Origin of the sequence: Solirubrobacter deserti, assembly GCF_027587175.1 — a bacterium.
GTDB classification, from domain to species: Bacteria; Actinomycetota; Thermoleophilia; order Solirubrobacterales; family Solirubrobacteraceae; genus Solirubrobacter; species Solirubrobacter deserti.
Map to the genome: position 1 here is coordinate 1 of NZ_JAPCID010000001.1, position 226837 is coordinate 226837.

At 72.2% G+C, this 226837-nt stretch carries 224 protein-coding genes, 2 tRNA genes and 1 riboswitch (1 of these 227 cut by a window edge); of the genes, 136 read left to right on the top strand and 90 right to left on the bottom strand.

Annotated elements, in window-relative coordinates; genetic code table 11:
- From OJ962_RS00005 to rfbB, 3 genes are all read left to right on the top strand, one after another.
- Positions 1-430, top strand: a 430-nt coding sequence (locus tag OJ962_RS00005) for a helix-turn-helix domain-containing protein (protein WP_270006107.1), incomplete at its 5' end; no start/stop codon positions are given.
- Positions 431-435: 5 nt separating this feature from the next.
- Positions 436-1281 carry a dTDP-4-dehydrorhamnose reductase gene (rfbD, locus tag OJ962_RS00010; protein ID WP_202954847.1) on the top strand — a complete coding sequence of 282 codons (846 nt, stop codon included), beginning with the start codon at positions 436-438 and terminating at the stop codon, positions 1279-1281.
- A gap of 2 nt (positions 1282-1283) precedes the next feature.
- Positions 1284-2273 (top strand): dTDP-glucose 4,6-dehydratase, encoded by a 990-nt coding sequence (gene rfbB, locus OJ962_RS00015; RefSeq protein ID WP_255525942.1) that lies wholly within the window; start codon positions 1284-1286, stop codon positions 2271-2273.
- Here the strand turns inward: rfbB and OJ962_RS00020 are convergent.
- Positions 2270-2680: a hypothetical protein gene (locus OJ962_RS00020; protein ID WP_202954845.1), complete on the bottom strand. Its 411-nt coding sequence runs from the start codon at positions 2678-2680 to the stop codon at positions 2270-2272. The genes rfbB and OJ962_RS00020 overlap by 4 nt on opposite strands.
- A 40-nt stretch (positions 2681-2720) precedes the next feature.
- Between OJ962_RS00020 and OJ962_RS00025 the strand changes: the two genes are divergently transcribed.
- The 7 genes from OJ962_RS00025 to OJ962_RS00055 are packed head-to-tail and all read left to right on the top strand — an operon-like array spanning position 2721 to position 11394.
- Positions 2721-3407, top strand: a complete 687-nt coding sequence (locus OJ962_RS00025) for a uracil-DNA glycosylase (RefSeq protein WP_202954844.1) — start codon at positions 2721-2723, stop codon at positions 3405-3407.
- The gene (locus OJ962_RS00030; protein ID WP_270006109.1) at positions 3290-4588 is read left to right on the top strand and encodes an MFS transporter; all 1299 of its coding nucleotides are present in this window, start codon (positions 3290-3292) and stop codon (positions 4586-4588) included. Before OJ962_RS00025 ends, OJ962_RS00030 begins: the two co-directional genes overlap by 118 nt.
- Positions 4585-5091, top strand: coding sequence for a cadmium resistance transporter (locus tag OJ962_RS00035; RefSeq protein ID WP_202954842.1), 507 nt, complete (start codon positions 4585-4587; stop codon positions 5089-5091). The genes OJ962_RS00030 and OJ962_RS00035 overlap by 4 nt, the downstream gene beginning before the upstream one ends.
- A gap of 33 nt (positions 5092-5124) precedes the next feature.
- Positions 5125-9483, top strand: a complete 4359-nt coding sequence (locus OJ962_RS00040) for a DEAD/DEAH box helicase (protein ID WP_202954841.1) — start codon at positions 5125-5127, stop codon at positions 9481-9483.
- A gap of 24 nt (positions 9484-9507) precedes the next feature.
- Positions 9508-9948 (top strand): hypothetical protein, encoded by a 441-nt coding sequence (locus OJ962_RS00045; RefSeq protein ID WP_202954840.1) that lies wholly within the window; start codon positions 9508-9510, stop codon positions 9946-9948.
- The gene (locus tag OJ962_RS00050) at positions 9941-10714 is read left to right on the top strand and encodes a DNA-formamidopyrimidine glycosylase family protein (RefSeq protein ID WP_202954839.1); all 774 of its coding nucleotides are present in this window, start codon (positions 9941-9943) and stop codon (positions 10712-10714) included. Before OJ962_RS00045 ends, OJ962_RS00050 begins: the two co-directional genes overlap by 8 nt.
- Positions 10702-11394, top strand: coding sequence for a glycerophosphodiester phosphodiesterase (locus OJ962_RS00055; RefSeq protein ID WP_202954838.1), 693 nt, complete (start codon positions 10702-10704; stop codon positions 11392-11394). The genes OJ962_RS00050 and OJ962_RS00055 overlap by 13 nt, the downstream gene beginning before the upstream one ends.
- On the opposite strand, the gene OJ962_RS00060 is transcribed toward OJ962_RS00055, so the two are convergent.
- The gene (locus tag OJ962_RS00060; protein ID WP_202954837.1) at positions 11378-11845 is read right to left on the bottom strand and encodes a hypothetical protein; all 468 of its coding nucleotides are present in this window, start codon (positions 11843-11845) and stop codon (positions 11378-11380) included. The two genes, OJ962_RS00055 and OJ962_RS00060, sit on opposite strands and share 17 nt — an antisense overlap.
- A 57-nt stretch (positions 11846-11902) precedes the next feature.
- On the opposite strand from OJ962_RS00060, the gene OJ962_RS00065 reads away from it, so the two are divergent.
- The 9 genes from OJ962_RS00065 (at position 11903) to OJ962_RS00105 (ending at position 18631) form a co-directional block, all read left to right on the top strand.
- The gene (locus OJ962_RS00065) at positions 11903-12424 is read left to right on the top strand and encodes an RNA polymerase sigma factor (protein ID WP_202954836.1); all 522 of its coding nucleotides are present in this window, start codon (positions 11903-11905) and stop codon (positions 12422-12424) included.
- Positions 12417-13484: a DUF4349 domain-containing protein gene (locus tag OJ962_RS00070; RefSeq protein ID WP_202954835.1), complete on the top strand. Its 1068-nt coding sequence runs from the start codon at positions 12417-12419 to the stop codon at positions 13482-13484. The genes OJ962_RS00065 and OJ962_RS00070 overlap by 8 nt, the downstream gene beginning before the upstream one ends.
- 80 nt (positions 13485-13564) lie before the next feature.
- On the top strand, positions 13565-14212 hold the full coding sequence (locus tag OJ962_RS00075; RefSeq protein WP_270006110.1) for a Crp/Fnr family transcriptional regulator: 648 nt from the start codon (positions 13565-13567) through the stop codon (positions 14210-14212).
- Positions 14202-14609: an NUDIX hydrolase gene (locus tag OJ962_RS00080; RefSeq protein ID WP_202954833.1), complete on the top strand. Its 408-nt coding sequence runs from the start codon at positions 14202-14204 to the stop codon at positions 14607-14609. Before OJ962_RS00075 ends, OJ962_RS00080 begins: the two co-directional genes overlap by 11 nt.
- A 17-nt stretch (positions 14610-14626) precedes the next feature.
- The gene (locus OJ962_RS00085) at positions 14627-15025 is read left to right on the top strand and encodes an ASCH domain-containing protein (protein ID WP_028062855.1); all 399 of its coding nucleotides are present in this window, start codon (positions 14627-14629) and stop codon (positions 15023-15025) included.
- Between the two features lie 67 nt (positions 15026-15092).
- On the top strand, positions 15093-16238 hold the full coding sequence (locus OJ962_RS00090) for a hypothetical protein (protein ID WP_202954832.1): 1146 nt from the start codon (positions 15093-15095) through the stop codon (positions 16236-16238).
- 90 nt (positions 16239-16328) lie between these two features.
- Positions 16329-16619 (top strand): co-chaperone GroES, encoded by a 291-nt coding sequence (gene groES / locus OJ962_RS00095; protein ID WP_202954831.1) that lies wholly within the window; start codon positions 16329-16331, stop codon positions 16617-16619.
- 27 nt (positions 16620-16646) lie between these two features.
- Positions 16647-18281, top strand: a complete 1635-nt coding sequence (gene groL, locus OJ962_RS00100; RefSeq protein ID WP_202954830.1) for a chaperonin GroEL — start codon at positions 16647-16649, stop codon at positions 18279-18281.
- Between the two features lie 131 nt (positions 18282-18412).
- Positions 18413-18631, top strand: a complete 219-nt coding sequence (locus OJ962_RS00105) for a hypothetical protein (protein ID WP_202954829.1) — start codon at positions 18413-18415, stop codon at positions 18629-18631.
- 202 nt (positions 18632-18833) lie between these two features.
- Here OJ962_RS00105 and OJ962_RS00110 read toward each other — a convergent pair whose 3' ends face one another.
- From OJ962_RS00110 to OJ962_RS00120, 3 genes are read right to left on the bottom strand one after another with little or no spacing between them, the layout of a single operon-like run.
- Positions 18834-19607 (bottom strand): ABC transporter ATP-binding protein, encoded by a 774-nt coding sequence (locus tag OJ962_RS00110; protein ID WP_270006111.1) that lies wholly within the window; start codon positions 19605-19607, stop codon positions 18834-18836.
- Positions 19604-20590, bottom strand: coding sequence for a FecCD family ABC transporter permease (locus OJ962_RS00115; RefSeq protein WP_202954827.1), 987 nt, complete (start codon positions 20588-20590; stop codon positions 19604-19606). The genes OJ962_RS00110 and OJ962_RS00115 overlap by 4 nt, the downstream gene beginning before the upstream one ends.
- Positions 20591-21436 carry an ABC transporter substrate-binding protein gene (locus OJ962_RS00120; protein WP_202954826.1) on the bottom strand — a complete coding sequence of 282 codons (846 nt, stop codon included), beginning with the start codon at positions 21434-21436 and terminating at the stop codon, positions 20591-20593.
- A gap of 72 nt (positions 21437-21508) precedes the next feature.
- Here OJ962_RS00120 and OJ962_RS00125 point away from each other — a divergent pair, with 72 nt between their 5' ends.
- The 6 genes from OJ962_RS00125 to OJ962_RS00150 all read left to right on the top strand — a co-directional run bounded on the left by OJ962_RS00125 (position 21509) and on the right by OJ962_RS00150 (position 26687).
- Entirely contained in the window at positions 21509-22690 is a 1182-nt protein-coding gene (locus OJ962_RS00125; protein WP_202954825.1) for a hypothetical protein, read from the top strand.
- Between the two features lie 24 nt (positions 22691-22714).
- Positions 22715-23752, top strand: coding sequence for a hypothetical protein (locus tag OJ962_RS00130; protein ID WP_202954824.1), 1038 nt, complete (start codon positions 22715-22717; stop codon positions 23750-23752).
- Positions 23753-23818: 66 nt separating this feature from the next.
- Positions 23819-24637 (top strand): HugZ family pyridoxamine 5'-phosphate oxidase, encoded by an 819-nt coding sequence (locus OJ962_RS00135; RefSeq protein WP_202954823.1) that lies wholly within the window; start codon positions 23819-23821, stop codon positions 24635-24637.
- Positions 24638-24694: 57 nt separating this feature from the next.
- Entirely contained in the window at positions 24695-25279 is a 585-nt protein-coding gene (locus OJ962_RS00140; RefSeq protein WP_202954822.1) for a TetR/AcrR family transcriptional regulator, read from the top strand.
- The gene (locus OJ962_RS00145) at positions 25276-26268 is read left to right on the top strand and encodes an alkaline phosphatase family protein (RefSeq protein ID WP_202954821.1); all 993 of its coding nucleotides are present in this window, start codon (positions 25276-25278) and stop codon (positions 26266-26268) included. The genes OJ962_RS00140 and OJ962_RS00145 overlap by 4 nt, the downstream gene beginning before the upstream one ends.
- An 8-nt stretch (positions 26269-26276) precedes the next feature.
- Positions 26277-26687, top strand: a complete 411-nt coding sequence (locus OJ962_RS00150) for a cupin domain-containing protein (protein WP_202954820.1) — start codon at positions 26277-26279, stop codon at positions 26685-26687.
- Here the strand turns inward: OJ962_RS00150 and OJ962_RS00155 are convergent.
- Both OJ962_RS00155 and tdh read right to left on the bottom strand, forming a co-directional pair.
- On the bottom strand, positions 26670-27851 hold the full coding sequence (locus OJ962_RS00155) for a glycine C-acetyltransferase (protein WP_202955211.1): 1182 nt from the start codon (positions 27849-27851) through the stop codon (positions 26670-26672). The genes OJ962_RS00150 and OJ962_RS00155 overlap by 18 nt on opposite strands.
- Entirely contained in the window at positions 27848-28876 is a 1029-nt protein-coding gene (gene tdh, locus OJ962_RS00160; protein ID WP_202954819.1) for an L-threonine 3-dehydrogenase, read from the bottom strand. Before tdh ends, OJ962_RS00155 begins: the two co-directional genes overlap by 4 nt.
- A gap of 37 nt (positions 28877-28913) precedes the next feature.
- Between tdh and OJ962_RS00165 the strand changes: the two genes are divergently transcribed.
- On the top strand, positions 28914-30341 hold the full coding sequence (locus OJ962_RS00165; RefSeq protein WP_202954818.1) for an amidase: 1428 nt from the start codon (positions 28914-28916) through the stop codon (positions 30339-30341).
- Here the strand turns inward: OJ962_RS00165 and OJ962_RS00170 are convergent.
- The gene (locus OJ962_RS00170) at positions 30338-31252 is read right to left on the bottom strand and encodes an SDR family oxidoreductase (protein ID WP_202954817.1); all 915 of its coding nucleotides are present in this window, start codon (positions 31250-31252) and stop codon (positions 30338-30340) included. The genes OJ962_RS00165 and OJ962_RS00170 overlap by 4 nt on opposite strands.
- A gap of 32 nt (positions 31253-31284) precedes the next feature.
- On the opposite strand from OJ962_RS00170, the gene OJ962_RS00175 reads away from it, so the two are divergent.
- Positions 31285-31548: a 4Fe-4S dicluster domain-containing protein gene (locus tag OJ962_RS00175; protein WP_202954816.1), complete on the top strand. Its 264-nt coding sequence runs from the start codon at positions 31285-31287 to the stop codon at positions 31546-31548.
- Between the two features lie 21 nt (positions 31549-31569).
- Here OJ962_RS00175 and OJ962_RS00180 read toward each other — a convergent pair whose 3' ends face one another.
- From OJ962_RS00180 to OJ962_RS00195, 4 genes are read right to left on the bottom strand one after another with little or no spacing between them, the layout of a single operon-like run.
- The gene (locus OJ962_RS00180) at positions 31570-32718 is read right to left on the bottom strand and encodes an Mrp/NBP35 family ATP-binding protein (RefSeq protein WP_202954815.1); all 1149 of its coding nucleotides are present in this window, start codon (positions 32716-32718) and stop codon (positions 31570-31572) included.
- A 21-nt stretch (positions 32719-32739) separates the two neighbouring features.
- Complete coding sequence (locus tag OJ962_RS00185) at positions 32740-33300, bottom strand: response regulator (protein ID WP_202954814.1); 561 nt, start codon at positions 33298-33300, stop codon at positions 32740-32742.
- 60 nt (positions 33301-33360) lie between these two features.
- Positions 33361-34011, bottom strand: a complete 651-nt coding sequence (locus tag OJ962_RS00190) for a response regulator (protein ID WP_202954813.1) — start codon at positions 34009-34011, stop codon at positions 33361-33363.
- Positions 34008-34973, bottom strand: coding sequence for a sensor histidine kinase (locus OJ962_RS00195; protein WP_202954812.1), 966 nt, complete (start codon positions 34971-34973; stop codon positions 34008-34010). The genes OJ962_RS00190 and OJ962_RS00195 overlap by 4 nt, the downstream gene beginning before the upstream one ends.
- A gap of 304 nt (positions 34974-35277) precedes the next feature.
- On the opposite strand from OJ962_RS00195, the gene OJ962_RS00200 reads away from it, so the two are divergent.
- Positions 35278-36120 carry an alpha/beta hydrolase fold domain-containing protein gene (locus OJ962_RS00200; protein ID WP_202954811.1) on the top strand — a complete coding sequence of 281 codons (843 nt, stop codon included), beginning with the start codon at positions 35278-35280 and terminating at the stop codon, positions 36118-36120.
- The gene (locus OJ962_RS00205) at positions 36117-37013 is read left to right on the top strand and encodes an RNA polymerase subunit sigma-70 (protein ID WP_270006112.1); all 897 of its coding nucleotides are present in this window, start codon (positions 36117-36119) and stop codon (positions 37011-37013) included. The genes OJ962_RS00200 and OJ962_RS00205 overlap by 4 nt, the downstream gene beginning before the upstream one ends.
- A gap of 155 nt (positions 37014-37168) precedes the next feature.
- Here OJ962_RS00205 and OJ962_RS00210 read toward each other — a convergent pair whose 3' ends face one another.
- The 3 genes from OJ962_RS00210 to OJ962_RS00220 form a co-directional block, all read right to left on the bottom strand.
- A complete protein-coding gene (locus OJ962_RS00210) occupies positions 37169-37807 on the bottom strand; it encodes a hypothetical protein (protein WP_202954809.1) in 639 nt (212 codons plus the stop codon).
- A 175-nt stretch (positions 37808-37982) separates the two neighbouring features.
- Positions 37983-39008, bottom strand: coding sequence for a zinc-dependent metalloprotease (locus tag OJ962_RS00215; protein ID WP_202954808.1), 1026 nt, complete (start codon positions 39006-39008; stop codon positions 37983-37985).
- A gap of 91 nt (positions 39009-39099) precedes the next feature.
- Positions 39100-39876, bottom strand: coding sequence for an inositol monophosphatase family protein (locus tag OJ962_RS00220; RefSeq protein WP_270006113.1), 777 nt, complete (start codon positions 39874-39876; stop codon positions 39100-39102).
- A gap of 64 nt (positions 39877-39940) precedes the next feature.
- Between OJ962_RS00220 and OJ962_RS00225 the strand changes: the two genes are divergently transcribed.
- Positions 39941-43087, top strand: coding sequence for an ATP-dependent helicase (locus tag OJ962_RS00225; RefSeq protein ID WP_202954806.1), 3147 nt, complete (start codon positions 39941-39943; stop codon positions 43085-43087).
- On the opposite strand, the gene OJ962_RS00230 is transcribed toward OJ962_RS00225, so the two are convergent.
- Complete coding sequence (locus tag OJ962_RS00230; protein WP_202954805.1) at positions 43084-43959, bottom strand: PAC2 family protein; 876 nt, start codon at positions 43957-43959, stop codon at positions 43084-43086. The genes OJ962_RS00225 and OJ962_RS00230 overlap by 4 nt on opposite strands.
- 24 nt (positions 43960-43983) lie before the next feature.
- Here OJ962_RS00230 and OJ962_RS00235 point away from each other — a divergent pair, with 24 nt between their 5' ends.
- From OJ962_RS00235 to OJ962_RS00275, 9 genes are all read left to right on the top strand, one after another.
- On the top strand, positions 43984-44844 hold the full coding sequence (locus OJ962_RS00235) for a 3'-5' exoribonuclease YhaM family protein (RefSeq protein WP_238931589.1): 861 nt from the start codon (positions 43984-43986) through the stop codon (positions 44842-44844).
- 25 nt (positions 44845-44869) lie between these two features.
- Positions 44870-45814, top strand: coding sequence for an NAD-dependent epimerase/dehydratase family protein (locus tag OJ962_RS00240; protein ID WP_202954804.1), 945 nt, complete (start codon positions 44870-44872; stop codon positions 45812-45814).
- Between the two features lie 36 nt (positions 45815-45850).
- Entirely contained in the window at positions 45851-46939 is a 1089-nt protein-coding gene (locus OJ962_RS00245) for an imelysin family protein (protein WP_202954803.1), read from the top strand.
- A gap of 1 nt (position 46940) precedes the next feature.
- On the top strand, positions 46941-49352 hold the full coding sequence (locus OJ962_RS00250) for an FTR1 family iron permease (protein ID WP_202954802.1): 2412 nt from the start codon (positions 46941-46943) through the stop codon (positions 49350-49352).
- Between the two features lie 723 nt (positions 49353-50075).
- Positions 50076-50169 (top strand) — tRNA-Sec (locus OJ962_RS00255).
- A 167-nt stretch (positions 50170-50336) separates the two neighbouring features.
- On the top strand, positions 50337-57962 hold the full coding sequence (locus tag OJ962_RS00260) for a DUF7507 domain-containing protein (protein ID WP_202954801.1): 7626 nt from the start codon (positions 50337-50339) through the stop codon (positions 57960-57962).
- Positions 57949-58707 carry a L,D-transpeptidase gene (locus tag OJ962_RS00265; RefSeq protein WP_202954800.1) on the top strand — a complete coding sequence of 253 codons (759 nt, stop codon included), beginning with the start codon at positions 57949-57951 and terminating at the stop codon, positions 58705-58707. Before OJ962_RS00260 ends, OJ962_RS00265 begins: the two co-directional genes overlap by 14 nt.
- Positions 58708-58916: 209 nt before the next feature.
- Complete coding sequence (locus tag OJ962_RS00270) at positions 58917-63593, top strand: OmpL47-type beta-barrel domain-containing protein (protein ID WP_202954799.1); 4677 nt, start codon at positions 58917-58919, stop codon at positions 63591-63593.
- 138 nt (positions 63594-63731) lie between these two features.
- A complete protein-coding gene (locus OJ962_RS00275; RefSeq protein ID WP_202954798.1) occupies positions 63732-65093 on the top strand; it encodes a hypothetical protein in 1362 nt (453 codons plus the stop codon).
- A gap of 15 nt (positions 65094-65108) precedes the next feature.
- Here OJ962_RS00275 and OJ962_RS00280 read toward each other — a convergent pair whose 3' ends face one another.
- A complete protein-coding gene (locus tag OJ962_RS00280; protein WP_202954797.1) occupies positions 65109-65975 on the bottom strand; it encodes a hypothetical protein in 867 nt (288 codons plus the stop codon).
- 42 nt (positions 65976-66017) lie between these two features.
- Positions 66018-66398: an NUDIX domain-containing protein gene (locus tag OJ962_RS00285; protein ID WP_202954796.1), complete on the bottom strand. Its 381-nt coding sequence runs from the start codon at positions 66396-66398 to the stop codon at positions 66018-66020.
- Positions 66399-66434: 36 nt separating this feature from the next.
- Here OJ962_RS00285 and OJ962_RS00290 point away from each other — a divergent pair, with 36 nt between their 5' ends.
- The 5 genes from OJ962_RS00290 to OJ962_RS00310 all read left to right on the top strand — a co-directional run bounded on the left by OJ962_RS00290 (position 66435) and on the right by OJ962_RS00310 (position 69378).
- Complete coding sequence (locus tag OJ962_RS00290; protein ID WP_202954795.1) at positions 66435-66824, top strand: PPOX class F420-dependent oxidoreductase; 390 nt, start codon at positions 66435-66437, stop codon at positions 66822-66824.
- 157 nt (positions 66825-66981) lie between these two features.
- Positions 66982-67431 carry a Rossmann-fold NAD(P)-binding domain-containing protein gene (locus OJ962_RS00295; RefSeq protein ID WP_202954793.1) on the top strand — a complete coding sequence of 150 codons (450 nt, stop codon included), beginning with the start codon at positions 66982-66984 and terminating at the stop codon, positions 67429-67431.
- Between the two features lie 80 nt (positions 67432-67511).
- Positions 67512-67817, top strand: coding sequence for a hypothetical protein (locus tag OJ962_RS00300; protein WP_202954792.1), 306 nt, complete (start codon positions 67512-67514; stop codon positions 67815-67817).
- Between the two features lie 104 nt (positions 67818-67921).
- Complete coding sequence (locus tag OJ962_RS00305) at positions 67922-68866, top strand: DNA glycosylase AlkZ-like family protein (protein ID WP_202954791.1); 945 nt, start codon at positions 67922-67924, stop codon at positions 68864-68866.
- Positions 68866-69378 carry a P-loop NTPase family protein gene (locus OJ962_RS00310; RefSeq protein WP_202954790.1) on the top strand — a complete coding sequence of 171 codons (513 nt, stop codon included), beginning with the start codon at positions 68866-68868 and terminating at the stop codon, positions 69376-69378. The genes OJ962_RS00305 and OJ962_RS00310 overlap by 1 nt, the downstream gene beginning before the upstream one ends.
- On the opposite strand, the gene OJ962_RS00315 is transcribed toward OJ962_RS00310, so the two are convergent.
- Both OJ962_RS00315 and OJ962_RS00320 read right to left on the bottom strand, forming a co-directional pair.
- The gene (locus OJ962_RS00315) at positions 69309-70943 is read right to left on the bottom strand and encodes an amidohydrolase (RefSeq protein WP_202954789.1); all 1635 of its coding nucleotides are present in this window, start codon (positions 70941-70943) and stop codon (positions 69309-69311) included. The genes OJ962_RS00310 and OJ962_RS00315 overlap by 70 nt on opposite strands.
- Positions 70933-72369: an APC family permease gene (locus OJ962_RS00320; protein ID WP_202954788.1), complete on the bottom strand. Its 1437-nt coding sequence runs from the start codon at positions 72367-72369 to the stop codon at positions 70933-70935. The genes OJ962_RS00315 and OJ962_RS00320 overlap by 11 nt, the downstream gene beginning before the upstream one ends.
- Before the next feature lie 70 nt (positions 72370-72439).
- Between OJ962_RS00320 and OJ962_RS00325 the strand changes: the two genes are divergently transcribed.
- Both OJ962_RS00325 and OJ962_RS00330 read left to right on the top strand, forming a co-directional pair.
- Positions 72440-73060 carry a TetR/AcrR family transcriptional regulator C-terminal domain-containing protein gene (locus OJ962_RS00325; RefSeq protein ID WP_202954787.1) on the top strand — a complete coding sequence of 207 codons (621 nt, stop codon included), beginning with the start codon at positions 72440-72442 and terminating at the stop codon, positions 73058-73060.
- Positions 73061-73095: 35 nt separating this feature from the next.
- A complete protein-coding gene (locus tag OJ962_RS00330) occupies positions 73096-73719 on the top strand; it encodes a hypothetical protein (protein WP_202954786.1) in 624 nt (207 codons plus the stop codon).
- Here OJ962_RS00330 and OJ962_RS00335 read toward each other — a convergent pair.
- Entirely contained in the window at positions 73716-74444 is a 729-nt protein-coding gene (locus OJ962_RS00335; protein WP_270006114.1) for a Crp/Fnr family transcriptional regulator, read from the bottom strand. The two genes, OJ962_RS00330 and OJ962_RS00335, sit on opposite strands and share 4 nt — an antisense overlap.
- A 152-nt stretch (positions 74445-74596) precedes the next feature.
- On the opposite strand from OJ962_RS00335, the gene OJ962_RS00340 reads away from it, so the two are divergent.
- The 22 genes from OJ962_RS00340 (at position 74597) to OJ962_RS00445 (ending at position 97921) form a co-directional block, all read left to right on the top strand.
- Positions 74597-75625: an alpha/beta hydrolase gene (locus OJ962_RS00340; RefSeq protein ID WP_202954784.1), complete on the top strand. Its 1029-nt coding sequence runs from the start codon at positions 74597-74599 to the stop codon at positions 75623-75625.
- Entirely contained in the window at positions 75622-76359 is a 738-nt protein-coding gene (locus OJ962_RS00345; protein ID WP_202954783.1) for an esterase family protein, read from the top strand. The genes OJ962_RS00340 and OJ962_RS00345 overlap by 4 nt, the downstream gene beginning before the upstream one ends.
- Positions 76359-77606 carry an ATP-grasp domain-containing protein gene (locus tag OJ962_RS00350; protein WP_202954782.1) on the top strand — a complete coding sequence of 416 codons (1248 nt, stop codon included), beginning with the start codon at positions 76359-76361 and terminating at the stop codon, positions 77604-77606. Before OJ962_RS00345 ends, OJ962_RS00350 begins: the two co-directional genes overlap by 1 nt.
- Entirely contained in the window at positions 77603-78283 is a 681-nt protein-coding gene (locus OJ962_RS00355) for an MDR/zinc-dependent alcohol dehydrogenase-like family protein (protein ID WP_202954781.1), read from the top strand. The genes OJ962_RS00350 and OJ962_RS00355 overlap by 4 nt, the downstream gene beginning before the upstream one ends.
- Positions 78284-78313: 30 nt before the next feature.
- A complete protein-coding gene (locus OJ962_RS00360; protein WP_270006115.1) occupies positions 78314-78796 on the top strand; it encodes an RNA polymerase sigma factor in 483 nt (160 codons plus the stop codon).
- 11 nt (positions 78797-78807) lie between these two features.
- Complete coding sequence (locus tag OJ962_RS00365) at positions 78808-79542, top strand: hypothetical protein (RefSeq protein ID WP_270006116.1); 735 nt, start codon at positions 78808-78810, stop codon at positions 79540-79542.
- 92 nt (positions 79543-79634) lie between these two features.
- Positions 79635-80114, top strand: coding sequence for a PASTA domain-containing protein (locus OJ962_RS00370; protein ID WP_202955230.1), 480 nt, complete (start codon positions 79635-79637; stop codon positions 80112-80114).
- Positions 80111-80875 (top strand): Ltp family lipoprotein, encoded by a 765-nt coding sequence (locus OJ962_RS00375; protein ID WP_202954778.1) that lies wholly within the window; start codon positions 80111-80113, stop codon positions 80873-80875. The genes OJ962_RS00370 and OJ962_RS00375 overlap by 4 nt, the downstream gene beginning before the upstream one ends.
- Positions 80876-80945: 70 nt before the next feature.
- Positions 80946-81788, top strand: a complete 843-nt coding sequence (locus OJ962_RS00380) for an alpha/beta fold hydrolase (RefSeq protein ID WP_202954777.1) — start codon at positions 80946-80948, stop codon at positions 81786-81788.
- A gap of 91 nt (positions 81789-81879) precedes the next feature.
- The gene (locus OJ962_RS00385; RefSeq protein ID WP_202954776.1) at positions 81880-83079 is read left to right on the top strand and encodes a YlbE family protein; all 1200 of its coding nucleotides are present in this window, start codon (positions 81880-81882) and stop codon (positions 83077-83079) included.
- Positions 83066-83713 (top strand): GntR family transcriptional regulator, encoded by a 648-nt coding sequence (locus OJ962_RS00390; protein ID WP_202954775.1) that lies wholly within the window; start codon positions 83066-83068, stop codon positions 83711-83713. Before OJ962_RS00385 ends, OJ962_RS00390 begins: the two co-directional genes overlap by 14 nt.
- Positions 83710-85098 carry an amidase gene (locus OJ962_RS00395; RefSeq protein ID WP_202954774.1) on the top strand — a complete coding sequence of 463 codons (1389 nt, stop codon included), beginning with the start codon at positions 83710-83712 and terminating at the stop codon, positions 85096-85098. Before OJ962_RS00390 ends, OJ962_RS00395 begins: the two co-directional genes overlap by 4 nt.
- Positions 85095-85766, top strand: coding sequence for a cysteine hydrolase family protein (locus OJ962_RS00400; protein ID WP_202954773.1), 672 nt, complete (start codon positions 85095-85097; stop codon positions 85764-85766). Before OJ962_RS00395 ends, OJ962_RS00400 begins: the two co-directional genes overlap by 4 nt.
- Complete coding sequence (locus tag OJ962_RS00405; RefSeq protein ID WP_202954772.1) at positions 85763-87355, top strand: hypothetical protein; 1593 nt, start codon at positions 85763-85765, stop codon at positions 87353-87355. The genes OJ962_RS00400 and OJ962_RS00405 overlap by 4 nt, the downstream gene beginning before the upstream one ends.
- Before the next feature lie 53 nt (positions 87356-87408).
- On the top strand, positions 87409-87957 hold the full coding sequence (locus OJ962_RS00410) for a hypothetical protein (RefSeq protein ID WP_202954771.1): 549 nt from the start codon (positions 87409-87411) through the stop codon (positions 87955-87957).
- The gene (locus tag OJ962_RS00415; protein ID WP_202954770.1) at positions 87957-88373 is read left to right on the top strand and encodes a hypothetical protein; all 417 of its coding nucleotides are present in this window, start codon (positions 87957-87959) and stop codon (positions 88371-88373) included. The genes OJ962_RS00410 and OJ962_RS00415 overlap by 1 nt, the downstream gene beginning before the upstream one ends.
- Positions 88374-88395: 22 nt before the next feature.
- A complete protein-coding gene (locus tag OJ962_RS00420; RefSeq protein WP_202954769.1) occupies positions 88396-90039 on the top strand; it encodes an ArnT family glycosyltransferase in 1644 nt (547 codons plus the stop codon).
- Positions 90040-90055: 16 nt separating this feature from the next.
- On the top strand, positions 90056-90838 hold the full coding sequence (locus OJ962_RS00425) for a siderophore-interacting protein (RefSeq protein ID WP_202954768.1): 783 nt from the start codon (positions 90056-90058) through the stop codon (positions 90836-90838).
- Positions 90839-90880: 42 nt separating this feature from the next.
- Positions 90881-93169, top strand: coding sequence for a hypothetical protein (locus OJ962_RS00430; protein ID WP_270006117.1), 2289 nt, complete (start codon positions 90881-90883; stop codon positions 93167-93169).
- Positions 93170-93256: 87 nt separating this feature from the next.
- Positions 93257-95902 carry an EAL domain-containing protein gene (locus tag OJ962_RS00435; RefSeq protein WP_202954766.1) on the top strand — a complete coding sequence of 882 codons (2646 nt, stop codon included), beginning with the start codon at positions 93257-93259 and terminating at the stop codon, positions 95900-95902.
- A gap of 90 nt (positions 95903-95992) precedes the next feature.
- Positions 95993-96073: riboswitch (cyclic di-GMP riboswitch) on the top strand.
- 77 nt (positions 96074-96150) lie between these two features.
- Positions 96151-97188 carry a hypothetical protein gene (locus OJ962_RS00440; protein WP_270006118.1) on the top strand — a complete coding sequence of 346 codons (1038 nt, stop codon included), beginning with the start codon at positions 96151-96153 and terminating at the stop codon, positions 97186-97188.
- 7 nt (positions 97189-97195) lie between these two features.
- Positions 97196-97921 (top strand): L,D-transpeptidase, encoded by a 726-nt coding sequence (locus tag OJ962_RS00445; RefSeq protein ID WP_202954764.1) that lies wholly within the window; start codon positions 97196-97198, stop codon positions 97919-97921.
- Positions 97922-97927: 6 nt separating this feature from the next.
- Here the strand turns inward: OJ962_RS00445 and OJ962_RS00450 are convergent, their stop codons facing one another.
- From OJ962_RS00450 to abc-f, 3 genes are read right to left on the bottom strand one after another with little or no spacing between them, the layout of a single operon-like run.
- A complete protein-coding gene (locus OJ962_RS00450; protein ID WP_202954763.1) occupies positions 97928-98656 on the bottom strand; it encodes a glycosyltransferase family 2 protein in 729 nt (242 codons plus the stop codon).
- Positions 98649-98963, bottom strand: a complete 315-nt coding sequence (locus OJ962_RS00455) for a hypothetical protein (protein ID WP_202954762.1) — start codon at positions 98961-98963, stop codon at positions 98649-98651. The genes OJ962_RS00450 and OJ962_RS00455 overlap by 8 nt, the downstream gene beginning before the upstream one ends.
- The gene (gene abc-f / locus OJ962_RS00460; RefSeq protein ID WP_202954761.1) at positions 98960-100588 is read right to left on the bottom strand and encodes a ribosomal protection-like ABC-F family protein; all 1629 of its coding nucleotides are present in this window, start codon (positions 100586-100588) and stop codon (positions 98960-98962) included. Before abc-f ends, OJ962_RS00455 begins: the two co-directional genes overlap by 4 nt.
- 64 nt (positions 100589-100652) lie before the next feature.
- On the opposite strand from abc-f, the gene OJ962_RS00465 reads away from it, so the two are divergent.
- Positions 100653-101537, top strand: a complete 885-nt coding sequence (locus OJ962_RS00465) for a D-isomer specific 2-hydroxyacid dehydrogenase family protein (protein ID WP_202954760.1) — start codon at positions 100653-100655, stop codon at positions 101535-101537.
- On the opposite strand, the gene OJ962_RS00470 is transcribed toward OJ962_RS00465, so the two are convergent.
- Positions 101512-102009 carry an inorganic diphosphatase gene (locus OJ962_RS00470; protein WP_202954759.1) on the bottom strand — a complete coding sequence of 166 codons (498 nt, stop codon included), beginning with the start codon at positions 102007-102009 and terminating at the stop codon, positions 101512-101514. The two genes, OJ962_RS00465 and OJ962_RS00470, sit on opposite strands and share 26 nt — an antisense overlap.
- An 18-nt stretch (positions 102010-102027) precedes the next feature.
- Here OJ962_RS00470 and mscL point away from each other — a divergent pair, with 18 nt between their 5' ends.
- From mscL to OJ962_RS00485, 3 genes are all read left to right on the top strand, one after another.
- Positions 102028-102417, top strand: a complete 390-nt coding sequence (gene mscL, locus OJ962_RS00475; RefSeq protein WP_202954758.1) for a large conductance mechanosensitive channel protein MscL — start codon at positions 102028-102030, stop codon at positions 102415-102417.
- Between the two features lie 179 nt (positions 102418-102596).
- On the top strand, positions 102597-103403 hold the full coding sequence (gene otsB, locus OJ962_RS00480; RefSeq protein ID WP_202954757.1) for a trehalose-phosphatase: 807 nt from the start codon (positions 102597-102599) through the stop codon (positions 103401-103403).
- Positions 103404-103916: a hypothetical protein gene (locus OJ962_RS00485; RefSeq protein WP_202954756.1), complete on the top strand. Its 513-nt coding sequence runs from the start codon at positions 103404-103406 to the stop codon at positions 103914-103916.
- Here the strand turns inward: OJ962_RS00485 and OJ962_RS00490 are convergent.
- Complete coding sequence (locus tag OJ962_RS00490; protein ID WP_202954755.1) at positions 103901-104635, bottom strand: ACT domain-containing protein; 735 nt, start codon at positions 104633-104635, stop codon at positions 103901-103903. The genes OJ962_RS00485 and OJ962_RS00490 overlap by 16 nt on opposite strands.
- Positions 104636-104658: 23 nt before the next feature.
- Here OJ962_RS00490 and OJ962_RS00495 point away from each other — a divergent pair, with 23 nt between their 5' ends.
- Positions 104659-105747 carry a glycosyltransferase gene (locus OJ962_RS00495; protein WP_202954754.1) on the top strand — a complete coding sequence of 363 codons (1089 nt, stop codon included), beginning with the start codon at positions 104659-104661 and terminating at the stop codon, positions 105745-105747.
- On the opposite strand, the gene polX is transcribed toward OJ962_RS00495, so the two are convergent.
- Positions 105705-107459: a DNA polymerase/3'-5' exonuclease PolX gene (polX, locus tag OJ962_RS00500; RefSeq protein WP_202954753.1), complete on the bottom strand. Its 1755-nt coding sequence runs from the start codon at positions 107457-107459 to the stop codon at positions 105705-105707. The two genes, OJ962_RS00495 and polX, sit on opposite strands and share 43 nt — an antisense overlap.
- Positions 107460-107486: 27 nt before the next feature.
- Here polX and OJ962_RS00505 point away from each other — a divergent pair, with 27 nt between their 5' ends.
- From OJ962_RS00505 to OJ962_RS00520, 4 genes are read left to right on the top strand one after another with little or no spacing between them, the layout of a single operon-like run.
- Complete coding sequence (locus tag OJ962_RS00505; protein ID WP_202954752.1) at positions 107487-108257, top strand: polyprenol monophosphomannose synthase; 771 nt, start codon at positions 107487-107489, stop codon at positions 108255-108257.
- Positions 108247-108915 (top strand): stage II sporulation protein M, encoded by a 669-nt coding sequence (locus OJ962_RS00510; RefSeq protein ID WP_202954751.1) that lies wholly within the window; start codon positions 108247-108249, stop codon positions 108913-108915. The genes OJ962_RS00505 and OJ962_RS00510 overlap by 11 nt, the downstream gene beginning before the upstream one ends.
- A 30-nt stretch (positions 108916-108945) precedes the next feature.
- Positions 108946-109272 carry a thioredoxin gene (trxA, locus tag OJ962_RS00515; protein ID WP_202954750.1) on the top strand — a complete coding sequence of 109 codons (327 nt, stop codon included), beginning with the start codon at positions 108946-108948 and terminating at the stop codon, positions 109270-109272.
- Positions 109273-109320: 48 nt separating this feature from the next.
- Positions 109321-112506: an ATP-binding protein gene (locus tag OJ962_RS00520; protein WP_202954749.1), complete on the top strand. Its 3186-nt coding sequence runs from the start codon at positions 109321-109323 to the stop codon at positions 112504-112506.
- Between the two features lie 10 nt (positions 112507-112516).
- Here OJ962_RS00520 and OJ962_RS00525 read toward each other — a convergent pair whose 3' ends face one another.
- The 3 genes from OJ962_RS00525 to ileS are packed head-to-tail and all read right to left on the bottom strand — an operon-like array spanning position 112517 to position 117076.
- Positions 112517-113209 (bottom strand): immunoglobulin-like domain-containing protein, encoded by a 693-nt coding sequence (locus OJ962_RS00525; protein WP_202954748.1) that lies wholly within the window; start codon positions 113207-113209, stop codon positions 112517-112519.
- A 4-nt stretch (positions 113210-113213) separates the two neighbouring features.
- Positions 113214-113936, bottom strand: a complete 723-nt coding sequence (locus OJ962_RS00530; protein WP_202954747.1) for an immunoglobulin-like domain-containing protein — start codon at positions 113934-113936, stop codon at positions 113214-113216.
- 50 nt (positions 113937-113986) lie between these two features.
- On the bottom strand, positions 113987-117076 hold the full coding sequence (gene ileS, locus OJ962_RS00535; RefSeq protein WP_202954746.1) for an isoleucine--tRNA ligase: 3090 nt from the start codon (positions 117074-117076) through the stop codon (positions 113987-113989).
- 38 nt (positions 117077-117114) lie between these two features.
- On the opposite strand from ileS, the gene OJ962_RS00540 reads away from it, so the two are divergent.
- Positions 117115-117561 carry a hypothetical protein gene (locus OJ962_RS00540; RefSeq protein ID WP_202954745.1) on the top strand — a complete coding sequence of 149 codons (447 nt, stop codon included), beginning with the start codon at positions 117115-117117 and terminating at the stop codon, positions 117559-117561.
- The gene (locus OJ962_RS00545) at positions 117558-118286 is read left to right on the top strand and encodes a polyphosphate kinase 2 family protein (RefSeq protein WP_202954744.1); all 729 of its coding nucleotides are present in this window, start codon (positions 117558-117560) and stop codon (positions 118284-118286) included. Before OJ962_RS00540 ends, OJ962_RS00545 begins: the two co-directional genes overlap by 4 nt.
- On the opposite strand, the gene OJ962_RS00550 is transcribed toward OJ962_RS00545, so the two are convergent.
- The 8 genes from OJ962_RS00550 to OJ962_RS00585 form a co-directional block, all read right to left on the bottom strand.
- On the bottom strand, positions 118283-118666 hold the full coding sequence (locus OJ962_RS00550) for a hypothetical protein (protein WP_202954743.1): 384 nt from the start codon (positions 118664-118666) through the stop codon (positions 118283-118285). The genes OJ962_RS00545 and OJ962_RS00550 overlap by 4 nt on opposite strands.
- A 17-nt stretch (positions 118667-118683) precedes the next feature.
- Entirely contained in the window at positions 118684-119982 is a 1299-nt protein-coding gene (locus tag OJ962_RS00555; protein ID WP_202954742.1) for an MATE family efflux transporter, read from the bottom strand.
- Positions 119979-120446, bottom strand: a complete 468-nt coding sequence (locus tag OJ962_RS00560; RefSeq protein ID WP_407697474.1) for a (2Fe-2S)-binding protein — start codon at positions 120444-120446, stop codon at positions 119979-119981. The genes OJ962_RS00555 and OJ962_RS00560 overlap by 4 nt, the downstream gene beginning before the upstream one ends.
- Positions 120447-120553: 107 nt before the next feature.
- Positions 120554-121336, bottom strand: coding sequence for an FAD binding domain-containing protein (locus OJ962_RS00565; RefSeq protein WP_270006119.1), 783 nt, complete (start codon positions 121334-121336; stop codon positions 120554-120556).
- A complete protein-coding gene (locus tag OJ962_RS00570) occupies positions 121333-121647 on the bottom strand; it encodes a hypothetical protein (protein WP_202954739.1) in 315 nt (104 codons plus the stop codon). Before OJ962_RS00570 ends, OJ962_RS00565 begins: the two co-directional genes overlap by 4 nt.
- Positions 121644-123638: a xanthine dehydrogenase family protein molybdopterin-binding subunit gene (locus OJ962_RS00575; RefSeq protein ID WP_202954738.1), complete on the bottom strand. Its 1995-nt coding sequence runs from the start codon at positions 123636-123638 to the stop codon at positions 121644-121646. Before OJ962_RS00575 ends, OJ962_RS00570 begins: the two co-directional genes overlap by 4 nt.
- A 185-nt stretch (positions 123639-123823) precedes the next feature.
- Positions 123824-124819, bottom strand: coding sequence for a DUF294 nucleotidyltransferase-like domain-containing protein (locus tag OJ962_RS00580; RefSeq protein WP_202954737.1), 996 nt, complete (start codon positions 124817-124819; stop codon positions 123824-123826).
- Position 124820: 1 nt separating this feature from the next.
- Entirely contained in the window at positions 124821-125513 is a 693-nt protein-coding gene (locus OJ962_RS00585; protein ID WP_202954736.1) for an apurinic/apyrimidinic endonuclease family protein, read from the bottom strand.
- 77 nt (positions 125514-125590) lie between these two features.
- Here OJ962_RS00585 and OJ962_RS00590 point away from each other — a divergent pair, with 77 nt between their 5' ends.
- Positions 125591-126043, top strand: a complete 453-nt coding sequence (locus tag OJ962_RS00590; protein WP_202954735.1) for a winged helix-turn-helix transcriptional regulator — start codon at positions 125591-125593, stop codon at positions 126041-126043.
- Between the two features lie 33 nt (positions 126044-126076).
- Positions 126077-126829, top strand: coding sequence for a PASTA domain-containing protein (locus tag OJ962_RS00595; protein ID WP_202954734.1), 753 nt, complete (start codon positions 126077-126079; stop codon positions 126827-126829).
- Here OJ962_RS00595 and OJ962_RS00600 read toward each other — a convergent pair.
- Genes OJ962_RS00600 through OJ962_RS00610 form a run of 3 tightly spaced genes read right to left on the bottom strand, consistent with a single transcriptional unit; the run spans position 126826 to position 128877 of the window.
- A complete protein-coding gene (locus tag OJ962_RS00600; protein ID WP_270006120.1) occupies positions 126826-127254 on the bottom strand; it encodes a hypothetical protein in 429 nt (142 codons plus the stop codon). The genes OJ962_RS00595 and OJ962_RS00600 overlap by 4 nt on opposite strands.
- Before the next feature lie 11 nt (positions 127255-127265).
- Positions 127266-128687, bottom strand: a complete 1422-nt coding sequence (locus OJ962_RS00605; protein WP_202954732.1) for a flotillin family protein — start codon at positions 128685-128687, stop codon at positions 127266-127268.
- Between the two features lies 1 nt (position 128688).
- Positions 128689-128877, bottom strand: coding sequence for a hypothetical protein (locus OJ962_RS00610; protein ID WP_202954731.1), 189 nt, complete (start codon positions 128875-128877; stop codon positions 128689-128691).
- Positions 128878-128966: 89 nt separating this feature from the next.
- Between OJ962_RS00610 and OJ962_RS00615 the strand changes: the two genes are divergently transcribed.
- The 5 genes from OJ962_RS00615 (at position 128967) to OJ962_RS00635 (ending at position 133413) form a co-directional block, all read left to right on the top strand.
- On the top strand, positions 128967-130295 hold the full coding sequence (locus tag OJ962_RS00615; RefSeq protein ID WP_202954730.1) for a class II fumarate hydratase: 1329 nt from the start codon (positions 128967-128969) through the stop codon (positions 130293-130295).
- A gap of 61 nt (positions 130296-130356) precedes the next feature.
- Entirely contained in the window at positions 130357-131076 is a 720-nt protein-coding gene (locus OJ962_RS00620; protein WP_202954729.1) for a GNAT family N-acetyltransferase, read from the top strand.
- Positions 131076-131789, top strand: coding sequence for a GNAT family N-acetyltransferase (locus OJ962_RS00625; RefSeq protein WP_202954728.1), 714 nt, complete (start codon positions 131076-131078; stop codon positions 131787-131789). Before OJ962_RS00620 ends, OJ962_RS00625 begins: the two co-directional genes overlap by 1 nt.
- Positions 131786-132670: a DMT family transporter gene (locus tag OJ962_RS00630; protein WP_270006121.1), complete on the top strand. Its 885-nt coding sequence runs from the start codon at positions 131786-131788 to the stop codon at positions 132668-132670. The genes OJ962_RS00625 and OJ962_RS00630 overlap by 4 nt, the downstream gene beginning before the upstream one ends.
- A gap of 74 nt (positions 132671-132744) precedes the next feature.
- The gene (locus tag OJ962_RS00635) at positions 132745-133413 is read left to right on the top strand and encodes a hypothetical protein (RefSeq protein WP_202954726.1); all 669 of its coding nucleotides are present in this window, start codon (positions 132745-132747) and stop codon (positions 133411-133413) included.
- On the opposite strand, the gene pdxH is transcribed toward OJ962_RS00635, so the two are convergent.
- The 3 genes from pdxH to OJ962_RS00650 are packed head-to-tail and all read right to left on the bottom strand — an operon-like array spanning position 133393 to position 137071.
- Positions 133393-133968 (bottom strand): pyridoxamine 5'-phosphate oxidase, encoded by a 576-nt coding sequence (gene pdxH, locus OJ962_RS00640; protein ID WP_202954725.1) that lies wholly within the window; start codon positions 133966-133968, stop codon positions 133393-133395. The two genes, OJ962_RS00635 and pdxH, sit on opposite strands and share 21 nt — an antisense overlap.
- Positions 133965-135428 (bottom strand): NAD-dependent succinate-semialdehyde dehydrogenase, encoded by a 1464-nt coding sequence (locus OJ962_RS00645; protein ID WP_202954724.1) that lies wholly within the window; start codon positions 135426-135428, stop codon positions 133965-133967. The genes pdxH and OJ962_RS00645 overlap by 4 nt, the downstream gene beginning before the upstream one ends.
- A complete protein-coding gene (locus OJ962_RS00650; protein ID WP_202954723.1) occupies positions 135425-137071 on the bottom strand; it encodes an acetolactate synthase large subunit in 1647 nt (548 codons plus the stop codon). Before OJ962_RS00650 ends, OJ962_RS00645 begins: the two co-directional genes overlap by 4 nt.
- A 61-nt stretch (positions 137072-137132) precedes the next feature.
- On the opposite strand from OJ962_RS00650, the gene OJ962_RS00655 reads away from it, so the two are divergent.
- Complete coding sequence (locus OJ962_RS00655; protein ID WP_202954722.1) at positions 137133-138500, top strand: SpoIID/LytB domain-containing protein; 1368 nt, start codon at positions 137133-137135, stop codon at positions 138498-138500.
- Positions 138501-138573: 73 nt separating this feature from the next.
- The gene (locus OJ962_RS00660) at positions 138574-141561 is read left to right on the top strand and encodes a hypothetical protein (RefSeq protein ID WP_202954721.1); all 2988 of its coding nucleotides are present in this window, start codon (positions 138574-138576) and stop codon (positions 141559-141561) included.
- Here the strand turns inward: OJ962_RS00660 and OJ962_RS00665 are convergent.
- Positions 141558-142013, bottom strand: a complete 456-nt coding sequence (locus OJ962_RS00665; protein ID WP_202954720.1) for a MaoC family dehydratase — start codon at positions 142011-142013, stop codon at positions 141558-141560. The genes OJ962_RS00660 and OJ962_RS00665 overlap by 4 nt on opposite strands.
- A 22-nt stretch (positions 142014-142035) precedes the next feature.
- Here OJ962_RS00665 and OJ962_RS00670 point away from each other — a divergent pair, with 22 nt between their 5' ends.
- Positions 142036-142890, top strand: a complete 855-nt coding sequence (locus OJ962_RS00670) for a 5'-3' exonuclease (RefSeq protein ID WP_202954719.1) — start codon at positions 142036-142038, stop codon at positions 142888-142890.
- Between the two features lie 76 nt (positions 142891-142966).
- Here OJ962_RS00670 and OJ962_RS00675 read toward each other — a convergent pair whose 3' ends face one another.
- The 8 genes from OJ962_RS00675 to mce are packed head-to-tail and all read right to left on the bottom strand — an operon-like array spanning position 142967 to position 146709.
- On the bottom strand, positions 142967-143350 hold the full coding sequence (locus OJ962_RS00675; RefSeq protein ID WP_202954718.1) for a PPOX class F420-dependent oxidoreductase: 384 nt from the start codon (positions 143348-143350) through the stop codon (positions 142967-142969).
- Positions 143351-143359: 9 nt separating this feature from the next.
- Positions 143360-143719, bottom strand: a complete 360-nt coding sequence (locus OJ962_RS00680) for a diguanylate cyclase domain-containing protein (protein WP_202954717.1) — start codon at positions 143717-143719, stop codon at positions 143360-143362.
- Entirely contained in the window at positions 143716-144036 is a 321-nt protein-coding gene (locus OJ962_RS00685; RefSeq protein ID WP_202954716.1) for a hypothetical protein, read from the bottom strand. The genes OJ962_RS00680 and OJ962_RS00685 overlap by 4 nt, the downstream gene beginning before the upstream one ends.
- Positions 144037-144095: 59 nt before the next feature.
- Positions 144096-144506, bottom strand: coding sequence for a cupin domain-containing protein (locus OJ962_RS00690; protein WP_202954715.1), 411 nt, complete (start codon positions 144504-144506; stop codon positions 144096-144098).
- The gene (gene ychF / locus OJ962_RS00695; protein WP_202955209.1) at positions 144503-145585 is read right to left on the bottom strand and encodes a redox-regulated ATPase YchF; all 1083 of its coding nucleotides are present in this window, start codon (positions 145583-145585) and stop codon (positions 144503-144505) included. Before ychF ends, OJ962_RS00690 begins: the two co-directional genes overlap by 4 nt.
- Positions 145585-146121, bottom strand: a complete 537-nt coding sequence (locus tag OJ962_RS00700) for a phosphatase PAP2 family protein (RefSeq protein WP_202954714.1) — start codon at positions 146119-146121, stop codon at positions 145585-145587. Before OJ962_RS00700 ends, ychF begins: the two co-directional genes overlap by 1 nt.
- The gene (locus tag OJ962_RS00705) at positions 146090-146311 is read right to left on the bottom strand and encodes a hypothetical protein (RefSeq protein ID WP_202954713.1); all 222 of its coding nucleotides are present in this window, start codon (positions 146309-146311) and stop codon (positions 146090-146092) included. The genes OJ962_RS00700 and OJ962_RS00705 overlap by 32 nt, the downstream gene beginning before the upstream one ends.
- Positions 146308-146709, bottom strand: a complete 402-nt coding sequence (gene mce / locus OJ962_RS00710) for a methylmalonyl-CoA epimerase (RefSeq protein ID WP_202954712.1) — start codon at positions 146707-146709, stop codon at positions 146308-146310. Before mce ends, OJ962_RS00705 begins: the two co-directional genes overlap by 4 nt.
- Positions 146710-146735: 26 nt before the next feature.
- Here mce and OJ962_RS00715 point away from each other — a divergent pair, with 26 nt between their 5' ends.
- Entirely contained in the window at positions 146736-147563 is an 828-nt protein-coding gene (locus OJ962_RS00715) for a diacylglycerol/lipid kinase family protein (protein ID WP_202954711.1), read from the top strand.
- Here the strand turns inward: OJ962_RS00715 and OJ962_RS00720 are convergent.
- The 4 genes from OJ962_RS00720 to OJ962_RS00735 are packed head-to-tail and all read right to left on the bottom strand — an operon-like array spanning position 147552 to position 152355.
- Positions 147552-149168 carry an ATP-dependent metallopeptidase FtsH/Yme1/Tma family protein gene (locus OJ962_RS00720; protein ID WP_202954710.1) on the bottom strand — a complete coding sequence of 539 codons (1617 nt, stop codon included), beginning with the start codon at positions 149166-149168 and terminating at the stop codon, positions 147552-147554. The genes OJ962_RS00715 and OJ962_RS00720 overlap by 12 nt on opposite strands.
- 51 nt (positions 149169-149219) lie before the next feature.
- Entirely contained in the window at positions 149220-150011 is a 792-nt protein-coding gene (locus OJ962_RS00725; RefSeq protein WP_202954709.1) for a DUF1385 domain-containing protein, read from the bottom strand.
- Complete coding sequence (locus OJ962_RS00730; RefSeq protein WP_202954708.1) at positions 149998-151305, bottom strand: M20/M25/M40 family metallo-hydrolase; 1308 nt, start codon at positions 151303-151305, stop codon at positions 149998-150000. Before OJ962_RS00730 ends, OJ962_RS00725 begins: the two co-directional genes overlap by 14 nt.
- Positions 151306-152355, bottom strand: a complete 1050-nt coding sequence (locus tag OJ962_RS00735) for a chromate transporter (RefSeq protein WP_202954707.1) — start codon at positions 152353-152355, stop codon at positions 151306-151308.
- A gap of 9 nt (positions 152356-152364) precedes the next feature.
- On the opposite strand from OJ962_RS00735, the gene OJ962_RS00740 reads away from it, so the two are divergent.
- From OJ962_RS00740 to OJ962_RS00755, 4 genes are all read left to right on the top strand, one after another.
- Positions 152365-153675, top strand: a complete 1311-nt coding sequence (locus tag OJ962_RS00740; RefSeq protein ID WP_202954706.1) for a replication-associated recombination protein A — start codon at positions 152365-152367, stop codon at positions 153673-153675.
- Positions 153662-154894 carry an aldehyde dehydrogenase family protein gene (locus tag OJ962_RS00745; RefSeq protein ID WP_202954705.1) on the top strand — a complete coding sequence of 411 codons (1233 nt, stop codon included), beginning with the start codon at positions 153662-153664 and terminating at the stop codon, positions 154892-154894. The genes OJ962_RS00740 and OJ962_RS00745 overlap by 14 nt, the downstream gene beginning before the upstream one ends.
- A gap of 246 nt (positions 154895-155140) precedes the next feature.
- Positions 155141-156310 carry an NAD(P)/FAD-dependent oxidoreductase gene (locus OJ962_RS00750; protein WP_202954704.1) on the top strand — a complete coding sequence of 390 codons (1170 nt, stop codon included), beginning with the start codon at positions 155141-155143 and terminating at the stop codon, positions 156308-156310.
- Positions 156307-156546 (top strand): (2Fe-2S)-binding protein, encoded by a 240-nt coding sequence (locus OJ962_RS00755; RefSeq protein ID WP_202954703.1) that lies wholly within the window; start codon positions 156307-156309, stop codon positions 156544-156546. Before OJ962_RS00750 ends, OJ962_RS00755 begins: the two co-directional genes overlap by 4 nt.
- Positions 156547-156628: 82 nt before the next feature.
- On the opposite strand, the gene OJ962_RS00760 is transcribed toward OJ962_RS00755, so the two are convergent.
- Complete coding sequence (locus OJ962_RS00760) at positions 156629-157978, bottom strand: FAD-dependent oxidoreductase (protein WP_202954702.1); 1350 nt, start codon at positions 157976-157978, stop codon at positions 156629-156631.
- A gap of 141 nt (positions 157979-158119) precedes the next feature.
- On the opposite strand from OJ962_RS00760, the gene OJ962_RS00765 reads away from it, so the two are divergent.
- The gene (locus OJ962_RS00765) at positions 158120-160363 is read left to right on the top strand and encodes a CocE/NonD family hydrolase (RefSeq protein ID WP_202954701.1); all 2244 of its coding nucleotides are present in this window, start codon (positions 158120-158122) and stop codon (positions 160361-160363) included.
- A 49-nt stretch (positions 160364-160412) separates the two neighbouring features.
- On the top strand, positions 160413-160574 hold the full coding sequence (locus tag OJ962_RS00770; protein ID WP_202954700.1) for a hypothetical protein: 162 nt from the start codon (positions 160413-160415) through the stop codon (positions 160572-160574).
- Here the strand turns inward: OJ962_RS00770 and OJ962_RS00775 are convergent.
- From OJ962_RS00775 to OJ962_RS00815, 9 genes are all read right to left on the bottom strand, one after another.
- On the bottom strand, positions 160571-161851 hold the full coding sequence (locus tag OJ962_RS00775) for an ABC transporter ATP-binding protein (protein WP_202954699.1): 1281 nt from the start codon (positions 161849-161851) through the stop codon (positions 160571-160573). The genes OJ962_RS00770 and OJ962_RS00775 overlap by 4 nt on opposite strands.
- Positions 161848-162870, bottom strand: a complete 1023-nt coding sequence (locus OJ962_RS00780) for an ABC transporter ATP-binding protein (protein ID WP_202954698.1) — start codon at positions 162868-162870, stop codon at positions 161848-161850. The genes OJ962_RS00775 and OJ962_RS00780 overlap by 4 nt, the downstream gene beginning before the upstream one ends.
- The gene (locus OJ962_RS00785; protein ID WP_202954697.1) at positions 162870-163901 is read right to left on the bottom strand and encodes an ABC transporter permease; all 1032 of its coding nucleotides are present in this window, start codon (positions 163899-163901) and stop codon (positions 162870-162872) included. The genes OJ962_RS00780 and OJ962_RS00785 overlap by 1 nt, the downstream gene beginning before the upstream one ends.
- A gap of 3 nt (positions 163902-163904) precedes the next feature.
- On the bottom strand, positions 163905-164930 hold the full coding sequence (locus tag OJ962_RS00790) for an ABC transporter permease (RefSeq protein ID WP_202954696.1): 1026 nt from the start codon (positions 164928-164930) through the stop codon (positions 163905-163907).
- Positions 164931-164935: 5 nt separating this feature from the next.
- Entirely contained in the window at positions 164936-166543 is a 1608-nt protein-coding gene (locus tag OJ962_RS00795; RefSeq protein WP_202954695.1) for an ABC transporter substrate-binding protein, read from the bottom strand.
- A gap of 133 nt (positions 166544-166676) precedes the next feature.
- Positions 166677-167927, bottom strand: a complete 1251-nt coding sequence (locus OJ962_RS00800; RefSeq protein ID WP_202954694.1) for a helix-turn-helix domain-containing protein — start codon at positions 167925-167927, stop codon at positions 166677-166679.
- 45 nt (positions 167928-167972) lie between these two features.
- Entirely contained in the window at positions 167973-168974 is a 1002-nt protein-coding gene (locus tag OJ962_RS00805; protein ID WP_202954693.1) for a proline racemase family protein, read from the bottom strand.
- Positions 168975-168978: 4 nt separating this feature from the next.
- The gene (locus OJ962_RS00810; protein ID WP_202954692.1) at positions 168979-169866 is read right to left on the bottom strand and encodes a dihydrodipicolinate synthase family protein; all 888 of its coding nucleotides are present in this window, start codon (positions 169864-169866) and stop codon (positions 168979-168981) included.
- A 3-nt stretch (positions 169867-169869) separates the two neighbouring features.
- A complete protein-coding gene (locus OJ962_RS00815; RefSeq protein WP_202954691.1) occupies positions 169870-170553 on the bottom strand; it encodes a FadR/GntR family transcriptional regulator in 684 nt (227 codons plus the stop codon).
- Positions 170554-170624: 71 nt separating this feature from the next.
- Here OJ962_RS00815 and OJ962_RS00820 point away from each other — a divergent pair, with 71 nt between their 5' ends.
- The gene (locus OJ962_RS00820; protein ID WP_202954690.1) at positions 170625-171569 is read left to right on the top strand and encodes an ABC transporter permease subunit; all 945 of its coding nucleotides are present in this window, start codon (positions 170625-170627) and stop codon (positions 171567-171569) included.
- Here the strand turns inward: OJ962_RS00820 and OJ962_RS00825 are convergent.
- Complete coding sequence (locus OJ962_RS00825; RefSeq protein ID WP_202954689.1) at positions 171566-172279, bottom strand: oxygenase MpaB family protein; 714 nt, start codon at positions 172277-172279, stop codon at positions 171566-171568. The two genes, OJ962_RS00820 and OJ962_RS00825, sit on opposite strands and share 4 nt — an antisense overlap.
- 148 nt (positions 172280-172427) lie before the next feature.
- Between OJ962_RS00825 and OJ962_RS00830 the strand changes: the two genes are divergently transcribed.
- From OJ962_RS00830 to OJ962_RS00880, 11 genes are all read left to right on the top strand, one after another.
- Positions 172428-173090: a precorrin-2 dehydrogenase/sirohydrochlorin ferrochelatase family protein gene (locus tag OJ962_RS00830; RefSeq protein WP_202955208.1), complete on the top strand. Its 663-nt coding sequence runs from the start codon at positions 172428-172430 to the stop codon at positions 173088-173090.
- Between the two features lie 21 nt (positions 173091-173111).
- The gene (locus tag OJ962_RS00835; protein WP_270006135.1) at positions 173112-173594 is read left to right on the top strand and encodes a MogA/MoaB family molybdenum cofactor biosynthesis protein; all 483 of its coding nucleotides are present in this window, start codon (positions 173112-173114) and stop codon (positions 173592-173594) included.
- Complete coding sequence (locus tag OJ962_RS00840; RefSeq protein WP_202954688.1) at positions 173572-174225, top strand: ABC transporter ATP-binding protein; 654 nt, start codon at positions 173572-173574, stop codon at positions 174223-174225. The genes OJ962_RS00835 and OJ962_RS00840 overlap by 23 nt, the downstream gene beginning before the upstream one ends.
- Positions 174218-174883, top strand: coding sequence for a heme exporter protein CcmB (locus OJ962_RS00845; RefSeq protein WP_202954687.1), 666 nt, complete (start codon positions 174218-174220; stop codon positions 174881-174883). The genes OJ962_RS00840 and OJ962_RS00845 overlap by 8 nt, the downstream gene beginning before the upstream one ends.
- Positions 174880-175620 carry a cytochrome c biogenesis protein gene (locus tag OJ962_RS00850; protein ID WP_202954686.1) on the top strand — a complete coding sequence of 247 codons (741 nt, stop codon included), beginning with the start codon at positions 174880-174882 and terminating at the stop codon, positions 175618-175620. Before OJ962_RS00845 ends, OJ962_RS00850 begins: the two co-directional genes overlap by 4 nt.
- Positions 175620-175817, top strand: coding sequence for a hypothetical protein (locus tag OJ962_RS00855; protein ID WP_202954685.1), 198 nt, complete (start codon positions 175620-175622; stop codon positions 175815-175817). Before OJ962_RS00850 ends, OJ962_RS00855 begins: the two co-directional genes overlap by 1 nt.
- A gap of 82 nt (positions 175818-175899) precedes the next feature.
- Entirely contained in the window at positions 175900-177165 is a 1266-nt protein-coding gene (hemA, locus tag OJ962_RS00860; protein WP_238931582.1) for a glutamyl-tRNA reductase, read from the top strand.
- Entirely contained in the window at positions 177162-177974 is an 813-nt protein-coding gene (gene hemC / locus OJ962_RS00865; RefSeq protein WP_202954683.1) for a hydroxymethylbilane synthase, read from the top strand. Before hemA ends, hemC begins: the two co-directional genes overlap by 4 nt.
- Before the next feature lie 40 nt (positions 177975-178014).
- A complete protein-coding gene (gene cobA / locus OJ962_RS00870; RefSeq protein WP_202955206.1) occupies positions 178015-179436 on the top strand; it encodes a uroporphyrinogen-III C-methyltransferase in 1422 nt (473 codons plus the stop codon).
- Complete coding sequence (locus tag OJ962_RS00875; protein ID WP_202954682.1) at positions 179433-180155, top strand: SAM hydrolase/SAM-dependent halogenase family protein; 723 nt, start codon at positions 179433-179435, stop codon at positions 180153-180155. Before cobA ends, OJ962_RS00875 begins: the two co-directional genes overlap by 4 nt.
- The gene (locus tag OJ962_RS00880; protein ID WP_202954681.1) at positions 180152-180829 is read left to right on the top strand and encodes a biotin--[acetyl-CoA-carboxylase] ligase; all 678 of its coding nucleotides are present in this window, start codon (positions 180152-180154) and stop codon (positions 180827-180829) included. Before OJ962_RS00875 ends, OJ962_RS00880 begins: the two co-directional genes overlap by 4 nt.
- Positions 180830-180979: 150 nt before the next feature.
- On the opposite strand, the gene OJ962_RS00885 is transcribed toward OJ962_RS00880, so the two are convergent.
- The gene (locus OJ962_RS00885) at positions 180980-182356 is read right to left on the bottom strand and encodes a hypothetical protein (protein WP_202954680.1); all 1377 of its coding nucleotides are present in this window, start codon (positions 182354-182356) and stop codon (positions 180980-180982) included.
- Entirely contained in the window at positions 182353-183582 is a 1230-nt protein-coding gene (locus OJ962_RS00890; protein WP_202954679.1) for a hypothetical protein, read from the bottom strand. The genes OJ962_RS00885 and OJ962_RS00890 overlap by 4 nt, the downstream gene beginning before the upstream one ends.
- A 41-nt stretch (positions 183583-183623) precedes the next feature.
- On the opposite strand from OJ962_RS00890, the gene OJ962_RS00895 reads away from it, so the two are divergent.
- The gene (locus tag OJ962_RS00895) at positions 183624-184226 is read left to right on the top strand and encodes a LysE family translocator (RefSeq protein WP_202954678.1); all 603 of its coding nucleotides are present in this window, start codon (positions 183624-183626) and stop codon (positions 184224-184226) included.
- On the opposite strand, the gene OJ962_RS00900 is transcribed toward OJ962_RS00895, so the two are convergent.
- On the bottom strand, positions 184191-184979 hold the full coding sequence (locus tag OJ962_RS00900) for an SDR family oxidoreductase (RefSeq protein WP_202954677.1): 789 nt from the start codon (positions 184977-184979) through the stop codon (positions 184191-184193). The genes OJ962_RS00895 and OJ962_RS00900 overlap by 36 nt on opposite strands.
- Complete coding sequence (locus tag OJ962_RS00905; protein ID WP_270006124.1) at positions 184976-188371, bottom strand: DEAD/DEAH box helicase; 3396 nt, start codon at positions 188369-188371, stop codon at positions 184976-184978. The genes OJ962_RS00900 and OJ962_RS00905 overlap by 4 nt, the downstream gene beginning before the upstream one ends.
- Before the next feature lie 184 nt (positions 188372-188555).
- On the opposite strand from OJ962_RS00905, the gene OJ962_RS00910 reads away from it, so the two are divergent.
- Genes OJ962_RS00910 through OJ962_RS00925 form a run of 4 tightly spaced genes read left to right on the top strand, consistent with a single transcriptional unit; the run spans position 188556 to position 191103 of the window.
- Entirely contained in the window at positions 188556-189137 is a 582-nt protein-coding gene (locus OJ962_RS00910; RefSeq protein WP_202954675.1) for a TlpA family protein disulfide reductase, read from the top strand.
- Positions 189130-190086 carry a galactose-1-phosphate uridylyltransferase gene (locus OJ962_RS00915; RefSeq protein ID WP_202954674.1) on the top strand — a complete coding sequence of 319 codons (957 nt, stop codon included), beginning with the start codon at positions 189130-189132 and terminating at the stop codon, positions 190084-190086. The genes OJ962_RS00910 and OJ962_RS00915 overlap by 8 nt, the downstream gene beginning before the upstream one ends.
- The gene (dtd, locus tag OJ962_RS00920; RefSeq protein WP_202954673.1) at positions 190083-190505 is read left to right on the top strand and encodes a D-aminoacyl-tRNA deacylase; all 423 of its coding nucleotides are present in this window, start codon (positions 190083-190085) and stop codon (positions 190503-190505) included. Before OJ962_RS00915 ends, dtd begins: the two co-directional genes overlap by 4 nt.
- 10 nt (positions 190506-190515) lie before the next feature.
- Positions 190516-191103 carry a hypothetical protein gene (locus tag OJ962_RS00925; RefSeq protein WP_202954672.1) on the top strand — a complete coding sequence of 196 codons (588 nt, stop codon included), beginning with the start codon at positions 190516-190518 and terminating at the stop codon, positions 191101-191103.
- Here OJ962_RS00925 and OJ962_RS00930 read toward each other — a convergent pair.
- Positions 191088-191696, bottom strand: coding sequence for an ATP-dependent Clp protease proteolytic subunit (locus OJ962_RS00930; RefSeq protein WP_202954671.1), 609 nt, complete (start codon positions 191694-191696; stop codon positions 191088-191090). The two genes, OJ962_RS00925 and OJ962_RS00930, sit on opposite strands and share 16 nt — an antisense overlap.
- Positions 191697-191763: 67 nt before the next feature.
- Between OJ962_RS00930 and OJ962_RS00935 the strand changes: the two genes are divergently transcribed.
- From OJ962_RS00935 to OJ962_RS00950, 4 genes are all read left to right on the top strand, one after another.
- Positions 191764-192123, top strand: a complete 360-nt coding sequence (locus OJ962_RS00935; RefSeq protein ID WP_202954670.1) for an SRPBCC family protein — start codon at positions 191764-191766, stop codon at positions 192121-192123.
- On the top strand, positions 192111-192422 hold the full coding sequence (locus OJ962_RS00940; RefSeq protein WP_270006125.1) for an ArsR/SmtB family transcription factor: 312 nt from the start codon (positions 192111-192113) through the stop codon (positions 192420-192422). The genes OJ962_RS00935 and OJ962_RS00940 overlap by 13 nt, the downstream gene beginning before the upstream one ends.
- 10 nt (positions 192423-192432) lie before the next feature.
- A complete protein-coding gene (locus tag OJ962_RS00945; RefSeq protein ID WP_270006126.1) occupies positions 192433-193122 on the top strand; it encodes an SDR family oxidoreductase in 690 nt (229 codons plus the stop codon).
- Between the two features lie 176 nt (positions 193123-193298).
- A complete protein-coding gene (locus OJ962_RS00950; protein WP_270006136.1) occupies positions 193299-193790 on the top strand; it encodes a Clp protease N-terminal domain-containing protein in 492 nt (163 codons plus the stop codon).
- 9 nt (positions 193791-193799) lie between these two features.
- Here the strand turns inward: OJ962_RS00950 and OJ962_RS00955 are convergent, their stop codons facing one another.
- Genes OJ962_RS00955 through OJ962_RS00970 form a run of 4 tightly spaced genes read right to left on the bottom strand, consistent with a single transcriptional unit; the run spans position 193800 to position 197895 of the window.
- Entirely contained in the window at positions 193800-194870 is a 1071-nt protein-coding gene (locus tag OJ962_RS00955; RefSeq protein ID WP_202954668.1) for an ABC transporter ATP-binding protein, read from the bottom strand.
- Positions 194867-195925: an ABC transporter ATP-binding protein gene (locus OJ962_RS00960; protein WP_202954667.1), complete on the bottom strand. Its 1059-nt coding sequence runs from the start codon at positions 195923-195925 to the stop codon at positions 194867-194869. Before OJ962_RS00960 ends, OJ962_RS00955 begins: the two co-directional genes overlap by 4 nt.
- Positions 195925-196896, bottom strand: coding sequence for an ABC transporter permease (locus OJ962_RS00965; RefSeq protein ID WP_202954666.1), 972 nt, complete (start codon positions 196894-196896; stop codon positions 195925-195927). The genes OJ962_RS00960 and OJ962_RS00965 overlap by 1 nt, the downstream gene beginning before the upstream one ends.
- Before the next feature lie 6 nt (positions 196897-196902).
- Positions 196903-197895: an ABC transporter permease gene (locus OJ962_RS00970; protein WP_238931581.1), complete on the bottom strand. Its 993-nt coding sequence runs from the start codon at positions 197893-197895 to the stop codon at positions 196903-196905.
- A gap of 102 nt (positions 197896-197997) precedes the next feature.
- Between OJ962_RS00970 and OJ962_RS00975 the strand changes: the two genes are divergently transcribed.
- Positions 197998-198069 (top strand) — tRNA-Arg (locus tag OJ962_RS00975).
- Positions 198070-198281: 212 nt separating this feature from the next.
- Positions 198282-199511, top strand: a complete 1230-nt coding sequence (locus OJ962_RS00980; RefSeq protein ID WP_202954665.1) for a DUF1963 domain-containing protein — start codon at positions 198282-198284, stop codon at positions 199509-199511.
- On the opposite strand, the gene OJ962_RS00985 is transcribed toward OJ962_RS00980, so the two are convergent.
- A complete protein-coding gene (locus OJ962_RS00985; protein ID WP_202954664.1) occupies positions 199508-200062 on the bottom strand; it encodes an orotate phosphoribosyltransferase in 555 nt (184 codons plus the stop codon). The genes OJ962_RS00980 and OJ962_RS00985 overlap by 4 nt on opposite strands.
- Positions 200063-200104: 42 nt before the next feature.
- Between OJ962_RS00985 and OJ962_RS00990 the strand changes: the two genes are divergently transcribed.
- Positions 200105-201211, top strand: a complete 1107-nt coding sequence (locus OJ962_RS00990; RefSeq protein WP_202954663.1) for a carboxylate-amine ligase — start codon at positions 200105-200107, stop codon at positions 201209-201211.
- On the opposite strand, the gene OJ962_RS00995 is transcribed toward OJ962_RS00990, so the two are convergent.
- The 3 genes from OJ962_RS00995 to OJ962_RS01005 are packed head-to-tail and all read right to left on the bottom strand — an operon-like array spanning position 201178 to position 203653.
- Positions 201178-202137, bottom strand: coding sequence for a L,D-transpeptidase family protein (locus OJ962_RS00995; protein WP_202954662.1), 960 nt, complete (start codon positions 202135-202137; stop codon positions 201178-201180). The two genes, OJ962_RS00990 and OJ962_RS00995, sit on opposite strands and share 34 nt — an antisense overlap.
- Positions 202134-203006, bottom strand: coding sequence for a CPBP family intramembrane glutamic endopeptidase (locus tag OJ962_RS01000; protein ID WP_202954661.1), 873 nt, complete (start codon positions 203004-203006; stop codon positions 202134-202136). The genes OJ962_RS00995 and OJ962_RS01000 overlap by 4 nt, the downstream gene beginning before the upstream one ends.
- The gene (locus OJ962_RS01005; protein ID WP_202954660.1) at positions 203003-203653 is read right to left on the bottom strand and encodes an HAD family hydrolase; all 651 of its coding nucleotides are present in this window, start codon (positions 203651-203653) and stop codon (positions 203003-203005) included. Before OJ962_RS01005 ends, OJ962_RS01000 begins: the two co-directional genes overlap by 4 nt.
- Here OJ962_RS01005 and OJ962_RS01010 point away from each other — a divergent pair.
- The 5 genes from OJ962_RS01010 to thiL all read left to right on the top strand — a co-directional run bounded on the left by OJ962_RS01010 (position 203652) and on the right by thiL (position 208024).
- Entirely contained in the window at positions 203652-204413 is a 762-nt protein-coding gene (locus OJ962_RS01010; RefSeq protein WP_202954659.1) for a mechanosensitive ion channel family protein, read from the top strand. The two genes, OJ962_RS01005 and OJ962_RS01010, sit on opposite strands and share 2 nt — an antisense overlap.
- Before the next feature lie 81 nt (positions 204414-204494).
- On the top strand, positions 204495-206660 hold the full coding sequence (locus OJ962_RS01015) for a transglycosylase domain-containing protein (protein ID WP_202954658.1): 2166 nt from the start codon (positions 204495-204497) through the stop codon (positions 206658-206660).
- Between the two features lie 64 nt (positions 206661-206724).
- Positions 206725-206928, top strand: coding sequence for a cold-shock protein (locus tag OJ962_RS01020; protein WP_202954657.1), 204 nt, complete (start codon positions 206725-206727; stop codon positions 206926-206928).
- A gap of 3 nt (positions 206929-206931) precedes the next feature.
- Positions 206932-207150 carry a translation initiation factor IF-1 gene (gene infA, locus OJ962_RS01025; protein WP_028057304.1) on the top strand — a complete coding sequence of 73 codons (219 nt, stop codon included), beginning with the start codon at positions 206932-206934 and terminating at the stop codon, positions 207148-207150.
- Positions 207151-207160: 10 nt separating this feature from the next.
- Positions 207161-208024: a thiamine-phosphate kinase gene (thiL, locus tag OJ962_RS01030; protein WP_270006137.1), complete on the top strand. Its 864-nt coding sequence runs from the start codon at positions 207161-207163 to the stop codon at positions 208022-208024.
- A gap of 42 nt (positions 208025-208066) precedes the next feature.
- Here thiL and OJ962_RS01035 read toward each other — a convergent pair whose 3' ends face one another.
- The 3 genes from OJ962_RS01035 to OJ962_RS01045 all read right to left on the bottom strand — a co-directional run bounded on the left by OJ962_RS01035 (position 208067) and on the right by OJ962_RS01045 (position 210881).
- Positions 208067-208186, bottom strand: a complete 120-nt coding sequence (locus OJ962_RS01035; protein WP_202954656.1) for a flagellar biosynthesis anti-sigma factor FlgM — start codon at positions 208184-208186, stop codon at positions 208067-208069.
- A 167-nt stretch (positions 208187-208353) separates the two neighbouring features.
- Positions 208354-209061, bottom strand: a complete 708-nt coding sequence (locus tag OJ962_RS01040) for a sortase (RefSeq protein ID WP_202954655.1) — start codon at positions 209059-209061, stop codon at positions 208354-208356.
- Positions 209058-210881, bottom strand: coding sequence for a zinc-binding metallopeptidase family protein (locus OJ962_RS01045; RefSeq protein ID WP_202954654.1), 1824 nt, complete (start codon positions 210879-210881; stop codon positions 209058-209060). Before OJ962_RS01045 ends, OJ962_RS01040 begins: the two co-directional genes overlap by 4 nt.
- A 56-nt stretch (positions 210882-210937) precedes the next feature.
- Here OJ962_RS01045 and OJ962_RS01050 point away from each other — a divergent pair, with 56 nt between their 5' ends.
- From OJ962_RS01050 to OJ962_RS01060, 3 genes are read left to right on the top strand one after another with little or no spacing between them, the layout of a single operon-like run.
- Positions 210938-211648, top strand: a complete 711-nt coding sequence (locus OJ962_RS01050) for a response regulator (protein WP_202954653.1) — start codon at positions 210938-210940, stop codon at positions 211646-211648.
- A 3-nt stretch (positions 211649-211651) separates the two neighbouring features.
- Positions 211652-213106, top strand: coding sequence for a sensor histidine kinase (locus OJ962_RS01055; RefSeq protein ID WP_202954652.1), 1455 nt, complete (start codon positions 211652-211654; stop codon positions 213104-213106).
- Between the two features lie 54 nt (positions 213107-213160).
- On the top strand, positions 213161-214630 hold the full coding sequence (locus tag OJ962_RS01060) for an alpha,alpha-trehalose-phosphate synthase (UDP-forming) (protein WP_202954651.1): 1470 nt from the start codon (positions 213161-213163) through the stop codon (positions 214628-214630).
- Here the strand turns inward: OJ962_RS01060 and OJ962_RS01065 are convergent.
- Positions 214627-215274, bottom strand: coding sequence for a hypothetical protein (locus OJ962_RS01065; RefSeq protein ID WP_270006128.1), 648 nt, complete (start codon positions 215272-215274; stop codon positions 214627-214629). The two genes, OJ962_RS01060 and OJ962_RS01065, sit on opposite strands and share 4 nt — an antisense overlap.
- Before the next feature lie 60 nt (positions 215275-215334).
- Between OJ962_RS01065 and rpsF the strand changes: the two genes are divergently transcribed.
- Positions 215335-215715 (top strand): 30S ribosomal protein S6, encoded by a 381-nt coding sequence (gene rpsF / locus OJ962_RS01070; RefSeq protein ID WP_202954649.1) that lies wholly within the window; start codon positions 215335-215337, stop codon positions 215713-215715.
- A 321-nt stretch (positions 215716-216036) separates the two neighbouring features.
- Here rpsF and OJ962_RS01075 read toward each other — a convergent pair whose 3' ends face one another.
- Entirely contained in the window at positions 216037-216540 is a 504-nt protein-coding gene (locus OJ962_RS01075) for a single-stranded DNA-binding protein (RefSeq protein WP_202954648.1), read from the bottom strand.
- A 245-nt stretch (positions 216541-216785) separates the two neighbouring features.
- On the opposite strand from OJ962_RS01075, the gene rpsR reads away from it, so the two are divergent.
- Both rpsR and rplI read left to right on the top strand, forming a co-directional pair.
- Positions 216786-217109: a 30S ribosomal protein S18 gene (gene rpsR / locus OJ962_RS01080; RefSeq protein ID WP_202954647.1), complete on the top strand. Its 324-nt coding sequence runs from the start codon at positions 216786-216788 to the stop codon at positions 217107-217109.
- A 19-nt stretch (positions 217110-217128) separates the two neighbouring features.
- A complete protein-coding gene (gene rplI / locus OJ962_RS01085; protein WP_202954646.1) occupies positions 217129-217581 on the top strand; it encodes a 50S ribosomal protein L9 in 453 nt (150 codons plus the stop codon).
- Positions 217582-217661: 80 nt separating this feature from the next.
- On the opposite strand, the gene OJ962_RS01090 is transcribed toward rplI, so the two are convergent.
- On the bottom strand, positions 217662-218342 hold the full coding sequence (locus tag OJ962_RS01090) for a hypothetical protein (protein ID WP_202954645.1): 681 nt from the start codon (positions 218340-218342) through the stop codon (positions 217662-217664).
- Positions 218343-218526: 184 nt separating this feature from the next.
- On the opposite strand from OJ962_RS01090, the gene OJ962_RS01095 reads away from it, so the two are divergent.
- Positions 218527-218901, top strand: a complete 375-nt coding sequence (locus OJ962_RS01095; RefSeq protein WP_202954644.1) for a DUF3592 domain-containing protein — start codon at positions 218527-218529, stop codon at positions 218899-218901.
- On the top strand, positions 218901-219356 hold the full coding sequence (locus OJ962_RS01100) for an RNA polymerase sigma factor (protein WP_202954643.1): 456 nt from the start codon (positions 218901-218903) through the stop codon (positions 219354-219356). Before OJ962_RS01095 ends, OJ962_RS01100 begins: the two co-directional genes overlap by 1 nt.
- On the opposite strand, the gene OJ962_RS01105 is transcribed toward OJ962_RS01100, so the two are convergent.
- Positions 219332-222034: an AAA family ATPase gene (locus OJ962_RS01105; RefSeq protein WP_270006129.1), complete on the bottom strand. Its 2703-nt coding sequence runs from the start codon at positions 222032-222034 to the stop codon at positions 219332-219334. The two genes, OJ962_RS01100 and OJ962_RS01105, sit on opposite strands and share 25 nt — an antisense overlap.
- A gap of 73 nt (positions 222035-222107) precedes the next feature.
- On the opposite strand from OJ962_RS01105, the gene dnaB reads away from it, so the two are divergent.
- The 3 genes from dnaB to OJ962_RS01120 are packed head-to-tail and all read left to right on the top strand — an operon-like array spanning position 222108 to position 225633.
- A complete protein-coding gene (gene dnaB / locus OJ962_RS01110) occupies positions 222108-223496 on the top strand; it encodes a replicative DNA helicase (RefSeq protein ID WP_202954641.1) in 1389 nt (462 codons plus the stop codon).
- The gene (locus tag OJ962_RS01115; RefSeq protein WP_202954640.1) at positions 223496-224296 is read left to right on the top strand and encodes an ATP-binding protein; all 801 of its coding nucleotides are present in this window, start codon (positions 223496-223498) and stop codon (positions 224294-224296) included. The genes dnaB and OJ962_RS01115 overlap by 1 nt, the downstream gene beginning before the upstream one ends.
- 14 nt (positions 224297-224310) lie before the next feature.
- Complete coding sequence (locus OJ962_RS01120; protein ID WP_202954639.1) at positions 224311-225633, top strand: adenylosuccinate synthase; 1323 nt, start codon at positions 224311-224313, stop codon at positions 225631-225633.
- Here OJ962_RS01120 and OJ962_RS01125 read toward each other — a convergent pair.
- Both OJ962_RS01125 and OJ962_RS01130 read right to left on the bottom strand, forming a co-directional pair.
- Positions 225623-226603: a Gfo/Idh/MocA family protein gene (locus tag OJ962_RS01125; protein WP_202954638.1), complete on the bottom strand. Its 981-nt coding sequence runs from the start codon at positions 226601-226603 to the stop codon at positions 225623-225625. The genes OJ962_RS01120 and OJ962_RS01125 overlap by 11 nt on opposite strands.
- 112 nt (positions 226604-226715) lie before the next feature.
- On the bottom strand, positions 226716-226837 hold the final stretch of the coding sequence (locus tag OJ962_RS01130) for an aminotransferase class IV (protein WP_202954637.1). It continues 649 nt past the right edge of the window; 122 of the gene's 771 nt are visible here — the last part of the coding sequence; the start codon falls outside the window, past its right edge — the gene reads right to left on this strand; the stop codon is at positions 226716-226718.

Genomic DNA, 226837 nt, shown 5'->3' on the forward strand with positions numbered 1-226837 from the left:
CGCCGCACCGGACGCGGCGGGTCCGGCGCGCGGGGCGGCCGGGCGCGGCGGCGCCGCACCCGCCGGTCAGGGCGTGACCTCCGCGGACGCGGGGTCTTCGTCTTCGCTCATCGTCGCCGTCGAGCACCTCCCCGCGCTGCTGCTGGCGGCCGAGCCGGCGCTCGCCGCGGACCTCGCGCGGTCGCGGCTCGCGCCGCTCGACGCGCTCGGGGACGGGCCGCGGGAACGGCTGGTGGAGACGCTCAGGGCGTGGCTGGACCGACCCGGGCAGGTGCAGGCCGTCGCCGCCGAGCTGGACGTGCACCCACAGACCGTGCGGTACCGGCTCAAGCAGCTGCGGGAGCTGTTCGGCGCGCGTTTGGAGGACCCGGAGGCGCGCTTCGAACTCGCGCTCGCGCTGCGGGCCGCGGACGGAGTCCGCTACACCTAGCGCCCATGCGCCTACTCGTCACCGGGGCCGCCGGCATGCTCGGCACGGACGTCGTCGCGGCCGCGGCCGTGCGGCACGAGGTCGTCGCGCTCGCCAGGGCCGACCTCGACATCACCGACGCCGAAGCGGTCCGCGCGGCCTTCCACGACACGCGGCCGGACGCGGTGATCAACTGCGCCGCCTACACGAACGTCGACGGCGCCGAGAGCGACGAGGAAACCGCCACGCGCATCAACGGCGACGGCGCCGGGCACCTCGCCGCGGCCGCCGCGGAGGTCCAGGCGCACATCGTGCACGTCTCGACCGACTACGTCTTCGCAGGCGACGCGACCGAGCCCTATCCGGAGGACGCGCCCGTCGGGCCGATCGGCGCCTACGGCCGCTCCAAGCTCGAGGGCGAGGTCAAGGTGGCGCAGGCCGCGCCGGCTTCCCACAGCATCGTCCGCACGGCGTGGGTCTTCGGGCCGCACGGCAAGAACTTCGTCGACACCATGCTCCGGCTCGGCGCCCAGCGCGAGGAGCTGTCGGTGGTCGACGACCAGCTCGGCTGCCCGACCTTCACCGGCCACCTGGCGCAGGCGCTGATCGAGGTCGCCGAGACGCGCCCGAACGGCATCCTGCACGTCGCCGGCGGCGGCCGGTGCACGTGGCGCGACCTCGCCGTGGCGACGTTCGCGGCCGCGGGCATGAACGTCACGGTCCACCCCACCACCACGGCCGCGTTCGGTGCCCCCGCACCGCGCCCCGCCTACTCTGTCCTCGGCTCCACCCGCTCGGACGCGCCCGCCTTGCCGTCGTGGCAGGAGGGCCTCAACGCCCATTTGACCCTCAGGGAGGTACTCGCGTCGTGAAGTTGCTTGCGACCGGCGCCGCCGGCTTCATCGGCGCGAACTTCGTCCACTACACGATGCGCAACCACCCGGAGTACGAGGTGGTCGTGCTGGACGCCCTCACCTACGCGGGCAACCGCGAGTCGCTCAAGCCGGTCGAGAACGAGATCGAGTTCGTCCAGGGCGACATCTGCGACGCGGCGCTCGTGGACCGCCTGGTCGCCGAGTGCGACACCGTCGTGCACTTCGCGGCGGAGTCGCACGTGGACAACTCGCTGCACGACCCGGCGCCGTTCGTGCAGACGAACCTGATCGGCACGTACACGATCCTCGAGGCGATCCGCAACCACGGCGCCCGCCTGCATCACATCTCGACGGACGAGGTGTTCGGCGACCTGGACCTCGAAGGCGACGACCAGTTCACCGAGCAGACGCCGTACGACCCATCGAGCCCGTACTCGGCGACCAAGGCCGGCAGCGACCTGCTGGTCCGCGCCTGGGCGCGCTCGTTCGGCATCCACGCGACGATCTCCAACTGCGCGAACAACTACGGCCCGTACCAGCACGTCGAGAAGTTCATCCCGCGCCAGATCACCAACGTCTTCACCGGCGCGCGCCCGAAGCTCTACGGCCAGGGCGAGAACGTGCGCGAATGGACGCACGTCGACGACCACAACGAGGCCGTCCACCTGATCCTGTCCAAGGGCGCGCCGGGCGAGACGTACCTGATCGGCTCCGGCGACGAGCGCAACAACAAGGCGATCCTCGAGCTCACGCTGGAGCTGCTGGGCGAGCCCGCCGACGCGTACGACCACGTCCCGGACCGCCCGGGCCACGACCTGCGCTACTCCAACGACTCCACGAAGATCCGCACCCAGCTCGGGTGGGAGCCCAAGTACGGCGACTTCCGCGCCGGCCTGCAGGCGACGATCGACTGGTACCGCGAGAACGAGTGGTGGTGGGGCCCGCAGAAGGCCGCCACCGAGGCGCGGTACTCCCAGCTCGGACGCTAAGAGGTGCCGAGGGCGGTGGCGCGCCACTCGCCGCGGTCCTTCACGAACGTGAAGGTCGCGGTGTTCTTGGCGTCCTCGCCCTGACGGACCGTCGCGGTCGCCGTCGTGCCGTTGACGTCGACCTTGACCACCTGCAGGTCGAAGTCGCTCGCGTCGCGGATCGCGCGGTCCATCTCGGACACGCAGTCGCCGTCCGCGGCGCGGATGTCGCGCAGCAGCTGCGGCGCGAGGATGTCGGCGCAGATCGTCCGCGCGTCGCGCGCGCGGCCCGCGGCGGCGAGATTGTCGACGACCTGCGCGACCTCCGCCTGGTCACCCGTGAACCTGCTCTCCTGGGTCTCCCCGGCAGCGCCGCACCCGCCGGCGAGCAGGGCGATGACGGGCAGGGCGATCACAGCGCGGCGCATACGCCCAAGAGCCTAGCCGGAGCTAGGATCGATCCGTCCCATGGCCGCCTTGGAAGCGCTCAACGAGGCGGTCGTCGACTGCCGCCGCTGTGACCGGCTCGTCGAGTGGCGCGAGCAGGTGGCGCGCGAGAAACGGGCCGCGTACCGGGACTGGACCTACTGGGGCCGCCCGATGCCGGGCTTCGGCGACCCCGCCGCCCGCATCCTCATCCTCGGCCTCGCGCCCGCGGCGCACGGCGGCAATCGCACGGGCCGGATCTTCACCGGCGACCGCTCGGGCGACTTCCTGTTCGCCGGCCTGCACCGGGTCGGGCTCGCCAACCAGGCCGAGTCGATCCACAAAGACGACGGCCTCGAGCTGCGCGGCGCGTACATGGTCGCCGCGGTGCGCTGCGCACCGCCCGCCAACCTCCCCACGCCGGAGGAGCGCGCGAACTGCAGCGAGTGGCTGGAGCGCGAGGTCGTGCTGCTGCCGGACGTGCACGTCGTGCTCTGCCTCGGCGGGTTCGCGTGGGAGAGCGCGCTGCGCCTGCGGGCCACGCTGAGCCGCACGCCGACGCCGCGGCCCAAGCCGAAGTTCGGCCACGGCGTGGTCGCCGACGGCGAGCCGTGGCCGCTGCTCGGCTGCTTCCACCCCAGCCAGCAGAACACGTTCACGGGCAAGCTCACGCCCGCCATGCTCGACGAGGTCCTGCAGCAGGCGAAGGACCTCGCCTGGGGCAGATGAGGCGCTACCTCGAGATCCTGCGCTCGCCCTACGTGGGCGTGCTGGTCGCGTCCTCGCTGTTCAGCCGCCTGCCGATCGGCATCAACGCGCTCGCCATCGTCCTCTACCTGCGCGAGCAGACGGGCTCGTTCGCGGTCGCGGGCGCGGTGTCGGGCACGCTCTCGCTGGGTTCCGCGCTGGGCGCGCCGCTGCAGGGCCGCTTCGTCGATCAGCTGGGGGCGCGCCGGGTCCTGTTGCCCGTCGCGGTGATCCACGCCGTCAGCCTCGGGGCGATCGTCGGCCTGGCCGAGCTCAGCGCCCCCACCGCGATCCTGCTGCTGTGCGGGTTCGTCGCCGGGTTCGCGGTCCCGCCGACTTCTTCGGTGCTGCGGTCGATGTGGACCGAGCTCGTCGAGCCGCGCCTGCACCAGGCCGCCTACGCGCTCGACAGCACCATGATCGAGCTGATCTTCATCTCGGGTCCCCTGCTGACCGCGCTGATTGCCGCGATCTTCTCGCCCGCGGGCGCGCTGATCGTCTCGGCCGTGGCGGTCGTCGTCGGCACGGCGATCTTCACCGCGCTCCCGCCCACGCGCCACGTCGAGAGTGACGGGGACCGCCCGGTACGCGGCCTGCTGGGCGCCCTCGCCTCGCCCGGTGTGCGCACGCTGGTCATCACGTCGTTCCCGACCGGCGTCGGCCTCGGGATGCTCGAGGTCGGCATCCCGGCCTTCAGCCGCGCCGAGGGCGCCGCGGCGACCGCCGGTGTGCTGCTCGCGGTGTGGTCCTTCGGCAGCCTGGTGGGCGGCCTCGCCTACGGGATGCTCCCGCGCCGGTCGCTGCACCGCACCCACATCATCCTCACGGCGGTGATCCCGCTCACGCTGCTGCCGCCCGCGCTCGCGCCGAACGTGTGGGCGATGGCGGTGCTGGTGATCCCGGCCGGCTGCGCGATCGCCCCGCTGCTCGCGACCCGCAACGAGCTCGTCGGCGGTGTGGCCCCGCCCGGGATGCGGACGGAGGCCTACACCTGGCCGATCACGTCCTTCGTGGGCGGGATCGCGGCCGGCGCGGCGCTCTCGGGCGCGCTGGTGGAAGGGCCGGGCTGGCAGACGGCGTTCCTGATCGCGGCCGCGATCTCGGCCACGGGCACCGTCGCGGCCCTGATCGGCCGGCACACGCTCGTGCCCGCCCGGGCATGAGCACGGTCGCGCAGGCCGTCGGGCTGTTCGTGGTCACGAACCTCGACGACCTCGCGCTGCTGGCGGTGCTCGTCGCGAGCGGCGTCTCGTTCGCCCGGCTCGTCGCGGGCCAGTACCTCGCGTGGGCGGCGATCGCGGTGCTCGCGGCGGGCGTGGTGGCGGTCGTGCCCGAGGACGCGCTGCGCTGGCTGGGGCTGCTGCCGATCGTGATCGGCGTCAAGGAGCTGCTCGAGCGTGAGGAGGAGCAAGCGCCGCTCGGCACGCCCAGCCTGGCCGCGATCGCGTTCGCCGGCGGCATCGACGACGTCGGCGTGCTGCCGCCGGTGTTCGCGGCCGCCGACACCGCGGTGTTCGTCGCCGTGTTCGCGGCGCTGATCGTGCCGTGGTGCCTGCTGGCCCGCTGGATCGCGACGCGCCCGCCCGTCGCGGCCGCGATCGAGCGGCTCGGCCGCTACGCCGTGCCCGTCGCGCTGATCGCGGTCGGCGTGGCCGTTTTGATCTAGACGTCAGGGGCACCGCGTAGTGTTCTTCGGTCCATGACGGATCCACTCGCTCAGTTCACACCTCAGGTTCGCGAGTGGTTCGGCCGGGCCTTCGCGGGGCCGACGGAGGCGCAGGCGCAGGCGTGGCCCGCGATCGCGACCGGGGAGCACGTGCTGATCTCCGCGCCGACCGGCTCGGGCAAGACGCTCGCGGCGTTCCTGTACGGCCTGGACCGCTTCGTCGCGAACCCGACGCACGAGCAGACGCGGCTCGTCTACGTCTCGCCGCTGAAGGCCCTGAGCTACGACGTGGAGAAGAACCTGCGCGCGCCGCTGCGCGGGATCGGGGCGGACCTGAACGTCGCCATCCGCACGGGCGACACGCCGCAGAAGGAGCGGCGGGACATGGTCAAGCACCCGCCCGACGTGCTGATCACCACGCCCGAGTCGCTGTACCTGATGCTCACGAGCGGCGCCCGCGCGATCTTCGAGGGCACGGAGACCGTGATCCTGGACGAGATCCACGCCGTCGCGCAGACCAAGCGCGGCGCGCACCTGGCGATCACGCTGGAGCGGCTGGTCGAGCAGGCGGACCGCGACGTACAGCGCGTCGGCCTGTCCGCGACGCAGAACCCGCTGGAGGAGGTCGGCCGCTTCATGGTCGGCCCCAAGCGCACGGCCACGATCGTGGACACCGGCGTGCGCAAGCCGCTGGACCTGAAGATCCACGTGCCGGTGGAGTCGATGGTGGAGCCGGAGACGATGGACATGGACCTGGACCCGTTCGCGGGCCAGGAGGCCACGCGCAAGTCGATCTGGCCGGCGATCTACCCCGAGCTGCTCAAGCTCGTGCGCGAACACACCTCGACGCTGATCTTCGTCAACAACCGGCGCGCGGCCGAGCGGCTCGCACTGCGGTTGAACGAGATCGCCGAGGAGAACATCGCGAGAGCCCACCACGGCAGCCTCGCCCGCGAGGAGCGGCTGATCGTCGAGGAGCAGCTGAAGGCCGGCGAGCTGCCGTGCCTGGTCGCGACCTCCTCCCTCGAGCTCGGCATCGACATGGGCGCCGTGGACCTCGTCCTGCAGGTGGAGTCGCCCAAGTCCGTCACCGCCGGCCTGCAGCGCATCGGCCGCGCCGGCCACAACGTCGGGGACACGTCGAAGGGCCGCATCTTCCCGAAGTTCCGGGCTGACCTGCTGGAGTGCGCCGTGGTCGCCCAGCGCATGCGCGAGGGCAAGATCGAGACGACCGTCGTCCCGCGCAACCCGCTGGACGTGCTCGCGCAGCAGATCGTCGCGATCGCCGCGACCGACGAGGACACGCCGATCGCGGTCGACCAGCTCGCGGCGATGCTCGCCCGCACGTACACGTACGCGGAGCTCTCGCGCCAGCAGCTCGAGAACGTGCTGGACATGCTGGACGGGCGCTATCCGTCCGAGGAGTTCGGCGAGTTGCGCCCGCGCATCGTGTGGGACCGCGTGAACGGGACGATCCGCCCGCGCAAGGGCTCGCGGGCGCTGGCGATCACGAACGCGGGCACCATTCCGGACCGCGGCCTGTACTCGGTCAACCTCCCGGACGGCCGCCGCGTCGGCGAGCTCGACGAGGAGATGGTCTACGAGGCGCGGCCGGGCCAGACGTTCCTGCTCGGCGCCTCGTCCTGGCGGATCGAGGAGATCACGCGCGACCGCGTGATCGTCACGCCCGCCCCGGGCGTCCCGGGCGCGGTGCCGTTCTGGAAGGGCGACGGGCTCGGCCGCCCGCGCGAGCTGGGCGAGGCGATCGGCGCCTTCGCGCGCTGGGCCGTCGACGAGGACCCGTCCACGCTGGCCGAGAGCCACCACCTGGACGAGAAGGCGGCCGTCAACCTCGTGCAGTTCCTGCGCGAGCAGCAGGAGGCGACGCGGGTCATCCCGTCCGACCGCACGATCGTCGTCGAGCGCTTCCGGGACGAGATCGGCGACTGGCGCGTGTGCGTGCTCTCGCCGTTCGGCGGCCGCGTGCACGCCGCCTGGGGCCTCGCCTTGAGTGCCCGCATCCGCGAGGTCTACGGCCTCGAGTCGGACGCGATCTGGTCCGACGACGGCATCATCGTCCACCTCCCCGACGCCGACGAGCCGCCGGACGAGGAGCTGATGCTGATCGACCCGGACGAGCTCGAGGACCTGGTGGTCGGCGAGCTGGGCGGGAGCGCCCTGTTCGGCGCGCGGTTCCGCGAGAACGCCGGCCGCGCGTTGCTGATCCCGCGCGCCTACCCGGGCCGGCGCACGCCGCTGTGGCAGCAGCGCCTGAAGTCCCAGTCGCTGCTGGAGGTCGCGCGCCGTTACGCGCAGTTCCCGATCGTGCTGGAGACCTACCGCGAGGTCCTGCGCGACGTGCTCGACCTGCCCGGCCTGCAGGAGCTGCTGACCAAGCTGCACCGGCGCGAGCTGTCGCTGGTGACGGTGGAGACCGAGACCGCCTCCCCGTTCGCCTCCAGCCTGCTGTTCGACTACGTCGCCACGTACATGTACGAGGGCGACCAGCCGAACGCCGAGCGGCGCGCCGCCGCGCTGGCGCTGGACCGCGAGCTGCTGCGCGAGCTGCTCGGCCAGGAGGAGCTGCGCGAGCTGATCGACCCGGGCGCCCTGGAGACGGTCGAGGCCGACCTGCAACGGCTGTCCGAGCGCACCCGGGCCGACTCCGTGGACGCGCTGCACGACGTGCTGCGCCGCGTCGGCGACGTCACGCTCGAGGAGGCGATCGCGCGCGGCGGCACGGAGGCGTGGCTGGAGCAGCTCAAGGGCGAGCGGCGGGTCGCAAAGCTGCGCGTCGGCGGCGAACAGCGCTGGGTGGCGGCCGAGGACGCCGGGCTCTACCGGGACGCGCTCGGCGCCGTCCCGCCTTCCGGCCTGCCCGAGGCCTTCATCGCCGACGTCCCGGACGCGATGGACCGGCTGGTGCGCCGCTACGCGCGCACGCACGGGCCGTTCGAGACTGTCGCGCTGCGCGAGCGCTACGGGCTGGACTTCACGCCCGTGCTCGAGCGGCTGGAGTCCGCGGGCGACCTCGTGCGCGGCGAGCTGCGGCCCGGCGGCACCACGCGTGAGTGGTGCGATCCCGAGGTGCTGCGGCGGCTGCGTCGCGCCTCCCTGGCCGCGCTGCGCGCCGAGATCGAGCCCGCGGACCAGCGCGCCTACGCCCGCTTTCAGGCCTCCTGGCAGGGGGTGGACCGCCACCCGCCGGCCGGCGCCGGGATCGACCGGCTGCGCGAGGTGCTCGTCCCGCTGCAGGGCTTGCCGCTGCCGCTCGAGGTGTGGGAACGGGACGTGTTGCCGCGCCGCACCGGCGCCTACTCGCCGAACTGGCTGGATCAGCTGTGCGCGTCCGGTGAGGTCGTGTGGGTCGGCGCGGGCGCGTTGGGCCGCCGCTCCGGCCGCGTGGCGCTGTACTTCCGCGACGACGCGCCGCTGATCGGCCCGCCGCCGAAGGCCGCCGATGCGCCGACCGAGCCGATCCACACCGCGATCCGTGAGCGCCTCGCCGCCGGCCCGTGCTTCTTCACCGACCTGCTGACCGACGTCGCCGGCTTCACGACGGAGGAGCTGCAGAACGGGCTGTGGGACCTCGTGTGGGCGGGCGAGGCGACCAACGACGCGTTCGCGCCCCTGCGCTCGCCGAAGCTCACCGCGGCGACCCCGCAGTGGTCGCAGCGCGCCCGGGCCGAGCGCAAGCGCACGTTCGGATCGCGGCGGCGGGGCGGCGCGCAGCCGGCCGTCCAGGGCCGCTGGTCGCTCACGCCGCCGCTGTTCCGGGCCGGCGACGAGGACCCGTCCGCGCGCCGGCGGACACAGGCCGAGCTGCTGCTGGAGCGCTACGGCATCGTCACCCGCGAGCAGGTGCTGGCCGAGGGCATCCCGGGCGGCTTCTCCAGCCTCTACGACTCCCTCGCCGCGCTGGAGACGATCGGCGTCGCCCGCCGCGGGTACTTCGTCGAAGGGCTGGGCGGCGCGCAGTTCGCGCTTCCGGGCGCCGTCGAGCGCCTGCGCGCGCAGAAGGACGACGACGCCGCCCCGCCGATCCTGCTCGCCGCCACCGACCCGGCCCAGCCGTACGGCGCGGCCCTGAAGTGGCCGGACTCGCCGCGTCGTCCCGCCCGCCAGGCCGGCGCCTACGTCATCCTGGCCGGCGCCGAGCCCGTGCTGTTCGTCGAGCGCGGCGGCAAGGGCCTGCAGGTCCTCGTGGACGCTGACGACCCGCGCGTGGAGCCGTCGCTGGCCGCGCTCGCCGAAGCGGTCAAACGCGGCCGCATCAAGCGGCTCGCGCTGGAGAAGGTCGACGGCGAGCCCGTGGTCGGCTCCCCGTGGGAGGAGCCGCTGCTCGAGCTCGGCTTCCGTGCCGGCCCGCGCAAGCTGACGCTCACGACTTGAGCGGCCGTCTACGCTCGCAGCGGCGTGATCCGCAGGGTGATGATCGACACGATGGTGTTCGACGCGCTGCACGACGACCCGGATGGGCGAGACGCCGTGCTGACGGCGATCCGCGAGGGCGCGCTGGAGCTGCTCACGACCCACGTGCAGGAGGACCAGGTGGCGGCGATCCGCGACGCGGTGCGCCGAAAGGCGCTGCAGCGGCTGCCGCGGACGGTCGTTCCCTCCTCCGTCGTGGTCGAAGGTGTGACACGCACGGGCCGTGCGCGGGTGAAGCCGGACAGCCAGTACGCACGTATGCGTGATGTGCGGCATTTCCAGGACTCGCTGATCGCGGACGCGACCGCCGCGCGCGCCGACCTGCTCGTGACGGACGACCGACGGCTGGCGCGCGAGGCGTACGAGGCGGGCAACGACGTGTGGTCCAGCGCCGAGCTGCTCGAGTGGGCGACACGCCGTGCCTGAGGGCGACACGATCCACTACGCGGCGAACAAGATCCGCCCCGTGCTGCAGGGACACGTGCCGGATTCGATCGAGACGCCGCACCCGCGCTTCGGGCGCGACCGCTGGCCGCAGAAGCTCGCGGGCAGCGCGGTGCGCTCCGTCGACGCGCACGGCAAGAACCTGTTCATCCGCTTCGACAACGGGCTGACGATCCACAGCCACCTGCGGATGACGGGCAGGTGGCGCACCCGGCCCGGGGACTGGCGCACGCCGCGCAACACGTGGCTGATCCTGCGCCACGGGAACATGCTCGTCGCGCAGATCAACGGCCCGGTGCTCGAGCTGATGACCGACAGCCGAACGCGCTTCGACCGGCGACTGGCGATGCTCGGCCCGGACATCCTCGCGCCCGAGCTCGACGAGGCCGGCATCCTGCGGCGCCTGCGCGAGGACGACCCGACGCGGCCGATCGGCGACGCGCTGCTCGACCAGCGGATCCTCGCCGGGATCGGGAACCTGTGGAAGGTCGAGGGCTGCTTCGCGGCCGAGATCGACCCGTGGCGGCGCACGGGCGACGTCTCCGACGAGGAGGTGCTGCGCATCCTGCGCCTGACGCGCCCGCGGATGCAGCGCTCGGCGCGCGACGGGATGCAGGACCGCTTCAAGCTCGTCTACGGCACGGTCGGCCAGGACTGCCCGCGCTGCGGGAAGTTGTCAAAGATCCGTTCCCGCGGGCAGGGCGACGACAACCGCATTACATACTGGTGTCCACGATGTCAGCGCTGAGACGGATCGGCCACAAGGGCGCCGACCTCATCGTTCCGGGCAACACGCCCGCCTCGTTCGACGCCGCGCTCGAGCACGGCGTGGACATGATCGAGTTCGACGTGCTCGAGCACGAGGGTCGCCTGCTGCTGGCCCACGACTACGCGCACGTGGACGGCGCGCCGACGCTCGAGGAGGGCCTCGCGCACCTGGCGAGCAGCGCCTTCGAGGGGATCGAGCTCGACGTGGATCTCAAGCTCCCGGGCTATGAGCAGCGCGCCGTCGAGCTGCTGCGCGAGTACGACCTCGTCGAGCGGACGCTGATCTCGACGATGTGGATGCGCTCGCTGATCGTCCTGCGCGCGCTGGAGCCGCGTCTGCGGCTGGGCTGGAGCGTGCCGCGCCTGAAGTCCGACCCCACGCAGTCGTGGGTCACCAAGCTGCCCGCCTACGCGGGCGCAGCCTGGGTGCGCACCAAGCTGCCGGGGGCGGCGCGGGCGCACATCGGCGCCGGCCGCTGCGACGCGATCATGTCCCACTGGCGGCTCGTCACGCCGCGCCTGGTGCGGGCGATCAAGGAAGCGGGCGGCGAGCTCTACGTGTGGACCGTCGACGACGGGCCGCGCATCAGCAAGCTGGAGCGGCTGGGCGTGACGGGCGTCATCACGAACGACCCGAGGTTGTTCACAGCAAGCACGTAGCCGCTGAGTAGCCGACCGGGTCGGAGCCGGCCTTGGTGGGGTGCCCGGCCTCGGTCGCGGCCTCCTGCTCGCGCGGGAGCGTGTTGCCGCGGCGGGTGCGGAACTTCACCACGCCGCGCAGCGTCACCGGCGTGGTGCGCTTGGCGAACGTGAAGCTCCAGCCGTACTCGAGCGGCACGCCCTTGGCGATGCCGACGTTGCGCCAGCCCGAGTCGGCGTCCTCGACGTCCTCCCACGTGCCGTCCGCGAGCCGGTACTGGACGCGGAAGCGCATGGAGAGCCGCGCACCCTTCGGTGTGCCGGGCATCGACGCGCGGATGCCGATCGCGTCAGGCTGCTTGGCCGTGTCGCAGACGTTGACCGTGGCCCACAGCTCCGCCGGTTCCCGCGCGATCGCAGCAGCGGGCAACAGCACCAGGACAGCGAGAGCGACCACCACCACGCGCAGCATCGGGCGAAGGAATCTAGCGCGGCTGTGATGGATCCCGGAGAGGTTCGTAGTGAGGGTGTGACGGCCACCACCGCGACCGTGCCCACGACGGCGGAGCGCGCGCTGAACTTCGACGCGCTGTACCGCGAGTCACGGGATGATGTCTTCGCCTACGCCGCGACGCTTCTGCGTGACAGCGCGGCCGCCGAGGACGTGACCGCAATGGCGTTCGAGCGCGCCTACCGCAAGCGCTCACGCTTCGACGCCCGCCGCGGCTCACCGCGCGCGTGGCTGTTCGGCATCGCCCGCAACGCGGCCCTGGACGAGCTGCGCCGGCGCAAGCGCGCGGCGACGGCCGAGATCCCCGGGCCGCTGGAAGAGCCGAGCCCGGACGAGGCGGCCGAGCTGGCGGCGGCGCGCGACGCCGTCCGCGCCGCGCTCTCGACGCTCGCTGCGCGCGACCGCGAGGTGATCGCGCTCAAGTACCACGCCGACCTCTCCAACGCCGAGATCGCCGAAGTCCTCGGCGTGAGCGCCACGAACGCCGGCACGCTCCTGCACCGCGCCATGACCAAGCTCCGGGAGGCCGTCGATGCCTGATCTCGAGACCCTCCTGCGGGACGTCAAGCCTGAGCCCGACCCCGCCTGGACGCTCAAGCTCGACACCCGGGTGGCCAACCGTTTCCCCCAGCCGCCGTCACGGTTCAAGCGGCGCATGATCACGATCGGCGAGCACATGGTCGCGATCGTGGCGTCCCTGGCCGTGGCGGGCGTGATGGCCGTGGTCGTGATCGCCGGGCTTTCCGGCGGCGGCGGCGATGAAGAAGAGCCCGCGTCGGGCGGGAGCGGCGAGGTCGCGGCGATGGCCCCGACCGAGCCGAACTCGATGTCGGAGGACTCGTCGGGCGCGTCGAGCGCCGCGCAGCCCGAGTCCAAGCGCTCCGTCGTGCCCGCGACGGTCGCGCCGCAGGACCGCGCGGTCAAGACCAACGCGTCGCTCACCCTCTCCACGACACCCGACCGGGTCCCGGCCTTGGCCGATCGGGTGATCGCGACCGTCGACTCCCTCGGCGGCTTCGTGCAGAGCTCGCAGGTGGAGCAGCCCAGCGAGCGCACGGCGAGCGCGACCCTCGCCCTGCGGATCCCGTCCGCCCGGCTCGACGACGGCCTGGCGCGCATCTCCAAGCTGGCGCACGTGAAGGCGCGCTCGCAGCAGACGGAGGACCTCACGGACATGCGCGAGGTGCTCGAGTCGCGGGTCCGCGACGCGCGGGCCGACCGCGAGGGGCTGCGCAACCGTCTCGCCAAGGCGACGACCGACAAGGACCGCCAGCGGCTGCGCGCCGCGCTCGACCGCGCCTCCCGCCGCGTCACCCAGGCGCAGCGCGAGGTGAACGAGCTCGGCGCGGAGGTCAGCTATGCGACGGTCGACCTGTCGATCGAGGGCGAGCGCCGCCGCGGCGCGGCGGCCGCGCCCGGCGACCGCTGGACGCCGGGCGACGCGATCGGGGACGCCGTACGTGTGCTGGAGGTGATCGCGGGCGTGGCGCTGATCGCGCTGGCGATCATCTTGCCGATCGCCGCGATCGCGCTCCTGGCCGTGTTCGCGGGCCGGATCTTCACCCGCAGACGGCGCGAGCGGGCCCTCGAGGTGGCATAAGTTCCGCCGGGGGTGGTAGACCCCCGGTGAACGTGACCGGCAGCACACTCCCAACCGCAGAGCTTCTCGCCCGGGTCCCGGTGTTCGTCTCGCTGGGACCCGACGACCTCGCGCTCGTCGCCGAGGTCTCGCACCCGCGCCGCTTCGGCGCGGGTGAGGTCGTCTTCCGCGAGGGGGACGAGTCCAACACCTGTTACGTCGTGCGGTCCGGCCACGCGCGGGCCGTGCGCGAGCACGCCGACGGGCGCCAGATCGCGCTCGCCACCTTCGGCCCCGGCGACATCTTCGGCGAGCTCGCGATGTTCGACGACGAGCGCCGCAGCGCCACGGTGGAGACGATCGATGCCGTCGAGGCGCTCGCGATCCTCGGCCCGGACATGCGCCGGCTGATGCTGCGCCGGCCGCAGCTGGCGGTGGCACTCGCCGGATCGCTGGCGCGCCGCCTGCGCGCCACCAATGAGCGCCTGGCCTCGCAGTCGTTCCAGACCGTGCAGTCGCGCGTGGCGAGCGTGATCGCGCAGCTGGTGCAGCAGGCGGTGGCCGAGGGCGCGCCCGAGGGCGACGTCCAGATCACGGCCACGCAGGCCGATCTCGCGATGCTCGCGGGCTCCTCCCGTGAGTCCGCGTCCCGGTTCCTGGCGACGCTCGAACGGGCAGGCGTGATCTCTCAGGGACGTGGCCGGCTGGTCGTCCACGAACCCGACGCGCTGCGCAACTATGTCTACTGAGCGCGAGACGTCCTACGGCGGTGTGGTCCTGCGCGGGGAGGAACTCCTCGTCATCACACCCGCCGGCAAGCGCGTCACCGGGTTGCCCAAGGGCGGGATGGAGGACGGCGAGACGCCCGAGGAGGTCGCGGCGCGCGAGGTGCGCGAGGAGACCGGCGTGGTCGCGAACGTGCTCGAGCCGCTCGGGGATGTTCGCTACACCTACCGTCGGGGTGGTCGGCGGGTGCGCAAGACCGTCCACTTCTTCCTGTGCGAGTACGTCGGAGGCTCCACGAGCGACCACGACCACGAGGTCGACGACGCCCGCTGGATCGCGCTCGAGAGCGCCCCGGACACGCTCTCGTACCCCGGCGAGCGGGCGCTGATCGGGCGCCTGCTGTCCAAGAAGGCTTCTTGACGCTAGTCTGCCGCGTCGTGCAGGTCCTCAACTTCTACTCCACGGTGTTCGCCGACCAGATGAAGCGCGGTCGCAAGACCGCCACCATCCGCCTCGGCGACAAGCGGCACAAGTACCGCAAGAACCAGGTCGTGCTCGTCACCGTCGGCTACCAGTACTCGCCGCGCGAGAAGCTGTTCCACGCCGTCATCGACAACGTGGAGGTCAAGCGGGTCAAGGACCTCTCGCCGCGCGACATCGAGCACGACAACCCCGAGTTCCGCCGGACGGAAGAGCTCGTCCACTTCCTCAAGCAGATCTATGATCGCGAGGTCGCCCTGGATGACACGGTCACGGTCGTGCGCTTCTCACAGATCGTCGAGAACCCGCCGGACTTCCAGGATCGCCTCCGCGGCGTGGGCGGCGCTCAGAACTAGCCTTCTCGCGCTCGCTCTGGCCCCGGCCACGGCGAGCGCCTGCGTCTGCATCCCCGGCCATCCGGCCATGTCGCTCGCCGGGGCGCAGAACGCGGTGGTCGGCGTCGTCGAGTCGCGCACGGCGGCGGCGGGCGCCCTCGAATACTCCGTGCGCGTCGAGCGTGCGCTGAAGGGATCGCCGGGCGAGCGCGTCACGCTGCGCAGCGCCTTCACCTCCTGCCAGGTCCAGCTGACGGTCGGCGCGCGCGTCGGGCTGCTCTATGACGCCGGCGGCGAGATCTTCGCGTGCAGCACGTCGGACCCGGAGACGCTGATCGCGGCGAGCGAGCTGCCTGCCCCGAGCGGCACCGCGCGGCTGGTGGCCGCGGTCACCGGCGTGCGCGGCACGGACACGGTCCAGCTCGGGGCCGACGGGCGGGTCGCGGGCTACGGCGTCGCCCAGGGGCAGGTGCTCGCGCAAAGCCGCTGCGCGACGGACGGCGTCGTGCAGGCCCTCCGCGGCGCGGACGGCCGGGTGCGCCTGGCGAGGACGTCCGCGGGCGGCTTCTCGGGGTCCACCGCGGTGCCGGTCCGGGACGCGGTCGCGGTGGGGTGCACCGGGCAGGGCGACCGGCTGTGGGCGGTCGGCCGGCGCGACGGCGAGATGGTGCTGCTCTCCGTGCGCCACGGGCGCGTCCGGGAGCGCATGCACCGCCGCGCCGACGCCGCCGCGATCGTCGGCTCGCGCGCGTACTTCGCCCACGGCCGCCTGGTCCGGATCGTTCCGCTCACCGGCGGGAGGCTGCGCTCGGCCCGGATCAGGGGCGAGTTCACGTCGATCTCCGGCTACGGCCACCGCGTCGCCGGGCGCCTGCGGGACGGCCGCTCGGCGGTGCTCGACGTCCGCTCGGGGAAGCTCGTCACCGGCGCGGGCGGACGGCTCACGTGGCTCGACGACGATCGGCTGCTCGGCGCGGACGGCGTCTACGACACGCGCCTGCGGCGGCTGCGCGCCGTCTCGACGCGCGGCGCACTGGTCGGCGTGGACGACGGCGCCGCGTTCTTCAGCGACGGCGACGTGCTCTACCGGCTCGCGCCGGGAGCCAGGCGAGCCACGCGCTTCGCCCAACTCCCGGGCTCCGTCACGTCAGTCGTGACGGCGCCTCGGGCGTTCGCGTCGCGCGCGTCTTGGCACTCCTGTGAAGAGAGTGCCAAGCAGCCCTTGACGACCTGAAATTTCGTCGTATCATGCACCTCCGCTGGCACTCTCTCCCTGAGAGTGCCAACAGATTCAACAGGCACCCATCTGAGTGGAGGTCACTCAATGAAGCTGAAGCCGCTGGGCGATCGTTTGATCGTCAAGGCCGTCGAGGAGGAAGCGACCACCGCTTCCGGCATCGTTCTTCCTGACACCGCCAAGGAGAAGCCCCAGAAGGGCAAGGTCCTTGCCGTCGGCGACGGGAAGCTCGACGACAACGGCCAGCGCCAGCCCCTCGACGTCGTCGAGGGTGACGAGGTCCTGTACTCGAAGTACGGCGGCACCGAGATCACGGTCGACGGCGAGGACCTGCTGGTCCTGCGCGAGTCCGACGTCCTCGCCAAGGTCGCCGGCTAACGGCTTTTCAAGGAGACCTGAAGACACATGGCTCACAAGGAACTCAAGTACGACGTCGAGGCCCGCAAGGCCCTCGAGCTCGGTGTTGACGCGGTCGCCAACGCCGTCAAGGTGACCCTCGGCCCGCGTGGCCGCTACGTCGTCCTGGACAAGAAGTTCGGTGCTCCCACGATCACGAACGACGGTGTGACCATCGCGCGTGAGATCGAGGTCGAGGACGTCTTCCAGAACCAGGGCGCCCAGCTCGTCCGCGAGGTCGCCACGGCGACCAACGACGTCGCCGGCGACGGCACGACGACGGCGACGGTGCTCGCCCAGGCGATCGTCCGCCAGGGACTGAAGAACGTCGCTGCCGGCGCCAACCCGCTCGGTCTCAAGAAGGGCATCGAGATCGCCGTCGATCAGGTCGTCGAGCACATCCGCTCGCAGGCCAAGGAGATCTCCGGCAAGGACCAGATCGCCCGCGTCGCCACCATCTCGGCCGGTGACGAGGAGATCGGCGACGTCATCGCCGACGCGATCGACAAGGTCGGCAAGGACGGCGTCGTGAACGTCGAGGAGGGCCAGACGTTCGGCATGGACCTCGAGTTCACCGAGGGCATGCAGTTCGACAAGGGCTACATCTCGCCCTACATGGCGACCGACCAGGAGCGCATGGAGGGTGTCCTCGAGGACCCCTACATCCTCATCGCCAACCAGAAGATCGGCTCCGTCCGTGACCTCCTGCCCGTCCTGGAGCAGGTCATCCAGTCCGGCCGCCCGCTGCTGATCATCGCCGAGGACGTCGAGGGCGAGGCTCTGGCCACGCTGATCGTCAACAAGCTCCGCGGCACGTTCACGGGCGTCGCCGTCAAGGCGCCGGGCTTCGGCGATCGCCGCAAGCGCATGCTCGAGGACATCGCGATCCTCACCGGCGGCGAGGTCATCACCGAGGAGATGGGCCTCAAGCTCGAGAACACGCAGCTCTCGCAGCTCGGTCGCGCCCGCCGCGTCGTCGTCGCCAAGGACAACACGACGATCGTCGACGGCGCCGGCGATGCGGACGCCATCAAGGGCCGCATCAACCAGATCAAGGGCGAGGTCGAGAACACCGACTCCGACTTCGATCGCGAGAAGCTGCAGGAGCGCCTCGCCAAGCTCTCCGGCGGTGTCGCCGTCGTCAAGGTCGGCGCGGCCACCGAGACGGAGATGAAGGAGAAGAAGCACCGCGTCGAGGACGCCCTGCAGGCGACCCGCGCGGCGCTCGAAGAGGGCATCGTCCCGGGCGGCGGCATCGCGCTCGTCGAGGCGGCTGCGGCCATCAACGTCGACGCCACCGGCATCGACGACGAGAAGACCGGCCTGCGCATCGTCCTGCGCGCGCTCGAGGAGCCGCTCCGCCAGATCGCGGAGAACGCCGGCTTCGAGGGCTCGGTCGTCGTCAACGAGGTCCGTCGCGCCGAGGCCGGCATCGGCCTCAACGCCGCGACCGGCGAGTACGTCGACCTGGTCGGCGCGGGCGTCATCGACCCCGCCATGGTCACGCGCTCCGCGCTGCAGAACGCGGCCTCCATCGCCAAGAACATCCTCACCACCGAGGCGATCGTCGCCGAGGTCCCGGAGAAGGACGGCGCCGGCGGCGGCATGGGCGGCGGCATGCCCGACATGGGCGGCATGATGTAAACCAGCCTCACGGCTGAAGCTCTTCGGGGCCCCGGGAGGGGCCCCGTTGCGTTTAAGGGGGCGGCGAACCGACGGCCGGCCGCCGGTTATCCGCCTCGCCGGCTCCGGGCGGCTCGGCGATGCTGCGGCACATGGACGATCTTCGCCCCCGCGTGCGGGAACTCGAGCAGCTGGTGGACCACCTCTACGCGACGCTGAACGTCGCCCGACCCGCCCCGGACACGAGCGTGAGCCCTGAGGTGCGCGCGCTCGTCGCCGGCGGCAAGACGCTGCACGCGATCAAGATCTACCGCGAGGAGACGGGCTGCGACCTCGTGACGGCCAAGACCGTCATCGAGTCGCTGACGTGAGGTGCCAGCCGCCGCACACGGAGCACTGGTACGGCCGGGTCGCCGCGGCGCGGCCCGGAATTGCGTTCATCAGGGCGATCGAGCGCGCCTCCGCCTCGCTCGCGTAGCGCTCCTTCGTCTCGCATGAGGCGCGCTGCGCGGGTGGCGGCCGGAAGACGACCGGCTCAGGACCCGGTGCGCGGCGGTTGCGACGCGGCACGGCTCAGCGTCCGAGCCAGTTCACGTGCAGCGCGCCGCGCTCGTCGAGGGAGGCGTCCACGCGCCAGACCTCGCTCAGACGCTCGCGCGTGAGCACCTCGTCGGGCTTGCCGGTGGCGGCGGTGCGGCCGTCGGCCATGACGACCACGGTATCGGCGATCGCCGCGGCCAGGGCGAGGTCGTGGACGACGAGGATCACGGACAGGCCGTCGTCGGCCAGCCGGCGCAGCAGCCGGGCGACGATCGCGGTGGCGCCGAGGTCCAGGTGCGAGGTCGGCTCGTCGGCGATCAACACGGGCGCCTCCTGGGCGAGCCCGACCGCGATCTGGACGCGCTGGAGCTCGCCCCCGGACAGCGTCGTCAACCGGCGCTCGGCGAACTCGAGCGTGCCGGTGCGCTCCAGCGCGTGCTCGACGGCCTCACGATCGTGCCGGGTCGGGCGCGCGAAGGCCTTGATGTGCGGGGAACGGCCGAGCTCGACGGCCTCGCGGACGGTCACGCCCGCGGGCACGGGCGCGCGCTGGGGGACGAAGGCGCGCAGGCGCGCGATCTTGCGGCCCTTGAGCTCGCCGAGCGGGATGCCGCCCCAGCAGACGTCGCCCTGCTCCATGGGCTGCAGACCGGAGACCGCGCGCGAGAACGTGGATTTGCCCGCGCCGTTGGGCCCGACGACCGCGAGCAGTTCTCCCGCGTGGACGCTCATCGAGGCGCCGTGCAGGATCGGCGTGTCGCCGATCTTGACGTGCACGTCGCGCGCGACGAGGCGCGGCTCGCTCACACCGCCTCCCGAAGCAGCCACAGGAACAGCGGGACGCCGATCACGACCATCAGCGGGCCGACGGGCAGCTCGATCGGCGCCAGCACGACCCTCGCGAGCGTGTCCGCGGCGACCAGCAGCGCGGCCCCGCAGAGCGCGCTCGCGGGCAGGACGAACCGGTGCGAGGCTGTCCCGCCGGCCAGCCGCACGAGGTGCGGGATGACGAGCCCGAGGAACCCGAGCAGGCCGGCGATCGCCGCCGCACTCGAGGCCAGCAGCGCCGCGGCGGCCGCGGCGGCCAACCGCACGAGCCGGGGACGACCGCCCAGGGACGCGGCCACGTCGTCGCCGAGCGCGAGCCGGTCCAGCGGCCGTGCCAGGAACACCGCCATCAGGAAGCCGACGAGAAAGTAGGGCCACACGACGCTCAGCGAGGACCAGCCGTCCGAGCTCAGGCCGCCCGCGAGCCAGAACACCGCGGACTGGACGCGGTCGCTGAAGGCGACCATCAGCGACGTCGTGGCCGCGCCGAACAGCGCGGTGATCGCGATGCCGGCCAGGATGACGCGGCCGATCGACCCCGCGTGCGCGCCCGACCAGCCGATCGCGAACACGATCGCGGCGGCGGTGATGCCGAACACGAGCGCCCCCACGGGCAGCAGCGCGATCGCGCTCGGGAACGCCAGCAGGGTGAGCATCGCGCCGAAGCCGGCGCCGCCCGTCACGCCGATCACGTCCGGCGAAGCCAGCGGGTTGGCGAGCGAGCCTTGGAGCAGCGCGCCCGCGACCCCCAGGGCCGCGCCGACCACCAGCGCCGAGATCGTCCGCGGCAGCCGCAGCTCGACGATGATTTGCCGCAGCGGCCCTTCCTCGGCCTGGCCGGTCAGTGCCTCCCAGATGTTGGCCAGGGGCACGTGCACCGCCCCGAGCGCCATCGACGCCGCGGCGGCGGCGACGAGGGCGACGGTGGCGGTGAGGACGACGGACGAGCGCCGGACGGTCACCTAGTAGTTCTTCAGGAACTTGGCGCGGACGCTGCGGATCGTCGCCGCGACGCCCGGGTACGGCTGCAGCAGCTGGTTGCCCGTGGCGACGTACACGCGGTTGTTCTTGACCGCGCGCGTGTTGCGCCAGTTCGGGTTCGAGCGGTAGTACTGCGCGAGCCGGTTGATCGCGCCCGGGTTGCCGTGCGGGACGGCGATGATGATGTCCGGGTTGCGCTGGACGACGATCTCGTCCGAGATGCGGGCGATGCCGCTCGGCGCGCGCAGGCCCTGCGTGAGCAGCTGGCCGCCGGCCTTGGCGACGACGTCGCCGCCCCAGGAGTTGGCGAGCATCGCGTACGGCGTGCGGCCGACGCCGAGGATCACGAGCACGCGCGGGCGGCGCTTGATGCCCTGCTGGGCGGCGCGAACGTCGTTCTCGATCTTGGTGGCGAGGGCGTTGGCGGCGCGGGTGCGGCCGAGGATCTTGCCGATCGCGCGCGTCTCGTGCCCGACGGCGGCGATGCTCGACGGGTCGGACTCGTAGACCTTCATGCCGAGCCGGCGCATGGCGGGCGTGCCACGCTGCCACGTCTTGCTCGAGAGCACGATGCTGGCGTTGTAGGTGGCCAGTTGCTCCATGTTCGGGCCGAGCGGGTGCGAGAGCGGGATCACCGGCACGTTGCGGAGCGACGCGAGGTACTGATCGGTGCCTCCGAGGGTCTGCCCGACCACGACGGGGCGGACGCCGAGGCGCGTGATGGTGGAGGCCGAGAAGGGGGTCAGCGCGGCGACGCGGGGAGCGGCCTGCGCGGGAGCGGCGTAGACGAGGAGCGCCAGGAGGATGGCGGCGACTAGGCGGATCATGGCGGGCGATTAGGCTACCCTAAGTTGGTGTGTTAGGGTCCCTTTCCGTCCACCACGGTCGGAATTGGACCCATGTCACCGTCTCGCCCCGTCTTCGCCGTTGCCGTCGCGCTCCTCGCGGTTGCGCCGAGCCCTGCCACCGCCCAGTCGACGGCGCCCAAGATCGAGCTCTCCGCCGCAGGGAAGCGCGCGCTGAAGCCGCTCACGCTGTCCACCGGCACCCTGACGGTGACCAACGCGTCGGTCACCGCAGCGGCACGGGTCGCCGTCAACGGCACGCTGCGCTTCAAGGCGGGCAAGCGCTCGGCCAACGCCACCGCGCTCAGCCTCACCGTCGGGCGCACCTCCTCGTACGTCGCCGCGCGCCTCGGTAGGAAGAACCTCCGGCTGCTCGCGGTCAAGCCGACGCGGCCCCCACAGCTCGACGCCGCGCGCGGCGCTGTCAGCCTCGCCGGCGCCCGCATCGCGCTCACCCCGGCCGCGGCGAAGGCGCTGCGCACCGCGCTCAAGCTCGAGCGCACGCCGTCGACGAAGACGCTCGGCACGCTGAGCGTCGCCTACGCGCCCACGCCGATCGAGGGCGGCTCGCCGCTGCCGGCGCCCGCGCCGGGCCCCAGCGTGCCCCCGGCCGCGACGGCAACGCCCACGCCGTCCGCCACGGCCACGCCGACGCCGGAGACCTCCACCGAGCGCCCGCCCTGCGACGCCGCTCGCTTCACCGCCGCGCCGGCCGGCAGCGTCGACTGGCTCAGCTGCGACCTTCCCGGCACGCGTGACCTCTTCAGCTGGACGCGCTACGTCCTCACGTCGAACCTCCCGGTGTGCTCGACCGAGGCGTCGTCGATCGTGGCGTCCGGCGGCGCCGCACGGCTGCTGGCGACGCACGCCTTCGATCACCGGTTCCCGGTCGAGTCGGTCTCACCCGACGGACGCACGCTGCAGCTGCGCGGGACGATCACCTACGCGAAGCCCTCGCTCGGCATCAACGAGGTGATCCGGGACCTGCGGATCGTCTTCGCCGCCGACGGGCAGAGCGGCGAGATCTTCGCCAGCGGCCTCAGCGCCCCGCGTCAGGACACGTGCGGCACGCCGTCCGACGCCTACACGGGCGAGAAGGTCATGGACTTCACCGCCACGCGGAGCAACGGCTACGTGCGGCTTCACGCCACGGTCGCGGCGGGCAACCAGCGCCTCGGCGGCGGCCAGTACGAGCCCGGCCGGCCGTGGGGCTCGTTCACCTTCCCCGAGCGTTGACCCTGATCCAGTGAAAGGACTCCGATGATCACCATCAACCGCCGCCTCGCCGGTCCGGCCCTGGCCGGCGCGCTGCTCACCGCGGCCGCGCCCGCGAGCGCCGCCGACTTCACCGTCACCGGCGGCCGCCTCGACTGGACGATGGCGAACCAGTTCGACAGCACGACCGACAACACCCGCACGTGGCTTGGGTACGCGACGCAGACGACCGGCGGCTTCCCGCCCAACGGCCGCATCGAGGCGACCGCGCCGGCGACCCTGACGAACCCCGTCGGCGCGTCGATCCCCGGGCTCAACGGCACCGCGACGCCGACCCCGGCGCGCGGCGTCAATGAGCGCTACAAGCTCACCTACCCCGCCTCCGCCACCGGCAGCACGTTCAGCACCACCAGCGGCGGCAAGCTCTCCGCCACCGTCGAGCTGACCGGCAAGTTCACCTTCATCATCCACGAGGGCCGCAACTTCAAGCCAGGCACGATCGTCGATCCGGTCATCACGATCGACGGCGCGACCGGCACGCTGCGCAGCTCGGGCACGAAGATCGCGCCCGCGGTGACGAGCTACGACCGCAACGACGTCCAGTTCAACCTCGACCTGAGCGACGCGACCGTCAGCAAGCGCCCGGATGGCTCGCACGCGATCACGAACATCGTCCCGGTCAGCACCGCCCAGTCGATCCTCTCGGGCTTCGGGGCCAACTCGCGCCTGTACGGCACGATGGCGCTGACCGTCGCCGCCGACGAGATCCTCACCGCCGCCGCTCCCGCCAAGGACGGCGCGACCGGCCCGGCCGGTCCCGCGGGCCCGGCCGGCAAGGACGGCCGTGACGCCGAGCTGCGCGTGATCCGCCTCTCCAGGGCCGCGTTCGCGACCAAGGCCGAGGTGCACGTGCGCCTGATCGACCCCGCCACGAAGAAGACGGTCGCCCGTGGCACCGTCGAGCGCCGCACGCTGCGCCTCAGCGTCCTGCAGGGCACGACGCTCAAGGGCGGCACCTACACGCTGCAGCGCACGGCCAAGAAGGCCACGGGCAAGCGCACCGCGACGATCTCCTTCAAGTAGCCCGCGACAACTTGGCGACAGGTGTCTTGATCTTCGGGACACCTGTCGCTAACGTCCCCGAGCGTCGTGACCGCCTTCCCCGTTGATCACATCGCTCCGGCCGACGTCCTCACGGTCGCGGAGCCGCTCGAGCCCGTCGCTCCCACCACCACGCGCACCCCGGCCGAGGAAGCGCGCACGCTCGTCGCCCAGGGCAAGATGGCCGCCCTGGCCACCAGCAGCGAGGACGGCACGCCGTGGGCGTCCGCCGTGCTCTACGCCGCGCTCCCGGACGGCACGCCGATCCTGTGCCTGTCCACGCTCGCCGAGCACGGCCGCAACCTCACGCGTGAGCCGCGCGCGTCGTTGATGGTCGGCGAGGCCGAGCCCGTCGGTGACCCACTCGACAGCGGCCGCGTCACGCTCGCCGGCCACGCCGAGGCGCTCGTCGACGGCACGCCGGAGCACGAGGCCGCCGTCGCCGCGTACAAGCAGGCGTCGCCCGCGTCCGGCCTGTACGGTGGCTTCGGCGACTTCACCTACTACGCGCTGCGCATCGAGCGCGTGCGCTGGGTGGGAGGCTACGGCCGCATGGACTCCACGGACGCCGACACCTACCACGCCGCCGAGCCCGACCCGGTCGCCCCGGGCGCCGCGTACGCGATCAAGCACCTCAACTCCGACCACGCGCACAACCTGCTGGACATGGCGCGCGCCCTCGGCGGCCACCCGGACGCGACCGAGGCCAAGTGCGTGCGGATCGACCGCTACGGCCTGGACCTGCACGTGCAGACGCCGCGTGGCTTCACCGAGACGCGGATCGCGTTCGCCGAGGCGGCGAACAAGCCGGGCGACCTGCGGGGCGCCACGGTCGAGCTGGCCCGCCGCGCCCGCGGCGAAGCCTGACGCCTTCGCGCCCCCGAGCGGTTCGGGGGCGCCACCCGCACGTCTAGCATTCCTCGAATGCCGCAGATCGACGCGCCCACCGTCGCCGAGCACCGCGCGCAGCAGCGCGAGGCGCTCCTCGACGCCGCCGAGCAGATCCTGCTCGAGGAGGGCCACGCGGCGCTCACGTTCGGCCGCCTCGGTGACCGCACCGGGCTCGCGCGCAACTCGATCTACCGCTACTTCGGCTCCCGCGACGACCTGATTGCGGCGCTGTGCGAGCGCGACATGCCGCGCTGGCTGCAGGACCTGCGCGCCGCCATGGACGCCGCCGACGACGCGGACGGCCGCATCGAGGCGTTCGTCGCGACGCAGCTACGGCTCGTGGTCGCCGGCGCGCACCGGCTCGCCCAGCTGCTCGGTGACGCGCCGCTCGGCCCGGCGGTCCGCGCCCGCATCAACGCGCTCGCCTACCGTCCCGCGGCGCTGCTGGTGGACGAGCTCAAGCTCCAGGGCGATCCGGACGCCGAGCTCGCCGCCCAGCTCGTCCAGGGCGTCGTGAACGCGGGCGTCCGGCTGCTGCACACCTCCTCGATCCACGAGGTCGAGCCGCTGACCGTCTCCCTCGCCCAGACGCTCGTGCGGTCCCGCGCCACGCGGTGACCGGCTTCGCGGACCTGCCCGCGCGCATCGACGCGCTCGCCGCCGAGCACGACCAGCTCGCCGTCGTGCTGCTGGACGCGTTCGGCTGGGCGTTCGTGCAGCGCCACGGCGACCACCCGCTCCTGCGCCGGCTCGAGATCACGCCGGCGTCCTCCCAGTTCCCGTCGACGACGACCGCGCACCTGACGACGCTCTACAGCGGCCTGCCCGTGACCGAGCACGGCCTGTACGAGTGGCGCTGCTACGAGCCGCTGGTCGGGGACGTGATCCGGCCGCTGCGGTTCGCGCTCGGGGCCTCCAACGACCCGCTGCCGATCACCCCGCAGGAGCTGTTCCCGTGGCCGAGCCGGTGCGCGGGCGCGACGGTGCTGCAGCCGGCGCCGATCGCGGACACGCCGTACGGCTCGGCGGCGTTCGCGGGCGCCACGGTGCGCGGTTTCGACACGTTTGAGGAGGCGGTCGGGCTGCTCGGCGAGCTGCCGGGGGTCACCTACCTGTACTGGGACGCGATCGACGCCACCGGCCACCGCGAGGGACCGTCGAGCGAGGCGTTCGTGCAGCAGTCCCTGCGCGCACTCGACGCGCTGGCAAAAGTGCGCACGCCCATGCTCGTCACCGCCGATCACGGGCAGCTCGACGTGCACACCACCGACCATCTGGACCTGTTCTGGTCCGAGCTGCCGCGCCACCTCACCCGCCCGCCGGCCGGTTCGGCGCGCGACCTCTTCCTGCACGTGGACGACCCCGAGCTGGTGATCACGGAGCTGTCCGCGCGGCTCGAGCACCGCGCGCAGGTGCGGCGGGCCGACGAGCTCTTCGACCACATCGGCCCACGCCTGCGCGAGCGCCTGGCCGACGTGTGCGTGCTGCCTGCGCCCGGCCGGATGGCGGCGCTGACCGGCTTCCCGAGCGCGGAGCAGCGCTTCAAGGGCCATCACGGCGGGCTCACGCCGGAGGAGTCGCAGACCTGGATCGGCTTCCAGGCATGATCTGACGCATGGAGACCGGCGTCAGCTTCGCGAAACTCGACCCCGACACCGAAGAGCGCTTCTTCTCGCTGCGGCGCGAGCTCGGGGTCACCACGTTCGGCATCAACCAGATCCGGCTGCGCCCCGGCCAGCGCGGGCGCATCCACCGCCACTTCCACCAGGAGGAGGTCTTCCTGGTGCTCAGCGGGACCCTCACGCTCGGCATCGACGGGTCCGAGCGCGAGCTCACGCAGGGCGAGCTCGTCCGCGTCGCGCCGGAGGTCCGGCGCCAGCTGCTCAACCGCGGCACCGAGGACTGCCTGCTGCTGGCGCTCGGCAGCGCCAATGAGCACGTCGGCCGCGACGGCGAGGCCTACGAGTCGTGGGACGCCGAGACCGGCGCCCCACCGCAGCAGGTGCCGCTACCCAGCGATCTCTGAGCGCACGGCCTCGAAGGCCGCGATCGCGCGGTCGATGTCCTCGGTCGAGTGCGCGGCCGACATCTGCGTGCGGATGCGGGCCTGCTCGCGCGGGACGACCGGGAACGAGAACGCGATCACGTACACGCCGCGCTCGAGCATCGCGTCCGCGGTGCGGCCGGCGAGCACCGCGTCGCCGTACATGACCGGCACGATCGGGTGGTCACCGGGCAGGATGTCGAAGCCGAGCTCGGTCATGCGGGAGCGGAAGCGCTCCGTGTTGGCGCGCAGCTGGGCCCGCAGCTCCCCGCCGCTCTCCAGCAGCTCGAACGCCTTCAGCGACGCGGCGACGATCGGCGGCGCGAGCGTGTTGGAGAACAGGTACGGGCGCGAGCGCTGGCGCAGCAGCGCGACGATCTCGGCCCGCGCGGACGTGTAGCCGCCGGACGCGCCGCCGAGCGCCTTGCCGAGCGTGCCGGTGATGATGTCCACGCGGTCCATCACGCCCTTGAGCTCGGGCGTGCCGCGCCCGCCCTCGCCGACGAAGCCGACGGCATGGGAGTCGTCGACCATGACCATCGCGTCGTACGTCTCAGCCAGGTCGCAGATCTCATCGAGCTTGGCGACGTAACCGTCCATGGAGAAGACGCCGTCGGTGGCGATCAAGCGGCGCCGGGCGCCCGCCGTCTCCTTGAGCTTGGCCTCCAGCTCGTCCATGTCCGAGTTCGCGTAGCGGTGGCGCTGGGCCTTGCAGAGCCGGATGCCGTCGATGATCGAGGCGTGGTTGAGCGCGTCGGAGATGACGGCGTCCTCGGGCCCGAGCAGCGTCTCGAACAGGCCGCCGTTGGCGTCGAAGCAGGAGCCGTAGAGGATCGTGTCCTCCATCCCGAGGAAGCCGGAGATCTTGGCCTCCAGCTCCTTGTGGATCTCCTGGGTGCCGCAGATGAAGCGCACGGACGCCATCCCGAAGCCCCAGCGGTCCAGCGCCTCCTGGGCGGCCGCGACCAGCGCGGGGTGATCCGCGAGCCCGAGGTAGTTGTTTGCGCAGAGGTTCAGGACCTCGCCGCCCTCCACGGCCACATTGGCCTGCTGCGGGGACTGGATCACCCGCTCGGCCTTGAACAGGCCCGCCGAGCGGATCTCGTCCAGCTCGCCCGCCAACTGCTCACGCACGGAATACATCAGTCCCTCCAGTGCAGGATGACCTTGCCCGCCTCGCCGCCCGCCGCCGTGGCGAACGCCTCCTCGTGGTCCTCGGCCGCGAAGTGGTGCGTGATCACGGGCGAGATGTCGAGCCCACTCTGGACCATCACCGTCATCGCGTACCACGTCTCGTACATCTCGCGGCCGTAGATGCCCTTGATCGTGAGCATGTTGAACACGACCTGGTTCCAGTCGATCGCGAATTCCTCGGGCGGGATGCCGAGCAGCGCGATCCGGCCGCCGTGCGCCATGTTGGCGATCATGTCGCGCAGCGCGCTGGCGTTGCCCGACATCTCCAGGCCGACGTCGAAGCCCTCCTCCATGTGCAGCTCGGCCTGCACGTCGGCGAGCTTCTCCGAGCGCACGTCGACGGCGCGCGTGACGCCCATCCGGCGCGCCAGCTCGAGTCGGTGCGGGTTGACGTCGGTGATGACGACGTGGCGCGCGCCCGCGTGCCGGACGACGGCCGCGGCCATCTGCCCGATCGGGCCGGCGCCCGTGATCAGCACGTCCTCGCCCAGGACCGGGAACGCGAGCGCGGTGTGGACGGCGTTGCCGAAGGGGTCGAAGATCGACGCGACGTCACGGCTGATGTTCTTGCCGTGATGCCAGACGTTGGTCATCGGCAGCGCGATGTACTCCGCGAACGCGCCGGTCCGCGACACGCCGATTCCCTCGGTGTGCGCGCACAGGTGCCGCCGGCCCGCCATGCAGTTGCGACAGCGCCCGCAGACCAGGTGGCCCTCACCGCTGACGAGGTCGCCGGGCGCGAAGCCCGTGACGTTGTCGCCGACCGCGACCACGTCGCCCACGAACTCGTGGCCGATCACGAGCCCGACCGGGATCGTTCTCTGGGCCCAGGCGTCCCAGTTGGAGATGTGCAGGTCGGTGCCGCAGATGCCGGTGCGGTCGACGCGGATCAGCACGTCGTTGATGCCGATCTCGGGCTCGGGGACGTCCTGGAGCCACAGACCGGGCTCGGCGTGGGCTTTCACGAGTGCGCGCATAGAGCCCGCCGCAGGCTAGTAGGTAGGGTGCCGAGGGGTGGACACCGCGTTCGCTTCGGCCGTGGAGATCTCTGCGCTCGTGCGCAGCGGGGAGGCCAGCGCGCGGGAGGTGACCGAGGCCGCCCTGCGCCGGATCGAGGCGCTCGACCCCGCACTGAACGCGTTCGTGGCGGTCGACGGCGAGCGCGCCCTGGCCGACGCCGACAAGGTGCAGCCTGGCGACGCGCAGCCGTTCGCGGGCGTGCCGATCGCGGTCAAGGGCAACGTTTCGGTCGAGGGCTTCCCGCTCACCTTCGGGTCCCGGTTCGTCGAGGGCCTCCGGGCCGCCCAGGACGCGTTCCTCGTATCACGCCTGCGCGAGGCCGGATTCGTGATCGTGGGGACGACGAACCTGCCCGAGTTCGCGATCCTGCCGACGACCGAGCCGCGCTTCGGCGGCCCGACGCGCAACCCGTGGGAGCTGGACCGCACGCCGGGCGGGTCGAGCGGCGGGTCGGCGGCGGCCGTCGCGGCCGGGATGGTGCCGCTGGCGCACGGCAACGACGGCGGCGGCTCGCTTCGCATCCCCGCGGCGTGCTGCGGGCTGGTGGGACTGAAGCCGAGCCGCGGGCGCATCTCGGTCGGCCCGGCGATGGGCGACTCGTTCCTCGCCTGCCACGGCGTCCTCACGCGCACCGTCGCCGACACCGCGCACGCGCTCGACGTGCTCAACGGCTACGAGGTGGGTGACGCGACCTGGGCGCCGCGCCCCGCCGAGCCGTACGCCACGGCCCTGCGGCGCGACCCCGGGCGGCTGCGCGTGGCCGTCACCGCGGCGAACTCGCTCGGCGTCGAGCCGCCGGCCGACGCGCTGGACGGCGTCCGGCGTGGCGCGGAGATCCTGCAGGGCCTCGGCCATGAGGTGGAGGAGGTCGCCCCGCCGTTCCCGCCCGCCGAGGTGCTCGACGCGTTCATCAACGTCTTTGGGCCGATGATCGCGCTCGGCATCGAGATGCTCGTGCGCATGAAGGGCCGCGAGCCGGAGGCGGACGAGATCGAGCCGCTGTCACGCGCGGTGCTCGAGCGGGCGCGCAACACGCCGGCCGTCACCTACCTGAGCACGCTCGCGGAGCTCCAGGCGCTCGCCCGCCGGATCGTCGGGTTCTTCGCCGACTACGACGTGCTCGTCACGCCGGCCTTGGGCGCCCGGCCGCTGTTGATCGGCGAGTGCCACGGCTACGGTGAGGACCCGATGGGCGACCTGGCGCGCTCCGGGCTGTTCACGCCGTACACGTCGCTGTTCAACGTGACGGGCCAGCCCGCGATCTCCGTGCCGGTCGGGCTGGGCGCGGACGGGCTGCCGGTCGGCATCCAGATCGTCGGGCGCCCGCTGGCCGAGGACCGGCTGCTGCAGCTGGCTCGGCAGCTCGAATACGCCAGCCCTTGGGCACACCTGCGCCCAGAAGATCCGCGAGGCGATCTCTAAGCGCTGTCGCTTGGCGCCGACGAAGTCGGTTGCCGCGATCTTGCGCCCAGGACCGCCGGCATCCGCCGCGGCGTGACGCCGAGGGCCTCGGCGTCGGCGGTGCCGCGGGCGCTGAGCATCTCGACGGCGAGCAGCTGCGCCTCGTCCCAGGTGATCAGGGACGTCGGGCCGGCGAGCGTCTCCTCGGCGCGCAGCGCGGCCCGCAGGCCGACCAGCGGGAGCGGCAGCGCGCGGCGGCGCCGGCCGGCGGCCGCGAGCACGAGCCGGACGATCTCGCGCTGCGTGAGCGTCTCCGGACCGGCGAGCTCGAAGCGCCGCTGTCCCTCGGGTGACTGCAGGGCGGCGAGCACCGCGTCCGCCATGTCCTCGGCCCAGATCGGCTGGGTGCGCGCGATGCCACGGCCGACGAGCGGGACCGCGGGCAGGTAGCCGAGCCGCTCGATCCACAGCAGGTGCGGGTCGCCGGGCGTGTAGATGAGCGAGTGGGCGAGCGTCGTCGTCGGGATGTCGGCGGCTTCGATGGCGGCCGCGGCGAGCGCCTTCGCGCGGTGCATCCGCATCGGGTGGTGCGGCGTCGCGCCAAGCGGCGTGATCCACACGAAGTGGCGCGCCCCCGCTCGCTCAGCCGCACGCAGCAGGCGGAACGAGGCGAGGCCGTTGAGCTCCTCGACCGTCGCGCGGGCCTGGTCGCGCGCGCCGCCCGCCAGGTGCACGACGGTGTCCACGCCGCGCAGCGCATGGCGCCACGAAGCCGGATCGGCCAGATCTCCGATCGACAATTGCACCCTTACCCGCTCGGGGCCCAGGCGGCGCGGATCGCGCACCAGACACCGCACTGGCACGCGGTTTGCGACCAGTCGGCGCAGGACGGCGTGGCCCAGAAGTCCGGTAGCTCCCGTCAGGAGAAGCACAGTCGATCACCAGCCTATGCGACCATGGGGCCATGGCCTACGTGATCGCCGAGCCCTGTGTGGGAACCAAGGACAACTCCTGCGTCGAGGTCTGCCCCGTCGACTGCATCCACCCGACGCCCGACGAGCCGGACTACGACAAGGTCGAACAGCTCTACATCGACCCGGACGAGTGCATCGACTGCGACGCCTGCGTCGAAGCGTGCCCGGTCGACGCGTGCTTCGCTGAAGACCAGCTGCCCGACGAGTGGGCGCAGTTCGCGGAGCGCAACGCGGCCTACTTCGCAGGAAAGTAGGCCGCGACCTCGCTAGGTCCGTTATCCGGCCATGGGGAGTGACATCCCGACCGGCTGGGGCGGCCCGGTCTGGACGACTTCCAGCACCGGGAGGGAAACGGGCTTGGCGGGCGCCATCGCGATGAGCCCGCGGGCCGTGTGGCGGATCGCCTGCGCGGCCGCGTCGTCGGGATCGACGGCGACGAGCGGGATGCCGGCGTCCGCGTGGGCGCGCAGCGGCATCGTCAGCGGGACCTGGCCGAGCAGCGGCACGTCGAGCTCGTCGGCCAGGGTCTGGCCGCCGCCCTCGCCGAAGATCGGGTAGTGGTCACCGCCCGGCGCGGTGAAGCCGGACATGTTCTCGACGACGGCCGAGATCTCCAGGTTGACCTTGTCGGCCATCTGGGCGGAGCGGCGCGCGACCTTCTGCGCGACGTCCTGCGGCGTCGTGACGATCATGAACGTGGCCTGCGGGAGCAGCTGGCTGAGCGTCATCGACACGTCGCCGGTGCCCGGCGGCAGGTCGATCAGCAGGTAGTCGAGCTCGCCCCAGGCGACGTCGTCGAGGAACTGCGTGAGCGCCTTGTGGAGCATCGGGCCGCGCCACACGACCGCCTCGTCCTCCTTGAGGAAGAAGCCGATCGAGATGACCTTGATGCCGTGCGACTCGAGCGGGAGGATCTTGCGCTCGGCGTTCACGGACGGGCGCTGGCCGCCGAGGCCGAGCATGCGCGGGATGCTGTAGCCCCACACGTCCGCGTCCAGGACGCCGACCTTCTTGCCCTCGGCGTGCAGCGCCGCGGCGAGGTTGACGGTCAGCGTGGACTTGCCCACGCCGCCCTTGCCGGAGCCGACGCACACCACGTTCGCGACCTGCGCGAGCGCGCCCGCGGGCAGGCCGGAGTTGCGGCCCAGCGTGCGCTGGAGGCCCTGCTTCTCGGCGTCAGTGAGCACGTCGAACCCGACGTTGACCGCCGTGACGCCTTCGAGCGCGTTGACGGCGTTGGTCACGCCGGACTGGAAATGGCCTTTGATCGGGCAGCCGGGGGTCGTCAACGAGACCGTGACGTTCACGGCACCGGTCTCGGCGATGTCGATCGAGCGGACCATCCCGAGCGTGACGATGTCTTTGTGCAGCTCGGGGTCGATGACGACCTTGAGCGCCTCGAGGATCTGGTCTCTCGTGGGCATACCCCTATTGTCGCAGGCGCCTTATGCGGCGGCGAGCGGCCGTCGGCCATCAAGGCGCGCGAGGATCTGCGCGCGGCGGGCGAGCGCCTGCTCGCGCGTGAGCCCGAGCGTCGTCGCCACCTCTTCCTCGGCCACCCCGTGCACGAGCATGCCGAGCACCGCGAGCTCCGGCGCTTCGAGCCGCGCGCCGAGCGCCCGCAGCGCTCGCGGGTCCACCGTGGGGCGGACCTCGCCGCGCAGGACGGCGGTCAGGACGTGGGGTGGCGCGGACTTGGCGAGCACGGCCGAGGCGCCGGCGATCGCTGCCCGGACGGCGAGGCCGTCGTTGGCGAACGCGCTATAGATCACGACCCGCGGCGGCATGGGCAGCGCGCGCGTGCGCAGGCACAGGCTCAGGCCGTCGTCGTCCGGCAGGTGCAGGTCCAGGAGCGCGATGTCCGGGCGCAGGTCGGCGATCGCCTCGAAGCCTTCGCGCGCCGTCGCGGCGGACGCGACGACGCGCAGGCCCTCACCCTCCTCGAGCAAGCCGATCAGACCGGAGCGGACCGCCGGGTGGTCGTCGACGATCACGAGCTCCAGCATGGTTCCGATGGTGCTGGAGGCCGGGCCGGAGCGCCATCCGGGACGCCCCCCATTTGCGCCCTATGGCTCCACCAGCCCGCGCCGGATGGCGTAGCGGACGAGCTCCACACGGTCGCGCATGCCGAGCTTGGCGAGGATGTTCGTGCGGTGGCGCTCCACCGTCTTCTCGCTCAGGACCAGCTCGCCGGCGATCTCACGCGTGGTGCGCGCCTCGGCGATCAGCTTGACGATCTCGACCTCGCGCGGGGTGAGCGGGTCGTCGGGCGGCGTGTCACCGCGGCGGGCGCGCTCGACGAAGTCCCGCATGAGCGCGCGGACGGCGCCGGGGTACAGGAACGGCTCGCCGCGCATCGTGGCGCGGCAGGCCTCGACCAGGTCGCGGTCGGCGACGGACTTGAGCACGTAGCCGGACGCGCCCGACCGCAGCGCCTCGAACAGGTACTGCTCGTTGTCGTGCATCGAGAGGATCAGGACCCGGAGGCCCTCGCGGCGGGATGTGAGCTCCCTGGCCGCCTGCAGACCCGTCATGCGCGGCATCGAGATGTCCAGCACGGCGAGGTCGACGTCGTCGCGCAGGCCGCGCTCGACCGCTTCGGCGCCGTCCCCGACCTCGGCGACGACCCGCAGGTCCGGCTCGCCCTCGAGCACGAGGCGCAGGCCGCGGCGGACGACCGCGTGGTCGTCGGCGAGCATGATGCGGGTCTGGGTCATGGCTCCGGCAGCTCCAACGTGATGCGCGCTCCGCCCAGCGGGCTCGCGGAGAGCTTGAGCGCGCCGCCGACGAGCACCGCCCGCTCGCGCATCCCGCGGATGCCGCTGCCGTCGTGCGCGTTCGGCGGCAGGCCGGAGCCGTCGTCTCCGACCTCCAGGAGCGGACGGCCACCCTGGAGGTGCAGCTTCACCTCGGCGTGCCTGGCGCCCGAGTGGCGGGCGACGTTCGTCAGCGCCTCCTGCGCGACGCGGTAGAGCACGAGCTCCTCGTCCGGGTTGAAGGCGAGGCCAGGCTGCACCTGCACGTCGACCGACAGCTCGCTGTGCTCGGCGACGCGCTCGCCCAGCACGAGCAGCGCGCTCGCGAGGCCGAGGTCGTCGAGCGCCTCCGGACGCAGCCGCCGCGCGATCCGACGCACCTCTTCGAGGCTCTCGCGCGCGGTCTCCTGCGCTTCGACCACCGCGGGACGCGCGGTGTCGTCGACGTCGCGCGCGACGCGGCCGAGCTGCAGCACCACGCCCGTGAGCGACTGGCCGACGCCGTCGTGGAGCTCCTGCGCGACCCTGAGCCGCTCGCCCTCCTGGGCCGCGAGCGCCCGCGCGACGCTCTCCCGGCGCTCGGCCTCGAGCCGGTCGAGCATCTCGTTGAACGCGTCCGCGAGCTCGGTCGCCTCCGAGTCCCCGCCCGCGACCTGCAGCCGCCGGCCCGGCTCGAGCGGATCGATCCGCCGCGCGAAGGCGGTCAGCTCCCGCAGCGGCCCGAGCGCGCGTCGCAGCAGCAGCAGGTTGAAGGCGAGCATGACGACGAGCCCGCCGGCGAAGATCGCCAGCTCGCGGACGGCGACGTCATCCGTGGCGGGCGCGAAGATCAGCGCCGTGATCACGCACGCGGCCGCCAGCACCGCGGCGTTGCCGATGGCCACCCGCCAGAACAGCGCCGGACCGCGAGACCGTGAAGACACGGCACTCAGTCTGACCACTACCGAGGAGACGGAGTCGGGCGCCACCGGCACGCTAACCGAAGCGTGCTCGAGGGGGTCTGGCCGCGGGCACGCCGCCAGTGAAACGGCCAGCGATGCCGGTGGGCCCTACGTCCATGTCGCGGGACGGATACTCACACCGCCGGCTGGCGTTCGGTATGGGGGACACCCCGTATCTGAGCCCGGGGCGCCCCGCTAAACGCTCGCTAAGCCGCCCCGGCGTTCAGGCCGGCGAAGCGGCCGCCCTCGACCGATTCCTTTGCCACCGGGGCGGGGTCTACCCCCCATGACCACGTCCACTGATCCGAACCGCGTCCACTGGGAAGCGACCGCCCGCGACGAGCCGACCGACTGGGCGGGGCTCGCAACCGAGCCCGACGGCATCGACGAGGAGTGGGTCGATGCTCCGGCCGGGCTCTGGCTGCGGCCGCCTGACGCCCCGGCCGGGGTCGTGACCCTGGCCATCCACGGCGGCGGCTTCGTCAGCGGCTCGGCCGCGACTCACCGGCGGATGTTCGGCCACCTGGCGCGCGCCTCGGGCGCGGCGACCTTCGTGGTCGAGTACGGGCTCGTGCCCGACCACGTGTTCCCCAGTCAGCTCGACAGCGTGACGGTCGCCTATCAGTGGCTGCTCGACCGCGGAGCGTCGCGGGTTGCGGTCGCGGGTGACTCGTGTGGCGCGGGACTGGCGCTGGCGCTCGCGCTGCGCGCCCGCGCCACCGGTGTTGCGCTGCCTGCGTCGCTGTTGTTGATCTCGGCCTGGACCGACCTGGAAGCGACCGGCGGCTCATACGACAGCGGCCGCGACCCGTTCTTCACCCGCGAGGTCGTGCGGGCGCTGAGTGCCGGCTACCTGGCCGGTGCCGACCCGCACGACCCACTCGCCGCGCCCGCCCACGCCGACGTCCACGGCCTGCCGGCGACGTATCTTCAGGTCGGTGCCGACGAGGCGCTGCTCGATGACAGCAGGCAACTGGCGAGCCGGATGCGAGCCGCGGGGGTCGACGTCCGCCTCGATGCGTTCGCCGGCCAGCTGCATTCCTTCCAGATGGCCGCGGGCCGCACCGACGTGGCGAACGATGCGATCGGGAGGGGCGGGTCGTGGCTGCGCTCGACGCTGATGGCGTGAAGCGGTTCGAGAGCGCGTCCGCTGAGCTGCGCAGCGAGCTGCTCGCGCACTGCTATCGGATGCTCGGGTCCTGGGACGACGCCGAGGATGCCGTGCAGGAGACCTATCTGCGTGGCTACCGGGCCTGGGACGGCTTCCAGGAGCGCGCCTCGGTGCGCACCTGGCTCTATCGGATCGCCACCAACGTCTGCCTCAACGCCGCGCGGGACCGCTCCCGCCGCGCGCTGCCGTCCGGGATCGGAGCCCCGGACGATCGCCCCGGCGATCCCCCGGACGTCCTGGCGCAGGAGCACTGGATCCAGCCGTTCGCCGGCGATCGCGCCGACCTGCGACTCGCGCTCATCGCCGGGATGCAGACGCTGCCGGCGCCGCAGCGCGCCGCGCTGCTGTTGCGGGACGTGCTCGGATTCTCGGCCGCCGATGCCGCCGCGATGCTCGAGACGTCGGTGCCGGCCGTCAAAAGCCGCCTGCAACGTGCCCGGGCGAGCCTTGCCGACGCCGCGCTCGTCCCAGACGACATCGTCGAGCCCAGCGCCCCCGAGGCGCGACGACTGCTCGACACCTATATCCGGGCCTTCGAGACCGCCGACGTCCATGCGCTGACGGCCGTGCTGCGCGCCGACGCGACCCTCGAGCTGGTGCCGACTCGATCCTGGTTCGCCGGCAAGGTCGCCTGCGGTCGCGTCCTCGCCGACGCGGTCGGCGACCCCGGCGACTGGCGTATGGACCGCACTGTGGCGAACGGTCAGCCGGCGGTCGCCGCGTCCCTGCACGGGCAGCCCTTCGGCCTCGCGGTGCTCGACGTGCGCCGGGACGCGATCGCCGGCATCACGGTGTTCGGCGACCCCGCGCTGGTCGAGCGGTTCACGAACGGACGGAGCCGCAGCGGTTAAACACCACCGCCGCCCCACAAGGGGACGGCGGCTGAGGGAGGAGAGGGTGCTACCACCCACTGGTGGACCCAGTGAGTCCCGCCGACGGAATATGAGGTCGGCAGGCTTACCCGCGGATCGCGACCCTCTCCGGAGCGCGAGGCGGGGGAAGTTCGTTACACCAGCGCGGTGACGCGCTCCTTGGCGATCGTGCCGACGCGCGACACGGTGGAGATGCCGAGCTGGGCGACGCCCTCGACGCGCGAGGAGACGCCGGCGATCTGCTCCGTCACGACGTTGCCGCGACGGTCGGCGTCGCGCTCGACCGCGTTGCGGTTGCGGCGGACGGTGCGCTCGAGGCGGGTGCGCGCCTTCTTGACGTCGCGCTCGAGGTTGTTGCGGGCCTTGAGGCCGCGGCGCTCGTAGCGGCCCTGCAGCTTGTTGAGCTCGCGCTCGGTCTTCTTGCGGGTGCCGAGCGTGTCGACGACCGTGCCGGCGGCGCCGACGATGCGGTCGCGCGCCTCGAGCGTGGCGCCGACGTACGTGAGCGCAGCGCGCTCGGCGAGCGACTTGCCCTGCTCGGCCGTGACGCGAGCGGCGCGCGCCTGGGCCGAAGCGGCCTCGCGCGTCTCGTTGGCGGCCTGCGTGCGGACGCGACGACCGGTGGTGCGCGACGGCGTGGTGGCCGTGGTGCGGCGCGCCGCGGGCTTGCGCTTCGCGGCGGCCTTGCGCTTCGCGGCGGCCTTGCGCTTGGCAGCAGCCGGCTTCTTCGCGGAAGTCGTCGAGTTGGAAGTGGTGTTGGTGTTCTCGGCCATGTGGCTCGTTCCCCCTGCCCTACAGGTTCAGGTTCTGGTTCTTTAGGTTCTGTTCGCCTCGGTCGCTCCCGGCGAACATATGTACGTAAACCCGAGACCCCTGTCGGTTACAGCGGTAGGAGTGTTTGTAGCAGCAGCTGGGATCCCAGCTGTAAACGTCCCGTAAAAGCGGAGTTCAGAACGCAGGTTCGACGCGCTCGGTGCGGGCCAGCCAGCCCACTGCGTCGTCGAGCTCGGCCACGCTGGGCATGGCCTCCGGCGCGCTCCAAACCCGGTTCAGGCCGTCGATTCCGGCCCGCGCGACCACCGCGTCGCAGAACGCCTTGCCCTGCTCGTACTGGCGCAGCTTGAGATCCATGCCGATCAGCCGCTCGAGGATCTTCAGCAGCCCGGAGCGATCCCGGCGGCGGCGCTGCAGTGCGGAGCGCAAGGCGGGCAGATCGTCGAGGACGTCCGCGCCGACGGCGTCCATCACGTGCTCGGCGTAGCCCTCCAGCACGGCCATGAACGCCTGCACGCGGTCCAACGTCTCGCGCTTGTCCGCGCCGACCATGACGGTCGCGAGCCCGTCCTCGCGCACACGCTCGAACGCGGCGCGCAGATCTGTGAGGTCGGGCACACGCAGCAGCGAGCGCGGGTCCATCTCCAACGCACCGAGCAGTTCGCGCAGCATCGACGCCAGGTGCTCGCGCAGCCACGGGACGCCGCCGAACTGCAGCGCGTGCGTCATCTCGTGCAGCGCGACCCAGCGCAACAGCTGGTCGGCCGGCGCGTCCAGCGAGGTCGCGGCCTGCGCGAGGTTCGGTGCGACGAACAGCAGCCGCGCGGGCTTGTCCGGCTCCAGCACCGGGAACTCGTACTGCCCGAGCACGCGTCCGGCCAAGAAGCCGCTGATCGCGCCCGCCTCGACCGCCATCACGCTCCCCGCGATCACGCCCAGCGGCCCGAGCTTGCCGCCGATCCGCCCGACGGCCGGCTCCATCACGATCTGCAGCGAGGCGAGGTTCGCGTCGATCCAGGCCGGCCGCTCGACCGCCTCGGCCGGCGGCGTGGCAGGCGCGACGAGGCCGGTGTAGGCGGAGACGAGGCGCTCCGCCTCGGCGGCGGGCTCGGCCAGTTGCTCGAACGGCTCCGGGTTGCCGGCGGGCTGCATGTTGGCGACGCCGCGGGCCACGGTCCCGGCGAGCTTCCAGTCGATCACCCAGTCCAGGATGCCACGCCCCAGGAGCCGCCCGGCCGAGACGGGCGCGGCGGCCGCCCGCCGCGTGCGGGCGGCGACAAGTGCGGCCGGGCTAGGGCCAGGCGGGAACCCGCCGCACGCCGGCGAGGCCCTCGTCCGTGCGCGCCGCGATCACGGGCGAGCGCGGCTCGAGGTCCAGCGGCGCGGCCAGCGGGTCGTCGAACGCGATGAACTCGACGCGGCCGCCCGCCTCGCGCACGATCAGCTGCGCCGCGGCGGCGTCCACGGCGCGACAGCGCTTGAGCGACGCCATCGCGTCGAAGCGCCCCGCCGCGACCTGGCACAGGGACACCGCGATCGCGCCGATCGCGCGCAGCCGGTGCGCGGTCTCGGCCAGCGCGTCGGCGGACTGGACGACCCAGCGCGGGTCCGCGGACTCGATGCCGAGCACCTCGAGCTTGCCCTCGCTCGTGCGCCGCTCGCCGAGCGAGCAGTCCAGCTCCACACCGTCCAGCCGGGCGCCGCCGCCGCGCGTGGCGACCCATTCCTCGTCGGGCCCGAAGTCCTGTACGAACCCGAACACGACGTCAGCCATCGTGGACCCTTCGCTGACCGCGACCGACAGCGCGAAGTGCGGCAGGCCGCGCTTGGCGTTGACCGAGCCGTCGATCGGGTCGATGACCACGAGCCGGTCCGGGTCGCCGAAGTCGACGATGCCGGCTTCCTCGCTGACGGCCGTGAAGCGCGCACCCGCGTCGTGCAGCTTCTGCAGCTCGGCGAACACGACGTCCTCGGCGATCTGGTCGATCTCCAGGGTCTTGTCACCGCCCTCGCCGCGCGTACCCGTCTCGATCACGCGTTCGGCGATCGTCGGCTTGTCGGCGAGCATTGCCCGGATCGCGTCGGCGGATCGCCGACACGCTCCAAGCCAGTCAGGGGCAGAGTCGGCGGCCATGCGCGCCTATCCTACGGCGGTGCCCACGCTGCTCGTGCCGACCTCCGCCCAGCGCGAGGCCGTCGAGCACTCCGGCGGCCCGCTGCTCGTGCTCGGCGGCGCGGGGACGGGCAAGACGACCACGCTCGTCGAGCGCTTCGACCACCTGGCGCAGGACGTTCCGCCTGAGACGCTGCTCGCGCTGACGCTGCACCCCGACCCGCTGCGCGAGCGTCTCGAGGAGCGCCTGACGGTCCCGTACGAGGAGCTCACGGTCACCACGTTCGGCGGCCTGTGCGCGCGGCTGCTGCGCGACGAGGCGCTGGAGGCGGGCATCGACCCGTTCGCGACGCCCGTCAGCGCCGCCGACCGGCTCGCGATGCTGCTCGAGCACATCGACCGCCTCCCGCTGCGCCACCACGACCTGCGCGGCAACCCGAGCGCGACGCTCGGCGAGATCGTCCGCCGCATCGACCACCTCAAGGAGGAGCTGGTCTCCGGCGCGGACTACGCGGCCTGGGCCGCCCGCCTGCCCGAGGACCCGCACGGCGCGCGCGAGCGCGAGTTCGCCGCGCTCTACGCCGCCCACGACGGCCTGCTGCAGGACGCCGGCGCGCTGGACGCCGGCGACCTCGTCCTGATCGCCTTCCGCGTCCTGCGCGAGAAGCCGCACGTGCGCGCCCGGATGGCCAGCCGCTACCGCCACGTGCTGGTGGACGAGCTGCAGGACGCGAGCTTCGCCCAGGGCCTGCTCCTGCGCCTGCTCGTCGCCGAGCACGGCGGGATCAGCGCGTTCGCCGACGACGACCAGGCCATCCACCGGTATCGCGGCGCCGCCACCAAGAACATCCGCGACTTCCGGGCCGAGTGGCCGCATGCGACGCTCGTCCGGCTGGACACGTCCCAGCGCTCCGCCCAGCGGATCGTCACCGCCGCCGAGGCCGTGGTCGCGCCGATCGAGGACCGCCTGGCCAAGCAGACGACCGCGCGCGCCGAAGGCGGGGAGGTCGCGTTCTGGAGCTGCGCTTCCGAGCGAGCGCAGGCCCAGGCGGTCGCGGCGGACGTCGAGCGCCTGATCGCCCGCGGCGCGGCCGCGCCGGAGGACATCTGCGTGCTCGTGCGCTCCGTGCGCGCGGAGGGGCAGGCGGTCGCCGTCGCGTTCGAGGAGCGGGCCGTCCCGTACCACCTGAGCGGCGCGGCGGCGTTCTTCCAGCGCGCCGAGATCCGCGACCTGCTCGCCTGGCTCCGCCTGCTCGTGGACCCGGGCGACGCCGGCGCCGTCGTGCGCGCACTCGCCCGCCCGCCGGTGGAGCTGCGCGCGGTCGACCTCGCCCGCGTCACCCAGATCGCGCGCCGCCGCAAGCTGGACATGGTGGCCGCGCTGAGCGCCGCGCTCGAGTCCCCGCAGATCCCGCCCGAGGCGCGCGACCGCATCCAGGTCTTCCTCAAGCTCTACCGCTCGGCCGCCGGCGCGATCGACACCACCCGCCCGGACCTCTACGTGCACCGGCTGGTGGAGCGCCTCGGGCTCCGCCGCCAGCTGCTGTTCGCGGCCACCACCGAGGTCGTCGAGCGCCTGCGCAACCTCGCGCGCTTCGCCGAGATCGCGGCGCAGTACGTGCGTCGCGCGCCGCAGGCCACGGCGCGGGAGTTCGCGCGCTCGATCGCCGCCGTCGCCGACGCCGGCCTGCGCGAGGAGGAGGCCGCGGGCGCCGAGTCCGCGCGCGGCGTGCGCGTGATGACGATGCACGACGCCAAGGGCCACGAGTTCGAGCACGTCTACGTTCTCGGCCTGATGAGCGCGCGCATGCCCGGCCCGCGCCGCCAGACGCTGGAGCCGATCCCCGACGCGCTGCTCAAGGAGGCCGTGCCGAAGGCCTCGCGGGAGGCGCACGCCGCGGGCATGCGGCGGCTGCTGCACGTCGCGATGACCCGCGCGCGCACTCGCCTCGTCCTCGCCTACCCCGAGAAGACCGACCGCGGCGCCGCGCAGCAGCCGTCCCCGTACGCCGAGGAAGCGCGTGCCGCAGTGCAAGGCGAGTGGGAGCCGCGCGAGGAGGAGCTGTTCGGGCCCGCCGAGACGCTGCAGTCGACGTTCCGGCTGCTGCGCGACGAGCTGCTGACGACCGTCGCCCAGGTCGGCGGCCGGCTCGGCGAGCTGCGCTTCGACACCGACCTCGACGTCTCCCACGCCGTCGTCCGCTACCTCGAGCTGCTCAAGCTCTCCGCTCTGCTCGAACGCACGCGCTCGGGCGAGCTGTCGGTCGAGGAGGCGCTGCCGGACATCAACGCCCGCCTGCTGCAGGCCTCCACGTCCGAGCAGCGCGAGATCTTCGAGACCAGCGCGCTGGACGAGTACCTGCTGGACGCCGAGCGCGACGAGCGGGCTCGCGCGCGGGCGGTCGCGGCCCGCAACGAGCCGTCGCTGGAGACCTTCCTCCCCCGGCGCGGCGACGGCCTGCTGCTGTCGGCCACGGACATCGAGACCTATCGAACGTGCCCGCTCAAGTACAAGTTCGCGCGCGTGTTCCGGATTCCGAGCGAGCCGACGATGAATCAGCGCTTCGGCATCCTCGTCCACCAGGTGCTCGAGCGCTACCACGGCGCCACCAACGCCGGGCTGCCGGAGATGCTCGGCCTGCTGGAGGCGGGGTGGCGCCGCGGCGGCTTCGGCGACTCCGAGGAGGAGCGCCAGTTCCGCGCCAAGGCGACGTCCGCGCTCGTGCGCTACCACGACCGCTTCAAGGAGGAGGACGGCCAGCCGGTCTGGTTCGAGCGCTCCTTCCAGTTCCGCATGGGCAAGCACCTGCTGCGCGGGCGCGTGGACCGCGTGGACCGGCTGCCGGACGGCGGCTACGAGCTGATCGACTACAAGACCGGCCGCCCGAAGACGCCCGCCCAGCTGCGCGAGGACGTCCAGCTCTCGCTCTACGCCGTCGGCGCGCGGGAGTCGTGGGAGCTCGAGGCCGCCTCGCAGACCTACTACTACGTGCTCGACGACGAGAAGGTCGCCGTCGAACGTGACGAGGAGGACCGCGACTGGATCACCGAGACGGTGATGACGGTCGCCGACGGGATCGAGTCACAGGGCTTCGAGCCGACGCCCTCGTGGAGCGCCTGCTCGATGTGCGACTACCGGATCGCCTGCCCCGCTGCGGAGCGCTAACCGGGCTGGTCGCCGCGCTGGCGCAGGAAGCGCTGGAACTCGCGCGCGATCACGTCGCCCGACGGCAGTGAGCCGGGATCGGGGCGGCCGGACTCCTCGTCCGCGGCCCGCTCCAGCCGCTCCACGAACGCCTGCACGTCCGGGTCCAGCTCGACGGCGCGGGAGACCTGCTGCTCGTACTCACCAGCCGCGTCCTCGAGGTCGGTCGCGTCCACCGTCACGCCCACCAGGGACTCGAGCCGGCGCAGCAGCGCCAGCGCGCCCTTCGGGTTCGGCGCGACCGCCACGTAGTGCGGCACGGCCGCCCACAGCGAGGCGGCGGGCAGGCCGGCTTCCGTGAACGCCTGGTGCAGCACGCCGACGATGCCCGTCGGCCCCTCGTAGGTGGGCGGCGTCAGCGCAAGCCGCTCCACCAGGCCGGGGTCGGACGCGTGCGCGGTGACCGAGACGGGGCGCGAGTGCGGCACGTCGGCCAGCAGCGCGCCGAGCATCACGGCCATCTGCACGCCGAGCGCCTCGGCCAGATCGACGACGGTGCGGCTGAAGGTGCGCCACCGGAACGCGGGCTCGGGGCCGGACAGCAGGATCAGGTCACGCGGCGCCCGCGGGATGCGGACGGCGTGGATCTCGAACTCCGGCCAGTCGATCGTCCGCGTGACGCCGTCGACCAGGCGCACCGTCGGGCGGGTGGTCTGAAAGTCGACGAACTCCTCGGGATCGATCGACGCGAAGGACTCGGCGCCCAGGCTGCTCGCCACGAAGGTGAGCGCGGACGTCGCGGACTCGCCCGCGTCGTTCCAGCCTTTGAAGGCGCACACGAGGGCCGGGGCCCGAAGGCCATCAGGACGGGACTCCCAGCGCAGCGGCTGCATGAGACTCACGGTACCGCGTCAGTATTGGCTGCCATCACGACGACCATCGCGACACTGAGGGCGGGAGATCCCGTCGACGCCATCTTTGCGTGCTCTCGCAAGGATCGGCTGACCGCGCGTTCCGGTTCGCCGTACCTGGCGCTCGAGTTCCGCGACAAGACGGGCACGATCCCGGGCCGCGCGTTCCGCGACGCCGACGTGCTCTCCGGCCGCTTCGAGAAGGGCGATCTCGTCCGCGTCGAGGGCCGCGTCGAACGCTTCCGCGACGAGCTTCAGCTCGAGGTGCGGCAGATCACGCGCGCCGACGCGTCCGACCCCGCCGCGTTCCTGCCCGTCGCCTACCGCAACCTGGACGAGCTCGACGGCTTTCTCGAGCACCTCGCCCGCGAGGTCCACGACCCCGCGTACAGCGCGCTGTTGCAGCGCATGCTCGACGACGCCGCCCTGCGCGCCGAGTGGCGCCGGGCGCCGTGCACCCGCGGCGGCCACCACGCCTACCTCGGAGGGCTGCTCGAGCACACCGTCGCGGTCGCGACGCTCGCGCAGGAGGCCTGCACGCTGCACCCGCGCCTGAACTCGGACCTCCTGATCACGGCCGCGCTCGTGCACGACATCGGCAAGACGCGCGAGTTCACCTACGGCGCGGAGATCGGCCTCTCCGACGAGGGACGGCTGCTCGGCCACATCGTCCTCGCGCAACAGCTCCTCGACCGCTACGAGCTGCCCGACGACCGCCGGCTCGCGCTCATGCACTGCGTGCTGACCCACCACGGCGCGGACACCGCGCCCGGGCGCCGCTTCGGCTCGGCCGAGGCGCTCGCCCTGTACCGGCTGAACGCGCTCGACGCCTCCGTGAAGGGCGCGCTGGAGCACGGACTCCCGTAAGACGCGCAACTGCTAGGTTGCGCATATGAAGCTGCTCGTCCTCGGCGGCACCGTCTTCCTCGGCCGCCACGTCGTCAACGAAGCCCTGGCGCGCGGCCACGAGGTCACGATCTACAGCCGCGGCCTGCACGGCACGCCGCACCCGGACGTCGAGCAGGTCATCGGCGACCGCGCCGACGTGACGCCCCTGCGCGGCCGCGCCTGGGACGCCGCGATCGACACGTCCGGCATGACGCCCGCCCAGCTGCGCGGCTCGGCGAGCCTCGACCTCGGCCACTACGTGTTCGTCTCCAGCTGCAACGTGTACCCGGACTGGCCCGAGCGGCCGGTCGACGAGGACTCCAGGACCTGGCAGGACGGCGAGGGCTACGGGCAGGACAAGGCCGCGTCCGAGCGGGTCGGCAGCGAGGCGATGGACGGGCGCTTCGCCACCGTGCGCGCGGGCCTGATCGTCGGCCGCCACGACAACATCTTCCGCCTGCCGTGGTGGGTGCGCCGGATCGCGCAGGGCGGCCGCGTGCCAGCGCCCGGTGCCCCGGACCGGCCGATCCAGATCATCGACGCGCGCGACCTCGCCGCGTTCTGCCTGCGCCTCGCGGAGGAGCGGACCAGCGGCGCGTTCAACGGCACGGGCCCGATCGGCCAGACGACCTGGGGCGAGCTGCTGGCCGCGGCCGGGGACGCCGAGCTGGTCTGGATCCCCGACGAGCAGTTGGTCGAGGCGAAGGTCCAGGAGTGGACGGAGCTCCCGATGTGGTTGCCGGCGGACGCGTATCCGGGGACTTGGCGCATCGGCACAGCGAACGCGCAGGCCGCCGGCCTCACCACGCGACCCGTCGCGGACACCGTCGAAGACATCCGGGAATGGCTCCAGACCGGCGGTGAACGCGAGATCGGCGACTACCGCGCCGAGCTGCGCCCGCCGGACATGAGCTCCGAGCGAGAGGCTGCGCTGCTCCAGCTCGTGTGATAGCTATTCGGGTTCCCTAATTCGGAGCCCAACCGCATGTCGCGCATCACCCTCGTGGCGCTCACCCTGCTCGCACTCGTCGCCAGCGCGTGCGGAGGGGAAGACGAGCCCGCCCCGGCCGCGGCGACCCCCGCCGCAACTGAAACCGCCGCAGACCTCGGCGCCATCAAGACCTACCTGCTCGATCACACCGATCGGCTGGTGAGCTCGGTCGAGCAGCTCCAGCGGGACGCGCAGGCCTACCACGACCTGGCCGAAGCCGCCGACTTCGATTACGCGCAGCTGCTCGACAGCGAGCGCGAGGCGGTCGCCGGCGCCGTCAAGAAGGTCCAGGACGGCCACATCAAGGCCAACCCGGACTACGAGGAGATGGAGGGCGTCGTCGCGGGCGTGCCCGAGCTCGCCGACTACGACGTGATCATCGACGCCGGCGGGGACGCGTCCGACCCGGAGAACGCGGTGCCGTTCTCCTTCAAGACCGAGGACGGCCGCGAGTTCAAGCAGCCCGGCAACTTCTTCGCGCTCGTGGAGACGTCCGCGTTCGGCACCGAGCCCAAGTTCCAGGCCAAGGGCGTCGAGCCCGACCTCGACGGCGACGGCCAGGTCAGCTTCCCGGAGGCGCTGCCCGACGCGCAGTTCCTGCTCGCCGCGACCACCGAGTTCGTCAAGTACGCGAAGGAGCTCGACGCGGCCGCGGAGGCGTGGCAGCCCAAGCTCGAAGACGCGTTCACGGCCGTCGTCGTGATGACCCCGACGATGTCGGAGTACTTCGACGCCTGGAAGAACTCGCGCTTCATCGCGGGCAACCAGGCCGAGGAGAAGGCCTTCGTGGCCACCTCGCGGCTGTCGGACATCCGCGACATCCTCGGCGGCATCGTCCTCATCTACGACAACCTCAAGCCGTCCGTGGAGGCGACCGACCCGGACGGCGCCGCCCAGACCGCGAGCCAGCTCGCCGAGCTGCACGACTTCGCCGAGCGCCTGCTCACCGAGGAGCAGGGCGGCAAGCGGTTCACGGCCGAGGACGCCGACACGCTCGGCTCGGAGGCCCAGCGCCGCGCGGAGGCGATCGCGGGCCAGGTGTCCCAGCAGGCCGGCAAGCTGAACCTCCAGCTGGAGTCCTGAGGTGCGGCTCGCGCTGGCCCTCCTGGCGGCGCTGATCCTGGCCCCGGCCGCGCACGCGGCCGAGCCCTGGAAGGCCGCGGGCACGATCAACGACGGCCTCTTCGCCGCCCAGACCGAGCTCGTGCTGTCCGGCCCGGACACGGCGGCCAAGGCCGTCAACCGGGCCCGCGGGGCGTACGGCGGGACGCTGGCGGCGGCGATCGAGCGCGCGGACCCGGACGCCGACGAAGCGATCACCGAGCACCTCCGCGCGGCCGCCAGGGCGGCCCGGCGCGACGACGCCACCGCGCTCGCCGCGGCCCGCGGCGCCGTGCGCGCCGCCGTGCTGCGCGGCGCCTACGCCGTCACCACCCAGGCCACCGCCCGCGGGGACGCCGCCACCGCCCGCCGCTGGCTGCTGCTGCGCGAGTTCCGCACCGCGACCCGCTTCACGCGCCCGGGCGCCCAGGCGACGCTCGCGCTCGACCAGCTCGCGCGCGGGAAGATCGACGGCCGGACCGCCAACCAGGCCGTCACCAAGGACCTGCTGGACGCCTACCAGGCGCGCCTGCGCGAGCTGCTCGCCGACGTGCGCCGCGGCATCGAGCAGGACCTGCCCGCGCGCCGCGCCGAGGCCGCCGAGCAGGCCGCCTGGTACTTCTCGATCCTCGCGACCCGCTACGAGCAGGACCGCGGAGCGGCAGCCCGCCGCGCGGCCGAAGCCGCGTTCGCCGGCCTGCCGGACACGCTCGACCGCGCCGAGGCGGCGCTCGTCGGCTTCACCGCCGCGCCCTTCACGCCGCAGGAGGCGGCCCGGCGCGCCCAGCAGCTGCTGCAGTTCCTCGAGCTCGTCCCGGTCGAGTACGGCCGCGGCGTCAAGGACACCAACGTCACGCGCGACTTCGAGATCCAGGAGGCCGTCGCCTTCCGGACGGGCGCCGTGGGCGCGTTCGCCGACCTGCGCGACCAGCTCGCCAAGCGCGACCCGGCGCGCACGAAGGTCGCCGCCGACGCGATCGGCGAGCTCGGCAAGCTCGTCGAGCAGGCGAACCGCAGCAAGACCGGTGTGCCCACCCACGAGCAGGTCGAGCGGGTGGAGCTGCGCGCCGAGACCGCGCTCAAGGCCGCGATGCCGAAGGCCTGGACCGAGGAGACCGACGAGTCCGACTACGACCTGATCGCGCTCACGCTGGACCGCATGGAGGCCGCCGTCGGCGCCGGCCAGTACCGGCAGGCCGAGCAGGCGCGGCTGGAGGCGTACGCGTTCTTCGAGTTCGGGCCCGAGCGCCGGCTGCGCTCGTTCGACCCGGGCCTGGCGCTCGACGTCGAGGGCCTGATCTGGTTCGGCGCCGCCGGCCAGGACGGCCTCGCGACCCAGATCGCCGAGCGCGCGCCGCGGCGCGCGATCCGCGAGACGCGGCTGGCGCTGGACACCAAGCTGGCCGACTCCGCCGCCACGCTCGGCGACTCGGCCAACAAGGCCACCGTCGTGACCAACAGCGCGATCATCGTCTTCCGCGAGGGGCTGGAGGGCGTGCTGATCCTGGCCGCGATCACGGCTTCGATGGTCGGGATGCGGCGCCGGCTGCGGCGGCCCGTGTTCATCGGCGCGCTCGCGGGGCTCGGCGTCTCGATCGTCACCTGGATCCTCGCCCAGACGCTCCTGCAGTCGCTGGAGCGCTACGGCGAGAAGCTCGAGGCCGTCGTCGGCCTGGTCGCGATCGGCGTCCTGCTGCTGATCACGAACTGGTTCTTCCACAAGGTCTACTGGTCGGAGTGGATCGCCAAGTTCCACCGCCAGCGCAAGCGCTACGAGAAGCTCGAGCGCCAGGGCTTCATCTCCGCGCAGGCGATCGGCCTGTTCGTGCTCGGGCTGACGAGCGTCTACCGCGAGGGCTTCGAGACCGTGCTGTTCCTGCAGTCACTGCAGCTGAGCGCCGGCACGGCGGCCGTGGTCGAGGGCGCGAGCCTCGGCCTGGCCTTGACGTTCGCCGTGGGCGGCGTGACGTTCTTCCTCCAGCGCAAGCTGCCCTACAAGAAGATGCTGATCGTCACCGGCGTCTTCATCGGATTCGTGCTCGTGGTGATGGTCGGCCAGACGGCGCGCACCATGCAGGGCACGGGCTGGATCCCGATCACGCCGATCGACGTCTCGCTCCCCTACTGGCCCGGCCTATGGCTGGGCGTGTACCCGACGGTGGAGACGATCGGCGCGCAGCTGGCCGCTGCCGCGTTCGTGATCGGCTCCTACTTCCTGGCGCAGGAGATGAAGGTCAAGCGGCCACGGCGGCGGTCAATGCGCCAGCGCGCGGGCGGGACGAGCGAGCCGGAGCGGACGGCGGTAACGCCGGACGGGCAGGCGGCGGTGGGCGGCGATGGGCAGCGTGAGCCCGTGCTTGGCGGCGACCCGGCCGATCAGGTCCGCGTCGAGTGAGCCGTGGCGCTCGAGGACCAGCTCGGAGCCGTCGAAGCTCACGATCGACGTCGAGCACGGGCGGTGGTGCGGGTAGCGGCGCCGGTTCGCCCGCTCGTTGCGGTGGCCGATGAAGACCACGTCGTCGCGGTGACCGAACTCCCTTGCGATCTCGCCGATCGCGTAGTGGGTCTCGTGCTTGTTGGCGTTCGCGCTGGTGATGTAGAGGATGTCCTCGCCGATCAGGTCGAGCACCTCGCCGACCAGCGCGTTGGACGGGCAGGCGTCGCCCGGCGTGATCAGCTGGACGGTGCCGCCCACGGTCAGGTGCGCGGGGATGTGCGCGGCGGCGGGGCCGCGGAAGCCGATCGGGCCGAGCGCCTGCAGGTCGGCCATCGTGCCCATCAGCGCGCTCCACGGCAGCTGGACCGCGTCCCAGTCGAAGACGCGGTTCGCGCGCTCGGGCGTGGTCGTGACGCTGCCCACCTGGTCGCGCGGGCGGCCCTTGAGCGCGTTCATCGCGCGCAGTGAGGCCAGCTCGGGCCGGGCGGCGAGCGCGCAGAAGTTGCCGAAGGCGTAGAAGAGCGCGAAGCCCTCGGCCGTGGCCTGCGCGGCGCGGGTGCGGTCGGCGAGGGAGGCGATGTCGAGGATCGGCTGCATGTGGGAGCCGTTGTCCCACATGCAGCTTGGCCTCTTCTTGGAACTACGGGTTCGTCGTCGCCAAGGTGAACTAGCCTGCGCGGCGGAGCGGCCCGGGGCTGGTGCCCCAGCGGGTCTTCAAAACCCGTGGGCCGGTGTAGCCCATCGGTGGGTCGGTTCGATTCCGGCGCCGCTCCGCTGAGCCGCACACGGTTCGCCATCGGCCGGGCCGGCGGCGTGAGCCGGGCTGTCCTTCAGGTGACGGTCGATTCAAGCGACGTGGTGCCGGCGTCGATTGGCCGGGGTGCCGGTCCCCATCGCCTTGGGGTGTGCCGGCTGCCCCCCAGCCAGAACAGGACCATCTGAATGCGCCTCTTGGTCGTCAGCACGCTCGCGGCAGTCTGCGTCCTCGCGTTCGGCAGCCCGGCTGCCTACGCCGACGGCTCGCCGGACATCTCCGCCGACGTCTCCTCGTCCGTCGTGCTCTACGGCAACCAGCCGCACGTGACGGTGACGGCCGCCAACCCGCCAGGGACGTACGGCTACAACCTCAGCTTCCGCGTCGTGCTTCCAGCCGGCGTCACCTATGCCGGCGGCGCCTCCGTGGCCCCGCGCGAGATCATCGGCCAACCCGCGGCCGGCCAGCGAACGCTGATCTTCGAGAACGTGTCCGACCTCTCCCCGGGCTCGTCGCGCGAGCTGGGCTTCGACGTGGCGTACTCGAACGCGGCGTATGACGCGGGCGACGCGTTCGCCGTCACCGCGCAGGCGTTCCTCAACAGCGATCCGCGTTACGTGCCGAAGTTCACCGCCACCGGCACGCCGAACGGCCCCTCGGCGACGAGCTACACCGGCTACACGCCCCCGGCGTCAGGGACGCAGTCGCTGAAGGCGATCGAGGTCCGCAAGAGCGAGCCGTCGCCCGAGGGCGAGATCCTGCGCGGCGTCCACGACCATCAGACCGTCTACACGTTGACCGTCGCCAACAACGGCGTGCGACCGACGACCGGCACGGTGCTCGAGGACTACCTGCCGGCCGGCCTGGAGTTCCTCGGCTGCGGCGGTCCGGGCGCCGATCACACCACCGACGCGCCGACCAACCCCGGGTCGGCCGAGGAGTATCCCGGCGCAGGCCCGATCACCGTCCCTGCGCTCGGCGGCTGCACCGCACCGCTGTCGGTCGCGACCGAGACCGTCGATCCCGACGGTCCCGTGGGACCGCTCCCGAACGGCGTCTACACGCACGTCACGTGGTCTGTCGGCACGCTCGCGGCGGGCGGAAGCCAGGACTTCACGTACCGCGCCGCAGTCCCGATGCGCGCGAACACCATGACCTTCTCCGGCAGCCAGCCGGCCGCCGCCTCGCTTGGACAGGCGACGAACCTCGACAACAACTCGGGACCGGAAGTGACCGACGAGACCGCGCTGCGCAACCACGCGACCGTCACCGGCACCTACCAGGGCACGACGCCCCGCACCGTCTCGGATGCGACCACGCTGACGCGCACCGCGGAGGACTGGGTCGTCCGCAAGTCCGGCGACTCCAGCGGCCTGGCACAGGGCGCGCTCACCAACTGGACGCTCACCTTCGAGACGGGGGAGTACAAGTTCGCCGACGACGCCACGGTGACCGACACGCTGCCGAACGGCCTCTGCCCGCTCGACGCGACGAACCGCACGTCGAGCAACCACGCCAGCGACGGCGAGTGCGATCCGGTCGTGGGCCGAACCCCATCCGCGCCGTACACGTCCGCCACCGAGAACGCCGACGGTACGTGGACCCTGGTGTGGGACAAGAGCACGTTCGCGGCGCTGGCCCACACCGACGTCAACGACACGTTCACGCTGACGTTCCCGACCCGCACGCGACAGCGCTACCAGTCGAACTTCCTGCCGACGACGCCGATCCTCACTCGCGACGCGATCACCAACACCGTGGCCACGAGCGCCTCCGGCTTCGCGCGCTGCCTGGGCCCCGGCAACGCCGACTGTGCCGGCGGCGGGACGCGCATCGCCCACGACGGCGTCGACGGCAGCCCGATCCCGGACGCCAGCTCCGCGGGCCAGGTTGCCGGTGACCCGACGATCGACAAGCGCGTCGCGGCGTCGGGCACCGACTGCCAGCTCGCCAGCTACGTCACGACCGTGCCGCACTACCACCCGGGCGACCGGATCTGCTGGAAGCTCCGCGTGGAGTTCCCGGGCGCGCTGGACACTTCGCCGCAGGCGGTGGCGGACTACCTGCCGGCCGGCGTCAGCTACGAGGCCGGCAGTGAGGCGGTGACCGCCGACAACACCGTCACCGCCACGGTGGACGAGACCCGCGCGGCCGACGGGCTGCTCACGTGGACCGTCGCCGGCGGCACCGTCCCGACCGGTAGCCGCGTGTTCGAGCGCGTCATCTCGACGATCGCCCAGCCGCCCGGGACCGCCGTCAACGGCGACGTCGTCGGCAACCTCCTGAAGTTCTCCTCGCTCAACACCGCCTCCGTGTCGGTGCCGCTGCGCGACCAGGCCGACTATGTGCTCGACACGCCGGTGGTCGGGCTCACGAAGGGCGTCGAGCGGATCGTCCGCGGCGCGACCACGGTCAACGGCCCCAACGGGCCCAACGTCGACAACCGCACCGTCAAGGGCGGCGACGAGGTCACCTACCGCGTCGACGTCTCCAACACCGGGGCGCAGGACGCGCTCGACGTCGAGGTCTGGGACCTGCTGCCGGCCGAGTACCCGTGCCCGGCCGCCGTCGCCGCGATCAGCGATTCCGGGGCGTGCGGCGCCGCGGACCGCGTCGAGTGGACCATCCCCACGCTCGCCGCGGGCGCGACCAAGACGCTGACGTACACCGCCACGGTGCCCGACGACATCGGCCCCGGACGCGCGCTCGACAACGCGGCGGGCGTGCGCGGCTTCCAGGGCGCGACGAACCTCGGCACCCGCTTCGACTATCGCCCGGCGAGCAACATCGACGGCGCGGCGACGCCCGCCAACGCGCCCGCCGCCGACGACGGCAGCCGCGTCACCGCGGCCGACGCCACCGTCACCAAGACGCACACCACGAGCGTCACCGAGGGCGGGAACACCGCGGCGCAGGCGACGATCGGCGAGGACATCACCTACACGGTCACGGCCACGGTCCCGGAGGGGTCCGAGCTCGGCGGCGCGGTCGCGCTGACGGACACGGTCGACTCGACCACCCGCCAGCCGTATGTGAGCGGCACGGCGACCGCGACCTTCAACGGCGGCGCACTGCCTGTCGGGTTCACGCTCGACACCAGCGGGACCGTGCCGCGCGTGGTCTTCCCGAACGACTACGCCAACGCTCCCGGCTCCGGTGATGATGTCGTCGTGCTGGTGTTCACCACCCGCGTGGCGGACGTGGCGGGCAACACCGCGGCGTCCGGGAACCTCACCAACCAGGCGGCGCTCACCTGGACCGACCCGGTCGACGGCGCGCAGACGCGCAACTCGACGACCGTCTCCACGCAGGTCGTCGAGCCGCTGATCACGCAGGCCAAGACCGACGACAAGAACCCGGCGCGCGTCGAGCCCGACGACATCGTCACCTACACGGTCACGACGACGAACTCGGCTGCCGCTCGCACCTCGACCGCGCACGACGTCGTCATCAGCGACGCCGTCCCGGTCGGCCTGACGCCGATCGCCGTCGCGCCGGGCAACGCCGCGCTCGCCGACGGCGCGACCGTGCCCGGCACCGGCGGGGCCGTGTGGGACGCAGACACGCGCACCATCGTCAAGACGGTGGCCACGATCGCCCCCGGCGGCTCCTCCGCCTTCAGCTACCGCGCGCGGGTCGACAACCCCGCGATCGGCGGCTCCAGCCTGACCAACACGGTCAGCGCCACGGCCGCCAGCCTGGGATCGGCCGCGACCGGCCGGCGCACCAGCGGTACGCGGTACGCGGCGAACGCCAACGACACGATCCAGATCGGCGGGGCGACGGTGACCAAGAGCGGCTTGCCGACGACCGCGACGATCGGCGCGCCGGTGACCTACACCGTGCGCGTCACGATCCCCGCCGGCATCTCGCTCTACGACGTCACGGTGACCGACGTGGTCCCCGACTCGATCGACGTCGACGGCTACGGCGCCGAGACGTGCGTGAGCGGCTGCCCGCTGGTCAACACGATCGGCCGGTACACGCCCGTGGTCAACGGCAACGGCACGACGACGATCGCCTGGGATCTGGGTGACCTCGCCAGCCCGTTGGCGGTGGCGCAGGTGATCGACCTCAGCTACAGCGGGCACGTGCGCGCCACGCACCGCAACGGCGGCGCCAACGTCGTCGCCGCCCAGACCGCGGTCAACTCCGTCACGGTCGCGAGCAACCGCAGCAACCTCGACGGCGCGTTCTCCCCCGCGACGATCCCGACCGGGTTCGACGACACGTCCACGCCGGCGACGTCGACCACCACCGTGGTCGAGCCGGCCGTGACCGTCGACAAGGTGGTCAAGGTCGCCGCCGGTGCGTTCACCGACGGGCCGGCCACGGCGCAGTCCGACGACGGCCTCACCTACCGCGTGGTCGTCCGCAACACCGGCACCGCGCCGGCGCTCGACGTCACCGTCACCGACCTGCCGGACGCTGAGCTGACGGGGATCGTGCCGACGGCCCAGGCCGGCGTGACGGTCACCGACGGCTGGAGCGCCGCCGATCGCGACCTGACCTGGCAGATCGCCGGCCCGATCGCGCCCGGCGCCGACGTCACCCTCACCTACACGGCCGCGCTCGTGAGCGCGAGCACCCTCAGCGACGGGCAGGCGATCGACAACACCGCGGCCGTGCCGCACTACTTCGGTGTGCCGGCCGCGACCCGCGGCGCCAATCCGGGCACCGTCTACCGCGATTACACCGACGGCGGCTCCGACACCACGAGCGTGGTGGTCGACTTCCCGACCTTCGCCGTGGTCAAGACGACCGGCGCGGGCGGGTTCCCCGACACCGGCAACGCCGAGGTCGGTCAGCCGTTCGCCTGGCGGGTCGTCGTCACCAACACCTCGACCACCGCGACCGCGACCGACGTGCACGTGACGGACACGCTGCCGGACAACTGGAGCTACGTGACCGGCTCGGCCAACCTGTCCGAGCCGTCCATCGCCGGGTCCACGCTGGACTGGACGATCGCGTCGCTCGCGCCCGGCGCCAGCGCCACCATCACCTACTCCGCTCGGCCGCTGCTCGCCGCGGCGACGTCGCCCGGCCTCGGCGCGGGTGCGCACGTCAACGGCGCGCGCGTCACCGCCGCCGAGGACGAGGCCGGCAACGCGGGCAACGCGGACGGGCCGTACGAGAGCACGCCCGATACCGCCACGGCCACGCTGCGCGTGCCGACGTTGACGCTCGCCAAGACGCCGGACCACGGCGCGGCGACCGCCGGCGACGCGTCGTCGTTCACGCTCACGATCACGAACACCGGCGCGGTCACCGCGCGCGACCTGGACATCTCCGACGTGCTCCCCGCGGGCCTGGCCTACACCGGCGGGGCCGCCACGGCGAGCCCCGCCGGGGGCTTCTCGGAGACGTCGCGGGCCGCCGGTCCCGGCGCGGGCGAGACGACGGTCCACTGGCGCGTCGCCACGCTCGCCGCCGGCGCCTCCGTCACCGTCACCGTCCCGGTGGCCGTCGACAGCGGGCTGACCGCCGGCACCACGCTCACCAACACCGCGAGCGTGGAGTCGGACGAGACGCCGGGCCCGGTCAGCGACACGGGCTCGCTCGACGTCACGACCGGGACGGACGTCTCGATCGCCAAGTCCGGCGCGGCGACCTACACGCCGGGAGCGAACTACACCTGGCATCTGCGCGTGCGCAACCACGGGCCGTCCAGCGCCCGCGCGGCCGCGGTCTCCGACACGCTGCCCGCGGGCACGACGTTCGTCTCCGCCGACGCGCCCTGCGTGCACGCCGGCGGCACGGTCACCTGCACTCCGGGCACGCTCGCGGTCGGCGCGGACGTCACCTATGACGTCGTCGTCGCGGTCGACCCGGCGCTGACGGTGCCCACGCTGAGCAACACGGCGACGGTCTCGACCACCACACCGGACGCGGACCCGAGCAACGACAGCTCGACGTTCGGGCCCACGGTGGCGCCGCTGGCCGACGTCTCGGTCACCAAGACCGCGAGCCCGAGCGCTCCGCTGGAGGGCTACGGCACCAGCTTCACGCTCACGGTCCACAACGCCGGGCCGTCCGTCGCCCGGGCCGTCACGCTCACCGACGTGCTGCCGGCGGAGCTCCCGTTCGCCTCGGTGGACAACGGCGGTTGCGCGCACGCCGCCGGGACCGTCTCATGCGCGCTCGGCGACCTCGCCCCCGGAGCCGACGTGGTGATCCGAGTGGCGGTGAGCACCGGCATCCTCGGGACGTTCACCAACACGGCCACGGTGGCCACGACCACGCCCGAGCCGCCTGGCGGCGGAGCGCCGAACAGCGCGCAGGCGGACGTCACCGTGCGCCCGATCGCCGACCTCGCGCTCGCCAAGACGGCACCGCCGACCGTCGCGGCGGGCGGCGCGTTGACCTGGCAGCTGACGGTCACCAACCACGGCCCCAGGGACGCGACCGGCGTCACCATCTCCGACCCGTTGCCCGCCGGGACGACGTTCAGCTCTGCCGATCCCGGCTGCGGCATCGCCGCGGGCGTGGTGACGTGCGCGGTCGGGGCGCTGGCGAACGGCGCCTCCGCGAGCCGCTCCGTGACCGTGACCGTGCCGCATGCGCTGGCTGGGACGACGGTGCTGAACACCGCGACCGTGCGCGCTGATCAGGGCGATGACGACCCGAGCGACGACACCGCGACCGCCACGACTCAGGTCGGGCCTTCGGCGAACCTGGCGATCGTGAAGTCCGGCCCCGCCGCCGTCGAGGCGGGTGGGACCGTCGCGTGGACGCTCGCGGTCTCCAACGCCGGCCCGTCGACCGCGACCGCTGTGCGCGTCATCGACACGCTGCCGTCCGGGGTCGAGCTGGTCGGCGCGACGCCGACGCAGGGCAGCTGCGCCGCGGCGGGCGGGACCGTCGAGTGCTCGCTCGCGACGCTGCCCAGCGGCGCGGCCGTGCAGATCCAAGTCGTCGCGCGCGTCCCCGCCGCGCTGGAGGGAGCGACCCTCGTCAACCGGGCGTCGGTCGCAGGCGAGCAACCCGACCCGAACCCTGCGGACGACGCGTCGTCGTCGACGACCCGCGTCGACCCGCCCGCACGCACCGGTTTCGACCTCGCGCTCGTGAAGGCGGTCGCCGGCTCCGCGAAGCCGCAGCTCGGCGCGCCGTTGCGGTACACGCTGACGGTGAGCAACGCCGGGCCGGCGACGGCCACGGCGGTCAAGCTCGTGGACACGCTGCCGGGCTCGGTCGAGTACGCGTCCGCGGCGTTGCCGGGCGGCAAGTGCGCCGAGCGCGCCGGCGTCGTGACGTGCACGCTCGGCGCGCTGGCGCCCGGAGCGACCGCGCAGGCGACGGTGACGGTGCGACCGGTCCGTGGCGGCACGGTCCGCAACACCGCGACGGTGAGCTCGGCGATGGCCGACCGCGATCCGGCCAACGACCGGTCGACCGCGACGGTCGAGGTCGAGGAGCAGCCGGCCGCCCTGAGCATCGTCAAGACGGCGGTCACCAAGGGCGTCGTGGCGGCCGGCGGCCGCATCCGGCTGAAGATCCGCGTCAAGAACACCAGCCCGCACGCCGCGGCCGACGTGATCGTGTGCGATGACCCGGGCACCACGACGTACGTCAAGACGGCTGGGGCGCGCTTCCGGAACGGTCGCGCCTGCTGGACCGTCGGCGTGCTGGCCGCGGGCGCGTCGCGGACGTACACGGTCACCGTCCGCGTGAACCGCCGGACCTCAGCCGGCACGCTGCGTGCGGGCGCGACGGTGAAGGCGGGGAACGCCCGGACGAGGCGTGACGCAGCGAAGATCCGCGTGAAGCCCGGAGCGGCTGCGGGCCGAGGAGCCGGCGGTGTCACCGGGTAGCGCGCGGGCGGCGCGGCTCGTCGCCGCGCCGCTGATCGCGGCCGCGGTCGCGGCCGGCGGGACGCTCACCCCGCCGGCCGCGGCAGCGGCGAGCACGCCCGACGAGGTGCGCGGGCCCACCCCACGACGGGCGTGGACCGCCCGCGTGATGGTCCCCACCGCCGTGCGGGCGCGTCCCGACGTGCGCGCGCGCCGGACGGGGCGGGTGGACACGGTCGCCGCCTGGAACGGAGGCAGCGTCGAGCTGCTCGTGCTCGCCGCCCGGACCGACGCGCGGGGGCGTCGCTGGATCAAGGTGCGCCTCCCGGAACGGCCGAACACCCGGTCGGGCTGGATGCGGGCCGACTTCGCCCGCCTCTCCACCGTGCGCTGGCGAGTGGTGATCGATCTGCGCGACCGCCGCGCGCGGGCCTATCACGACGGGCACCTCAAGCGCTCGTGGCCGGTTGTCGTCGGCAAGCGTGCGACGCCGACGCCGCGCGGGCGCTTCGCCGTCTATGAGCGCGTCCGCCAACCCGCCGGGTCTGAGCTCGGGCCCTACGCGCTTCACCTCACCGCACACTCGAAGACCCTCCGCAACTACGGCGGCGGCCCAGGCCGGATCGCGCTCCACGGCCGTGCCGGCGCGCTGCTCTCGGACCCGCTCGGGTCGGCGGCCTCCCATGGATGCGTCCGGATGAACAACCGCGTGCTGCAGTGGCTGGCACGACGGGCGGCCCCAGGAACGCCCGTGGAAATTCGCTGAACCCGCATTGTCAGACAACTGTCACTTTTGCAGTCGAGCGTGCAGAAGGACATGAGCGCTTGATTAGATTTCCGCGCGCTCGCGACGTAATTCGCGCGCGGAGGAGAGTTATTGTTCGCGCCGCTTCGCGGCGCCGGCGAAAGGCATGCCGTATGCGTTTTTGTCGGACCGGTCTAGGGGTCCTGGCCCTGGCCTGTGCGTTCTCGGGAGTGGGGGCGAGCGGGGCCGCGGCCCAGACGAACCCGAAGGTGCTCATCTACTCGGGCACCGTCGCCCATCGTCACAGCGAGGCGATCAACGCGGGCATCGGCCCGATCCGTGACGCGCTCACGGCCGCGGGGATCGCGAGCGACTGGGAGGACTGCAACGGCTACGGCACCGCGGCCGGGCAGTGCCAGCACCCCGACAAGAACCCGCGGATCTTCACGCCCGCGAACCTCGAGCAGTACGACGCGCTGTTCATGTTCAACGCCGGCGGCGACGACGGCCGCTCCGGCGCCGCCGGCCCGCTGTGGTCCGGTGCTGACCGTGACGCGATCCGCGGCTTCACCAACGCCGGCGGCGGCATCGTCGCCAACCACCTGGCGACCGACATCGGCGCGGGCGAGCCGAGCTGGGACTGGTGGGACGGGATGGGCGACAGCGCCATCGGCTCCACCATGCCGGGCCACCCCGCCGCGCCGCAGACCGCGAACGTGCGCGTGGCCGACCGCAACCACGTCGCCACCAAGGGGCTGCCCGAGGAGTTCGCGATCGCGGACGAGTTCTACATGTTCCATCGCAGCGTGCGCGGGACCCATCACGTGGTCGCGACGCTCGACGAGAACACGCCCGGCTTCAACCCGGGCCAGTTCGCGATGGGGCAGGACCATCCCGTCGCCTGGTGCCGGGACTACGACGGCGGCCGCGTGTTCGCGACCTCGCTCGGGCACTACGGCAACCTCTACACGCCGGTCAACGGCCAGCCCAGCAACCTGGTGAAGCTGCTCACCGGCGGCGTCCAGTGGGCGGCGGGCCTCGCGGGCAACGACAACGACTGCCGCGGCACGGTGTGGAACAACTTCCGCCGGACCACGCTCGCCAACGACCTCAACGGCCCTGTGAGCCTCGACGTCGCCTCCGACGGGCGCGTGTTCTGGACCGAGATCGGTGCGCCCGGCCACAACTCCAGCGGTCGCGTGCGCGTGTACGACCCCGAGACGCAGCAGACGTCCCTGGTCGCGACGATCCAGACCCGGGCCGACGCGCTCGGCGCGTCCGAGGACGGCGTGCTCGGCATGTCGCTGGACCCGAACTTCGACGAGAACAACTACTTCTACGTCTACTACTCGCCGCGCGGCGAGGGCGAGAACTGGCCCAACACGGGGGCCGGCATGGTGCTCGGCCACAACGTGATCTCGCGCTTCGAGCTCAACGAGGCCGGCACCGCCGTCATCGACGAGCAGGAGATCATCCGCATCCCGAAGGTCAAGGTCGCGCCTGACGGCGACGGCGGCCCGCAGGGCGCGACGACCAACTGGCCCGCGCACACCGGCGGCGCCGGCATGGACTTCGACCCGCAGGGCAACCTCGTGGTCGGCGTCGGCGACGACGTCAACCCGTACGACGCCAACCGCAACTGGACGCCGATCGACCAGCGCTACGAGCACCGCTACGACGCGCGCAACACCGCGGCCAACACGAACGACCTGCGCGGCAAGATCCTGCGCATCAAGCCGCGCCCGAACGCGGACGGCGCGCCCGGCGTCGGCACGACCTACGACATCCCGGCCGGCAACATGTTCCCGCCCGGGACCGAGAAGACCAAGCCCGAGATCTACGCGATGGGCTTCCGCAACCCGTTCACCGTGCACGCCGACCCGGAGCGGCCGGGCGTCGTGGTCGTGGGCGAGTACGGCCCGGACTCGGGCACCAACAACCCGAACCGCGGCCCGGCCGGCATCATCGAGTGGAACCACATCACCAAGCCGGGCTTCTACGGCTGGCCGTTCTGCACCGGCGACAACTCGACGGCCAACACGTACTTCCGCTTCACCTACCCGAGCGGCCCGACGGGCGCGCAGTTCGACTGCTCGCTCGAGCAGATCCCGAACGAGTCGACCTACAACACCGGCCTGAGCACGATCCCGGGCCCGGCGATCAAGGCCACGATCTGGCACAAGCGCGACGGGACGACGTCGCCGCGCTTCGGCATCCCGACCGCGACCGGCTCGCAGGAGCCCAACTCCGGCCCGATCTACCGCTACGACCCGGACAACCCGTCCGAGACTAAGTGGCCGCAGTACTTCGACGGCAGCTGGATCGTCTACAACCGCTCGATGAACTGGTGGACGGAGGCGAAGCTCAAGTCCGACGACACGCTGCTGGGCGCCAACCCGTTCATCGCGCCGAGCTCGCTCGGCTCCGGCCCGGCGTCGTACGCGCTCGGCACGCGCTTCGGCCCTGACGGCGCGCTGTACCTGGCCTCCTGGCCGGGCGGCGGCCGCGGCGACCAGGCCGGGAGCGGCCAGCTGATGCGCGTCGACTATGTCGGCGACCTCGAGGACACCGAGGGCCCCGTCGTGACCGCCACGGTCGAAGGGCGGACCGCGCCGGGCAACCGCTACGTCGGCAACGCCACGGTGCGGCTCAACTCGCAGGACGCGGGCGTCTCCGGCACGGCGCAGATCGAGTACCGCGTGGACGGCGGCGAGTGGCAGACCAGCCGCAACACCACCGGCGGAGACCCGTACAGCGTGTCGATCCCGCTGGACGGCGCAGGGACCTACGGCATCGAGTACCGCGCCGCCGACCGGGAGGGCAACGCCTCCGACACCGGGCGCGTCGACGTCGTCGTCATCCCGGCCGCCTCCTGCACGTTCAGCAAGTCCGACGAGTTCACCGGGTCGACGATCGCGCCGCGCTGGACGCTGCGCAGCGGGCCCAACAACCCGATCACGCAGAGCGGCGGCAGCCTGGTGCTGCCCGTGGTGTGGGAGCTCGACGGCACCGCGACCGGGCCGCTGTCCTTCGCCGGCCAGCCGCTGCCGTCCGGCGACTGGTCGATGACCACGCGGGTGACGATCGACAACACGATGCAGTGGCAGAGCGCCGGCCTGTACCTGTGGCAGAGCGACAACAACTTCATCAAGTTCGGGATCACCTTCCAGGCCACCGGGCGCACCTTCGAGATGACGTCCGACAACCCGCCCAACGGCACGCGCGAGTTCAGCGCGAACGAGAGCGCCGCCGGCTACGGCACGACGGTGTGGCTGCGCCTGTACCGCCAGGGCAACACCATCCGCGGCCAGTACGCCAAGGACGTCAACGGCCGTCCGGGCGAGTGGGTCAACCACTCGGGCTCGCGGCCCGTCAACACCACGCCGCCGCGTGAGGGCGCCGGCGTGCTGGGCGGCCCCTACGCGGGCGGCCAGCAGAACGCGCCGTGGAACCTGACGGCCGCGTTCGACCACGTCCACTACACGCCGGACACCGCCGAGTGCGTCGGTGACCTGGACGCCCCGACCACGTCGGCGACCGTCAACGGCGCGGCGCCGGTGGAGACCTACACGGGCCCGGTGGACGTCGCGCTGTCGGCGACCGACGGCAGCGGCGGCGGCGTCGCCTCGATCGAGTACCGGATGGGTGCGACCGGAGCGTGGACCAAGAAGGACAACACGGGCAGCGCCTCGCCGTTCGTCGTCGAGCTGGACGTGGCCGACGCGGGCGCGCACCGGATCCAGTACCGCGCCACCGACAAGGCGGGCAACGTGGGCGCGATCAAGGAGCTCGCGTTCACGATCGAGGACCAGGACGTCAACGACGTCTACGCCTCCGACGCCGGAAACAAGACGACGTGGGTGCCGGACGCGATCCGCGTGACCCAGGGCGAGACGGTCACGTGGCACTTCGACAGCGTCGCCCAGGGCGGCCAGGCCAGCACGCCGCACAACGTCTACGTCGTGCGGCCCGGTGACGACCCGCTCACCAAGGGCTTCCTGGTCAGCGACCTCGTAGTCCCGGCAGGCGGTCCGCCGGCGAGCTACGCGTTCAACCAGCGGGGCACGTGGACGTTCTACTGCAGCTTCCACTCCTACCCGAACGGCTCCGGCGGCTGGACGGGCATGGTCGGCACGGTCGAGGTCTCGGCCGGGCAGGGCGACGAGACGGCGCCGACGACCACCGCCACCGTGACCGGTGACGGGACGCCGGCGGCGACGGTGCGGCTGTCGGCGGACGATGCGGCGAGCGGCGTCGCGCACATCGACTACGCCGTCAACGGCGAGCTGCCGGAGGACGGCAGCGCGGGGCCGGGCGTGACCCGGCTCACCAACGCCGGGACGACCAACCCGTTCGTGGGCGAGTTCCGACTCACCACGCCCGGCACGTACACGGTCCGCTACCGCGCGACCGACCGTGAAGGCAACCGCGAGGCGGTCAAGACCCAGACGGTCACCGTCACCGACACCCCGAGCGGCGAGCCCGTCGAGAAGCCGGTCACCGTCCGGGCGCAGGTGCCGAAGATGCTCGCGCTGGATCTGGACGCGACGGCCGATCTCGGCTCGTTCCTGCCGGGCACCACCGCCACGTACTCGGCGACCCTGACCGGCAAGGTGACCTCCTCGGAGGCGGCGTCCGCGCTCACGGTCCACGACCCGAGCCCGAACGCCACCGGCAAGCTGGTCAACGGCTCCTACGCGCTCCCGCAGCCGCTGCAGCTGCGCGGCGCGGACGGTGCCTTCGCCCCGCTCACGGGTCAGCCGCTGTCGCTGGTGCGGTTCACGACCGCTGTCGGCTCGCGGCCGATCAGCGTCGACCTGCGGCAGTCGATCGCCGAGACCGACTCCGTGCTGGCCGGCGCCTACAGCAAGACGCTGGTGTTCACGCTGTCGGCCACGACGCCCTGACGCGGACGAGCGCCGGCCCGACCTGCTCGGGCCGGCGCTGCCGCCGCGGTTGCGCGGCGCCGGTTCGCCGGAATAGATTCGCCGGAGCAACTCTGTGCGGGGCACAGGACGACCGAGGCGGTAATGGGACGCGATGGCATGAGGCGGACGCGGGACCGGCGACGGGAACCGGACGAGTCACCGGAGGAGCCGGGGCCGCGCTCGCACGCCGCGACGGTGCTGGCGCTGCAGCGGTCGGCGGGCAATCGCGCGGTTCAGCGCATGCTCGGTGAGCGCGACGTGTCCGCAGCCGGACACGGAACGCTGGCGCGGATGCCGAAGGGCGGCACGGTCGAGGAGCTCGAGGAAGACGTCGAGGAGGAGATCGACGAGGAGGCCGCCGAGTACCTCTACGACCCCACGCGCAACCCGCACACGCTCGGGCAGTACCTGCCGCAGCGGATCCAGGGGCCCGAGAGCACGGCCAAGCACGAAGCCGAGGCCAAGGCCCGCGCGGAGGCGGAGACCAAGGCCAAGGACGCCGAGGAGCGCAAGGCCAAGCTCGAGGAGGAGGCGAAGGCGGCGCAGGAGCTCAAGGCCAAGGAGGAGGCCGACCGCAAGGCCAGGGAGCAAGCGGCCCTGCAGGCCAAGCTGGAGGCCGAGGCGCTGGCCAAGGCGGCCGCGGAGGCCAAGGCCCGTGAGGAGGCGGAGCGCAAGGACAAGGAGGAAGCCGAGCGCAAGGCCAAGGAGACCGCGGACGCCGAGGCGAAGGCCAAGCTGGAGGCCGAGGCCAGGGCCAAGGCGCAAGCCGAGGCCAAGGCGAAGGCCGAAGCGGCGGCGAAGGCCAAGGCGGAAGCGCAGGCGAAGGCCAAGTCGGAGGCCGAGGCGAAGGCCGTCGCGGAGCTGGAGGCGAAGAAGACGGCGATCCGCGACAAGCTCCGCGCGCAACTGCAGGAGCTCGTCAAGGGCGCGCTCGTCGATCAGTGGGCCAAGCTGACGCCGGTCCAGCAGGAGGACCTCGTCCAGTTCGTCCTCAACCACCGGCAGCCGTCGATGGCCTACGTCGAGGCCAAGAACCGGGCGACGCCGCTGATCCGGGCGGTCGTCAGACAGGAGCAGGAGATGCTGCTCCGGGACGACAAGACCCTGCTCAAGGAAGCCGTGGCCGGAATGGGCCTCAGCGCCGAGATCCAGGAGATCTTCAACAAGGCCATCGATCTGCACCGCAAGAGCGACGACTCCTACGGACAGATGATCGACAAGGGCTTCTCCGTCCCGACGATCGTCCAGGCCTGCCGTCAGTGGGGGCTGATCGGTCGCCGCCGCGTGCGCGGCGACACCGTCGACAACCAGCTCAAGATCATGAGCAACCTGCACTCACCCGGCTATCAGCACGACACGATCGAGTTCAAGCAGCGGGGCACGCACGACGAGCGCACCCGGAACCTGATCGCGATGGTCGACGGCGTGAAGTCCAACGTGCACCTGCACCCGACGGGCGAGTGGCGCCGCAAGCGCTGACGCGTCGGGGCGCGCCTAGCGGCGGAGCGTGACCGTCTGCGCGGTGGCCTTGCTGCCGGCCACGGTGACGTGCAGGGTGAGCGACAGCTTCTTCAGCCGGCGCAGAGCGGACTTCGCCTGGGCGTTGAGCGGGATCGACACGGTCACGCGCGCGCCCGCGTTCACGGTGCGGGTGACGCGGCCGACGCGCAGGCGCTTGGCCTTGCCCTTGGCGCGCAGGTCGGTGCGCCTGGCCTGCGCCTCGACCGTGACGGTGGTGCGTTCGGAGCCGCCCGTGAGGACGATCCGCAACGACTTGCGCTGGCTCTTGGTCGCGCTCCACCGCAGGCCCGACTTGCCGGCCACGATCATCGTGGAGTCGGACCCGCCACCGCCGTTGGTGGTGTCGGTGCCGGGTCCGCCGGGGAGGCCGGGCACGTAGGTGGCGGTCGGCGTCGGCGTCGGCGTCGGCGTGTTGTCGGGCGGGACGTAGCCGTTCGCGTCGGCGACCCGCACGACGCCGTGGATGGTGCCGTTCTCGTCGCTGCCGAAGTGGTAGACGCCGGGCGCCGGGAAGTGGCACTGGACGACCCAGCCGGGACCCTCGGGGTCCGGCGGCACGATCCGGCCGCGGGTGCCGGTGCCGGCGCCGGCGACCTGCGCACACTCCGGCCCGACCCGCTCGAGGTTTACGTTGTGCTTCGCCGCCCCCTGGGGGTACTCGAAGCGCACGGTCCCGCCGAGCGCGATCGTGACGTCGTTGCTGTCGGTTCCGACGGCGGTCGCGCGCGTGTCCGTGATGACGAAGCGCGCGCTGGTCGGGTGTTGGGCGGACGCCGAGGCGACGAGACCGGCACCCAGGGCAACGGCGGTCGCGGCGAGAAGACCGAGACGGTTGAGCACACCGGCGACCCTATGGGGGCGGCGCCGGCGAGTTTGTGAACGTTATGTGAGCGCGGACAGAAGTCCGGCCGTGAGCGGGAACAGCGGCTCGGGCGGGCTCAGCGGGTCGATCCACCGAAATTCGCCGAACTTGTCCGGCTCGAGCACGCGTGGCTCGGGGTCGGTGACGTCCACCAGCACGCCGGCGACCAGCCAGCCGTGGTCGAGCACGGCGGCGTAGGTGCGCGCGGCCCCGGCGATGATCCCCGTCTCCTCGGCGAGCTCGCGCCGCGCGCACGCCTCGACCGTCTCGCCCGGATCGAGCTTGCCACCCGGGATCGCGAGGGGGCGCCCCTGCTCTGCGAGCCGGCGCCCGACGAGGACGTGGCCGTCCGGGCGGCGGACGACGACGCCGACGCCGACCCGTGTCTCAGTGGAAGTCATGTCATCGAGTTTCGCGCGCCGGCCGTAGGGACCGATGTGACGATCCAGTCCTCACCGCGCCAGCTCGCCGACGAGCCCTTCGTCTCCCTGACGACCTTCCGCCGCTCCGGAGAGGGCGTCTCCACGCCCGTCTGGGTGATCGCCGACCCGGACGGCGACGGCGTGGTCGTCATGACCCCCCACGACAGCGGCAAGGTCAAGCGTGTGCGGCGCGACCCGCGGGTCACGCTGCGTCCGTGCGGCCGCTTCGGCGGCGTCGACGACGACGCGCCGGTGGTCGAGGGGACGGCCCGCGTCGGCGTCTACGACCAGCGGCTCGAACAGGCCTTCAAGGACGCCTACGGCGCCGAGTACCGCGTGATCATGGGCGTCGAGCGCCTCACGGGCGGCGGCCGCAAGGACCGCGTGGCCCTGCACATCAGCTGAGCTCGGCGCGCAACTCGGAGAAGCACGCGCGCATGTGCTCCGGGAGCGGGACGGCCGGGTCGCTCAGCCAGCGGTCGACCGCTTCGGCGTAGCACGCGATGCCCAAGCGGCCCAGCGCACCGGGCTCCCCGCGCCGCCGGAGGGCAGCGTGGCCGCGATGGCGCGCGGGGAGAGTCACGTCACCGGCTCCGGCGCGGGTCGCACCCGGTACGCGGGCTCCAAGCTGCTCGTGACCGCGCTGACGCTCGCGTTGGCGCGAACGCGGCCGGACTCGAACGTCTGCGCGATCGACCCGGGGCTGATGCCGGCGAGCGGCCTCGCACGCGAGTACCCCGCCGCCGCTCGGCGGATCTCGGGCCTGCTGACGCCGCTGATCACGCGACTGCCGTTCGCCTCCACGCCGGAACGCTCAGGCTCGGTGCTCGCGCGGCTCCTACTCGAGGCCGAGGCGCCGTCGGGCACGGTGCTCGACCATCGCGGGCGCCCGGCGCGCTTGTCCGGACGCGCGCGGGACCGCGAGTTCGAGGACGAGGTCATCAACGAGTTGAGCCGCCTCGTGGGCGGCTCGTCACTCCTCGGTGTCGGCACGACCGCAGCGGAGCTGTAGCGAGTTGGCGCGTTGCCACTCTCAGACAACGCTGAGGCTTCTCATACACAAACCTGACGGTCGGTGAGGAGGCTGGGTGCATGTCGACCATCGCCCTTCGCCCGCCCACCCAGCTCGCCGGCCGTCTGTACGCCGCGAACGCCTCCCCGGGGGGCGCCTGGACGCTGCACGTCCTCAGCGACGCCGGCAGCGAGATCCTGCTCACCGCCGCCACCGAACGTGAACTGGCCGAGGCGATGCTCCGCGACGCCTTCCCGGGCCACCTCGTCCGCCCCGACCTCATCGACGCCCTCGTCGCCGAGTGGGACCCGCCGGACGGCGGCTTCGTCCTCCCCGCCGACCTGATCGCCGGCTGGTCGCTCCGCTGGGCCCTCGACCGAACCTAAACCAACATTAACGGGTCTGACCCCTTTAGCTTCGACGTCGCAGTGGATAGGCGGTTTTGCAGGCGTTTCCACCTAAAGGGGTCTGACCCCTTTATGTTGGGCGGGTGCTGGAGACGTTGAGGACGTGGGCGGTGCAGGACTCGCCGCCCGGGGCGGCGATCACGGCGCTCGTGGCCCGTGGGGACGTGGAGGTCGGCGCGCTCGACCGGGCGATCTACGAGGAGCGGACGGTGGTCGCGCTCTACAACGCGCGGTCGGCGACGGCGGTCGTGCCCGCGGACGAGGTGGCCGCGTACGCGACCGCGCAGCTGCCCGCCGACGAATCCGAGTACAGCCAGCTCGTCAGGAACGCGGTCGGCGAGCAGCAAGGCGGCGTCGAGCTCGCGACGGAGGCGATCAGCGACGCCCTCGACGGGCGCGCGCTGAGCCGAGACGACCTGCACGAGCAGCTGCGGCAGCGGCTGCCCGGGGCGCTGCTGCCGTGGTGCGAGGGCTGCCAGAGCCACCACGCGCGGCGCGGGCTGCTGATCATGGCCGGGTTGCGCGGGAAGCTGTGCATCTCTGGCCGAGTCGGGCGCCAACCGGAGTTCGCCCGCACGGACCAGCTGATCAGGTGGAACGCGCCCGCGGACGCGGGCGCTGAGCTCGTCGAGCGCTACCGCAACCTCTACGGCGACTCCAGCGCCGCTGACTTCGCGGAGTGGTCCGGGCTCGCCCGCCCGCACGCCAAGCGCCTGTGGGAGTCGACGGACGCGAAGGGCGGCGGCGAGCGCCTCGACGGGGTCCGCCTGCTCGGCCCCGGCGACCCGCAGCTGCAGCGCCGCGACCGCGAGGCGTTCGTGCCCGATCCGGCCTGGCGCAAGCAGGTCTGGAAGGCGATCGGCGGAGCGGGCGTGATCACGCAGGACGGTGCGGTCGTCGGGCTCTGGCGGGCGCGCAAGAAGGGCAAGACGCTCGAGCTCACGGTCGAAGGCGACGCGCCCGACGTGCGTGAGCCGGCCGAGCGCCTGGCGCCCCACCGCGGGTGCACGGCGGTGAAGCTGCGCTAGTGCGCCGCGTCGCGCTCATCGCGTCGGCGTCCGGCAACGGCAAGACGACGCTCGGGCGCGCGCTGGCGGCGCGCCTCGACGTGCCGTTCGTCGAGCTCGACGCGATCGTGCACGGCCCGAACTGGACCGAGATCTCCGACGACGGCCTGCGCGCCGCGCTGGAGCCGATCCTCCCGCGGCCCGGCTGGGTGATCGACGGCGCCTACGAGCACAAGATCGGTGACCTGGTGGTCAGCGCCGCCGACACGATCGTGTGGCTGGACCTGCCGCTGCGCGTGTGGCTGCCGCGCCTGCTCCGGCGCACCTACCGTCGGATCGCCCACGAAGAGCCGATCTTCAACGACAACCGCGAGTCCTGGCGCACCGCGCTCGCCGGCCGCGACGCGCTGGTCCCGTACGCGCTCCGCAGCCACTTCGCACGCCGCCGCGAGTGGCCGCGACGCTACGCGGGACTCAACGTCGTGCGGCTGCGCACCCCGGACGAGGTCGACGCCTGGTTGTCGTCGGTCTGATGCACGACGCGCCCACCGACCACCGTCAACCACACCGGGTTGTCCGGGAGCTGGGCCGCCGGCAGCTCCACGGGGTCCACCGCCAACCCCGTCAGGTCGGCGCGCATCCCCTCGCGGATGCGCCCGGCCACGAGTGACTCGCCCGCGACGAGCGCCGGCACGGTCGTGTAGCCCGCCAGCGCCTCCTCCGCCGTCAGCGCCTGGTCCGGCCGCACGGCCAGCGCCTCCGGGGTGGAGGGCACGCGCCGCAGCTGGGCGGCCGCCAGCCCGAGCCGCGGGTCGGCGTCGGCCACGGGCCAGTCCGAGCCGAGCGTGAGCACGGCGCCCGCGTCGAGCAGGTCGCGCATCCGGAACGCGCGCGCGGCCCGCTCGGGCCCCAGCCGCTCGTTCCAGTTGCCGGACCCGTCGCCGCGCAGCGCGGCCAGGTGCACGGGCTGCATCGACGCCACCACGCCCGCGCGTGGGATCGACTGCACGAGGTCGTCCGGGATCGCTTCCAGGTGCTCGAGCCGGTGCCGGACGCCGGGCGCTGCGCCCGCGCGGAGGTAGGCGCCGAGCGTGAAGCGCGCGGCGGCGTCGCCGATCGTGTGCGTGGCGAGCTGGAATCCGGCGTCGGCAAACCGCTTCATCACGTCCGCCATCCGCTCGGGGTCGGGCCAGAACGGCGTGATGCCCTCGCCGTGCGTGTCGGGCGCCTCCAGCCACGCGGTGCCGGCGTCGATCACGCCGTCGGCGAAGAACTTGGCCACCCCTCCCGTCCACAGCTCGCCGCGCGCGTCACGCGTGCCGAGCAGGAGCTCGATGTGGCGGTCGGACATGTCGGGCTGGATCCAGTGCGGGACGCGCAGCCGCAGGGACAGCTCGCCCGTCCCCTCGAGGTCGCGCAGCAGCTCGTGCGTGGCGAGGTCGCCGTCCATCACGTGCGCGCCCGTGAGCCCGAGCGCGTTCAACCGGCGCAGGTTCTCGACGTGCCGCGCGCGCAGATCGGGCCAGCGCAGGCGCGGCGCCGCGCGCAGCACCAAGTCGTGCGCGGCGCCCTCGCGCAGCTCGCCCGTGGGCACGCCGTCCTCGTCCACGACCACCGCGGAGTTGTCGGAGAACGTCTCGGTGCCGGTGACCTGCGCGTACCGCAGCGCGGTCGGCGTGGCCAGCGCGGTGTGCATGTCCATCATGCGCACGAACACCGCCACCCCGGGGAGCGCGTCCTCCAGCTGCGCCGGGGTCGGCGCAGCGTCGTAGTCGAGCCCCCAGCCGAACAGCCACCCGCGCTGCGGCTTGCCCGCCCGCAGCGCGGTCAGCGTGTCCGCGGGCGTCCTGCACGCGCTCAGGTCCACGCCGCGCGCGAGCTCCGCGCCCCAGAACGGGTGCAGGTGCGAGTCCACCAGCCCGGGGACGAGCGCCGCGCCGCGCGCGTCGATCACGTGGGTCTTGGCGTCGCACGCCGCGCGCACATCGTCACCGAGCGCGACGATCAGGCCGTCCTTCATCGCGACCGCGTGCGTGAACGGCCGCTCCGGATCCAGCGTCCGGACCCAGGCCTCGATGATCGCCAGATCAGCGGGCATCCGGCCGCGCCACAACGAGATAGACCAGCCCGACCAGCGTGATCGCCGCGACCACCATCGGGGCCGCCCACACCTGGTACCACGGCGCGTCCAGCGGCGCCAGCGAAGCGCGCGGCCAGGCGATGTTGATCGTCTCGAACGCGAGCCAGACGACGGCGAGCACGTTCAACAGCATGCCGCGTCGCGACAAGACGCCCTGCGTGCGCGCGTACAGCGCCGCGACCGCGATCAGCAGGAAGGCGACGAAGATCGCGGCCGTGCCGAACGTGATCAGTGAGCCGATCGCGGTCGCCTCCAGGCCGAGCAGCAGGCCCGCCCACGCGACGATCGTGGTCGCGACGATGCCGCCGATCGGCGCCTGGCGGCGGTCGACCGTGCGCAGGAGCTTCGAGCCGGGGAGCACGCCGTCGCGGGCCATCGAGTAGATGCCGCGCGCTGTGCCGCCCTGCGCCGCCATCCCGCACGCGATGAACGCCAGCAGCACCACGGCCGCGAACGGCTTGCTCGCCCAGCCGCCGAACGAGGCGACGACCGCCGTGGAGACCGGATCGAGGTCCTTGCCCGCCGCCACATCCGCCGGGTTCGGGTGCGCCAGCGTGGTCGCAAACGCGTTGAGGATCACGAGCGCGCCGACGCTCAGCAGCGCGATCCAGACCGCACGCGGGACGTGCTTGGCCGCGCCCTTGGTCTCCTCCGCCGCCGCGACCGTCGCGTCGAAGCCGATGAACGCCCAGCCGCCGACGGCCAGCGCGGCCAGCAGCGCGGCGAACGTCGAGCCGCCGCTCAGCGCCTCCGTCCCGAAGGAGTCGAACAGGACGGCGAAGTCCTGCTCGCGGAACACCAGCAGCAGCGCGAGCCCGACGCCGATCGACGCGATCGCCTCCGCGCCGACGCCCAGCCGCAGCGCGCCCTTGAGCGCGTCCACGCCGAACGCGTTGATCACCGAGCACACGAGCACGAGCACCGCGCCGGTGATCACGATCGCGGCGGGCGTCGCGGTGATGCCGAGCAGCGTCAACGCCCACGGCGCGCCCAGATAGGCGATCGTCGTGTTCGCGACCGCGTAGGCGCACAGCGCCACCCAGCCGTTGAACCAGCCGTAGCGCGGGCCGACGAGCCGGCGGCTCCACTGGTACGCGCCGTTGGCGAGCGGGAACTTGCCGGCCAGCTCGGCGTAGACGCTCATCAGCAGACACTGCCCAGCCAGCGCCACGGGCAACACCCACACCCACGCTGCGCCGGCCACGACCATGCCGATGAGCGCCACGGCGTACAGCCCGACGACCGGCGAGATCGTCGCGAAGCCCATCGCGACGGAGTCGAAGATGCCCATCCCACGCTTGAGCTCCTGCTCGTAGCCGAGCTCGTTCAAGCGTTGCGCATCCCCTTCCTTGGGCACATCGAACGGCTCAGTCACGGTCGTCATCGCTGCCATCGTCGCTCCTTTGGGAAAACTAGCGGCGCTAGTCTGAACTAACGCTGCTAGTTTTGTCAAGGTGGCTCGCCCCCCGAAGCCGATCCTCAGCCGCCGCGGCATCGCGGAGGAGGCGCTGCGCCTCGTGGAGGAGGAGGGCATCGAGCACCTGACGACGCGCAAGCTCGCCAAGCGGCTGGGCGTCGAAGGACCCTCGCTCTACAACCACATCGCCAATCGCGACGACCTCCTCGACGAGATGCACGGGATCGTCGACGAGACCGTCGATCCGTCGGCGCTCGACCACGAGGATTGGCGCGTCGGGCTGGTCGAGTTCGCCCGCTCCTACCGGCGCGCGTTCAGCGTGCGGCCCGAGCTGGTCGCGATCATCGCCAGCCGGCCCGTCCGCCACACCGTCGCCCTGCGCGCCTACGACGACATGTTCGCCCGCTTCGCGCGCTTCGGCTGGGAGCCGCGCTACGCCGCGACGGTGATGGCCGCGATCGACTACCTCGTGCTGGGCTCGGCGATCGAGACCTTCAAGGGCGGCTTCGACCGCCCGGCCGCCGACTACGAGGACGACTTCCCGCACCTCGCGGCCGCGCTGCACGCGACGGAGGGCGGCGACATCGACGACCTCGGCTTCGAGCTCGGCCTGCAGGCGCTGATCGCCAAGGTGGAGGCCGACACCACCTCAGGGTGAGGGGAACGCCGTCCGGCGGCGGCCAGGATCAATCCATGATCCGCCCCGCCGTTTTGACCCTCGCCCTGTTCGCCCTGCTCGCCCCGGCCGCCCAGGCGGCGCCCAAGAGCTGCACCCGCGAAGGCGGCAGGCTGCTCGCCGCGTCCGGCTCCGTGCGCGTGGTCGCCGTCAAGGAGAAGCGGCAGCGCTCCGACACGCGCCGCGAGCGCATCTACGGCTGCTGGACGTCCACCGGGCGCCGCTTCACGCTCTTCCAGGCGCGCGACGCCGGCCTGGACTCGATCGAACGCGACCGCTTCGAGATCGTCGACGGCCGCTATATCGGCGCGATCCGCCACTTCGAGGGCGGCGCGAGCGAGTCGCGCATCGCCGGCACCTGGGACGCCCAGAAGGCCAAGGCCGTGTTCAACACCAAGCCGTGCGACGGCGTGTCGGCCGGCGACTTCGGCGGTGTCATCGACGCCGTGTTCTTCCGCAATGGCGGGATCGCGTACACGTGCTGGCAGCGGTCGCGGATCGTCGACGGCAAGGGCGACCGCGCGCTCGAGCCGGACGGCACGCAGGTGACGAACCTGGCCATCTCCCGCAACTCCCACTGGTTCGGCGAGCGCCTGTACTACACGGTCAACGAGACGCTCGTCAAGGCGCTCACGCTCTAGGAGAGCGCCGCCGCCAGCTTGTGGTGGCGCAGCTTCTCGGGCGGCTCGCCGTGCAGCAGCCAGTTGCCGTCCTCGCGGCGGCTGACCTTGCCCGCCTTGCTCAGCGCGCCCATCGCCGTCGTCACCGACGGTCGGTGGGCGCCGACGATGCTCGCCAGTCGCTCGTGGGAGAGCGGCAGCGGCACGAGGATCCCGTCGGGTGTGACCTTCCCCCAACGCTCCGCGAGGTGCCAGAGCGTGAGCAGCAGCCGGTCCTCGACCCGGTTGTGGTGCGCGATCGCGAGCGCGACCGCCAGGTGGTGCGCGCGCCGCGTGCCGCGGTTGAAGAGCTCGACGCCGAGCTGCGGCCACGGGTTGATGCGGGTGACGAGGGCGTGGTCGAGCACGGCGAGCTTGGTCGGCTCGAGCACCTCCCAACCGACCTCGGCGTGCACGTGTGAGCCGGCGTCGTCCCAGCTCCACGGCCGCATCACGTCGCACGGCCCGATCAGCTCGATGCAGTGGCGCCCGAGCACGTCAACCTCGCGCGACAGCAGGCCTTCCACGATCAAGAACCCGCGGTGGTGAACGTCCGGCTCGAGCGCGTCCGCGACGTTCCACTCGCCGGGCGAGAGGCGCTGCACGCGGGTGAGTGCCTGGTGGCGCGCGCGTTCGAGCCCGGCGTCGTCGAGCTGCTCGGCGAGGTCGGGGTCGGCGTCGACGATCGAGATGGTCGAGTCGCTCACGCCGGTGTAGTACCCGACCGCGCGGCGCGCACACAGAACACGTGCGCGCCGCGCGGCGGGAGACGGGAGGAGGTGCTCACCCAGGGTTTCGGTCGCCCGCCGCCGGAGGGTGACGGGTGCCACCCCCTGGCGGGGGGTAGGGTTTCCGCGCCATGGGGGAGGTGCTGCGACTCGAGGATCCGGACGGCGCGTACTCCGCGGTGCGGCTCTCCAGCGACCTGCACCTGACGGACGAGCAGCGGACGTTCACGCGCGACGGCGAGGCCTGGGTGCTCGACGTCGAGCTGGCGGACGTGCAGCGGCTCGAGTACAAGCTCGAGGTCGACCACGCCGGCGGCGGGACCGAGCACATCCTCGACCCGGGGACCGAGAAGCGCGCACCGGGCGCGTTCGGCGACAAGTCCGTGCTCGAGCGGGCCGGCTACGAGGCGCCCGCGTGGCTGGAGGCCGAGCCGGCCCCCGGGCGCTACGACGACGCGGAGGTCCGTGGGCGCGGGCTGGGCTCGAACGTCGCGGTGCGCGTGTGGTCGCCCGAGGAGTACCCGCCGGGCACGCCCGCGCGGCTGCTGCTGGCCAACGACGGCCCGGAGTACGACCAGCTCTCCCGCCTCACCCACTACGCGGGCGTGATGCAGGCCAAAGGGACGCTCCCGCCGTTCCGGGTCGCGCTGCTGCAGCCGGGTGACCGCGACAACTGGTACTCGGCGAGCGCGGTTTACAGCCGCGTGCTCGACGGCGACATCCTGCCCCAGCTGCGCGGCGCCTTCGGCCTGATCGGCGCGCCGGTGGGCATGGGCGCGAGCCTCGGCGCGCTCGCGATGCTGGCCGCCCAGCGCCGCTTCCCACGCGCGTTCGCCGGCCTGTTCCTGCAGTCCGGCTCCTACTTCATGCCGCGCTATGACCGCCATGAGAGCGGCTTCTCCCGCTATACGCGCATCACCCGCTTCGTCCGCGACACGGGCCGCGGCGGCGAGTACGCGTTCCCCGTGCCCGTGACGCTCACGGTCGGCGCGGCCGAGGAGAACGCGGACAACAACCGCGCGATGGCCCGCGCGCTCGAGGAGCAGGGATACGAGGTGTCTCTCGTCGAGGTCCCGGATATGCACAACTACGTCGGCTGGCGTGACGCCTTCGACCCGCACCTGACCGAACTGCTCAAGCGCGCCTGGACCCCGCGATGAACCACGCCCACCACGAGCTGTACTCGCCCGCGATCGGCACGGCCGGCACGGTCGCGGTGTTCGGGCACTACGGGCGGGCGGTGCTGGTGTTCCCGTCCGAGGGCGGCAAGGCCTACGACTGGCGCGACAACGGGATGCTCGGCGCGGTCGGCGAGCTGATCGACGGGGGGCGCGTGAAGCTCTACTGCGTCGACTCCTTCGACTCCGGGTCATGGTCGAACCGCAATCTCTCCTTGGAGGAGCGCGCGCGCGAGCACGGCCGCTACGAGTCCTGGATCCTCGAGCAGGTCGTGCCGTTCATCCAGCACGACACGGGCGGGGACATCGTCACCACGGGGGCCAGCCTCGGCGCCTTCCACGCGGTCAACTTCGCCTTCAAGCGCGCCGACCTGTTCCCGCTCGCGATCGCGATGAGCGGCAACTACGACCCGTCGAGCTGGAGCGCGTGGGGCGAGCGCGGGGAGCAGACGTACTTCAACAACCCGATCGACTACGTCGGGCACCTCGGCGGCGACCACCTCGAGTGGCTGCGGTCCCGCTTGAGCCTGCTGCTGATCTGCGGCCAAGGCCAGTGGGAGGACACGACCGGATCGCTGGACTCCACGCGGCGGCTGGCCGGCCTGCTCGCCGAGAAGGGAATCCGCCACGAGCTCGACCTGTGGGGGCATGACGTGCCCCACGACTGGCACTCCTGGCGCGCGCAACTGGCCCACCACCTCCCGAGGTTCTGCTGATGTCTTCGCATCTGATCGGCCTGCTGCTCGGCACCGAGGAGGACTGGCCGCGCGCCTTCGAGACGCTGCTCGAGCGCGTCGGCCCGGTCAAGCACGGGGACTCGACGCACCACCTGCGCTCCGAGCGGATCACGATCGAGCCTTTCGACCTGCGCGACAAGCCCCGCTACGACCTCGTCGTCGACCGGCTCGCGTGGTGGTACTTCGTCCCGCGCGAGTGGCTGAAGAAGGTCGCGCTGATGGACGACGTGTACCTGCTCAACTCGCCGTTCACGTTCCAGGCGATGGAGAAGCACGCGGCCTACTGCGCGATGATCCGGCTCGGGCTCAAGGTGCCGCAGACGGTGCTGGTGCCGCACAAGAACCCACCCGAGAACACGCGCTTCGAGTACACGGCGGCCAAGTACAACCGGCCGTTCGACCTCGGCGCGATCGCGCAGAACATCGGCTATCCGCTGTTCATGAAGCCCTACGACGGTGGCCAGTGGGTCGGCGTCACGCGGATCAAGTCGCACGAGCAGCTGATGGAGGCCTACGACGAGTCCGGCGAGCGGCTGATGCACCTGCAGGAGTCGATCGAGGGGTTCGACAAGTTCGCGCGATCGTTGAGCATCGGCGCCGAGACGATGGTCATGGACTTCCAGCCCGACCAGCCGATGCACAACCGCTACGCGATCTCGCACGACTTCCTCGCGCCGGAGACGGGCGAGGAGATCATCACGATCTCGCGGCTGATCAACGCGTTCTTCCGCTGGGAGTTCAACTCGTGCGAGACGCTCGTGCGCGGGACCGAGGCGCACCCGATCGACTACGCCAACGCCTCCCCGGACGTCGCGCTCACCTCGCTGCACTACTACTTCCCGTGGGCGATCTCCGCGCTGCTGAAGTGGACGATCTTCTGCACGGTGACCGGGCGCGAGTCGCGCGTAGTGGACATGGACACGCGCCGCTACTTCGAGATCGGCGACCGCGAGGACCTCTCCTATCGCGAGAAGCTCGCCGCGTACCGCAAGCTCGCCGACGAGTACTTCCAGGTCGAGGAGTACGCCGAGTTCTGCGGGACGGCGCTCAAGCACGTGGACGAGCTGATGCTGGACTGGGTGGCCTCGAGCGACTTCGACGCGCTGCTCGTGCGGCTCGTGCGCGAGACCTATCCCGCGCACGAGCAGGAGCAGTTCCTCGACCTGTTCCGCGGGCGCATCGGGCTGTGGGTGCGCGAGCGCGGGCGCGACCCGCAGCACGCATGAAAGGCTGGGTCGCGGGGCCCCAGCTGCGCGATGACCTCGCCGAGCCGACCGGGAACGTGGTCGCCGTGCGGGCGACGTCGGTCAACAACGTCGACCGCTTCACCGACGGGGTCCTGGGGCACGACTTCGCGGGCGTGACCGAGGACGGCGCCGAGGTGTTCGGCTTCGTGTGGGGCGGCGCGTGGGCCGAGCGGATCTCCGCGGGCGACTTCGTCGCGCCCAAGCCGAAGTCGCTCAGCATGGCCGAGGCCGGGGCCGCGCCGGTCGCGGGGCTGTTCGCGCTCGTCTACGTCGAGTCACTCGGGCTGCGCGCGGGCGAGAGCGTGCTGATCCTGGGCGCCAACGGCGGCGCCGGCTCGTTCGCCGTCCAGCTGTGCGCGGCGGCGGGCGCGACGGTGATCGCTCCGGGGCTGGCGATCGACGAGGCGTTCCTCAAGGGCCTGGGCGCGTCCGCGGTCGTGCCGCGCGGCGAGCGCCCGGAGACCGACCACGTGATCGACTTCGTCACGCCTGCGCCCGGCATCCGCGCCGCGTCCGGGTCGATGGCCCGGCTGGCGGAGGTGATCGACGCGCACTCGATCCGCGTCCCGATCTGCGAGGCGTTCAACTTCGGCGAGGTCCCCGACGCGCTGGCTGCGTTCGGCGACCACAAGCAGGGGAAGCTCTCGATCATGTAAGGCGTGGCGCGCTCGCGACAGACAGGGGGTGTGAACGATCCGCACGCGTTCCGCGTGATCTACGAGACCCACCACGCCGCCGTCTGCGCGTACTTCGCGCGCCGGGCGCCGCGGGACGAGGTCGAGGATCTCGCGGCCGAGACCTTCGTCGTCGCGTGGCGCAAGCTGCCGCGGCGGCTCGAGCACCCGCTGCCGTGGCTGTACGCCGTGGCGGGCAAGGTGCTCGCCAACCATCGCCGGAAGGCGGCACGCCGCGGCGCGTTCGCGCCCGACCCCGCGACGGGCGATCCCGCGGAGCGTTTCGGCTCCGACCGCGGCCTGGCCGACGCCTTCGCGCGGCTGAGCGAACGCGAGCGTGAAGCGATCCGGCTCGTCGCCTGGGAAGGGCTGTCGAGCGCCGACGCCGCCCGCGCCGCCGGCTGCAGCACCGCCACCTTCGCCGTCCGCCTCTCCCGGGCGCGCAAGAAGCTCGCCGACCAACTCGAACCCGACCTCGTCCCGGAGGCGATCTGACCATGGACCCCGTGCTTGACCGCGTTCGCGCCGCGAACCCCGCCTCCGAGGACGAGTTCGCCGGCCGCGCGAACTTCGACGCGCTGTCGCTTCCGCCGCGCCGGCGCCGCAAGCGCTGGCTCACGCTGCCCGCCGTCGGCGCGGTGGTCGCCGCGCTGGTCGTCCTCCCCACCTCCGCCCCGCAGGCCACCGAGGTCCTCGAGCACGCCGTGAACGCGGTCGAGGTCGACGGCGGCGGCATCCTCTACGCCCGCTCGAAGGCGCAGTGGGGGCCGACGGACGCCCCGCCGACCGGGACGCAGTCACGGCAGGTGTGGGTGCAGGGCGGAACCGCCATGCGCTGGCTCGAGGACGGCGGCAACGAGGAGGTCTACCGCCAGGGCGAGGGCACGACGCGCCGCGACCCCGCCGGCAAGGTCACCGAGCACCCGGAGATGCAGATGGTGCCGACGGAGATCTTCCGCGTGCAGGGACTGCTCGACCGCGCGCGCAACGTGGGCCTGGAGGAGACCGACGACGCGTACGTGCTGCGCTGGAACGAGAAGTCGGGTCCGCCGCACTGGCCGAGGATCGAGATGACGCTGTGGGTCGACAAGGACACGTACGCGCCCCTGCGCTTCACCGACCACTCGTGGGGCAAGGACGTCAAGGGCGAGCCGTTCGACCACACCTACCGCGAGGAGATCCTCGAGTTCAAGACGCTGCCCGACACGCCGGAGAACCGACGCCTGCTGCAGCTGGGATAGTCGACATATGTTCGATCACCTGAGCGATATGTAATCCCTGTTCGTTGAACTAGGCTCCTCCGGATTGGCAACACCCGGTGAGGAGACCAGGGATGGGAATTCGTTTCAGGGCCTGCGCTGTCGCGCTGGCCATCGGTGGGCTCGCGGGCTGCGGCGAGTCGTCCGCAGACCGTGAGAGGATCGCGGAGCTTGAGGCACGCGTCGACGCGGCCGAGAGCCAGGCCGCTACTTCCTCGGCGGAGGCCGGCACCTCCGTGGACACCGAGACCGACGCCGCTGCGGAGGAGGTCACGGACGAGGTGATCGAGGAGGAACCGGCCGAAGCGCAGGCCTCGGGCGACGGCGACTGCATCCGGGTCCCGAACGTCGTGGGCAAGGACCACCAGCTCGCTCAGGACACGATGCAGGCGGCCGGCCTCTACTACCTCGACGAACGCGACGCGACCGGGCAGGGCCGGATGCTGATGCTCGACCGTAACTGGACCACGGTCAAGCAGCGCCCGAAGGCCGGCAAGTGCGTGCCCGAGGACACCGAGATCCTGCTGTCCGCCGTCAAGGACGGCGAGCGATGAAGGCGTTGCTGAAGTGGGGGCTCGCCGGCCTGGTCTGTCTGGGGATCCTCGGAGCCGTCTTCGGAGAGGACGAGCAGACCGGCGAGCCGCAGGGCGCTGCCGCCGTGTCGGCCGCCACGGCCACCCCGGAGCCCGAATCCGTCGCAAGTGCCGAACCGACACCGACGCCCAAGCCGCAGGTCAGCATCTCGGTGACGGGTCCCTCCAGCGCTCGCCGTGACAACGTGACGCTCAGGGGCACGGTCGATCCGGCCAACGCCCGCGTGCGCATCAAGGGGAAGTCGGTCAAGGTCCGCCGCGGCAAGTGGACGGCGCCGATCACCCTGTCCAAGCGCGGCGAGAACTCGTTCCGCGTCGTCGCGACTCGCAAGGGATTCGTGAAGGCCACGGAGACGGCCGTCATCACCCGCAAGCTCTCGACCGCCGAGAAGGCGGCAGCCCGCCGGGAGAAGGCACGGCGCCGCGCGATGCGGAGAGCGCTGGAGTCGGCGGAGAGCTACCTGGAGACGATGCCGTTCTCCAAGCAGGGCCTGTACGAGCAGTTGACGTCCGAGTACGGCGCCGGCTTCACGGCGGCCGAAGCGCAATATGCGGTCGATCACGTGAAAGCGGACTGGAAGCGGGAAGCCGTCGAGGCCGCGGAGAGCTATCTCGAGACGATGCCGATGTCCCGGCAGGCACTGATCGAGCAGCTCACTTCCGAGTACGGGTCCGGCTTCACGTACGACCAGGCGGTCTACGCGGTGGACAAGGTGTATTGAGCCGACGCCCCCGGACCAGACCTGTCACACTAGTTGCCTAAGCAACGACTTGTGAACGGAGCGCACGATCATGGCCAGCATCACCGTCGGCACGCAGAACTCCACTGACGTCGTCCTCAACTACGAGGATCAGGGCGAAGGCCAGCCCGTCGTCCTGATCCACGGCTACCCGCTCGACGGGGACAGCTGGGAGAAGCAGCGCGTGGTGCTGCTGGACGCCGGCTACCGCGTGATCACCTACGACCGGCGCGGGTTCGGCGGCTCGTCGAAGGTGGCGGGCGGCTACGAGTACGACACGTTCGCCGCGGACCTGGACGCGCTGCTCACGCAGCTCGACCTGCGCGACGTGATCCTCGTCGGCTTCTCGATGGGTACCGGGGAGCTGGCGCGCTACGTCGCCAACTACGGCGGCGAGCGCGTCGCGAAGCTCGCGTTCCTGGCTTCGCTGGAGCCGTTCTTGCTGCAGACCGACGACAACGCCGAGGGCGTGCCGCAGGACGTCTTCGACGGGATTGCGGCGGCCGCGAAGAACGACCGCTACGCGTGGTTCACACAGTTCTACAACGACTTCTACAACCTCGACGAGACGCTCGGCAGCCGCATCTCCGAGGAAGTCGTGCGCGCGAACTGGAACACCGCCACGCGCAGCGCGCCGGTGGCGGCCTACGCCGTCGTCCCGGCCTGGCTGGAGGACTTCCGCGGCGACGTGGAGGCCGTCCGCGAGGCGGGCAAGCCGACGCTGATCCTGCACGGCAGCGGCGACCGCATCCTGCCGATCGACGCCACCGGGCGCCGGTTCGCCAAGCTCGTGCCGGACGCGAAGTACGTCGAGCTCGAAGGCGCCCCGCACGGCCTGCTGTGGACGCATGCGGATGACGTGAACACCGCGCTGCTCGACTTCCTCAAGTCCTAGCGCTCCCGGACCGCCGGTCCAGCGCTCGCCCGAGCGCTTGTGACCGGCGGTCCGTGTCCACGGCCGCGCGGCGCCCGTAGCTTCGCGGCCCATGAACGCAGCGCTGCATACAGAGTCGGATGCGGTGGCTCGGCTGGCCGCGGCGCGGCCGCTGGTGGTCGACGTCGTGCCGGCCTCTGAGGTCTCCGCCCACCACGCCGCGGGCGGTGTGACGCACGCCGGACCGCCGATCGAGCCCGAGCGCATGTGCGCGCCGATGCGCGCCGCGCTGGGCAGCGCGCTGTGGCTGGAAGGCGTCGCGGAGACGCCGGCGGCCGCGATCAAGCTCGTGGAGGACGGCCAGGTCCCGCTCAGCACGAACCACGACGCGGGCGGCGTGGGGCCGATGGCCGGCGTCGTGAACCCGAGCATGCCGGTGTGGGTGGCGCGCGACGACGCCACGGGCAAGGTCGCGTGGTGCCCGCTCAACGAGGGCTCGGGCGCGGTGCTGCGCTACGGCGCGGACGGCCCCGAGGTGCTGGAGCGCCTCGTCTGGATGAGGGACGTGCTCGCGCCGGAGCTGCGAACGGCGCTCGACCGCGCGCCGCTCGACCTCTTCGACCTTCATGTGCGCTCGCTTGCGCTCGGGGACGAGGCCCACCACCGCACGGAGGCCGGCACCGCGCTGACGCTCGAGGCGCTCGGCATCGAGCACCCCGAGGTGCGGGCGTTCATCGCCGGCAACGGCCAGTTCTTCCTGAACCTGGCGATGGTCTTCGCCAAGCTCGCGCTCGACTGCGCCGCGGACGTGTCGGGCTCGCCGGTCCTCACCGCGATCGCCCGCAACGGCGTCGAGGTCGGCATCCGCGTCTCGGGCCTCGGCGACCGCTGGTTCGTCGGCCCCGCCGCGCTGCCCGCCCCGGCGAAGCTCTTCGACGGGTATTCACCCGCCGACATGAACCCGGACCTCGGCGACTCGGCGATCGTCGAGACGTACGGGTTGGGTGCGCTGGCCGTCGCCGCTTCGCCGCTCTCGGCCCCTTCGGTCGGTCTGGACCCGAAGGTGATCGACGAGATCGACACCGGACTGCGGGCGATCGCGGCCGGCGAGTCCCCCGAGATCCGCTTCCCCGACGGCCGCGCGGCGATCCTCGGCGTCGACGCGCGCAAGGTCGCCGCGACCCGCATCTCACCGCCCGTGCACACCGGGATTGCCCACAAGCGGCCCGGCATCGGGCAGATCGGCGGCGGCATCACGCACCCGCCGCTGCAGGCCTTCGACCTCGCGGTGGCCGCGCTTGACGCGCGCTGAGTCCGTGCACCGCGCGCTGCGGGCCGCGCTGCTCGCGGGCGAGTTCCCGTACGGGCAGCGGCTCGTCGAGGAGCAGCTCGCCGAGCGCTACGAGACGAGCCGCACGCCCGTGCGGGAGGCGCTGCGCCGGCTCGAGGGCGACGGCCACGTCGTACGCGACCGCACCGGCGGCGTGCGGCCGAACGCGCCGCGGGTGAGCGCGATGCGCGAGCTGTACGCCGTGCGGACCGTGCTCGAGGACCTCGCGGTGCGCACGGCGGAGCGCGACAAGGTGGACGCGCTCTACGAGGAGTGGCTGGAACTGCGCGCCGAGCGCGACGAGTCGCCGGACTTCGTGTACGCCGACGAGGCGTTCCACGAGGGCCTTGCCCACGCGTCGGGCAACAGCGCGACGGAGCGCTACCTGCGCGACATCAACGAGCGCATCCGCGTGATCCGCATCCACGACTTCACGACCGTGGACCGGATCGTGACGACCGTCGGGGAGCACCTGGAAATCCTGGACGCGCTGCGGGCGGGCCGGACGGACGCCGCCGCGGCGCTGATGCGCGTGCACATCGAACGCAGTGCCGAAGTCGTCGAGCGCCGGGTGGGCGAGCTCCTCGCGCGCATGTTCGAGGAGGACCGCCCGTGAGCAGTGTCGCGACCAACGCCTTCGCCGCCGCCCGGGAGCGGCTGGCCGCGCAGATGACCGACCCGCCCGAGAAGCGGCCGGCCTACGACGTCTTCGGCCCGCCCACCGCGCCGCTGCCCGGGCTGGGCGGGACGCCGAGGATCGGGACCGGCCGCTCCAGCGTGGAGCGGGTCGAAGCGGCGCTCGAACGGATCGCGCAGGACGAGTGGACGGCGTTCGTCCACGTGGACGCCGAGCGGGCGCTCGCGGAGGCACGAGCGCGCGACGCCGAGCCGCCCCGCGGGCCGCTCCACGGCATCCCGGTCTCCGTCAAGGACGTCATCCACGTCGCCGGGATGCCGACGCGCTGCGGCTCCGACGCCTTTCATCAGATGCCGGAGGTCGATGCCGCCGCGGTGGACCTGTGGCGCGCGGCGGGCGCGGTGGTCCTGGGCAAGACGAGCACGCACGAGTTCGCGCTCGGCGTCACGAGCCCACAGGCGCGCAACCCGCACGACCCCACGCGCATCCCGGGCGGGTCCAGCGGCGGCAGCGCGATCGCGGTCGCGACCGGGATGGGGCTCGTCTCGCTCGGCACCGACACGCGCGCGTCGATCCGCGTGCCCGCCGCGCTGTGCGGCGTGGTCGGCCTGAAGCCGACGTACGGCACCGTATCCACGCGGGGCGTCGTGCCGCTGAGCTGGACGATGGACCACGTCGCGGTGATGGCTCCCGCGGCCGAGGACGCCGCGCTCGCGCTCGACGCGCTGCGGCCCGAGGCGCCCGCGATCGCCCCGGCCGCGGGCTCGCGGACCGAGCACCTGCGCGTCGGGCTGGCGACCGCCGCCTGGGAAGGGGCCGAGACCGCCGTGGACGCGGCGATCGCCCGCCAGATCGAGAAGCTTCAAGGCCTCGTGGCGTCCGTCCGCGAGACCGATCGTCCCACCGCCGCCGACTTCGGCGGCGCCAACGCGATGGGGTTGCTCGTCTCGCGCTGCGAGGCCGCGACGTTCCACCGCGCCGCCGGGCTGGACCGCTCGCTGTACTGGGCGGAGGTCCGTGACCAGCTGGACGCCGCGGACGGCGTGCCCGCCACGGACTACATCGACGCGCAGCGTTACCGCGCCGCGCTGAGGGAGGAGATGCTCGCGGTGTTCCGTGAGCACCACGTACTCGCCACGCCGACGTCGCCCGTCCTGGCGCCGCCGGTCGAGCAGGCCGACGAGTACCTCACGATCCTGTCGCGCAACGCGATCCTGTGGAGCTTCGTCGGGTTCCCGGCGATCTCCGTGCCGTGCCGCACCGACGGGTTGCCCGTCGGCCTGCAGCTGGTGGCCGGTCCCGGTGGGGAGGCGCTGCTGATCGCGCTCGCGACCGCCCTCACGAAAGAAGGGGAAGGCGCATGACGGTTGCGGCGCAGGCACTGCCAGGACCATTCGAGTTCGCTCCCGGGACCACGGCGCTCGTCGTGATCGACATGCAACGGGACTTCCTGGAGCCCGGCGGCTTCGGGTCGATGCTCGGCAACGACGTGTCGCTGCTTCAGGCCGCGGTCGAGCCGCTGCAACGCGTGCTGGCCGCCGCCCGCGACCTCGGGATGACGGTCATCCACACGCGCGAGGGGCACCGGCCGGACATGGCCGACTGCCCGCCGGCGAAGTTCGCGCGCGGCGAGTTCATCGGCACGGATTCGCCCAAGGGGCGGATCCTGATCCGCGGCGAGTACGGGCACGACTTCGTCGACGAGCTCGCCCCCGCGCCCGGGGAGATCGTGCTCGACAAGCCGGGGAAGGGGTCGTTCTACGCCACCGACCTCGAGCTGATGCTGCGCAACCGCGGCATCACGTCGCTGATCGTCACCGGCGTCACCACCGAGGTCTGCGTGCACACGACCGTGCGCGAGGCCAACGACCGCGGCTTCGAGTGCCTCGTGCTCGAGGACTGCTGCGGCTCCTACTTCCCCGAGTTCCACGAGGTCGCGCTGCGGATGATCTCCGCCCAGGGCGGCATCTTCGGCTGGGTGGGCTCGTCCGCTGACCTGCTTGCCGCCTTGCCGATCGGAGCTCGCGCATGACCCTCCCGTTCTGGACCCGAGGCGACCTCAACGCCTTCTTCGGGCTCGGCATCAACATGCTCGTCAACGTGCTGGTGCTGGCGGGCCTGTGCATCGGCGTGGTCAACATGGCGCCCGATGACGTCTACCGCGTCGTGCTGCCCGCGCTCGGCATCGAGCTGCTGGTGGGCAACCTCTTCTACTTCTACCTCGCCCGCCGGCTGGCGATGAAGGAGCAGCGCACGGACGTGACGGCGCTGCCCTACGGCCCGAGCGTCCCGCACATGTTCATCGTGACGCTGGTGATCATGCTGCCGACCTACCTGGCCACCCAGAACGCGATCGCGGCGTGGACCGCCGGCCTCGCGTGGGCCTTCATCATCGGCGTGATCATCCTCATCGGCGCGTTCGTCGGGCCCGCGATCCGGCACCTGACGCCGCGCGCCGCCATGCTCGGCACGCTCGCGGGCATCTCGCTCGCGTTCATCTCGATGCGGCCGGGCGCCCAGATGTGGGGCGCGCTGTGGATCGCGCTGCCCGTGTTCATGATCATCATCGCCGGCTTCATCGCGGGCGTGCGGCTGCCGAAGAACTTCCCGATCGGGTTGGCGGCGCTGCTCGTCGGCTCCGCGATCGGCTGGATCGGCGGGTACATGGAGCCCGCCGCGGTCACCGACTCGGTCAAGGCGATCGCGCTCGGCGTCCCGTCGCTGAACGTCGACCTGCTGCTGGACGGCCTCGAGGGCATCTCGCCGCTGCTCGCGACCGCGATCCCGCTCGGCATCTACAACTTCACCGAGGCGATGAGCAACGTGGAGTCGGCCGCCGCCGCGGGCGACAACTACAACCTGCGCCACGTGCTGCTCGCCGACGGCACGGGCGCCGTCGTGGGCGCCGCGCTCGGCTCGCCGTTCCCGCCCGCCGTCTACATCGGCCACCCGGGCTGGAAGGCCGCCGGCGGGCGCATCTCCTACTCGCTCGCGAGTGGCGTGCTGATCTTCCTGCTGTGCGCGTTCGGGCTGTTCCCGCTGCTCGCCGCGCTGCTGCCGATCCCCGCGATCGTGCCGATCCTGCTCTTCATCGGCCTCGTCATCGGCTCGCAGGCGTTCGTCGCGGTGCCCAAGGCGCACTACGCGGCGGTCGTGCTGGCCGCGATCCCGTCGCTGGCGCAGTGGGGCTCCGGGATGGTCCACGACGCGCTGCTGGCCGCGGGCACGAGCGTGCAGGAGGTGGGCGACGAGGCGCTGGCCGCGGGCGGCGTGCTCTATGGCGGGCTGGCGACGATCGGCGCCGGCTCGGTGCTGGTCGGCATGGTGCTCGGCACGATCGCGGTGTTCGTGATCGACCGGCGCTTCATCCACGCGGCGGCGGCGTGCGGCGTCGGTGCGGTCCTCACGCTGATCGGGCTCATCCACTCCGAGGAGGTCGACGTGTTCTCGAACCCGCGGCTCGCGCTCGGCTACGCGCTCGCGGGTGTGGTGTGCCTCGCGTACTCGCTGCTCAAGCTCCCGCCGCGCGAGCCGGATCTCAGTGACCCGATGGATCTCGAGGTCACCGCCGAGCAGAACCGGTTCGTGCGCGAGGACGAGAAGGTGGCTGTCCCTGCCTGAAGTCTGGGGCTGTCCCCAATGGCAATCGCGCAAGGGGGCGGTAGCTTTGAGACATGAGCTCCGCCGCCCTCGCCGACCTTGACATCGGGCCCAAGCCCAGCCGCAAGGAACGTGCGGCGCAGACCGTCAACGCGGCCCTGCGCGGGGGTGTCCTCGCCGGGGCCGTCGCCGGGATCGCGTGGCTGCTGGCCGTCGCCCTCAGCGGCAGCGTGTTCTTCCTGCTGGTCGTGGCGACCGTGCTCGCGGCCGTCCTCACCGTCTGGCGTGGCGCCAAGGCGCCCATGCGCGTCTGGGGCCTGCTCGCCATCGCCTGGGCGCTGATCATCGCCGAACGCGCGATCGTCAACGACAACGGCGGCCTGATCGTCGCCGGTGCCGCGTGGCTCGGCGTCGTCATGGGCGCCCGCAGCGCGGGCATCGCCAAGAAGTCGCTGGTCCTGCTGCTCTATCCGCTGCTCTCGCTCGCCGTCGTGATCGGCGCCGGTGAAAGCGTGATGGACCCGTGGGGCCTCTCCTGGCTGTGGGTGCTCGCCGTGATCGGCCCCGTGCTCGGCGCGCGCACCGTCCTGAACCCTTCTCCCCGGGAAAGCAAGCCCTCCTGATGCAGATCATCGTCAACTACCGCGTCGACCCGAAGGTCGCCGCGGCGCTCCTTCCTGCCCAGTTCCGGCCGCGGATCGTCAACGGCCACGCCGTCGGCGGCCTGCTCGTGCGCGGCGACACCGTCGAGTACCGGATCGCCGTCGAGTCCGGCGCGTACCTGCTCAACAGCGAGTCCGGGCCGCTCGTGGCCGAGGAGAAGCCGAGCCAGGTCTACGCCTCCTTCGCGGGCGAGGAGACCGTCGACGTCTCCGTCCGGCCCGCGCGCGCCTGGCGCAGCGGCCTGTTCGGCGACGCCTCGTCGGCCGCCCGCTTCGCCGGCGCGGTCGCCGCGGTGCCCGTCGCCATCGACTGGGTCCGCTCGAGCTTCTTCACGCGCCTCGGCGCGAGCGCGGACTGCGCGCTGCTGACCGCGTAGCGCCCTCGTAGACTGCTCGCGCGTGTTCACGCGCGACCGCGCACCCGCCGCGATCCTCGCGCTGATCCTGCTCGTCGCCTTCGGGCTGCGCGTGTGGAGTCTCGGGCACGGCCTGCCCTACGCGTACAACCTGGACGAGCGGGCGCATTTCGTGCCGCACGCGGTGTCGATGACGACCGGGGACCTGAACCCGGGCTACTTCATCAATCCGCCGCTTCTTACGTACATCCTCGCCGCGTGGTTCAGCGTGATCCACCTCGGCGGGGTGGAGCAGTGGTTCGCCGACGACGCCGGCGCGGTGTTCCTGGCCGGCCGCTGGATCAGCGTGTTCTTCGGCGTCGGGACGGTCGCGGCGACGTACTTCGCGGCGAAGGCGTGGTTCGACCGGCGGGCCGGACTGGTCGCGGCCGCGATCATCGCGGTCGCGTTCCTGCCCGTCTTCTACTCGCGGCTCGCGCTCAACGACGGGCCCGGGATGCTGCCGTGCGCGCTGGCGATGTGGGCGAGCGCGGTGGTGCTGCGCACCGGGTCGACGAAGGCGCTGCTCGCGGGCGGCGCGTGCGTCGGGCTCGCCGCGTCCTTCAAGTACTCCGACGGCGCCGTGGTCGTCGCGCTGGTCGCCGCCGCGCTGCTCTCCCCGCTCTCCTTCAAGCAGGCGTTCAAGGGCCTGCTGCTCGCCGGGCTGATCGCGATCGCGGCCGTGATCGTCACCAACCCGTACCTGTTCGCGGACTGGGACACGTTCATCTCCGACCTCGACCGCCAGCGCAAGTTCGCGGCCGGCGGGGCGCTGCTCGGCCAGCCCGAGCGCAACGGCTGGTGGTACTACCTGACCTCCAGCACCTGGTCGCTGGGCCTCATCCCCGGCCTGCTGGCGGTGGCCGGCGGCGTCGTGCTGCTGGTGCGCAAGCGCTACAGGGAAGCGGCGGTCCTGGGCGGGCTGATCGTCCTCTACTGGCTGTACATGGGCAGCCAGAGCCGCTTCTACGCGCGCTGGATGCTGCCGCTGTTCCCCGCGCTCGCGATCCTCGCCGCGTACGCCGTCACGCAGATCCGCCAGAAGGTCGTCTTCGGCGCGGTCGTCGCGCTCGCGCTCGCGCCCAGCCTCTACACCACCGTCCGCAACGCGATCGTGCTCGGCCGTGAGGACACCCGCACCGAGACGCGCGACTGGCTCGTGGCCAACGTCCCGCAGGGCACGAAGGTGAGCTTCGAGCCGATCGCGCCGACCGAGTGGTACGGCTCCACCCCGGGCGGCGGCGCGAAGGCGGACCCCACCCAGCAGTGGCAGCGCTTCAACCGCAACGACGCGATCATCGAGGAGCTCGCCGCCGAGCACGGCGGCGCCCGGCGCACGGCGAACTTCCAGAACTACGAGCGCACGCTCACGCCCAAGCTGGTCGACATCTACCGGCGCGAGGGCGTGTGCTGGGTCGTCACCGGCTCGACGCAGTACGGCCGCGCGCAGGCCGAGCCGCAGCGCGCGCCGCAGGCGGCCAAGTACTACGCCGCGCTGCGCGCTCAGGCCGACGTCGTCTTCCGCACCGACCCGACCGACGGCGACCTGCCGCGCTACCAGGTCGACAAGTCGTTCAACTACGTCGAGTCCGAGTTCAAGCGCCCGGGGCCGGAGATGATCGTCTACCGGCTGAGGAACTGCCGTTAGGTTACCCTAACTCGGCGTGTACACCACTGGCACGCTGCTGCGCAGGACCGAGGTCTCGCCGCACATGCTGCGGCTCACGTTCGCCGTTCCGGGCTGCCGGCCCACCGAACGCCCCGACGACTGGCTGATGCTGTTCTTCGGCGAGCCGGGCGACCACTCGCTGCGCCGCAACTACACGGTGCGCGCCGTGCGGCCGGAGGTCGAGGAGCTCGACATCGACTTCGCGCTGCACGAGGGCGGGCTCGCCGCGACCTGGGCCCGCACCGCCGAGCCGGGCGACGAGCTCGTGTGGAGCGCCGCCGAGGGCGGCTACGTGCTCCCCGAGGACGCCGAGTGGCAGCTGCTCGTCGGGGACCTCACGGCGCTGCCGGCGATCGGACGGATGCTCGCGCAAGCGCGGCCGGGCGTGCAGACGACCGTCGTGCTCGAGATCGAGGACCCGGCCGATCGCCAGGACTGGGAGACCGACGCCGACGTGCGCTGGCTGCACGGGACGTGCTGCCTGAACGAGATCGTCCGCACGTTCCCCGAACCGGACGGGCCGGGCTACATCTGGATGGCGGGCCAGACGCAGATCGTCCGCGACGCCCGCCGGTACCTGCGCCACGAACGCGGCGTCGACAAGGCGCGCTACTCGCTCACGGGCTACTGGATGCCGCGCAGCGAGGAATGGCTGGAACGCTACAAGCCGCACGCCGAGGAGCTGAGCGCGATCTGGGAACGCGGCGAGGCCGAAGGGCTCGACGAGGAGGAGCTGATGGACGAGTACGAGGCGGCGCTGGAGCGCGCGGGGTTGTAAAAACCGCGCAACCGTCGACGGCTCCGCGTGTTCCAGTCCCTCGTGCGGACCCTCATCGCTCTGTCGCTGCTCCTCATCGCTGCGCCCGTGGCCCACGGGCGCGTCGTTGTCGTCGCCACCAGCACCGATCAGGTGCAATTGATCGACACGCGCACGGCCCAGCCCGCGCCGTACCGCGTCCCCGGCCGGGCCACCGCGGTGGCGGCCACGCCGGACGGCTCGCGCGCGCTGATTGCGACGGGCCGGATCGTCACGATCCTGGACCTGAACACACGCGGCGTGAACGGCGTCGCGCAGTTGCAGGGCACACCGGCCGCGCTGGCGGTCTCGCCCGACGGCGCGCGGGCGTTCGCGGCGCGGCGCGGCGGGCTCGAGGTGATCGACCTGGCGACCGCGCAGCGCGTCGGCCTGCGCGCGCTCGCGGGCGAGCCGATCGACCTCGTGGTCACGTCCACGCGCGCGGTCGTGGTGCAGCGCGGCGGGAAGGTCGCGGTGCTCGATCTGGACACGGGCCGGCTCGTCCGGCGCCTCACGCTGCGCGGCGCGGCGGGCGTCGCGCTCGCCCAGGGGCAGGCGTGGGTCTCGGCCACCGAGCCCCAGCGGGGCAAGCGCAAGCCGCAGGCACGCCTCGTGCGCGTGAACCCGCTGACGGGCGGCGTGACCGGCTCGGTCGCGCTGCGCACGGACGGTGGCGGCGGCGTCGCCGTATCTCCCGACGGCCTGCGCGCGGTCGTGGCGCCGGGCGCGAAGCTGCGCGGCGTGCACCGCAAGGCCGCGCTCGTCGACCTGGCCAAGCGCCGCGTGCTCGCGCGGCCCGCCACGGGCGGCGGTCCGGGCCGAGCCGCATACGCCAACGACGGCGCCCGCGTGTACGTGTCCGACCGCCGCGCCAAGACCGTCGTCGTGCTGTCGCCGTTCTCCGGCGTGCGCCTGAAGACGGTCCGCCTCGCCGGCGCCCCCGGCTCGCTCGTCGTCCAGCCCGGTCTCGCCTCCCTGGCGGGCACCGAGGCCAACGACGTCCTCAACGGCACGCGCGGCGCCGACCTGCTCCGCGGGCTCGGCGGCGACGACCTGCTGCGCGGCCAGCGCGGCGACGACCAGCTGTTCGGCGACCTCGGCAACGACACGCTCTCCGGCTCTTCCGGCAACGACACGCTCGACGGCGGCGAGGGCAACGACACCGCCTACGGCGACACCGGCCAGGACCAGCTCACGCTCGGCGGCGGGGACGACACCGCCCAGGGCGGGCTCTCCAACGACGTGATCGAGGGTGGCCCCGGCAACGACAAGATGGACGGCGGCGACGCCGACGACACCCTGCGCGGCGGCGAGGGCGACGACATCATCGGCGAGAAGGGCCTCGGCAACGACAAGCTGCTCGAGGGCGGCCCGGGCAACGACCTGCTCGACGGCGGCCGCGGCAACGACCACCTGCTCGACGGCGGGCCGGGCAACGACCAGCTCTACGGCCAGAACGGCGCCGACAAGCTCGACGGCGGTGAGGGCGACGACACCCTGGTCGGCGGCCGCGCGGGCGACCAGTTGCACGGCCGCGAGGGCAACGACACCGTCCAGGGCAACGCCGGCCGCGACAACATCACGGGCCAGCTCGGCGACGACACGCTCGACGGCGGCGGCGACGACGACCGCATCTCCGGCTACGACGGCGAGGACACGCTGGTCGGCGGCCACGGCGCCGACGAGGTCTTCGGCGGCGACGACGACGACACGATCCGCGTGGCCGATGACAGCGCCGACTTCGTCTTCTGCGGCCGCGGCGACGACACCGTCTACGTCGAGGACACCGCGCCCACGCGCGACCAGCTCGACTCGTGCGAGACCGTCGTGCAGATCCAGCCCGAGCCGTCCACCGACGAGCCGCCGCCCTCCGTCGTGCGCGGCGGCATCGGCGACGACAACCTGATCGGCACCGAAGGCCCGGACTCCGTCTTCGGCTCGATCGGCAACGACACCCTGAACGGCCTCGGCGGCGACGACTACGTCGACGGCGAGCACCAGGACGACATCGTCGCCGGCGGCCCGGGCAACGACCAGGTGTACGGCCGCTACGGCAACGACCAGGTCCACGGCAACGACGGCAACGACCAGATCGAGGGCGGCTTCGGCTCCGACTACGTCGACGGCGGCCCCGGCGACGACCAGATCTCCGGCACCCAGGACCCCGACATCGTCCAGGGCGGCCCGGGCAACGACCGCATCGACGCCGTCGACGGCGCGATCGACCGCATCGACTGCGGCGACGGCCAGGACGTCGTGGCGGTCGACCCGAACGACGTCATCGTCGGGGGGTGCGAGGACATCCGCCGCTGATCCGATACGTCAGGGACAACGGCACGCCGACCTGCACCTCCCCCGTGTAGGTCAAGCCCCGGTGGGCGCGTGCCGATGAACCCGGGCGTGGCTCCCTCCTCCCGCACCGAAGCCCGGCTCGCCGGGCTTGCCGCCGTCGTCAGCGCCGGTGCAGCGGCCCTGACGGTGGCCCGCTCCTCCACGCGGCGTCCGCCGGCGGACGCCGCGCTGGTCGGCTTGATCGAGCGCGTCGCCGACGCCACGAGCCGCGCCGCGTCGGTCGACGAGGCGCTGATGGCGTGCGTCGAGCAGATCTGCCGCTGGACGGGCTGGCCGGTCGGACACGTGTACTTCGCCGAATCCGACGGCGTGCTCCCCACCCAGCTCTGGTACCTCAGCGACGCGGCGCGCTTCCGGCGCTTCCGCGAGTTGACGGAGCGCACGTCGCTCGCCCGCGGCGTCGGCCTGCCCGGGCGTGTGCTCGAGAGCGGGCGCGCGGAGTGGATCGTCGACGTCACCTGCGACGCCAACTTCCCCCGCCACGCCGTCGCGGCCGAGGTCGGCCTGCGTGGCGGCCTGGCGTTCCCGGTCCCGATCGGTGACGCGTGCTTCGCCGTGATCGAATGCTTCTCGCTGTCGGCCGTCACGCCCGACGACCGCCTGCTCGAGGTCGCCGCCCACATCGGGCGCCAGCTGGGCCGGGTGATCGCCGGCATGCGGATGGAGCAGGCGCTGCGCGAGTCCGAGAGCCGCTTCCGGTCGGTCGCCGAGACGGCCAACGACGCGATCATCGCCGCCGACGAGCGCGGCCTGGTCCTGTCCTGGAACCCCGCCGCCGAGCGCATGTTCGGCTACAGCGACCGCGAGGTCATCGGCCGGCCGCTGTCGCTGATCATGCCCGAGCGCTTCCGCGCGATGCACGACGCCGGCATCCGCCGTGTGGTCGAGAACCCGGAGAACTCGCGCATCCTCGGCAAGACGGTCGAGGTCGTCGGCCTGCGCGCGGACGGCGGCGAGTTCCCGATCGAGCTCTCACTCGCGACCTGGACGAGCGAGGGCGACCGCTTCTTCAGCGGCATCATCCGCGACATCGCCGCCCGCAAGCAGGCCGAGGACCAGGCGCGGGCGCTGGAGAACGCGCCGGACCCGATCGTCAAGGTCGACGCCACCCGGCGGATCGTGCTGGCCAACGCGCGCACGGAGCAGCTGTTCGGCTACCGCCGCTCGGAGCTCGTCGGCCGCACCGTCGAGGAGCTGTTCGCCAGCCACTCCGCGCACCGCGCCCGTGACCTGTTCCACGCCGCCGGCAGCGGCACGGAGACGATGCAGGAGTACGGCGTCGAGCTCACGGGCCGGCGCAAGGACGGCAGCGAGTTCCCGATCGACGTCACGCTCAGCCGCGGGAACGGGGACAACGGGGTCGTCGTCACCAGCATCCTGCGCGACGTGACCGAGCGCACGCGCTTCGAGGCGCAGTTGCGCCACCTCGCCGACCACGACCACCTGACCGGGCTCTTCAACCGCCGTCGCTTCGAGCGCGAGCTCGCCGAGCACATCCCGCACGCCGAGCGCCGCCGGCATCCCGGCGCGGTCCTGCTGCTGGACCTCGACCGCTTCAAGTACGTCAACGACACCCACGGCCACAGCGCCGGTGACGACGTCGTGCGCACGATGGGCCGCGCGCTGGCGGCCTGCATCGGCGCCGGCGACGTGATCGCCCGGCTCGGCGGCGACGAGTTCGCCGTGCTGCTGCGGGACGCCGACCGCGGCGCCGCCGAGGACGCCGCCGCGCGCATCGTGCAGGCGATCGCGGGGCAGTCGGCGACCGTCGACGGGCTCATCGTCTCCATCACCGCGAGCGTCGGCGTCGCGCTGTTCGGCAACGGCGCCACGCCGGCCGACGACTTCCTGGCCGCGGCCGACATGGCGATGTACGTCGCCAAGGAGGCCGGAGGCAACCGCCACCACATCTTCGACGACGCGGACGACCGCGTCGCGGGCATGCAGACGCGGCTGGCCCAGGCCGCCCAGATCCGCCGTGCGCTGGCGGAGGACCGCTTCGTCCTGTACTGGCAGCCGATCATCGAGATCGCCACGGGCACCGCGACCCACCACGAGCTGCTGCTGCGCATGCTCGGCGAGGACGGCCGGGTCATCCCACCCGCCGCGTTCATCGAGACCGCGGAGCGCTTCGGCCTCATCCAGGAGCTCGACCGCTGGGTCGTGCGCAACGCGATCGGGCTGCTCGTCGACGACCACGACGCCGAGCACCGGCTCGAGGTCAACCTCTCGGGCGCGTCCATCGGCGATCCCGAACTGCCGCTGCTGATCGAGCGCGAGCTGGCCGCCACGGGCGTGGACCCCGGCCGCCTGGTGTTCGAGATCACCGAGACCGCGGCCATCGCCAACATGGACCAGGCGCGCGCCTTCGCCGAGCGCCTGACGCGTCTGGGCTGCCGCTTCGCGCTCGACGACTTCGGTGCCGGGTTCTCCAGCTTCTACTACCTCAAGCACCTGCCGCTCGACTACCTGAAAATCGACGGCGACTTCATCCGCAACCTCGCGCACAGCCCGACCGACCAGCTCGTCGTGAAGTCGATGGTCGACATCGCCCGCGGGATGGGCATGAAGACGATCGCCGAGTTCGTCGAGGACGACGAGACGCTCGACGCGCTGCGCCGTCACGGCATCGACTACTCCCAGGGCTACCTGCACGGACGCCCCGAGCCGGTGCGCGCCGCGGCCGTGACCTAGTCGGACGTCTGTCGAGTTTCGCGCAAACGCGGTTTGCCGTGGCACCATGACTGTTGACGCGGTCGACAAGGGGTCGCCCGCGACACACGAGACGAAACAAGGCAACCCCGCCGTGAGGCGGGTTCGCAAAGCCAGAGGCCTTCTGTAGGTGAAGGCGGCTCAGCTACCGGCTCGGAGACTGCATCGGAATCTGTCAAGGAGGACAGATGTCGGTCTATCCGACCATCAAACTTGCTGCAAGCACCGTTGTGCTCGCGGCCGGCGCTTGCGCGCTGGCTCCGGGCGCCGCCCTCGCGACCTACGGCTACACGGACGTCTCCGGCAACCCGTCGTGCGCGAGCCTTGGCTCCAGCTTCCGCCAGCTCAAGATCGAGCCCGTCGTGCAGGGCCGGACCGCGTTCAACGACGGCAAGCTCAGCGGCTCGATCACCGTCAGCGACACGCGCTTCGACTGGTCCGCCAACCAGGGCGTCGACGCGGTGATCGTCAAGGGCGGCCCGGGCGCGCGGATCTATCGCACCGGGTCCGAGACGACGCGCGGGACCGGCCTGAGCGCGCCGAAGAACCCGGCTACCTGGCGGCCGTACGGGCTGAGCCACATCACGTTCTGCTACGACCTGCCGAAGACGCCGGACTGGTGCCCGACGCCCACGCCGACGCCGAGCCCGACGCCCAGCCCGAGCCCGACGCCCAGCCCGAGCCCGACGCCGAGCCCCTCGCCGTCGCCGAGCCCCAGCCCGTCGCCGTCGCCCAGCCCGAGCCCTTCACCGTCGCCCAGCCCGAGCCCGTCGCCCTCGCCGAGCCCCAGCCCGAGCCCGTCGCCCTCGCCCAGCCCGAGCCCGTCGCCGGACCCGACCCCGTCCCCGACGCCTGACTCGACGCCGGCCCCCACGCCGACGCCCGGCTCGGCCCCGGCGCCCACCTCCGCGCCGGCAACGGCCGCTCCGGCACAGGGCGCCGTCCTCGGGGCGACGCAGGTCGTGGCCCGTGCGCGCATGGCGAGCCCGAGCCGCTGCGTCTCCCGGTCGTTCCAGCAGGTGGTGCGTGGCACGGGCATCCGCCGCGTGACGGTCACCGTCAACGGGCGCCGCGTGGCGCGGCTCAACGGCACGCGCAGCACGTACGCCGTGCGCATCGACCCGCGGGCGCACGCCACGGGCACGCTGCGCATCGCGGCGCGCGTCGAGTACGTCGCCGCGAGCGGCAAGCGGGCCCAGACGCTGCGGGCGACGGTCCTGCGCTGCAGCGAGAGCCGCACCGCCGCGCGACCGCGGTTCGCGGGGTAGCCGAACGATGAGCCGCTCATCCGCCCTCGTCGCCGTGGTCGTCGCGCTCGTCGCGCCCGCCACGGCGACGGCCGCGGTCCGCGCACCCGGCGCCGCCGGCCCGCTGGGCGACGAGCGGCTCTCCAACGAGACGACGGTCACCCGCTGGGCGCATCCCGCCGCGCGGGCGACCGTCCGCTCGGCGCCGCGCGCCTCCGCCGCGGCCGTCGACCACCTGCGCTTCTGGACCGAGCACGAGAGCCCTGAGGTCTACCTCGCGCTCGAGAGCCGCCGCGTGGACGGGCGGCCGTGGGTGCGCATCCGCCTTCCCGGCCGTCCGAATGGCCGGACGGGGTGGGTGCCGGCGAGCGCGCTCGGGCGGCTCAACGTCGTCCGGACGCAGCTCGTGGTCAACCGGCGGACCCTCCGCGCGACGCTCTACCAGGACGGCTGGGCGATCTGGCGCGCGCCGGTCGGCGTCGGCGCGCCGGCCACACCCACGCCGGCCGGGCGCTTCTGGGTGCGTGAGCGCCTGCGCGGCAACGGCGGCGTCTACGGACCGTGGGCGTTCGGGACCAGCGGCTACTCGAGCATGCGCGACTGGTGGTTCGGCGGCGTCGTCGGCATCCACGGCACGAACGAGCCCGGGTTGATCCCCGGCCGCCCGTCGCACGGCTGCATCCGCGTGCGCAACGCGGACCTGGTCCGCCTCGTCAAGCGGATGCCGATCGGAACCCCGATCCGCATCCGCTGAGCCGGCTCACTTGGTGAAGCGGAAGCGGAACAGCGCGGCGACGGCGCCGAAGCCGTCCTTCCACGTGATCTTCTTGCCCTCGGCGTAGGAGCGGCCGTAGTAGGAGATCGGCACCTCGTAGAGGCGCAGCTCCGGGCCGATGCGCAGGATCTTCGCGGTCAGCTCCGGCTCGATCTGGAAGTCGTTGGACACCAGCTTCAGGCCGCGCACGAGGTCGCCGCGGAAGGCCTTGTAGCCGACCTCCATGTCGGAGATCGTCGTGTTGTAGAGCACGTTCGACAGCAGGGTGAGGAAGCGGTTGCCGGCGTAGTGCCAGAACAGGTGCGCGCGCTGCGGGTGCGCGCCGCCGCGCAGGCGGGTGCCGAAGACGGCGTCGGCCTTGCCGGTCAGCAGCGGGTCGATCAGCGCGGGGATGTCCGACGGGGAGTACTCGAGGTCGGCGTCCTGGATGAGCAGGATGTCGCCGGTGGACTCGTCGATGCCGCGACGCACCGCGGCGCCCTTGCCGAGGTTGCGCGGCTGCGAGAAGACGATCACCTGCGAGTGCGTGGCCGCCAGGCGGGCGAGCTCGGCGGCCGAGCCGTCCGTGGAGCCGTCGTCGACCAGCAGGATCTCCAGGCGCAGGTTGAGCTCGAGCAGCTCGTCGACGACCTGCGCGACCGTCTTCTCCTCGTTGTAGACGGGGACGACGACGCTGACCAGCGGCCGCCCCGCGCCGTTGGTGGCGTCAGTCACGGCGCGCCATGCTAGCCACTTCGCGGTGCGTGCAGGTCTCGTCGCGCTCGACGAGATAGCGATCGTCCTGCGGGTAGAAGACCGCGGTCTCGTAGTTCTCGCCCGCGAACGCGCGGATCGAGTCGACCGAGTCCCAGAACGAGAGCGTGACGAACTCCGTCAGCTCACCGAGCTCGCGCGTGAGCATGTACGCGCCCTGGTTGCCGGGCGTCGCCGCGTAGGCCTTCATGCCCGTCTCGTCGATGTAGGCCGCGTAGGCCTCCGCGTCCGCGGTCTTCACGGCCCCGCGCCACGTGCGCGCGATCACAGCTGCACCACCTCCGCGTTGGCGGACCAGCCGCCCTCGTAGGCCCGCACCTCGCCGTCGGCGACGTGCACGATCCGGTCGGCGATCCGGTCCAGGAAGTAGCGGTCGTGGGAGACTGCGATGACCGTGCCGTCATAGCGCTCCAGCGCGCCTTCGAGCGCTTCGATGGAGTCGACGTCGAGATGGTTGGTGGGCTCGTCGAGCACCAGGCAGTTCGGCGCGTCCTGCATCAGGCACAGGAAAGCAAGCCGCGTGCGCTCGCCGCCGCTCAGGCTGCCAACCGGCCGGCGGGTCTGCTCGTAGTCGAACAGGAAGCCCATCAGCAGCCGCACGGCCGCGTCCTCGGCGAGCGAGCGTCCGGCGCGCAGCGCGTCGAGCACCGTGGCGTCGTCCGCCAGCGAGCCCGCAGCCTGCGACAGGTACCCGAGCGTGATGCCGTCGCCGGCCCAGCGGGTCCCGGTCCACGGCTCCAGCTCCTCCGTGAGCACGCGCAGCAGCGTCGTCTTGCCGCCGCCGTTGGGCCCGACGACGCCGACCCGCTCGCCGCGCATGACGACCAGCTCGACGTCCAGCAGCACCGGGTCGTCGCCGTAGCCGACGTCCACGCCCTCCAGCGCCAGCACGCGCTGGCCGCCGCGCTGGCCGGACCGCAGCGCGAGCGCCATCTTGCGCCGCTCGAAGACGGGCCGGTCGACCTTCTCCATGCGGTCGATCTGCATCTGCTTGACGCGCGCCTGCTTGGCCATCCGCTCGTTGACGCGGATGTGAGCCCAGTGCCGGAAGCGCCGCACCGCCTCCTCGAGCCGGGCGATCTCCTTCTGCTGGGTCACGTACACCTGCCGCTGACGTTCGAGCTCGAGCTCGCGCGCGACCACGTAGGCGGAGTAGTTGCCGGGCCAGATGCGGATCGTGCCGTGGTCGAGCTCGGCGATCTCGGCGACGGTGGCGTCGAGCAGGTGGCGGTCGTGGGAGATCATCACGACGGCGCCGTCGAAGTCGTCCAGCAACGCGCCGAAGCGCTCGCGGCGAGCCATGTCCAGGTGCGCCTCCGGCTCGTCCAGCAGCAGGACGTCGGGCCGGCGCGCGAGGCACGCGGCGAGCGCGACGAGCTTGCGCTGGCCGCCGGAGAGCTCGCTCGTGGGCATCTCGAGCAGCCGCCCGTCGATCCCGAGCGCGCGCAGGTGCCCGAGCGCCTCGCCCTCGGCGCGATCGCCGCCGGCGTCCGTCCAGCGCGCGAGGACGCGCTCGTGGTGCGCCAGCGCGCGGGCCATGGCGTCCAGGTCGGAAGCAAGGTGGGGGTCGGAGAGCTTGCGCTCGGCCGCCCGCAGCTCGCGGTCCAGCTCGGCCAGCTCCGGCCGCGCGGCGCGCACGGTGGCGAGCGGCGTGCGCTCGTCACCGTCGACGATCTGCGGCAGCTGGGCGAGCACGAGGCCGCGCCGGCGCGTGACGGTCCCGGCGTCGGCGTCGTCGAGCCCCGCGAGGATGCGCAGCAGCGTCGACTTGCCGCCGCCGTTGGGCCCGAGGATGCCGATCCGCGAGCCGCGCTCGACGTCGAGGTCGGCGCCGCGCAGGATGCTGCGGCCGCCGAAGGACTTCTTCACGCCACGGGCGACAAGCAACGACATGCCGGATAGCGTCACGTCCAGCCGGGTACGCGGCAATCGAGCCAGCCGCACCCGTTCCCACCAGATGCCCGCCCCCCCGATCCACGTCGGCCCCGAGCCGAAGGACCACCTCGTTCGCGCCGTCGAGGACGGTGGCGGGCGCGTCGTCGGCCTCGAGGAGGCCGAGGGCGTGATCTGGGCCGGCGGTCCCGACTTCCCCGAGTTCCCGGAGCGGGTGCGCTGGGTCCAGCTGCCGGCAGCGGGCGTCGAGTCGTGGATGGATGCTGTCCGGGCGCAGCCGCGCATCCAGTTCACGAGCGCGGCGGGCGCGTACGCGACGCAGGTCGCCGAGCACGCGCTCGCGCTGCTGCTCGCGGGCGTGCGCGGGATCGTCGGCTACGCGCGTACGCAGACCTGGTCGCCGGGCGGTGACCGCGTGCTGGAGGGCACGACCGTCGCGGTCGTCGGCGCGGGCGGGATCGGGCGCGAGCTGATCAAGATGCTCGAGCCGCACGACGTCGAGGTGATCGCCGTGACCCGCTCCGGCCGCGGGGACACGTGGTCCGTCGACCGCCTGCCCGAGGTGTGGGCCAAGGCCGACCACTTCGTGATCGGCGCGCCCGCGACCGACGGCACGCGCCACCTGGTGGGCGCCGAGGAGCTCGCGCAGATGAAGCCGCACGCGTGGATCGTCAACATCGCCCGCGGATCGCTGATCGACCCAGACGCGCTCGTGGACGCGCTGCGCGAGGAGCGCATCGGCGGCGCGGCGCTCGACGTCACCGACCCCGAGCCGCTGCCCGACGACCACCCGCTGTGGCGCGAGCCGCGGGCGCTGATCACGCCGCACGTCGCAAACCCGCCCGAGACGATGGAGCGCGACCTCGCCAAGCGGGTCACCGAGAACGTGCGCCGGTTCGGTGCGGGCGAGGACCTGCTCGCGCCTATCGAGCGCGATCGCGGCTACTGACCCAGCGCTCGCGAGCCTCGTCGATCAGCCGCTCCGCCACGTCGCGGTCCTCGAAGCCGTGCAGCTCGACGCTGCGGCCCTCGGGCTCCTTGTAGATCGAGAAGAAGTGCTCGATCTCGCCGCGCAGCTGGCGCGGGATGCTGTCGAGGGACTCGTAGTCCGCCCACGCGGGGTCCTCGTGCGGCACGCAGACGACCTTGTCGTCGCGCCCGCCGTCGGCGGTGAGCCGCAGGACGGCGATCGGCCGCACGTCGACGCGACACCCCGGGAACGTCGGCTTGTCGACGAGCATGATTGCGTCCAGCGCGTCCCCGTCCTCGCCCTCCGTGTCGGGGAAGAAGCCGTAGTCGGCCGGGTAGGTCACGCTCGAGAACAGGAAGCGGTCCAGCTTGATGCCGCCGAGGTCGGCGTCGTACTCGTACTTGTTGCGCGAGCCCTTGGGGATCTCGATGAAGCACAGGACCGCCGACACGCGCGGGAGACTACCCCGATGCTGAAAGAGTTTCGCGAGTTCATCCTGCGCGGCAACGTCGTCGACCTCGCCGTGGCCGTCGCGATCGGCACGGCCTTCACCGCGGTCGTGAACGGCTTCGTCTCGAGCTTCATCACCCCGCTCGTCGCCGCGATCGCCGGCAAGGAGCGTTTCGCGGGACTCCTGTTCACGATCAACGGCTCCGAGTTCACGTACGGCGCGTTCCTGAACACGCTGCTCACGTTCCTGATCACGGCGGCCGTCGTCTTCTTCCTCATCGTCAAGCCGATGAACCTGTTCCTGCAGAGGCGCAAGGAAGACGACGAAGCCGCGGAGCCCGCGGCACCGGCCGAGGACGTCCGGCTGCTCACGGAGATCCGCGACCTGCTCGCCGCGCAGTCTCGGTGAAGGCGTCCTGGCTTCTGGCCATCGGCACGGTAGACCGCGCGACGACGCGCAGGCCGTGGCACCTTCGCGGACGTGATTCACGGCGTCCTGCGGGTCGCGCGCGCCGGCGACCACAGCGAGCTGCTGGTCGCCGCGTTGCGGACGACGCTGGACGCGAAGACGTAGCGCATACTGGGTGGGTGCCCTCCGACGCCGCCACGCTGGAAGAGAAGCTGCGACCCCTGCGCGAAGCGCCCGAGCGCTCGGCCGTGCTCCTCGACGTCGACGGCGTGCTGGCGCCGATCGTCGAGCAGCCCGACGACGCGCACATGCCCGAGACGACGCGCCGGCCGCTGATCGAGGTGGCGCGCCGCTACGGCGTCGTGGCCTGCGTGTCCGGGCGCCGCGCGTCGGACGCGCGCCGGATCGTCTCGCTCGGCTCGATCGCCTACCTCGGCTCGCACGGGTCCGAGGTGCTGCGGCCCGGCTCGATCGCGCCGGAGATGGACCGCGAGCTGGAGGCGTGGACGCGCCGCGTGCAGACGTTCGCGCACGACGCCTACGGCGAGAAGCTGCGCCGGCTGCGGGTGCGGTTGGAGGACAAGGAGGCGATCGCCGCGCTGCACTGGCGCGGGACGCCCGATGAGGAGGACTCGCGGCTCGCGATCGAGGAGGTCGCCGAGCGCGCCGAGGAGGCGGGCTTCGTGACCCATTGGGGCCGCAAGGTGCTGGAGATCCGGCCGCCGGTGCGGATCGACAAGGGCGCCGGAATCGTCAACCTGCTCAGCTCCACGGACCTGGCCGCGGCGGTCTACGTCGGCGACGACGTCACCGACCTGGACGCCTTCCGCGGTCTGACCGAGCTGCAGGAGCGCGACCGGCTGGGCTACGCGTTGCGCGTCGGCGTGCGCTCGGACGAGACGCCGCCGCAGCTCGAGGAGGAGGCCGACACGTTGGTCGAAGGCACGGACGGCGTCCGCGATCTGCTCAGGGCGCTGCTCCTGTAAGTGCGGTTCGGCGACTTCCTCAAAGCCACCGTCCTGCTGAGCGCCGCGTCGGCGACGTTGCTCGCCGCGCTGACCGTCATCGGCATCTCCAACTCGCTCGACCAGACGCCCGCGATCGTGTGCGCGGTGTGGTGGGTGCTGGCGACGCTCATCGGCACCGTCATGGGTTCGCAGCCGGAGACCACCGAGCAGATCGCGCGGTTGCTCGCCGGCGCCCGCCACCAGCAGGGGCTCCCAGAACTGCATCCGGCGCGGACGATCTTCAACCGCTTGTGGCCGCTGCTGCTGGCGACCCTGGCGGCCGGCGCGCTGTCCGTGTTCCTGCCCCAGGTGGGCGGGATCGCGGCCGGCTTCGCGATCATCTGGGCGCTCGCGTGGCGCCGGCAGGAGGCCGCGGTGGCCGCGATCGAGGAGCGCGACGGCGCTCGCTTCTACGTCGACAAGACGTCGCCGCTGAGCGCCATCCGGCTCGTCCGCACCCCGGGCTTCAGCGGCGACTACCTGCGCGTCTGAGCCTCCGCCTCCACCTCGACGGTCCAGCGGGGATCGAGCAGCGAGTGGACCACGAGCATCGTCGAGGCCGGCCGCACCTCACCGAAGACCTCGCCGTGCGCCTTCTGGGCGCCGTCAGGGTCGGCATCGGGCGTCAGGTAGGTGCGCGTGCGCACGACGTCGTCCACGGTCGCGCCCGCCTCGTTGAGCGCCTTCGCGACGATCTCCCACGCGCGCAGCGCCTGCTCGTAGGTGCTCTCGGGGCAGCCGCCGTCGGGCATGACCGGGCCGGTGCCGGAGACGAGCACGCGGTCGCCCTCGCGCACGGCGCGCGAGAAGCCGATCACCGGCTCGTACGGCGAACCGGACGCGATCAGCCGCCGTCCCGTGGACCGCAGGGTCTCCAGCGCCCGCTCGAGGTCCCCCTCCTTGACCAGGATGTAGTCCGTGTCGTAGGTCGAGATGGCGAAGATCGAGATGCCGGCGGCCGCCAGCGGCGTCGCGAGCCGCGCCAGCACGCCCGTCTCGGAGAACGGGATCGGGCCAGGCACGACCATCGCCTTCCACCCGTCCTCGACCGTCACGTCCGGCGGCACGGCGTCCTGCCCGCACACGATCGACAGCTCGTCCGGCGTGCGCGTGATGGACATGAAGCCCTCGTGCAGCTCGAGCGCCCAGGACGGCACGCGGTCGGACGGCGGGAGGCGGCAGACGGAGTAGGTCCCTTCGAGCACGTTCATGTGCCCGCCAGAATGCCAGGCTGATGGCCCGAGCCGACGTCCTGATCGTCTCCCTGGGCGGCACCGCGGGCCTGCGCGAGGCCGACGCGGAGCTCGCCGCCTCCCTGCGCCGCGCCGGCGCGCGGGTGGAGGTCGCGTCCACCCCGCGCCCGCCCGAGCTGCGCACGTTCGCCGCCATCGAGCTCGCGTGGGCGCTGAACGCGCGCCGCGCCGCGGTCCTCGCGATCCGTGAGCACCGCCCGCACGCGGTGCTGTACTCGAGCAGCACCGCCGCTCTGCTCGGCCCCGTGCCGGGCGCGATCCGCTTCGACGCCCCTGCCGCCGGCAACCGCCCGGGCCGCCACGGGATCTGGCAGCGTCCGGTCGAGGCGCGGCGCTTCCAGGCGGCGCCGCTGCTCGTCCCGTGGAGCGAGGGTGGCCTGGCCGAGGCGCCGACCCCGCGCGCGGGCGCCGTGATCGTGCCCGTGCCGGTCGAGCCGAGCGGTCCGCCGGAGACCAAGGACATCGCTGCGATCACCTACGGCGCGAACCCGGAGAAGAAGGGCCTGGACCGCGTCCTGGCCGCGTGGGCGCGCGACGCGCGCCCCGGAGAGGAGCTCGTGGTGGCGGGGCTCGACGAGGCGCGGGGCCGCGCGTGGCTGGCGCGAGCCGCCGAGCAGGTCTCTGGCCGCGGCCGCGCGACCCCCCTCCTCGCGGAACATCCCCCTTCCTCGGGCGAAGCCCGGTTCCGCGAGAGGGGGGTCGCGCGGCTGCGGCCCACCACGGCGCTCGAGCAGGTGCGGTTCACCGGGATGATCCCGCGCACCGAGTACCGGGCGCTGCTGCGGCGCGCGCGGGTGTTCGTCACCGCCCCGCGGCGCGAGGACTACGGGATCGCGCAGCTCGAGGCGCTCGCGGACGGCTGCGTGCTCGTCACCAACACGGCGCCCGGCCCGTACGCGGCGCTACCGATCGCGCGCGCGCTCGACCCGCGCCTCGTCGGAGACCGGCTCGACATCCGCACCGCGCTCGACGACCCGCGGCCGGGCGGCCGCGCGGCGGTCGCACCCTTCACGCGCGCCGCGGTCGATCAGGTCGTCGCGGAGGAGCTCCTGCCGCGCTTGCGCAGCTGAAGGAACTCGTCGAGCGGGCGCGTGTTCGCGACCTGGGCGGCCGTGAGCCAGGCGCGGCGGGCGGTCGCGACGCCGTAGCGCAGGTTCGCGAGCGTCTCGGCGCCGTGGGCGTCGGAGTCGATCAGGATCGTCACCCCTGCGGCCGCGGCGGCGCGCGCGTAGACGTCGTTCATGTCGCGCCGGTCCGGCGCGGAGTTGATCTCGATCATGGTCCCGTTGGCGGCGGCCGCCTCGATCACGCGTGCCATGTCGATCGAGTAGGGCGGGCGGGTCTCGATCTTGCGGCCGGTCGGGTGACCGATCGCGTCCAGCCACGGATGATTGATCGCGGTGAGCATGCGCTCGGTCATCGCGCTCTCGTCCATCCCGAACGAGGTGTGGATGGAGCCGATCACCCAATCCAGACGCTCCAGCAGCTCGTCCGGGTAGTCGAGCGTGCCGTCCGGGAGGATGTTGGACTCCGTGCCCGCGAGCACGCGGAAGCCGTCGAGCCGCTCGTTGAGCGCCGCGATCTCGTCGATGCGCGCCTCGAGCTGCTCGGGCGTGACGTGGTTGCCGAACCCGTGCGAGGCCGAGTGGTCGGTGATCGCCAGGTACTCGTAGCCGCGCGCCTGGGCCGCCGCGACCATCTCCTCCAGCGTGTTGCGCCCGTCCGACAGCGTCGTGTGGCAGTGCAGGTCGCCGCGCATGTCGTCGAGCGTGATCAGCTGCGGGAGCTCGCCCTTGAGCGCCGCGTCGAGCTCGCCGCGCCCCTCGCGCAGCTCCGGCGGGATCCACGGCAGGCCCAGCCGCTCGTAGACCTCCTCCTCGGTCGCGCAGCGCGTCGTCTCGCCGGTCTCGTCGTCGAGCACGCCGTACTCGGAGATGTGCAGACCGCGGCGGACCATCGCCTCGCGCAGCTGCACGTTGTGCGCCTTCGAGCCCGTGAAGTGCTGCAGGACGTTGCCGAACTGGTCCGGCGCGACGACCTTCAGGTCCACCTTCATGCCCGAGTGGGTGACGGCGCGCGCGCCGGCCTCGCCGCTCTGGGACACCGACTCGACGATCTCCAGCCCGGCCAGCGTGTCGACCAGCGCCTTCGCGTCGCTCGCGGTGGCGATGATGTCGATGTCCTTGACCGAGTCGCCCCAGCGGCGCGCGGAGCCCGCGACCTCGACCTGGTCGGAGGCCGGGTGCGCGCGCAGCGCCTCCGCGATCTCCAGCGCGATCGGCAGCGCGCGGGACAGCACGACGCGCGGCTCGGGCTCGCCGCCGCGCTCCTCGTGCGCGGCCAGCGCCTTGAGCAAATTTTCCTCGCCCTTGGGCCCGAAGCCCTTGACCTTGCGCACCTCGCCCTGCTCGGCGAGCGCGCGCAGGCCCTCGAGCGTGTCGACGCCGAGCGCGTCGTGGAGCTGGCGCGCCCGCTTGGCCCCGAAGCCCGGCAGCTTGGTCATCTCCACCAGACCGGCCGGGAACTTGGCGCGTAGCTTGACCGCGGACGGGATGTCGCCCGTCTCGTCGAGCGCGCGCAGCTTCTCCTCGAGCGTCTTGCCGATTCCCGGCACGCTCGTGACCTTGCCCTCGCGGGTGAGGCCCATGATCGAGACGGAGGAGTCGCGCACGGCCTTGGCCGCCGTGCGGTAGGCGATGACGCGGTAGGACACGGCCCCGTCGAGCTCGTACAGGTCGCCCAGCTCGTCCAGTGCCGCAGCGATCTCGGCGTTGGTCTTCATGCGTGTCTGTACCCTACGCGCCCTGTGATGGACGGCTCCGTCTGGGTGATCCTGCCGACCTACGACGAAGCCGACAACCTGGAGGCGGTCGTCGGCGGGATCCGCGCGGCCATGCCCGCCGCCCGCGTGCTCGTCGTGGACGACAACTCGCCCGACGGAACCGGGCGACTGGCGGATCAGATGGCGAGCGCGGACGCGGCGCTGCACGTGCTGCACCGCGCCGGCAAGTCCGGGCTCGGCCGCGCGTACATGGCGGGTTTCGAGCACGCGCTGGCGCATGGTGCGGGCTACGTGGTGGAGATGGACGCCGACCTCTCGCACGACCCCGCGGACCTGCCCCGGCTCGTCGCGCCCGCCGTCGACGGCGCCGACCTCGTGCTCGGCTCGCGCTACACGAGCGGCGGCGGGATCGAGAACTGGGGCCTGGACCGGCGCGTGCTCTCGCGGCTCGGCTGCGGCTACGCGCGTCGCGTGCTGTCGGTGCCCGTGCGCGACCTCACGGGCGGCTTCAAGTGCTTCCGGGCGAGCGCGCTGCAGGCCATCGACGCCGGCAGCGCGGGCGCGCACGGGTACGCGTTCCAGGTGGAGCTCACCTACCGCGTGCTCTCGCTCGGCCTGCGCGTGGTCGAGGTCCCGATCCGCTTCCGCGAGCGCCGGCTCGGCGAGTCCAAGATGTCCGCGCGCATCGCGTTGGAGGCGGCGTGGCGGGTTCCGGCGCTGCGGTTCGGGCCGCGACGATGGTATCCGCCACTGGAGATCGAGCCCCGATCTGCCGATCCACTCGTCAATGAAGGCTGAGGAGCTCGCCCTCGTCCAGGGCTGGCCGCATACCCGCGCCACGTTGCGCCGCTGGAACGCCGCTCCATGGCGGCTGCTGCTGGCGTGGTCGCTGGGCTCGCTGCTGGTGACGGCGCTGCTGCTCGCCGCGACTTGGTACGTCGCCGACACGGCCCGGCTCGACGCCACGGCGTACAGCTACCCCGGCTTCACGCGGCCGGCGACCGTCGCGGACTTCTTCATCGTCCTGCAGCGCAACTTCACGGTGCTGGCCCTGCACGCGCTCGCGTGCGTGGGCGGCTTCATGGCGGGCTGGGTGCGGCCGGGTGAGCGCATGACCCGCACGCAGCGGCACGCGGCGCCGCTCGCGGTCATATTCATCACCGCCGCGACGCTCTTCTCGCTGCTCACGCAGGCCAACGCACTCGGGCACGGCGCCGCCGACCTGGCCGCGAGCCTCGGCGTGGAGCCGCACACGCTGCTGCTGCGCCTGCTTCCGCACGCGCTGCCGGAGCTGTTCGCGGTCTTCCTGCCGCTGGCCGCGTGGACGGTCGCGAGCCGCCGCGGCGCATGGGATGAGCTGCTGGCGGCAACAATCGCTACGACGGCGATCGCCGTGCCGCTGGTGCTGCTCGCGGCCACCATCGAGACCTGGGTCACGCCGCTATACTTTTTATAGCGACCCGAGACTTCCCGGAGGACCACTTCAATGGCAGCCAACATCACCGACGTTTCCGACACCAACTTCCAGGCTGAGGTCCTCGAGAACGACCAGCCGGTGCTGGTGGACTTCTGGGCGCCGTGGTGCGGGCCGTGCCGCATGGTCGCTCCCGCGCTCGAGCAGATCGCGTCCGAGCGTGACGACCTGCGCATCGTCAAGCTCAACACCGACGAGAACCAGCAGACCGCGGTCCAGTACCAGGTGCTCGCGATCCCGACGATGATCCTGTTCAAGAACGGGCAGGAAGTGAAGCGCATCCAGGGCGCCAAGCCCAAGAAGGCCATCGAGGCCGACCTGGAGCCCGCGCTGGCCTAGCGGACGGGGCGGCGCTTCCGCCCCGGCTGGAACTAACGTGCCCCAGCGGTGAGCGACGGCTGGAGCATTCATCTGTGTGGCGAGCTCCGCGTGGAGCTCGCCGGCGAACGTCGTGAAGCGCAGCTGCGGGGCCACCAGGGCCGGATGCTGTTCGCGTACCTCGTCCTGCACCGCGACCGCGTCGTGCACCGCGACGAGCTGGTCGAGGCCCTGTGGACCGACGACGCCGCGCCGCCGTCCAAGTCGGCCCTCGCCCCGGTGCTGTCGCGCGTGCGCCGGGCGATCGCCCCGGCGACCATCGAAGGCCGCGAGACCGTGCGCCTGCAGTTCCCGGTGCCGGTCTGGATCGACGTCGAGGCCGCGCTCGTCGCTGCGCCGCGCGAGGCCCTGGCGCTCACCGAGGAGCGCCTGCTGCCGCAGTACGATGCGCCCTGGCTGCGATCCCCGCGCGAAGCGCTCGAGGAGGCGCGGGTGCGGGCGCTCGAGGCGCTGGCCCGTGCCGGCGACGAGCAGGCAGGCCGTGCCGCGGTGGCCCTGTCCCCCTTCCGCGAGTCAGCGTACGCCGCGCTCATCGAGGCGCTCCTCGTGCGCGGGAACCGCGCGGAAGGGCTGCGCCGCTACGACGAGCTCCGGGTGCGGCTGCGGGAAGAGCTCGGCACCACGCCCGGGCCGGAGCTCCGCACGCTGCATGAGCGGCTGCTCGCTCGGCCCACGGCTGCGCCGGCGACGCGTCCGGCCGGACTCGTCGAGCGGGAGGGGGAACTCGCCGCGATCGGCGACGCGCTGGGACGCCTGGCCGCCGGCCTGGGCGGCGTGCTCGCGATCGAGGGGCCCGCCGGGATCGGCAAGACGCGGCTGCTCACGGCGACGCGAGAGCGTGCGCTCGCCGCGGGGGCGACCGTCCTCGACGCGCGCGCCGGGGTGCTCGAGCGCGAGTACGGCTTTGGCGTCGTCCGCCAGCTCTTCGAGGCGGTCGCCGCCGGCGACCCGCCGCCGGCTCCGGCGCACGCCGTCTTCGGCGGCGAAGGCGTCGCCCACGGCCAGAGCGTGTTCGCCGTGCTGGCGGCGCTGTTCCAGTACACAGCAGGGCTCGCCACGCGCGGGCCGCTCGTGCTGTGCGTGGACGACCTGCAGTGGAGCGACACGGCGTCGTTGCGGTTCGTCGCCTATCTCGCGCGGCGGATCACAAGCCTTCCGGTGCTCGTGGTCGCCGCGATTCGCACGGGCGAGCCCGACGTCGACGAGCTGCTGCTGGCAGAGGTCGAGCAGGATCCGGCGACGGTCGCCATCCGCCCGCGCCCGCTGAGCGCGAAAGGGACCGCCGACCTCGTCGCCGACGTGCTCGGCGGTGCGGACGCGGCGGTCGCCGCCGCCTGCCTGGAGGTCACGGGCGGCAACCCCCTGCTGCTGCGCGAGCTGTTGACCGCGCTCGCCGGCGAGCCGGGCACCCCCGACGTCGCGTCCGTGCGCGCGATCGGGCCGCGGGCGGTGTCGAAGACCGTGCGGCTGCGGCTCGCCCGGCTGCCGTGGGGCGCCGGCGACGTCGCGCGTGCGATCGCGACCCTCGGCGAGCACCCTCACGTGGGCGAGGTCGCCGCGCTGGCGGGAACGGGAGAAGACACGGCGGCCGAAGGCATCGCGGCGCTCACCCGCGCCGAGATCCTGCGCGGCGACGGACCGCTCGGGTTCGTGCACCCGCTCGTGCGCGATGCCGTCTACCTCGAGTTCCCCGCGGCTCGCCGCGAGCTCGAGCACGCACGGGCTGCCCGGCTGCTCGCCGAGCTGGGCGCCGCGCCCGAGCGGGTGGCGGCGCAGCTGATGCTGGCGGCGCCGCGCGGCGACGCCTGGGTGGTCGAGCGGCTGCGCGAAGCGGCGCGGATCGCGGTCGAGCGTGGAGCGCCCGAAGCGGCGCTCGCGCTGCTTCAGCGGGCGGTGGCCGAGATGCCCACGCCGGACGGATGCGCCGAGCTGATGCTGGAGCTGGGCGCAGCGGCCGAGTTCGTCCGCGGCGAGCCGGCCGCCGACGCGCTGCGCGAGGCGCACGCCACGCTCACCGACCCGCGCGAGCGCGCCCTGGCCGCGCTCCTGCTCGCGCGCACGCTGCTGTTCATGGAGCACCCGGCCGAGGCCGTCACCGTCGTCGACGCCGCGCGGGCAGAGCTCGGAGCCGAGCAGGCCGATCTCGACCTGGCGCTGCGCGCGATCCGGATCGTCGGCGTGTTCTTTGGCGTCGCCGACCAGGCGTCCCTGGCCGAGCTCGGAGCCTGGCGCGCCGGCCCCCGCACCCACGGGCCCGGTGCCAAGACGTTGACGTCGGCGACCGCGCTCGCCGTGGCGCTGCTGCTGGGTGACGCGCAGGAGGCGGTGGCGCTCGCTCGCGAGTCGCTCGCCGGCGACGAGATGCCGCTCTTCGACCGCGGAATCTTCACCGTCCAGGCCGCCACGGTGCTGGCCCTGCACGAACCAGCCTCCGCCGAGCCCGTGTGGCAACGCATCCGCGCCCTATCGGCGCGCCGAGGCTCCGTCCTGGACGCCATCGGCGTCGACCTGTGGGGCGGGTTCGCCGCGCTGTGGACCGGTGACCTGCCACGCGCGATCGAATTGCTCGAGCGAGCCATCGAGGGCGAGTCGTTGTTCGGCAGCGCGGGCAACGCGCACATGGCCTACTCCTCGGCGCTGCTCGCGCTGGCCTGGCACGAGCGCGGCGAGCGCGACCGGGCGTGGGCGGCCCTGCGCCACGTCGGTGAGGGCCGCTCGGGACCGTCGGACGGCGAGCGTTTCTGGATGATCAGCCATGCGGAGCTGCTGCTCGCGGACGGCCAAACGGCGCAAGCCCGCTCGATCGCCCACGCGCTCGCCGCGACGCGTCCCGCCGAGCTGCACCCGCTGTGGGGACCGTGGCGCGGTCTGCTCGCGCGGGCCGCGGCGGCAGAAGGGGATCGGCAGACGGCGTCACGGCTCGCGGCCGAGGAGCTCGCGCTCGCACGCCGGCGCGCCGCGCCATGGGTGGTGGGGCGTAGCCTGCGCCAGCTCGGCGAGGTCACCGGGGATCAGGACGCGCTGCACGAGGCGGTGAGGATGCTCGACGGAACATCCGCGCGCCTCGAGCGCGCGAAGGCGTACGCGGCGCTCGGCCGGCGGGAGCGGGCGCTCGACCTCGCGCGCGCGTGCGGCGCGGACGCGCTCGCGTCGTGGCTGGAGGCCACGGCGGGCCGCGGGGGACCGGGAAAGTGAGAGCCGGCGGTCAGGCGACGACTTCGAACGTCGGCTCCGTGAAGCCGGCGTTCTCGATCAACCGGTAGGTGCCGAGCGGCGCGTCCGCCGGCACCCTGACCGTCTTCGCGTACTTCTCGCCCGGCGGGATCATCACCGCGTACATCGGGAACAGCAGCTGCCACGGCGCCGGCGCCCACGTGCCGTCCGGGCGCTGGTGCTCGAGCGCGTAGCTCGCACCACCGGTGATGCACGTGTCGCTGGTGTTCACGATCGTGTACGGCAGCTGCTCGCCGCGCCTGACGGTGGGCGCGCCGAGGCGCACCTCGACCGCCGGGGACGTCGCGTGCATGCAGTCGATCGGGAACACGGGCGGCGCGCTCGGCGGCGGTGCGGCCGGGGACGAGACCGGGGTGTCGGGCGCGACGACCGTGAGCGTGCGCGTGCGCCGCTCCACCCGCACCTGATAGGTGCCCGCGCGTGGCAGCGTCGTCCACAGCGCGCCGCGCTCGAGCGTGCGGCGCTTGACGACGGCCATCACCTTCCCCTTCGCCGTCGTCCGGACGACGGCGACCCGCACGGCCCGCTCGGCCTTGACGGCCACCCGGATCTGGTCGCCCGGCGCGTAGGTGCGCTGATCCGGCCACGTCACGTCGACGCTCGCCGCGTGTGCAGGCATCCCCGCCGCCAGCAGGACGACGACGGTGATGAGCGTGGCGCGCATGCGCTCAGTATGGCGCGACGACCTCGAACGTCGCCGTCTGGAAATCCACCACCCGGTAGGTCCCGGGCGCGAAGTCGGCCGGAACCTGGACGCCCTTGTCGAACGTGCCGAGCGGCGGGACGATGAACCCCACCATCGTGAAGGCGTACGGCAGCTCCGCGGATGCCCAGGTGCCGTCCGGTTGCCGGCGTTCCAGCGTGAAAGCGGAACCGGTGTGCATGTGGCACGTCGAGCTCAGGTTGACGAGTTGGTAGGGCAACCGGCCGCCAGGCGCCACGGTCGTCGCCTGCAACCGCAGCTCGACGCTCGTCGACGGCTCCGCGCAGTCCGGAGCCTGCGGCGTCGCTGCGGCGGGGGCCGGCGGCGTGGCCGGTGCGGGTGCGGACGGCGTGCTGATCGTGCTCGAGTAGCGACGGCCCGCGACCGTGATCCGCAGCTCGTACCGCGCGTCAGCGGCGGTCGGCACCGTCACGGTGAAGGTGCCGTTGCGCAGCGTCTTGCGGGCCAGCAGCACGCGCTTGGCGCCCGGCGTGGCCGAGAGGAACGCGAGCTGCGCGCGGCGCTTGTCGGAACGGACCTTGACGGAGAGCTCGCCGCCCGGCGAGACCTCGCTCTGCTTGGGCCAGCTGATCTTGACGCCCGCCACCGACTTAGGCGGCGCCTTGGCCTCCGCGACCGCCGGGACGGCGATGAGAAGCGCCGCCGCGGCGGCGAACACAGTACGCATGTGGCCAGTATTGCGGCCCACCCGCGCAGGAGAACCTAAATATTCGTCCGCTACGCGCGCTCGACGACGATGTGCAGCGGACGGCCCTCGATCTTCACCGGTTCGACGGCGCCCGCGCCGTTGAACTCCGCCGAGAGTGCCAGCGTCTCGCGCTTGACGTATTCCTCGTGCTCGCGGGCGGCGGCCAGCAGTTCCTCGTCGCCGCCGAGGCCGAGGTGGATGCGGTCCTCGACCTGCAGGCCGGCGGACTTGCGGGCATTCTGGATCGCGTGGACGATCTCGCGCGCGAGGCCCTCGCGGCGCAGCTCGTCGTCGAGCTCGAGCTCCAGCGCGACGGCGTGCGAGCCCTCGCGCTCGAGCTGGTAGCCCTCGAGCGGGCTCATCGCCAGCATCAGATCGTCGGCGCCGAGCTCGTGGTCGTGCCCGTCGACGTTGATCGCGACCGTCGTGCCGCCGCGCAGCGCCGTCGCGACGTGCGCGGGATCGAGCGCCGCCACGGCGGACGCGACGAGCTTCATGTGCTTGCCGAAGCGCGGGCCGAGCGCGCGGTAGTTCGGCTTGACCTCGTAGGAGCCGAGCTCGTCGGCCTGGGAGACGTAGCGCAGCGCCTTGACGTTGAGCTCGTCCAGCGCGAGGTCCTGCAGGCGCTCGATCGCCTCACGCTCGGCGCCCGAGGCCACCACGACCGCGGCGCGCAGCGGCTGGCGCACCTTCAGCTTGGCCTGGCCGCGGGCGGCGAGGCCGAGGCGGACGGTCTCGCGCACGGTCGCCATCGCGAACTCCAGCGCCTCGTCGCGCTCGCCCGGCTCGGGCCAGTCGGTGAGGTGGACGCTCGGCTCGGAGCCGTCGAGGTTGTCATAGATCTCGTCGGCGATGAACGGCGTGAACGGCGCCAGCAGCTGCGTGACGGTGACGAGGGCGCGGCGCAGCGTGGCGAACGCGGCCGGGTCGCCGTCCCAGAAGCGCCGGCGCGAGCGGCGCACGTACCAGTTCGAGAGGTCGTCGACGAAGGCCTGGATCGTCTGGCCGGCGCGCGTGGCGTCGTAGTGCTCGAGCCGGTCGGTGACGGTCTCGACCGTGGCGGCGAGACGCGAGAGCACCCAGCGGTCCAGGTCGTTGGCGGGCGGGACGTCCTCGCGGGCGACGTCGTTGACGTTCGCGTACAGCACGTAGAAGCCGTACGTGTTCCAGAGCTGGAGCAGGAACTGGCGCAGCGACTCGCCGACCGTGTCCGTGTTGAAGTTGTAGCCCTCCCACGGCAGCTTCGTGGCCAGGAAGTACCAGCGGAAGGCGTCCGCGCCGTGGCGGTCGATGACGTCCCACGGCACCACGATGTTGCCGAGGGACTTGGACATCTTCTTGCCGGTCTCGTCGGCGATGTGGCCGAGGCTCAGGCACGTCTCGTAGCTGGAGCGGTCGAACAGCAGCGTGCTGATCGCCAGCAGGGAGTAGAACCAGCCGCGCGTCTGGTCGATGCCCTCGCAGATGTAGTGCGCGGGGAACTGCTCCTCGAACTTCTCCTGGTTCTCGAACGGCGCGTGCCACTGGGCGAACGGCATCGAGCCCGAGTCGAACCAGACGTCGATCACCTCGGGGACGCGACGCAACGGCTCGCCACCGGTGGGCGACGGGATCTCCACGTCGTCGACGAACGGGCGGTGCGGGTCGTCCAGTTCGACGCCGGACAGCTCCTTGAGCTCCGCGAACGAGCCGACGCAGACCGTCTCGCCGGCCTCGTTGCGCCAGATCGGCAGCGGCGTACCCCAGTAGCGCTCACGCGACAGCGCCCAGTCCACGTTGTTCTCCAGCCAGCGACCCATGCGCCCGGACTTGATGTGCTCCGGGTGCCAATCGACGCTCTCGTTGGCCGCGAGCAGGCGGTCGCGCAGCTGCGAGGTCTTGATGTACCAGGACGGCTTGGCGTAGTAGAGCAGCGGCGTGCCGCAGCGCCAGCAGTGCGGATAGGCGTGGAAGAGCTTCTCCGCGCGGAACAGACGGCCGCGGGAGCGCAGGTCCTCGATCAGGTCGTCGTCCGCTTCCTTGACGAAGCGCCCCTCGTACGGGCCGATGCGCTCGTCGTAGGTGCCGTCGGCGCGCACGGGGTTGATGACGGCCAGGCCCTGCTCGGCGCCGAGCCGGAAGTCGTCCTCGCCGAACGCGATCGCGGTGTGGACGATGCCGGTGCCGTCTTCGGCGGACACGAAGTCCGCGGGCAGCACGGTGTGGCCCTTCTCGCCGTACTCGGACGCGGGGATGTACGGGAACGGCGGCTCGTAGCCGGCGCCGACCATGTCCGCGCCCTTGAAGCGGTCCACGACCTGCGCTTCCTCGCCGATCACCCTCGTGACGAGCGCCTCGGCGAGGACCTCGCCATTGGCGGTGCGCACGTAGGTGAGCTCGGGGTCGACGGCGACGGCGGCGTTGGAGACCAGCGTCCAGGGCGTGGTGGTCCAGACGAGCAGCTCGTCGCCCTCGCGCAGCACGCCGTGCGGCTGGTTGATCGGGTAGCGGACGAAGACGCTCGGGTCCTCGACGTCCTCGTAGCCCTGGCTGACTTCGTGGGAGGACAGCGCCGTGCCGTCCTTCGGGCAGTACGGGACGACCTTGAAGCCTTCGTAGAGCAGGTCCTTCTGCCACAGCTGGCCGAGCGCCCACCAGACCGACTCGATGTAGTCGGTGTCCAGCGTGCGGTACGGGTCGTCCAGATCGACCCAGTAGCCGATCCGCTCGGTCAGCTTCGTCCAGTCCTCGAGGTACTCGAAGACCGACTCACGGCACTTCGCGTTGAACTCCGCGATGCCGTACTCCTCGATCTGCTTCTTGTTGTCGATGCCGAGCTGCTGCTGGACGGCGATCTCGACCGGCAGGCCGTGGCAGTCCCAGCCGCCCTTGCGGTACGAGTAGAAGCCGCGCATGGTCTTGAAGCGCGGGAAGATGTCCTTGAACACGCGCGCCAGCACGTGGTGGGACCCGGGCTTGCCGTTGGCGGTCGGCGGGCCCTCGTAGAAGACGTACGGCGGCGCGCCCTCGCGACGCTTGAGCGACTCGTTGTAGACGTCCAGCTCGCGCCAGCGCTCGAGGACCTTCTCCTCGAGCTCGGGGAAGGACACGTTCTCGGGCAGGGGACGATGGGGCGGCACTGGTGTGAGAGTCTAGGCCGCGCGGTAGGTTCGAACCCGTGACGATGGGACGAGGGATCGCGCTGGTCGGTGGCGGGCTGCTGCTGTTCCTGGCGCTGCTCGCCGGGCTGGTGTACTTCACGCGCGACGAGGACAACTTCCAGTCCGACAACCTGCTGGCCGAGCAGTTCACGCTGGAGGTCGCGCGGCTCTCGCAGGAGGGCGGCGGCGAGCTGTCGCTGCGGTCGTTCGCGAACTTCCCGTGGGACCGCGGCCTGCTCGTGCTCCCCGACACGCCGCGCGAGGAGATCTCGCGCCGGCTCGGGCAGGAGTGGACCGGGATCGACACCGTCGACCGGGACCTGTTGATCTTCGTGCGCCGCGGGGAGGTCGTGCGCTTCTTCGACTACCGCGGGCTGGCGCGCTTCGAGGGGTTCCAGCGGCCGATCGACGACTTGCCCGACGTGTTGCGAATCGAGCCCGGATTGGTGGTGAGGCCTGGATGAGTGCCCTGTCGGACCTGGATCTGTCGCTGACGCTGTCGAAGGCCGAAGAAGCCGAGCAGCTCGAGGCCGCCCAGGAGCGGCTGTTGACCCTGCGGCTCCAGCTGGGCGGCCAGACCGCCGACTCGGTGGGTCCGCCCCTCTGCGTCCTGTTCGAGGGCTGGGACGCGTCCGGCAAGGGCGGCGCGATCAAGCGGCTCGTCGACCACCTGGACCCGCGGCATGTGCGCGTGAAGCAGTACGCCGCGCCGACGCCCGACGAGAAGCGCCACCAGTATCTGCTGCGCTTCAGCGACGCGTTGCCGGGCCGAGGTGGGATGGCCGTGCTCGACCGCTCCTGGTACGGGCGGGTGCTGGTGGAGCGCGTCGAGGGCTTCGCCCGCCAGGACGAGTGGCAGCGGGCCTATCGCGAGATCAACGACTTCGAGCGCGCGCTGTGCGACGACGGGATGATTCTCGTCAAGGTCTTCCTGCACATCTCCGACGCCGAGCAGCTCAAGCGCTTCAAGGCGCGCGAGCAGGACCCGCTGAAGGCCTGGAAGCTGACCGACGAGGACTGGCGCAATCGCGGCAAACGCGCCGAGTACGAGGCCGCGGTCGAGGAGATGGTCTCGCGGACGTCCAGCGAGTGGGCGCCGTGGTCGCTGATCCCCGCCGACTCGAAGCGCTACGCGCGCGTCGCCGTCCTCAAGACGGTGATCGCGGCGGTGGAGGCGCGGCTCGCCTAGCGCCGGTGGGCCTTGCGGGCCTGCTTCTGCGCCTTGGTCTTCGCGCGCATCTTCTTCTTGGCGGCCGCGGTGTGCGGCTTGCGGGCGCCGGTGGCGGGCTCGTCGAGCGCCGGGCCGGCGGCCACGACCTTCGGCGCCGCGCTGCGGGCGTCGCGCATGATGAAGAAGCCCATGATCCCGAAGCCGACGATCAGCGCGCCGCCGATGATGGCGATCAGCGCGAGGCTCGTCTCGCCGTTGTCGGAGGCGATCGGGGTCGGCGTGGGCGTCGCCGTCGGCTCGGCCGCCGGCAGCGGCCCGAAGGCGCCCGATTGGGCTCCCGCCGGTGCGGCGAAGGCGAGGACGAGCGCAGTTGAGATGAGGGCGATGCTTCGCGTCATGGGCGCCGACAGGGTAGTCAAGCGGGCGCGCCTGTCAACGCCCAATGTGACCCGAGGAACCTTCCGCCGCACGTAACTAGACGAACGGCGATCAACGCGGCCAGTCCCCACCAGACGCCGACGATGCCCCAGTCGTTGTGCAGCGTGAGCAGCACGATCGGGATGTAGACGGCGGCCGCCGCCAGCATCCCCCACATCAGGAAGCGCGTGTCGCCGGCGCCGATCAGGATGCCGTCGAGCGCGAACACCGCGCCGTTGAACGGCATCGTGAGGGCGAAGATCCACCAGATCTGCTCGGCCTGGTCGATCACCGCCGGGTCGTCGGTGAACAGGCCCGGGACCGTGCCGCCGAGCCCGAGCAGGATCAGGCCGAAGCACCCGCCGATCAGCACCGACCACCCGATCATGCGCGTGGCGGCCGCTCGTGCCCCGTCCGGGTCGGAGGCGCCGAGCATCCGGCCGACCATCACCTGGCCGGCGATCGCGACCGCGTCGAGCACGAGCGCGAGGAACACCCACAGCTGGAACGCGATCTGATGCGCGCCCAGCGACGCCGCCCCGATCCGCGCAAGCACCGCGCTGCCGACCAGGAACGAGCCCGTCAGCGCGGTCGTCCGCACCGCGATCTCGGACCCGATCCGCATCAGCGGCCGCATCTTGTCCGGGTGCGGACGCTCCAGCCCTGCCCGGTACTGGACCACGAAGAACCCCGCGGCCATCCCGAACTGGGCGATCACCGTGCCCCACGCCGAGCCCGCGAGGCCCCACCCGAACCCGTACACGAACAGCAGCTCGAGCACGACGTTGGTCGCGTGGGCGGCGACCAGGATGTACAGCGGCGTCTTGAGATCGCCCATCCCGCGCAGGAAGCCCTGCGCCGCCGAGGCCAGCATGAACAGCGGCGCGCCGAGCGCGGCGATCCGCAGGTAGGTCACCGCCCCGTCCTTGACCTCGCCCTCCCCGCCCATGAGGCTCACCACGGCAGGCGCTGTGAGCTCGAGGACCGCGAACAGGACGAGCCCGATCGCGAGGGCGAGCCACAGCGCCTGCGATCCGAGCCCGGCGGCGGCGGCGTTGCGTCCGGCGCCGTGCAGGCGGGCGACCTGCGCGGTCGTGCCGTAGGTGAGGAAGTTGAAGATCGTGAACGCCGTGCTCAGGACCGTGGCCGCGATCGCGAGCGAGGCGAGCTGCGTCGTGCCGAGATGCCCGACGATCGCCGTGTCCACGAGGACGTACAGCGGCTCGGACGCGAGCGCGCCGAGCGCGGGCAGGCCGAGCAGGAGGATCTCACGGTCGTACTTGGACCGCAGCTTCATCGGTTCAGCACCGCCTGGATGATCGGCGCGTAGCCCGTGCAGCGGCACAGGTTGCCCGCCAGCGCGACTTTGAGCTCGTCCTCGGTGGGCTCCGGGTGCTCGGCGAGGTACGCGTCGAGGGTGAGCAGGAAGCCCGCCGTGCAGAACCCGCACTGCAGCGCGTGATGCTGGTGGAAGGCGAGTTTGAGCTCGGTCGCCTCCAGGCCCTCGATCGTCGTGATGTGCGCCTGGTCGACCTGGATCGCGAACGTCAGGCACGCCCGCACGGGCTCACCGTCGAGCTGGACCGTGCACGCGCCGCACGCCCCGTGCTCGCACCCGACCTTGGTCCCGGTGAGCCCGAGCTCGTGGCGCAGGAAGTCCGACAGGAGCGTGCGCGGCTCGACCTCGGCCTCGTGGAGCCGGCCGTTGACGCGTACGGAGATGCGCGCAGGGCGGGCCGGCGAGGCCGCGTGGGGGGCCAGAGCGTCGCCGGGGGCGGGCGCGGGCGGCGAGTCCGGGGCGGGCGCGGGCGCGGGCGCCGTGCCGAAGCCCGGGCGGTCGAGGTCGGGCGGCGGGTCGCCGAAGCCGCTCATGCGCGGCCCGCCTCGACGAGGGCGCGGCGGGTGAGCTCGGTCACGAGGGCACGCGGGTGGTCGCCGTCGACGAGGTCGGCCGCCAGCGCGGCGGCCTCGGCGGCGCTCGCGCCGTCCAGCAGCGCGCGTTCGGCGGCCGTGGCGCGGCCCGCGCCGAGGATCGCGATCGCCGCGTGTTCCTCGGCCAGCACGACGGCCGCCGCCGCTTCGGCGAACGAGCCGTGCGTGCGGGCGTGCTCGGCGAACGCGGTCTTGGCTCCCGGTGGGAGTGGCGGGATCACGATGCCGGTGAGGAGCTCGCCCGGGCCGAGGGTGGGCGGGCCGGTCCGAGTCGCGGAGACGGTGTCCCGCACCGTCCGCTCCACGAGCGTGCGGGCCATGGTCTCGTAGCGGGCGTCCAGCGCGGTGAGCGCGCAGACGAGCTCGGCGCGCGGGTCGGCGTGCGCGACGGAGCCGCCGACCGTTCCGCGCGAGCGGGTCGCCGGGTGGCCGACGTGGCGCACGGCCTGGGCCAGCAACGGCCAGTGAGCGGCGACGATCCGCGAGCGTTCGAGCGTTGCCTGACGCACCGTCGCGTCGATGCGCAGCACGCCGTCCGTGCGGCGGATCAGGCCGACGATCGGGGTGACGTCCACGAGCCGGGCGGGCCGCACGAGCCGCAGGTTGAGCAGCGGTACGAGGCTCTGGCCGCCCGCGAGCACGCGAGCGCCGTCGGTGAGCGCCTCCAGCGCCGCGTCCCACGAGTCCACGGCGACGTACTCGAACGGCGCCGGCTTCACCCGCGCCTCCGCGTCGCCAGCCACGCCAGGCCGGCCGCCGCGACGCCGGCCGCCACGAGCCGGGCGCGGCTGGGCGCGGCGGGCGCCTCGTCCTCGACGACCTCGGCGTCGAAGGCGCGGAGCTCGACCGCGAACTCGGACCGCGGCTCGAAGCCGCGCGGGTCGACGGCGCGCGGGCGCCGGACGTCATGGCTGGTGCCGTTGCGGCGGTAGACGGCGAAGCCGTCGTCGTCGTCCACCTCTTCGAGCCGATTGAGGTTGCCGTCGTCGTCGCGCCATTGCCGCTGGGCGAGGAGGTCGTCCCACTTCATCGCAACGCCTCCCACACGCGCTGGGCCGTGTAGGGCGGGTCGAGGTGGCGGCCGATCGCGGCGGCGAGTGCGTTGGCGATCGCGGGCGGAGCGCCGATCGTGCCGCTCTCACCGATGCCCTTGACGCCGAGCGGGTTCAGCGGCGACGGGGACTCGACGAACGCCGTCGCGAACTCCGGGATCTCGGCCGCGGTGGGCAGCGCGTAGTCGAGCAGGGAGGCGCTGACCGGTTGCCCGGACGCGTCGTGCACGACCTCCTCGCTCAGCATCGCGCCGAGGCCCTGGACCGCGCCGCCGATCACCTGCCCTTCGGCGAGCCGCGGGTGCAGGATGCGGCCGGCGTCGTCGACGGCGACCAGCCGTCGCAGCCGCACCTCCCCCGTCGCGCGCACGACCTCGACGACCGCCGCGTACGCGCCGGAGGTGAAGACCTGGTCGGACTCGAAGCGCGCGACGCCCGGCCCACCGGCCAGCAGGTCGTCAGCCGCGGCCACCACGGCGTTGCCGCCCATCGTCGCCGTGCGGCTGGCGAACGAGCCCACGCCCTGCGCGAGCGCGTCGCTGTCGCCGGTGATCACGCGCACCATGGCCGGATCGACGCCGAGCCGCTCCGCCGCGAGCTGCGCGAACAGCGTCTCGTGGCCTTGGCCGGACGGCACCGAGCCGGCGCGCACGACGACCTCGTCGCCCTCCCGGGTCACGGACGCGTGCTCGTGCAGCCCGCCGGAGCGCTCGACCGCGAGCGCGAAGCCGACGCCGACGAGCACGCCCGGTTCCTGCGGCTCAACGTCGCCGATCAAGTCGACCGCGCGGTCCAGGCACGCCTCGAAGGCGCCCGAGTCGTACGTCCACCCGAGCGCGGTCCGGTGCGGGAACGACCGCACGAGGTTCCTCCGCCGCAGCGCCAGCGGGTCCAGCCCGAGCCGGCGGGCGGCCTCGTCCAGCGCGGTCTCGATCAGGTAGCTGGCCTCGGGGCGGCCGGCGCCGCGGTAGGGCGCGGTCGGGACCTTGTGGGTGCGCGCGCCGGTGACGATCACCTCGACGGCCGGGATGTCGTAGCCCCCGGCGAGCAGCATCGCCGTCGTGTGCGGCGGCATCGGCGTGCTCGGCAGCAGGTAGGCCCCGAGGTCCGCGAGCACGCGGCCGCGCAGCGCCAGGATGCGACCTTCGTCGTCGAAACCGAGCTCCACCCAGCCACGGACCCCGCGTCCCTGCGGCGCCGACAGGAAGTTCTCGTAGCGATCCTCGGTCCAGCGCACCGGCCGCCCGAGTCGGGACGCCGCGAACGCCACCAGCGGCGTCTCCACCGGCAGCGTCCCCTTCGAGCCGAACGCACCGCCGACATCCGGGACGATCACGCGGATCGACGCCTCGTCGCGCCCCAGGCTCTGCGCGAGCTGCGCGCGCGGCCGGTGCGCGCTCTGCGAGGACGACCACACCGTGAGCCGTCCGTCCTCCTCGACCGCGAGCGCCCCGCGCGGCTCCATCGGCACGGCCGCCAGCCGCGGGATCACCCGCTCGGTCCGGACCACGTGCGCCGCCCGCGCGAACGCACCCGCGACGTCCCCCTCGCGCTTCTCCCAGCGCGCCATGGTGTCGCCGGCGCGCGGGTCGACCACCGCCGGCAGCGGCTCGTACTCCACCTCGACCGACTCGGCCAGATCCTCCGCGGCCGCGCGGCTCTCGGCCACGACCGCCGCGACCGGCTGCCCGACGTACCGCACCACGCCGTCCGCGAGCACCGGGTGCGGCACCGGCTCCACCGTGAGCCCGGGCGGCGGCACGATCTGCGCCGGCGCGACGTGCCCGGCGACATCGGCCGCGGTGAAGATGAAGGCGCCTGACCCCTTCAGGTTCAAGCGGGCGTGGGCGTGCGGCGAGCGCACGAACGCCATGTGCAGCGCGCCCGGCAGCGGCACGTCGTCGAGGAACTGACCCCGCCCGGCGAGCAGGCGCGCGTCCTCGCGACGAAGGGTGCTGGCGACTCCCACGCCCGGCGAGGTTAACTGTCGCCGCGGTGAAGCTGCGGCTGTACCACCATCCCGACGCCGCGGATCGCGCACCGCGAGGCCGGGACGTGCTCGCCGGCTTCCTCGCCGACACGTGCGGCCCCGGCCCGCGCTCGCCGGCGACGGCGTGGGCGCGCAGCTCGCGCTGCGCTGACCGCGTTGTGCGCCTAGAACACGCTGTAGGCGCGGGCGACCTGCCGGAAGCGCGGCGTCTCGAACAGCAGGCCGAGCAGCGCGTCCTGCAGCTGCTCGCCGGCGCGGCGTGCGTCCATGAACGTGGACGAGCGCTTGGCGTCTTCGCGGCGCAGGCTCTTCAGGTGTGCGCGGCACTCGGGGTCGCCGATGATTTCCAGGAAGTGGTCGTAGGCGCCCAGTGCGCGGGCGCCCGAATCGGCCGCGCCCGCGACGAGAAAGGCGTAGGCGAGGCGATCGGTCGCCGGTGCGCTGAACTGCTCGAACAGGAAGCGGGCCATGTCCGCCCGGCCGAAGGACTCGCACAGCAGCAGCGGCAGCAGGCCCGAAGCGAACAGCACCTTGCGCGAGTTGCGCAGCTTGGCGTTGCGCAGCCCCCAGCCCGAGCCGCCGCGCTCGCGCTCCTTGCCCGCGAAGTCGACGCAGATCGTGCGCCAGTAGCGGACGACGTCGTTGAGGAAGAAGCGCGGGACGGTCCGGTCCCGCACCCACTCGTTGACGTAGCCGCCGATCAACTCCCGCCGCACGCGGTCATACACGTCCGCGCCCGTCAGCGGCTGGGACTCGAGCAGCAGCAGGATCCGGCGCGTCAGGTTCTTGTTGTCGTCGCGGTCGAGCCCGATCCGGTCGATCAGGTGCCGCCAGCTTGCGGCCCGGCCGAACACGCCCTCGACGCCCGGCTCGACCCCGAGCGCGCGCGTGATCTCCGCCGTCCGCGACAGGCCGACCGTCTCGTCCTCGACCAGCAGCAGCCAGTCGTCGTCGGAGCCCTCGACCACCTCGTGCCGTCCCCACGAGCCCATCAGGCACAGCGCGCTGCCCGCCGGCAGCGCGATCTCGGCCACCGCCGCGCGGCGGCCCTCCAGTTCGGCCGCCGTCCTGGCGCGGGCGGCGGCCAGGTTGGGGAACTGCGCGCCCGTGTGGCGCCCGAGCTCCCTCAGCGCCTCGCCCGCGGCGAGGTCCGCCTTCAACTCACACGGCCTCGAGAATCCAGGGCACGTCCACGCAGCGCTCGAGCACTTCGCAGAACAGCTCCTCGTGCGCGGCCGTGAGCGGCACGTGCTCGCACGCGGCCGTCACCGAGCTGACGTGTACGTGGGTGAGCCGCAGCCGGAACGCGTCCAGCAGCTCGTGACCCAGCGCCATCGTCGGATCCAGCGACCAGACGTGCGCGACATCGAGGCAGAACCCGGCCTCCGGCAGCCGCTCGAACATCGCTCGAAGCTCCGCCACCGTCGTGCCCGCGCCCTTGCGCGCGTCCATGTTTTCAATGACGGCGCGGCGCCCCAGCGCGCGGTAGGCCGAGGGATCGGCCAGCGTGTCCGGGTGCAGGACGATCGCGTCCACCACCGGCGGCAGCTCGGACAGCGCGGCGGCCAGCGCACGGTCGCCCAACTCGAGGTGCTTGGTTGGCGCATGCACGCTGACGAAGCGGAACGGCAGCCACGGATCCTCGTCCAGGAAGGCCGCCAGACCCGGCAGCTCACGCTCGCTCAGCGCCGCCAGCTCCACCGCCGCACCTGAGAAGTCCCGCGCGGCCTCCACGAGCGCCGGCCAGTCCCCGCGCTGCTCGTGCAGCGCGCCCGTCGACAAGCCCGCACGCAGGTGGTTCGCCACCACTCCACGCGCGGAGGGCAAGGCGTACGGCGCGACCAGGGACGTCATTCCCAACACCCTACGGGTGCCCGCGGACGGACACCGGGCAAGCGCGGGCACATGTGATCGCTACCGTTTTCCTCACGATGTATGAGCTGGATCGCCCCGTCAGCTGCTCGATCGGCCGCGCGATGGACATCCTCGGAGAGCGCTGGACGTTCCTCATCCTGCGCGAGGCGTTCTACGGCGTGCGCCGGTTCAGCGACATGCAGCGCAATCTCGGGATCGCGCGCAACATCCTGTCCACCCGCCTGCAGACGCTCGTCGCGCACGGCATCCTCGAGCGCCGCCTCTACCAGGAGGAGCCGCCGCGCCACGACTACCGCCTGACCGAGGCGGGCCGTGATCTGTACCCCGCGATCGTCGCGCTGATGCGCTGGGGCGACCGCCACCTCTCTGGCGAGTGCCCGCCGGTCGTGCTGCGCCACAACACGTGCGGCCACGAGGCGGACCCGCTGCTCGTGTGCTCGCACTGCCACGAGGAGCTGGACCCGCACGAGGTCACGCCCGAGCGCAACGTGGACGTCGCCAGCGTGTGATGCGCCGGGCGCATCGGGCGTAGTGAGGTCGAGATGATCGACCTCCCGCCTCCCAGCGTCCACGTCCCCGACCTGCGCGGCCTGACCGTCGCGGAGGCCTCGGCGCAGCTGCGTACCGCCGGCCTACGGCCCGAGAGCGGGCTGCGCCTCGAATGGCGTGACGGCCGGTTCCGGCCCGCGGCGGCCGGGCGCGTCGCCAGCCAGTCGATCAAGCCCGGGGCGCGCGTGTCCCGCGGGGTGACGGTCACGGTCGGCACGACCGGGCCAAAGCTCGACGTCGAGACGTTCGGCCGGATCGGCTTCGAGCGCGGCCGGATCGCGCTCGGCGACCTCAGCCGCGCCTGCGTGCGCTACGACCACGCCACGATCGGGCCGACGCGCAACGGCGCGCGCCCGATCACGCTGTGGGGGATGCGTGTCAAGGGCTGCGCGCCCGCCCGCCGGGTCGAGCTGCAACCGCCCGCGGGCTGGACGATCCACACCAACGCGGTGCCGGTCGTTGCGCCTTCACGGCCCGACCCGAAGCGGACCGCCGACCCCCGGCGCGCGCCCCGGGAGGGCATGATGCTGATGCCGGACCGGCGCAGCGTGCTCGTCCAGTTCAGCCGCGACGCGTGCCACGGGGTGATGAAGGCATCCGTGACGGTGCGCAGCCGAACGATCACGCCGCGCGTCACGCTCGGCGCTCGCCCCGGCTACAAGGGCGTGTGCATCGCGCGCCTGGACCACGACAGCGTCCTGATCCGGCTGCCCCGTCCCGCTCCGCTCGGCGTGAAGTTCAGCTAGCCGCCGAACACCGTCCGCGCGACCTCCTCGGCCATGCGCGGGTCGGCCGAACCGGCCTGAACGAGGTGACAGGCCTTGAAGCCCATGACGATCCGCCCGCCGTTCTCCGGCGCGAGCCGCGCGACGGCGCGGCCGTCGATCTCACCGCGGCTGACGACGTCCCCCGGCGCCGCGCGCTCGCCCACGGCGTCGAGGTCCTCTTCCTCCCCGTCCGGGACCCGGACGGCGGCGAGGTAACCCGTCACGCGCGAGCCCGTGCGGCGCACCTCGCGGGCGTCGTCGGCCAACGAGCGCTGCGCCACGTAGCGGTAGCCCGCCGGCGGGTCGCCGTAGAGCTCGGGCGGGGCGACGCAGCGCTCCCCGTCGAGCAGCCGTTCGCCGGCGCCGGCCGCGAGGGCGAGCACGACGACGCCGGCGATCAGCATCCACGGCCGCACTAGGGCTTGGGGTCCTCCTTCGCCACGGGCCCGGCGCCGTTGCCCTTGACGTTGGTCGCGCGCGTGCGGGCGAGCGCGCCCTGCGCCATCTCCAGCGCCGGGCCGGCCTGCCCGATCACCTGCGCGATGATCTCGCTGATGCCCTGGGCGCCGTTGAGCACGGTCAGGTTGTCGACATGCTTGAAGGACTCGGAGGCGGCGCGCACGATGTCCGGAAGCTGCTCGGCGATCTGCTGGCCGATGACGGCGTCAGCTTCCTTCTCGAGCGCCTCCGCGCGCTTGGCGATCGCCTCGGCCTCGGCCAGGCCCTTGGCCCGGATCGACGCGCCCTCGGCCTCGCCGCGGGCCTTGGTCGCTTCCGCCTCGGCCACGCCGCGCTGGGTCGTGACGCGCGCCTCGGAGGCGCCGATCTGCTCGATCTGCTTGGCCTTGGCCACCGCCGCGAGCTCGACCTCGCGCGCCTGCGCCTCCGCGATCGAGATGCGCGCGGCGCGCTCGGCCTCGGCCTGCACCTGCTTCTCGTAGGCCGAGGCGTCGGCCGGCTTGCGGATCTGCGTGTTCAGGCGCTTCTCCTCGCGCTCGGCCTCGAGCTCGGCCACCGCGGTCTCCTGCACGACGACCTGCTTGCGCGCCTCGGCGTCCGCCAGCGGGCCGGCCTGGGCGGACTGCGCGGCCTGCTTGTCGATCTCGGCCTGGTAGGCGGCGCGCTTGATCTCGCTGTCGCGCCGGGCGGCGGCCTTCAGCGCCTCCGCCTCCTGCTCGCGCTCGGTCGCCTCGCGGTCGGCGGCGGCCTGCGCGATGCGCGCCTGCATCTTGACCTCCGCCGCCCGCGGCTCGCCGAGCGCGCGGATGTAGCCCGTCGGGTCGATGATCTCCTGGATCTGCAGCGAGTCGATGACGAGGCCGAGCTTCTGCATCTCGTCGGCGGACGCGTCCCGCGTGGACTGCGCGAGCTCGTTGCGGTTGGCGATCAGGTCCTCGACCGACATCGAGCCGATGATCGAGCGCAGGTGGCCGTGGAAGACCTCGCGGACGAGGTCGTGCATCTGGCCCGACTGGGCCTCGAGGAAGCGCACGCCGGCGTTGGTGATCGACGCCTCGTCGTCCCCGACCTTGAAGATCGCGACGCCGCGGACGCCGACCGGGATCTTCTGCGAGTCCACGCCCTCCACCTCCAGCAGCGCCTTGTCGGCCTGCATGCCGAGGTACTGGGCCTTCTGCAGGACGGGCACGACGAATGCGCCGCCGCCCGTGATGATCTTGAAGATCCGGTCGCCGACGGCGCGGCCCTTGACGCCGAGCCCGGTGACGATCAGCGCCTCGTCGGCCGCCGGGACCCTCCACAGCACTTTGAAGAGGATCGCGAAAATCAGCGGCACGAGCACCACTGCGGCGATGATCACGATGAGCGTGGGAGACACGTCAGGACTCCTGGTTGAGGGGGGTGACGACCACGAGCCGGGGTGGCACGTAGTCGACGACGACGATCTCCGTGTAAGGGGCGACCGTCCCGTTGTCGGCATCGCGCGCGAGGAACGCTTCCACGCCTCCGCGGATCGAGACCATGACCTCGCCCGTGCGGCCCGGGGCGATCCCTCCCGTGGAGGTCACCCGGCCGTGGGCCCCGACTGGCGAATGTGGCATGGTCAAAGCAGCGCTAGCGTAAGGGTTCGCAACCGGTTGATGACGCGGAGGAGCCCATGAGCGTGCAGGACACCCCGACGGAGCTGTGGGGCGGCGAGACCACCAAGGCTGTCGCGAACTTCCCCGTTTCGGGAGAACGCGTCCCGTTGCCGGTCGTGCGCTGGCTCGGCCGCATCAAGGGCAACGCCGCCCGCGTGAACGCGGAGCTCGGTCTGCTCGACCAGGAGCTGGCGGACAAGATCGCGGCCGCCGGGGACGAGATCGCGCAGGGCAAGCACGATGACCAGTTCCCGGTCGACGTCTTCCAGACGGGCTCCGGCACGAGCTCGAACATGAACGCCAACGAGGTCATCGCGACGCTCTCGGGCGCGCACCGCAACGACCACGTGAACATGGGGCAGAGCTCCAACGACGTGTTCCCGTCCGCCGTGCACCTCGCCGCGCTGGACGAGGCGACGAACACGCTGCTCCCCGCGCTGCAGCAGCTGGAGGATTCCTTCGCCGCCAAGGCCGAGGCGTTCAAGGACCTCGTCAAATCCGGCCGCACGCACCTGATGGACGCCGTCCCGGTCACGCTCGGCCAGGAGTTCTCGGGCTACGCGGCGCAGATCCGCCTCGGTCGCAAGCGCGTCGAGAACGCGCTGCCCCAGGTCGCGCAGATCCCGCTCGGCGGCACCGCCACGGGCACCGGCCTGAACACGCATCCCGACTTCGCGGCCAAGGTCCGCGAGAAGCTCTCAGCGGAGACGGGGCTCACCATCTCCGCTCCTGAGGACCCGTTCGAGGCCCAGGGCAACCGCGACGCGCTCGTCGAGCTGTCCGGCGCGCTGAAGGTGATCGCGGTGTCGCTCACCAAGATCGCCGGCGACCTCGCGCTGATGGGCTCGGGCCCGCGCGTCGGCATCGGCGAGATCTTCCTGCCCGAGCTGCAGAAGGGCTCCTCGATCATGCCGGGCAAGGTCAACCCGGTCATCCCGGAGGTCGTGCTGCAGGTGTCGGCGCAGGTGATCGGCAACGACACCGCGATCACGATCGGCGGTCTGCAGGGCCAGTTCGAGCTCAACGTCCGGATCCCGCTGATCGCCCGCAACCTGCTGCAGTCGATCCACCTGCTCTCGACGACGTCGAAAATCTTCGCGGAGAAGTGCGTCGACGGGATCGAGCCCAACCACGCGGGGCTCGAGGCCTCCGCGGAGGGCACGCTCGCCGTCGCCACCGCGCTGAACCCGTTCATCGGCTACGACAAGGCCGCCGACATCGTCAAGGACGCCGCGGAGAACGGCGGCACCCTGCGCGAGGTCGCGCGCAAGCACGGCGTGGACGAGGAGACCCTGGACAAGGCGCTCAACCTGCGCAAGATCGCCGCCGGGTCCTCCGCTGAGTGAGCTAGCCGCGATCGACGCGTTCCTCGACGCGGCGCCGCGCAGCGCGGCCCGCGTCGAGGAGGTGGGCCCGTTCACGCTGTTCGTCTCGCGCGCGCCGTGGCCGTACTACGCGCGGCCGCGCGTGGGTGAGGGCGAGCAGACGTTCACCCGCGAGGACGTCGCGGCCGTCCGTGCCCGCCAGGCGGAGCTGCGCGTGCCGCACATGTTCGAGTGGGTGCACGAGACGGCCCCGACGCTGCGCGACGCGGTCGACGCGGAGGTGATCGAGGTGCCGCTGCTGGTCCTGGACCGCGCGGCGTGGCGGCCGCTTGAGGCACCCGAGAGCATGGGCCTGCGCCTGCTCGACGCCGACGACGCAGCGCTCGCCGCCGCGCTCGGCGTCGAGCAGGTCGGCTTCGCCGCGGCCGGCACCGCGCCCGGCCCGCAGGCGATCACCGAGCGCGACGCCGCCGCGCGCGAGCAGGACGCCGCCCGGCTCGACTACCTGCGCGAGCGCTTCCGCCGCGGGACGAGCGTGACCGCCGTGGCCGAGAACGAGTCCGGCCCGGTCGCGGTCGGGACGCTGCGGCCGGTGGACGCGGTGGCGGAGATCGTCGGCGTGGCGACGCTTCCGGCGGTCCGCCGACAGGGCCTGGGCGGCGCGGTCACCGCGTTCCTGGTCGAGCACGCGCTCGACCGCGGCATCGAGACCGTGTTCCTCAGCGCCGCCGACGATGACGTCGCGCGCGTGTACGAGCGCCTCGGCTTCCGCCGCTGCGGCACGGCCTGCTTCGTGCACTGATGCTCGAGCGGATCGAGGCCTACTACGACGCGGTGCCGCGCAGCGCCGCACGGGCGGAGGAGATCGGGCCGTTCACGCTGTTCGTGCCGACCGGCGCGTGGCCGTACTACGCGCGGCCGCGGCTCGGGCTGGAGCACGCGTTCACCGGCGCCGAGGTCGAGGCCGTCCGCGCGCGGCAGCGCGAGCTCGGCGTGCCCGAGGCGTTCGAGTGGGTGCACGACACGACGCCGTCGCTGCTCGCCGTGATGCCCTTGGACGTGATGCAGGCACCGCTGATGGTGCTGCGCGGCGCCGTTCCTGCCGCCGCGCCGGAGGGCGTGACCGTCCGCATGATCGAGGCGGACGATCCGCTGCTGAGCGCCGCCGTCGCGGCCCAGGACCGCGGCTTCGGCGGATCGGGCGAGGACGTCGGGGACCGCGTGGACTTCCTGCGCGAGCGCCTGGCGAGCGGCATCACGCGGATGGCGATCGCGACCATCGGCGAGGACGTCGTGGCGGTCGGCCAGCACCAGCCCGTCGCGGACGTGACCGAGATCGTCGGCGTCGCCACCGTCCCCGAAGCGCGCCGGCGCGGGATCGCGGGCGCGCTCACGGCGCGGCTCGTCGAGGACGCCGCGGCGGACATCGTCTTCCTCTCGGCTGGCGAGGACGCCGCCCGCGTCTACGCCCGGCTGGGCTTCGAGCGCCACGGAACGGCGTGCATCGCCGGGTGATCGAGCGGCCCGCGCTCGCGGGCGTCCTCGGCGCGCTGACGATCGCGTTCAGCGCCATCCTCGTCGACCTCGCCGACGTCTCGCCCGTCTCCGCCGCGCTGTGGCGCTGCGCCTACGCGCTCCCGCCGCTGGGGCTGATCGCCTGGTACGAGCATCGCCGGTACGGTCCGCGCACGCCGCGTGAGCGCTGGCTGGCAGCCGCCGCGGGCGCGCTGTTCGCCGTCGACATCGTCGTCTGGCACTACGCGATCGAGGACGTCGGCGCCGGCCTGGCGACCGTGCTCGGCAACCTGCAGGTCGTGATCGTGCCGTTCGTCGCGCTGGCGGTCCTCGGCGAGAAGGTCCCGAAGTCGATCCTGCTGGCGCTGCCCCCGGTCTGCCTGGGCGTGGTGCTGGTCAGCGGCGCCCTGGAGGAGGGCGCATACGGCGCCAACCCGGCGCGCGGCGCGCTGCTGGGCGTCGCGACCGGGATCGCCTACGCCGCGTTCCTGCTCGTCCAGCGCCAGGGCTCGATGGATCTGCGCCGGCCCGGCGGGGCACTGTTCGACATGTCGGTGGTGGCCACGGTCTGCTCGCTCGCCCTCGGGCTCGTGATCGGCACCGACGACCTCGCGCCCGTGTGGCCCAGCGCGGGCTGGCTGATCCTGCTCGCGCTGACGTCGCAGTTCCTGGGCTGGATGCTGATCACGGTGTCGCTGCCGCGCCTGCCGGCGGCGGTCACCTCGCTGATCCTCACGATTCAGCCGATCGGGTCGGTCGCGCTGGGCGCGGCGCTGCTCTCGCAGGAGCCGTCCGCGCTGCAGCTCGTCGGCTGCGCGCTGATCCTCACCGGCTTGCTCGGCGCCGCGATGCGGCGTGAACGCGCGGCCGCGTCCGTATAGTCCGGCTGCGTGAACCCGCAGCTCGCCGCTCAAGCCGAGGCCGAACGCCGCCGCCGCGAGGCCTTCCTGCTCCTGTGCGCTACGGGTTCTTCCTGATCGAGCGCGTCCCGCGGGAGTGGGTCGAGCTCCCGGACGGGTCCACCGTCGAGGCGCCGATCGGCGAGGGCGAGGCCCGCATCAAGGCGTGGTGGGAGGCCAACCACGCGACGCCGCCGGAGGCCGCGCCCGAGGACCAGGCCGAGTGGGACGCGCGCTTGGAAGCCTTCCGGGCCGCGACCACGATCGACGAGGTCGAGGGCACTCGCGGCTTCTCGACCGAGCCGGTGAAGATCACGCGGATCACGTTCCCCGACGGCCACGTCGACGAGCGCGCGCTGGGCGGGACGCCGGAGGAGAAGATCCGGCGCCGCTTCACGGCCGAGAACCCGCCGCCGGGCGGCTCGCCCGTCCGCCTCGAGTACGACGCGTGGCGCGCGGCCTCGGGCCTGCAGCCGCAGACGGTGACGGGCTGGGCCGCCGAGCTCGTCGACGGCACGGAGCGCACCGACGTCGAGATCCGCGCCCACCGCTGGACCCAGGGCTTTCCCGCGGCCGAGGTGGCCGAGGCGCTCAACCGCTTCGCGGCCGACGGCTGGCGCGTGCTGCACGTGTCCGAGGACCGCGGCCTCTACAGCGGCCCGCACGCGCAGTCCGACGCCTTCGTGACCCGCGCGCGGTACCTGTTAGGGCGAGAGCCGGCGTGAGTGCCAGGCGCCGTCGGCGCCGCGCGTGAACGCCTCGCGGTCGTGCAGCCGGTTCGGCCGGCCCTCCCAGAACTCGATCGCCCCGGGGCGCAGCAGGAAGCCGCCCCAGTGCGGCGGGCGCGGCACGGTCTCCGGATAGGAGGTATCGAGCTCGGCGAGGCGCGTCTCGAGCCACTCGCGGTCCGGGATCGCCTCGCTCTGCCGGGACGCCCAGGCGCCGAGCTGCGAGCCGCGTGAGCGGGTGGCGAAGTACGCGTCGGACTCCTCCTCGCTCAGCCGCTCGACCGGGCCTTCCAGACGTACCTGGCGCTGCAGGGGCTTCCACAGCACCGCGAGCGCCGCGCGCGGGTTCGCGGACAGCTCGCGGCCCTTGCGGGACTCGTAGTTGGTGAAGAACTCGACGCCGCGCTCGTCGATGCCCTTGAGCAGGACGAAGCGCACGGACGGGACGCCGTCCGCGTTCGCGGTCGCGAGCGCCATGGCCTCGGGCTCGGTGACGCCCGCGGCCACGGCGTGCTCGTACCACTCCTTGAACTGTGTGAGCGGATCGCTCACAGGCTCATGGCCACGTACTTGACCTCGAGGTACTCGTTGATGCCCTCGGGCCCGCCCTCACGGCCGAAGCCGGACGCCTTGACGCCGCCGAACGGCGCGCTCGCATTGGAGACCATGCCCTGGTTGAGGCCGACCATGCCGGTCTGCAGCCGCTCGCACACGCGGAACGCGCGCTTGAGGTCCTGGGTGTACACGTAGGCCACGAGCCCGTACTCCGTGTCGTTCGCCGCCGTGATGGCGTCGTCTTCGCTGTCGAACCCGATTACGGGCGCGACCGGCCCGAAGATCTCTTCCTTGAGCAGGCGCGAGTCGGGCGCCACGTCGCTGAGCACGGTCGGGTCGAAGAAGTAGCCGGCGCCCTCGCGCGGGCCGCCGCCCACCAGGGCCTTCGCCCCCCGGCCGGTGGCGTCGCTCACGAGCTCGGCGACCTTGTCGCGCTGGTCGGCGTCGATCAGCGGGCCGACCTTGACGTCCTCCTCGGTCCCGCGCCCGACCTTCATCTCGCCCAGCTTGTCGGCCAGCTTGTGCGCGAACTCGTCCGCCACCGGCGCCGCCACGTGGAAGCGGTTCGCGGCCGTGCAGGCCTCGCCGATGTTGCGCATCTTGGCGATCACGGCGCCCTCGACGGCGGCGTCGAGGTCCGCGTCCTCGAACACCAGGAACGGCGCGTTGCCGCCGAGCTCCATCGACGTGCGCAGCAGGCCCTGCGCCGACTGCTCCACCAGCATGCGGCCGACCTCCGTCGAGCCCGTGAAGGTGAGCTTGCGCAGACGCGGATCACCGATGATCGGCTTGGAAACGTCCGAGGACTTGCTCGACGTGACGACGTTCAGCACCCCCTTCGGGAGCCCGGCCTCCTCGAAGATCTTCGCCAGCGCCAGCATGCTCAGCGGCGTCTGCTGCGCGGGCTTGATCACCATCGTGCAGCCCGCGGCGATCGCCGGGCCGATCTTGCGCGTGCCCATCGCGGCCGGGAAGTTCCACGGCGTGATCGCGTAGCACGGGCCGACGGGCTGCTTCATCGTGATCAGCCGCCCGGCGCCGTTGGGCGCGGTCGCGTAGCGGCCCTCGATCCGCACCGCCTCCTCGGAGAACCAGCGCAGGAACTCCGCCGCGTACGTGATCTCGGCCTTGGACTCGGCGACTGGCTTGCCCATCTCCAGCGTCATCACGAGCGCGAGGTCATCGGCGTTCGCGGTCATCGCCTCGAACGCGCGGCGCAGGATCTCACCCCGCTCGCGCGGCGGGTGCGCGGCCCACTCCTCCTGCACGGCGCAGCAGGCGTCCAGCGCGGCCTTCGCGTCATCGGGCGTCGCGTCGGCGACCGCGGCGATGCTAGAGCCGGTCGACGGGTCCTCGACGTCGAGCGTCGCACCGCCCGACGCGTCCCGCCATTCGCCGCCGATGAACAGGCCCGTCGGCACCGCGTCGACCGCGGTCTTCTCACGCGTTGCGCTCATGCCGCCACCGTCTCCGTTCCGAGCTCCTCCGAGATGGACACGTCGAGCGAGTAGTCGATCGGGACCACGATCAGGCTCGGGAGCTCGAGCGACAGCGCGTGCCGCAGGCGTGAGCCGAAGTCCTCGACGGACTCGCAGCGCCAGGCCGGCATGCCGAAGGCGTCCGCCAGCTTGACGAAATCCGGGTTGGTGAAGTCGGTCCCGAAGTGGCGGCCGAACTTCTTGTCCTGCTTCCACACGATCGAGCCGAACTGGGCGTTCTCCCAGATGATGTTCACGATCGGGGTCTTGAGCCGCACGGCGGTCTCGAGCTCCTGCACGTTCATCAGGAAGCCGCCGTCGCCGTTGACCGTCACGACGTTGCGGCCCGGGTGCACGAGCTTGGCCGCGATCGCCGTCGGCAGCGCGATCCCCATGCCGGCCAGGCCGTTCGCGATCAGCACCGTGTTGGGCTCGTGCGCGGGGAACATGCGCGCGATCCACAGCTTGTGCAGGCCGACGTCGGAGATCAGCATGTCGTGGCGGCCGAGCGCCTGGCGGATCTCCCACAGCGCGCGCGGCGGCTGCATCGGGAACGCGTCGTCGTGCTTGGCGGCCTCGAAGCGGCCGAGGACGATGTCGTCCAGGCGTGAGGTCCGCGTGGTGCGCGGCTCGTGCCGCAGCTCCTCGGTCAGCCGCGAGAGGATGTGGTAGAGGTCGCCGACGAGGTCGATCTGGGTGATGAAGTGCTCGTCGACCTCGGACGGGACGCTGTCGATGCAGACGATCTGCTTGTCGCGCTTGGGGTTCCAGTTGCTCGGCGCGTGCTCGACGAGGTCGTAGCCGATCGTGATCACGACGTCGGCGTCCTCGAAGCCCGCGAGCGCGTAGTCGCGTGACTGCAGCCCGACGGTCCCGCGCGCGCCTGAGTCCTCGTAGTCGAGCGCGCCCTTGCCCATGAACGTCTCTGCGACGCCGATCCCGGTGGCGCGCGCGAACTCGCGCAGGGCGTTGGCGGCGCCCGCGCGCGCCACGCCGTTGCCGGCCAGCGCGATCGGGTTGGCGGCGTTGCGGATGAGCTCGGCGGCGGCGAGCACGTCCCCGGCGCTCGGTTCCAGACGCCGGTCGCGGCCACCGCTGGGCAGCGGGACGGCGTCCACTTCGCCGGCCATCACGTCCTCGGGCAGCTCGATGTGGGTCGCGCCGGGCTTGGCCTCCTGCGCGACCTTGAACGCCTTGCGGACGACCTCCGGGATCACCTCCGGCGCGTTCAGGCGCGTGTTCCACTTGGTGATCGGCTTGAACATCGAGACGATGTCGATGTGCTGGTGGGACTCCTTGTGCATGCGCTGGAGGTCCGCCTGGCCCGTCAGCGCCACGAGCGGGGAGCGGTCCAGGAACGCGTCCGCGATCGCGGTGGTCAGGTTGGTCGCGCCGGGGCCGAGCGTGCCGAGGCAGACGCCGGCGCGCTGGGTGAGGCGCCCGTACATGTCGGCCATGTAGGCGCCGCCCTGCTCGTGCCGCACGGGCACGAACTTGATGGAGGAGTCGTGCAAGGACTCATTCAGGTCCAATGTCTCCTCGCCGGGGATGCCGAAGACGTACTCGACGCCCTCCGCCTCCAGGCACTCCACGAACAGGTCCGATGCCTTGCGTGAACTCACGGTTGCGCAACTCCTATCCACGGGGTGTGTCGGGCTAACTTAGATGCGCCCGTCGAACTCTATGCCCAGATTCCTTCTCGCCACGCTGGCCGCGTCGTTGGTGCTCTCCGCCCCCGCCGCCGCGCAGACCACGTTCACGATCAAGGGCGCCGGCTTCGGCCACGGCGTCGGGATGAGCCAGTACGGCGCGCTCGGCTACGCCCAGAACGGCTGGGACGCCGCCCGCATCCTCGGCCACTACTACACCGGCACCTCGCTCGGCACCACGGATCCCACCCAGAAGGTCCGCGTGCTGCTCGTCCCCTCGACGTCGTCCGCGCGCATCTCGGGCGCGCGCCAGGCCGGCTCGCGCAGGCTCGATCCGACGAAGACCTACGTCGTCCGGCGGCGCGGGCTCTCGCAGGTCGAGCTGCTGTCGGGAGGGCGGCGGTTCGCGACGTTCACCGCGCCGCTGCAGATCGCGGGCGAGGGTGGCGTGACGACGCTCGGCGGCCACGGCTCCTACCGGGGCGTGATGGAGTTCAAGCCCGGCAACTTCAGCGGCATGACGGTGACCAACGTGGTGGCGCTCGATGACTACCTGCAGGGCGTCGTGCCCGCGGAGTCGCCGGCCTCCTGGCCCGCCGAGGCGCTGCGCGCGCAGGCCATCGCGGCGCGCACGTACGCCATCACCACCGCCAAGAGCGAGGACTTCGACCACTACGCGGACACGCGCTCGCAGGTCTACAAGGGCGTCGGGATCGAGCAGCCGTCGACCAACGCGGCCGTCGCCGACACCCGCGGGCAGATCGTCACCTATCAGGGCCAGCCCGTCGTCACCTACTTCTTCTCCACCTCGGGCGGTCGCACGGAGTCGGTCGAGAACACATCGCTGGGCAACGAGCCCAAGCCGTGGCTGAAGTCGGTCGAGGACGAGTTCGACAACGTCTCACCGCGTCACCGCTGGACGACGCGGCCGTCGATGGCGAGCGCGAAGAAGAAGCTCGGCGGGCTCGTGAAGGGCTCGTTCAAGGGCATCCGCGTGACCAAGCGCGGGGAGTCGCCGCGGATCGTCTCCGCCGAGGTCGTGGGCTCGCGCGGCGTCTCGGTGACCGACGGCGCGACGCTGCGGGCGCGGCTCGGCCTGTTCGACTCGTGGGCGTACTTCACGTCGATCAGCGGCTCCGAGGACGAGCCGACCGAGGACGAGGCGGGCGGCACGGCCGCGCCGCCCGGCTTCGGCGCGTTCATCCGGCCGATCGGCGTGCTGCGCGGGTCCGTGATCAGCGAGTCGCGGAACGTGAAGGTCCAGGCGCTCCGTGACGGGCGCTGGGTCACCGTCGGCTCGACGAAGGTGCGGCGCGGCAAGTACCGCTGGGCGGCCGTCACGCCGGGGACCTACCGCGCCGTCGTGGACGGCGCGAACGGTCCTGCAGTCAACATCCGCTGAGCACTGCGTGAGCCCTTGACATGGGGTTCGCGGATCACTTAGGTAGGCACCGTCAATGGAGGATGGTGCCCCGGTGCGATGGATTGCCACAGCGGCCGCAGCGCTGGCCGCGATGACGTCGAGCGCGGCCGCGGCGGCGCCCGGCGATCTGGACCGGACGTTCGGCGTCGACGGAACCGCGCTGCTGCGCTCCTGGGAGGGGCACCCAGGCCGCTCCGGCGCGGTCGCGGTCCACGACGACGGCCGGGTGGTCGTCACCGGGCAGAGCGGACGCGGCGACGTCGTCGTCGCTCGCTACACCACCAGCGGCGAGCTCGATGCCTCGTTCTCGGACGACGGCCTCACCACCCTCACCCTCGGGACGCCCAGGGACACGGGTCGCGGCATCGCGATCGCCCCCGACGGACGCATCCTGGTCGCGGCGAGCGGAGAATGCGTCAGTGCGGTCGTCCGGCTCACAGCGAGCGGCGCACCCGACAGCACGTTCGACGGCGACGGCGTCTGGACCCTCCCCGCCCCACGCTCCGCGTGCCCGTCGGCCGACGCCGTCGCGTTGCAGGCCGACGGGCGGATCCTCGTTGGCGGGACCGATGACCGGCGCTGGACAGCGCTTCGATTGACGCCGGCCGGCGCGCCCGATCCGTCGTTCGGCAGTGGCGGGAAAGCCTTCGCGCGGCCGGCGGCGCTGAGCGCCGGGATTGCCGCGATTGCTGAGGCGCCCGACGGCAGGGTGCTCATGGCCGGCAACGCAGGCGACAGCAACTTCGGCGTCGCGCGGTTCCTCGCGACGGGCGCGCGAGACGACGCCTTCGGCACCGACGGGACGTTCGTGCATCCGCCGAACACCTTCGACGTCATGGATCTCGAAGCACTGGTCGTCGGTGCGAACGGGAGCGTCCTCGTCGGCGGGCGGGCGGGCCGAGGTGAAGAGATCGACGGCTCGGTGGTCGTCAAGCTCACGCCCGCCGGCGCGCTCGACCCCACCTTCTCGGACGACGGCGTCGCGTTCCCCCCAGGGACCATGGCGAGCGCTCTGGCGGTGCTCGGCGACGGCCGGGTCCTGGTTGCCGGCGGCGGCCGGACGCCGGGTTCGAGGGGGCCCACGCTGGCGCGGCTCACGCCCGGAGGTGCCGCCGACGGCGCGTTCGTCTCCGAGGTTGCCGGCTTCGCCGCCGCCGAGCACGTCGCGATGCGCCCGCTGGCAGGCGGCGCCACGCGTATCGTCGCTTCCCATCGCGAAGGGCTCGGGTACGCCGCCGCGACGTTCGCCGCCGACGGAGCGCGCTCCGACGCCGTGCACCGTGCCGACCCGCAGCTGCCCGGGGTCCGGCTCGGCGCCCGCTGGCTGTGGGCGGGAGCCGGCCGGCTCAATGTCTACGGCTGGGGTTGGGACCCGTACGACGGTTGGCTCGCGTCCGGCCGTCTGACCCCGGCGGGGACGCCGATCGGCACGTCGTCCGACAGGGCCGTGCCGAACGGTTGGTCCGTCCTCGCCGCGTCGGCAGGCGGCGATGGCCGCACCGCGGTGGTCACCGGCGGCAGGATCGTGTTCTACAGCGCCGACGGCGCCCGCGTCGCGAGCACCGCGCCGCTTCCCGACCCGCAGGCCGTGGCCGTGCAAGCGGACGGTAAGGCGGTCGTCACCGGTACGGCCGGCGACCAGCTCTGGGCACGGCGTTTCGACGTGAACGGCGAGCCCGACAATGGGTTCGGCACGCGGCTGGTGACGGTGGGCACCGGCGCGATGGTGGGCGACATGCTCATCCAGGCGGACGGGCGCATCGTGATCGTCGGCGGCGCCGCGGGCCGACTCATCAGCGTCCGGCTTCTCGCGGACGGCACGCTGGACGACGGCTACGCCGGCGACGGGATCGCGGGCGAGTTGCTCTGGGACGCCGGCGTTCCGTTCAAGCCTGGCGCACGCGCCGTGGCGCTGCCCGGAGGGCGGGTGCTGGTGGCGACCAACCCGCGGCCGGTGGTGCTGACGGCCGACGGCGCCGTGGACTGGAGCTTCGTGAGCGACCTGCGGGAGCTCCCGGCGTTTGCGGTCGATCCCGAGGGCCGCATCCTGGCCGAGAGCGGTGACACGGTGCGGCGGCTGAACCCGGACGGCTCGCTCGACGCGCTCTATGGCGCGGCGAGGCTGACCCTCGAAGGTGACGATCGCGCGCTCGCGGCCCTTCCGGGCGGGGACCTTGCGGTCGCCGACGCCGCGGACGGCGACATCCGGCTTCGACGGGTGCTCGGCGGCGGGACCGTGCCTCCAGCGCGGGCCGTCCTCAAGCGCTTCCCCGGTGATGACGACGAGCTCGTCGAGATCACGGAGGGCGACGCAGTCAAGGAACTGCCGCTGCGCTTCACGCTGGCCAAGGCGTGGCCGACCGTTGTGGCCTTCCGCGTGGTCGCCGCCTCCTCCTCCGCGAGCGCCGGCTCCGACTTCCAGCCCCTCGACACCCTGGTGACCGTCCCGGCGGGCCAGACGAGCGTCACCGCCGCACTGCGCATCACCGCGGACACCGTCGCGGAACGCCCGGAATCACTGGAGATCACCGCCCACTCGACGGATCAGGTGCGGGTGCTGGGTGGCTCGGCGACGACCTTCGTGCGGATCAGTGACGACGACGAGGGCAAAGTCGTCGACGAGACACCGTCGCCCGATGCGGCGGCGACGCCGGCGCCCGACCCGGTCACGCCCGCAAGCCCGGTGGCTCCCGGACCGCCCAAGACCCCCGTCGCTGGCCCGGACCCGGTCGCGGCTGGGCTGAACGCGCTGCGCGTCCCGGCGCTCAAGGTCCGGCAGGGCTCGCTCCGCTGGAGCCTTTCGGCGCAGCCGGCGCTCGCCGGATCCACCGTGCGGATGGAGCTCCGGCGCTCGCTGTCGTCGGGGACCGTGTACGCGCGGGCCACGATCAAGGTGAAGGCCCGTGGCGCGACGCCAGTGCGGCTGGCGCTTACCCCCGCCGGCAAGAAGGCGCTGCGCGGACGCAAGGCCAAGCGCCTCCCGCTCGTGCTGACGGTCGGGACCACCCGGCGGACCGTGACCGTGCGGGTGACGCCCTAGCCCGTGTAGACCCGCACGACGGTCTCGGCGACGCAGACGGGCTTGTCGCCGCCCTCGCGCTCGAAGGTGACCTCGAAGACGCACTGGGCGCCGCCCGGGACGTCGGTGATCTCCTTGAGCTTCGGGCTCGCGCGCACCTTGCTCGGGATCGGGACGGGCGCGGGGAAGCGCACCTTGTTGAGGCCGTAGTTGAGCGCGAACGCGAAGCCCTCGAGCGTGAACACCTGGTTGTTGAGGTTCGGGCCGAGGCTCAGCGTGAGGTAGCCGTGCGCGATCGTGCCGCCGAACGGCGTCTCCTTCGCGCGCTCGACGTCGACGTGGATCCACTGGTGGTCGCCGGTCACGTCCGCGAACGTGTCCACGTCCTTCTGGGTCACCTCGTGCCAGTCGGAGGTGCCGAGGACCTCGCCCTCCGCGGCCTTGAGCTCATCGAGTCCGGTGATCGTCCGCATGGCGAGGCAAGATATCCCCGCTGTGACCGCCCCGCTCCTGTTGTGCGACACGCCCGGTCTGCTCTACCGCGGCTTCTTCGCCCTGCCCGACTCGATCAAGGGCGCGGACGACCGCCCTGTGAACGCGCTCGTGGGGTCGGTGAACATGACCCTGTGGTGCATCGAGAAGTACCAGCCGCGCGCTGTGGTGATGTGCTTCGGGCAGGAGTCCGCGGACTACCGCGTGGAGGCCTACCCGGACTACCACGCGGCGCGGCCCGAGATGCCGGACGACCTGGCGTGGCAGTGGGAGCGCGCGCCGGCGCTGTACGAGGCGCTGGGCTGGACGGTGCTCGGCCACGAGTCGCTGGAGGCGGACGACCTGATGGGCTCGTTCGCGGCGCTGGAGGCCGAGGCGGGCGGCAAGGCGATGATCCTGACCGCGGATCGCGACATGTTCCAGTGCGCGAGCGAGAGCGTCACGATCCTGCTGCAGAGGGCGCGCCAGCAGGGGCCCGACGAGGTGGGCCCCGAGCAGGTGAAGGAGATCTACGGGATCGACCCGTCGCAGGTGCCGGACTTCATCGCGCTGCGCGGCGACCCGTCGGACGGGCTGCCCGGGGCGAAGGGCATCGGCGCCAAGACGGCCGCCGACATCCTCCAGCGCAAGGGCGACCTCGAGCACGCGATCCTCGGCGCGATCCGCGAGAAGCCGTCCGTGCGGCGCGCGCTCGTCGAGCAGGCGGCCGAGCTGCGCATGTTCCGGGACATCGCGACGCTCCGCACCGTGGCCCTGGAGCGGCCGGAGGACCGCGCCACCGACTGGGCGGGCGGGTCCGCGGCCGCCGAGAAGCTGGGCATGAACCGGCTCGCCAAGCGGCTCGCCGAAGCCGCGTAGCGAGTTCGCGACCCCGCCGCGAGCCCGGCCGCGGCGGCGGCGAACTCGCCGAAGCCTCGCCCTCTGGGCGAGGCGACTAATAGGCCTGGTACTTCACGCGCTCGGGCGTGATCAGGTAGACGACGAACTCCTCCTCGCGCGGATACGGCGTGCCCTGGTAGGTCTGCGACATGCGGTCGATGATCGGCCACACCTGATCGCCCTCGAGCCGGTCGTGGACGCGGCCGCGAATCAGCGCGCCCCGCAGCGGCTGCTCGGCGTCGGTGATCGAGAGGGCGACGCGCGGATCACGATCCAGGTTGCGCGCCTTGACCGTCCGCGGACCCGTGAAGATCGCGAGCTGCTCACCCTCGACGCCGACCCACAGCGGCGCCGAGTGCGGGCTCCCGTCAGCCATCAGCGTGGCGAGGTGCGCGATGTTGGCGCCGTCCAGCAGCGCGCGTACGTCGTCGTCGAGCATGCGTCCAGCCTAGGCGGGGCGCGGTTCGGCGCGCGCGAGCAGGTCGTGCGCGGTGTCCCCGACCCAGTGGGCGGCGCCGACGCCGAGCTCCAGATCGACGCACTCGCGCAGGCGCTGGGCGGCGCGCTCGGCGCCCGGACGGTCCGTGGCGGGCAAGAGCGCCAGCAGCTCGTCCGCCTCCCAGCGGACGATCACGTCCGCGTCACGCAGGCACGCCGACAGCAGCGGGGCGACGGCGTCGGCAGCGCCCATCGGCACGCTGATCCGGACGAGCGCGAAGTCGCGCCCGTAACGGACCCCTTCCGCGATCAGGCGGTCCAGCAACAGGCGCCCGACATCGGGGCCGGGCAGCAGGAAGCGCCGGTTCACGCCGCGACACTAGCGATCACCTCCACGGCGCGGTGGAATTGTTCTGCCGTCAGGGTGATGTGCGACTGCTGGCTCATCGAGCGGGCGGGAACGCCGATCGCCTCGACCGGCGGCGCGCGGTCCAGCAGCGGGATCGCGACCAGCGGCTCGACGGCCACCGACCACGGCCAGCGGTCCGTTCCGGGCACGCCCGTCAGCTGTGGCTCCTCGACCACTTCGACGACCGCGAACACCGCGCGCCATACGCTCGCGTAGTAGATGAGCCGGTCGCCCTCGACCATCCGCGGGCGGCGCGGGAAGCCCGTGCGGCGCAGCACCCGCGGCCACTGCTCGAACCACGCGTCCGGCGCCGGCTTCTGCGCGCTGCCGATCGCTTTCAGCCAGTAGGCCAGAAGCCCCGGTGCAGGTTGGACTCGGCCAGCGCGTCGGCGACGGGGACCGAGATCATCACCATCGCGGCCTCCTCCTCGGTCTCGTTGCGCACCGCGCGGGGCGCGTCCGGGGGCAGCAGGATCGCGTCGCGCACGCCGAGCGTGTGGACGTCGTCGCCGACCTTGATCCGCACCTCGCCCTGGATGACGAGGTAGAGCTCCTCGATCGTCTTGTGGCTGTGCCCCAGCGCCGGGTCCTCGTTGGGCGGGACGTGCGCCGCGCCGGGCGCCAGCACGCGCACGTTGACGGCGATCTGCTCGGCGCCGAGCGGCTGCGCGTAGCCGAGGAACGGGCTCGGGCTGCCCTGGGTGTAGTCGGGCGCCTCGGACGCCCGCAGGATCTTGTATTCGCTCATCCGGTGTGTTTGATCGTGATCACGTCGCCGTCCTTCATCAGGTAGTCGCGACCTTCCAGGCGCAACGTACCCTTCTCGCGCGCGCCGGCGTACCCGCCCGCGTCCACCAGCGCGTCCCAGCCGATCACCTCGGCGCGGACGAAGCCCTTCTGGATGTCGGTGTGGATCTGGCCGGCGGCGTGCCAGGCGCTCAGGCCCTCGCGCAGGTGCCACGTCTGCGCCGGCTTGCCCTCGCCCGCGGTGAAGAACGCGATCAGGTGCAGCAGGCCGAACGCGCCGTTGACGACCCGGTGCAGGCCGGACTCGCCGATCCCGAGCTCCTCGCGCATCATCGCGGCGTCCTCGTCGTCGTCCATGTCGGCCAGGTCGGCCTCGATGCGGGAGGAGACGGCGACCGCGGCGGCGCCCGTGGCGGCCGCGTGATCGGCGACGACGGAGGGGACCGCGTCCTCGCCCTCGTTGATGTTGGCGACGAACAGGACCGGCTTGGCGGTGAGCGCCGACAGGTTTCGGCCGGCGTCCGGGGCGGCCTCGGGCACCGGGACGGTGCGCACGGGCTGGCCCGCCTGCAGCGCCTCGATCACCTGCCGCAGCCAGGCCTCCTCGGCCTTGGCGGCCGGGTCGCCGGAGCGCGCGTCGCGGACCACGCGCCCGTGGCGGCGTTCGGCGGAGTCCAGGTCGGCCAGCAGCAGCTCGGTCTCGATCGTCGCGATGTCGCGCGCCGGGTCCACCGAGCCCTCCGGGTGGATGACGTTCTCGTCGGTGTGGCAGCGGACGACGTGCAGGATCGCGTCGACCTCACGGATGTTGGCCAGGAACTTGTTGCCGAGGCCCTCGCCCTTGGACGCACCGGCCACCAGGCCCGCGATGTCGTGGAACTCGATCGTGTCCCAGACGATGTTGGACGCCTTGACCGTCGCGGCCACCTGCTCCATCCGCTCGTCCTTGACGGGCACGGTGGCGACATTGGGCTCGATCGTCGTGAACGGGTAGTTCGCGGCTTCCGCCCCCGCCTGGGACAGCGCGTTGAACAGCGAGGACTTGCCCGCGTTGGGCATCCCCACGAGGCCGACCTTCATCATCGTCCGAGGCTCCCGATCGCGGTGCCGAGCGCCGCGCCCGCGACGACGTCCGACGGGTAGTGGACGCCGAGATACAGGCGGCTGAAGGCCATCGCGGCCGCCGCCAGCTGCAGCGGCGCGCCCGGGACCAGCGCCCCGTACGCGCGGGCGGCGGCGAACGACGACGTCGAGTGCGACGACGGGAAGGAGAGACCGGTGGGTGTGGCCATCAGGTGGGGCAAATCCTCGATGGCGGGGCGCTGGCGCGCGATCGCCATCTTGATCGACGTGGACGTGAGATAGGCGGCGCCGACCGTCGCGGTCGCGCGCAGCCAGTGGCGGCGGCGCGAGCGGTCGACGAGCGCGCCGGCGAGCCCGGCGCCGAGCCAGACCGCGCCGTGCTCACCGAGCCTCGAGTAGCGCCGGACCATCGAGACGACGTCCGGCCCGTGCGCCATCGACCGCGCGCGCCGGTACAGCGCCAGGTCGACGGCATTGAACGTGACGCGCCACGCGGGCGCGTCAGAAACCGATTCGGTGCTCGTCTGACTCAACGCGCAGATAGACGACCTGACCGACGTCGATCAGGACGGCGCCGTCGGCGGCTTCGACTTCGACCCAGCGCTCCTTGCCCTCGCGGAGGGTGGAACGCAGGGACTCCAGGACTTCCTCGGGCAGGCGCAGGGACAGCACCTGGCCGCCCTGGAACCCGAGGGCAGTACGACGTGCGGCGTTGGAACTCAATGTGCCTCCACTAGCTCGGTCAGGACCCCGCCGGCCGTCTTGGGGTGCAGGAACGCGACCTGCGTTCCCCGGATGCCGGTCCGCGGCGTCTCGTCGATCAACCGCAGCCCGGCCTCCCGCGCCCGCTCGAGCGCGGCGTGCACGTCCGCGACCGCGTAGGCCACGTGGTGCAGGCCAGGACCCCGCGCGGCGAGGAACTTCCCCACCGGCGTGTCGTCCGAGAGCGGCTTGAGCAGCTCCACGTGGCTTTCGCCGACGTCCAGCAGCACGGCCTCGACGCCCTGCTCCGCGATCGTCTCGCGGTGCACGAGCGGCATGCCGTACGTCTCGGTGTGGAGCTCGATCGCGGACTCGAGGTCGGCGACCGCGACCCCGATGTGGTCGATGCGGCCGAACACGGGGAGCGAGTGTACCCTCGGCGGTCGTGCGGATCGCCCTGGTGGCCAATCGCGCCTCCGGGGGCGGAACCGATCCTGCGCCGTTCGCCGCGGCGCTGGGAGCCGAGCTGTTCGGCATCGACGCGCTCGACGGCGTGCGCGAGTACGCGCCCGAGCGGGTCGCCGTCGCGGGCGGGGACGGGTCGATCGGGTCGGTGGCCGTGCTGGCGGGCGAGCTGAACGTGCCGCTGGCCGTCATCCCGAGCGGGACCGCGAACGACTTCGCGCGCGCCAACGGGATCCCGCTCGACCTGCAGGCCGCGCTGCGGGTCGCGCGCGAGGGCACTGAGCTGCGCCCGCTCGAGCTCGGGCGGCTGTCCACCGGCCGGCCGTTCGTGAATGTCGCCTCCGCGGGGTTGTCCAGCGTCGCGGGGCGCCGCGCGCAGCCGCTGAAGTCGCGCTTCGGCCCGCTCGCCTACGGGATGGGCGCCGCTCGCGCCGCGGCGACCGGCACGCCGCTCACCGCGCGCGTCCACGTGGATCACCGCGAGGTGTTCTCCGGCGGCGCGTGGCAGATCATGGTCGCCTGCACGGGCGCGTTCGGCGGCGGCAGCGGGATCGGTGCGGCCGACGCCACCGACGGCGACCTCGACGTCGTGATCGTCCCCGCCGGCTCGCGGCTCGGGCTCGTGCAGCGCGCCTGGGGGCTGCGGACCAAGACGATCGAGCGCCAGCGCCGGGTCGCGCACTTCGAGGGCAAGGTCGTCGAGGTCGAGCTGCCGCCGGGCGCGGAGCTCAACTGCGACGGCGAGTTCGTCGACGGCGGCCTCGACTACGTGACCGCCACGATGAACGCGTTTCGGCTAGTGGTCTGACCGGCGCTGGTTCGCCGCCGCGACGAGCGTGAGCCCGGCCTGCGGCGCCGTGATCGGCGCGACGCCGCTCATGATCGCCTCGATGTCCTCGCGCTCGAGGACCTCGTGGCGCAGCAGCGCCTCGGCGAGCCCGTCGAGTTGCTCGCGGTGGTCGGCGATGAGCTTGAGCGCGCGGCGCATGGCGTCGTCGGCGAGATGCTGCTGCTCGGCGTCGCGCAGCGCGCGCGTGCGGTCGGACACGGCGCCGCCCTCGGCCGCCAGCTGAAGCGCGCTCACCGTCGTCCCCATCGCCCACTCATGGATCATCCGACGCGTCTTCTCGGCCACCTTGAACAGGTCGTTGGCGGCGCCGTTGGTGATCGTGCCGAACACGATCTGCTCCGCGGCGCGGCCGCCCAGGGTCACGACGAGCTCGTCCATCAGGTCCGCGCGCGTGTCCAGGTAGCGGTCCTCGTCCGGGAAGTGCAGGGTGTAGCCGAGCGCCTCGCCACGGGCGACGATCGAGATCCGGTGCGTGCGCGTGGTGCGCGGCAGCAGCTCGGCGCACAGCGCGTGCCCCGCCTCGTGGTAGGCGATCACGCTGCGCTCGTGCTCGTTGAGCGTGCGCGGCGTCTCCATGCCGGCCACGACGCGCTCGAGCGCCTGGTCGAAGTCAGCTTGCACGAGCTGCTTGCGCATCCCGCGGGCGGCTGCGATCGCCGCCTCGTTGCAGAGGTTGGCCAGCGCCGCGCCGGTCAGGCCGGCGGTGCGGCGGGCGATCTTGTCGAAGTCGACGTCGGCGGAGAGCGGCTTGTTGCGCGTGTGCACGCCGAGGATCGCGCGGCGGCCCTTGACGTCGGGCGGGGAGACGAGCACCTGGCGGTCGAAGCGGCCGGGTCGCAGCAGCGCGGGATCGAGCTTCTCCAGCAGGTTCGACGCGGCGATCACGACGACGTCGCCGGCGGCGGAGAAGCCGTCGAGCTCCACCAGCAGCTGGTTGAGCGTCTGCTCGCGCTCGGAGTTGTTGTCCGAGCCGCGGGCGGCGCCGACCGCGTCGATCTCGTCGATGAAGACGATCGCGGGCGCGTGCTTGCGCGCCTCGCTGAACAGGCGCCGGATGCGCGCCGCGCCGAGGCCGGCGAACATCTCGACGAAGCTCGCCGCCGACTGCGCGAAGAACTGCGCGCCGGACTCGTTCGCGACCGCCTTGGCCAGCAGCGTCTTGCCCGTGCCCGGCGGGCCGTGCAGGATGATGCCCTTCGGCACCTTCGCGCCCACGGCGCGGAAGCGGGCCGGGTCCTTGAGGAAGTCCACGACCTCCTGCAGCTCGGCCTTGGCCTCGTCCGCCCCCGCGACCTCGTCCCACTTGATCGCGCCCGCCGAGTCCGGCTTGATCTCCTGGGGCCTGGTCTTCGGCATGCGCTTCGACAGCGACCAGACGAAGAACACGAGCAGGCCCATGAAGATGATCGGGGCCCAGTTGAAGATCACGGGCTGGACGTGATCCCACCAGGACGGCTCGGGCGGAGCGGCGGCCGCCTTGGCCTTCGCCGCGGCGGCGGCCGCGTTCGCCTGCTGCTCCGCGAGCCAGGATTCGTACGGGAAGCCGTCTACGTCGCGAGCCATAGACGTCCCAGTGTGGTCGCCCGCACGCCGGACGACTAGGGGGTCTGGACCCTAGTTCGATGCCTCGACGCGCAGGATCTCCGCCAGCGCCGCGCGCCCGACCTCGAGCTGGCGCTCGTCCGGCTCGCGCGTGCCGAACGCCCGCTGCAGCTCGTAGCCCGGCTTCTTGAGCGCCTTGGAGACCGGCGAGTCGACGTGGCGCTCGCTCCACGCGAACACCTCGACCGCCACCGCCGTGGCCGCGAGCGACATCACGCCGCCCGCGAGCGGGGTGGGCTTCTCCATCGCCTTCTTGAGCAGCAGCGTGCCCGCGACGTTGGCCGCGATCATCGGCGCCATCAGGTGCGAGCCGCAGCGCTCGTGCTCCTTCGTGGCGTCGCGCGCGTCCTCGTCGTCGGCCTCGTAGGCGGCGATCGCCTTGTGCTCGACGCCGTGGTAGGCCGCGAGCTCCCCGCCGCGCAGTGCGAACACCGCGGGCGTGAGCCCGACCAGCGCCGACGCGAGCTCGCCGGAGGTGCCCTTCAGGCGCTTCTTGAGCACGGTGCCGGTGAGCGAGGCGGCCGCGGCGACGCCGAGCACGGCCGGGTTCTCGAACGCCAGCTTGGCCTCCGGCAGGCCCTTCTTGACCAGCGGGATGACCGCGAAGGCCTCGGCGAGGCGGGCGAGGCCGCGCAGGCCGGGCACGCCGTCGACCTCGGTGATGCGCGGCTTGGGGCCGGACGCGACCTTGACCGAGCCGTCATCGGCCCGGATGCCGACCGCCCAGTGCGACGGGCCGTGGACGAGCAACCCGTTGCGCAGGGCCATGCCGCCCAGGCGCAGCTTGTCTTCAGGAACGGGCAAGGAGCCTCCCGGGAAGGTCGTGGTAGAAGGCGGCGGCGAAGCCGAGGTCGCGCACGTCGATGCGCTCGTCGTGCGAGTGCATCAGCGGCCAGGTCTCATAGACCGTCTGGTGGCGCTGCGGGAAGAAGCCGTAGGCGATGCAGTCCGGGAACGCGGCGCGGAACCAGCGGCTGTCGGTGAACGCGGGCAGGATCAGCGGGAGCGTCTCGGCACCGGGCTCGGCGGTCACGACCCAGTCATGGATCGCGTCCATGAGCTTGGACTCGACCGGGGACCGGTTGCCGACGATGGCCTCGGTGAACTCCAGCTCGTAGCCGTCGTCGCCGAGGACCTCGCGCACGCGCTTGAGCGCGACGTCCTCGCCCATGCCGGGCGGGACGCGGCAGTCCACGCGGACCTGCGCCCGGGCGGGGATGACGTTGATCTTCTCGCCGGCGGAGACGATGGTCGGCGCAAAGGTGACGCTCATCATCGCGTCGGCCAGCGCGGCGAGCGGGGGCGAGACCGTGCGGACGCGCTCGAGCGCGGCCCCGGGGTCCTCGGCGCCGTCGCCGAGCGCCTCGAGCACGGCCTGGGACGCCTCCGTCAGGTCGTAGCCGGGCCGCCCCGACCCGAGCCGGGTGATGAGCGGCGCGAGCGCCAGCAGCGCGTTCTGCGCCAGGCCCGGCACGGACGCGTGGGCGGCGGTGCCGGACGTGCGCACGTTGAAGCGGAACGTGCCCTTCTCGGCCACGCAGACGCCGAACAGGCGGCGGTCGCCGAACGGCATCACGGCGCCCGCGCCCTCGTTGAGCAGGTAGTCGACCTTCGACAGATCTGGCCGCTGCTCGGTGATCCACTTGGCGCCGAGCTCGCCGCCGGTCTCCTCGTCCGGGACGGCGATGACCTTCAGCGTGCCGGCGAACCCGGCACCGCTGCGCGCGAGGCGGGCCGCCGCGACCGCCTCGGCGGCCGTCTGGTTCTTCATGTCGATCGTGCCGCGGCCGTACATGAAGCCGTCGCGGATCTCGGCGCCCCACGGGTCGGCGCTCCAGTCCTGCGGATCGGCGAGCACCGTGTCGACGTGGCTCAGGTAGCCGAGGCTCGGGCCTTCACCGCCTTCGAGCGTGGCCACGAGGCACGGGCGGTCGGGCTCCGCGCCGGCCACCTCGACGGTCAGCCCCGCGTCCTCCAGATAGCCCGCGAGCCACTCGATGCACGCGCGTTCACCGCCCGGCGGATTGACCGTTTTGAAGCGGATCAGACTCGACAGGACCTCCGCGGTCTCGTCCTGCAGCTCCTCGGCAAGGCCCATCTAGAAGAGCGTAGTGGCGAGGCCCGCGATCGCGCCGCCGACGAGCACGGCGATCGGCGGGACGCGGGCGAGCAGTGCGATCGCGGCGCCCGCCAGCACGAACCACTGCCAGGTGGCGTCGATGGCGGTGAGCAGCGGGACGGCTGCGCCGAGGATCGCGCCCGCCGCGGCGGGGCCGGCGCCGTCCAGGAAGGCACGGACGTTCGGGCTCGTCCGCAGGCGCTGGAAGTGGCGCGCGCCGACCAGGATGAAGACGAAGCTCGGCGTGAACGCGATCGCGGTGGCGGCGAGCGCGCCCGGGAGCCCGGCCGCCGCGTAGCCGACGAACGAGACCGTGTGGACGACCGGCCCGGGCGTGATCTGCCCGTAGGCGACCGCGTTCGCGAACGCCTGCTCGCTCATCCAGCGCTGCGCCTCGACGGCGTCGCCGTACATCAGCGGGATGATCACGTAGCCGCCGCCGTAGGACAGCGCGCCGACCTTCACGGCCAGCCACACGAGCGCGGGCCAGACCGCGCTGAACAGCTTGTGGCGGGCGAGCTCGAAGAACCCGGCGGCGAGCAGGATCACCACCACGTAGGGGCCGGTGAGCGCGGCACCGAGCGCTCCGGCGATCACGTAGACCAGCCCGCGGCGGGGGTCGATCAGCTTCAGGCCGGCCTGCACCACCACCGCGACCACCGCGGCCGCGGCGCCCATCCCGAACGCGTCGACCGCGGCGGGCGGCTCGTCCTGCAGGGCCACCGCGGCGATCACCAGGCACAGGATCAGCCCGGGGATGATGAACGCGAGGCCACCGACGATCGCGCCCGCGCGCCCCGCGACCCGGTGCGCGCAGAAGATCGACATCTGGGTGGACGCCGGGCCCGGGAGCAGGTTGCACGCCGCGAACGCGTCCTCGAACTCGCGCGCGTCGATCCACCCGCGCTTGTCGACGGTGAGATCGCGCAGGAGCGCGACGTGGGCGGGCGGGCCGCCGAAGCCGAGCGCGCCGATCCGCCCCCACTCGCGCAGCACCGTGCTCAGGGGGACGGGGGCCACGAGGCCCATACTTATCGCATGGGAAGCCTCTTCGACCTGCCCGAGGAGTCGCCGGCCACACCTCCGGCGCCCGCGGCCGACCAGCCGCTCGCCGCGCGCATGCGGCCGCGGACGCTCGAGCAGTTCGTGGGGCAGACGCACCTGCTCGGGCCGTCGAGCGCGCTGCGCACGGCCATCCAGTCCGGCGAGCCGCACTCGATGATCCTGTACGGGCCGCCCGGAACGGGGAAGACGACGCTGGCGCGGATGCTGGCCGAGTACGCGGACGCGGCCTTCGAGGAGCTCTCGGCCGTGGAGGCGGGCCGCCAGCAGGTGCGCGAGGTGATGGAGCGGGCGCGCGAGCGGCGCCGCTCCGGCCGCCACACGATCTTCTTCCTGGACGAGATCCACCGCTTCAACAAGGCCCAGCAGGACGCGCTGCTGCCCGCGGTCGAGGAGGGCCTGGTGGTGCTGGTCGGCGCCACGACCGAGAACCCGTACTTCGAGGTCAACTCGGCGCTCATCTCACGCGCGCAGGTCTACGAGCTGCAGGAGCTGACGGCCGAAGACATCGCCGGGCTGCTGCGGCGCGCCCTGGACGAGGTCGGGGCTTCGGTGTCCGACGAGGTGATCGAGTTCATCTCCTCGCGCTCGGCCGGCGACGCGCGGTCGTCGCTGAACGCGCTGGAGCTCGCGCTGGACACGGCCCAGCGCACTGGGCAGCCCGTGACCCTGGCCGACGCCGAGGACGCCATGCAGCGCAAGGCGCTGCGCTACGACAAGGCCGGCGACCAGCACTACGACTACATCTCGGCCTTCATCAAGTCCGTGCGCGGGAGCGACCCCGACGCGGGGCTGTACTACCTGGCGGCGATGATCGAGGGCGGCGAGGACCCCCGGTACATCGCGCGCCGGATCATCGTGCTGGCGTCGGAGGACGTGGGCAACGCAGACCCGCAGGCGCTGCCGATCGCCGTCGCCGCGGCGCAGGCCGTCGAGCACGTCGGCCTGCCCGAGTGCACCTACGCGCTCTCGCAGGCGACGATCTATCTCGCGATGGCGCCCAAGTCGAACGTCGCGGGCACCGCCTTCGGGCGCGCGCGGGCGGAGATCCGGGACAACGGCGCGAAGATCCCGCCGACCGCCCTGCGCACCGCCGCCTATCCGGCGGCGAAGAAGCTCGGCCGCGGCATCGGCTACGACTACCCGCACGACCACCCGGGCCACATCAACGACCAGGAGCACCTCCCGGAGGGGCGCGAGCACCTGCGCTTCTTCGACCCGGGCGAAGCGGAGCCGGAGCTGCGCGAGCGCCTGAAGCGGATTCGCGATGCCCGTGGACGCGACTGACCTCGAGGACGCCCGCCGGGCGCACCCGCTGTGGGCCGTGCTGCCGGTGGCCGCGCGGGCGCGCTACGTGGGCCGGGCGGCGGTCGCGCTGCTGGACGAGCTCGACGAGCTGGCGCCACGGCTGGCCGAGGAGACGGGTTGGCCGCGCTCGCAGCTGCTGCTGTCGGAGCTGCTGCCTGCCGCGCGAGGTCTGCGCGCGCTGGCCGAGGACGGGCCGCGCGCGCTCGCGGACACCCGGCTCACGCCTCGCGCGGCGCTGCTCGCCGGCCGCTCGACGCGGGTCGTGCAGTCGCCGGTGGGCCTCGTCGGCGTGCGCGGGCCGTCGGCTTCGCCGTTCGCCGAGCCGCTGCTGGAGACCGCGGCCGCGCTGCTGGCCGGCAACGCGGTCGTGCTCACCGCGGTCGTCCCGCGCCTGCGCGCGATCTTCCTGCGCGCCGGCGTCCCGGGCGAGCTGCTGGTCCACGCGCCCGAGGACGCCGACCTCGACGCGGTCTGCCGACGCGTCGTCGACCTCCCGCGCCCGGGTCGCCGCGGCATGCTGCTCGTGCTGGCGGGCGCGCCGCGCGAGCGTGTGGTGGAAGCCGCCCTGTGGGCCGGCTTCGGCCGCCACCCGGCCGCGGCGGGCCGGCTCGTGATGGTCCGCGACGCCGTCCCGGGCCTGGTCGCCGCGCTGGAAGAGGCCGCCGCCGCGCTGAAGGTCGGCGACCCGCGCGAGCCCGATACCGACATCGCCCGTCCCGCCACAGCGGACACCGCCACCTCTCCGCGCCCGAGCGTGCTCGTGGTCGAGCCCGACGACCCGCGCTTCCTCGCTCCCACCGATGAGCCGACGCTCGTGGTGGTCGAGACACCGGACGTCGAGGCGGCGATCGAGCTCGCGGTGCGGGAGGCGCGCGACGCACCCGTCTCCATCTGGGCGCGCGACCTCGCCAAGGGCGAGCGGATCGCGCGCCGGATCGCCTCGCCGGCGGCGTGGGTCGGCCGGCACGGGATCGCGACGACGGCGGTGCCGGTCCGGATCGCGCGGCACGCCGTCCCGCGGCAGTTGGAGTGGCGGGCAGCTTGGGCCCCCGGCACCCCCAAGCTACCCGCCGATCAGGACCTGCTCGCGGCGCAGCGGACCCTGACCGAGGTCCGCCATGGTCGAGAAGCGCGCCGCTGGCCCGCGTTGAAGGTGGGAGCGCGCGCTCTGGTGCGCGCGGCTCGGAGAGAGCGGTAGGGCCGGCGCCCCTCCGCGACCGGCCCTACTGCTCAGCACACACCCCTCACGGACCCTTGGTCCCTTGCGCGCATTCTGGTCACGCGTCACGACCGGCCGCAACGACGATCTGTCGAACACGATCCGTCACGAATCAGGCGAATGTCTAAAGGCCCGCAGGCCTTTCGACATTCCTCGCACCGGCCTGACCCATTCTTGGACGTTGGGATGGTGGCCGCGGCACACGCTTGCCCCTAGGCTCGCTGCATGTCCAGCAGGCCCGACGTCGTCGTGGTCGGCGCCGGTGTGGTCGGTGCCGCGTGCGCCTATCACCTCGCCGTCGCCGGCGTGCGCGTGCACCTGCTCGACCGCGGCCACGTGGCGTCCGGGAGCTCCGGCGCGTGCGAGGGCAACGTGCTGGCCTGGGACAAGGAGCTCGAGCGTGAGCTGCCGCTGGCGCTGCGCTCGGCGGAGCTGTGGGAATCGCTCGCGCACCGCCTGCCCGACGACTTCGAGTACGACCGCAAGGGCAGCATCGTCGTCGCCGAGACCGAGCAGGAGCTGACCGCCTCGGCCGAGCGCGCCCGCGTGCTGGCCGGCCTCGGCGTCCCGGGCGAGGTGCTCGACGCGCACGCGCTGCGCGTCGAGGAGCCGCACTCGGCGCCCGACTTGCCCGGCGGCGTCCTGTACCCCGGCGACGCCCAGTTGGAGCCGCGGCTCGCGACCGCCGCGCTCGTCCGCGCGGCCGTGGCGCACGGCGCGACGCTCTCGCTCAACACGCCGATCCGAGCCGTCGTGCGCGAGCCGTCCGGCCGCGCGATCGGGGTGCAGACCGCGACGGAGCTGATCACCGCCGACGCCGTGGTGGTCGCCGCGGGTGTCTGGATTAAGCAGCTGCTCGAGGGCTGCGGGCTGCACGTCCCGGTCACGCCCCGCAAGGGCCAGATCGTCGTGCTCGAGCGCTCGCCCGTCGTGTTCCGGCGCAAGCTGAGCGAGGCCGGTTACGTCGCGGCCGTCGAGGGCGGCGACGACGCCGCGCTCGCGATCGCCATGGTCGTCGAGTCCACGCAGTCCGGCACCGCCCTGCTCGGCTCTTCGCGCCAGCACGTCGGGTTCGACCGCGAGGTAGACATCTCGGTCGCCGGCGCGATCGCCGCCCGCGCCGCCCGCTTCTTCCCGGTCCTCAACCACGCCCGAGCGCTGCGCGTGTACGCCGGCCTGCGCCCGCTCACCCCGGACCACATCCCGATCATCGGCCCGTTCGCGGAAGCGCCGAACCTCTGCGTCGCCACCGGCCACGAAGGCGCCGGCATCGGCCTCGCCCCCGCCACCGGCGAGCTCGTCGCCGACTGGTACACCGGCGTCCCCACCCAGCTCCCGCTGTCCTGGTACTCGCCCGACCGCTTCGCGCCCGTCGAGCTGGGAGCCGCGTCGTGATCGAGCTCACCGTCGACGGCACCTCGCTGCAGGCGCCGGAGGGCCAGAGCCTGGGCGCCGTGCTGCTGAGCGCGGGCCGCACGATCCTGCGCGATTCGCCGTCCGGCACGCCGCGCGGGCTGTTCTGCGGCATCGGCGTCTGCCAGGAGTGCCGCGTGGTCGTGGACGGCACGGTCACGCGCGCGTGCGTCACCCCGGTCACCGCGGGGATGCGCGTGACCACCGGTCACACCTGACTCTCTCGGTGCTGCGGCGCCAGTACGGTCGCGCCATGAGGCGGCGCCTGCCGGCGAGGGCCTTTGGCAGGCTGCCTACCGCCTACGACTCGGCGGTCTTGATCAGGACCTCGAGCGGAATGGGGCGCACCGGCGCGCGGCCGGTGAAGCGGGCGCCTTCCGGCAGGCGCGCCGCCACGAGCCGCTCGCACGTGCGGCCCTGGCACGGGCCCTGCCCGCAGCGGGTGGCGATCTTCAGCGCGGACATCGTGGTCGCGCCGTCGGCGACCGCGGCGTCGACCGCGCCTTGCGTGACGTCCTCGCAGCGGCACAGGACCGTCTCGGGCCGAGCGAGCGACAGCAGCCCTGGGCGAGGGTCGAACAGCTCCCCGAGGATGCCCGCGAAGCCGGCGAGCCGAGCGCGCCGATCCCGCAGCTCGGGGCGCACGGCGCCCCCGGCGGCCGCGGTGCCCGCGAGCTCGCCCTCGACTTGGGCAAGCTCGGCACCGCCGACGCCGCTCGCCTCGCCGGCGACGTAGACGCCGGGGACGGACGTGGCCATGGCCTCGTCGTGGGCGACGGCGTCGCCGCGCAGCTCGCAGCCGAGCGCGCGGGCGAGGTCGACCGAGGGCAGGAAGCCGTAGGCCGTGCAGACGGCGTCCACGGCGTAGGTGCGCTCGCGGCCGGTCGGCGCCCAGTCCGGGCCGCACTCGGCGATCGTCGCGGACCGCACGCGCGCGTCGCCCTCCGCGCGCACGAGCACGTGGCCCCACTCGATCCGGCGCACCTTGCGACGGTAGCCGGCGTATTCGCGCAGGCGGTCGGGATGGGCGGACATGCGCGGGCCGACGCGCAGCCAGTCCCGCCGGCGCGTCGCCTCCGCCACGGCAACCACCTCGGCGCCGCGCGCCATCAGCTGCGCCGCCACCGGCAGCAGGAACGGCCCGGCGCCCGCGAGCAGGATGCGCCGGCCCGGCACGACGCCCTGACCCTTGGCGAGCGCCTGCGCGCCGCCGGCGGTCATCACGCCCGGCAGCGTCCAACCGGGGAAGGCGACCGGGCGGTCATAGGCCCCGGTGGCGAGCACGACGGCGCGGGCGCGGACCCGCTCCACCGGACCGCCCGTCAGCAGCAGCTCGACGGACGCCGAGCCCGCCGCCTGCGAGAGGCCGCGCCCGCCGGGCGAGGCCGCCGCCCACACAGAGGCGCCCGGCAGCACGGCCACGGAGGAGTCCGAGAGCGCGGCGCACAGCTCGCGCGCCGCGCGGGGCAAGGAACGCGGCGCGGCGTCTTGAACCTCGTCGTAGCGGCGGCGCCAGATCTGCCCGCCGGGCGCGGCGTACTCGTCGATCAGCGCCACCTTCGCTCCGGCCCGCTCGGCCGCCAGCGCGGCGCTCATGCCGGCCGGTCCGCCCCCGACCACGGCGACGTCGACCTGCAACTCCTCCATCATCGCCGCCGAGCCTAGGGCCGCCCCGCCCGCCCTGATACCGGCAGTTGTCGAAGGTTGCACCCCTGTGGTTGCGCGATCTGCCGATTGACCCGCCCCGCGCTGCCCGAGTAGGACTTCCAGCGGGATCCCAAGGAGGGTGTTATGGAGAGTTTGAAGCGGCGAGCGGGCCTCGCCGCGGCGGTCTGCGCCGCCACATTGGCAACCGCGCCGGCCGCGTTCGCGCAGACGGCGCCCGTGCTCGAGGGCGGCAAGACCGCCCCGGTGTTCGGCTACGCGGACGCGGTCCGCGAGCGCGTCTTCATCGAGTCGCCCTACGACTCCGACAAGAACGGCGTCAAGGACGTCATCGCGGTCGACATCAAGCGTCCCAAGGCCACGAACGAGGGCCTGAAGGCGCCGGTGATCATGGACCCGAGCCCGTACTACTCGACGCTCGGGCGCGGCAACGAGTCCCAGCTCAAGCGCGACTTCGACGGCGACGGCCTGCTCGACCTGTGGCCGCTGTTCTACGACAACTACTTCGTCCCGCGCGGCTATGCCGTCGTCCTGATGGACATGATCGGGACCAACAACTCGACGGGCTGCCCGACGGTCCATGACGAGTCCGACAACCTGAGCGCGAAGGTCGTCATCGACTGGCTCAACGGGCGCACGAAGGGCGTCGACTCCGGCGGCAACGAGGTCAAGGCGACCTGGCACAACGGCAAGTCGGGCCTGATCGGCAAGTCGTATGACGGCACGCTGGCCAACGCGGTCGCGGCGTCCGGCGTCGAAGGGCTCTCCACGATCGTCCCGATCTCAGCCATCGCGTCCTACTACGACTACACGCGCACCAACGGCGTCATCCAGCGCGACAACAACTACCTCGCCTACCTCGCCGACCTGGTGACCAACCCGGACCGGCGCGCGTACTGCAAGCCCGTCTTCGACGCGCTCAGCGCCGCCGACGGCGACGACACGGGCGACTACAGCGACTTCTGGGCCGTCCGCGACTACCTGAAGGACCTCGACAAGGTCAAGGCGAGCGTGTTCATCACCCACGGCGTGCAGGACGAGAACGTGCGCGCCGACCACTTCTCCAAGTGGTGGTACGGGCTCAAGGAGCGCGGCGTGCCGCGCAAGCTGTGGATTCTGCGGCAGGGCCACATCGACCCGTTCGACAACCGCCGCGCCGTGTGGGTGGACACGATCCACCGCTGGTTCGACCACTGGCTCTACGGCGTCCAGAACGGGATCATGAACGAGCCAGCCGTGGACATCGAGACCAAGGCCGACGTGTGGGAGCAGCACACGGACTGGCCGATCCCCGGCACGCAGATGACCGACGTCTTCCTGCAGAGCAACGGCGCCGCCGGCCAGACGCTCGGCGCGTTCTCGGGCGGGGCGGACGCCGCCACGACGTTCCGCGACAACAACCTGAGCGAGAACAGCTACCTCAACCTCAACAGCAACGCGACGCAGCAGGGCCAGAAGCGCATGTTCCTGTCGCCGCCGCTCAAGCAGCCGCTGCGTCTCTCCGGCACGGCGATCGTCGACCTGCAGGCGTCGCTGAGCAAGACCCAGTCGAACCTGACGGCGTTCATCGTCGACTACGGCCCCAGCCGCCAGACCACGCGCACCAGCGACGGCGACGCCAACACCACCACCCGCACGTGCTGGGGCGAGTCCGTGCCTGACGACAGTGCCTGCTTCCTCGAGATCAGCAAGCCGCAGATCGACGTCACCCAGTGGCGTGTGACCAAGGGCATGATGGACTCCTCGAACCGCAACTCGCTGCGCGTCCCCGAGCCCGTCACGATCGGGGAGAAGACCCGGTTCAGCTGGCCGCTGCTGCCGGAGGACTTCACGTTCGCCGCCGGCCACCGGGTCGGCATCGTGATCGGCGCCAACCACTCCGGCTACCAGACGACCAACGGCATGACGCAGGCGGACGTGACCATCGACACCAGGCTGTCGAAGATCCAGCTGCCGATCGTCGGCGGCTACAGCGCCGCCGTCCAGGCCGGCCTGTTCGGCGAGGCCGTCGAGCAGCCCGTGGGCGGCACCGTCCCGGCCACGCTCTCGCTGTCGCTGGGCGCGGCGGCGACGTTCGAGCCGTTCATCCCGGGCCTGCCGAAGGACTACACCGCGGGCACGACCGCCAAGGTCATCTCCACCGCGGGCGACGCGAAGCTCTCCGTGAGCGAGCCCGGCCATTTGACCAACGGCGCGTTCAGCCTCGCCGAGCCGCTGCGCGTCGAGTTCAGCAGGGCCGCCTGGACCGGCCCGGTCTCCAACGAGTCCGTGGACGTCGCGTTCAAGCAGCTGATCAAGGCGACCGATCCGCTCCGGACCGGCACGTACTCGAAGACGCTGACCTTCACGCTGTCCACCACCAACCCGTAGACCGAGCGGCGGGCGCCGGTAACCGCCGGCGCCCGCTACGGTCACGGTCATGGACGCCGACCGCCGCGACACGATCCTGGTCGTCATCGCGATCCTCGGCGCGCTGCTGAGCTTCTGGATCCCGATGCCGTGGGGTGCGATCCCCGCGGCCGTCACGCTGCTGATCGCGGGCGCGGCGCTCATCCGGAGCCGCCGCGCCAAGCAGGACTAGTCGGGCTTGTAGAGCAAGCAGGCGGCCTTCGCGCCGCCCGTCTCGTACAGCGGCGGGTCGATGCCCGGCTCGAACGTGACGCGCACGCCGTGCGCCTCCGCGTGCATCTCCTTCACGCCCGTCCACATCGGCTCGTCGGGCTCTTCGGCGCGGATCTTCTCCAGCAGCGCCAGCAGCTCGCCCGGGTCCTTGCCCGAGCCGGCCGGCAGGAACGCGTCGTGCTCGGTCGACTTGAGCTTGCTGAAGTCGCCGACCAGCGGACGCTCCTCGCCGTAGCGGTCCTCGCCGAGGTCCATCCACCGCGACTCGAGCATCGTCTGCAGGTCCCGCGCCTCCCACCCGCAGATGTTGAACGCCTTCGGGCAGCGCGGGTGGAACGAGCAGCCGAGCGGCGGACGCGCGGCGTCGGGGATCTCCCCGCGTGGTAGGTCGCGCGGGAGCGCCTTGTCGGGGTCCGGCTCTGGGATCGCCCGGATCAGCGCCTGCGTGTACGGGTGCTTGGGCTCGTTGAAGATCTCGTCGACGGTCCCGATCTCGACGATCCGGCCGAGGTACATGATCGCCACGCGGTCGCAGAAGAACTTCGCGCTCGCCAGGTCGTGCGTCACGTAGACGTAGGTGAGCCCGATCCGTTCCTTGAGATCGATCATGAGGTCGAGGATCTTCGCCCGGACGCTCATATCGAGCATCGAAACGGGCTCGTCGGCCACGACCAGATCCGGGCCGGTGATGATCGCCCGTGCGATCGCGGCGCGCTGCTTCTGGCCACCGCTGAGGTCGCTGGGGAAGCTGTCCGAGAAGCGCTGGGTCGGAAAGAGCCCGACGAGCTCGAGCGTCTCGCGCACCTTCGCCTGCGTCTCGGCGTCGCCGCTCGTGAGCTTGTGGATCTGCAGCGGGTGCGCGAGCGCGGTCTGCAGCGTCATGCCCGGGTTCAGCGACGCGTGCGGGTCCTGGAAGACCATCTGCAGGTGCCGGCGCTTGGGCCGCAGGTCGCGCTCCGGCAGCCCGACGAGCTCCTCGCCGCGCAGCTTGACACTGCCCGACGTCGGACGCACCAGGCCGAGCAGCGCCCGCCCCAGCGTCGTCTTGCCCGACCCGGACTCGCCCACCAGTCCGAGGACCTCGCCCTCGTGCAGGTCGAAGGAGACGCCGTCGACGGCCTTGACGGTGGCGCCGCCGCGGCCGGTCACGCGCGCCTTGAACGACGCGTTGATCGCGAAGTGGACGTTGAGGTCACGGACCTCGATCAGCGTCTGCGTGGCCACGGGCGCGCTCATGCCTCCTCCGAGGCGGCCAGCGCCTCACGCTGCAACGGCTGCTCGAGCCCCACCGGGATCCGGTCCGTGGCGTGTAGCCAGCACTCCGAGCGCCGGCCCGGGGACGTCGCCTCGGTCGGCGGCCACTGCTGCGCGCACACCGCCATCGCGTTCGGGCAGCGCGGGTGGAAGCGACACGCCGGCGGCGGGCTCACCAGATCGGGCGGAGCGCCCGGGATCGAGTGCAGCTCGGTCGTCGACAGCGAGATCGTCGAGCGCAGCAGCTCGCGCGAGTACGGGTGCGAAGGCTTGGTCGTGACGTCGTACGCCGGCCCCTGCTCGACCACGCGCCCCGCGTACATCACGGCCACGCGGTCGCACGCCTCGGCCACGATCCCGAGGTTGTGGGTGATCAGCAGCAGCGCGGTGTCGAAGTTGCGCCGCAGGTCGGCCAGGATGCGCAGGATCTGCGCCTCGACGAGCACGTCCAGCGCCGTCGTCGGCTCGTCCGCCACCACGACCGCGGGCCGCAGCACGAGCGCCAGCGCGATCATGATCCGCTGCCGCATGCCGCCCGAGAACTCGTGCGGGTACTGCTTGTAGCGCGTCGGCGGGATGCCCATCCCGCGCAGCGCCTCCATCGAGCGGTTGCGCGCCTCCTTCTTGCCGATCTTCGGCTCGTGGATCTGCAGGACCTCTTCGAAGTGGTCGGAGATCCGCATCAGCGGGTTCAGCCGCGTCATCGGCTCCTGGAAGATCATCCCGAGCTCCGGCCCGCGCATGGAGCGCAGCTCACGCTGCTTGATGTCGAGCAGATTGCGGCCCTTGAACGACACCTCACCGGCGTGACCCGCGCCCTCGGGCAGCAGGCCGAGCACGCCGCGCCCGAGCGTCGACTTGCCGCAGCCCGATTCGCCGACCAGGCCGACGGTCTCGCCCGGCATCAGGTCCAGCGAGACGCCGTCCACGGCGCGCACCGCGCCGCGCTCGGCGCCGTACCAGATGCGCAGATCGCGCAGCGACAGAACCGGATCGGCCATCAGCCCGCCTCGCGCTCGGTCGTCGGCGCGGACGCGGGGCCCACGGCGCTCGAGGAGATCACCGGGCGCTTGATGCGGCGGCGCCGCAGCGTCGGGTTGAGCACGTCGTTCAAACCTTCTCCCACCAACGTCAGGGCGGTCACGGCGAGCACGATGCCGAGACCGGGATACAGCGCGGTCCACCAGATGCCGGCGCCGGCGTCCGCGATCGCGCGCTGGAGGTCATAGCCCCACTCCGCCGCCTCGCTCGGCTGGATGCCGAGACCGAGGAAGCCGAGGCCGGCGAGCGTGAGGATCGCGTCCGCGGCGTTGAGCGTCGCGATCACCGGGACGCTCTGGACCACGTTGCCGAACAGGTACTTGCGGATGATCGTGCTCGGCTTGGCGCCCATCGCGCGCGCGGCCTCGATGTAGGTCGCCTCTCGCGCGGAGAGCGTCGAGGCGCGCACGACCCGGAAGTACTGCGGCACGTACACGACCGTGATCGCGATCGCCGTCACGACGATGCCGCTGTCGATCGTGTTCGTGAGCAGGAAGGCCGCGACGATCGCCAGCAGCAGGTACGGGAACGCGAACAGCGCGTCCATGATCAGGACCATGATGCGGTCCAGCCAGCCGCCGACGTAGCCCGAGATGAGCCCGAGCGGCACGCCGATCGCGAGCGAGAACACGACCGCGAGGATCAGCACCTCGAGCGCCGTGCGCGCGCCGTAGATCGTGCGCGACATCACGTCGAAGCCCTGGACGGTGGTGCCCCAGGGGTTGACGTCGCTCGGCTCGCCCTGCGTCGGGAAGCGCGCGCCGTCGGCCTGGTAGGTGTCGAAGCTGAAGGGCGCGATCAGCGGCGCGAAGATCGCGAGCAGCACGATGATCAGCGACACCGCGGTGCCGGTCACGAGCATGAACCGCTGCACGCCGTGCGACTGCTTGTACGGCGCCGCGATCTTGCTCAGGATGCCGCCGCGCCGCTTGGGCGGACCCGTGGTGGGCGGGGTGTCCGGAGCCCCGGTGACTGAAGTGGTGGCGGTCATCCCTTAGTACCTGACGCGCGGGTCGATGAGCGCGTTGACGATGTCGATGATCACGCTGATCACGACGACGATCAGCGCGAAGAACGTGATCAGCCCCTGCACGCCGATGTAGTCGCGGTTCGTCAGGTAATCCAGCAATCGACTGCCCAGTCCGGGCCAGCTGAAGGTCTTCTCGGTCAGCACCGCTCCGCCGAGGAGCAGCGCGACCTGCAGGCCCATCACCGTCACCACGGGGATGAGCGCGTTCTTGAAGGCGTGGCGCGAGACGACGCGCCGCTCCGGCACGCCGCGCGCGCGGGCGGCCTCGACGTAGTCCCCGCCGAGCGCCTGCCCGACGTTGACGCGCACGAGCCGGATGAAGACGCCCATGACGAGCAGGCCGAGCGTCGTGGCCGGGAGCACGAGGTGCAGGATCACGTCCCACACGCCCTCCCAGTCGCCCTCGATCGCCAGGTCGACGATGAGGATGTGCGTGTGCGTCTCCGCGGTCGCCTGCACGATCGGCGACGCCATCTTCGACGCCGGGAACCAGTCCAGGTTCTGCGCGAACAGCAGCTGCGCCAGCAGCCCGACGAAGAACGGCGGGGCGGCGTAGCCGAGGATCGCGAACACGCGGATGAACGCGTCCGGGACGGTCTCCCGGTAGCGGCCGGCGATCAACCCGAGCGGGAGCCCGAAGACCAACGCGACCACCAGCGCGGCGACGGTCAGCGTGAGCGTCGCGCCGCCGTTCTCGACGATCAGCGAGCCGATCGTCTGATTGTCCGTGATCGTCGTCCCGAACTGGAAGCGGACGGCGTCCCACAGGTAATCGAAGTACTGCACGATCAACGGGCGGTCGAAGCCGAGCGCCGCCTGGCGCTCGGCCACTTCCTCGGGCGAAAGCTTGCCGCCCAGCGAAGCCGTGATCGGATCGCCCGGGGCCACGCGCATCATCAAGAACACGGTGGTCAGGAGCACCCAGACCATCGGGATCATCAGCGCGATCCGGATGAGGATGTAGCCCCGGAGCGACCCGCCACGACTCATGCGACTTAGCTTTCCTTCTTGGTCACGAGCCAGAAGCGGAACAGGAAGGCCGGGTCGAACGTCTTCTCGACGCCCTCCACGCCCTCACGGACCGCAGCGACCTGCTTGCCCTCCCACAGCGGGATGACCGGCACGTCCTGGGCCTGGATGTCCTGGACCTTGCCGAACGCCTCCTCACGGACAGCGGCGTCGTCGGTCGCGAGCTCCTCGTCGAGGAGCTTGTTGACTTCCTTGTTGCTGTAGCCGTTCTGGAAGAAGCCGCCGTCGCGCATGAACGGCGTCAGGTAGTTGTCGGCGTCCGGGAAGTCCGGGAACCAGCCGAGGCCATAGAAGTAGTACGTCCCCTTGTCGAACGCCTCTTCCTTGTACTGGTCCCACTCCGTCGAGTCGAGGTTGACCTTGAACAGGTTCGTGGCCTCGAGCTGACGCTTGATCTCGTTCCACATGTCCGCCTCGGCGTCGCCGTAGCGGGTGGGCGTGTACCAGCCGTCGAGCTCGACCGGGGTCGAGACGCCGGCCTCGTCGAGGATCGCCTTGGCCTTGGCCGGATCGGCGGCGCCGAAGGCCTCCTGGAAGGACGGCTTGGCGCCCGGGAACGCGGCCGGGACCTGCGAGTACAGCGGCGTGACGGTGCCCTTGTAGACGGTCTGGGCGATCGCCTCGCGGTCGATGCTCTGCGCGACGGCCTTGCGGATCGCGACGTCCTTGACCGGGTCCTTCTCGACGTTGAAGACGATGTAGCGGATCTCGGTGCCGGCGCCGTCGACGACCTTGACGCCCTGGTCGGTCTTGTTGCGCAGGTCCTCGAGGTCGGTCGGGGACAGCGTGCGGTAGGCCACGTCGACCTCGCCGCCCTCGATCGCCAGCTTCAGCGCCGACGGCTGATCGAAGTACTGGACGATGAAGTTCGGCGTCTGGGCCTTGTTCGGGCCGTTGTACTCCGGGTTGGTGGAGAAGACGGCCTGCTGGGCGGGCGTGTACTTGTCCAGCTTGTACGGGCCCGAGCCGATGATCTTGTCCTCGGTCTGGACCTTGTCCGCCGGGTACGCCTCATCCGGCACGATCGCGCCGACGTTGTGCGTGAGGATGAAGGGGAAGGTCGCGTCTTCCTTCTTGAGCTTCATCGTGACCGTCGTCGGATCGGTCACCTCGACCGAGTCCAGCGACGCGAGCAGCGTGTACGGGCCGGTCGGGTCGGCGATCTTGACCATGCGGTCGAGCGAGAACTTGACGTCCTCGGCCGTCAGCGGGTCACCGCTGGAGAACTTCAGGTCGGCCTTGAGCTTGCAGGTGTACGTCTTCGGATCGCTGAACTCGCAGCTCTCCGCGGCGTCGGGCGCGGGCTTGTTCTGACCCGCCGGAACCGACAAAAGGGTCTGGTAGATGTTGCCGATGACCTGCTGGCAACCAAGGTCGTAACACGCGGCCGGGTCCAGTGCGGCCACCGTATCGGTGGTGCCGAGGATCACCGTGTCGGCGTTGCCCGCCGAAGCCTCAGGCGTGGAGCCCGAGGTCTTGTTGCCGCCGTCATCGCCGCTGTCACCGCCGCATGCTGCGGCGCCAACCGCAAGCAGAGCCGTGCAGCCGAATACGGCCAAACGATATGCGCTCATGTTCTCCGCCCCCCTCCAATGGGCACGGGTTGTCCTCCGTCCGTCCCTCAACTTAGTGGACGGGCGGCCAGCGGCTCGTCGTGCATGTGTCGAAACCGCAGCGCGGGAGCGTAAACCAACGTCGCAACCGTGACTAGTCGGCGTTGGTGCGTCTCAACGCCGGGTGCGTGCCCACCAGCCGCGCGAGCTTGAGGCCCGAGTGAAGGGCCAACCGGTCGGCTCCGGATTTCAGTGAGGTCTCCGTGATGGCCTCGATCCGCTGCAGCCGGTAGTACAGCGAAGCCCGGTGCAGGAACAGCGCTTCTGCGGTGAGTTTCGTGTCGCAGCCGTTGTCCAGATAGGCCTCCAGCGTCTGCACGAGCGACTCCTTGCTCTGCAGCGCGAACAGCTGCGGCAGGCCCGGGTGGATGAGCTCCCGCGCGTGCGGCGTCTCGGCCGCGCGGGCGAGCAGGCGATAGGCGCCGAGGTCATCCCAACCGGCCGGTGTGCCGTGCTCGGGAAGCGCGCCCGCGACCCGCAATGAGAGCCGTGCGTGCTCATGCGCACGGTAGGCGTCGCGCAGGTGCTCATGCTGACCGCTGTAGCCGAGCGCGATGCGCACCGGGCCGTCCGCGAACGCCTGGTCGAGCGCGTCCTGCGCACGCGCCGCGATCTCGGCCAGCGTGCCGTGGCGGCCGTCCAGCGCGACGACCATCACGCCGTGCTCGCCGTGCACGACGCTGAGCGACTGCCGGCGCGGCAGCGCCCGCCGGAACTGGTCCAGCGCGAGCCCGAGCCGCGCCCGCTCGGACGCCGGCAGCTCGACATCGTGATCCCCGCCGCGCCACGGACGCATCGCCAGCACGGCGATCCCCGCGTGGGGCTGGATCAGCTCCTGCGCGGTGAGCTCGTGCGCGGCGGCCTCGCGCTCGCCGGGGTCCGGGCCGAGCAGCATCTCCAGCAGCTTGAGCTCGTGCTCGCGCTGCGGGCGCTCGAGCTCGTCGCGGCGGTACATCGCGGTGCCGATCTCCGCCGCGGTCTGCTCGGCGGCGTCGCAGTCGGCATCGGTCAGCGACTGGTCCGCGTCGATCAGCCACAGGTAGCCGAACAGCGCGCCCTGGCAGCGGATCGGCACGCACACGCGCGACTCGAGGCCGATGTCCGGCCGCGGCGCGGTGCGCACGGGGTGCGTGGCGTTCGCGATGCCCTGGCTGAAGTGCAGGTCGCGGATCACCCGCGGGGTCTCGCGGGTGAGGATCGCGGTGCGGCGCACCTCGTCCTCGCTGCCCAGCGTCGGGCTGTACGCGAGCAGGCGCAAGCTCGCGTCATCGACGAGCACCGAGCGATCGAGTTGCGCGCTCAGCTGCTCGACGAGGGTCTGAACCTCGTCATCGCGCGCGGGCATACCCCGGGGAGCGTACCGTGGCGTGGATGCTCCGTTCGGCCACTGTTACAGGGCGAAGCCGGCGGGGAACGGGTCCTCGGCGTCGAGCAGGTACTGGCCCATGCCGGTGATCCAGGCGCGGCCGGTGATCTCGGGGATGATCGCGGGCCTGCCGGCGACGGTCGTGGTGTCCGCGACGCGGCCGGTGAAGCGGGTGCCGATCACGGACTGGTTGACGAACGGGTCGCCGGTGGCGAGCTCCCCGCGCGCGTGCAGCTGGGCGAGGCGGGCGCTCGTGCCGGTGCCGCACGGCGAGCGGTCCAGCCAGCCGGGGTGGATGCTCGTCGCCGCCACCGCATCCGCGCCGTCGCGGCCGGGCTCGTGGAAGACGACGTGGCGGCAGCCGCCGATGCGGGGGTCCTCGGGGTGGACCGGACGCGCCTGCGCGTTGATCGCGGCCATCGTGGCGAGGCCGGCCTCGATCAGCTCCTGCGAGCGGGCCGGATCAACCACCAGGCCCGCGTCGGCGGCCGGGGTGAGCGCGTAGAAGTTGCCGCCGTAGGCCATGTCGTAGGTGATCTCGCCGAGGCCCGGGACGGTCACGGTCCGGTCGGTCTCGTGCAGGAAGGAGGCGACGTTGCGGATCGTGACGCTGCGCGCGCGGCCGTTCTCGACCTGCACGCGCGCCTCCACCAGGCCGGCGGGAACGTCGAGCCGGATCACGGTCTCCGGCTCGGTGACGGCGACCATGCCGGTCTCCACCAGCACCGTCGCGACCCCGATCGTCCCGTGCCCGCACATCGGCAGCAGGCCGGAGACCTCGATGTAGATCACGCCCCAGTCGGCGTCCGGGCGGGCGGGGGGCTGCAGGATCGCGCCGGACATCGCGCCGTGGCCGCGCGGCTCGCGCATCAGCAGCTGGCGCAGCTCGTCCAGGTGCTCCTCGAAGTGGAGCTTGCGCTCGAGCATCGTCGCGCCCGGGATCGGACCGATGCCGCCCGTGATCACGCGCGTCGGCATGCCCTCCGTGTGGGAGTCGACGGCGGCGAAGTAGCGGGCGGCGCGCACGGGCCTAGACCGCCGCCGGCTCGCGCAGGATCGCGAGGGCGGCGTCGAGCGCCGCGACCTCTTCGGGCTTGAGCGGCAGGCGCGGCGCGCGCGTCGGGCCGCCGTTGAAGCCGACGGCGTCCTGGCCGGCCTTGAAGAACTGGACGAGCTTGGAGGTCATGTCGAAGCGGGCGACGGGCAGCAGCCGGCGGTACACCTCGCGCGCCGTCGCCAGGTCATTGTTGCGGACGGCGTCGTAGAGCTCGACGCACTCGCGCGGCGCGAGCACGCCGACGCCCGTGATCCAGCCGATCGCGCCGGCCGCGAAGCCCTCCAGGGCCCAGTCGTCGCCGCCCACGATCACCTCGAGGTCGCCGCCTGAGTGCAGCAGCGCGGGGATGCGGCGCGTGTCGCCCGAGCACTCCTTGATGGCGACGACGCCCTCGACCTCCTCAGAGATGCGCGCGATCAGCGCGGCCGGCATGTCCAGGCCCGACGCCTCGGGGTTGTTGTAGGCCATCACCGGCAGCCCGCAGGTGGCGAGCTCGGCGTAGAACGCGACCACCTCGTCGGCGTCCGCGCGGTAGCCGAGCGGTGGCAGCGCCATGACGTATTGCGCGCCCGCGGCCTTGCCGTCGTTGGCGTACTCGAGCGACTGACGCGCGGAGCCGGAGGACACCCCGACCGTGACCGGCACGCGGCCCGCCGCGGCCTCGACGACGCTGCGCACGACCAGCGCGCGCTCGTCTCGGGTGAGGCTTCCCGCCTCCCCCATCGTGCCCGTCGCGACGAAGCCGTGGACGCCGCTCTCGATCAGCTGCTCGATGTTCTCCTTCAGCGCCGGGACGTCGATCTGGTCGTCGGCGGTGAACGGCGTGGTGACGGCGGGGATGATGCCTTCGAAACGGGCCATGGGTTACGAGAGCTCCATGTAGGCGCGGACGCGGTTGATGTGTTGCTCCGAGTAGAAGGCCGCGGCATCGCCGTCGCCGGCGACGATGGCCTCGTAGATCATGCGGTGCTCGGCCACGTGGATGCGCGTGCGCCCCGCGGTCGCGATCGAGTCGTCGCGCAGCCGCTGCCACAGCGGCTGGTCCATCAAGGTCGCCACATGGTCGGCGAACGCGAGCAGGACCGGGTTGCCCGTCATCGCCGCGAGCTGCCGGTGGAACAGCCGGTCGGACGCGTTCCAGGTGGCGATGTCCACCGGCTCGGCCTCCATCGCGGCGAGCAGCCTCTCGGCGGCTTCGTCCCTCTGCGCGCGGGCGGCGGCGAGCCGCGCGACGGCCGGCTCGAGCTGCGCGCGGGCCTCGAGCACCGCGGACGGGCTCGCGTCGTGCGGCGCCTCGTCGGGCGCGGGCGGGCGGGCCGACACGAACGTGCCCGCGCCCTTGCGCGTCTCCACCACGCCCTGCAGCTGGAGGGCGGCGAGCGCCTCGCGCACGGAGGCGCGGCTCACTTCGAGCGTGCGGGCGAGCTCGCGCTCGGACGGGAGCCGCTCGGACGGCGCGTACAGGCCGGAGCGGATGTCGGCGGCGAGGCGCTCGGCGATCTGCTCGTAGCGCTGAAGCGGGCGGAATGTGGTCTGTTCGACGGACATGCTGGTGGTTCAATTGGTCCGTTCAGCGTACCAGTAGACGCACGATCGTCAAGCGGTCCATACCAGAGGCGATGCACCGCATCCTCGCGAGCCGGCTGGCGGCGCTCGTCGCGACCGTCGTCGTGGCCACCGCGCTCGCGCACGTCTTGTTCGCCACGTCGCTCCACGGCGTGGCGCTCGGCGCGGCCGTCCGCGAGATCCCCGGGTTCCTCGCGGACACGTTCCTGCGCGGCGAGTTCGGCGACTCCTCGGGCGGCGGATGCGGGTTCTCCCGCGAGGGCACGGTCGACCTGTGCGCGACCTATGGCGCGGCGCCGGTCGGCGAGATGCTGCGCGAGCGCGGCCTGGTCGACCTCCAGCTGCTCATCGGTGGCCTGCTGATCGGCACGCTGATCGGCCTCGCCGCCGGCCGCCGCGCCGCGGCCCGGCCCGAGACGCGGGGCACGCGCGTGATCCACGCCTTGGTCGTGTTCCTGCTGTCGTGCCCGCCGTACTTCCTCGGATTCGCCGTGCTGGTGTACTTCGCATGGAGCAGCGGCGAGCTGGCGCTGCCGTTCGTGTCCGGGCAGGGCGACTACGTGCCGTTCGGCGAGGACCCGCTCGGGTTCTTGAAGGCGATCTGGGCGCCCTGGATCCTCGTCGCCCTGCCGCTGGCGGCGTTCGTGGCGCGCATGACCGAGGCCGCGCTGCGCGAGGTGCTCGACGAGGACTTCATCCGCACCGCCCGCGCGAAGGGCCTCGCGCCGGGACGGGTGCTCAACCGCCACGCGCTGCCCGCGGCCGCCCCGCCGATCGCCGCGCTCACCGGCGTGAACGTCTCGACGATGCTCATCAACGCCGCCGCGATCGAGTACGGCTTCGGACTGCCCGGGATGTTCCCGACGCTGCGCGCCGCGATCAACGTGTCCGACGCGGCGGTGCTCCAGGCGATCGTGCTCGAAGGAGTGGTCCTCGTCGTGATCGCGAACTTCCTGGCCGACGCGTTCCAGGCGCGGCTCGACCCGCGCGTGCGCTAAGGGACCGGCGCGCGCCGCAGGATCTCCGCCGCCCCCACGAGCGCGGCCCCGCGCAGCGGGTCCCACTTGAACCCGTACTGACGCCGCAACCCAGCGGGCAACAGGCCCACCGTGATCTGGTTCACCAACTCCCGCAGCGCCATGTACTTCACGGGCACCGGCGGCTTGAGGACGATGTCGATGGCCAGCTCGCGCGCCGCGTCGGTGACGAACAGGTCGCCGCTCGCGTACATGTCGGCCATGTAGCGCTCGAAGGCGTCGATGTCCTCCGGCATCTCGTCGTCGCGCAACCCGAACGCCCGGCCGACCTCGCGGTAGTCCTGCCAGAGCGAGTCGAGCTCCTCGCGTGTCAGCGACCGCACCGCGCGGGGGAACACGGTCATCGCGGACTCGGCGAGCGCGGCGAGGATCCACAACAGCAGTTCCGGGTCGTCGCCGCGGTACGGCGTGCCGGCGGGGAAGCGGCCCGCGTCCTCGCGCAGCTCCCCGCTCACCCTGGAGTGGGCCCGCCGCACGGGCGCGGTCATGCGCTCCGCCTCACGCTTGGTGCCGAACGCGACCGCGTCCATCACGCGGCCCGTGCGCCGCAGCCGGCCGTAGGGATCGTCCAAAGCCCCCGTATGGGCGAAGAAGCCCGCGAAGGCGACCGGGTGCGCGGCCATGACGAGCAGCGCCCGCGGACCGGAGAGCGCAGTGAGCCGATGGCTCACCACCTCCCGTAGCAAGGAGTGATGATCGAAGTAACGCCGCATACGACTTAGTACGGTGGATACCCCTATGCCAGCTCAGGCCTATGCCGGCAAAGAGTGCGTCTGCCAGTACCGCCGTGGGATCTGTGACCAGACCTGCGTGCGGGACATGCTCGACACGCCCTTCTACATCGCCTGTCTCAAGCTGACCGGGCGGCGCTGCGTCGTCGTCGGCGGCGGGGAGATCGGGCTCGAGAAGGTCGAGGGCCTGCTGGCCTGCGACGCGCGGGTCGTGCTGATCGCGCCCGACGCCAACGCCGAGCTGCAGCGGCTCGCCGAGGAGGGCTCGATCGAGTGGGTCCGCAAGCGCTACGAGCGCGGCGACCTCGAACACACCTTCATGGCGATCGCGGCCACCAACGACACCGACGTCAACATCGCCGTCTACAACGACGCCGAGGCGCGGGCGATGCTCGTCAACGTCGTCGACGTGCCGCCGTTGTGCAACTTCATCCTGCCCGCGATCGTGCGCGTCGGTCCGCTGGCGATCGCGATCTCCACCGCGGGCGCGTCGCCGGCGCTGGCCAAGCGCATGAAAACCCAGATCGCGGAGACCTACGGCGAGGAGTACGCGCGCCTGGCGGTCATGCTCAACGACGTCCGCGGCTGGGCGAAGGGCACGCTGCCGACCTACCAGGACCGCAAGGCGTTCTTCGAGGACATCGTCAACGGCGACCCGGACCCGATCGAGCTCATCCGCAACGGCGACGAGGCCGCCGTGCTGGAGCTGATCGCCGCCGCGCAGCGCGCACACGAACCGACGACGGCATAGGCTCCGACCATTCGCGCCGCGATCCTGACCGTCTCGACCCGGGTCTCACGCCGCGAGGCCGAGGACCTCTCCGGGCCCAAGCTGGCCGCCGCCGCCGAGGAGGCGGGCTGCGAGGTCGTGGGCATGGAGGTCGTCCCCGACGACTTCGCGCTGATCGAGGACCGGCTGCACCACTTCGTCGCCGCGGGCTGCGACCTGATCTTCACGACGGGCGGCACCGGCCTGACGCCGAACGACATCACGCCCGAGGCCACGCGCTCGGTGATCCAGCGCGAGGCGCCCGGCTTCGCGGAGACGATGCGCGCCGAAGGCCTCAAGCACACGCCGCACGGCATCCTCACGCGTGGCGTGTCCGGGATCGCCGGCCGCACGCTGATCGTCAACTTCCCGGGCTCCCCGAAATCGATCGACCAGCTCTTCCCGGTGCTGGCGCCGACGCTCAAGCACGTGGTGCGCACCCTGCGCGGGGACTCGTCGCACCATGAGAGCGATCGAGCTGGCTGACCTCGGCCGCGCCTACGGGGAGCGGGTCGCGCTCGCGGGCGTGACGCTGACGGTGCAGGAGGGCGAGACGCTCGCGGTGTTCGGGGCCAACGGCGCCGGCAAGACGACGCTGCTGCGCATCCTCGCGACGCTGCTGCGCCCGCACCACGGCTCGGCGAAGGTCCTCGGCCACGAGCTGCCGCGGGAGGGTTGGGCGGTGCGCGGGAAGATCGGCTTCCTGGGTCACGACCCGCTGCTCTACCGCGACCTGACCGCACGCGAGAACCTGCAGTTCCACGCGCGCCTGCACGGGGTGCGCTTCGAGCGGGTCGACGCGGTGCTGGACGCGGTCGGGATGAGCGCGCGCGCCGACGATCCGGTGCACACGTTCTCGCGCGGGATGCTCCAGCGCACCGCGGTCGCGCGCGCGGTGCTGCACGAGCCGCAGCTGCTGCTGCTGGACGAGCCGCTCGCGGGCCTGGACCCGGGCGCGGCCGCGCTCATCGACCCGCTGATCGGCGGCGGGACGCGCGTGGTGATCTCCCACGACCCGACGTTCCGCGGCGACCTGGCGCTGGGCCTGCGCGGCGGGAAGGTCGCGTTCTGCGAGCGCGGCGCGACGGTCGACGACGTGCGGGCGTTGTATGCGTAGGGCGATTGGCGCGCTGATCCGCAAGGACCTGATCCTGCAGCGCCGCACCCCCGAGGCCGCGCCCGCGATGGTGCTGTTCTCGATCGGCACGTTCGTGTTGTTCCACTTCGCGCTCGACGAGCGTGAGGTGAGCGGCAACCTCGCCTCCGGGATCCTGTGGGTGACGCTGCTGTTCGCGGCCGTGCTGGGCATCAACCGGCTGTTCGTGGCCGAGCGCGAGGAGGGCGGCTTCGACGGCTTCCTGCTTGCCCCGGTGGACCGCACGTCGATGCTCGTGGCCAAGGCGACGGTGCTGTTCCTGTTCCTGTGTGCGGTCGAGGTGTTCGTGCTCGCGGCGTTCGCGATCCTGCTGCTCGGCCCGTCGCTGCAACCCGCGCTCGTGGTCGTGCTGCTGCTGGCCAACGCCGGCATCGCGGTGATCGGGACGCTCGTCGCCGCGCTCGCGATCCAGACCCGCGCGCGCGACCTGCTCGTCCCGCTGCTGGCCATCCCGCTCAGCGTCCCGCTGGTGATCGCGGCGGCGCGCGCCTGTGCGCCGTTGCTCACAGAGGGCGGCGCGGGGGCGCTCGAGGCACGGTGGCTGGCGGTCCTGGGCCTCTATGATCTCGTGTTCGGGCTGCTCGCCTACGCGATCTTCGACTTCCTGCTGGAGGAATGAACGCTGTGTTCGGCCGGGGGCTGAAGACCCTCTCGCTCATTACCGTCGCCCTGATCGTGGGGGCGTTCGCGCTGGTGTTCTTCTACGCGCCCAACGACGCGGACCAGGGGTTCATCCAGAAGATCTTCTACCTGCACGTGCCGCTGGCGATCGTCGCGCTGTTCGGCTTCGTGGCGGGCGGCATCTACGGCATCCGCTACCTGCGCTCGGGCGACCGCCTGCACGACCTGCGCTCCTACGTCGCCATCCACCTGTCGCTGATCCTCGCGGTCGGCGCGCTCGTGACCGGCTCGATCTGGGCGCGCGGCTCCTGGGGCGTGTGGTGGACGTGGGACGAGCCCACGCTGGTGAGCTTCCTGATCGTCTTCCTGCTCTACGCCTGCTACCAGCCGCTGCGGTTCTCGATCGAGGACCCGGAGCGCCAGGCGCGCTACGCCGCCGTGTTCGCGATCGTCGCGGGCGCGTTCGTGCCGCTGAACTTCACGGCCGTGCGGATGGCCGAGTCGCTCGTGCACCCGCGCGTGCTGTCCACCACGGGCGGCTCGATGCCGGGCGAGATGCGGCTCACGTTCATCGTCTCGCTGCTCGGCATGGCGTGCCTGTTCGTGACGCTGTGGAAGTACGAGCTCGCGTCCAAGCACGCGACGTTCCGCCTGCGCTCGCTCAAGCGCAAGCTGGCGAACGCCGATGACGGCTTCACCCCCAACCCGCGCCGGTCGGCGGCGCCCACGCTCTGATGCTGCCTGCCCTCCCCCTCGACGAAGCCGGCAAGTACGTTGCCGCCGCATACCTCGTCTTCCTCGCACTTGTGCTGATCTACGTCGCGATCATGGCCGGGCGGCTGGCACGCATCGAGAAGGACCTGGGCGAGGTCGTCGACGCCCTCGAGCAGCGTGAGGCCGAGTCCACCGACCGGGAGACCGTTGCGCGGTGAGCGGCGAAGCCTCGCCCTGCGGGCTCGTTTCGCTGGGAGCAATCGCCCAGAGGGCGATTCTCCCGGGAAAGGGTGGCCTGTGATGGAGCTGCTGGCGCTCGGCGCCTCGCACAAGACGGCCGACCTGGCTGTGCGCGAGCGGCTGGCGCTGCTGGACGGTCAGATCGAGCCGTTCCTGCACGAGCTGGTCGCCCTGGAGGGCGTGACCGAGGCGGTCGCGCTGTCCACGTGCAACCGCACCGAGCTGTACGTCGTGGGCGAGTCGCCCGAGGTGGCGATCCAGGCGCTGCCCGCGGACGTGCCGCTCTACAGCGCGCGCAACTGCGACGCGGCGCGGCACCTGTACCGCGTGGTGAGCGGGCTCGACTCGATGGTCGTGGGCGAGGCCGAGATCCAGGGCCAGGTCAAGCGCGCCTACGAGCGCGCGCTGGCCGCGCGCACCACGGGACCGCTCACGAACCAGCTGTTCCGGGCCGCGCTGGCGACCGGCAAGCGCGTGCGGACGGAGACGGCGATCTCGGAGGGCCACGCCTCGGTGGCGACCGTCGCGGTGGACGCGGCGCGGGCGCTGATCGGCGAGCTGAGCCAGCGCCACGTCGTGATCGTGGGCGCGGGCGAGACGTCCGAGCAGGTCGCGCGGGCGTTCCACGCGCACGGCGTGAGCACGATGTTCGTCGCCAACCGGCATCGCGACCGGGCGATCGCGCTGGCTTCCCGGTTCGGCGGCGAGTCCGGCGGGTTCGACCAGCTGCCCGACGAGCTCGAGCGCGCCGACGTCGTGGTGTCCTCCACGGCGTCGCCGCACGCGATCGTCGGGCCGGAGGAGCTCGACGCGGTGCGCGGCGGCCGGCCGCTGCTGATCATCGACCTCGCCGTACCGCGTGACATCGACCCGGCGTGCGCGTCGGTGGACGGCGTGACGTTGCTCGACATGGACGCGCTCCAGCGCGCCGTCCGCGGGCACCTGAACGTGCGCAAGGGCGAGGCCGTGCACGCCGAGGCGATCGTCGAGGAGGAGATCCAGACGTTCGCGGGCTGGCTCGGGCGGCTGGACGTCATGCCGACGCTGGCCGCGCTGCGAGGACGCGGCGACGCGGTCGTGAACGAGCTGCTGGCGGCCAACGCGGGTCGCTGGGAGTCGCTGTCGGCCAAGGACGAGGCGCGCGTCGAGGCGCTGGCCCGGGCCGTGGTCAAGCGGCTGCTGCACGAGCCGACCGAGCGCGTGCGGACCCTGGACGACGAGCACCGCCACGCCCGCTTGAAGCTCCTGCGCGAGCTGTTCGGCCTCGAAGAGGATGCGGCGTCGGAGGCCGGGGAGGCCGCCGAGGTCCGCCGGCTGGCCGGGTGACGGCGCTCCGCCTGGGGACCCGGGGCAGCGCGCTGGCGCTGGCCCAGGCTCGTGCTGTCGCGGCGCTGATCGACGGCGAGACCGAGCTGGTCACGATCACCACCGCGGGCGACGTCGACCGCGCGCGCGGCGACAAGTCGCGCTGGGTCGGCGCGCTGGAGGCGGCGCTGCTCGCGGGCGAGATCGACGTCGCGGTGCATTCGGCCAAGGACATGCCGTCCGAGCTCGCGCCGGGCACCGCGATCGTCGCCACGCCGCGGCGCGCGGACCCGTTCGACGTCGTCGTGGGTGACCTGCGCGAGGGCGCCCGGGTGGGGACTTCAGCGCTGCGCCGCCGCTCCCAGCTGCTGGCCTGGCGGCCGGATCTCGATGTCGTCGAGATCCGCGGCAACGTGGACACGCGGCTGGCCAAGCGTGAGGCGGGCGAGGTCGACGCGCTGGTGCTCGCGGCGGCGGGGCTGCAGCGGCTGGGCCGGTCGGTCGGCTCCAAGCTGGTCGACGGCGTGTTCGTCCCGGCCGCGGGCCAGGGCGTGATCGCGGTGCAGGCCCGTGAGGGAACGAAGCTGCCGAGCGTCGACCATCCCGCGACGCACGCGGCCCTGGACGCCGAGCGCCACGTCGTGCGCGAGCTCGAGGCCTCCTGCCACACCCCGATCGGCGTCCTCGCCCTCGAGGGCCGCATGCGCGCCTTCGTCGGCATGCCCGACGGCTCGTCGTACATCGTCGAGGAGGGCGCGGACGCGCCCGAGCTCACGCGCCGCCTGCGCGACGCCGGCGCGGTCGAGCTGTTGCGGGCGGTCTCGGCATGACGCCGTGCACCGCCGACGTTCCTACCGCGGGACCCAACCCATGACCGTCTTCCTCGTCGGCGCCGGGCCCGGCGACCCGCAACTCATGACGGTGCGATCGAAAGCGCTGATCGCGCAGGCCGACGTGATCCTCTATGACCGCCTGATCCCGCCGGGCGCGCTGGACGGCGCGCGCGAGGACGCCGAGCTCGTGTATGTGGGCAAGATCGGCGGCGGGCCGCAGATGCCGCAGGAGGAGATCGACCGGCTGCTGATCCAGTACGGGACGGGTCCGCGCACCGTGGTGCGGCTCAAGGGCGGCGACCCGTTCGTGTTCGGGCGCGGCGGCGAGGAGGCGCAGGTCCTGCGCGCGGCGGGCATCCCGTTCGAGATCGTCCCGGGCGTCACCGCGGGGATCTCCGCGCCGGCCTACGCGGGCATCCCGGTCACGCACCGCGACCACGCGAGCGGCGTCGCGTTCGTCACCGGCCATGAGGACGGGTCGCTCGACTGGGACGCGCTGGCGCGCTTCCCCGGGACGCTCGTGTTCTACATGGGCGTGAAGGCGCTGCCCCGGATCGCCGAGCGCCTGCAGGCGGGCGGGCGGCCCGCGGACGAGCCGGTCGCGCTGGTCGAGCGCGGCACGCTTCCCGGGCAGAAGACGGTCGTCTCGACGCTGGCGCGTGTCGTCGAGGACGCCGCGGGCATCAAGGCCCCGGCGATCACGCTCGTGGGCCCGGTGGCGGCGCTGCGCGAGGAGATCGCGTGGCTCGAGCAGCGGCCGCTGTTCGGGAAGACCGTCGCCGTCACGCGCGCCCGCGCGCAGGCGAGCGCCTTGGCGGCGCAGCTACGCGAGCTGGGCGCAACGACGGTCGAGGCGCCCGCGATCCGCACGCGGCCGCTGGACGTGGCGCTCCCGCCGCTGCGCGGCTACGACCTGCTGTGCGTCACCTCGCCCACCGGCGCCGACCAGCTCTTCACGCACCTGCGCGACGCGCGCGAGCTGGCGGGCCTGACCGTCGCCGCGATCGGTCCGGGCACGGCGCGGGCGCTGCGCGCGCACGGGGTCGAGCCGGACGTCGTGCCGGAGCGGGCGGTCGCCGAGGGATTGGTCGAGGCGCTCGCGGACCTCCCGGTCGAGCGGGTGCTGATCGTGCGCGCGAAGGAGGGTCGCGACGTGCTGCCGGACGCGCTGCGGGCCCGGGGCGCGCAGGTCGACGTGGTCGCGCTGTACGAGACGATCGCCGAGCCGCTGTCCGACGAGGCGCGCGAGGCCGCGGCGAAGGCGGACTACCTGCTGTTCACGTCCGGTTCCTCGGTGCGCTTCTTCGCGGACGCCGGTGGTTCGCTTTCCGGACCGAAGCTGGTCTCGATCGGCCCCGCGACGTCCGCCGTGCTGCAGGAGCTCGCCGCCGCCCCGGACATCGAAGCCGACCCGCACACGCCCGACGGCCTGATCGCGGCGCTGATCGCCGACCAGTGATCACGTTCCTCTCCGACTACGGGCCGGGCGACGAGTACGTCGGGGTCGTCGAGGGGGTGATCGCGCGGATCGCGCCGCACGTGCGCGTGATCCACCTCGGGCACGGCGTTCCCGCGCAGGACGTGCGCACGGGCGCGCGCCGGCTCGCGCGGGCGCTCCCGTTCACACCGGCCGGGGTGCATCTGGCCGTGGTCGACCCCGGCGTCGGCGGCGACCGGCGCGCGGTTGCCATCCGCTGCGGCGCGCGCTGGCTGGTCGGGCCCGACAACGGCCTGCTCGAGCCCGCGGCGGCGGCGTTCGGGATCGACGAGGTGGTCGACGTGGGCGAGTCGCCGTGGCGACTGGAGCCGGTCAGCGCGACCTTCCACGGGCGCGACCTCTTCGGCCCGGTCGCGGCGCACCTCGCGCTCGGCGAGGCGCCCGACGGCCCGCGCTTCGATGGGGACGAGCTCGTGCGGCTCCCCGCGCTCCCCGGGGATAAGGTCCACGTCGTGGAGGTCGACGGGTTCGGCAACCTGATCACGGACGCCGCGCTGCCGCGGTCCGCCGTGCGCATCGCGGGGCACGAGGTGGCCGTGGGCCGCACGTTCGGCGACGTGGAGCCCGGCGGACTGGTCATCTATGAGGACTCCGCGGGGGACGTCGCGGTGGCGGTCAACGGCGGCAGCGCCGCCGCGCTGCTCGGCGTGCGCGCGGGGGATGAACTGGAGCTGAGATGAAGCTGGGTGAGCGCCGCGAGCATCACGAGACGATCGGATCGACCAACGAGCGCGCGCGCGAGCTGGCCGAGGAGGGTGCCGAGCACGGAACGCTCGTCACCGCCGACGAGCAGACCGCGGGGCGCGGGCGCCAGGGCCGCACGTGGGTCACGCCGCCGGGCGTGGCGATCGCGGCGTCGCTGATCCTGCGCGAGTTCGACGACCTGCTCCCGCTGCGCGCCGGGCTCGCGGTCGCCGACGTGGCCGGCCCGGACGCGCTCGTCAAGTGGCCCAACGACGTCTGGCTGGACGGGCGCAAGGTCGCCGGCATCCTCGCCGAGAGCAAGGCCTCGCAGTGGGCGGTGCTGGGCATCGGCGTCAACGTCGCCGTCGACGTGTCCGCGCTGCCCGAGGACGCGGCCGAGGTCGCAGGCTCGCTCCGGCGCACGCCCGACGACGTCGAGCCGACGCTCACCGCGCTGCTGGCCGCGCTCGAGAAGCGGCTGGGTCAGGGCCGGGAGTCGGTGCTCGCCGCCCTGCGTGAGCGCGACGCCCTGCTCGGCCGGCGTGTGCGCTGGCAGGACGGCGAAGGCCTCGGCGCCGGGATCGACGAGTCGGGCGCGCTGCGGGTCGACGTCAACGGGCGCGAAATCACGCTCTCCGCCGGCGAAGTCACCCTGAGCGCGCACCTCTAACGGGCCCGCTGAAGAACCCGACACACCTGCTGCGGCACATCCGCGGCACCTCGCGCCACCCACGACGCTCACGTGCCGGAGGCACGCATCACTGTCGCGTGCGGCCCGAGGCACGGGCGCCTGCACCACATCAGGCGCATCGCCCATTCTTCAGCGAACCCTTCCCCGCAACCGCGGCAGGAAGCGGCGCGGCTTGGAGTGGCGGGCGGTGAACTCGTCCCACTCCGCCTGACGGCGCGGCCCCAGGTGGGCGCGGACCTCGTCGTCGCCGCGGCGATAGGGCCGCGCCGCCGGCGCGAGGATCTGGTCGTGCAGCGTCTGGCCGCCGCTCGGGGCCTTGGACCAGATGCTGAACGTGACCGCGAGCAGTTCCAGCGGATCGTCCGCCTCGTGCAGCGCGTTGGTGAGCGCGAACGCCAGCGCCTCGTCGAAGCGCTGGTGCCCGGTGGCGTCGCGCAGGCGCTCGATCGCGTCGAAGTAGCCGTCGAGCGTCTGCGGTGAGACGAGCTCGCGGGCGACGATCTGCAGCAGCTCTTCGGCGCGCAACGGCGGCACGTCGTGGGTGGGCGCGAGCGCGCGCGCCGCGATCCGGCCCCACGCGTCGAAGCGGTGCGTCGGCCCCGGCCGGCGCGCTGCGGCGTACCACGCGCAGTACGCGGGCAGCTCGAGGTGGTTCGGCAGGCCGCGCAGCGCGAGCGCGAGCGGGTCGCCCTTGTCGAGCTCGCCGTCGAGCGGCTGCTCCATCAGCAGCGCCTGCGCGCGCTTGACGTCGAGCTCCGGCGGGCGCCGCTCAGCGTCGTGGAACACGCGCAGGAGCTCCGCGTACTCGTCCTTCGTACTCGGCCCGTCTTCGCCCCACAGCGCGCGCACGTCGGCGACCGCGTGCGGGTCGAGCATCAGCAGCGTCTTCGCGGACTGCGCGCGCCGCTCCGGGTAGCGATCGACCACCGCCCACAGGTAGACGGACATCACCGCGAGGCTCGGGTGCGCGGTCGCACGCTGCTTGAGCGCCACGATCGCCGCGTCGTTCTGGCACAGCTCGCGCAGCCGCGGGCGCAGCGAGACGTCGGTCGCAACCCGGTCCGCGAGCTGCTCGGCGACCGAGCCGATCAAGGGGTCCAGCAGCGCCTGGCGCCCGATCTCGGTCAGCGCGTGCTGCACCGTGTCGAGCTCGAAGCCCTCCACGATCACCGCCGCCGCCCGCGCGTCGGCGTCCGGGTCGACGCCGAGCAGCCCGAGCTCCACGCCCGCCGCGAGCAGCGTGCCGCTCTCGGGCGTGCCCCGCGCGGCCTCGACCTGCTCCAGCCACGGCTCGAGCGTCTGCGCGGACGGCTTGGTCGGGGCGTGCACGCCCACGAACGGGACGTCCTCGGGCAACTCGTCCAGCAGCGGGAGCACGTGCGCCAGCGCGGTCTCGGCGAGCAGCCGCGAATCCGCGCCGGCCGGCATCCTCCGGGCCTGGCCGTGCAGGTCCAGCCACGCCGGAAGCGCCTCGCGATCCGCTTGTTGCCACTCCGCCGTGGTCATTCACGTCCCTCCTGCTTGAGCGACTCCTCGAGCTCCGCGAGCGAGATCCCGAGCTCCACTTCCTCGATGACCTCTTCCTCGGGCTCCGGCTCTGCCAGCTCCGGCAGGCTCTCATCGGGCGTGACGCTCTCGGTCTTGAGCTCCGACAGCAGATTCGACCACGCGTCCACGTCCGGCAGCGGCTCCTCCGCGGCCTCCTCGGCCGGCTCGACGTCGAACGGCACCTCGATCACGACGTCGTCCGGGATCGGCTGGCCGGGCGCGATCGGCTCCTCGTCGACGGCCGGCTCGAACGGCACGGAGATGATCTCGTCGTCGCGAATCACGAACTCGTCGTCCACGGGTTCCGCCTCTTCCACTTCGGGTTCTGGTTCAGTCGCGTCCGGCGCTTCGTCCGCTTCCTCGACGACCTCGGCCTCGAGGATCTCCTCGGGCTCGGGTGCGATCACCTCGGGCAGCGGCGGCTCCTCGCGCAGGACGAGCGCGGTGCCCGGCAGCGCGGTGTGGAGCGGCAGCGCAGCGGCGGCGCGGGCGGCCTCGTGCACGTGGCCGGCCGCCGCGAGCTCGGTGATGAGCTGGAGCGCGAGCGGAAGCTGGTGCGGAGCGATCAGGTCGGTGGCGCCCCCGTGCACGGCGAGGGCGAGGCCGTCGGCGTCCTCGAGGCGGGCCACCGCGTCCAAGAGCACGCCGCGCCGCGCCAGCTCGAGCGCGACGCGCGCGTAGAAGCTGGGCGGGAGCTCGCAGGGCTCGGTGGTGTCGATTCCGCCCTCGGCGACGCGGATGCGCACGTCCTCGTCACCGGCCGTCGAGAACGTGATCCGCTCGCCGCCGGGAAGCGCGTGGGTGATCCAGGCGATCCAGGCCTCCGGGTCGGGCCCGGTGAAGACGACCGGCCCGGCCAGCGCCGCGTCGAGCAGGCGGGTCGCGACGCCTGGTGGGGCGTCGGCGAGGAAGCCGAAGTCGGGCGCGCGGGTCTCGAGCGGTTCGAGCTCGCCGGGGTTCTCGCGCCAGACGACGTCGATCGCGTGCACGCCGGCGAGGTCCGCGACGGCGTGGGTGAAGTCGTCGATGCGCCGGGCGGCGACCAGGCCGACTCCTTCGACCTCGCGCACGAGCAGGCCTTCGCGCGCCGGGACGGCCGCGAGCAGCCGGGAAGGGTCCAGCGCTTCGCTGGAAGCGAGGACCTGATCGGAGTCGAAGTACGCCTGCGGGTGGCCCTGCGCCACCCCAAGACCGTACCCGGACGAGGCCGTAAGCTTGCCGATTGATGCTGTGGGCGTTCCTGCCGATCGCGGTGCTCGTGACCATCACGCCGGGCGCGGCGACGGCGATGGTGCTCCGCAGCGCGCTGCGCGGCGGGTTCCGTGCCGGGGTGCTGACGATCGCCGGCAACTCGGTCGGCGTGGTGACATGGGCGCTGTTGTCGATCGCCGGGATCTCGGCGCTCGTGGCGGCGTCCGAGGTCGCGTTCGCGGCGCTCAAGCTCGCCGGCGCAGCCGTCCTGGTCTATCTCGGCGTGCAGTCGCTGCGGCGTGCGGGCGCTGCGGTCGAGGCTCCGGAACGCACGCAGCGACCGTTCCGCGACGGCCTCGTGACGTCGCTCGCGAACCCGAAGCTCGCCGTGTTCTTCGTGGCGCTGTTCCCGCAGTTCGTCGGTCCGGACTCCAGCGTCCTCGCGACGACGCTGTTGATGGCGGCGCTGATCGTCGCGTTCGACTGCGTCTGGTACAGCGCGCTCGCGGTGCTCGCCAGCCGGGCCAAGGCGGGGTTCATGGCCAGCCGCGCCGGGCGGTGGCTCGAGCGGGCCACCGGCGCCGTGCTGATCGGGCTCGGCCTACGGGTCGCGCTGAGCGGCGACGCTCGCCTGTAGCCGCCGCATCCCGGCCAGCCAGCGGTCGTAGTCGGCGCCCTTGCGCCGGTAGAACTCGAGCACCTCGGGGTGCGGGAGGATCAGGAACGTCTCCGCCTCGAGGCCCGCGAGCACGATCTCGGCCACCTCGTCGGGCTCCAGCACCGCGCCCGCGGCCTTCACGACGGCCCCGGCGCCGCCCGACCCGTGCAGCAGCTCGGTGTTGACGCCCATCGGGCACAGGCAGCTGACGCCGACTCCGCGCGCGCCGTAGGTCACCGACAGCCACTCGGCGAACGCGACCGCGGCGTGCTTGGTGACGGCGTACGGCGCGGAGCCGATCTGCGTGATCAGCCCGGCCGCCGACGCGGTGGTGAGGAAGTAGCCCGTCCCGCGCTCCAGCCAGCCCGGCAGCAGCCGCTCGGCGGCGTAGACGTGCGCGCGCAGGTTGACGCCGAGCGCGAGCTCCCACTCGGCCGCCGCGCCGAGCCCTTCGCCGACGGCCACGCCCGCGTTGGCGCAGAACAGGTCCACCGGGCCGAACGCGCTCTCGGCGGCGCCGATCAGCGCTTCGGCGTGCGCGGGATCGGCGACGTCGCAGACGACGGCGAGCGCACCCTCGCCGATCTCGGCCGCGACCGCCTCGGCGCCCGCCTCGTCGAGGTCGGCGACGACCACGCCACGTGCGCCTTCAGCCGCGAACCTCAGTGCCAGCGCCCGCCCGATCCCGGCCGCGCCGCCCGTGACGACCGCGACCTGATCGGCGAGCCTCATGCAGCGGCGTCTTCGCGCACGGAACCGCTGTCGCCTTCGTCGGCGGCGGCGGGCGGCTTCTTCTTCGCGCGCGGCTTGCGCTTGGCCGCCGACACCGCGGCCTCGACCGCAGCGGCCGCGGCCGCGACGGCCGGCGCGGGCTTCGCCTTCGCGGCGGGCTTCTTCTTCGCCGCCGGCTTCTTCTTGGCGGCCGGCTTCTTCTTGGCCGCCGGCTTCTTCTTGGTCGCGGCCTTCGGCTTCGGCTTCTCGGCCGGAGCGTCGAACAGCGCTTCCTGGGCGGCCGGCGCCTTGGGCTTCGCCGCCGCCTTCGCGCGCGGCTTGCGCTTGGCCGCCGGCTTCTCGACGACCTCGACGACCTCCGCCGCCGGCTTGCGCGCACGCGGCTTGCGCTTCGGCGCCGCCTCGACGACCTCAACGACCTCGGCCGCGGGCTTCTTGGCGCGCGGCTTGCGCTTGGGCGCGGGCTTCTCCGCCGCCACCTCGACGACCTCGACGACCTCCGCCGCCGGCTTGCGCGCACGCGGCTTGCGCTTCGGCGCCGCCTCGACGACCTCAACGACCTCGGCCGCGGGCTTCTTGGCGCGCGGCTTGCGCTTGGGCGCGGGCTTCTCCGCCGCCACCTCGACGACCTCGACGACCTCCGCCGCCGGCTTGCGAGCACGCGGCTTGCGCCTGCGCGCGGGCGCCTCCTCGGCCGCCACCTCGACGACCTCCACGACCTCCGCCGCGGGCTTGCGCGCGCGTGGCTTGCGCTTCGGCGCGGCCGACTCCTCCGCCACGGCCTCCACGGTCTCGGGCTCTTCAGCGGCCGGCTTGGCCCCCCGCCGCGAGCGCGGCTTGCGCTTGGGCGCGTCGGGATCGGCATCGACGGCGCGCCGGCGCGAGCGCCCGCGCGAACGCGGGGCGGCGGCCTCGACCGTCTCCTCGGCCCCTTCGACCTCCAGCAGCTCGCCGTTCTCCGTCACGGCGGCGGCCGTCACGGCCTCCGGCGCGACGCCCTCCCCGGCGCCCTTGCGACGACGGCGGCGCTTGGCCTTGCCGCGACCCTTCGGGAAGTTGCGCAGCAGCTCGCGCGCCAGCGCGGCCGGCTTGCGGGACATCCGCGTGCGGGCGCCGTTGATGACCTCGCCCGCCTCGGCGGTGTGCGGGATCGCGGCGGCCAGCAGCGCGGCGCTCAGGCGACGGTCCTGCTGGCGGGCCTGAGCCACGAGCCGGCGCGCGTTACGCGCGTGGGCGCCCCCGGAGGAGTTGACGAGCAGGCCGAGCAGCCGCTTCGTCTCGGGCCAGCGCTGGACGGCGTACTCCTCGTGGACCTCGCGCGTCATGTTCGCGCAGCGCCAGATCCAGTTGTTGGCCTGGTCGCGCCGCCCGATCTTCTTCTCGGCCAGCGCCTGCAGGACGACCTTCACGCCCTCCCGCTTGTCGTCGCGCGGCCAGGACTCGACGAAGTCCAGCGCGCGGTCGAACGCCTCCGCGTCCCGCCCCGAGGCGATCTCCTGCAGCGCACGCAAGCGCAGCTGCGGGTTCTTGTTGCGGTCGACCGCGGTGATCAGGAACGTGCGTTTGAGCTCGCCGCCCTGGTCGAAGTGCAGCATGGCCCGGGCCCGGCGCCACCCGGTGGGAGCGACCCGCGCACCCGCCAGCGCCGCCCACTGGACCTGCTCGCCGTAGTCCAGATGCTCGACGGCGATCCGCCAGAGCTCGCGCTCGAAGACCTCGATGCGCCGGTTCTCCTCCGCCGTCACCGGCAGGACGCGGCGCTCCACGCGCAAGCGGCGGCCACGGCCGCGCCGCACCGGACCCACGACGATCGCGCCGCCGCGGTAGACGTCGCGGTCCAGCAACGAGTGCAGCGTCACGACCGGATCGTCGTGCTTGGTCGCCGGATGGACGAAGTCGACGACGATGCCCGCTTCCTTGCCCTGATGGCGACGCGTGACGCGGCCCACGCGCTGCTGATAGATGCGCTTGGAGGCGGTCGGCGCGAGGTGCATGCAGACTGTCGCGCGCGGCGAGTTCCAGCCCTCGGCGAGCAGCTGCGCGTTGACCAGCACGTCAATGTCGCCGCGCTCATAGCGCGCGAGGATCGTCGCGAGTTCGCGCTTGGGTGTCTCACCCGAGACCGCCTGCGCCTTCATCCCGACGTCCCGGAACGCCTGCGCGACGTTGTACGCGTGACGCACGCCCGCGGCGTACACGACGCCCGGCACGCCGTTGAAGCGCGTCTTGTAGAGGTCCGCGATCGCCAGGTTGAACGGCAGCTGATCCAACAGCTGGGCCAACATCTCCTGGTCGAACTCGGTGTCCACCTCGCCGCGCCGGAGCGGCACCTTGGCGATCGTGCGCACGCCCGGACCCGGCGGGATCCGCACGCAGCGCAGCGGCGAGATCACGCCACGGCGCGCGGCCTGCGCGAGGTCGAAGCGCGACGTCTGCGTCGGGAACAGGTCCGTGACGTGGCGGGCGATCAGCGCGCCCGTCGCGGTCATGCCGACGAAGACGGGGCCGGTCCAGGCGCGGATCGCGGCCGAGGTCTTCTCGCCCAGCGCCGTGTGGGCCTCGTCGCAGATGACGATCGAGTACGCGTCCGAGATGCGGCCGGCGTTGCGGACGAACCACTGGTAGGTCTCGACGGTGACCGGGCCGTTGGCCGTGTCCTGGTGGTCGAGCAGCGGCGGCGCGAGCCGCTTCGCGTAGCCGCGCGTGCGCAGCTCCCCGTTGAACTGGTCGACCAGGTTGCGGCGGTGGGTGAGGATCAGGACGCCGCCCGTGCGCGAGGCCTCGACGAAGCCGACGGCCGCGACCGTCTTGCCCGCGCCCGTCGCGTGCTCGAACCAAAAGCGCTTGCCGGCGTTCGGGTCCTCGGGCGCGTCGGCGACGTCCTCGTCCTCCTCGCCCGCGCCCTTGTCCCAGTCCGGCGCGTCCTCCTCGACCTCCGGCTCCTCGTCCTCTTCCTCGTCGTCCTCGTCGACCGCGACGACCGGCTCCTCGACCGGCGCGAGCACCGGCTCGGCGATCGGCGGCGCGGCGGAGTCGCCGTTCTTGAGCCGGTCGGCGAGCAGCGCGGTGAGCGTGCCCGACAGCGCGTCGACCTGGTGGGCGGAGAGCACGGTGCCGTCGACGAGGTGCGGCTCATCCTGGGACAGCAGCCGCTCGAGACCCAGCAGCAACGACCACTGGCGCCGCCAGTGCGGCGACGGGACCTTCGCGCCCGTGTCGAGCTCGGCGAGCGCGGCTTCGAGCGCGCGGCGACGCGGCGTCCCCGGAGCAAGCGCCTGCTGAGGGTCCTCGCCCTCGGTCAGGAACGGCTCACGAGTGAACGCCGAAGCGCGTTCGATCTCTTCGGTTGAAGGCAGCGCGGCCGGATCGGCCACTGGCGTGGTCTCAGCCATGGACGGCTCTGGAAGTGACGGTGAGAAGCGGACGCCGCGCGACACGGCGGACACTCCAGGGGGACCCGCGGGCGGGAGCTCCAGGCGCCGGTCGGCGTTCCCTCGGTCGTGCTCCCTGCGAGTCAGGGACTATTGAAGCAGACTCGTAGCCCGAGCCGGTCGATCTGCCACCCTCTGCTCCGAAATGCGCAAGGTGCTCGTCCTTCTCGCCGCCGTCGCGCTCGTCGCGGTGGTGGTCATCGGCCTGACCAGCGCGTCCGGCGGTGGCGACAACGCCACCGATCCGCCGGACAGCCTCGAGGACGCCCGGGAGGAGCTCGCCGGCGCGCCCGCGCCACTCGCAGCACTGCACGAGCAGTCCAACCAGCTGCTCGACGGCGGCCTGTCCGCGTTCCAGGACCGCGTCGCCGCGCTCAAAGGCCACCCGATCGTGGTCAACAAGTGGGCGTCCTGGTGTGCGCCGTGCCGCGTCGAGTTCCCGGTCTTCGAGTCGATCGCCAGCAAGCGCGGCAAGGAGGTCGCGTTCCTGGGCATCAACAGCAAGGACCAGGACGGGGCCGCCCGCAGCTTCCTGAGCGAGCAGTGGCTGCCGTTCCCGTCCTACACCGACCCCGACGACGCGATCGGCCGCGAGCTCAAGGCCGCCGACTACGCCCCGATCACGATCTTCATCGACCGCAACGGCAAGTCGGTGAAGGTCCACTACGGGACCTACCGCTCGGACAAGCAGCTCAACGACGACATCGATCGCTACCTCGGTGCCTGAGGTCCGCGTCGACCCGCTGAGCGGGCTCAAGACGATCATCGCCGCCGCGCGGGCCGACCGCCCCAACAGCGGCCTCTCGGTGACTCCGGGCGAGCCGCTGGACCCGGCATCGGACCCGTTCCTCCCGGGCCACGAGGACGAGACGATGCCGACGCTCTACACGGACGCCGACCCGTGGACCGTGCGCGCCTTCGACAACCGGTACCCCGCGCTGACCGCCGCCGCCGATGCCCCGGAGCGCGACGCGAACCCGGACCTGTTCACCGTCCAGCCCGCGACGGGCGCGCACGAGGTCATCGTCAACGCCCCTGAGCCGGTCGCCTCGCTGTCGGAGCTCTCGGTGGAGCAGGTCGTCCGCGCCGTCGACGGCTGGCGGGAGCGCATGCGCGCGCACGTCGACCGTCCGTACCGGCATCTGATCGTCAATGAGGGCCGGCAGGCAGGGTCGTCGATCCCGCACACGCACGCGCAGCTGATGGCGCTCGACTTCGTCCCGGCGGCCGTCGCCCGCGAGCGTGAGCGCTTCGGCGCGTACGCGGTGCGGACGATGGGTGGCAACCTGCTCGCCGACCTGCTGCAGGAGGAGGTCCGCCGCCGCGAGCGGGTCGTCGCCATCGACTCCGAAGCCGTGCTGCTGACCAAGTTCGCGTCCTCCTCCCCGTACCACCTGATGCTCGTCCCGCGCCGCTCGCGCACCCACTTCGAGCACGAAGGCCCGACCGGGGCCGCGCTGCTCGCCGACGGGCTGCGCCGGCTGAAGGCCCGCTTCGGCGCCTCGCCCCCGCTCAACCTCTGGATCCGGACCGCACCGGGCGGCGCCGAGCACTTCTGCTGGCGGATCGAGATCCAGCCCCGGCTCGGCCAGCCGTCCGGGTTCGAGATCGGGACCGGTGTCCACATCTGCGCGCTGGCGCCCGAGCAGGCGGCCGCGGAGCTGCGGGACCTTTGAGGGCGCTGGTCCAGCGCGTCAGCCGCGCCAGCGTGACCGTGGAGGGCGAGATCACGGGCGCGATCGGGCCGGGCCTGCTGGTCCTGCTGGGCGTGACGCACAGCGACACGGAAGCCGACTGCGACCGGCTCGCCGACAAGGTGCGCGCGCTGCGGATCTTCGAGGACGCCGACGGCAAGATGAACGAGGCACTGGGCGAGCGCGACATCCTGTGCGTCTCGCAGTTCACGCTCTACGGCGACACGCGCCGCGGGAACCGGCCCGCGTTCGTCGACGCCGCGCGGCCCGAGACCGCCGAGCCGCTGTACGAGCGCTTCTGCGCGCGGGTGAACGCGCAGCGGGGCGTGTTCGGCGCCCACATGGACGTCGAGCTCGTCAACGACGGACCCGTCACGCTGCTGCTGGAAATTCCCGGCTAGGGTTCAGCCCATGCCGATCTGCCGCTTCGCCGCGGAGCCGCCCCAGGGCGGGCTGCCCTCGGAGGACACGCTCAAGGCCGAGTTCCTCGCCGCCTGCCTGAAGGTGGAGACCGACCCGGACGATCCGGACCTCGGCACCGCGGGCGACATCCACTGGTTCCCGGACCGCACCTGGTCCGGCCGCACCTACGTTCCCGCCACCGCGCGCACCGACACCGGCCTGGAGCTGTTCGGCTACGTGTCCTTCGCCCCCGGGGACGAGCCCGGCGAGATCTACGCGTGGGCCGACTACACGCCGGACGTCGCCGACGACCACCCCGAGTGGCAGATGGACATCTCCCAGGAGGTCGTGGGCGGCTGGCGCGGCGCGGGCGGTCAGGTCGCGGCGATGACGCTCATCTGGGGCGTGCCGATGATCTCCAGCGGCCGGATCGTGACCGCCGAGCTCGGCCGCGTGACGGTCGACGAGGCGGAGATCGAGGGCGAGCGCTTCACGCTGCTCGCCCCCGACGCCTACGACGACACCTTCCTCGAGGTCGTGCTGCGCGACGGGGCGGGCAACGCGCTCGCCCACGAGTCGCTCTACGAGGAGGAGTAGCCGTTGCCGCCGTTGCGGTCGACGAAGACGCGGTCGATCAAGCCGTAGTCGGCGGCCTGCTGGGCGGTGAAGTAGCGGTCGCGTTCCAGGTCCAGCGAGATCTGCTCCTTCGGCTGCCCCGTGTGGTGGGAGTAGATCTCCTCGATGCGCTCGCGCAGCTCGAGCGTCTCCTTGGCGTGGATCTGGATGTCGGTCGCCTGGCCCTGGAACCCGCCGGACGGCTGGTGGATGAGGATGCGGCTGTTGGGGAGGGCGGAGCGCTTGCCGGGCGTGCCGCCGGCGAGGATCAGCGAGCCCATGGACATGGCGATGCCGCAGCAGATCGTCGCGACGTCGGGCTGGATGAAGCGCATCGTGTCGTAGATCGCCAGCCCGGCGTAGACCACGCCACCGGGCGAGTTGATGTACATCTGGATGTCCTTGTCGGGGTCCTCGGCCTCGAGGTGCAGCAGCTGCGCGACGACCAGGTTCGCGATGTTGTCGTCGATCGCGGTGCCGACGAAGATCACGCGCTCACGCAGGAGCCGGGAGTAGATGTCGAACGAGCGCTCCCCACGGGAGTCCTGCTGAACGACGACGGGAACGAGCGGCATTGATGTGCAACCTCCGAGTTGCGTGTTTGACGCCATGGTAGCCTGTCGTGCAACCAAGGAGTTGCTGATGCCCGTCGTGAACCGAGAAGTCGTGTTGCCCTGCGATCGCGAGCGCGCGTGGGAGCTGATCACCGAGCCGGCCGAACTCGAGGAGTGGCTCGGCGAGGAGGTCGAGTTCGAGGCCTCCGAGGACGCGCCGTTGCGCGTGCGCGACGGCGACCAGACGCGCGAGGGCGTCGTCGAGGAGGTCACCGAGGGCGAGCGGATCGTGTTCCGCTGGGGCGACTCGCGCGTGGAGTGGCGGCTCGAGGACGCGGTCTCCGGCACGCGCCTGTACGTCACCGAGCACCGCTTCTCCCGCGACTCCGTCACCTGGGGTCCGAAGCTGATGGCGCTCAGCGCCGCGTCCGCTCTGTGCCTGGCGTAGACGACGTCTTCGCGGCCCTGAGCGACCCGACGCGGCGGGAGGTCCTGCGCTCGGTCGCGCAGCGGCCGGAGCTGACGGCCTCGCGGCTGGCCGGCGAGCTGCCGATCACGCGCCAGGCGGTGGCCAAGCACCTGGCGGCGCTGCAGAAGGCCGGGCTGGTGGAGCCGCGCCGCGAAGGCCGCGAGACGCGCTACACGCTCACGCCCGCGCCGCTGATCGACGCCATGGACTGGATGGCGGAGGTGGGCGCCGAGTGGGACAGCCGCCTCGCACGTCTGGTGGAACGCGCTCGCGGGTAAGGTGCGCGGCGTGCCCGCCGCGCTTGTCACCGGAGCCGCCAGCGGCATCGGGAAAGCGACCGCGGAGCGGCTGCGCTCCGACGGCTACGACGTCCTCGGCTTCGACCTCGAGGACGGCGACCTCTCCACCCGCGAGGGCAACCGGCTCGCGGTCGATACCGCGCTGGAGCGCTTCGGCCGGCTGGACGTCGTGGTGGCGAACGCGGGCGTCCAGCACGTCGCGCCGGTCGCGGAGTTCCCGGAGGACCGCTGGGACGGGATCCTCGCGATCCTGCTGACCAGCCCGTTCCTGCTGGCCAAGTACGCGTGGGACGCGTTGCACGAGAGCTCGGGCCGCTTCATCGCGGTGGCCAGCGCCCATGCGCTCGTGGCTTCGCCGAACAAGGCCGCGTACGTCGCGGCCAAGCACGGCGTGCTCGGGCTGGTCAAGACGCTCGCGCTCGAGGGCCTGCAGGCGACCGCCGTCTGCCCGGGCTACGTCCGCACCCCTTTGGTCGAGAAGCAGATCCCCGACCAGGCAAGAACGCACGGGATGAGCGAGGATGACGTCCTGGAGGAGGTCATCCTGGCCCCACACGCCGTCAAGCGCCTGATCGAACCCGAGGAGGTCGCGAACGTGATCGCCTTCCTGGCCGGCCCCGGCGGCTCGGCCTTCTCCGGCGTCCCCGTGACCATGGACCTCGGCTGGAGCGCCCGATAACCCTTCCCGACCGCCTCACGGAGCTCCTCGAGCACTCGATCCGCGCCTCCGACCCCGAGGTCGCGCTGCACAACCTGTCCGCGCTGCGGCGCGAGCTCGACGCCTTCGAGCGCGTCCAGGCCTGGCGGGCGCTCGACTCCGGCTCCTCGTACGGCGCCGTCGCCCGCGCGCTCGGCATCTCCCGCCAGGCCGCCCACCGCCGCTACCGGGACCTCGCCGCCGCCACCGAGCCGCCGCCCGGCGCGGGCTCCGCGCCGAAGCTCCGCGTCGCCCCCGAGGCCCGCGCCGCCGTACAGCTCGCCGGCGAGGAGGCGAACGCGCTGGGCGCGACCCACATGGGCTCCGAGCACCTGCTGCTCGGCATCCTGCGCGGCGGGGACGCCGTGGCCGCCGCGGCGCTGCGCGGGTGCGGGATCACGCTGGAATCGGCGCGGCTGGCCGCAGCTCCGACCCTGGCCGACGACCCGCCGCCCAACGGCGGGATCACGGCGTACGCGCGGCGCGTGTTCCACGAGGCGCTGCGCCAGGCCGCGGCCGATCCGACGCACGTGATCGGCGTCGGCGACCTGCTGCGCGCGGCGCTCCGCGACCAGCGCGGCGGCGCGGCGCGCACGCTGGACGCGCTCGGCGTGAGCCCGCGCGACGTCGAAGCGCGGATTCGCCGCTAGCGGGCGGGCTCAGCCGTTGACGTTGCGCGCGCTCGGCACGCGCTCCAACACTTCCGCGTCGCTCAGCGGGAAGTGGCACGCGGCGAGGTTCCCGCCGTCCTTCGCCACCAGCGGCGGGTCCTCGTTACGGCACACCTCCTGCGCCTTCCAGCAGCGCGTGTGGAACCGGCAGCCCGGCGGCGGGTTCGTCGGGGACGGCACGTCGCCCACCAGCACCTGGCGCTTCTTCGCCGCCGCCAGCCGCGGGTCGGCCACCGGCACCGCGGACATCAGCGCGCCCGTGTAGGGCATGCGCGGGTGCGAGTAGAGCTGGTCGGAAGTCGCCAGCTCGACGATCCGGCCCAGGTACATGACCGCGACGCGGTCGCACATGTGGCGCACGACGGACAGGTCGTGGGCGATGAAGATCAGCGTCAGCCCCAGCTCGCGCTGCAGATCGCGCAGCAGGTTCAGGACCTGCGCCTGGATCGACACGTCCAGAGCGGAGACGGGCTCGTCGGCCACGATGACCTTGGGCCGCAGGGCCAGCGCGCGCGCCACGCCGATGCGCTGGCGCTGGCCGCCCGAGAACTCGTGCGGGTAGCGGTTGTAGTGCTCCGGGTTGAGGCCGACGATGTCCATCAGCTCCTGCACGGCCTTCTTGCGCTCGCCCGCGTCCTTGTGCATGCCGTGGATGGCGAACGGGTCGCTGATGATCGAGCCGACGGTCTTGCGCGGGTTCAGGGACGAGTAGGGGTCCTGGAAGATCATCTGCATCTCGCGCCGCAGCGCCTTGAGCTCGTTGCCCTTGACCCCGGCGATCTCGCGGCCCTCGAACTTGATCGAGCCGTCGGTCGGCTCCATCAGGCGCAGTAGCAGTCGAGCGGTGGTCGACTTGCCGCAGCCGGACTCGCCGACCAGGCCGAGCGTCTCCCCGCGCAGCACGTCGAAGGAGACGCCGTCGACGGCCTTGACCGCCCCGACCTGGCGCCGGAAGAAGCCGGCGTGGATCGGGAAGTGCTTGAAGAGGCCCTCGACCTCCATGATCTTCTCGCGTGCGACGGGGTTGGCGCCCGTCGCCTCGGACGCGGAGACGCTCATCGGGCCTCCTCCATCACGTCCGAACGTGCTTCCGCGGGCTTGACGCCGGAGCGCAGCTCGCTCCACAGCTTGCGGCGCACGCTCGAGTCCAGCAGGCAGGCGACCTCGTGTCCCGGCGCCCCGGGCACCGGCTTGAGCTCCGGATCGACCTTCGTGTGTGCCTCGCGCACGTACGGGCAGCGCGGGTGGAACGAGCAGCCGCCCGGCAGGTTGATCAGCGACGGCGGGCGCCCGGCGATCGGGACGAGCTCCTCGTCGCGCGGGGCGTCCAGCCGCGGGATCGACGACAGCAGCCCCCACGTGTAGGGGTGCTCGGGCGCCGCGAAGATCGTGTCGGTGTTCGCCTTCTCGACGATCCTGCCGGCGTACATCACCGCGATCTCGTCCGCCATCTCGGCCACGACGCCGAGGTCGTGCGTGATGACCACCACGGCGGTGTCGAACTCGCTCTGCAGGCGCTCGATCAGCTCGAGGATCTGCGCCTGGACGGTCACGTCCAGCGCGGTCGTCGGCTCGTCCGCGATCAGCAGCTTCGGGTCGTTGGCCAGCGCCATCGCGATCATCGCGCGCTGGCGCATGCCGCCCGAGAACTCGTGCGGGTAGGCGTCCGCGCGCTTGCGCGGCTCCGGGATGCCGACCAGCGAGAGCATCTCCACGGCGCGGTCCCACGCCTGCGCCTTCGAGACGTCCCGGTGCGCCTGCACGCCTTCCGCGATCTGCGCACCCACCTTGTAGAAGGGGTGCAGCGAAGAGAGCGGGTCCTGGAAGATCATCGCGATGTCGTTGCCGCGGATCTGGCGCATGTCCTCCTCGGACGTGCCCAGCAGGTCCTTGCCGTCGAAGCGCACCGTCCCGGTGATGCGGGCGTTGCGCGCGCGGGTCAGGCCCATCACGGTGAGCGAGGACACGGACTTGCCGGACCCGGATTCGCCCACGATCCCGAGCGTCTGCCCGCGATCGACGGTGTATGAGATCCCGTCGACGGCCTTGACCAGGCCGTCCTCGGTCTCGAAGTGCACCTGCAGGTTCTCGACCTCGAGCAGAGGCGCAGCCATCAGTACCTCACTCTCGGGTCGATGAAGGCGTACAGGATGTCGACGAGCAGCGACATCATCACGATGAAGAACGCGCCGAACAGCACGGTCCCCTGGATGACCGGAAGGTCGGACAGGTTGATCGCGTTGAACGCGTAGCGGCCGATGCCCGGGATGTTGAAGACGGTCTCGGTGAGGATCGCGCCGCCGAGCAGGATGCCGATGTCCAGGCCGAGCAGCGTCACGATCGGCGTGATCGCGGCCCGCACGCCGTGGCGGAACACCACCCGCCGCTCCGAGAGCCCTTTCGCCCGGGCCGTGCGGATGTAGTCCTCCTGCAGCGTGTCGATCAGGTTGCCGCGCAGGAACCGCGCGTAGATCGCCGCGAACGCCGCCGCGAGCACGCACCACGGCATGATCAGCGCCTCCGCTCTCCCGAGCAGGCTGTCGGCGTCCCCGTAGGCCGAGTTGCCGGGCAGGATCGGGAAGCGCCCGATGTCGTCGGCGAACAGGAAGATCGCGACCAGACCGAGGAAGTACACCGGCGCGGAGATGAACAGCAGCGCGACGCCCATGGCGAGGCGGTCCATCCACGAGCCGGTCTTGACGGCGGACAGCATGCCGACCGGGATGCCGATCGCGAGCCACAGGATCACGGCGCCGGTCGTGAGGAAGATCGTCACCGGGAGCCGCTCCAGGATCTCGGGCAGCACGTCCGTGTTGGTCTGGTAGCTGAAGCCGAAGTTGATGCCGTTGCCGCCCAGGAACGGCAGGATGTCGGCGATGTAGTTGACGAACTGCTCGGGCTTGGACTTGTCCAGGCCGAGCTGCACGCGGATGATCTCGACCAGCTCCGGTGACGGCGAGCGACCCGCGCGCGCGACCGCCGGGTCGCCGGCCGGCAGCACGCTGAAGATGACGAACGTGATGCAGGAGATCACGAACAGCAGGAAGCCGGCCCAGAGCAGCCGGCGGGCGATGTAGGCGGCCACCTCAGCTCACCTCTGCTTGTTGCCCTTGGGGTTCAGCGCGTCCTGCATGCCGTCGCCCACGAGGTTGAACGCGAGCACGGTCAACAGCAGCGCCATGCCCGGGAAGAACATGAACCACCACGCCGAATCCACCTTGCCGGTGGCGTCGGCGAGCATCTGGCCCCACGACGGCTGGTCGCGCACGCCGACGCCGAGGAACGACAGCGAAGCCTCCAGCAGGATGTTCGCGGGGATGAACAGCGACGCGTAGACGATGATCGGCGCGACGAGGTTCGGGAGGATCTCGCGGAAGATGATCCGCATGTTCCCGGCGCCCAGCGACCGCGCCGCCTCGACGAACTCCTTCTCGCGCAGCGACAGCACCTGGCCGCGGATGATGCGCGCGACGTACGGCGACGTGGAGAGCACGATGATGAAGATCACGATCGTGCGGCCCGGCTGCAGCGCGCCGCCGAGGCAGCCCTCCTTGGTCGAACAGGCGGACGCGAGGCCAAGACCGAGCAGCAGCACCGGGAACGCCAGCAGGACGTCGATCACGCGCGCGATCACCGTGTCCACCCAGCCGCGGTAGAAGCCCGCGATCATGCCGGCGGTGACGCCGATCAGCACCGACAGGCCGGTGCCGATGAACGCCACGGTGAGCGACAGCCGGGCGCCGTCCAGGACGCGGGCGAGGATGTCGCGGCCGATGTCGTCGACGCCGAACGGGTGCGCGGCGGTCGGCCCCAGCGGGAGCCCGAACGCGTCCAGCGCGTCCGTGGAGCGCTCACCCGGGTCCGGGATGCCCACGACCGAGCGGATCACCGGCGCGAAGATCGCGACCAGGATCAGCAGCGCGATGAACACGAGCGCGGAGAGCGCGACCTTGTCCTTGCGGAAGCGCCGCCAGAAGAGCTGCAGGGGCGACCGAGCCGCCACCGGCGCCTTGCCGGCGACGATCTGATCAACGCCGTGATCCTCGGCGTGCAGCAGATCGCTGGCACCCGTTCCAGTACTCAATTCTTAGCCCCCTTCGGGGTGGTGGTACTCCCGTGTTCCCCGAACCGGCGAACACGCTACTACTTGCCCGCTCACGGACCGCAATACCCTTCCCCGCGGCAAGCCCTCGTAGCTCAATGGATAGAGCACGCGCCTCCTAAGCGCGGGATGCAGGTTCGATTCCTGCCGGGGGCACTAGGTTCGACCGGTGATCCATGAGCGTCTCACCGCGCTGAGGCGCGATTGGTCCGCGCTGCGCGCGCAGTGTGAAGCGGCGGTCCGCCGCGTGGAGTTCGGCGACCGCGAGGAGCTGTGGATCCCGGCGCCGCCGCTGCCTCCGCTGCCGCACCGTCCTCCACCGCACCCCGTTCCGGAGCCGGCTCCGGGCTCGTGGTCATGGCGATCTGGTGCTGACCGGCGAGTACGACGCCGCCGGGCTGCTGCGCGTGCGCGACGGCGACCGCGTCGTCTGGGACCGCGCGCTGCACGGCATCGAGCCCGACCCGCCGTCCACGGAAGCGGCGCTGGAGACGTGGGCCGCAGCGGTCGCCGCGGCCGCGGAGCGCGCCGTCGCCGGCGACACCGGCGTGGCGGCGGTCAAGGTCATGGCGCCCCTGTCGCGGCACGAGACGCCGCGGGTGTTCGTCGTCGATCGGGCCTACCTCGAGAAGGCCGAGCGGCGGGTCGGGCGCAGCGAGGCGATCTGGCGTCATTGGGAGGACGGGCGCAGCCTCGAGGTCGACGACGAGGGCCTGCGGGCCCGCCGCACGCTGTTGCAGGACGACGACCTCTACGCGCCCCACTTCGCCGCGATCCTGCAGCGCCACGTGGACGAGCGCACCTGGCCCGACGGCGCCGTCGCCCTCGGGAATCCAGAGGCGCAGGCGCCCGCCACGGTCCCCGCGGCGCCCACCCTCGAAGCGGCCCCGCGCGACGAGGCCGAGCTCGCGGCGCTGATCGCGCGCTTCGACCTCCCGGCCGGGCTGATCGAGACCGCCCGCTGGGGGCTCGCACTGGTGGAGGGCGAGGGTCGCAGCCGCGTCGGCGGCCCGCCCGAGCTTCCGGGCGAGTGGCCCCAGCACGAGGGCCGGCCGCTCACGCACGTGATGACGATCTGGCTTGACGAGCTGCCGGACGTCCCCGGTCGCGAGCACCTTCCGCCGGACGGCACGCTGGTGTTCCTCGCCGCGCTCGACGAAGAGGACGAGCTGGTCGAGCCCGTCGCGGGCGACGACCCGCGGGTCCTTCTGAACCGCTTCGAGCCCGGCACGGCGCTCCAGCGACTTGCGGGCGACCCGGAGTGGACGCTCGAGGAGCGCCGCGTCCGGTTCGAGCCCGTGCTCACGCTTCCGGACCGCCGCGACGACCTCCCGCCCGACCAGCAGCTCGGCTACGAACAGTTGTACGAGGCCCTGTGCGCGGTGACGCCGGGCCTCGGGCAACCGGGGCACCTCGTGCTCGGCCACCCGAACTTCGCGCACTGGGACACACGGGAACCGGGCGACATCACGCTGCTGCACTTCGGCTACGACTACGACCTGTCGATCGACGGCCGCGCGTTCACCGTCCACGGTCCGCCGGACGACGTGCGGGCCGGCCGCTGGGAGCGGCTGACCGTCACGCCGCAGCTCTTCTAGGCCTTGTCCGGCCGGTCCGGGTAGACCTCGTCGATCGTCGCCAGCGCCTCGTAGGGCGCGTCATCGGAGGCGAGCCGGATCTGCTCCGCGCCGCCCGCGAGCCGGTCGAGCACGGACACGACGCCGACGACGTCGAAGCCCTCGGCGCGGACCGCCTCGATCGCCTGCACGGTGGAGCCGCCCGTGGTGACGACGTCCTCCACGATCAGACAGCGCTCGCCGGGCTCCAGCGGCGGACCCTCGACCTTGCGCTGCAGCCCGTGCGCCTTGGTCTCCTTGCGGACGAAGAAGGCCTTCACGTCCGCGCCGCCCGCCAGCGCGGCGCACGCGGGCGCGTCCGCGCCCATGGTCAACCCGCCCACTGCCGTCGCCTCCCACTGGCGCGCGTACGAGGCGATCAGTTCACCAAGCGCGGCAAACCCAGCCGGACGCAGGATCGCGCGCTTGGCGTCCACGTAGTACTGCGCGGTGGCCCCAGAGGTCAGGGTCACCCCGCCGATCACGAGGGCGTGACGGCGCAGCTCCTCGATCAAAGTCTCTTTCGCTGACATCCCCCAGGACCATATTCGGCCCATCGGCCGTAGACTGGGCTCGTGGAGCACCGCTTCGGCCGCCGGCCCGGTTTCCCGCTCGGGATCGAGGAGGAGCTCCTGCTCGTCGACGCCGAGACGTTTCGTCCGGCCAACATCGCGAGCGACCTGGTCGGTCTGCTCGATCCGCCCGCGGGCGTGATCATGAACGACCTCTACGAGGCGCTGATCGAGTGCTCGACCCCGGTGGTCGCCTCCGCGGCCGAGGGGATGGACGCGCTCGCGTCCCTGCGCGAGCTCATCCGCGGCACGGGCGCGGCGTTCATCGGCGGCGGCCTGCACCCGCACGTCGCGTTCGGCGACGTCGTGCACGTCGAGACCGACCGCTATCAGGACATCCGCCGCGAGATGCGCGGGCTCGTCAGCCGCACGCCCACCGCGGCGCTGCACGTGCACGTCGGCATGCCCGATCCCGAGACCGCGATCGACGTCTGCAACCGCATGCGCGCCTACCTCCCGCTGCTGCAGGCGCTCGCGGCGCACTCGCCGTTCTGGTTCGGCCACGACAGCGGCCTCGCCAGCGCACGCTCGACGCTCTTCCGCAGCTTCCCGCGCTCCACCATCCCGCCCACGTTCGCGGGCTGGGAGCACTACCAGGACGTCGTGCAGTGGTGCGTGGAGACGGCCGAGGCCCCTGACTACACGTACTTGTGGTGGGACATCCGACCCAGCCCGCGGCTCGGCACGATCGAGGTGCGCGCGATGGACGCGCAGAGCCGGCTCGAGTCGGCGACGGGGATCGCCGCGCTCGTGCACGCGCTGGCCGTGGCCTGCGCGAACGGTGAGGAGGAGGCCGCACCGCCGACCGAGGGGATCATGGAGTCGTCCTTCCGCGCCGCGCGCGACGGGCTCGACGCGACGGTCTGGTGGCGCGGCGCGATCCGCCCGATGCGGGAGGTCGGCGCCGACGCGCTCGCGCTCGCCCGCGGCTACGCGTCAGAGTTGCACGGCGAGGACGCGCTCGAGGAGGTCGAGCGCATCCTGCGCGACGGCGGCGGCGCGGACCGCATGCGCGCGGCCCACGCCGCCGGCGGGATGCACGAGGTGCTTTCCCGCCTGGCCGCTGAGTCCTGGGGCTACTCCTCCACCCAGACGACGTTGCCGAGCTGAAGCCAGTTGTAGATCTCCCGCGCGTTCGGGATCGGGACGCGCAGGCAACCGTGGCTCGCGTTGTAAGGCGGCACGGACACGTAGCCGTGGATGGCGTAGCCGCGGATGAAGTACACCGAGTCGACCATGCCCTTGGCGTTGGTGCCCGGGTCCTTGCGGTAGACGCGGAACTTGCCGCGCACGGTCGGCGTGGCGGGCGCGCCCGTGGACGTGTGGTAGATGCGCTGGACCTTGCCGCCGTCGATCAGCGCGAACACCTGCTTGCTGATGCGCGCCTCGACGTGGCGCCCGTCACCGGGGTGGCGGACCTTGAACTTGCCCTTGCCGGCGAGCAGCCCGCTGAAGACGTCGGACGTCGCGGTGTAGGTCCGCGCCATCCCGGTCATCTTGCGCCAGGCCATGACCGCGTTGGCGGTGCCACTGTCGTAGACGCCCGTGCGCGGGACCACGTACTTCATCGCGGCGAGCCGTGACTGCAGGATGCGCACCGCGGCGCCGCGGGAGCCGCGGGCCGCGTACGGCCGCACGGCGTCCAGGCGCACCGTCTTGGCCACGGCCGTCGCCAGCGCGGGCGTGGCGCGGTGGGAGGCGCGCAGCGAGAGCCGGCCGGCCTTGGCCGACTTGACCTTGAGCGTGGCCACGCCGGCCGCGCCGCCGTTGACGGGCTTGAACGCCAGCGTCTTGACGCGGATCTTCTTCTTGCCGCGATAGACCCGCAGGACCGCCGTCTCGTTCGGGACGTACGGCTTCATCACGACCCGCGCCGTGAACGAGCGGCCGGTGAGCGCGGCGCCGCCGAGCGTGTCCTGGGCGGTCACGGACAGCGTCGCGGTGGCCGGAACGGGAGCGGGAGCCGGCGGCGTCTGGGCGGAAGCGGTGGCGGGAACGGCACCGAGGGCGACGAGCGCCAACCCGGTCCGCTTCATGCAGCCACCGTTCGCCGGGAGGACAGCGCATGCGCGCCGGCCGAGACCGTACCGACGGCGCCGACGACGACCGCGGCGAACAGCGCCGGATCGAGGTCTCTCGTCACCCCGAAGGTGATCGCATTGTTGAGGGCGTGCAAGGCCATGCACGGAACTATGGACTGTGTTCGCCAGTAAAGGAGGCACAACCCCACTCCGAACACGCCGAGCGCGATCAGCGAGATCGCCGGCGCGGGCGCGTGGCCGACGGCGAAGACCACGCCGGTGATCGCCATGCCCCACCACGGGCCCAGGCGCTGGGCGAGCGCGCCGAACATGAACCCGCGGAAGAACAGCTCCTCCACGATCGGCGCGATCAGGCAGATCGTGACGCCGTAGGCGATCAGCACGGCGAGCGAGTCCTCGTTCTTGACGTCGGTCACCAGCTGCTGCTCCTCGGGCTGGCCGAAGATGCCCGCCAGCAGCGCGGTCACCATCCAGAAGCCGACGTAGACGAGCACCGCCCAGCCCGCCGCCTCCCCGATCCGGCGCACGCGCACGAGCCCGAAGTCGGCGCGCGTGGTGCGGCCGAGCGCGAGCTTGACCGTGATGTAGGCGGCGAACACGAAGACGATGTTCTGGAAGGCGGTGAGCGCGAGCGTCAGGCCGACGGGCAGGTCGTCGGCCTCGATGCTCGGGTCGACGGCCGAGACCACGGCGATCACCGTGCCGCCGATGATCAGCACGATGGTCAGCGCGGCCGCGAGGGCGAGGAACGGGGCCCACAGCGGGATGTGCGGGTCGGGCGGCGGCGGGGGCGGAGCGGCTTCCGGGGGCCGCTCGGGCGTCTCGGGCGGGAGCCAGCCGCCGTACTGGGAGTCCTGGGTCAAGTCGTGGCCAAGGGTATGAGCTCGGCCAGCGTTCGTACCGCCCCGGGCGGGAGCTCGCCCTCGCGGGCGATCAGGATCGGCCGGATGCCCGCCGCGCGGGCGCCCTCCACGTCGGCCTCGGGCGTGTCGCCGACGTGCCAGGTCTGCGCGGGCGTCGTGCCGGTGAGTTCGAGCGCGGCGCGGAAGATGGCGCCGTCCGGCTTGGCCGAGCCCACCTCCGCGGACGCGAGCGCGCCGTCGAGCAAGGGCGTGAGCCCGGTCTCCGACAGCCGCTCGTGAAGCGACCAGTCCCAGTTGGAGACCACCACGAGCTTGATCCCGCGCTCGCGCAGGGCGATCAGCGCCGGCGCGCTGTCGGGATAGGCGAAGAAGCGCAGCGAGGCCAGCAGCGCGTCCAGCGCGACCTCGAGCGGGACCGCCAGCCCCATCGCCTCCGCGCTGCGCACGCGCAGCTCGTGCAGCGATTGCGGGTCACGGCCCTCGTGCAGATGCGCGCGGTAGTAGGCGATCTCGTCCCGGATCGCCCGCCGCGCTCGTTCGCGCGTGATCTCATGGCCGCGCGCCCGCAACTCCGCTTGCAGATGGGGCGCCGGAGGCTCGAAGCCGATCAGCGTGCCGAGGGCATCGAGCAGAATGGCCCGGACCATGTTCGCCGTCGATACTGCCACCTGGATCAACGCGGGCGTCTCGATCGGCCTCGCGCTGCTGATCGCGACGCTGTTCGACCGCCTGTTCCGCGGCCGGCTCGCGCGCGAGATCTCCGACAAGGCGGGGATCACGCGCGAGGGCGCGACCCGTCTGCGCTTCGTGCGCCGCCTGATCTACGCGATCATCGTGCTGATCGGGATCGCGCTCGCGCTCTCGGCCTTCGACGGCATCTCCAACCTCGCGCGCGGCCTGCTCGCCTCCGGCGCGATCGCCGCGGCCGTGATCGGCTTCGCCGCCCGCCAGGTGCTCGCGAACTTCGTCGCCGGGATCATGCTCGCGGTCACGCAGCCGATTCGCGTCGGCGACTGGGTGACGTTCGAGGGCCACTACGGCGTGGTCGAGGACGTGCGGTTGAACTACACGATCCTCAAGACCGCGACCCACCAGCGGATCGTGATCCCGAACGAGAAGCTGGCCGGCGGCGTGCTCAAGAACGACACGCTCGTGGTGGACGTCGTGAGCCTCGACGTCTCCATCTGGATCCCGCCCGAGGCCGACGCGGAGGCCGCGATCGCCGCGCTCGAGGACGAGACCGGGCAGGAGGTGACGATCGCCGAGGCCGTGCCCTGGGGGACGCGGCTGGGCGTCGGCTCGGACCCCGTCGCACCGCCTGATCGAGCGCCGCGGGAAGCCGATCTGCGCCGGCGCTGCCTCGCGCGTTTACGAAAAGAAGGTCTGCTTCGGGCCGGATCGAACTAGACTCGGGGATTCGCCGTGAGTCATTCTGCGCGCATCAGACATCGTCGCCGCAGGGGCGGCGGAGCCGGTCGTTGGTTCCTGTTGGCCTTCCTGTTGCTGATCCTGCTCGGGGTCGGCACCGGCCTCGCGGCCGCGGGCTGGGTCGTCCGGACGGCCAACGACGGGCCGGAGCTGTCGACCTACACGCCGCGCAACCCGGGCGGGCTCACCAAGGTGCTCGCGGCCGACGGCACCCGGCTCGGCTTCATTCAGAACGACGAGCTGATCGAGGAGGTCGAGGCCAAGGACTTCCCCGAGGTGCTCAACCAGGCGACCGTCGCGATCGAGGACGAGCGCTTCTACAAGCACACGGGCGTCGACTACGAGGGCATCATCCGCGCCGCGTACACGAACGCGACCTCGGAGAACACCCAGGGCGGCTCGACGCTGACGATGCAGCTGGTGCGCAACCTGTACACGCAGGATGTGACGCGCTCGGGCATCGAGGGCTACAAGCGCAAGATCCGCGAGGCCCGGCTGGCCCAGCAGCTCGAGGAGGAGCACTCCAAGGCGTGGGTGCTCGGCAAGTACCTCAACACGGTCCCGTACGGCACCTACGGCGGCCAGACCGCGGTCGGCGCCGGCGCGGCCGCCCGCCTGTACTTCAACAAGCACGTCAAGGACCTGACGCTGCGCGAGGCCGCGATGATCGCCGGCATGCCGCAGGCGCCGTCGGACTACTCCCCGGTCAACAACCCGGAGGGCACGACGACACGCCGCAACGAGGTGCTGGGCAAGATGGCCGAGCTGGGCTACATCACGCGCGAGAAGGCCGAGCGCGAGATGAAGAAGGACCTCGGGCTCGACATGGACCGCTACTTCCAGCGGGCCCGTGAGCGCTACGTGCTCGACTTCGTCAAGTCCGAGCTGATCAAGGAGTACGGCCTCGACGCCACGCGGCGCGGCGGCTTCACGGTCACGACGACGATCAACCTCAAGTACCAGCAGTACGCGCGCTCCGCGATGAGCCAGCTGGCCGGTGTCGGCCCGTCCTCGGCGATCGTCACGATCGACCCCAAGAACGGCGACATCCTGACGATGGCCTCGACGCAGACCTACGGCCGCTCGAAGGGCAAGTCGACGTTCAACCTCGCCGCCCAGGGCAAGCGCCAGCCCGGTTCGGCCTTCAAGACGATGGCGCTGATGGCGGCGCTTCGCGAGGGCGTGAACCCGAGCTCGACGACCTACACGTCGCGCTCGCCGATGAGGATCACCAAGCCGCCGTGCGGCTCGCCGCAGACTCCATGGGAGCTGAAGACCTACAGCGGGTCCGGCGCGGGCACGATGGACCTGGCGGAGGCGACGACGCGCTCCGACAACTCCGTCTACGCCCAGCTCGTGTCCGACCTGGGGCCGGACAAGGTCAAAGAGACGGCGCGGCTGATGGGCATCAAGTCCAAGCTGCTGGGCGTCTGCGCCGAGTCGCTGGGCGGCCTCACGGACGGCGTCTCGCCGCTGGAGATGGCGAACGCCTACGCCACGATCGTCAACGGCGGCTACCGCACCCGCCCGCGCGTGATCAAGAAGATCGAGCGCAACGGCGAGCGCATCAAGCTGCCCAAGCGCTGGCGGATCAAGCGCACCAAGGCGTTCGAGGACGGCGTGACCGACCAGGCCGTGAAGATCCTCGCGTCCAACATCACCGGCGGCACGGGCGGCAAGGCGCAGATCCCGGGCTGCAACCAGGGCGGCAAGACGGGCACGACCGACAAGAACATCGACGCGTGGTTCGTCGGCTTCACGCCGCGCCGCGCGACCGCCGTCTGGGTCGGCTTCCCGGGCTCGGCCAAGATCTCGATGAACGGCATGTACTTCGGCTCCAACATCGACGGCGGCACCTACCCGGCGCAGATCTGGGGCGACTACATGAAGAAGGTCGTCGCCAACGGTTGCGGCGAGTGGCGGACGCCCAAGGAGCCGTTCAACAGCCAGCCGTTCCAGGGCAGGTACGCGCGGGAAGGCCTCGACGACGACGAGGCCGGAGAGGGCGAGCAGGGCACCACGCCAGGCACCGGGACCCAGCCCTCGCCGCCGGCCACCCAGCAGCCGTCCGATCCGGAGCCCCGCGATGGCGGTGACGGCGAGCGCGGCAACGGCGGCGGGAACGGGAACGGCGACAACGACGCCCGGTTCGATCCCGGCGCGTACGAGACCCAGCCCCAGGGTCCGCCCGGCAACGGCGGCACGCAAGCGCCCGGCGACGGCTGACACGGGGCCGCCTGACTGGTACAACTTGCGCCGTCAGGGCCGGATCTAACAGGAGTGCTGTCAGATGGCGACGGGCGTCGTGAAGTGGTTCAGCGACGAAAAGGGCTTCGGCTTCATCACCCCCGACGACGGAGGCAAGGACGCGTTCGTCCATTTCTCGGCCATCGCCGGTGACGGGTTCCGCACGCTCGCTGAGGGTGCGAAGGTCGAGTACGAGCTCGGCGAGGGCGCCAAGGGGCCACAAGCCACGAACGTCCGGGTCCTCTAGCTCTTGCCGAAGGAAGAAAAGGTCGAGTTCGAAGGCGAAGTCGTCGAGGCGCTCCCGAACGCGATGTTCCGGGTGCAACTGGACAACGGCCATGAGGTGCTCGGCCACGTGGCGGGCAAGATGCGGCGGTTTCGCATCCGCATCCTGCCCGGCGATCGTGTGCGCGTAGAGGTCTCGCCGTACGACCTCAACCGCGCGCGGATCGTCTACCGCCATCGGTGAGCTCGCCCTCATCCGGGCGATCCGGGGGGCGCTGAGCGTCCGCTCGGAGCGGGTCGTGCGCTGGATCGGCGACGACTGCGCGGTCGTGCGCGCGGGCGGGGCGTGCGCCGTCTCGACCGACGTGATGGTCGACGGAACACACTTCCGGCTCGGCCAGGCGACCCCGGAGGACGTGGGGTGGCGCGCACTCGCGGGTGCGCTCTCGGACATCGCCGCGATGGGCGGCGAGGCGGGCGAGGCGTACCTGTCCGTCGTGCTCCCGCCGTCAATGGGCGATGACGACGTGCTCGCGCTGCATCGCGGCGCCGAGGCGCTGGCGGCGTCGTGCGGCGTGACGATCGCGGGCGGCGACCTCGCGCGCGGGCCGGCGCTCACCGTCGCCGTGACGGTGATGGGCTGGGCGGACGCGCCGGACGCGTTCGTGGGCCGCGACGGCGCGCGACCGGGCGATCGCGTGGGCGTGACCGGGACGCTCGGCGCGTCCGCGGCGGGCCTGGCGCTGCTCGAGCGCGGCGGGTCGGGCCCGCTGGTCGAGCGCTACCTGCGGCCGCGGCCGCGGCTGGAGGAGGGCCGGGCGCTCGCTGGACAGGCCACGGCGATGATGGACCTGTCCGACGGGCTGGCGTCGGACGCGCACCGGATCGCGGAGGCGAGCCGCGTCGGCCTCCTGCTCGACGCGAGCCGGCTGCCGCTGGCGCCGGGCGTCGACTCGGTGGAGCTCGCCGCGACCGGCGGTGAGGACTACGAGCTGCTCGTGTGCGGCCCGGACACGCTGCCGGGGCTCACCTGGATCGGCGAGGTGGTCGCCGGCGAAGGGGTCGAATGGACCGAAGCCCCACCAGGCGCACAGGCCTGGCGGGGCTTCGAACACTGAAAACGAAGATCGGCCCCTGCCGAACTCAGTTGCGCCAGTGCATCACTTGGCCTCCTCCTCGTTGCCGAGGAGGCGCTTGAGGATCGCCGCCGCGACAGCTTCGCTGTCGACCGCGTAGGTCCCGCACTGGATGCGCTCTCGTAGCTGCTGCACTTTGGTCACCGCACCGTCCTTGGAGGGAGCGATGGGGGCCGATCGGTCGAACCGGCGACTCCCATCACGAGCCGGGCCCGTCACCCTGACTCGTGACCCGTATCGGGTATCCAGCACCGTCATGTGAGCTTCTTCGTCCTTGGTCGGACAAAGGTCGATGGGGTCATCGCCCCAGCTCACGCCGCCGCACCCCGCGGCTGCGAGCGCACGAGCCGCGCGAACACGACGATTCGCTCGGCTGCGGAGTACAACGGATGACAGGCCGTCAGGACCAGCCGATCGAACGAACGGCGGTCCACCACCCAGACGTCGGTCGGCTTGACGATGCGGGTCTGCTCGACCCGGTAGGTGAAACGCCCGTAGGGCATCGTGACGACGATGTCGTCGTTGCGGCGCACCTTGTCGATCTTGCGGAACGGCGCGCCGTAGGTGGTCCGGTGGCCGGCGATGCCGACCGTGCCGCGCTGGCCGGGGAGCACCGTCGCGGGGTAGTGCCCGGGGCCGCGGCGCAGCTCCTCCGCGTCGGTGCCCTCGATGAACACGGTCGAGAGCCCGATGCGGTCGATGCGCAGCCTCCCGACCGGGTCGCCGTCGTCCGTGCGGCGGTTCAGCGAGCGCGCCGCGAACGCGAGCTTGCGCTTCGGGTCCGGGAGCTTGACCAGCGCCCGCCGCTCCACCGGCGGCAGCGGCAGCTTCTCCAGCCGGTCGAGCTCGCCGGACAGCTCGCTCTGCTGGAAGTCGGCGTACAGCGAGGACACCGGTTCCTCCCACACGAGCGTGAGGACCGCGTCGATCAGCAGCAGCGTCCCCGAGACGATCAGCGCGGTGGAGAGCCCGCGCAGCGCCGCGCGCACCTTCGAGCGTTTGGTGGCGGGCGCGCTCATCGCCGCAGCGCCGACTCCGTGCCGCCGAGGGAGCCCGGACCGGCGTAGGTGAGCGGGCCGCGGGTGGCGAACTGCTTTCCGCCCTTGCCGTCGGCCGGGCCGAGCCGGCGGCGCGCGAGCAGCACGCGCACGACGCCGGCGCACGACGCCAGCAGGCCCGCGAACAGCAGCATGGAGCCCGCTCCCGCGCCGGTCATGGCCGCGAGCGCCATCGTCCAGCCGAGCTCGAGCGGGTTCAGCTCCAGCGCGAAGCTCAAGTGCACGACCGCCAGGACCGGGACGAGCAGTCCGAGGCCGAGTGCCGTCACCGCCTTCCAGCCGCGCCAGCCGGAGGCGGCGAACAGCCACAGGTGCGCGGCGGGCACGAGCAGGCCCGCGGCGTAGGGATTGCGCAGCCAGACGAGGGCCACCAGCGCGCACAGCCAGACGCCGGTGGCGACCGCGAGGCCTTCCACGCCGGGCGCGCCGGGTCCGCGGCGGCCATTGGTCACCTCCTCGGCGCTCGGCCGCGACCCGATGACGCGCGCGAGCGCCCGCGCGCCGAACCACACCAGGCCCGCGACGACGACCGCGCTGACCACGGCCGCGATCCCGCTGGTGCCGGCCGGCCAGCGCGCCGGGTCGACGAGCCCCGCGGGCGCGTCCAGCAGGCCCGTCGCCGACAGCGCGCGCAGCCACAGCCACGCCACCGGAAGCGGGACAGCCGCGACCAACAGCCAGCCGAGCCAGGGCACGATCGGCACGTGGCGCCGGCGCGCGCGGAAGTACGCGTCGAGCGCGGCCAGCAGGACCGGCAGCAGCAGCGCGCCGACGAGCAGCCGCACGCTCCAGTCAGCCATCACGTTGCGCAGCGTGACGATGCCGCTCGGCGCGCCCTCGAAGGCGGGCGCGTCGCGGCGGCCGACGGCGTCCAGCGCGTCGACGGCGACCACCGCGGAGCGCCCGAACGCGCGCAGGCGCTTGCGGTAGACGGTCGCGTCGGGCTCGGGCCCGAGCTCACCCGAGGCGGAGATCAGCACGGCGGGCAGGCCCTGCTCGGCGATCGGGCCCTGCGCCGAGAACGTCACCGGCAGCGCGCGCCGGATCCACTGGCCGGTGGCGTGCGCGCCGCCCGGGTCGGCCCGCGTCTCCCGCCGCAACGCGGCTTGCACCGTGCGCTCGAGGCCGAGCGGGACCGAGCGCGACGTGCCCGTCCAGCCGACCGCCCACGGCTTGTCGAGCTGGTTGCTCGCCACGTCGCCGAGCACGATCACGCCGTCGATCGTGTCGGGATCCTCCCCGCGCGCCCACTCGCGTGCGCCCTCGAACCCGCTTCGCCCGCCCGTGGTCGAGACGATCACGAGCGTCTTGCGCAGCTCGCGCGACTTGAACACGCGCGCCAGCTCGAGCAGCACCGCCGTGGAGGAGAGCTCGGCGCGGCCGAGCGAGTCGCGGTCGGCGACCACGACGATCCGGCGGCTGGACGGGCCCGGACGCGTCGCGATCACGGTCTGCAGGCCGTTCGCGGTCGTGGTGCGGCGGACCGTGAACGCGGGCCGCTGGCCCGGCGCCCACGGCTCCGCGAGGTCCTGCGCCACGTACTCGGCGAGTGCGGCGTCGCCGGCCGAGCCGGGCGCACGGTCCGGGAACTCCGCCGCGAGGCCCTGCAGCGTGCCCGGCTCCTGGTCGCGCGCGGTCCCGAATGCGCGCTCGGTGCTGAATGCGTCGGCGGGCTGCGCGGAGCGTCCCGGCGTCGGGCGGTCCTGCAGCGCGAAGGCGGCCAGGAACAGCGCGAGCAGCGCGGGAAGGAACGCGGTCCGGTAGACGCGGGCGTCCAGCACGCGAACCACGTTAATGCCTTGCGTAAGTCCGCAACTAAGCTGTCTGTTGCTTGAACATGACCGATCGGGCCCCGAGGATCTTGTTGGTTGACGACGAGCAGCCCATTCAGACGCTGCTTTCGTTCCCCCTGCAACGGGACGGCTACGAGGTGGTTCAGGCCGCGGATGGACCCGAGGCGCTTGAACGGTTCGACGAGCAGATCTTCGACCTGGTCGTGTTGGACGTGATGTTGCCGCGCATGGATGGGCTCGAGGTCTGCCGGCGTCTGCGCGCCAAGGGCGAGACCGTGCCGATCATCATGCTCACGGCCAAATCCGAGGAGATCGACAAGGTCCTCGGGCTCGAACTGGGCGCCGACGACTACATCACCAAGCCGTTCTCGATGCGCGAGTTCCGCTCGCGCGTGAAGGCCGCGCTGCGGCGCTCGGGGATGGCGCGCCAAGACTCCGACGACGAGCGGCCGATCGAGGTGCGGGGCCTGAAGATCGACCCGGGCAAGCGCACCGTCTCGCGCAACGGGGACACGATCTCGACGACCTACGTCGAGTTCGAGATCCTCGCGGCGCTGGCCCGCTCGCCCGGCCGCGTGTTCACGCGCGACATGCTGCTCGCGCGCGTGTGGGGTGACTCGGCCTACCGGGACCCGCGCACCATCGACGTGCACATCCGCCATCTGCGGGAGAAGATCGAGGCGGATCCGAAGGAGCCGGAGTACCTGTTCACGGTACGCGGCGTCGGATACCGCTTCCGCGACGAAGAGGGGTAGCGCGTGCCCGGCCTGCGTTCGCTGCGCAACCGGCTGGCCCTCATCTTCGCGCTGATCATCATCGGCGCGATCGGCACCATCTACCTGTCGGTGACGCCGCGGCTGGAGGCGTCGCTGACGTCGCAGCGCGTCGAGCAGACGCGTGGCACCGCGACGCAGTACGCGGCCAGCATCGGCCGGTCCTTGCGGCCGCCGCGCGAGACCCCGTTCCTCGACGACGGCGAGACACCCGACGAGGTCAAGATCAAGGCCGAGAAGACGCGTCCCATCCGGCAGCTCGCGGAGCGCATCGGCACCGAGATCATCGTGATGGCACGCGGCGAGGACGGCCTGTTCGCCTACTACGACACCACGCCGGACGGCGGCGCGGCGAGCGCCGACGTGCAGGGCGTGACCGACGAGACGGTCCGCACGGGCCGCCTGTCGTCGCGCACGATCACCGCGCCGACCGGCCGCTTCGCGCTCGCCGCGACCCCGATCGTCGACGAGGAGCTCGAGGGGTCCGAGGAGGGCCCGTACTACGCGGTCTTCGTCAGCTCGCTCGACGAGGTGACCGACAACGTCTCGCTGATCCGGCGCCAGGTGCTGCTCGCGGGCGGCATCGCGCTGGTCATCGCGATCCTGGCCGGCTACCTGGTGGCGCGCGCCCTGGCCGCGCGCGTCAAGCGGCTCGAACGCGCGGCGCGCAAGGTCGCGTCCGGGGACTTCTCGCAGCCGATCAAGGCCGACTCCGACGACGAGCTGGGCCGGCTCGCGGCCGCGTTCAACGACATGCAGGACCAGCTCGCGCGGCTGGACCGGGCGCGCAAGCAGTTCATCGCGTCGGCCTCGCACGAGCTGCGCACGCCGATCTTCAGTTTGGGCGGGTTCCTCGAGCTGCTCGCCGACGAGGACCTCGACGAGGAGACGCGGCGCGCGTTCCTGGAGCAGATCCGCGGGCAGGTCGACCGGATGCGCAACCTGGCGGTCGAGCTGCTGGATCTGTCGCGGCTGGAGGCGGGCGCGCTGGAGCTCCGGCCCGAACCGACGGACGTCGGCCAGCTCGCGCGCGAGGTGGCCGCCGAGTTCACGCCGGCCGCGGCACGGCACGAGTCCGACGTCGAGCTCGACCTGCACCGCGAGCCGATCGAGCTCGAGTGCGACCCCGAGCGCGTCGCCCAGGTACTGCGCATCCTGCTCGACAACGCATTGCGCCACACGCCGCCGGGAACGGGCGTGCGCGTGTCGGCGGAGCGGTCCAACGGGCACGTCCGGCTGGAGGTCGCCGACGCCGGCCCCGGCATCAACGGCGAGAACATGCCGCACATCTTTGAGCCGTTCTTCACCTCCAACGAGCAGGCGCAGGGCGCCGGCCTGGGGCTGGCGATCGCGCGCGAGCTCGCCGAGCGCATGCAGGGGGAGCTGATGGTGCGCTCCAATCCGGGCAAGACGACGTTCGCGCTCGTGCTCCCGACGTAAGCGTCCGGTGTACGAACGGTTGCCGTTCGCGCTCGGTGGATATCTTCAGGCCAGATGAGCGAGCAGCGGCCACTGGTCCTGGTTTCGAACCGCGGACCGGTCACCTACCAGGAGGACGGCTCGGTCAAGCGCGGCACGGGCGGCCTCGTCACCGCGTTGACGGGGTTGGCGTCCCACCGCGATGCGATCTGGATCGCGTCCGCGATGACCGAGCAGGACGTCGAAGTCGCGCGCGAGCACGGCGGTAAGCCGTTCGAGGTCGAGGCGCCCGAGGGCGGCTCCTTCCGCGTGAAGTTCATCGAGAGCGACGGCGAGGCCTACGACCGCTTCTACAACATCATCGCCAACCCGATGCTCTGGTTCATCCAGCACTACCTCTGGGACCAGAGCAACGCGCCGGACATCCGCCGCCACGAGGTCGACGCCTTCGACCTCGGCTATCAGGCGGTCAACCGCGACCTGGCGACCGCCGTCATCGACGAGATCGGGGGGCAGGAAGAGCCCGTCGTGATGGTCCACGACTACCACTTCTACACCCTGCCCGGGATGGTCCGCGAGGCCCGGCCGGACGTGTTCCTGCACCACTTCGTGCACATCCCGTGGACCCAGCCGGACGCCTGGCGCGTGCTGCCCAGCCGCATCCGCGAGGAGATCTACAACGGGCTGCTGGCCAACGACATCATCGGCTTCCACACCAAGTCCTACCAGCGCAACTTCCTGCAGTGCTGCCGCGACCTGATGGACCTCGAGGTGTCCTTCGACGACGGCGTGGTCTTCTGCGGCGATCGCCCGGTGTGGGTGCGCTCCTACCCGCTCCCGATCGACTACGACGCCACGCAGAACGTCGGCCGGCGCCCGCGCGTGCGCGAGTTCGAGGAGAAGGTCCTGGCCCGCCGGCGCGAGCACTCGATCCTGCGCGTGGACCGCGCGGACCTGTCCAAGAACGTCCTGCGCGGCTTCACCGCCTTCGACATCTTCCTCGAGCAACACCCCGAGTTCGCCGAGAAGATCACCTTCACCGCCCAGCTGATGCCCTCGCGGACCGACGTGCCCGAGTACGCCGAGTACCTGGAGAAGATCGAGGCCCTGGTGGCGGTCGTCAACCACCGCCACGGCACGCCCGACTGGATGCCGATCGACCTCAAGCTGCGCGACGACCTCGACGAGGCCGTCGCCTCCTACAAGCACTACGACGTGATGATGGTCAACGCGATGTTCGACGGCATGAACCTCGTGGCCAAGGAAGGGCCCTTGGTGAACGAGCGCCACGGCGTCTCGATCCTGAGCGAGAACACCGGCGCCCACGAGGAGCTCGGCGAGTTCGCCATCTCGGTGAACCCGTTCGACGTCCAGGAGCTCGCCGACGCCATCCACGCCGCGCTGGTCATGAAGCCTGAAGAGCGCGAACGCCGCGCCAAGGGCCTCAAGGAGATCGTCACCTCCCGCGACCCGGGCGACTGGATCGACGAGCAGATCGCGGACATCCGCGCCAAGAACTCCGGCGCCCGCACCCCGACGAGCTAGCCGGACCCCTCGAACCCGAACTCCCCACTCGGCCGCCGCGTCTCGGTCGGCCGAGGCCGGCGGGGCGCGGGCGCGACGACGCGCGGAGCCGGCGCCACGGTCGGCGCGGGCGTCGCCACGGGCCCGCCGCCGCGTTCCTCGCCGCCGCCGCGTTCCTCGCCGCCGCCGCGTTCCTCGCCGCCGCCGCGTTCTCCGCCGCCGCCGCGTTCTCCGCCGCGGCCGCGTTCCTCGCCGCCGCCGCGCTCCCCGCCGCCGCGCCTCTCGCCGCCGCCGCGCTTCTCCTCGCCGCCGCCGCGCTCCTCGCCCGCGGGCGCACGCTTCCTCGCGCCGCCCCGGGCCCCGGGCGCCCGCGTCTCCCCACCGCGGCGCTTCTCCGCGTCCTGGTCCTCCCCGTTGCGTGCCGCGGCCGCCGCGGACCCGTCGCCGCCCTCGTCGCGCGTCTTCTCCTCGTCCCCCACCGTCGCGCGCGGCGCCAGCGTCGGGATCGGCTCGTCGGCGACCAGCGGCCGCGCGGCGGCGGCGGGCAGCGGCGGTGCCGTCGAGGTCGTCAGGGCCCACGCGACGCCGAGCGTCAGCGTCGCGAACGCCCCAGCCGCGAGCGCGACGTTGCCCCAGCGGATCCGGCGCAGCAGGTTCCGTCCCATACCTCCCGTAGGGTTTGGGTCGGGCGCGTTCGCCCCACGTTGCTACTCTCTGCCACCGCAATGGCGAGCGGAAAGCACATCTACGACCTCACGCTCCTGCTGGACCCGGCCGTCGAGGCCGAGCGTCGCGAGCAGATCGTGGCGGACGTCGCAGACCTCATCGACCGCACCGGCGAGTTCATCGGACGGCATGACTGGGGTACTCGCCAGGCTGCCTACGAGGTGCGCAAGAAGGCTGAGGCTGACTACCACCTGATTCAGTTCAGGGGCGCGAACGAGCTGCTCGAGCAGCTCGACCACAACCTCAAGATCACGGACGGCGTCCTGCGCCACCGGATCATCAAGCTGCGGCCGGGCACGCCCGACCCGCCGGATCTCCGCCCCTCGGCCCAGCCGGCCCCGGAGGCGACTGCTCCGGAAGCCGAGCCCGCCGAGGCTTAGAGCGCTTGAGAAGGGCCGCCGCGAGGCGGCCCTTGTTGTTTCTGAGGTGATCGGTCAGTTGACCACCGCATAGGTGGTCAAGTGACCGATTGCCCCTCGCCAACCCCGCGGCGAACGCGCGAGCGTTCGCGCAGTCCGGCTCACTGGGACGTTGCGCACCCGCCGCCGCGGGTCAAGCCACTCGTGACCACCGCGCCGTACTCCGCGCACGCCTGGGCACGAGTTGCTTGACGCGCGGCCAGTGGGTGTGCTCGCCGTTTAACGAACGCGGGCCGCCCCAAAGGACGGCCCGAGCTGATCTCAATGACGAAGCGACGCGGCCTAGAACGGGATGTCGTCGTCCGCCGGCGCGGGCGGACGCCCGCCGCCGACGGGCGCGGGCCCGAAGTCCGACACGTCGGCCGGGACGTCCGAGTGGGGGGTGAACCCGTTGCCGTTGCCGGCACCGGCGCCGCCGGCGTACGAGCCGCCACCGCCGCCCATGCCTTCCTCGCGGCCGCCGAGGAACTGCACGGCGTCGGCGACGATCTCGATCGCCTCACGCTTGTTGCCGCTCTGGTCCTGCCACTCACGCCACTCGAGGCGGCCGTCGATGCAGACCGGCCGGCCCTTGGAGAGGAACCGCTGGCAGTTCTCCCCCTGGGCGCCCCAGACGGTGACGCTGAAGTAGTTGGGCTTGTCGACCCACTCGCCGTTCTCCTTGCGGCGGGAGTTCGAGGCGATCCGCAGACTGCACACCGACATGCCCGACGGCAGCGACCGGAGCTCCGGGTCGCGCGTCAGGTTCCCCGTGAGGACGACGCGATTGATATTGGTTGCCGCCATGGTGGGCTGGCGCTCCTTTCGACTTTCGTAGTCTTGGAGGGCGAGTCTACGTCCGGGGTCGGAGGTACCGGCTCCTGTAGCCGCTTAATCCGCACTTTCTTTGCAGAGTCGTTACACGTCGTAGCGGACGGAAAGCAATTCACCCGGTTCGCTACCCTGTGCGGACCGGCGCCCGCACGGCGTCTGGCCTCGCGCGCGCGAGGCGCGCAAACAAGCGAGACAGCAGCTAGAGAGGTTTTGTAACAGTGGCGAAGCAGCGCAGCCGGCCGACGCGCCGGCGTGATCGCAAGGCCGGTGGGGGCGGCGGACGCCGGAAGTCCTGCCAGTACTGCCGCGACAAGGTCGAGTTCGTCGACTACAAGGACATCAACGCGCTCAAGAAGTTCGTGAGCGACCGCGGCAAGATCCGCTCGCGCCGCATCACGGGCGCCTGCCGCCGGCACCAGAACCAGATCGCCCGCGCGGTCAAGCGCGCCCGCGAGCTGGCGCTGCTGCCGTACGTCGGCGAGGGCTCCGGGCCGGACGAGGGCGAGAGCCGCGGCCGTGGCGGCCGTGGGCGCGACCGCTAGGTAGCGAGGCACCACACCGATGCCTCAGGCCATTCTTCTGCAGGACCACGAGACGCTCGGCGAGCGCGGCACGGTCGTCGACGTCTCCAAGGGCTACCTGCGCAACTACCTGATCCCGCGCAAGCTGGCCCAGCCGGCGACCAAGGGCGCGATCGCCGCGGCCGAGAAGCGCCGCGAGACCGCCGAGAAGGCCGCCGCCACGGCGCTGGCCTCCGCCCAGGAGACGGCGGCCCTGCTCAGCAAGACCGTGCTGACGATCCCGCACCAGGCGGGCGACGACGGCCGCCTGTTCGGCTCGGTCACGACGCAGGACATCGCGGACGCCATCCAGGAGGCCCGCGGCATCACGATCGACCGCCGCAACGTCCACCTCGAGGAGCCGATCCGCACCGTCGGGACGCGCATGATCGAGGTCGAGGTCGAGGACGGCGTGACCGCGACCGTCAAGACCATGGTGGTCGAGCAGCAGTAGACGGAACTCGCGCCCGAACGGGCTCGAACTTCCGCGAAGGTTTCAAGCGCCGGCCCGAAAGGCCGGCGCTTCGTCGTCTCCTAGAAGATCTCCTGGGTCTGCGTGTAGTCGCCGATCGGCATCACGTGCAGGTTCAGGTTGCGCAGGAGCACGTACTGACCCTGCGGGCCGCCGTCGTCCTTGCATTCGAAGCGGATGCTCTCCGGATCGGCGGTCACGACCCGCGTGAGGCCCTGCATCGAGAACGTCCCGTACTCGGGACCCTCATCGCTGACCTCGACCGTCGTGGCGTCCAGCGTGTCCCAGACGCCGTCGTGATGGCGGATGCGCAGCTGGCAGGAGACCGCCGCCCACGCGCGCCCGTACGGCTGCTCCGGCAGCCACGCGGTGCCCTTGGCGGTGATGTGGTAGGCGCCCTTGGCCAGCTCGACCTTCGAGATCGCGCCGAAGCTCGTCCCGACGCCCAGGTTGGACGCCACCCAGCGCGAGATCATGTGCGGCTTCGACGCCACGCCCGCGGGACCCGCCGGGCCCTGCGGCCCAGCCGGACCGGCGGGGCCCTTCTGGTTCATCGGCAGCACCGTCTCGGTGTTCGCGCACGGGCGCGCCACGCCGGTCGGGTCCACGGCGCGCACGGCGCCGGAGACGTTGTTGACGCACATCGTGACGACGCCGTCATTGGAGATCGCGGCCTGGCCGACGCCGGCGGCCGCGCCGGCGAGCAGCAGCGTGGCCGCGGCCACCTTGATTGAAGTACGCATGTCGGGGAGTTCCTTTCGACTTGGGGAGGTCGGGGAGGAAAGGCGCGAGCGGCCCACGGCATTACGCGCGCCCCACCCTGGACCTGGCCCGGCCTAAAAGGCAGGGGAAACCCCCGGGTGGGGCTCTGTGGCGCGACGCGCCGGCGGCGCGGACGATGGAGACCCTCCACCCCGAAAGGACCATATGGGCTTCCTCAAGGACATGCGCGCGTTCAAGCAGCTCGCCGACTCGACCCCCCGCCAGGGCCTGCGCGCGACGCTGCGCGACGGCCTCGCGACGGCCTCCAGCGCCGCCGAGCAGGCGCAGCGCGCCCAGCACCTCGCGCTGCACGGCCTTCCAGGCCACGCCACGATCACGACGCTGCGCGACACGGGCACGTCGATCAACGACAACCCGCTCGTCGAGCTCGGCCTCGAGGTCACGCTCGACGGCCGCGCGCCGTACGCCGTCACGCATCAGCAGGTGATCTCGCGCCTCGCGGTCGGCGGCTTCCAGCCCGGAGCGACCGTCCCGGTGCGCGTCGACCCCGCCGACCCGGCCTCGGTGATGGTGGCCTGATGGGCGACCCCGAGATCGTCACCGCGCTCTATAAGCAGCACTTCGAGCCGCTCCGGCGCCGCGCGCAGTCGATCACGCGCTGCCCGCACGCGGCGCAGGATGCCGCCCAGGACGCGCTCCTGGCCACGCTCGCGCGACTCGATCTCGACGACCCCGGCTTCGGGGCGTACGCGACCACGGTGGCGCGGCGCAACGCGCTGCGCCACCGGGCGCCGCTCGCGACCGGGCCGGACCGGCCGCAGGAGGATCACTCGACGGCGGTCGTGTGCCGCGCCGACGTCCGGCGGGCGCTCAGCGCGCTGCCGGAGCGTCAGCGGCGAGCGGTGTTCCTCTCCACCTACGCGGACCAGCCGCACGAGGCGGTCGGCGCGGCGCTCGGGCTGACGCCGAACGCGACCGGGCAGCTGCTGTTCCGCGCCCGCAGCGCGCTTCAGTCGAGCCTGGAGGCCAGCTGAGCGCGGCTCGAGATGTCGAGCTTGCGGTACGCGGAGCTCAGGTGCATCTCGACCGTCTTGAGCGTGACGAACAGCTCCTGAGCGATCTCCCGGTTGCTGGCCCCGTCCGCCGCGAGCCGCGCCACGCGCGCCTCGGCGGCCGTGAGCGCCAGCGCCCCGCTTCCCGCCCGGCGTCGCGGGCGCGCGCCCGCCGCCGCGGGCTCGTCCAGCGCCTCGTCGACCAGCCCGACCGCCCCGCCCGCCGGGGCCAGCTCCATCGCCTCCCGCAACGGCTCCCGCGCTGCCGTGAGGCTGCCGGCGACGCGCCGCATCCGCCCGAGCGCCAACAGCCCCCGCGCCCGCACCAGCGGGCGGTCCACCGCGGCCGCGGCTTCGATGCGCTCGGCGTCGCGCGCGACGAGCGCTTCGACCAACCGCGCCTCGGCCGCCACGCCGTAGGCCCCCGCGAGCGCCACCTGCTCGGCGGCGAGGGCCGCGGCACGCTCGGGCCGTCCGGCGGCGGCCGCGGCCAGCGCGGCCGTCTCGCGCCACGGCAGGAAGACCGGGTTGTCGAACAGCGCCAGCGCCGCGTGCCGGCCGAGCGCCTCCGCCGCCGCGAGCGCCGCCTCCGGCTGACGCTGCGCGAGCAGCACCCGGGCACGGGCCTGCTCGGCCAGAAGGACGACCGAGACGCCCTGGACCGTATGCGCGTCGATCCGCGCCGCCGCGGCCGCGGCCTCCTGCACCCGCCCTTGCGCGAGCAGGATCTGCATCGCCGCCGCGTTGCCGAACCGCCACGACGGGTGCTCCGAGAGCGCGAGGGACTGCTGCGCGTCCGCCTCGGCCGCCTGTAGCGCGCCGGCGCGCAGGTTCGTTCCCGCTCGCAGCAGCAGCGCCAGCGCGTGTACGACGAGCGTCCCCGTACGCCGGCCGAGCTCGACCGCGCGATCGAGCTCCGCGCGCGCGACGTCGAAGCGCTCACTCAGGATCAGCGCCCAGACTGCGTAGCCGTACGCCATCGTCGTCGAGAGCTCGAGCGGCAGGGCGCCGCCGCCGAACACGGGCACGGCCAGCGCCGCGACCCGGTCCACCGGCGCGTTGCGCATGGCCAGCTCGTACGCGGTCGTGGCCGCGAGCAACGGCCCGTCGGGCGTGCGCGCGGCCACCGCGTCGCGGTGCTCGCGCGCCGCCGACGAGTCCGTGAACAGCGCCGCGGCGTGCAACGCGGCGCGGATGGTCGGATCGTCGGGCAGCTGCGCCCCGTCCAGCACCGCGAAGGCGTCGACCGTCCGGCCGGCCATCGCCAGCGCACCGGAGTACTGCAACGTGATCGCGACCGCCCCGGGCGTGAGCGCGAGCGCCCGCTCGTACGAGCCGAGGGCGTCGGACACGCCGGCGGAGGACTGCGCGTCGCCGAGCCGGGCCAAGCGCCGTGCGCGTTCGGCGACGCCGGCGTCGGGCTCCTCGAGCGCCCGGGCGATCAGCTGCGCAGCCGACTCGGGCGCGCCGGACGCGAGGGCCCGCTCCGCCGCCTCGTCGAGCACCCGCGCCGCCCATGGCTCCCCCACCGGGCCGGTGTGCAGCAGGTGCGCCGCGACCAGCTCGCCGCTCACGCCGCGCGCGTGAAGCGTCCGCGCGGCGCGCAGGTGCGCGGCGGCGCGCTCGACGGGCGAGAGCAGCCGGTAGACCGACGTGCGCACGAGCGGGTGCACGAACCGCAGCCCTCGCGGCCCTTCCTCGAGGATGCCGGCGCGGAGCAGGATGTCGATCGGGTCGGCGCCCGCGAACGCGACCGCCTCCACGGCCGGCGTGTCGTCGCCGAGCACCGCGACCGCCTGCGCGAGCTCCAGCGCTCCGGCGGGCGCGCCGGCCAGGGCGCGCCGTACGCGCTGGCCGATCGGCCGCACGCCCAGCGCCCGCAGCCCGGCGGCGGTGTCGACGGTGCCCCGCGCCTCCGTGACGAGCGCGCGCAGCATCAGTGGGTTGCCTCCGGTCAGCTCGTGGCAGACCGCGGCGAGCGTGGCGCCTTCCGGCCATGCCCGCTCCAGGAAGGCGGCAGTGGCCTCACGCGACAGCCGATCGACGGCGAGCGTCTGCACGAGCGGGTCCTCGAGCATGTCCGCCAGGGCGGGCCGGTGCTCGATCTCCGCGAGCGGCCGGCTCGCCAGCACCTGCGCCACCGGCAGGCCGTCGAGCCGGTGGCCGAGGAAACGCATGAAGCGCAGACTGGGCTCGTCGGCGCGATGGGCATCGTCGACGGCGAGGACGAGGGGTCCGAGCCGCTCCGCGAGGTTGACCACGAGCCAGTACAGGCCCTGCTGGCGAGCGAAGGAGGGGTCGTCGGAGGGCCCCTCGGCGCCGGGCGTGAATACCGATCGGGCCAGCTCGGCCGGCCCGTCCCAGACATCCTGCAGGGTGCGCAGAAGCGGCTCCAGGAGCTGGCGCGCGACGCCGTATGGGAACTCCTGCTCGAGCTCGTCCCCCCGCGCGCGAAGCACCGTGGCCCGCCCTCCGGCGCGGCCCGTGAGCTCACGCAGCAGCATCGACTTGCCGACGCCCGCCTCGCCCACGATCAGCACCGTCGTCCCCGCTCCGCCCGCGACCTCCTCGAGCGCACCCGTGAACGCTTCCACGTGGCGCTCCCGTTCGAGGAGCAACCCCGCCGGGCTCGGCGCGACGACGGGATCGATGGCGGCCACGGACGGAAATCCTTGCAGCTTGCGGGGACGAACGTGTGTTCGTCCGAGGGCGCGGCTAGGTTTGGTTGTCCGCATGAGCGCGCCCACGCACAACGGCAACGGCTTCAACGGCGGCGGCCCCGCGCCGGTCGCCCCGCCGCAGAACCTGGAGGCCGAGCAGTCCGTCCTCGGCGCCGTGCTGCTCTCGGACACGACGCTCCCGGGCCTGATCATCGACGAGCGGCTCACGCCGCAGGACTTCTACCGCTCCAGCCACGCCCGGATCTACCAGGCGATGCTCGACCTCAACACGATGGGCGAGCCGATCGACGCGCTCACGATCGTCGAGCACCTCAAGCAGGCGGGTGACCTGGAGAGCGTCGGCGGCGCGGCCGCGATCGAGGCGCTCGCGGGCTCGGTGCCCGCGATCGGCAATGTCCGCCAGTACGCGCGCATCGTGCGCGAGAACGCGATGCTGCGCCGCCTGCTGCACGCCTCCTATGAGATCCAGGAGCGCGTCCACGGCCACGAGGCGCTGCCGCGTGATCTCGTCGATCAGGCCGAGCGGCTCATCCTCGAAGTCGCGCACGAGGACAGCCGCAAGGACTTCAAGGGCATCGACATGGTGCTCGACGAGGAGCTCGACAAGCTCCAGAAGCTCTCGCTGGAGGGCACGCCGGTCACCGGCACGCCTTCCGGCTTCGAGGACCTGGACGCGATCACGGGCGGCTTCCAGCCCGGCAACCTGATCATCCTCGCCGCCCGGCCCTCGATGGGCAAGTCGGCGCTGATGGCCAACTTCTGCGAGAACGCGGCGCTGAACTCCAACAAGGCCGTCGCGCTGTTCAGCCTTGAGATGTCCGAGGGCGAGCTCGCGCAGCGCTTCATCGCCTCCCAGGCGTCGATCAAGGGCGACGATCTGCGCAAGGGCCGCGTCCCGCAGGCGCGTTGGGGCAAGATCCTGGCCGCCTCCGCGCGCCTGTCGGAGTCCAAGCTCTACATCGACGACTCGTCGGACCTGTCCGTGCTGGACGTGCGCGCGAAGGCGAGAAGGCTCCTGCAGCAGAACCCGGACGGCCTCGGCCTGATCGTCATCGACTACCTGCAGCTCATGTCCGCCGGCGGCGGCGGCCCCGAGAACCGCGTCGAGCAGATCGGCATCATCTCCCGCGGCCTGAAGACCCTCGCGCGCGAGCTCGAGGTACCGGTGATCGCGCTGTCCCAGCTCAACCGCGGCGTCGAGCAGCGCAAGCCGCCGACCCCGATGCTGTCGGACCTGCGTGAGTCGGGCGCGATCGAGCAGGACGCCGACCTGGTGATGTTCATCTACCGCGAGGACTACTACGACAAGGAGTCCGAGCGCGAGGGCATCGCCGACCTGATCATCGCCAAGCACCGCAACGGCGGCCTGGGCACGGTCGAGCTCACGTTCCAGCGCGACTTCCCGCGCTTCATGTCTTACGCCGGGGACGATCGGTACTGATGGAGTGCACCCAGTGCGACGGGTCGGGCTTCCTGTTCGACGAAGAGGCGCGCAAGGCGTACCCGTGCTCGTGCCGGCCCTCGCGGCTCGCCCGCAAGCGCGCCGCGGCGATCGCGGGCCGGATCCCGAAGGCCTATCGCGGCGTCGGCTTCGACCGTGAGCCGCTGCCGTCGCTCGAGCGCGCGCACCCGCACGTCGTGCGGGAGGTGCGCCGCTACATCGGCTCAATCGGCGACCAGCTCGACGAGGGCCGCGGCATGTGGTTCACCGGCCCGCCCGGCACCGGCAAGACGACGCTCGCGATGCTGATCTCCAAGCACGCGATGGAGGCCGACCGCACGGTCGCCATCTACAGCCTCCCGCGCCTGCTGGCGATGCTGCGCGAGACGTTCCGTGACGACGCGCAGCACAGCCTCAGCCAGCTCGTGGACATGCTGTGCAGCGTCGATCTGCTGCACATCGACGACGTCGGCGCCGAGCAGACCTCGTCGTGGGTGCTCGAGCAGCTCTACACGGTGGTCAACACGCGCTACGAGGAGCAGCGGTCGATCATCGTCACCACGAACCTGATCGGCACGGGCGCGTCCGGCGGCGACGACGAGCTGCGCGAGCAGATCGGGGACCGCACGGTCTCGCGCCTGTACGAGATGTGCGGCGACCCGTTCCCGATGTTCGGCTCCGACCGGCGGCTCGAGAAGCAGTTCAACCTTCCGGAACCCGTGGCCGCCTCCAGCACTCCGGACCCCTTCGACGACTCGCACTGGGACGACGATCGCCCCCGCTACGGGAGGGCACCGTAGACTGAACCCACGACATGGCCGGCATCGTGATCGTGGGCGCCCAGTGGGGCGACGAAGGCAAGGGCAAGGTCATCGACCTGCTCGCGGAGAACGCGGACATGGTTATCCGCTTCCAGGGCGGCAACAACGCCGGCCACACCATCGTGCGCGACGACGTGCATTGGAAGTTCCACCTGATCCCGTCCGGGATCCTGTACCCGGGCAAGCTGTGCGCGATCGGCAACGGCGTCGTGATCGACCCGAAGGTCCTCACGGACGAGCTCGACGGGCTGCGCGCGAAGGGCGTGGACCTGTCCGGGCTGCGGATCAGCGCCAACGCGCACCTGATCATGCCGTACCACATGTACCTGGACCACGCCGGTGAGACGAAGCTCGGCAAGCTGCAGATCGGCACCACGCGGCGCGGCATCGGCCCGTGCTATGCCGACAAGGCCGCGCGCCTGGGCATCCGCGTGCAGGACCTGCTGGACGAGAAGATCCTCAAGAAGAAGATCGTCGCGGCGATGGAGCCCAAGCGCCTTCAGCTGCGCCCGTACGCGAAGTCGCCGGACCTCGACCTGCAGTCGATGACCGAGGACTACCTCACGTACGGCCACCGGATCGCCCAGTTCGTGGCCGACACCGCCAAGCTCACGTGGGACGTGCTGGACACGGGCAAGAACGTCCTGTTCGAGGGCGCGCAGGGCACGCTGCTGGACATCGACCACGGCACGTATCCGTTCGTGACGTCGTCGAACCCGGTGTCCGCGTCCGCGTGCACGGGCACCGGCGTCGGCCCCAAGGACATCGACGAGATCTGGGGCATCGCCAAGGCGTACGCCACGCGCGTCGGCTCCGGCCCGTTCCCGACCGAGCTCGACGACGAGCTCGGCGTGACGCTGCGCGAGGCTGGCGGCGAGTACGGCACCACCACCGGCCGCGCCCGCCGCGTCGGCTGGATCGACCTCGTCGCGCTGCGCTACGCGTCGCGCATCAACTCGCTCACGCACCTGGCGATCACCAAGCTGGACGTCCTCACCGGCCTTGGCGCGCTGAACGTCTGCACGCGTTACCGCGGCGCCGAGGAGGCGACGTTCGACAACTATCCGTACCACCAGACCGTCATGCACCACGCGTCGGGTGACTACGAGCAGCTGCCGGGCTGGGACGAGGACATCTCGGGCGTGCGCTCCGAGGAGGAGCTGCCGCAGAACGCGCGCGACTACCTGAAGTTCATCGCCGACTTCGTCGGCGTCCCGATCGCGCTGATCGGCGTCGGGCCCGGCCGCGACCAGATCATCTGGACCGAGGCCGGGCGAGCGAGCCTGGCCGCGCGCGCCGAAGGCGTCACCGCCTGAGGCTGTCCTGCAGGGCTGAGAGCACCCGCACGACCCGCAGCCCCGCTTGGCCGTCGGAGCGGGGCGTGGTCCCGTTGCGGATCGAGTCGATGAAGTGCTCGCACTCGATTCGCAGCGGCTCCTTGTTCGGGATCCGCGGCGAGCGGATGTCGCCCGAGCGCGTGATGTACTCGCCGTAGGACTCGGCCTTCTCGTCGAAGCCCTTGTCGTAGATGGTGACCTTGCGCTCGAGCTCCATGTCGTCGAAGGTCGCCATCCGCTTGGAGCCGACGACCGTGAACGCGCGCGTCTTGTGCGGGTCCAGCCACGACATGTGCAGGTGGGCGGCGATGCCGGAGGGGAAGCGCAGGAAGCCGAACACGACGTCCTCGACGCCCGGCCGCGTGTAGGCCTCGCCGCGCGCCTCGATCAGCGTCGGGTCCGCGCCGGCGAGGTGCAGGATGACGGACACGTCGTGCGCGCCGAGCGACCACAGCGCGTTCTCGTCGGACCTCAGCTGGCCCAGGTTCAGGCGCTGGGAGTAGATGTAGTGGATGTCGCCGAGCTCGCCGGAGTCCGCGATCGACTTGAGCATCTCGACGCCGGGGTGGTAGACGAGCAGGTGTCCGACCATCAGCAGCCGGTCGGCCTCGCGCGCGGCGGCGACGGCGCGCTCGGCGTCCTCGACGGTGTAGGCGAGCGGCTTCTCGACGTAGCAGTGCTTGCCCGCGCGCAGGACCCGCTCCGCGAGCGGCCCGTGCGTCGGGACGGGCGTGGCGAGCACGACCGCGTCCAGCTCCGGGTCGTCGAGCAGGTCCTGCAGGTCGTCCGTGAACCGGGCACTTGGGAAGCTCGCCTGCCAGCGCTCACGGTTCGCGTCCGTCTCGTCGCAGCACCACACGAGGTTGCAGGTGGGGATGGCCGCGAAGTTGCGCGCCAGGTTCGGCCCCCAGTACCCGAGGCCTACGACGCCGACGTTAATGGGCTGCATATCAGTGGTAATACGTAGTCATGGGTTTGATCCGAGGCATCGTGCGCGCCTCGAAGCACGCGGTCTGGTACGTGGACTATCAGTGCGGCGGCAACGCTCGCGCGCGCGCGAGCTAGAGCTCACGTTCGATCGCCTCTCGCAGCCGCGCGTGCGCGTGCAGGGTGACAGGCCCGGGCGTCGCGGCGAGCCGGAGCTCGTCGATGACCGCGACCGGCTGCACCTCCCGGACCGATG

Coding starts and splice junctions, on each gene's coding strand:
- rfbD (WP_202954847.1), top strand. CDS start 436: ATGCGCCTACTCGTCACCGGGGCCGCCGGCATGCTCGGCACGGACGTC.
- OJ962_RS00020 (WP_202954845.1), bottom strand. CDS start 2,680: ATGCGCCGCGCTGTGATCGCCCTGCCCGTCATCGCCCTGCTCGCCGGC.
- OJ962_RS00025 (WP_202954844.1), top strand. CDS start 2,721: ATGGCCGCCTTGGAAGCGCTCAACGAGGCGGTCGTCGACTGCCGCCGC.
- OJ962_RS00035 (WP_202954842.1), top strand. CDS start 4,585: ATGAGCACGGTCGCGCAGGCCGTCGGGCTGTTCGTGGTCACGAACCTC.
- OJ962_RS00040 (WP_202954841.1), top strand. CDS start 5,125: ATGACGGATCCACTCGCTCAGTTCACACCTCAGGTTCGCGAGTGGTTC.
- OJ962_RS00055 (WP_202954838.1), top strand. CDS start 10,702: ATGTCAGCGCTGAGACGGATCGGCCACAAGGGCGCCGACCTCATCGTT.
- OJ962_RS00060 (WP_202954837.1), bottom strand. CDS start 11,845: ATGCTGCGCGTGGTGGTGGTCGCTCTCGCTGTCCTGGTGCTGTTGCCC.
- OJ962_RS00070 (WP_202954835.1), top strand. CDS start 12,417: ATGCCTGATCTCGAGACCCTCCTGCGGGACGTCAAGCCTGAGCCCGAC.
- OJ962_RS00080 (WP_202954833.1), top strand. CDS start 14,202: ATGTCTACTGAGCGCGAGACGTCCTACGGCGGTGTGGTCCTGCGCGGG.
- OJ962_RS00090 (WP_202954832.1), top strand. CDS start 15,093: ATGTCGCTCGCCGGGGCGCAGAACGCGGTGGTCGGCGTCGTCGAGTCG.
- groES (WP_202954831.1), top strand. CDS start 16,329: ATGAAGCTGAAGCCGCTGGGCGATCGTTTGATCGTCAAGGCCGTCGAG.
- groL (WP_202954830.1), top strand. CDS start 16,647: ATGGCTCACAAGGAACTCAAGTACGACGTCGAGGCCCGCAAGGCCCTC.
- OJ962_RS00105 (WP_202954829.1), top strand. CDS start 18,413: ATGGACGATCTTCGCCCCCGCGTGCGGGAACTCGAGCAGCTGGTGGAC.
- OJ962_RS00120 (WP_202954826.1), bottom strand. CDS start 21,436: ATGATCCGCCTAGTCGCCGCCATCCTCCTGGCGCTCCTCGTCTACGCC.
- OJ962_RS00125 (WP_202954825.1), top strand. CDS start 21,509: ATGTCACCGTCTCGCCCCGTCTTCGCCGTTGCCGTCGCGCTCCTCGCG.
- OJ962_RS00130 (WP_202954824.1), top strand. CDS start 22,715: ATGATCACCATCAACCGCCGCCTCGCCGGTCCGGCCCTGGCCGGCGCG.
- OJ962_RS00140 (WP_202954822.1), top strand. CDS start 24,695: ATGCCGCAGATCGACGCGCCCACCGTCGCCGAGCACCGCGCGCAGCAG.
- OJ962_RS00150 (WP_202954820.1), top strand. CDS start 26,277: ATGGAGACCGGCGTCAGCTTCGCGAAACTCGACCCCGACACCGAAGAG.
- tdh (WP_202954819.1), bottom strand. CDS start 28,876: ATGCGCGCACTCGTGAAAGCCCACGCCGAGCCCGGTCTGTGGCTCCAG.
- OJ962_RS00175 (WP_202954816.1), top strand. CDS start 31,285: ATGGCCTACGTGATCGCCGAGCCCTGTGTGGGAACCAAGGACAACTCC.
- OJ962_RS00180 (WP_202954815.1), bottom strand. CDS start 32,718: ATGCCCACGAGAGACCAGATCCTCGAGGCGCTCAAGGTCGTCATCGAC.
- OJ962_RS00185 (WP_202954814.1), bottom strand. CDS start 33,300: ATGCTGGAGCTCGTGATCGTCGACGACCACCCGGCGGTCCGCTCCGGT.
- OJ962_RS00190 (WP_202954813.1), bottom strand. CDS start 34,011: ATGACCCAGACCCGCATCATGCTCGCCGACGACCACGCGGTCGTCCGC.
- OJ962_RS00200 (WP_202954811.1), top strand. CDS start 35,278: ATGACCACGTCCACTGATCCGAACCGCGTCCACTGGGAAGCGACCGCC.
- OJ962_RS00210 (WP_202954809.1), bottom strand. CDS start 37,807: ATGGCCGAGAACACCAACACCACTTCCAACTCGACGACTTCCGCGAAG.
- OJ962_RS00220 (WP_270006113.1), bottom strand. CDS start 39,876: ATGCTCGCCGACAAGCCGACGATCGCCGAACGCGTGATCGAGACGGGT.
- OJ962_RS00225 (WP_202954806.1), top strand. CDS start 39,941: ATGCGCGCCTATCCTACGGCGGTGCCCACGCTGCTCGTGCCGACCTCC.
- OJ962_RS00230 (WP_202954805.1), bottom strand. CDS start 43,959: ATGCAGCCGCTGCGCTGGGAGTCCCGTCCTGATGGCCTTCGGGCCCCG.
- OJ962_RS00240 (WP_202954804.1), top strand. CDS start 44,870: ATGAAGCTGCTCGTCCTCGGCGGCACCGTCTTCCTCGGCCGCCACGTC.
- OJ962_RS00245 (WP_202954803.1), top strand. CDS start 45,851: ATGTCGCGCATCACCCTCGTGGCGCTCACCCTGCTCGCACTCGTCGCC.
- OJ962_RS00260 (WP_202954801.1), top strand. CDS start 50,337: ATGCGCCTCTTGGTCGTCAGCACGCTCGCGGCAGTCTGCGTCCTCGCG.
- OJ962_RS00275 (WP_202954798.1), top strand. CDS start 63,732: ATGAGGCGGACGCGGGACCGGCGACGGGAACCGGACGAGTCACCGGAG.
- OJ962_RS00285 (WP_202954796.1), bottom strand. CDS start 66,398: ATGACTTCCACTGAGACACGGGTCGGCGTCGGCGTCGTCGTCCGCCGC.
- OJ962_RS00295 (WP_202954793.1), top strand. CDS start 66,982: ATGGCGCGCGGGGAGAGTCACGTCACCGGCTCCGGCGCGGGTCGCACC.
- OJ962_RS00300 (WP_202954792.1), top strand. CDS start 67,512: ATGTCGACCATCGCCCTTCGCCCGCCCACCCAGCTCGCCGGCCGTCTG.
- OJ962_RS00315 (WP_202954789.1), bottom strand. CDS start 70,943: ATGCCCGCTGATCTGGCGATCATCGAGGCCTGGGTCCGGACGCTGGAT.
- OJ962_RS00320 (WP_202954788.1), bottom strand. CDS start 72,369: ATGACGACCGTGACTGAGCCGTTCGATGTGCCCAAGGAAGGGGATGCG.
- OJ962_RS00330 (WP_202954786.1), top strand. CDS start 73,096: ATGATCCGCCCCGCCGTTTTGACCCTCGCCCTGTTCGCCCTGCTCGCC.
- OJ962_RS00340 (WP_202954784.1), top strand. CDS start 74,597: ATGGGGGAGGTGCTGCGACTCGAGGATCCGGACGGCGCGTACTCCGCG.
- OJ962_RS00345 (WP_202954783.1), top strand. CDS start 75,622: ATGAACCACGCCCACCACGAGCTGTACTCGCCCGCGATCGGCACGGCC.
- OJ962_RS00350 (WP_202954782.1), top strand. CDS start 76,359: ATGTCTTCGCATCTGATCGGCCTGCTGCTCGGCACCGAGGAGGACTGG.
- OJ962_RS00355 (WP_202954781.1), top strand. CDS start 77,603: ATGAAAGGCTGGGTCGCGGGGCCCCAGCTGCGCGATGACCTCGCCGAG.
- OJ962_RS00370 (WP_202955230.1), top strand. CDS start 79,635: ATGGGAATTCGTTTCAGGGCCTGCGCTGTCGCGCTGGCCATCGGTGGG.
- OJ962_RS00375 (WP_202954778.1), top strand. CDS start 80,111: ATGAAGGCGTTGCTGAAGTGGGGGCTCGCCGGCCTGGTCTGTCTGGGG.
- OJ962_RS00380 (WP_202954777.1), top strand. CDS start 80,946: ATGGCCAGCATCACCGTCGGCACGCAGAACTCCACTGACGTCGTCCTC.
- OJ962_RS00385 (WP_202954776.1), top strand. CDS start 81,880: ATGAACGCAGCGCTGCATACAGAGTCGGATGCGGTGGCTCGGCTGGCC.
- OJ962_RS00400 (WP_202954773.1), top strand. CDS start 85,095: ATGACGGTTGCGGCGCAGGCACTGCCAGGACCATTCGAGTTCGCTCCC.
- OJ962_RS00405 (WP_202954772.1), top strand. CDS start 85,763: ATGACCCTCCCGTTCTGGACCCGAGGCGACCTCAACGCCTTCTTCGGG.
- OJ962_RS00410 (WP_202954771.1), top strand. CDS start 87,409: ATGAGCTCCGCCGCCCTCGCCGACCTTGACATCGGGCCCAAGCCCAGC.
- OJ962_RS00415 (WP_202954770.1), top strand. CDS start 87,957: ATGCAGATCATCGTCAACTACCGCGTCGACCCGAAGGTCGCCGCGGCG.
- OJ962_RS00445 (WP_202954764.1), top strand. CDS start 97,196: ATGAGCCGCTCATCCGCCCTCGTCGCCGTGGTCGTCGCGCTCGTCGCG.
- abc-f (WP_202954761.1), bottom strand. CDS start 100,588: ATGTCGTTGCTTGTCGCCCGTGGCGTGAAGAAGTCCTTCGGCGGCCGC.
- OJ962_RS00465 (WP_202954760.1), top strand. CDS start 100,653: ATGCCCGCCCCCCCGATCCACGTCGGCCCCGAGCCGAAGGACCACCTC.
- mscL (WP_202954758.1), top strand. CDS start 102,028: ATGCTGAAAGAGTTTCGCGAGTTCATCCTGCGCGGCAACGTCGTCGAC.
- OJ962_RS00490 (WP_202954755.1), bottom strand. CDS start 104,635: ATGAACGTGCTCGAAGGGACCTACTCCGTCTGCCGCCTCCCGCCGTCC.
- OJ962_RS00495 (WP_202954754.1), top strand. CDS start 104,659: ATGGCCCGAGCCGACGTCCTGATCGTCTCCCTGGGCGGCACCGCGGGC.
- polX (WP_202954753.1), bottom strand. CDS start 107,459: ATGAAGACCAACGCCGAGATCGCTGCGGCACTGGACGAGCTGGGCGAC.
- OJ962_RS00505 (WP_202954752.1), top strand. CDS start 107,487: ATGGACGGCTCCGTCTGGGTGATCCTGCCGACCTACGACGAAGCCGAC.
- OJ962_RS00510 (WP_202954751.1), top strand. CDS start 108,247: ATGAAGGCTGAGGAGCTCGCCCTCGTCCAGGGCTGGCCGCATACCCGC.
- trxA (WP_202954750.1), top strand. CDS start 108,946: ATGGCAGCCAACATCACCGACGTTTCCGACACCAACTTCCAGGCTGAG.
- OJ962_RS00525 (WP_202954748.1), bottom strand. CDS start 113,209: ATGCGCGCCACGCTCATCACCGTCGTCGTCCTGCTGGCGGCGGGGATG.
- OJ962_RS00530 (WP_202954747.1), bottom strand. CDS start 113,936: ATGCGTACTGTGTTCGCCGCCGCGGCGGCGCTTCTCATCGCCGTCCCG.
- OJ962_RS00545 (WP_202954744.1), top strand. CDS start 117,558: ATGAGTGCCCTGTCGGACCTGGATCTGTCGCTGACGCTGTCGAAGGCC.
- OJ962_RS00550 (WP_202954743.1), bottom strand. CDS start 118,666: ATGACGCGAAGCATCGCCCTCATCTCAACTGCGCTCGTCCTCGCCTTC.
- OJ962_RS00555 (WP_202954742.1), bottom strand. CDS start 119,982: ATGAAGCTGCGGTCCAAGTACGACCGTGAGATCCTCCTGCTCGGCCTG.
- OJ962_RS00570 (WP_202954739.1), bottom strand. CDS start 121,647: ATGAAGTGGGACGACCTCCTCGCCCAGCGGCAATGGCGCGACGACGAC.
- OJ962_RS00585 (WP_202954736.1), bottom strand. CDS start 125,513: ATGACGTCCCTGGTCGCGCCGTACGCCTTGCCCTCCGCGCGTGGAGTG.
- OJ962_RS00590 (WP_202954735.1), top strand. CDS start 125,591: ATGTATGAGCTGGATCGCCCCGTCAGCTGCTCGATCGGCCGCGCGATG.
- OJ962_RS00595 (WP_202954734.1), top strand. CDS start 126,077: ATGATCGACCTCCCGCCTCCCAGCGTCCACGTCCCCGACCTGCGCGGC.
- OJ962_RS00600 (WP_270006120.1), bottom strand. CDS start 127,254: ATGCTGATCGCCGGCGTCGTCGTGCTCGCCCTCGCGGCCGGCGCCGGC.
- OJ962_RS00615 (WP_202954730.1), top strand. CDS start 128,967: ATGAGCGTGCAGGACACCCCGACGGAGCTGTGGGGCGGCGAGACCACC.
- OJ962_RS00625 (WP_202954728.1), top strand. CDS start 131,076: ATGCTCGAGCGGATCGAGGCCTACTACGACGCGGTGCCGCGCAGCGCC.
- OJ962_RS00645 (WP_202954724.1), bottom strand. CDS start 135,428: ATGAGCGCAACGCGTGAGAAGACCGCGGTCGACGCGGTGCCGACGGGC.
- OJ962_RS00655 (WP_202954722.1), top strand. CDS start 137,133: ATGCCCAGATTCCTTCTCGCCACGCTGGCCGCGTCGTTGGTGCTCTCC.
- OJ962_RS00665 (WP_202954720.1), bottom strand. CDS start 142,013: ATGCGGACGATCACCGGACTCGATGAGCTCAAGGCCGCGGAGGGCGAG.
- OJ962_RS00675 (WP_202954718.1), bottom strand. CDS start 143,350: ATGCTCGACGACGACGTACGCGCGCTGCTGGACGGCGCCAACATCGCG.
- OJ962_RS00690 (WP_202954715.1), bottom strand. CDS start 144,506: ATGAGCGAATACAAGATCCTGCGGGCGTCCGAGGCGCCCGACTACACC.
- ychF (WP_202955209.1), bottom strand. CDS start 145,585: ATGAAGGTCGGCCTCGTGGGGATGCCCAACGCGGGCAAGTCCTCGCTG.
- OJ962_RS00720 (WP_202954710.1), bottom strand. CDS start 149,168: ATGGCTCGCGACGTAGACGGCTTCCCGTACGAATCCTGGCTCGCGGAG.
- OJ962_RS00730 (WP_202954708.1), bottom strand. CDS start 151,305: ATGGGCCTTGCCGAGGAGCTGCAGGACGAGACCGCGGAGGTCCTGTCG.
- OJ962_RS00735 (WP_202954707.1), bottom strand. CDS start 152,355: ATGGGCCTCGTGGCCCCCGTCCCCCTGAGCACGGTGCTGCGCGAGTGG.
- OJ962_RS00740 (WP_202954706.1), top strand. CDS start 152,365: ATGGGAAGCCTCTTCGACCTGCCCGAGGAGTCGCCGGCCACACCTCCG.
- OJ962_RS00750 (WP_202954704.1), top strand. CDS start 155,141: ATGTCCAGCAGGCCCGACGTCGTCGTGGTCGGCGCCGGTGTGGTCGGT.
- OJ962_RS00760 (WP_202954702.1), bottom strand. CDS start 157,978: ATGATGGAGGAGTTGCAGGTCGACGTCGCCGTGGTCGGGGGCGGACCG.
- OJ962_RS00765 (WP_202954701.1), top strand. CDS start 158,120: ATGGAGAGTTTGAAGCGGCGAGCGGGCCTCGCCGCGGCGGTCTGCGCC.
- OJ962_RS00770 (WP_202954700.1), top strand. CDS start 160,413: ATGGACGCCGACCGCCGCGACACGATCCTGGTCGTCATCGCGATCCTC.
- OJ962_RS00775 (WP_202954699.1), bottom strand. CDS start 161,851: ATGAGCGCGCCCGTGGCCACGCAGACGCTGATCGAGGTCCGTGACCTC.
- OJ962_RS00780 (WP_202954698.1), bottom strand. CDS start 162,870: ATGGCCGATCCGGTTCTGTCGCTGCGCGATCTGCGCATCTGGTACGGC.
- OJ962_RS00785 (WP_202954697.1), bottom strand. CDS start 163,901: ATGACCGCCACCACTTCAGTCACCGGGGCTCCGGACACCCCGCCCACC.
- OJ962_RS00790 (WP_202954696.1), bottom strand. CDS start 164,930: ATGAGTCGTGGCGGGTCGCTCCGGGGCTACATCCTCATCCGGATCGCG.
- OJ962_RS00795 (WP_202954695.1), bottom strand. CDS start 166,543: ATGAGCGCATATCGTTTGGCCGTATTCGGCTGCACGGCTCTGCTTGCG.
- OJ962_RS00800 (WP_202954694.1), bottom strand. CDS start 167,927: ATGCCCGCGCGCGATGACGAGGTTCAGACCCTCGTCGAGCAGCTGAGC.
- OJ962_RS00810 (WP_202954692.1), bottom strand. CDS start 169,866: ATGGCCCGTTTCGAAGGCATCATCCCCGCCGTCACCACGCCGTTCACC.
- OJ962_RS00815 (WP_202954691.1), bottom strand. CDS start 170,553: ATGTCCGTCGAACAGACCACATTCCGCCCGCTTCAGCGCTACGAGCAG.
- OJ962_RS00820 (WP_202954690.1), top strand. CDS start 170,625: ATGCACCGCATCCTCGCGAGCCGGCTGGCGGCGCTCGTCGCGACCGTC.
- OJ962_RS00830 (WP_202955208.1), top strand. CDS start 172,428: ATGCTCGACACGCCCTTCTACATCGCCTGTCTCAAGCTGACCGGGCGG.
- OJ962_RS00840 (WP_202954688.1), top strand. CDS start 173,572: ATGAGAGCGATCGAGCTGGCTGACCTCGGCCGCGCCTACGGGGAGCGG.
- OJ962_RS00845 (WP_202954687.1), top strand. CDS start 174,218: ATGCGTAGGGCGATTGGCGCGCTGATCCGCAAGGACCTGATCCTGCAG.
- OJ962_RS00850 (WP_202954686.1), top strand. CDS start 174,880: ATGAACGCTGTGTTCGGCCGGGGGCTGAAGACCCTCTCGCTCATTACC.
- OJ962_RS00855 (WP_202954685.1), top strand. CDS start 175,620: ATGCTGCCTGCCCTCCCCCTCGACGAAGCCGGCAAGTACGTTGCCGCC.
- hemA (WP_238931582.1), top strand. CDS start 175,900: ATGGAGCTGCTGGCGCTCGGCGCCTCGCACAAGACGGCCGACCTGGCT.
- cobA (WP_202955206.1), top strand. CDS start 178,015: ATGACCGTCTTCCTCGTCGGCGCCGGGCCCGGCGACCCGCAACTCATG.
- OJ962_RS00880 (WP_202954681.1), top strand. CDS start 180,152: ATGAAGCTGGGTGAGCGCCGCGAGCATCACGAGACGATCGGATCGACC.
- OJ962_RS00885 (WP_202954680.1), bottom strand. CDS start 182,356: ATGACCACGGCGGAGTGGCAACAAGCGGATCGCGAGGCGCTTCCGGCG.
- OJ962_RS00895 (WP_202954678.1), top strand. CDS start 183,624: ATGCTGTGGGCGTTCCTGCCGATCGCGGTGCTCGTGACCATCACGCCG.
- OJ962_RS00900 (WP_202954677.1), bottom strand. CDS start 184,979: ATGAGGCTCGCCGATCAGGTCGCGGTCGTCACGGGCGGCGCGGCCGGG.
- OJ962_RS00905 (WP_270006124.1), bottom strand. CDS start 188,371: ATGGCTGAGACCACGCCAGTGGCCGATCCGGCCGCGCTGCCTTCAACC.
- OJ962_RS00910 (WP_202954675.1), top strand. CDS start 188,556: ATGCGCAAGGTGCTCGTCCTTCTCGCCGCCGTCGCGCTCGTCGCGGTG.
- OJ962_RS00925 (WP_202954672.1), top strand. CDS start 190,516: ATGCCGATCTGCCGCTTCGCCGCGGAGCCGCCCCAGGGCGGGCTGCCC.
- OJ962_RS00930 (WP_202954671.1), bottom strand. CDS start 191,696: ATGCCGCTCGTTCCCGTCGTCGTTCAGCAGGACTCCCGTGGGGAGCGC.
- OJ962_RS00935 (WP_202954670.1), top strand. CDS start 191,764: ATGCCCGTCGTGAACCGAGAAGTCGTGTTGCCCTGCGATCGCGAGCGC.
- OJ962_RS00955 (WP_202954668.1), bottom strand. CDS start 194,870: ATGAGCGTCTCCGCGTCCGAGGCGACGGGCGCCAACCCCGTCGCACGC.
- OJ962_RS00960 (WP_202954667.1), bottom strand. CDS start 195,925: ATGGCTGCGCCTCTGCTCGAGGTCGAGAACCTGCAGGTGCACTTCGAG.
- OJ962_RS00985 (WP_202954664.1), bottom strand. CDS start 200,062: ATGTCAGCGAAAGAGACTTTGATCGAGGAGCTGCGCCGTCACGCCCTC.
- OJ962_RS00995 (WP_202954662.1), bottom strand. CDS start 202,137: ATGAAGCGGACCGGGTTGGCGCTCGTCGCCCTCGGTGCCGTTCCCGCC.
- OJ962_RS01010 (WP_202954659.1), top strand. CDS start 203,652: ATGTTCGCCGTCGATACTGCCACCTGGATCAACGCGGGCGTCTCGATC.
- OJ962_RS01005 (WP_202954660.1), bottom strand. CDS start 203,653: ATGGTCCGGGCCATTCTGCTCGATGCCCTCGGCACGCTGATCGGCTTC.
- OJ962_RS01020 (WP_202954657.1), top strand. CDS start 206,725: ATGGCGACGGGCGTCGTGAAGTGGTTCAGCGACGAAAAGGGCTTCGGC.
- OJ962_RS01040 (WP_202954655.1), bottom strand. CDS start 209,061: ATGAGCGCGCCCGCCACCAAACGCTCGAAGGTGCGCGCGGCGCTGCGC.
- OJ962_RS01050 (WP_202954653.1), top strand. CDS start 210,938: ATGACCGATCGGGCCCCGAGGATCTTGTTGGTTGACGACGAGCAGCCC.
- OJ962_RS01060 (WP_202954651.1), top strand. CDS start 213,161: ATGAGCGAGCAGCGGCCACTGGTCCTGGTTTCGAACCGCGGACCGGTC.
- OJ962_RS01065 (WP_270006128.1), bottom strand. CDS start 215,274: ATGGGACGGAACCTGCTGCGCCGGATCCGCTGGGGCAACGTCGCGCTC.
- rpsF (WP_202954649.1), top strand. CDS start 215,335: ATGGCGAGCGGAAAGCACATCTACGACCTCACGCTCCTGCTGGACCCG.
- OJ962_RS01075 (WP_202954648.1), bottom strand. CDS start 216,540: ATGGCGGCAACCAATATCAATCGCGTCGTCCTCACGGGGAACCTGACG.
- rplI (WP_202954646.1), top strand. CDS start 217,129: ATGCCTCAGGCCATTCTTCTGCAGGACCACGAGACGCTCGGCGAGCGC.
- OJ962_RS01090 (WP_202954645.1), bottom strand. CDS start 218,342: ATGCGTACTTCAATCAAGGTGGCCGCGGCCACGCTGCTGCTCGCCGGC.
- OJ962_RS01095 (WP_202954644.1), top strand. CDS start 218,527: ATGGGCTTCCTCAAGGACATGCGCGCGTTCAAGCAGCTCGCCGACTCG.
- OJ962_RS01100 (WP_202954643.1), top strand. CDS start 218,901: ATGGGCGACCCCGAGATCGTCACCGCGCTCTATAAGCAGCACTTCGAG.
- dnaB (WP_202954641.1), top strand. CDS start 222,108: ATGAGCGCGCCCACGCACAACGGCAACGGCTTCAACGGCGGCGGCCCC.
- OJ962_RS01115 (WP_202954640.1), top strand. CDS start 223,496: ATGGAGTGCACCCAGTGCGACGGGTCGGGCTTCCTGTTCGACGAAGAG.
- OJ962_RS01120 (WP_202954639.1), top strand. CDS start 224,311: ATGGCCGGCATCGTGATCGTGGGCGCCCAGTGGGGCGACGAAGGCAAG.
- OJ962_RS01125 (WP_202954638.1), bottom strand. CDS start 226,603: ATGCAGCCCATTAACGTCGGCGTCGTAGGCCTCGGGTACTGGGGGCCG.